Annotated in this window: 196 protein-coding genes, 5 tRNA genes and 1 pseudogene (1 of these 202 running past the window's edge); 146 read left to right on the top strand and 56 right to left on the bottom strand. The window is 54.1% G+C overall.

Annotation, left to right across the window (positions count from 1 at the left end; genetic code table 11):
• Positions 1-4: 4 nt before the first annotated feature.
• Positions 5-730, top strand: a pseudogene (locus tag ACP3PW_RS15430) (M23 family metallopeptidase); the annotation flags it as partial.
• Between the two features lie 95 nt (positions 731-825).
• On the opposite strand, the gene ACP3PW_RS15425 reads toward ACP3PW_RS15430, so the two are convergent.
• A complete protein-coding gene (locus ACP3PW_RS15425; protein WP_426417622.1) occupies positions 826-1,716 on the bottom strand; it encodes a DMT family transporter in 891 nt (296 codons plus the stop codon).
• 112 nt (positions 1,717-1,828) lie between these two features.
• Between ACP3PW_RS15425 and ACP3PW_RS15420 the strand changes: the two genes are divergently transcribed.
• The 3 genes from ACP3PW_RS15420 to ACP3PW_RS15410 all read left to right on the top strand — a co-directional run bounded on the left by ACP3PW_RS15420 (position 1,829) and on the right by ACP3PW_RS15410 (position 3,285).
• Positions 1,829-1,904 (top strand) — tRNA-Arg (locus tag ACP3PW_RS15420).
• A 79-nt stretch (positions 1,905-1,983) separates the two neighbouring features.
• A complete protein-coding gene (locus ACP3PW_RS15415) occupies positions 1,984-2,661 on the top strand; it encodes a TIGR04283 family arsenosugar biosynthesis glycosyltransferase (protein ID WP_426417621.1) in 678 nt (225 codons plus the stop codon).
• Positions 2,662-2,670: 9 nt separating this feature from the next.
• Positions 2,671-3,285, top strand: coding sequence for a TIGR04282 family arsenosugar biosynthesis glycosyltransferase (locus ACP3PW_RS15410; protein ID WP_426417620.1), 615 nt, complete (start codon positions 2,671-2,673; stop codon positions 3,283-3,285).
• 66 nt (positions 3,286-3,351) lie between these two features.
• Here the strand turns inward: ACP3PW_RS15410 and ACP3PW_RS15405 are convergent, their stop codons facing one another.
• The 4 genes from ACP3PW_RS15405 to flgA form a co-directional block, all read right to left on the bottom strand.
• Complete coding sequence (locus ACP3PW_RS15405; protein ID WP_426417619.1) at positions 3,352-4,080, bottom strand: flagellar brake protein; 729 nt, start codon at positions 4,078-4,080, stop codon at positions 3,352-3,354.
• A gap of 51 nt (positions 4,081-4,131) precedes the next feature.
• Positions 4,132-4,611, bottom strand: a complete 480-nt coding sequence (locus ACP3PW_RS15400; RefSeq protein WP_426417618.1) for a flagella synthesis protein FlgN — start codon at positions 4,609-4,611, stop codon at positions 4,132-4,134.
• Positions 4,612-4,621: 10 nt separating this feature from the next.
• Positions 4,622-4,951, bottom strand: a complete 330-nt coding sequence (gene flgM, locus ACP3PW_RS15395; RefSeq protein WP_426417617.1) for a flagellar biosynthesis anti-sigma factor FlgM — start codon at positions 4,949-4,951, stop codon at positions 4,622-4,624.
• A gap of 166 nt (positions 4,952-5,117) precedes the next feature.
• Positions 5,118-5,849: a flagellar basal body P-ring formation chaperone FlgA gene (gene flgA, locus ACP3PW_RS15390; RefSeq protein ID WP_426417616.1), complete on the bottom strand. Its 732-nt coding sequence runs from the start codon at positions 5,847-5,849 to the stop codon at positions 5,118-5,120.
• A gap of 283 nt (positions 5,850-6,132) precedes the next feature.
• On the opposite strand from flgA, the gene ACP3PW_RS15385 reads away from it, so the two are divergent.
• From ACP3PW_RS15385 to ACP3PW_RS15235, 31 genes are all read left to right on the top strand, one after another.
• Positions 6,133-7,062, top strand: a complete 930-nt coding sequence (locus ACP3PW_RS15385; RefSeq protein ID WP_426417615.1) for a chemotaxis protein CheV — start codon at positions 6,133-6,135, stop codon at positions 7,060-7,062.
• A 31-nt stretch (positions 7,063-7,093) separates the two neighbouring features.
• Positions 7,094-7,954, top strand: a complete 861-nt coding sequence (locus ACP3PW_RS15380) for a CheR family methyltransferase (RefSeq protein WP_426417614.1) — start codon at positions 7,094-7,096, stop codon at positions 7,952-7,954.
• Positions 7,955-8,241: 287 nt separating this feature from the next.
• Entirely contained in the window at positions 8,242-8,652 is a 411-nt protein-coding gene (gene flgB, locus ACP3PW_RS15375; protein ID WP_426417613.1) for a flagellar basal body rod protein FlgB, read from the top strand.
• A gap of 2 nt (positions 8,653-8,654) precedes the next feature.
• The gene (flgC, locus tag ACP3PW_RS15370) at positions 8,655-9,095 is read left to right on the top strand and encodes a flagellar basal body rod protein FlgC (protein ID WP_426417612.1); all 441 of its coding nucleotides are present in this window, start codon (positions 8,655-8,657) and stop codon (positions 9,093-9,095) included.
• A 10-nt stretch (positions 9,096-9,105) separates the two neighbouring features.
• The gene (locus ACP3PW_RS15365; RefSeq protein WP_426417611.1) at positions 9,106-9,792 is read left to right on the top strand and encodes a flagellar hook assembly protein FlgD; all 687 of its coding nucleotides are present in this window, start codon (positions 9,106-9,108) and stop codon (positions 9,790-9,792) included.
• Positions 9,793-9,822: 30 nt separating this feature from the next.
• Positions 9,823-11,118, top strand: coding sequence for a flagellar hook protein FlgE (flgE, locus tag ACP3PW_RS15360; protein WP_426417610.1), 1,296 nt, complete (start codon positions 9,823-9,825; stop codon positions 11,116-11,118).
• A gap of 346 nt (positions 11,119-11,464) precedes the next feature.
• A complete protein-coding gene (locus tag ACP3PW_RS15355; RefSeq protein WP_426417609.1) occupies positions 11,465-12,202 on the top strand; it encodes a flagellar basal body rod protein FlgF in 738 nt (245 codons plus the stop codon).
• Positions 12,203-12,305: 103 nt separating this feature from the next.
• On the top strand, positions 12,306-13,091 hold the full coding sequence (flgG, locus tag ACP3PW_RS15350) for a flagellar basal-body rod protein FlgG (protein ID WP_426417608.1): 786 nt from the start codon (positions 12,306-12,308) through the stop codon (positions 13,089-13,091).
• Positions 13,092-13,116: 25 nt separating this feature from the next.
• On the top strand, positions 13,117-13,791 hold the full coding sequence (gene flgH, locus ACP3PW_RS15345) for a flagellar basal body L-ring protein FlgH (protein ID WP_426417607.1): 675 nt from the start codon (positions 13,117-13,119) through the stop codon (positions 13,789-13,791).
• Positions 13,792-13,807: 16 nt separating this feature from the next.
• The gene (locus ACP3PW_RS15340) at positions 13,808-14,914 is read left to right on the top strand and encodes a flagellar basal body P-ring protein FlgI (RefSeq protein WP_426417606.1); all 1,107 of its coding nucleotides are present in this window, start codon (positions 13,808-13,810) and stop codon (positions 14,912-14,914) included.
• Positions 14,914-15,921 (top strand): flagellar assembly peptidoglycan hydrolase FlgJ, encoded by a 1,008-nt coding sequence (flgJ, locus tag ACP3PW_RS15335; RefSeq protein ID WP_426417605.1) that lies wholly within the window; start codon positions 14,914-14,916, stop codon positions 15,919-15,921. The genes ACP3PW_RS15340 and flgJ overlap by 1 nt, the downstream gene beginning before the upstream one ends.
• Positions 15,922-16,034: 113 nt before the next feature.
• Positions 16,035-18,017 carry a flagellar hook-associated protein FlgK gene (flgK, locus tag ACP3PW_RS15330; protein WP_426417604.1) on the top strand — a complete coding sequence of 661 codons (1,983 nt, stop codon included), beginning with the start codon at positions 16,035-16,037 and terminating at the stop codon, positions 18,015-18,017.
• Between the two features lie 39 nt (positions 18,018-18,056).
• Positions 18,057-19,328 (top strand): flagellar hook-associated protein FlgL, encoded by a 1,272-nt coding sequence (flgL, locus tag ACP3PW_RS15325; RefSeq protein ID WP_426417603.1) that lies wholly within the window; start codon positions 18,057-18,059, stop codon positions 19,326-19,328.
• Between the two features lie 223 nt (positions 19,329-19,551).
• Positions 19,552-21,042 carry a flagellin gene (locus ACP3PW_RS15320; RefSeq protein ID WP_426417602.1) on the top strand — a complete coding sequence of 497 codons (1,491 nt, stop codon included), beginning with the start codon at positions 19,552-19,554 and terminating at the stop codon, positions 21,040-21,042.
• 811 nt (positions 21,043-21,853) lie between these two features.
• Positions 21,854-23,341, top strand: coding sequence for a flagellin (locus ACP3PW_RS15315; RefSeq protein ID WP_426417601.1), 1,488 nt, complete (start codon positions 21,854-21,856; stop codon positions 23,339-23,341).
• An 84-nt stretch (positions 23,342-23,425) separates the two neighbouring features.
• Positions 23,426-23,833, top strand: a complete 408-nt coding sequence (locus ACP3PW_RS15310; protein ID WP_426417600.1) for a flagellar protein FlaG — start codon at positions 23,426-23,428, stop codon at positions 23,831-23,833.
• 175 nt (positions 23,834-24,008) lie between these two features.
• A complete protein-coding gene (gene fliD / locus ACP3PW_RS15305; RefSeq protein WP_426417599.1) occupies positions 24,009-25,463 on the top strand; it encodes a flagellar filament capping protein FliD in 1,455 nt (484 codons plus the stop codon).
• A 76-nt stretch (positions 25,464-25,539) separates the two neighbouring features.
• Positions 25,540-25,923, top strand: coding sequence for a flagellar export chaperone FliS (gene fliS / locus ACP3PW_RS15300; RefSeq protein WP_426417598.1), 384 nt, complete (start codon positions 25,540-25,542; stop codon positions 25,921-25,923).
• A 242-nt stretch (positions 25,924-26,165) separates the two neighbouring features.
• The gene (gene fliS, locus ACP3PW_RS15295) at positions 26,166-26,555 is read left to right on the top strand and encodes a flagellar export chaperone FliS (RefSeq protein ID WP_426417597.1); all 390 of its coding nucleotides are present in this window, start codon (positions 26,166-26,168) and stop codon (positions 26,553-26,555) included.
• Positions 26,556-26,662: 107 nt separating this feature from the next.
• Entirely contained in the window at positions 26,663-26,977 is a 315-nt protein-coding gene (fliT, locus tag ACP3PW_RS15290; RefSeq protein ID WP_426417596.1) for a flagellar protein FliT, read from the top strand.
• 247 nt (positions 26,978-27,224) lie between these two features.
• Positions 27,225-28,679 (top strand): sigma-54-dependent transcriptional regulator, encoded by a 1,455-nt coding sequence (locus tag ACP3PW_RS15285; RefSeq protein ID WP_426417595.1) that lies wholly within the window; start codon positions 27,225-27,227, stop codon positions 28,677-28,679.
• A 331-nt stretch (positions 28,680-29,010) separates the two neighbouring features.
• Positions 29,011-30,372, top strand: coding sequence for a sensor histidine kinase (locus ACP3PW_RS15280; RefSeq protein WP_426417594.1), 1,362 nt, complete (start codon positions 29,011-29,013; stop codon positions 30,370-30,372).
• The gene (locus ACP3PW_RS15275) at positions 30,369-31,847 is read left to right on the top strand and encodes a sigma-54-dependent transcriptional regulator (RefSeq protein ID WP_426417593.1); all 1,479 of its coding nucleotides are present in this window, start codon (positions 30,369-30,371) and stop codon (positions 31,845-31,847) included. The genes ACP3PW_RS15280 and ACP3PW_RS15275 overlap by 4 nt, the downstream gene beginning before the upstream one ends.
• A 383-nt stretch (positions 31,848-32,230) precedes the next feature.
• Positions 32,231-32,584 carry a flagellar hook-basal body complex protein FliE gene (fliE, locus tag ACP3PW_RS15270; protein ID WP_426417592.1) on the top strand — a complete coding sequence of 118 codons (354 nt, stop codon included), beginning with the start codon at positions 32,231-32,233 and terminating at the stop codon, positions 32,582-32,584.
• A gap of 23 nt (positions 32,585-32,607) precedes the next feature.
• On the top strand, positions 32,608-34,314 hold the full coding sequence (fliF, locus tag ACP3PW_RS15265; RefSeq protein WP_426417591.1) for a flagellar basal-body MS-ring/collar protein FliF: 1,707 nt from the start codon (positions 32,608-32,610) through the stop codon (positions 34,312-34,314).
• 58 nt (positions 34,315-34,372) lie between these two features.
• Entirely contained in the window at positions 34,373-35,362 is a 990-nt protein-coding gene (fliG, locus tag ACP3PW_RS15260; protein ID WP_426417684.1) for a flagellar motor switch protein FliG, read from the top strand.
• Between the two features lie 55 nt (positions 35,363-35,417).
• Positions 35,418-35,621, top strand: coding sequence for a hypothetical protein (locus ACP3PW_RS15255; RefSeq protein WP_426417590.1), 204 nt, complete (start codon positions 35,418-35,420; stop codon positions 35,619-35,621).
• Positions 35,622-35,642: 21 nt separating this feature from the next.
• Complete coding sequence (locus ACP3PW_RS15250) at positions 35,643-36,632, top strand: flagellar assembly protein FliH (protein WP_426417589.1); 990 nt, start codon at positions 35,643-35,645, stop codon at positions 36,630-36,632.
• Positions 36,632-37,960, top strand: coding sequence for a flagellar protein export ATPase FliI (gene fliI, locus ACP3PW_RS15245; RefSeq protein ID WP_426417683.1), 1,329 nt, complete (start codon positions 36,632-36,634; stop codon positions 37,958-37,960). The genes ACP3PW_RS15250 and fliI overlap by 1 nt, the downstream gene beginning before the upstream one ends.
• Before the next feature lie 76 nt (positions 37,961-38,036).
• A complete protein-coding gene (gene fliJ, locus ACP3PW_RS15240; protein ID WP_426417588.1) occupies positions 38,037-38,483 on the top strand; it encodes a flagellar export protein FliJ in 447 nt (148 codons plus the stop codon).
• Positions 38,484-38,605: 122 nt separating this feature from the next.
• Positions 38,606-39,838, top strand: coding sequence for a flagellar hook-length control protein FliK (locus ACP3PW_RS15235; RefSeq protein ID WP_426417587.1), 1,233 nt, complete (start codon positions 38,606-38,608; stop codon positions 39,836-39,838).
• Between the two features lie 153 nt (positions 39,839-39,991).
• On the opposite strand, the gene ACP3PW_RS15230 is transcribed toward ACP3PW_RS15235, so the two are convergent.
• Positions 39,992-40,138: a hypothetical protein gene (locus tag ACP3PW_RS15230; protein WP_426417586.1), complete on the bottom strand. Its 147-nt coding sequence runs from the start codon at positions 40,136-40,138 to the stop codon at positions 39,992-39,994.
• Here ACP3PW_RS15230 and ACP3PW_RS15225 point away from each other — a divergent pair.
• The 23 genes from ACP3PW_RS15225 to ACP3PW_RS15115 all read left to right on the top strand — a co-directional run bounded on the left by ACP3PW_RS15225 (position 40,137) and on the right by ACP3PW_RS15115 (position 60,317).
• Positions 40,137-40,661: a flagellar basal body-associated FliL family protein gene (locus tag ACP3PW_RS15225; RefSeq protein WP_426417585.1), complete on the top strand. Its 525-nt coding sequence runs from the start codon at positions 40,137-40,139 to the stop codon at positions 40,659-40,661. The genes ACP3PW_RS15230 and ACP3PW_RS15225 overlap by 2 nt on opposite strands.
• 32 nt (positions 40,662-40,693) lie before the next feature.
• Positions 40,694-41,659, top strand: coding sequence for a flagellar motor switch protein FliM (gene fliM / locus ACP3PW_RS15220; protein WP_426417584.1), 966 nt, complete (start codon positions 40,694-40,696; stop codon positions 41,657-41,659).
• 15 nt (positions 41,660-41,674) lie between these two features.
• Positions 41,675-42,205, top strand: a complete 531-nt coding sequence (fliN, locus tag ACP3PW_RS15215) for a flagellar motor switch protein FliN (protein WP_426417583.1) — start codon at positions 41,675-41,677, stop codon at positions 42,203-42,205.
• Positions 42,205-42,624: a flagellar biosynthetic protein FliO gene (gene fliO, locus ACP3PW_RS15210; RefSeq protein ID WP_426417582.1), complete on the top strand. Its 420-nt coding sequence runs from the start codon at positions 42,205-42,207 to the stop codon at positions 42,622-42,624. The genes fliN and fliO overlap by 1 nt, the downstream gene beginning before the upstream one ends.
• A gap of 53 nt (positions 42,625-42,677) precedes the next feature.
• A complete protein-coding gene (fliP, locus tag ACP3PW_RS15205) occupies positions 42,678-43,370 on the top strand; it encodes a flagellar type III secretion system pore protein FliP (RefSeq protein WP_426417682.1) in 693 nt (230 codons plus the stop codon).
• Positions 43,371-43,373: 3 nt separating this feature from the next.
• Positions 43,374-43,643: a flagellar biosynthesis protein FliQ gene (fliQ, locus tag ACP3PW_RS15200; RefSeq protein ID WP_426417581.1), complete on the top strand. Its 270-nt coding sequence runs from the start codon at positions 43,374-43,376 to the stop codon at positions 43,641-43,643.
• A 4-nt stretch (positions 43,644-43,647) separates the two neighbouring features.
• On the top strand, positions 43,648-44,424 hold the full coding sequence (gene fliR / locus ACP3PW_RS15195) for a flagellar biosynthetic protein FliR (RefSeq protein ID WP_426417580.1): 777 nt from the start codon (positions 43,648-43,650) through the stop codon (positions 44,422-44,424).
• A gap of 42 nt (positions 44,425-44,466) precedes the next feature.
• On the top strand, positions 44,467-45,636 hold the full coding sequence (flhB, locus tag ACP3PW_RS15190) for a flagellar biosynthesis protein FlhB (protein ID WP_426417579.1): 1,170 nt from the start codon (positions 44,467-44,469) through the stop codon (positions 45,634-45,636).
• 115 nt (positions 45,637-45,751) lie between these two features.
• Positions 45,752-47,878: a flagellar biosynthesis protein FlhA gene (gene flhA, locus ACP3PW_RS15185; RefSeq protein WP_426417578.1), complete on the top strand. Its 2,127-nt coding sequence runs from the start codon at positions 45,752-45,754 to the stop codon at positions 47,876-47,878.
• A gap of 58 nt (positions 47,879-47,936) precedes the next feature.
• Positions 47,937-49,286 (top strand): flagellar biosynthesis protein FlhF, encoded by a 1,350-nt coding sequence (flhF, locus tag ACP3PW_RS15180; RefSeq protein ID WP_426417577.1) that lies wholly within the window; start codon positions 47,937-47,939, stop codon positions 49,284-49,286.
• A 97-nt stretch (positions 49,287-49,383) separates the two neighbouring features.
• Complete coding sequence (locus ACP3PW_RS15175; RefSeq protein ID WP_426417576.1) at positions 49,384-50,208, top strand: MinD/ParA family protein; 825 nt, start codon at positions 49,384-49,386, stop codon at positions 50,206-50,208.
• Positions 50,209-50,237: 29 nt separating this feature from the next.
• Positions 50,238-50,963, top strand: coding sequence for an RNA polymerase sigma factor FliA (locus tag ACP3PW_RS15170; protein WP_426417681.1), 726 nt, complete (start codon positions 50,238-50,240; stop codon positions 50,961-50,963).
• 89 nt (positions 50,964-51,052) lie between these two features.
• Positions 51,053-51,433, top strand: a complete 381-nt coding sequence (locus tag ACP3PW_RS15165; RefSeq protein WP_426417680.1) for a chemotaxis response regulator CheY — start codon at positions 51,053-51,055, stop codon at positions 51,431-51,433.
• Between the two features lie 12 nt (positions 51,434-51,445).
• A complete protein-coding gene (locus ACP3PW_RS15160) occupies positions 51,446-52,234 on the top strand; it encodes a protein phosphatase CheZ (protein WP_426417575.1) in 789 nt (262 codons plus the stop codon).
• 10 nt (positions 52,235-52,244) lie between these two features.
• The gene (locus ACP3PW_RS15155; RefSeq protein WP_426417574.1) at positions 52,245-54,458 is read left to right on the top strand and encodes a chemotaxis protein CheA; all 2,214 of its coding nucleotides are present in this window, start codon (positions 52,245-52,247) and stop codon (positions 54,456-54,458) included.
• A 60-nt stretch (positions 54,459-54,518) separates the two neighbouring features.
• On the top strand, positions 54,519-55,604 hold the full coding sequence (locus ACP3PW_RS15150) for a protein-glutamate methylesterase/protein-glutamine glutaminase (RefSeq protein ID WP_426417573.1): 1,086 nt from the start codon (positions 54,519-54,521) through the stop codon (positions 55,602-55,604).
• A 2-nt stretch (positions 55,605-55,606) separates the two neighbouring features.
• The gene (locus tag ACP3PW_RS15145) at positions 55,607-56,347 is read left to right on the top strand and encodes a flagellar motor protein (protein ID WP_426417572.1); all 741 of its coding nucleotides are present in this window, start codon (positions 55,607-55,609) and stop codon (positions 56,345-56,347) included.
• Between the two features lie 10 nt (positions 56,348-56,357).
• Positions 56,358-57,239: a flagellar motor protein MotD gene (gene motD, locus ACP3PW_RS15140; protein WP_426417571.1), complete on the top strand. Its 882-nt coding sequence runs from the start codon at positions 56,358-56,360 to the stop codon at positions 57,237-57,239.
• Between the two features lie 211 nt (positions 57,240-57,450).
• A complete protein-coding gene (locus ACP3PW_RS15135; RefSeq protein ID WP_426417570.1) occupies positions 57,451-58,248 on the top strand; it encodes a ParA family protein in 798 nt (265 codons plus the stop codon).
• A 146-nt stretch (positions 58,249-58,394) separates the two neighbouring features.
• On the top strand, positions 58,395-59,129 hold the full coding sequence (locus ACP3PW_RS15130; protein WP_426417569.1) for a chemotaxis protein CheW: 735 nt from the start codon (positions 58,395-58,397) through the stop codon (positions 59,127-59,129).
• An 88-nt stretch (positions 59,130-59,217) separates the two neighbouring features.
• A complete protein-coding gene (locus tag ACP3PW_RS15125; RefSeq protein ID WP_426417568.1) occupies positions 59,218-59,703 on the top strand; it encodes a chemotaxis protein CheW in 486 nt (161 codons plus the stop codon).
• Between the two features lie 31 nt (positions 59,704-59,734).
• Positions 59,735-59,923, top strand: coding sequence for a hypothetical protein (locus tag ACP3PW_RS15120; protein WP_426417567.1), 189 nt, complete (start codon positions 59,735-59,737; stop codon positions 59,921-59,923).
• Position 59,924: 1 nt separating this feature from the next.
• Positions 59,925-60,317: a DUF2802 domain-containing protein gene (locus tag ACP3PW_RS15115; RefSeq protein ID WP_426417566.1), complete on the top strand. Its 393-nt coding sequence runs from the start codon at positions 59,925-59,927 to the stop codon at positions 60,315-60,317.
• Here the strand turns inward: ACP3PW_RS15115 and ACP3PW_RS15110 are convergent, their stop codons facing one another.
• The 6 genes from ACP3PW_RS15110 to ACP3PW_RS15085 form a co-directional block, all read right to left on the bottom strand.
• Positions 60,318-63,104 (bottom strand): diguanylate cyclase domain-containing protein, encoded by a 2,787-nt coding sequence (locus ACP3PW_RS15110; RefSeq protein ID WP_426417565.1) that lies wholly within the window; start codon positions 63,102-63,104, stop codon positions 60,318-60,320.
• Between the two features lie 103 nt (positions 63,105-63,207).
• A complete protein-coding gene (gene astD, locus ACP3PW_RS15105; RefSeq protein WP_426417564.1) occupies positions 63,208-64,674 on the bottom strand; it encodes a succinylglutamate-semialdehyde dehydrogenase in 1,467 nt (488 codons plus the stop codon).
• 3 nt (positions 64,675-64,677) lie between these two features.
• Positions 64,678-65,709 carry an arginine N-succinyltransferase gene (astA, locus tag ACP3PW_RS15100; RefSeq protein WP_426417563.1) on the bottom strand — a complete coding sequence of 344 codons (1,032 nt, stop codon included), beginning with the start codon at positions 65,707-65,709 and terminating at the stop codon, positions 64,678-64,680.
• Between the two features lie 135 nt (positions 65,710-65,844).
• On the bottom strand, positions 65,845-66,885 hold the full coding sequence (locus ACP3PW_RS15095) for an arginine N-succinyltransferase (protein ID WP_426417562.1): 1,041 nt from the start codon (positions 66,883-66,885) through the stop codon (positions 65,845-65,847).
• A 266-nt stretch (positions 66,886-67,151) separates the two neighbouring features.
• Entirely contained in the window at positions 67,152-68,378 is a 1,227-nt protein-coding gene (locus ACP3PW_RS15090; protein ID WP_426417561.1) for an aspartate aminotransferase family protein, read from the bottom strand.
• A 40-nt stretch (positions 68,379-68,418) separates the two neighbouring features.
• Complete coding sequence (locus tag ACP3PW_RS15085; protein WP_426417560.1) at positions 68,419-73,233, bottom strand: NAD-glutamate dehydrogenase; 4,815 nt, start codon at positions 73,231-73,233, stop codon at positions 68,419-68,421.
• Positions 73,234-73,490: 257 nt separating this feature from the next.
• Here ACP3PW_RS15085 and ACP3PW_RS15080 point away from each other — a divergent pair, with 257 nt between their 5' ends.
• Positions 73,491-74,480, top strand: coding sequence for a GlxA family transcriptional regulator (locus tag ACP3PW_RS15080; protein WP_426417559.1), 990 nt, complete (start codon positions 73,491-73,493; stop codon positions 74,478-74,480).
• Between the two features lie 33 nt (positions 74,481-74,513).
• Here ACP3PW_RS15080 and ACP3PW_RS15075 read toward each other — a convergent pair whose 3' ends face one another.
• On the bottom strand, positions 74,514-75,770 hold the full coding sequence (locus tag ACP3PW_RS15075) for a valine--pyruvate transaminase (RefSeq protein ID WP_426417558.1): 1,257 nt from the start codon (positions 75,768-75,770) through the stop codon (positions 74,514-74,516).
• A gap of 213 nt (positions 75,771-75,983) precedes the next feature.
• Complete coding sequence (locus ACP3PW_RS15070; RefSeq protein ID WP_426417557.1) at positions 75,984-77,330, bottom strand: MATE family efflux transporter; 1,347 nt, start codon at positions 77,328-77,330, stop codon at positions 75,984-75,986.
• A 180-nt stretch (positions 77,331-77,510) separates the two neighbouring features.
• Here ACP3PW_RS15070 and ACP3PW_RS15065 point away from each other — a divergent pair, with 180 nt between their 5' ends.
• Together ACP3PW_RS15065 and ACP3PW_RS15060 are read left to right on the top strand one after the other, a co-directional pair.
• A complete protein-coding gene (locus ACP3PW_RS15065; protein WP_426417556.1) occupies positions 77,511-77,966 on the top strand; it encodes an acyl-CoA thioesterase in 456 nt (151 codons plus the stop codon).
• Between the two features lies 1 nt (position 77,967).
• Positions 77,968-78,408 (top strand): YkgJ family cysteine cluster protein, encoded by a 441-nt coding sequence (locus ACP3PW_RS15060; RefSeq protein WP_426417555.1) that lies wholly within the window; start codon positions 77,968-77,970, stop codon positions 78,406-78,408.
• Positions 78,409-78,459: 51 nt separating this feature from the next.
• Here ACP3PW_RS15060 and gltA read toward each other — a convergent pair whose 3' ends face one another.
• The gene (gene gltA / locus ACP3PW_RS15055) at positions 78,460-79,743 is read right to left on the bottom strand and encodes a citrate synthase (RefSeq protein ID WP_426417554.1); all 1,284 of its coding nucleotides are present in this window, start codon (positions 79,741-79,743) and stop codon (positions 78,460-78,462) included.
• Positions 79,744-80,186: 443 nt separating this feature from the next.
• Here gltA and sdhC point away from each other — a divergent pair, with 443 nt between their 5' ends.
• From sdhC to htpG, 12 genes are all read left to right on the top strand, one after another.
• Positions 80,187-80,561: a succinate dehydrogenase, cytochrome b556 subunit gene (sdhC, locus tag ACP3PW_RS15050; protein WP_426417553.1), complete on the top strand. Its 375-nt coding sequence runs from the start codon at positions 80,187-80,189 to the stop codon at positions 80,559-80,561.
• Complete coding sequence (gene sdhD / locus ACP3PW_RS15045) at positions 80,555-80,923, top strand: succinate dehydrogenase, hydrophobic membrane anchor protein (protein WP_426417552.1); 369 nt, start codon at positions 80,555-80,557, stop codon at positions 80,921-80,923. The genes sdhC and sdhD overlap by 7 nt, the downstream gene beginning before the upstream one ends.
• A gap of 3 nt (positions 80,924-80,926) precedes the next feature.
• The gene (gene sdhA / locus ACP3PW_RS15040; RefSeq protein WP_426417551.1) at positions 80,927-82,696 is read left to right on the top strand and encodes a succinate dehydrogenase flavoprotein subunit; all 1,770 of its coding nucleotides are present in this window, start codon (positions 80,927-80,929) and stop codon (positions 82,694-82,696) included.
• A gap of 15 nt (positions 82,697-82,711) precedes the next feature.
• Positions 82,712-83,416: a succinate dehydrogenase iron-sulfur subunit gene (locus ACP3PW_RS15035; RefSeq protein ID WP_426417550.1), complete on the top strand. Its 705-nt coding sequence runs from the start codon at positions 82,712-82,714 to the stop codon at positions 83,414-83,416.
• 215 nt (positions 83,417-83,631) lie between these two features.
• On the top strand, positions 83,632-86,472 hold the full coding sequence (locus ACP3PW_RS15030) for a 2-oxoglutarate dehydrogenase E1 component (protein WP_426417679.1): 2,841 nt from the start codon (positions 83,632-83,634) through the stop codon (positions 86,470-86,472).
• A gap of 45 nt (positions 86,473-86,517) precedes the next feature.
• The gene (gene odhB / locus ACP3PW_RS15025; protein WP_426417549.1) at positions 86,518-87,723 is read left to right on the top strand and encodes a 2-oxoglutarate dehydrogenase complex dihydrolipoyllysine-residue succinyltransferase; all 1,206 of its coding nucleotides are present in this window, start codon (positions 86,518-86,520) and stop codon (positions 87,721-87,723) included.
• Between the two features lie 59 nt (positions 87,724-87,782).
• Positions 87,783-89,225, top strand: a complete 1,443-nt coding sequence (gene lpdA, locus ACP3PW_RS15020; RefSeq protein ID WP_426417548.1) for a dihydrolipoyl dehydrogenase — start codon at positions 87,783-87,785, stop codon at positions 89,223-89,225.
• A gap of 174 nt (positions 89,226-89,399) precedes the next feature.
• Positions 89,400-90,566: an ADP-forming succinate--CoA ligase subunit beta gene (gene sucC / locus ACP3PW_RS15015; protein ID WP_426417547.1), complete on the top strand. Its 1,167-nt coding sequence runs from the start codon at positions 89,400-89,402 to the stop codon at positions 90,564-90,566.
• Positions 90,566-91,447 carry a succinate--CoA ligase subunit alpha gene (sucD, locus tag ACP3PW_RS15010; RefSeq protein ID WP_426417546.1) on the top strand — a complete coding sequence of 294 codons (882 nt, stop codon included), beginning with the start codon at positions 90,566-90,568 and terminating at the stop codon, positions 91,445-91,447. The genes sucC and sucD overlap by 1 nt, the downstream gene beginning before the upstream one ends.
• Before the next feature lie 99 nt (positions 91,448-91,546).
• Positions 91,547-92,428 carry a prenyltransferase gene (locus ACP3PW_RS15005; protein WP_426417545.1) on the top strand — a complete coding sequence of 294 codons (882 nt, stop codon included), beginning with the start codon at positions 91,547-91,549 and terminating at the stop codon, positions 92,426-92,428.
• A gap of 30 nt (positions 92,429-92,458) precedes the next feature.
• Complete coding sequence (locus ACP3PW_RS15000) at positions 92,459-93,154, top strand: DUF599 domain-containing protein (RefSeq protein ID WP_426417544.1); 696 nt, start codon at positions 92,459-92,461, stop codon at positions 93,152-93,154.
• A 125-nt stretch (positions 93,155-93,279) separates the two neighbouring features.
• Entirely contained in the window at positions 93,280-95,181 is a 1,902-nt protein-coding gene (gene htpG / locus ACP3PW_RS14995; RefSeq protein ID WP_426417543.1) for a molecular chaperone HtpG, read from the top strand.
• Between the two features lie 137 nt (positions 95,182-95,318).
• On the opposite strand, the gene fabB is transcribed toward htpG, so the two are convergent.
• The gene (fabB, locus tag ACP3PW_RS14990; RefSeq protein WP_426417542.1) at positions 95,319-96,536 is read right to left on the bottom strand and encodes a beta-ketoacyl-ACP synthase I; all 1,218 of its coding nucleotides are present in this window, start codon (positions 96,534-96,536) and stop codon (positions 95,319-95,321) included.
• A 30-nt stretch (positions 96,537-96,566) separates the two neighbouring features.
• Complete coding sequence (fabA, locus tag ACP3PW_RS14985) at positions 96,567-97,082, bottom strand: 3-hydroxyacyl-[acyl-carrier-protein] dehydratase FabA (protein WP_426417541.1); 516 nt, start codon at positions 97,080-97,082, stop codon at positions 96,567-96,569.
• A gap of 288 nt (positions 97,083-97,370) precedes the next feature.
• On the opposite strand from fabA, the gene ACP3PW_RS14980 reads away from it, so the two are divergent.
• Genes ACP3PW_RS14980 through sixA form a run of 3 tightly spaced genes read left to right on the top strand, consistent with a single transcriptional unit; the run spans position 97,371 to position 99,152 of the window.
• Positions 97,371-98,402 (top strand): NAD(P)H-dependent glycerol-3-phosphate dehydrogenase, encoded by a 1,032-nt coding sequence (locus tag ACP3PW_RS14980; RefSeq protein ID WP_426417540.1) that lies wholly within the window; start codon positions 97,371-97,373, stop codon positions 98,400-98,402.
• A gap of 3 nt (positions 98,403-98,405) precedes the next feature.
• Complete coding sequence (locus tag ACP3PW_RS14975; RefSeq protein ID WP_426417539.1) at positions 98,406-98,681, top strand: DUF4389 domain-containing protein; 276 nt, start codon at positions 98,406-98,408, stop codon at positions 98,679-98,681.
• Between the two features lie 3 nt (positions 98,682-98,684).
• A complete protein-coding gene (gene sixA / locus ACP3PW_RS14970) occupies positions 98,685-99,152 on the top strand; it encodes a phosphohistidine phosphatase SixA (RefSeq protein ID WP_426417538.1) in 468 nt (155 codons plus the stop codon).
• 30 nt (positions 99,153-99,182) lie between these two features.
• Here sixA and ACP3PW_RS14965 read toward each other — a convergent pair whose 3' ends face one another.
• Complete coding sequence (locus tag ACP3PW_RS14965; protein WP_426417537.1) at positions 99,183-99,974, bottom strand: patatin-like phospholipase family protein; 792 nt, start codon at positions 99,972-99,974, stop codon at positions 99,183-99,185.
• Between the two features lie 96 nt (positions 99,975-100,070).
• Here ACP3PW_RS14965 and ACP3PW_RS14960 point away from each other — a divergent pair, with 96 nt between their 5' ends.
• The 3 genes from ACP3PW_RS14960 to ACP3PW_RS14950 are packed head-to-tail and all read left to right on the top strand — an operon-like array spanning position 100,071 to position 102,169.
• On the top strand, positions 100,071-100,874 hold the full coding sequence (locus ACP3PW_RS14960) for an alpha/beta hydrolase (RefSeq protein WP_426417536.1): 804 nt from the start codon (positions 100,071-100,073) through the stop codon (positions 100,872-100,874).
• Between the two features lie 3 nt (positions 100,875-100,877).
• Positions 100,878-101,747 (top strand): alpha/beta fold hydrolase, encoded by an 870-nt coding sequence (locus ACP3PW_RS14955; protein WP_426417535.1) that lies wholly within the window; start codon positions 100,878-100,880, stop codon positions 101,745-101,747.
• Between the two features lie 47 nt (positions 101,748-101,794).
• Entirely contained in the window at positions 101,795-102,169 is a 375-nt protein-coding gene (locus ACP3PW_RS14950) for a hypothetical protein (RefSeq protein ID WP_426417534.1), read from the top strand.
• Here the strand turns inward: ACP3PW_RS14950 and ACP3PW_RS14945 are convergent.
• A complete protein-coding gene (locus ACP3PW_RS14945) occupies positions 102,148-104,397 on the bottom strand; it encodes a putative bifunctional diguanylate cyclase/phosphodiesterase (protein ID WP_426417533.1) in 2,250 nt (749 codons plus the stop codon). The two genes, ACP3PW_RS14950 and ACP3PW_RS14945, sit on opposite strands and share 22 nt — an antisense overlap.
• Before the next feature lie 132 nt (positions 104,398-104,529).
• On the opposite strand from ACP3PW_RS14945, the gene ACP3PW_RS14940 reads away from it, so the two are divergent.
• Both ACP3PW_RS14940 and ACP3PW_RS14935 read left to right on the top strand, forming a co-directional pair.
• Positions 104,530-105,390 (top strand): DUF4892 domain-containing protein, encoded by an 861-nt coding sequence (locus ACP3PW_RS14940; RefSeq protein WP_426417532.1) that lies wholly within the window; start codon positions 104,530-104,532, stop codon positions 105,388-105,390.
• Between the two features lie 21 nt (positions 105,391-105,411).
• Positions 105,412-106,377, top strand: a complete 966-nt coding sequence (locus ACP3PW_RS14935) for a patatin-like phospholipase family protein (RefSeq protein ID WP_426417531.1) — start codon at positions 105,412-105,414, stop codon at positions 106,375-106,377.
• A gap of 9 nt (positions 106,378-106,386) precedes the next feature.
• Here ACP3PW_RS14935 and folE read toward each other — a convergent pair whose 3' ends face one another.
• Positions 106,387-106,929, bottom strand: coding sequence for a GTP cyclohydrolase I FolE (gene folE, locus ACP3PW_RS14930; protein WP_426417530.1), 543 nt, complete (start codon positions 106,927-106,929; stop codon positions 106,387-106,389).
• A gap of 185 nt (positions 106,930-107,114) precedes the next feature.
• On the opposite strand from folE, the gene prmB reads away from it, so the two are divergent.
• The 3 genes from prmB (at position 107,115) to ACP3PW_RS14915 (ending at position 110,462) form a co-directional block, all read left to right on the top strand.
• Positions 107,115-108,047: a 50S ribosomal protein L3 N(5)-glutamine methyltransferase gene (prmB, locus tag ACP3PW_RS14925; RefSeq protein WP_426417529.1), complete on the top strand. Its 933-nt coding sequence runs from the start codon at positions 107,115-107,117 to the stop codon at positions 108,045-108,047.
• Between the two features lie 126 nt (positions 108,048-108,173).
• The gene (aroC, locus tag ACP3PW_RS14920) at positions 108,174-109,277 is read left to right on the top strand and encodes a chorismate synthase (protein ID WP_426417528.1); all 1,104 of its coding nucleotides are present in this window, start codon (positions 108,174-108,176) and stop codon (positions 109,275-109,277) included.
• Positions 109,278-109,280: 3 nt separating this feature from the next.
• Positions 109,281-110,462, top strand: coding sequence for an MFS transporter (locus ACP3PW_RS14915; RefSeq protein WP_426417527.1), 1,182 nt, complete (start codon positions 109,281-109,283; stop codon positions 110,460-110,462).
• Here ACP3PW_RS14915 and ACP3PW_RS14910 read toward each other — a convergent pair.
• Positions 110,429-110,935: a SixA phosphatase family protein gene (locus tag ACP3PW_RS14910; protein ID WP_426417526.1), complete on the bottom strand. Its 507-nt coding sequence runs from the start codon at positions 110,933-110,935 to the stop codon at positions 110,429-110,431. The genes ACP3PW_RS14915 and ACP3PW_RS14910 overlap by 34 nt on opposite strands.
• Positions 110,932-111,819, bottom strand: a complete 888-nt coding sequence (locus ACP3PW_RS14905; protein WP_426417525.1) for a LysR family transcriptional regulator — start codon at positions 111,817-111,819, stop codon at positions 110,932-110,934. The genes ACP3PW_RS14910 and ACP3PW_RS14905 overlap by 4 nt, the downstream gene beginning before the upstream one ends.
• A gap of 186 nt (positions 111,820-112,005) precedes the next feature.
• Between ACP3PW_RS14905 and leuC the strand changes: the two genes are divergently transcribed.
• The 20 genes from leuC to ACP3PW_RS14805 all read left to right on the top strand — a co-directional run bounded on the left by leuC (position 112,006) and on the right by ACP3PW_RS14805 (position 136,662).
• On the top strand, positions 112,006-113,427 hold the full coding sequence (gene leuC / locus ACP3PW_RS14900; protein WP_426417678.1) for a 3-isopropylmalate dehydratase large subunit: 1,422 nt from the start codon (positions 112,006-112,008) through the stop codon (positions 113,425-113,427).
• 31 nt (positions 113,428-113,458) lie between these two features.
• The gene (leuD, locus tag ACP3PW_RS14895; protein WP_426417524.1) at positions 113,459-114,106 is read left to right on the top strand and encodes a 3-isopropylmalate dehydratase small subunit; all 648 of its coding nucleotides are present in this window, start codon (positions 113,459-113,461) and stop codon (positions 114,104-114,106) included.
• Between the two features lie 21 nt (positions 114,107-114,127).
• Positions 114,128-115,204: a 3-isopropylmalate dehydrogenase gene (leuB, locus tag ACP3PW_RS14890; RefSeq protein ID WP_426417523.1), complete on the top strand. Its 1,077-nt coding sequence runs from the start codon at positions 114,128-114,130 to the stop codon at positions 115,202-115,204.
• A 27-nt stretch (positions 115,205-115,231) separates the two neighbouring features.
• Positions 115,232-116,344 (top strand): aspartate-semialdehyde dehydrogenase, encoded by a 1,113-nt coding sequence (asd, locus tag ACP3PW_RS14885; RefSeq protein WP_426417522.1) that lies wholly within the window; start codon positions 115,232-115,234, stop codon positions 116,342-116,344.
• A gap of 674 nt (positions 116,345-117,018) precedes the next feature.
• On the top strand, positions 117,019-120,342 hold the full coding sequence (locus tag ACP3PW_RS14880) for a FimV/HubP family polar landmark protein (protein WP_426417521.1): 3,324 nt from the start codon (positions 117,019-117,021) through the stop codon (positions 120,340-120,342).
• 2 nt (positions 120,343-120,344) lie between these two features.
• Positions 120,345-121,193, top strand: a complete 849-nt coding sequence (gene truA, locus ACP3PW_RS14875) for a tRNA pseudouridine(38-40) synthase TruA (RefSeq protein WP_426417520.1) — start codon at positions 120,345-120,347, stop codon at positions 121,191-121,193.
• A 56-nt stretch (positions 121,194-121,249) separates the two neighbouring features.
• The gene (locus ACP3PW_RS14870; RefSeq protein ID WP_426417519.1) at positions 121,250-121,867 is read left to right on the top strand and encodes a phosphoribosylanthranilate isomerase; all 618 of its coding nucleotides are present in this window, start codon (positions 121,250-121,252) and stop codon (positions 121,865-121,867) included.
• 7 nt (positions 121,868-121,874) lie between these two features.
• Positions 121,875-123,089: a tryptophan synthase subunit beta gene (gene trpB / locus ACP3PW_RS14865; protein ID WP_426417677.1), complete on the top strand. Its 1,215-nt coding sequence runs from the start codon at positions 121,875-121,877 to the stop codon at positions 123,087-123,089.
• Positions 123,090-123,107: 18 nt separating this feature from the next.
• Complete coding sequence (gene trpA, locus ACP3PW_RS14860; protein ID WP_426417518.1) at positions 123,108-123,920, top strand: tryptophan synthase subunit alpha; 813 nt, start codon at positions 123,108-123,110, stop codon at positions 123,918-123,920.
• Positions 123,921-123,940: 20 nt separating this feature from the next.
• Positions 123,941-124,876 carry an acetyl-CoA carboxylase, carboxyltransferase subunit beta gene (gene accD / locus ACP3PW_RS14855; RefSeq protein WP_426417517.1) on the top strand — a complete coding sequence of 312 codons (936 nt, stop codon included), beginning with the start codon at positions 123,941-123,943 and terminating at the stop codon, positions 124,874-124,876.
• Positions 124,866-126,161 (top strand): bifunctional tetrahydrofolate synthase/dihydrofolate synthase, encoded by a 1,296-nt coding sequence (gene folC / locus ACP3PW_RS14850; RefSeq protein ID WP_426417516.1) that lies wholly within the window; start codon positions 124,866-124,868, stop codon positions 126,159-126,161. The genes accD and folC overlap by 11 nt, the downstream gene beginning before the upstream one ends.
• Before the next feature lie 24 nt (positions 126,162-126,185).
• Positions 126,186-126,710 carry an SPOR domain-containing protein gene (locus tag ACP3PW_RS14845; protein ID WP_426417515.1) on the top strand — a complete coding sequence of 175 codons (525 nt, stop codon included), beginning with the start codon at positions 126,186-126,188 and terminating at the stop codon, positions 126,708-126,710.
• Positions 126,711-126,811: 101 nt separating this feature from the next.
• On the top strand, positions 126,812-127,312 hold the full coding sequence (locus ACP3PW_RS14840) for a CvpA family protein (RefSeq protein WP_426417514.1): 501 nt from the start codon (positions 126,812-126,814) through the stop codon (positions 127,310-127,312).
• A 48-nt stretch (positions 127,313-127,360) separates the two neighbouring features.
• Positions 127,361-128,875 carry an amidophosphoribosyltransferase gene (purF, locus tag ACP3PW_RS14835; RefSeq protein ID WP_426417513.1) on the top strand — a complete coding sequence of 505 codons (1,515 nt, stop codon included), beginning with the start codon at positions 127,361-127,363 and terminating at the stop codon, positions 128,873-128,875.
• A 19-nt stretch (positions 128,876-128,894) separates the two neighbouring features.
• A complete protein-coding gene (locus ACP3PW_RS14830; RefSeq protein ID WP_426417512.1) occupies positions 128,895-130,103 on the top strand; it encodes an O-succinylhomoserine sulfhydrylase in 1,209 nt (402 codons plus the stop codon).
• Between the two features lie 183 nt (positions 130,104-130,286).
• A complete protein-coding gene (locus tag ACP3PW_RS14825) occupies positions 130,287-131,207 on the top strand; it encodes an AAA family ATPase (RefSeq protein WP_426417511.1) in 921 nt (306 codons plus the stop codon).
• 9 nt (positions 131,208-131,216) lie between these two features.
• Positions 131,217-132,170, top strand: coding sequence for a DUF58 domain-containing protein (locus ACP3PW_RS14820; RefSeq protein WP_426417510.1), 954 nt, complete (start codon positions 131,217-131,219; stop codon positions 132,168-132,170).
• Entirely contained in the window at positions 132,137-134,176 is a 2,040-nt protein-coding gene (locus ACP3PW_RS14815) for a transglutaminase TgpA family protein (RefSeq protein WP_426417509.1), read from the top strand. Before ACP3PW_RS14820 ends, ACP3PW_RS14815 begins: the two co-directional genes overlap by 34 nt.
• Positions 134,177-134,776: 600 nt before the next feature.
• Positions 134,777-135,751 carry an NAD(P)H-dependent flavin oxidoreductase gene (locus tag ACP3PW_RS14810; protein ID WP_426417508.1) on the top strand — a complete coding sequence of 325 codons (975 nt, stop codon included), beginning with the start codon at positions 134,777-134,779 and terminating at the stop codon, positions 135,749-135,751.
• 269 nt (positions 135,752-136,020) lie between these two features.
• Positions 136,021-136,662, top strand: a complete 642-nt coding sequence (locus ACP3PW_RS14805; protein WP_426417507.1) for an SDR family oxidoreductase — start codon at positions 136,021-136,023, stop codon at positions 136,660-136,662.
• A gap of 154 nt (positions 136,663-136,816) precedes the next feature.
• Here ACP3PW_RS14805 and ACP3PW_RS14800 read toward each other — a convergent pair whose 3' ends face one another.
• The gene (locus ACP3PW_RS14800; RefSeq protein WP_426417506.1) at positions 136,817-137,761 is read right to left on the bottom strand and encodes a GlxA family transcriptional regulator; all 945 of its coding nucleotides are present in this window, start codon (positions 137,759-137,761) and stop codon (positions 136,817-136,819) included.
• 193 nt (positions 137,762-137,954) lie between these two features.
• On the opposite strand from ACP3PW_RS14800, the gene ACP3PW_RS14795 reads away from it, so the two are divergent.
• From ACP3PW_RS14795 to ACP3PW_RS14770, 6 genes are all read left to right on the top strand, one after another.
• Positions 137,955-140,006 carry an acetate--CoA ligase family protein gene (locus ACP3PW_RS14795; RefSeq protein ID WP_426417505.1) on the top strand — a complete coding sequence of 684 codons (2,052 nt, stop codon included), beginning with the start codon at positions 137,955-137,957 and terminating at the stop codon, positions 140,004-140,006.
• Positions 140,007-140,089: 83 nt separating this feature from the next.
• Entirely contained in the window at positions 140,090-140,881 is a 792-nt protein-coding gene (locus ACP3PW_RS14790) for an enoyl-CoA hydratase-related protein (RefSeq protein WP_426417504.1), read from the top strand.
• A 29-nt stretch (positions 140,882-140,910) separates the two neighbouring features.
• A complete protein-coding gene (locus tag ACP3PW_RS14785; RefSeq protein ID WP_426417503.1) occupies positions 140,911-142,101 on the top strand; it encodes an acyl-CoA dehydrogenase family protein in 1,191 nt (396 codons plus the stop codon).
• A 103-nt stretch (positions 142,102-142,204) separates the two neighbouring features.
• A complete protein-coding gene (locus ACP3PW_RS14780; RefSeq protein WP_426417502.1) occupies positions 142,205-143,839 on the top strand; it encodes a BCCT family transporter in 1,635 nt (544 codons plus the stop codon).
• Positions 143,793-144,740, top strand: coding sequence for an enoyl-CoA hydratase/isomerase family protein (locus ACP3PW_RS14775; protein ID WP_426417501.1), 948 nt, complete (start codon positions 143,793-143,795; stop codon positions 144,738-144,740). Before ACP3PW_RS14780 ends, ACP3PW_RS14775 begins: the two co-directional genes overlap by 47 nt.
• 122 nt (positions 144,741-144,862) lie before the next feature.
• The gene (locus ACP3PW_RS14770) at positions 144,863-145,300 is read left to right on the top strand and encodes an RrF2 family transcriptional regulator (protein ID WP_426417500.1); all 438 of its coding nucleotides are present in this window, start codon (positions 144,863-144,865) and stop codon (positions 145,298-145,300) included.
• Between the two features lie 374 nt (positions 145,301-145,674).
• Here the strand turns inward: ACP3PW_RS14770 and acnB are convergent, their stop codons facing one another.
• The 4 genes from acnB to ACP3PW_RS14750 all read right to left on the bottom strand — a co-directional run bounded on the left by acnB (position 145,675) and on the right by ACP3PW_RS14750 (position 150,909).
• Entirely contained in the window at positions 145,675-148,278 is a 2,604-nt protein-coding gene (gene acnB, locus ACP3PW_RS14765) for a bifunctional aconitate hydratase 2/2-methylisocitrate dehydratase (RefSeq protein WP_426417499.1), read from the bottom strand.
• A gap of 220 nt (positions 148,279-148,498) precedes the next feature.
• Positions 148,499-149,368 (bottom strand): universal stress protein, encoded by an 870-nt coding sequence (locus tag ACP3PW_RS14760; protein WP_426417498.1) that lies wholly within the window; start codon positions 149,366-149,368, stop codon positions 148,499-148,501.
• Positions 149,369-149,676: 308 nt separating this feature from the next.
• Positions 149,677-150,408 carry a UDP-2,3-diacylglucosamine diphosphatase gene (locus tag ACP3PW_RS14755; RefSeq protein ID WP_426417497.1) on the bottom strand — a complete coding sequence of 244 codons (732 nt, stop codon included), beginning with the start codon at positions 150,406-150,408 and terminating at the stop codon, positions 149,677-149,679.
• A 3-nt stretch (positions 150,409-150,411) separates the two neighbouring features.
• Positions 150,412-150,909 carry a peptidylprolyl isomerase gene (locus ACP3PW_RS14750; RefSeq protein WP_426417496.1) on the bottom strand — a complete coding sequence of 166 codons (498 nt, stop codon included), beginning with the start codon at positions 150,907-150,909 and terminating at the stop codon, positions 150,412-150,414.
• A gap of 250 nt (positions 150,910-151,159) precedes the next feature.
• Between ACP3PW_RS14750 and ACP3PW_RS14745 the strand changes: the two genes are divergently transcribed.
• Positions 151,160-153,058 carry a glutamine--tRNA ligase/YqeY domain fusion protein gene (locus tag ACP3PW_RS14745; protein ID WP_426417495.1) on the top strand — a complete coding sequence of 633 codons (1,899 nt, stop codon included), beginning with the start codon at positions 151,160-151,162 and terminating at the stop codon, positions 153,056-153,058.
• Complete coding sequence (gene cysS / locus ACP3PW_RS14740; protein WP_426417494.1) at positions 153,058-154,461, top strand: cysteine--tRNA ligase; 1,404 nt, start codon at positions 153,058-153,060, stop codon at positions 154,459-154,461. The genes ACP3PW_RS14745 and cysS overlap by 1 nt, the downstream gene beginning before the upstream one ends.
• A gap of 88 nt (positions 154,462-154,549) precedes the next feature.
• On the opposite strand, the gene folD is transcribed toward cysS, so the two are convergent.
• A complete protein-coding gene (folD, locus tag ACP3PW_RS14735; RefSeq protein ID WP_426417493.1) occupies positions 154,550-155,404 on the bottom strand; it encodes a bifunctional methylenetetrahydrofolate dehydrogenase/methenyltetrahydrofolate cyclohydrolase FolD in 855 nt (284 codons plus the stop codon).
• Positions 155,405-155,635: 231 nt separating this feature from the next.
• Between folD and ACP3PW_RS14730 the strand changes: the two genes are divergently transcribed.
• The 10 genes from ACP3PW_RS14730 to ACP3PW_RS14685 all read left to right on the top strand — a co-directional run bounded on the left by ACP3PW_RS14730 (position 155,636) and on the right by ACP3PW_RS14685 (position 164,801).
• A tRNA-Arg gene (locus tag ACP3PW_RS14730) sits at positions 155,636-155,712 on the top strand.
• A gap of 36 nt (positions 155,713-155,748) precedes the next feature.
• A tRNA-His gene (locus ACP3PW_RS14725) sits at positions 155,749-155,824 on the top strand.
• A gap of 96 nt (positions 155,825-155,920) precedes the next feature.
• A tRNA-Leu gene (locus ACP3PW_RS14720) sits at positions 155,921-156,005 on the top strand.
• Between the two features lie 135 nt (positions 156,006-156,140).
• Positions 156,141-157,475 (top strand): trigger factor, encoded by a 1,335-nt coding sequence (gene tig / locus ACP3PW_RS14715; protein ID WP_426417492.1) that lies wholly within the window; start codon positions 156,141-156,143, stop codon positions 157,473-157,475.
• 84 nt (positions 157,476-157,559) lie between these two features.
• The gene (gene clpP / locus ACP3PW_RS14710) at positions 157,560-158,201 is read left to right on the top strand and encodes an ATP-dependent Clp endopeptidase proteolytic subunit ClpP (RefSeq protein ID WP_426417491.1); all 642 of its coding nucleotides are present in this window, start codon (positions 157,560-157,562) and stop codon (positions 158,199-158,201) included.
• 129 nt (positions 158,202-158,330) lie between these two features.
• Positions 158,331-159,614: an ATP-dependent Clp protease ATP-binding subunit ClpX gene (clpX, locus tag ACP3PW_RS14705; RefSeq protein ID WP_426417490.1), complete on the top strand. Its 1,284-nt coding sequence runs from the start codon at positions 158,331-158,333 to the stop codon at positions 159,612-159,614.
• Between the two features lie 171 nt (positions 159,615-159,785).
• A complete protein-coding gene (gene lon, locus ACP3PW_RS14700; RefSeq protein WP_426417489.1) occupies positions 159,786-162,206 on the top strand; it encodes an endopeptidase La in 2,421 nt (806 codons plus the stop codon).
• A 209-nt stretch (positions 162,207-162,415) separates the two neighbouring features.
• Positions 162,416-162,688 (top strand): HU family DNA-binding protein, encoded by a 273-nt coding sequence (locus ACP3PW_RS14695; protein ID WP_426417488.1) that lies wholly within the window; start codon positions 162,416-162,418, stop codon positions 162,686-162,688.
• Between the two features lie 54 nt (positions 162,689-162,742).
• Positions 162,743-162,819: transfer RNA gene (locus ACP3PW_RS14690), tRNA-Asp, on the top strand.
• 92 nt (positions 162,820-162,911) lie between these two features.
• Positions 162,912-164,801, top strand: coding sequence for a SurA N-terminal domain-containing protein (locus tag ACP3PW_RS14685; protein ID WP_426417487.1), 1,890 nt, complete (start codon positions 162,912-162,914; stop codon positions 164,799-164,801).
• A gap of 71 nt (positions 164,802-164,872) precedes the next feature.
• Here ACP3PW_RS14685 and fabI read toward each other — a convergent pair whose 3' ends face one another.
• From fabI to ACP3PW_RS14655, 6 genes are all read right to left on the bottom strand, one after another.
• On the bottom strand, positions 164,873-165,679 hold the full coding sequence (gene fabI, locus ACP3PW_RS14680; protein ID WP_426417486.1) for an enoyl-ACP reductase FabI: 807 nt from the start codon (positions 165,677-165,679) through the stop codon (positions 164,873-164,875).
• 171 nt (positions 165,680-165,850) lie between these two features.
• A complete protein-coding gene (locus ACP3PW_RS14675) occupies positions 165,851-167,440 on the bottom strand; it encodes an ABC transporter ATP-binding protein (RefSeq protein ID WP_426417485.1) in 1,590 nt (529 codons plus the stop codon).
• A complete protein-coding gene (locus ACP3PW_RS14670) occupies positions 167,437-168,468 on the bottom strand; it encodes an ABC transporter permease (protein ID WP_426417484.1) in 1,032 nt (343 codons plus the stop codon). The genes ACP3PW_RS14675 and ACP3PW_RS14670 overlap by 4 nt, the downstream gene beginning before the upstream one ends.
• 3 nt (positions 168,469-168,471) lie before the next feature.
• Entirely contained in the window at positions 168,472-169,548 is a 1,077-nt protein-coding gene (locus ACP3PW_RS14665) for a microcin C ABC transporter permease YejB (RefSeq protein ID WP_426417483.1), read from the bottom strand.
• A 9-nt stretch (positions 169,549-169,557) separates the two neighbouring features.
• Positions 169,558-171,429 carry an extracellular solute-binding protein gene (locus ACP3PW_RS14660; RefSeq protein WP_426417482.1) on the bottom strand — a complete coding sequence of 624 codons (1,872 nt, stop codon included), beginning with the start codon at positions 171,427-171,429 and terminating at the stop codon, positions 169,558-169,560.
• A 7-nt stretch (positions 171,430-171,436) separates the two neighbouring features.
• Positions 171,437-173,299 (bottom strand): extracellular solute-binding protein, encoded by a 1,863-nt coding sequence (locus tag ACP3PW_RS14655; protein ID WP_426417481.1) that lies wholly within the window; start codon positions 173,297-173,299, stop codon positions 171,437-171,439.
• 240 nt (positions 173,300-173,539) lie between these two features.
• Between ACP3PW_RS14655 and ACP3PW_RS14650 the strand changes: the two genes are divergently transcribed.
• Positions 173,540-174,904 carry an HDOD domain-containing protein gene (locus ACP3PW_RS14650; protein ID WP_426417480.1) on the top strand — a complete coding sequence of 455 codons (1,365 nt, stop codon included), beginning with the start codon at positions 173,540-173,542 and terminating at the stop codon, positions 174,902-174,904.
• A gap of 20 nt (positions 174,905-174,924) precedes the next feature.
• On the opposite strand, the gene ACP3PW_RS14645 is transcribed toward ACP3PW_RS14650, so the two are convergent.
• Both ACP3PW_RS14645 and gloB read right to left on the bottom strand, forming a co-directional pair.
• On the bottom strand, positions 174,925-176,511 hold the full coding sequence (locus tag ACP3PW_RS14645; RefSeq protein WP_426417479.1) for a LysM peptidoglycan-binding domain-containing protein: 1,587 nt from the start codon (positions 176,509-176,511) through the stop codon (positions 174,925-174,927).
• A 105-nt stretch (positions 176,512-176,616) separates the two neighbouring features.
• Positions 176,617-177,393, bottom strand: a complete 777-nt coding sequence (gloB, locus tag ACP3PW_RS14640) for a hydroxyacylglutathione hydrolase (protein WP_426417478.1) — start codon at positions 177,391-177,393, stop codon at positions 176,617-176,619.
• Between the two features lie 89 nt (positions 177,394-177,482).
• Here gloB and ACP3PW_RS14635 point away from each other — a divergent pair, with 89 nt between their 5' ends.
• Genes ACP3PW_RS14635 through dnaQ form a run of 3 tightly spaced genes read left to right on the top strand, consistent with a single transcriptional unit; the run spans position 177,483 to position 179,414 of the window.
• The gene (locus tag ACP3PW_RS14635; RefSeq protein WP_426417477.1) at positions 177,483-178,259 is read left to right on the top strand and encodes a methyltransferase domain-containing protein; all 777 of its coding nucleotides are present in this window, start codon (positions 177,483-177,485) and stop codon (positions 178,257-178,259) included.
• Positions 178,260-178,706: a ribonuclease HI gene (gene rnhA / locus ACP3PW_RS14630; protein WP_426417476.1), complete on the top strand. Its 447-nt coding sequence runs from the start codon at positions 178,260-178,262 to the stop codon at positions 178,704-178,706.
• Positions 178,707-178,709: 3 nt separating this feature from the next.
• The gene (gene dnaQ / locus ACP3PW_RS14625; protein WP_426417475.1) at positions 178,710-179,414 is read left to right on the top strand and encodes a DNA polymerase III subunit epsilon; all 705 of its coding nucleotides are present in this window, start codon (positions 178,710-178,712) and stop codon (positions 179,412-179,414) included.
• A 166-nt stretch (positions 179,415-179,580) separates the two neighbouring features.
• Here the strand turns inward: dnaQ and nhaB are convergent, their stop codons facing one another.
• Entirely contained in the window at positions 179,581-181,086 is a 1,506-nt protein-coding gene (nhaB, locus tag ACP3PW_RS14620; RefSeq protein ID WP_426417474.1) for a sodium/proton antiporter NhaB, read from the bottom strand.
• Positions 181,087-181,435: 349 nt separating this feature from the next.
• Here nhaB and ACP3PW_RS14615 point away from each other — a divergent pair, with 349 nt between their 5' ends.
• Both ACP3PW_RS14615 and ACP3PW_RS14610 read left to right on the top strand, forming a co-directional pair.
• Positions 181,436-182,248, top strand: a complete 813-nt coding sequence (locus tag ACP3PW_RS14615) for a crotonase/enoyl-CoA hydratase family protein (RefSeq protein ID WP_426417473.1) — start codon at positions 181,436-181,438, stop codon at positions 182,246-182,248.
• 57 nt (positions 182,249-182,305) lie between these two features.
• On the top strand, positions 182,306-183,958 hold the full coding sequence (locus tag ACP3PW_RS14610; RefSeq protein WP_426417472.1) for a hypothetical protein: 1,653 nt from the start codon (positions 182,306-182,308) through the stop codon (positions 183,956-183,958).
• Here the strand turns inward: ACP3PW_RS14610 and ACP3PW_RS14605 are convergent, their stop codons facing one another.
• On the bottom strand, positions 183,959-184,741 hold the full coding sequence (locus ACP3PW_RS14605; RefSeq protein ID WP_426417471.1) for a TSUP family transporter: 783 nt from the start codon (positions 184,739-184,741) through the stop codon (positions 183,959-183,961).
• Positions 184,742-184,846: 105 nt separating this feature from the next.
• Between ACP3PW_RS14605 and ACP3PW_RS14600 the strand changes: the two genes are divergently transcribed.
• Complete coding sequence (locus ACP3PW_RS14600) at positions 184,847-185,494, top strand: hypothetical protein (RefSeq protein WP_426417470.1); 648 nt, start codon at positions 184,847-184,849, stop codon at positions 185,492-185,494.
• A 68-nt stretch (positions 185,495-185,562) separates the two neighbouring features.
• Here ACP3PW_RS14600 and ACP3PW_RS14595 read toward each other — a convergent pair whose 3' ends face one another.
• On the bottom strand, positions 185,563-185,880 hold the full coding sequence (locus ACP3PW_RS14595; protein ID WP_426417469.1) for an SCP2 sterol-binding domain-containing protein: 318 nt from the start codon (positions 185,878-185,880) through the stop codon (positions 185,563-185,565).
• Positions 185,881-186,209: 329 nt separating this feature from the next.
• Here ACP3PW_RS14595 and sohB point away from each other — a divergent pair, with 329 nt between their 5' ends.
• Positions 186,210-187,307 (top strand): protease SohB, encoded by a 1,098-nt coding sequence (gene sohB / locus ACP3PW_RS14590; protein WP_426417468.1) that lies wholly within the window; start codon positions 186,210-186,212, stop codon positions 187,305-187,307.
• 51 nt (positions 187,308-187,358) lie between these two features.
• Positions 187,359-188,354, top strand: coding sequence for a YhdH/YhfP family quinone oxidoreductase (locus ACP3PW_RS14585; RefSeq protein ID WP_426417467.1), 996 nt, complete (start codon positions 187,359-187,361; stop codon positions 188,352-188,354).
• A 72-nt stretch (positions 188,355-188,426) separates the two neighbouring features.
• Here ACP3PW_RS14585 and ACP3PW_RS14580 read toward each other — a convergent pair whose 3' ends face one another.
• The 6 genes from ACP3PW_RS14580 to metH form a co-directional block, all read right to left on the bottom strand.
• Complete coding sequence (locus ACP3PW_RS14580) at positions 188,427-189,593, bottom strand: cation:proton antiporter (RefSeq protein ID WP_426417466.1); 1,167 nt, start codon at positions 189,591-189,593, stop codon at positions 188,427-188,429.
• A gap of 158 nt (positions 189,594-189,751) precedes the next feature.
• Positions 189,752-190,237, bottom strand: coding sequence for a DUF934 domain-containing protein (locus tag ACP3PW_RS14575; RefSeq protein ID WP_426417465.1), 486 nt, complete (start codon positions 190,235-190,237; stop codon positions 189,752-189,754).
• On the bottom strand, positions 190,221-191,876 hold the full coding sequence (locus tag ACP3PW_RS14570; RefSeq protein WP_426417464.1) for a nitrite/sulfite reductase: 1,656 nt from the start codon (positions 191,874-191,876) through the stop codon (positions 190,221-190,223). Before ACP3PW_RS14570 ends, ACP3PW_RS14575 begins: the two co-directional genes overlap by 17 nt.
• Before the next feature lie 131 nt (positions 191,877-192,007).
• Positions 192,008-193,033: an aminopeptidase gene (locus ACP3PW_RS14565; RefSeq protein ID WP_426417463.1), complete on the bottom strand. Its 1,026-nt coding sequence runs from the start codon at positions 193,031-193,033 to the stop codon at positions 192,008-192,010.
• 44 nt (positions 193,034-193,077) lie between these two features.
• Positions 193,078-194,400: an MATE family efflux transporter gene (locus tag ACP3PW_RS14560; RefSeq protein ID WP_426417462.1), complete on the bottom strand. Its 1,323-nt coding sequence runs from the start codon at positions 194,398-194,400 to the stop codon at positions 193,078-193,080.
• 15 nt (positions 194,401-194,415) lie between these two features.
• Positions 194,416-198,123 carry a methionine synthase gene (gene metH, locus ACP3PW_RS14555; protein ID WP_426417461.1) on the bottom strand — a complete coding sequence of 1,236 codons (3,708 nt, stop codon included), beginning with the start codon at positions 198,121-198,123 and terminating at the stop codon, positions 194,416-194,418.
• A gap of 190 nt (positions 198,124-198,313) precedes the next feature.
• Here metH and nfuA point away from each other — a divergent pair, with 190 nt between their 5' ends.
• Positions 198,314-198,904: a Fe-S biogenesis protein NfuA gene (nfuA, locus tag ACP3PW_RS14550; RefSeq protein WP_426417460.1), complete on the top strand. Its 591-nt coding sequence runs from the start codon at positions 198,314-198,316 to the stop codon at positions 198,902-198,904.
• Between the two features lie 68 nt (positions 198,905-198,972).
• Here the strand turns inward: nfuA and greB are convergent, their stop codons facing one another.
• Positions 198,973-199,515, bottom strand: a complete 543-nt coding sequence (gene greB / locus ACP3PW_RS14545; RefSeq protein ID WP_426417459.1) for a transcription elongation factor GreB — start codon at positions 199,513-199,515, stop codon at positions 198,973-198,975.
• Positions 199,516-199,790: 275 nt separating this feature from the next.
• On the opposite strand from greB, the gene ACP3PW_RS14540 reads away from it, so the two are divergent.
• Entirely contained in the window at positions 199,791-199,973 is a 183-nt protein-coding gene (locus tag ACP3PW_RS14540) for a hypothetical protein (protein ID WP_426417458.1), read from the top strand.
• A 122-nt stretch (positions 199,974-200,095) separates the two neighbouring features.
• Here the strand turns inward: ACP3PW_RS14540 and ACP3PW_RS14535 are convergent, their stop codons facing one another.
• The gene (locus tag ACP3PW_RS14535) at positions 200,096-201,163 is read right to left on the bottom strand and encodes a 3-deoxy-7-phosphoheptulonate synthase (RefSeq protein ID WP_426417457.1); all 1,068 of its coding nucleotides are present in this window, start codon (positions 201,161-201,163) and stop codon (positions 200,096-200,098) included.
• A 175-nt stretch (positions 201,164-201,338) separates the two neighbouring features.
• Between ACP3PW_RS14535 and ACP3PW_RS14530 the strand changes: the two genes are divergently transcribed.
• Positions 201,339-202,241: a 5'-nucleotidase gene (locus ACP3PW_RS14530; protein WP_426417456.1), complete on the top strand. Its 903-nt coding sequence runs from the start codon at positions 201,339-201,341 to the stop codon at positions 202,239-202,241.
• On the opposite strand, the gene ACP3PW_RS14525 is transcribed toward ACP3PW_RS14530, so the two are convergent.
• Positions 202,238-203,017, bottom strand: a complete 780-nt coding sequence (locus ACP3PW_RS14525; RefSeq protein ID WP_426417455.1) for a sulfite exporter TauE/SafE family protein — start codon at positions 203,015-203,017, stop codon at positions 202,238-202,240. The genes ACP3PW_RS14530 and ACP3PW_RS14525 overlap by 4 nt on opposite strands.
• A gap of 157 nt (positions 203,018-203,174) precedes the next feature.
• Between ACP3PW_RS14525 and cysB the strand changes: the two genes are divergently transcribed.
• Positions 203,175-204,149 carry an HTH-type transcriptional regulator CysB gene (gene cysB, locus ACP3PW_RS14520; protein WP_426417454.1) on the top strand — a complete coding sequence of 325 codons (975 nt, stop codon included), beginning with the start codon at positions 203,175-203,177 and terminating at the stop codon, positions 204,147-204,149.
• 85 nt (positions 204,150-204,234) lie between these two features.
• Here cysB and ACP3PW_RS14515 read toward each other — a convergent pair whose 3' ends face one another.
• Entirely contained in the window at positions 204,235-204,963 is a 729-nt protein-coding gene (locus tag ACP3PW_RS14515; RefSeq protein WP_426417453.1) for a phosphoadenylyl-sulfate reductase, read from the bottom strand.
• Positions 204,964-205,202: 239 nt separating this feature from the next.
• Between ACP3PW_RS14515 and thrH the strand changes: the two genes are divergently transcribed.
• Positions 205,203-205,820, top strand: a complete 618-nt coding sequence (gene thrH / locus ACP3PW_RS14510) for a bifunctional phosphoserine phosphatase/homoserine phosphotransferase ThrH (protein ID WP_426417452.1) — start codon at positions 205,203-205,205, stop codon at positions 205,818-205,820.
• Positions 205,821-205,896: 76 nt separating this feature from the next.
• Here thrH and pabB read toward each other — a convergent pair whose 3' ends face one another.
• Positions 205,897-207,309, bottom strand: a complete 1,413-nt coding sequence (gene pabB / locus ACP3PW_RS14505) for an aminodeoxychorismate synthase component I (RefSeq protein WP_426417451.1) — start codon at positions 207,307-207,309, stop codon at positions 205,897-205,899.
• A gap of 255 nt (positions 207,310-207,564) precedes the next feature.
• Between pabB and ACP3PW_RS14500 the strand changes: the two genes are divergently transcribed.
• The 10 genes from ACP3PW_RS14500 to ACP3PW_RS14455 all read left to right on the top strand — a co-directional run bounded on the left by ACP3PW_RS14500 (position 207,565) and on the right by ACP3PW_RS14455 (position 223,461).
• Positions 207,565-208,254 carry a GntR family transcriptional regulator gene (locus ACP3PW_RS14500; protein ID WP_426417450.1) on the top strand — a complete coding sequence of 230 codons (690 nt, stop codon included), beginning with the start codon at positions 207,565-207,567 and terminating at the stop codon, positions 208,252-208,254.
• A gap of 46 nt (positions 208,255-208,300) precedes the next feature.
• Complete coding sequence (gene prpB / locus ACP3PW_RS14495) at positions 208,301-209,191, top strand: methylisocitrate lyase (protein ID WP_426417449.1); 891 nt, start codon at positions 208,301-208,303, stop codon at positions 209,189-209,191.
• Between the two features lie 77 nt (positions 209,192-209,268).
• Positions 209,269-210,396: a bifunctional 2-methylcitrate synthase/citrate synthase gene (gene prpC, locus ACP3PW_RS14490; RefSeq protein WP_426417448.1), complete on the top strand. Its 1,128-nt coding sequence runs from the start codon at positions 209,269-209,271 to the stop codon at positions 210,394-210,396.
• A 97-nt stretch (positions 210,397-210,493) separates the two neighbouring features.
• On the top strand, positions 210,494-213,103 hold the full coding sequence (gene acnD / locus ACP3PW_RS14485) for a Fe/S-dependent 2-methylisocitrate dehydratase AcnD (protein ID WP_426417447.1): 2,610 nt from the start codon (positions 210,494-210,496) through the stop codon (positions 213,101-213,103).
• A 155-nt stretch (positions 213,104-213,258) separates the two neighbouring features.
• The gene (gene prpF / locus ACP3PW_RS14480; protein ID WP_426417446.1) at positions 213,259-214,437 is read left to right on the top strand and encodes a 2-methylaconitate cis-trans isomerase PrpF; all 1,179 of its coding nucleotides are present in this window, start codon (positions 213,259-213,261) and stop codon (positions 214,435-214,437) included.
• A gap of 135 nt (positions 214,438-214,572) precedes the next feature.
• Positions 214,573-215,769, top strand: a complete 1,197-nt coding sequence (locus ACP3PW_RS14475; protein WP_426417445.1) for an MFS transporter — start codon at positions 214,573-214,575, stop codon at positions 215,767-215,769.
• 608 nt (positions 215,770-216,377) lie between these two features.
• A complete protein-coding gene (locus ACP3PW_RS14470) occupies positions 216,378-218,357 on the top strand; it encodes a DUF1302 domain-containing protein (protein WP_426417444.1) in 1,980 nt (659 codons plus the stop codon).
• 81 nt (positions 218,358-218,438) lie between these two features.
• Positions 218,439-219,815, top strand: a complete 1,377-nt coding sequence (locus ACP3PW_RS14465) for a DUF1329 domain-containing protein (RefSeq protein ID WP_426417443.1) — start codon at positions 218,439-218,441, stop codon at positions 219,813-219,815.
• 297 nt (positions 219,816-220,112) lie between these two features.
• Positions 220,113-221,105 (top strand): WD40/YVTN/BNR-like repeat-containing protein, encoded by a 993-nt coding sequence (locus ACP3PW_RS14460; protein ID WP_426417442.1) that lies wholly within the window; start codon positions 220,113-220,115, stop codon positions 221,103-221,105.
• Between the two features lie 13 nt (positions 221,106-221,118).
• On the top strand, positions 221,119-223,461 hold the full coding sequence (locus tag ACP3PW_RS14455) for an efflux RND transporter permease subunit (protein WP_426417441.1): 2,343 nt from the start codon (positions 221,119-221,121) through the stop codon (positions 223,459-223,461).
• Positions 223,462-223,832: 371 nt separating this feature from the next.
• Here ACP3PW_RS14455 and ACP3PW_RS14450 read toward each other — a convergent pair whose 3' ends face one another.
• The 6 genes in view from ACP3PW_RS14450 to ACP3PW_RS14425 are tightly spaced (at most 8 nt apart) and all read right to left on the bottom strand, a layout consistent with a single transcriptional unit that may run on beyond the window.
• Positions 223,833-225,587, bottom strand: a complete 1,755-nt coding sequence (locus ACP3PW_RS14450) for a BatD family protein (RefSeq protein WP_426417440.1) — start codon at positions 225,585-225,587, stop codon at positions 223,833-223,835.
• Positions 225,581-227,482 carry a vWA domain-containing protein gene (locus ACP3PW_RS14445; protein ID WP_426417439.1) on the bottom strand — a complete coding sequence of 634 codons (1,902 nt, stop codon included), beginning with the start codon at positions 227,480-227,482 and terminating at the stop codon, positions 225,581-225,583. Before ACP3PW_RS14445 ends, ACP3PW_RS14450 begins: the two co-directional genes overlap by 7 nt.
• Entirely contained in the window at positions 227,479-228,513 is a 1,035-nt protein-coding gene (locus ACP3PW_RS14440; protein WP_426417438.1) for a vWA domain-containing protein, read from the bottom strand. The genes ACP3PW_RS14445 and ACP3PW_RS14440 overlap by 4 nt, the downstream gene beginning before the upstream one ends.
• The gene (locus tag ACP3PW_RS14435) at positions 228,503-228,985 is read right to left on the bottom strand and encodes a DUF4381 domain-containing protein (RefSeq protein WP_426417437.1); all 483 of its coding nucleotides are present in this window, start codon (positions 228,983-228,985) and stop codon (positions 228,503-228,505) included. Before ACP3PW_RS14435 ends, ACP3PW_RS14440 begins: the two co-directional genes overlap by 11 nt.
• A complete protein-coding gene (locus ACP3PW_RS14430; RefSeq protein ID WP_426417436.1) occupies positions 228,978-229,907 on the bottom strand; it encodes a DUF58 domain-containing protein in 930 nt (309 codons plus the stop codon). Before ACP3PW_RS14430 ends, ACP3PW_RS14435 begins: the two co-directional genes overlap by 8 nt.
• An 8-nt stretch (positions 229,908-229,915) precedes the next feature.
• Positions 229,916-230,686: the 3' portion of an AAA family ATPase gene (locus ACP3PW_RS14425; RefSeq protein WP_426417435.1), read on the bottom strand. It continues 192 nt past the right edge of the window; 771 of the gene's 963 nt are visible here — the last part of the coding sequence; its start codon lies off the right edge, out of view; the stop codon is at positions 229,916-229,918.

The following is a 230,686-nucleotide window of genomic DNA, read 5'->3' as shown; positions in this document are numbered from 1 at the left end:
AGTTATGGGTCTGTTGCGGTTAGGTATTTTGTTTTTGTTTCTTATGACTGGCAGCTGGGGGAGTGCTACGGCTAATGAACCCCCATCATTGATTCAGGGCGGCCTCTATATCGGGAGCACCGACGCCGCCAACCAGGTGTGGGTCGGCAAGCGGCGACTACAGGTCGCGGATGATGGAACCTTTGTGATCGGCTTTGACCGTGACTCGGCGCTAGAGCAGTCCTACCGGGTGGTGTTACCGGATGGGCGCGAGCAAGCCCGTACTCTTGAGATTGCTCCCAGGGAGTATCGTATTCAGCGTATAGAAGGCATCGCAAAACGCATCATGCAGCCGAACGAAGATGACCTGATACGCATCCGAGCAGAAAATTCCAGGGTTCGCTCGGCACGAAAAAAGGATCTGCCAGAGTTGTTTTTTACCCAACCCTTTATTTGGCCGCTAACGGGGCGGATATCGGGTGTCTATGGCAGCCAGCGTTTTTATAATGGAGAGCCTCGACGCCCCCATTATGGTGTTGATGTGGCGGCCCCTGTCGGCACGGTGGTCGTAGCTCCAGCGGATGCCCTGGTGACCTTTGCCGAACCCAACCTGTTTTTTTCGGGTGGGACTCTCATCATGGATCATGGCCATGGAGTTTCCTCCAGTTTTTTGCATCTGAGCCGGTTGCTGGTGAAGCCGGGGGAGTGGGTAAAACAGGGTCAGCCGGTGGCGGAAGTAGGTGCCACCGGGCGCGTTACCGGTCCGCATCTGGACTGGCGTATGAACTGGTTTGAGAGGCGCATTGATCCGACCTTGCTGGTTCCTCCGATGTCCGAGGCGATCGCTCAGGAGCGGGTCGAGAGGTAAAGTCCGGCGAAGGTCAGCAGGCCGCCAACGGCATGGAAAATGAACAGCTGTTCTCCGAGCAATGGAATCGCTAATAAAATGGTAAAGATCGGGATCAGGTAGCTAAACAGCGTCGGCACGGTAGAACCCAAAACCTTGACCCCGTTGTTCCAGCACAGGTAGGCGACGATAGAAGGCAGGGCGGCGACGTAGGCAAATACCCACAAGTCATCGAGGGATGGAGAGTAGGCGCTGGTCAGCGATTCCCAGTAGTAAAAGGGAGCAATGACCGGGGCGCCCAATATAATGAGCGTTAACAGCAACGTTGCGGGTGGCAGTGGAGGGGAAAATTTCTTCAGCAAAATAGAGTACAGTGCCCAGCATACAGTGGCCAGGGTCATCACCAGGTCACCCTGACGAAACTCAAGCCCAGCCAGCCGTTGCCACTGTGCTTCGCTAATCAGGATCATTAGTCCCACGAGCGAGAGCAGTACCCCGGACACCTGTTTAATACGAGGACGTTCTCCCAATACCCAAAAGGCGAAGATGATGGCTGCGATCGGCATCGCTGTGGTGATCAGGGTGATATTAATCGCGGTAGATTTTTGCACCGCGATGTACAAAAAACTGTTGTAGCAGGTGATGCTGAGCACCGCGAGAATTTGTAGTCTCCAGTAGTGCTCGCGAACGATAGAGCGGTGGCGCCACAACTGCGCTCCGGCAATGGGAAGTAGCACAAGAAAGGCCAGGCTCCAGCGTCCCATGGAGAGTGCCATGGGAGGGATGGACCCAGCGGTATACTTTCCTACTAACGCATTGCCCGCCCAGGATAGTGCAGCAATGATTAATCCGGCGTAGGCAAACAGTCGAATGCGATGATGTGAGTCCATCTATATCTCTCGTGACCGTAAAGTCGGTGTGTGCGGCAACCCTGAAGATCGCCTTTTATAGGGGGCCTGCGGCATTGCAAAAGCCTGCTGATTCTGTAAGATTGCCAACTTCGCTCCTATAGTTCAACCGGATAGAACAGTCGCCTCCTAAGCGATCGATCGGGGTTCGAGTCCCTGTGGGAGCGCCACTCTTTCCCCTATCTCCATCGTGTCTGTTACCGAGCTTGATCGTTGTGCGGGCACGGAAACGGAGTCACTGCTGCTGTCATGCAAATTTCGATTATTGTTCCTGTGCTAAACGAGGCACCTTCCATTGTAGAAAGCCTGAAAAGGTTGCAAGCGATGCGAAAGTTGGGGCACGAAGTTATTCTGGTTGATGGTGGCAGTAAGGATCAAACCATACCGCTTGCCACCCCTTGGGTCGACAGTATTCATCGAAGTGATACCGGCAGGGCGCGCCAGATGATGGTTGGGGCCAGTAAGGCAAAAGGCGAGTTGTTACTGTTTTTGCACGCCGATACCTGCTTGCCGGCGGCTGCCGAAAGCTTATTAACCGAAGCCTGCTCCAGGGGAGACTGGGGGCGGTTCGATCTGCGGCTGAGCGGGCGGCACTGGTTATTCCCTGTAATTGCCTGGTTTATTAATCATCGCTCGCGCTGGAGCGGTGTCGCCACCGGTGATCAGGCGATATTTGTCCGTCGAACTCTGTTTGAGGCAGTTGGCGGCTTTGCCGATATTCCATTGATGGAAGATATCGAACTGAGCAAGCGACTGAAAAGAGTCGTTGCCCCGGTCTGTATCGGTATTCCCCTGATAACCTCCAGTCGTCGATGGGAATCTCATGGCGTGTTTAAAACGATTGTGCTGATGTGGAAGTTGAGATTGCTTTACTTTTTAGGCGTTTCACCTCGCTCTATTGCGCGCCAATACCGTAATCATGATTAAGAGGTTCAAGTGAGCAGTACCCGGGCCCTATTGTTGTTTGCCAAGCCTCCGGTTCGGGGGCAAGTTAAAACACGTTTGATTTCCCAGTTAGGTGCAGGGGTTGCAACAGATATTCACCGTCGGCTGTTAAGCGATACGGCGATGACGCTAACCCGGTGCAGTGGCGTTCAGCTCCAGCTTTGGATGGGGTTTGATGAGGGTCACTCGGCATTTTCAGCGCCGGTATTTAGCGGGTGGTCGCGCCACCTGCAGGTTGATGGTGGGCTGGGAGAGCGAATGGAAGCCGCTATTGCTTGTGCCCTGAAGTCGTACGAAACTGTCGTGGTGGTGGGCAGTGATTGCCCGGTACTCACTCCTGCGTATATTGAGTCGGCATTTATAGCCCTTGAGCAGCAGGCACCAGTGGTGTTTGGGCCGGCGGAGGATGGCGGTTATGTGCTGCTGGGACTGCGTGAGAATACCCCGGCACTGTTTCGGAATATCGATTGGGGCAGCGAGAGGGTAATGCAGCAAAGCCGGGAACGACTGCAGGCGCTGGCTATGCCCTGGGTGGAACTCGATACGCTGTGGGATGTCGATCGCCCGCAAGATGTCATGCGCTGGAAGAGAGACCTTTCTCTCTAAGGCTGTTAGTCAGTGTTTGTTTTTAGTGTTGTAAGTAGATAAAGGATGCTTGTGGGGAGGGCTGAATTAGTCGGTGGCGTGGCGGGAGTCGCGCTGCAGTTGATTAACGAAACGATCGATATAGCGTTCGTTGATGCCGCTTAAATTGCAATACTCGAAGCCAATCTGCACATCTTGCAACTCCTCGCGTACCAAAATGTTACGCACCAGTACGGTGGTATCTACCTCCATACTACCGGGAATCTGAAACCTCAGTGAGCTAAACCCGGCTCCACTATTTAGCTCAGTGCCCTTGAGGTTGGCCTGTTTCACCAAAACACGACAACCGGTGGCCGAGATGTCGACCAGGCGGGCCATGATCGGGTGTGGTAATTCGTCATCCTCCAGGACAACTTTCACATGGACCGATTGTTGGATGCGTGCTCGAAAGGCGTCCCTGCGTTGCATGTATCGCGCTTTGGCCGGAAATTTGATTCGGTATCCTGCGTTACCCTGTTGATCCAGGGTTAGCCGGTCCAGGACGTTGTCGTCAAATCGTAGTTGTACGCCGGATACGCTTCCGATCACGTGGAAGCGCTGTTGGTCACGGATCAATTGATCGCCAGGTGTGGGGGCCATGGAGTCCAGTTCGATCTCACCCTGATCAGTATCGATAGCAATGAACAGGGAGCGATATCCCTGCTCCTGGGCAGGGAAGTACAGGGTGACCGCCTCTTTACGCTCACAGGAAGCTATCAGGTAACTACCGATCTCACGAGGATTGGTAAGCAGGCGAAAATTGTCTTTGGAATCCATAATCGAGTGCAAACCTTATGCAACCCTACCGAGCCCTATTGGTAGAGGTAATCAAGCCTTGGTGATACTGCGGTGTTCGTTGCCCCGGGTAGCGGCCCCGTCTTCTCCGTACAGGCTAACAGATTTTACTGCAGAACCTCTATAGATGGTGAGAAGTCTGTCGACTGCTGCTCGGGTGTGCTGCAATACCTTGGCGTTGACAAGGTTTAGCTCCTTGCATTTCTCCAGGGTGCTTTCCAGCTCCTGCCACCGCGTACTAAGCTCCTCCTGATCTTCTATGGGAAGCGTGGCGATGTATTGGGACATTCCTTTCCGGTTGTGTTCAAAACCAAGCTCTGTCAACAGCTCGCTGCGTCGCTGGGCGTTGGCGTTGAGTTGATCGATGTAGGTTTGTTTTTCACCCAGTAGCGATTCGAGGGCTTCGGCGTCGCGCTTTTCCAGCGCTGTACGCTCTTTTAGCAGAATGTCGTGAAGGGTAGTGACGGTTTTACTATCTTGGAGGGAAAGATTGAGGATGGCGCGCTGCGGCATAGCATCTCCGTCAGAGTTTGTTGAGCTGAGTCTCCATGGAAAAGAGGTTGTCAGCGAGTTTACGGGCGTCTATCTGGTAAGAGCCATCTTCGAGCGCCTGCTTAATACTAGCAACCCTATCCTGATCGATATCGGGTTGGGCAGATAACTTCTCCTCGACCTGACGCAGGCTTTTGCCTTCGGCGCTCAGGTTAACCGAGTCAGTACGGCTCGCTGCGGGTTGAGAGACACTATTTTGTCCCTCCTGGCCTGCGCCAACAGTACCGCTCTGGCGGTCACGAGTTTCGTTAGTACGCGCACCTGCAGGATTCAGCAGATTGTTATTTATGTTGATAGCCATTGTGGCATCCTCAGAACATTTTAATTACCGTCAAACCGGTTAACGGCAGCGCTGGAAGAAACTTTAACATTTTTTTAATAAATTTGTCCCGTCCATTATATTGTCTTGAGCGAGACGTAAGAAACCTTAATAAACAGTATCTTAGCACCTGTTACCGGGGCTGTGGCTAAATTTTGATTTCAACCTGTTTGGGGCCCTTGACCGTTGCCTGAATGATCTTGTCGGAACTGTTATTCTTTACCCGAATCTGCTGGTTGATCTTTCCGTCGGATAACGCGGTTCCCATCATCTTGACGGATAAGCCGTTGCCGGTAGCGGTGATGGTCACAACTTCCCCCTTCTGCACGACCTCTTGGGCTTTCAGTAGCGATGGTGAGAGCGGTTGCCCTGGGCGTATTGACCGCTTGGCCTGCATATGAGTGATGCTGTCCAGTGTTGTAAAGTAGCCCCCCCTGAGGGTTGCAACATTATGCTCTTCGAGCGTTACGTACTCCGGAAAGAGCTCTTCTCTCTTATTGATCAGGCGGTTGGCGGTGATGACCTGACGGTAAACCTTGATCGTCGCCCCTACATAGATACCCCAGGGGTGATCGCCGCGACATTCGACCCGCACGGTTTGGCGCCCAGCCCTGTGGTGGCGGGTGTCTTCAATAACGGTGGCGGGAACTGAACAGGAGGGGAGTTTGAGTCGTGGGTCCAATTGATTGACCTCGACTTCAATGCGGCTGAGCGAGTCTCCCGTTTGGCGCAGGGTGGCTTGCTCCAACAGGTAGTTTTTGACCATTTTCTGTATATCAGGCAATGCACTCGCGCCTGGGCCTTTTCCCTGACCTTGGGCTACCGGTGCGAGTAGAGTCGTCCCGATCAATGCCAGTAAGGAGAGTGTTTTGTAGGTCATAGTAGTGCCTGTAATGTCAGATTTGGAGCGCCGGGTTTGTCTTGAGGTTGTCGAAAAGTTGGCGCTTTTAGGACTTGTTGTTAAAGCTAGCAAATTTGATGCCGATAAAATGTCTCTATACTCCCTTCCTGTGGGGGAGTTGTGCTGGTGTAATCCACACCCGGATGAAGTTGTTAAGTGGCTTCGCGAGCAGCTATAGTCTATTTACAGGTAAGCGATCTGTTGTTGAATCCGTAAGTGAAGGGTGCAGGCGGGTCTACCCATTGAATATCGGAGATAATCCATGGCAGGAGTGTTAGATAGTGTCAACAAGCGAACCCAGCTGGTTGGTGAAAACCGGCTAGAGTTGCTGTTGTTTCGGCTTAAGGGTAAGCAGCTTTATGGTATCAATGTGTTCAAGGTTAAGGAGGTGCTGCAGTGCCCACAGCTAACCATGATGCCCAAAAGCAGCCCGGTTGTGCGAGGGGTTGCCAATATCCGCGGCGGTACCATACCGATAATCGATATGAATATGGCGACGGGTCGAGGGCCGCTGGATGATGTAGCCAACTCTTTCGTTATCATCACCGAGTACAATATGAAGGTGCAGGGCTTTCTGGTACAGATGGTCGATCGTATCGTAAATATGAACTGGGGAGAGATCCATCCACCACCGAAGGGAACAGGGCGGGATCATTATCTGACCGCGGTAACCAAAGTCGATGATCAGTTGGTTGAGATTATCGATGTAGAGAAGATTCTTGCCGAAGTCGCCCCTCAGAGTGAAGCTGTAACCGAGGGCATAATTACCGATGAGGTGACCACCCATGCGCTGGCCCAAAAGGTGTTGGTTGCCGACGATTCTTCGGTAGCCCGCAAGCAGGTTCAGCGGTGCCTGGAGAATATTGGTGTTGAAGTTGTCCTTAAGAACGATGGTCGTGAAGCTCTCGATTACCTGAAGGAGTTAGTCGACGGGGGGGATGACATTGGCCAGCACCTGTTGATGATGATTTCGGATATTGAGATGCCCGAAATGGATGGGTACACTCTCACCACCGAAGTGAGGTCAGATCCGCGCCTGGCCAGCCTCTATATCGTTCTTCACACCTCTTTGAGCGGGGTATTTAATAAAGCGATGGTAGAAAAGGTGGGAGCTAACGACTTTATCGCCAAGTTTAATCCCGACGATCTTGCCGGCAGTGTTATCAAGCGCTTTCAGATTGAAACCAAATAGAGCCTGATGGGTTTATTAAAGGAGTAATACGTTGGCCGATATCGGACTAACCCAGGGCAGAGCCAGTGCGTCACCGGCTGGAGATTTCGAGGTTTTTAGTGAATTTCTCGAAAAAGCCTGTGGCATTGTTTTGGGAAAAAACAAGGAGTATCTGGTTAAAAGTCGGCTGCGGAAAATCCTTGCCAATCATGAGATCGGATCCCTTAGCGAACTGGTTAAACGAGTCAACGCCCAGCCGCGAGGCCCCCTGAAAGGCGAGGTAGTTGACGCGATGACAACCAACGAAACCCTGTGGTTTCGTGATAATTATCCTTTCGAAGTGCTGAAAAAGACCATTCTCCCCGACCTCGCCAAGCGTTTTCCAGGGCAACGGCTGCGGATCTGGTCTGCCGCCTGCTCCTCGGGCCAGGAGCCCTATTCGCAAAGTATTATCATCGATGAGTTTGAACGCACCAACCTTGGCCAATTACGAGGTGGGGTGCAGATCGTCGCTACGGACCTTTCCAGCAAGGTGCTGGGCGAAGCCAAACTCGGGGAGTACGACTCGCTGGCGTTGGGTCGCGGGCTCTCTGACGAGCGTTTGGAAAAGCACTTTATCCCGCTGGAAGGGCGACGTTGGCAGGTAAAACCCAACATTAAACAGCGAATCGATTTCAGAGCGATTAACCTGCAGGATAGCTACGTCACCCTCGGCAAATTCGATATCGTGTTCTGCCGCAACGTGCTGATCTATTTTTCTGCGGATTTCAAACGGGATATCCTCACTCGAATCCACGCAACCCTTAAGCCGGGTGGGTATCTTTTTCTGGGTGCGTCGGAAGCGTTGAACGGGCTTTCACACCTTTATGAAATGGTGCAGTGCCGTCCCGGTATTATGTACATCGCCAAGTAGTCGCCACTTTTGAGTGCGAATGATCGCGCTCAAACCTTTTACCCCAATCCTCCTCTGCGCCGATCCCGGTACGTTTTCCCCCTGAGCTGTCACCCCCCCTGACCCTATGCACTAAAAAAGCGGCAAAGAACCTCTTTTGGTTTGCCGCTTAGCCGGTGAATGCTTGCCGCTTTCTCTTTTTGTTCGGTTGTTTTATTTATAACCTATTGAAAAATAAAGATAAATAATTGTGGCATGTGCTTTGCTATTACAGTTCTGAAGACAACCTATTCAGTACGAGGCAAACCATGGCGATCAGTTTTGACAATGCCCTAGGCATCCACCCAGCAGCACTGCAGTTTCGTGCGCAACGCGCTGAGATACTCGCCAACAATCTTGCCAACGCAGACACTCCTGGCTTCAAGGCGCGTGATGTGGATTTTTCCACCGTGATGAAGCAGCAGGTGTCAGCCGTGGAACGTCAGGGGCAGCAAGGCTTGGAACGGACTCACTCCCAGCACGTTTCCGGCTTTATTGATGAGACCGCGCAGACCCAATTGCAGTATCGCGTCCCTAGCCAGCCCTCTATTGATGGCAATACCGTTGATACGCAGCGGGAGATTGCAGAGTTCACCCAAAACAAGATCGCATTTGATACCAGCTTCACCTTTCTCAACGCCAAGTTTAAAGGCTTGAGCACTGCTATTCGGGGTCAATAATTATGTCTCTCGCTAATGTATTTTCAATCGCAGGCTCTGGTATGAGCGCCCAATCCATTCGTCTTAATGCGACCTCTAGCAACATCGCTAATGCCGAAACCGTCAGTAGCAGCATCGATGAAACCTACAGGGCACGTTATCCGGTTTTTGCCCACGCGATGAATGACGCTCAGGAGGAGGGTTCCTTATTTGAGGACCAGCCTAAAGCCGTCGGAGCCGGTGTTCAGGTTATGGGGGTTGTTGAGAGCCAGGAAGCGCTGCAAGCCCGCTATGACCCCAATCACCCGATGGCCAATGAAGAGGGGTATGTCTACTACCCCAATGTGAATGTGGTTGAGCAGATGGCGGATATGATCTCGGCGTCGCGCTCATTCCAGACCAATGTAGATGTATTGAATACCGCCAAATCAATGATGCAGAAAGTCCTCACGCTGGGGCAGTAAGGAGAGAGTGATGAGCCTGAATAGTGTTGCCAGCCCGTCTGTGATGGATCAGTACTCCATCACCAACGCGCAGGAAAACCAGAAGAAAAGCGATGAGCTGGGGAAGAACGAGTTTCTTGAGCTGCTGGTTGCGCAAATGAACAATCAAAACCCGCTGGAACCCCAGGAAAACGGTGAGTTTATCGCACAGTTGGCCCAATTCAGTACCGTAGAAGGTGTTGAAAGTATGAACAGCTCCATGCAGGACTTTGTCGCCGGGATGCAGTCTAGCCAGGCGCTACAAGCCTCTTCCCTGGTTGGCAGAACGGTTATGGTAGGAATGGAGCAGACACAGGTAGAGACCGGTCGAGGGAGTAATGGATTGGTGGTGCTGCCAGCCTCCACACCTGACCTGACGGTTAATGTCTACAGTGCCAATGGAGACCTGGTGAGGCAGCTGCCAATGGGTACCCAGGCCCAGGGCAATATCGAATTTGATTGGGATGGCAAGGATGGTAGCGGCAACACTATGCCGACCGGAGAATATCGCTTCGAAGCGATGGCCCTGATTGACGGCCAGTCCCAACAGGTACCCACAGTATTGCCGGCCCATGTGAACAGTATCACGCTCGGGGCTCAGGGTGCCGGGGATGTAATTTTGAATCTGGATGGTCTGGGCTCGGTCCTGCTGTCCGACGTGCAGATGATCAAAGAGTAATTCGCTCAGCGAGCGATCAGGAGAGTAATCATGGCTTTTAATATCGGTTTGAGTGGCATTCGCGCTGCGGGCAATGAGCTGGAGGTGACCGGTAACAATATCGCCAATGCTAGCACCATCGGCTTTAAGTCTTCCCGAGCGGAGTTTGCCGATGTCTATGCGGCATCAACATTGGGTACCGCCGCTAACGCCACCGGCAGTGGGGTACTGCTGTCCAACATTGGCCAGCAGTTTTCCCAGGGCAGTATCAACTTCACCAGCAATAGTCTGGATATGGCGATCAACGGTGACGGTTTCTTTGTCCTCGATAATAACGGTGAGGCTACCTACAGCAGAGCCGGTTATTTCGGTACCGATAAAAACGGATTTATCGTCAATAATTTCGGCAAGAACCTGCAGGGGTATGCGGCCGACTCAACCGGTCAAATTCTAACTGGAGTATTGACAGATTTGCAGATCGACACCACCAACCAGTCGCCCCAGGCGACCGGTACGGTGGATCAGACAGTAAACCTGAATTCCAGCGATCTGGTGCCTGCCATAGCACCTTTCGACCCTACTGATCCCTCGACCTATAATTCAGCAACATCGGTAAACGTGTACGACTCATTGGGTAACTCGCATATTCAAACCCAGTATTTCGTCAAGACCGGTGCCAATAGCTGGGATATGACCGTTCTTATTGATGGGCGGGATTTTGACGGTACTTTGCCCGATGGCACGCCGCCACCGGATAACCCAGCCGCCAACGTTTTTGCCCCATTCACCCAGGCATTAACCTTTGACTCTGCTGGGCAACTTACGGTGCCTGCCGCGGGTACTCCTGTTGTACTGGCTGGCTGGGAGCCCCGGGATAGTTCCGGAACCCAAAACGGTGCCACATCACCGACAGGGTATGATCTTGATCTGACGGGCAGTACCCAGTTTTCCAGCTCCTTTGCGGTGACCAGCGTAACCCAGGATGGTTTTAGCACCGGACAGTTGGCGGGCCTCGAGGTATCCGATGAGGGTATTCTGTTTGCTCGTTACACCAACGGTCAGAGCCGTACCCAGGGTCAGGTGGTTTTTGCCAATTTCGCCAATACCGAGGGGCTGAGTCCGCTGGGCAAAACGGAGTGGGCTGAATCCTTTGTCTCTGGTAGTCCTGTGGTGGGTACGCCACGCTCAGGAACCTTGGGAGCCCTGCAAGCCGGTGCGTTGGAAGCCTCCAATGTTGAATTGTCCGATGAGCTGGTCGCCCTGATTATTGCTCAGCGGAACTACCAGGCGAACGCCAAGACCATTGAGACCTCCGACGCGGTCACCCAGACCATACTCAATATCTAGCGTAGGCCTGCTCCTGCTCTTTGATTGAAAGGCCCGGTGTCACCGGGCCTTTCACTGCCTTTGCTTTGGCTCTCCTTGTGGGCGGATAAACACTTCAATCCCCTTGCGCATCAGACTCCGGCGGTTGCGGCAACCCCCTATATCGTTGCGGTAAACCCTTGCCGCTTTGCCTGCTATCGAATAAATGCCTTCGTATTTTAAATGTTCTGAACAATTTTAAATGCTTAAAAAACAATTAGATATAAATTTATTTGGGTTGGTGTCTAAAACAGGCACAGCCCTTGCTCTATTGCCTGTAAGAGAACCGAGCAGCAAACGATTGCCGCTCCTTACAGGGTAACGCGAAATGGACAGAGCACTATTTATATCAATGAGCGGCGCCAAGCAGAACATGCTTGGGCAAGCCGTCCACGCCAATAACCTGGCTAACGTCAACACGACGGGGTTCAAGAGCGACTTCGAACAAGCGCGCTCGATGCCAGTATTTGGTGAAACTCATCCCACCCGCGCCTACGCGATGACCGAAAATCCAGGCACCAACTTTGCGTCCGGTACGGTCACCCCAACCGGTCGAGATCTGGATGTGGCCTTGCGCGGCGAGGGCTGGATAACCGCACAGAATCCGGAAGGTGAAACGGTATACACCCGTACCGGCAAGCTGAGAGTGGACCCCGACGGAGCTCTGCGTAATTCGGAAAACCTGACGATCATGGGTAACGCTGGCCCTATCGTCTTGCCGGAATTTACAAAGCTGGATATCGCCCCCGATGGAACCATTACGATTCAAGGGGCAGGGGAGACACCCGATGCATTGGCGGAAGTTGATCGCATTCTGATGGTAAATCCGGAAAAAGGGCGCATGGAGAAGGGCAGTGATGGCTTCTTCCGGGTGAGCGACGGAGAGAACGTGGTGCCCGATGCGGCCGTCACCATTGAGCCAGGGTTTCTTGAGGGCAGTAACGTGAACCCTGTCTCCGAGATGATCTCCATGTTGAGCCTGTCCAAGCAGTTCCAGGTGCAGGTCAAGATGATGAGTACGGCGGAAGAGAATCAGAAATCAGTGGAACGACTTTTGCAGAGCTAGTAAATGTCTGCACAACTGACGGACTTTTGACATAAACACCAGCAACGTGGTTTGCGGACAGAGGTAAAGCGGAAGCGGTCGCTTTCGCGGGGAGAAGAGAATTATGCAACCGGCACTATATGTAAGTAAAACGGGATTGAGCGCGCAGGATACCCAGCTCAACACGATCTCCAACAACCTGGCTAACGTCAGCACCATTGGATTCAAGAAGGATCGTGCAGAGTTTGAAGACCTGCTCTATCAGATTCAGCGCCAACCCGGTGGTCAGTCTTCCCAGGACACGACGCTGCCTACAGGCTTACAGTTGGGATCCGGGGTTCGAGTGGCGGGCACGCAGAAAATATTCACTGCAGGTAGTTTGCAAACCACCGACCAACCGCTGGATATGGCGATTAATGGCCGTGGTTTTTTCCAAATACTCACCCCCGACGGCACTATCGCCTATACCCGTAATGGCCAGTTTCATCTTAATGAGGATGGTGATGTGGTCAACGTCAATGGCCACCCAATAGAGCCGGGCATTACCGTGCCCGAGGACGCGCTATCTTTTACGGTAGGTGAAGATGGAACCGTGAGCGTGACTACGCCAGGCAATCCGGCACCGCAGGATCTCGGTCAGATCCAGGTGGTTGATTTTATCAACCCAGGTGGCCTGCAAGCCATTGGAAACAACCTGTTTTTGGAAACCGGATCCAGTGGTTCACCTCGTGAAGGGATTCCCGGAGAAGACGGATTAGGGCGTATTCAGCAGAGTACGTTGGAAAACTCCAACGTCAATGTGGTGGAGGAGCTAGTCAATATGATTACCACCCAACGCGCCTACGAGATGAACTCCAAAGTGATATCAACGGCAGACAGTATGCTGCAGTTTGTTACCCAAAATCTGTAATAGATTGAGTGAGGATGTGTCAGCTATGAAACTCAGGATCTTGACAATAATCGGGCTTTTTCTGTTGGGAGGATGTATGTCAACTCCCCCCAAGCCTAATGATCCCGTGTTTGCGCCGATCTATCCTGCGCAGCCTGTTGCAGCGGAATTTAATGGCGGATCTCTGTACCAGACCGGGTTTGGCGTGTCGCTTTATGATGACCGCAAAGCCTACAGAGTAGGGGACGTGATCACCGTAACGCTGGATGAATCAACCCAGGCGCAGAAGGATGCGGATACTGATTTTAGTAAGAACTCTACAGCAACCATTAGCGAGCCGACCGCGTTTGGAAAAACGTTTAAAGATATTTTTGGCGTCGACCTTGCGGCCAGCCTGGATGCAACGCGTTCAAGTGATGGTGAGGCTTCCAGCAGTCAGAGCAATAGCCTCAGTGGCAATATTACCGTGACGGTAGCGGAAGTTTTGCCCAATGGACTGTTAAAAATTCGTGGCGAGAAATGGTTAACCCTCAATCAGGGTGATGAATACGTCAGGATAACAGGGCTAGTACGACCCGATGACGTTGATACTGACAATACCGTGTCGTCACAAAGAGTGGCGGATGCGCGCATTAGCTACGCAGGTACAGGGAGTCTCGCTGATGCAAACAACGCGGGCTGGTTAGCAAAACTCTTTAATAGCCCGATGTTCCCGTTCTAGGGGTGGAGTTGTGATAATGAAACAGTTACAACATGGCGTAATGGCAATTTTGCTGGTTTTAGCAGCAGGAGTCGCCCATGCGGAACGCATCAAGGATATCGCTTATGTGTCCGGAGTGCGTAGTAACCATCTGGTTGGTTACGGGTTGGTGATGGGCCTCGATAGCAGTGGTGACAAAACCAGCCAAACGCCGTTTACCATCCAGACCTTCAAAAACATGTTGGCACAGTTTGGTATCAAAATGCCTCCTGGCAGTAACCCCAAGCTCAAAAATGTCGCCGCGGTCGCCGTTCATGCGGACTTACCGCCGTTTGCCAAGCCGGGTCAAACTATTGATGTCACGGTGTCTGCGCTGGGCAACGCTAAAAGCCTGCGCGGTGGCTCGCTATTGATGACCGAGCTTAAAGGGATCGATGGCAAGGTCTATGCGCTTGCACAGGGTAGCCTGGTGGTTGGTGGTCTTGGGGTAGCCGGTGCCGATGGCTCCAAGGTAACCGTCAATGTACCCACAGCGGGGCGAATTCCCAGTGGGGGCATCGTTGAGCGTAGTGTTCCATCCTCGTTTGCTATGACCAATCACCTGACACTGAATCTTAAGAGCTACGACTTCACGACAGCAAAGCGAATGAGCGAAGCGATCAATAAGTTGATGGGGCCAGGTATTGCAAAGGCTCTGGATGGTGGTTCGGTAAGGGTAGCGGCGCCTAGGGATCCGTCGCAGCGGGTGACCTATATGTCGGTGCTGGAAAACCTGCAAGTATTACCCGGCGAGTCTGCGGCTAAAGTGATTATTAACTCGCGTACAGGAACCATTGTCATTGGTAAGAATGTGAGGGTGTCTCCAGCAGCGGTAACCCACGGCAGCATGGTGGTCTCTATTACAGAGGAGGCCGAGGTCAGCCAGCCCAATGCATTTGGTGCAGGGGAAACCGTCGTAACCCAGCAGAGCACCATCGACGTGCAGCAGGAGAACAACAAGATGTTCCTGTTTCAGCCCGGGGTGACCCTTGCTGAAATCGTTCAGGCCGTGAACCAGGTAGGTGCTGCACCGGGAGATCTGATGGCCATACTGGAAGCTCTTAAGCAGGCGGGTGCCCTGCGTGCTGAGTTGGTGGTGATCTGATGAGCGGCTCTGATCTTTCTCTAACGCATCCCGGAGTTGGCGCTTCTGCCAGTGCGCAGGTTTACACCGATCTCAACAGTTTGCAGAACCTTAAGTACGCATCGGCGGAGGAGTCTCCGGAGGCGCTGAGAAAGGTTGCGCAACAGTTTGAATCGCTCTTTATCAGCATGATGCTCAAGAGTATGCGCGATGCTAACGCGGTATTCGAAGAGGACAACCCCTTCAGTAGCAGCGAAAGCAGAATGTATCGAGACATGCTCGATAGCCAGATGTCCGTCAGTCTTGCTGAAAGTGGCGGTATGGGATTGGCTGAAGTGTTGATGCGCCAGCTTGATAGGAGCAGTAATGGCAACGGGGGAGGCGCAGGCCGCGATCGTTTTATCCATCAACCTCAGAACCAGGCTGCCGACGCCCTGGCTCGGTCGATGATGGAAAAAGCGGGTATTAAGCAAGGAGCTGGCGCCGAGCAGGTGCCCGGTAGCGGAGCAAACAGTGTTAGCGACACCCGGTCAGTTGCGGCAAAAGCCGATGAGCGGATCGACTCCCCATTAGCCTTTATCCGCAAGATGATGCCCTATGCTCGGGAAGTTGCCAGTAAGTTGGGGGTTGAGCCTAAAATTCTTGTGGCCCAGTCTGCCCTGGAAACGGGTTGGGGGCAGAAGATGATTCAACGCGAAGATGGAAGTAACAGCTTTAATCTGTTTGGCATCAAGGCCGATAGCCGCTGGTCGGGCGACAGTGCTCGGGTTACCACGACCGAATACCGTCAGGGCGTTGCACTAAAGGAGCAGGCTGATTTCCGCTCCTATGATTCCTTTGCAAAGAGCTTCGATGATTACTTCGCCTTCTTGCAGCAGAACGAACGCTATCAGGTCGCACTGGACCATGGCGGGGATGCGGGACAGTTTTTGAACGGCTTGCAGCAGGCGGGCTACGCAACCGACCCCGCTTACGCCGATAAGATTTTGAATATTGCCAGCAATGAACTGTTTGACGACTGGCAATAGCAACAAGCGCAGCAGTTGCTGCCCGGAAAGATCGATCATAACGAATCGATCTAACAAAATACTCAATTTGGTCCCATAGGCGCCGATACAGAGTAGATGACGAGAAATTCGATATGGCTGATCTACTGAACATAGGATTAAGTGGCTTACGCGTTAGTCAGACTTCGCTGTCGGTAACGGGTCACAATATCGCCAATGTTAATACCAGTGGCTATTCGCGCCAGGAGGCCACTCAGGTCGCGACCACTCCGCTCTATGTCGGTGTCGGTTTTTTGGGCTCCGGTGCCGAAACTGACAGCATTCGCCGTATCACCAGCGATATTCTGGTGAGCCAACTGCGCGAAAATACCTTTGTAAACGCCGAGCAGGGAGCGTTTCGTGAGCAAATTGAGCAGCTGGATTCCCTATTGGCCAATACCACTACCGGATTAACCCCGGCTATTACCAATTTTTTCAAAGCGATACAAACTGGTGCAGAAGACCCCTCCAGCATCCCATCAAGGCAGCTAATACTTACGGAAGCCGGGGGAATTGCTAGCCGCTTTAATACGATAAATGACCGTCTTGACCAGCAAAATGATTTGGTGAACCAGCAAACCCGGACCGTCACCGACCAGATCAACCGGATTGCTCAATCGGTAGGGGATTATAACGACGCCATCGCCAAAGCCGAGGTAAACAACACCCCGGCTAATGATCTGCACGATGCCCGCGAAGAGGCGCTGCGCGACCTGGCTGAGTTGGTCGGTATTACGGTGACTCCGCAAGATGATAATACGGTCAACGTATTTGTTGGTACTGGCCAGCCGCTGATCGTTGGAGCACAGGTCAATACTTTGGGCGTAGTACCCAGTGCCAACGACCCCCTGCGCCAGGATATTGTGCTCTCCGACGGAACATCGACCCAGGCCATTACCAATTTGCTGACGGGCGGCGAACTAACCGGGCTATTGCGTTACCGGGATGAGGTGCTGGACCCGGCCTTTAATGAGATCGGGAGGCTGGCTATCGTATTTGCCGATACCATGAACCAGCAGCTGTCGGAAGGCCTGGACCTGTCGGATAATTTTGGGGCCAACCTGTTTCGGGATATTAACGATCCCGTTTTGATGCAGCAGAGGGTGTTTCCCAGCACCAACGCAGCGACCAGTTCTCTGGAGGTTGAAATCACCAATGCGGGACAGCTCACTCTTAGCGATTATCGTCTCGAGTTCAGTTCTCCTACCAACTACACTCTGACCCGGCTATCGGATGGGGTGCAAAATGCAGGTGTCATCCCCGTTGCTCCCTCTACGGCATCGGTGGTATCTCCCGATGGCTTTCAGATAAACCTAACCAACAATGGCTTTACTGCCGGTGAACGGTTTTACGTAACCCCAACCCGCGAAGGTGCCGAGCAGATAGAGCAGGTATTGCAACAGCCGGAAGAGTTGGCGTTTGCTGCACCCTTAAGAGGCGTTTCAGATCTCGCCAACCGAGGTAGTGGCGCGATCAGCCAGCCAGAGGTAGTGTCGCCCTTTAATTCGCCGGATGTTGTGAACAACCAGCCCTTCGATATTGTCTTTACCGATACCCAGAACTTCAGCTTCGTGGATAACAGCGGCAATGGATTGACCATCACTGCTGTGCCGAACCCCATTGTGCCGGGTCAAACCAACGCGGTTACCGTTGATGTGACTGACGGTGGGGGTAATACCTATCAGGTCACGATGGATATTACCGGGCGCCCTATGGCGGGTGACCGTTTTACCGTCGAGTTTAACCAGAATGGCAGCTCCGATAACCGCAATGCACTGAAGCTGGTCGAGCTGGAAAATCAGCCGACAACACTTTCCGGTGCCGGCGTAAACTATGCCGACGCCTATGGTGAGCTGGTAGAGAAGGTAGGTACACGCACGGCCCAATCTCGCGTGGACTCTCAGGCAGCGACGACCATACTGACCCAGTCGCAGAATGCACGGGATAGCCTCTCCGGGGTTAATATGGACGAAGAGGCCGCCAACCTGATCCGCTTTGAAAATGCCTATAATGCGTCAGCGCAGGTGATTTCAGTAGCCCGATCTCTTTTTGATACCCTCATTAATACCTTTCGCTAGGCTTTATTAATGAGCGAAATACTAAGCAGGTAACAGGCGATGCGCATCTCATCAATTCAGACGTTTAACAGTGGCGTCAGCGGCATACAGAATAACTACAATGACGTGACCCGAACCCAGGAGCAGGTTTCGTCGGGCAAGCGCTTGCTGACGCCGGCCGATGATCCTGTAGCCTCGACACGACTGCTGCAGCTTGCACAGGAGCGGGGGCGGCTGGATGAGTATCTCGCCAACCTGGATGCAGCCGAAGGTAGCTTACAAACCGAAGAGTCAATTCTGACCGGTGTGGAGAATATCATCTTCCGCTTGCAAGAGATTGCTATTCAGGCTGGTGATGGTGCCCAGGATTCCTCAGACAAGCAGGCACTAGCTGTTGAGGTGGAGGAGCGGCTCGACGAGATGCTGGATCTGCTGAATTCCCGCAACTCGCGTGGCGAATATATTTTTGGTGGGAACCAGGGAAAGCAGCCCCCTTTCAGCTTCGATTCTGTCAACAACACTTACGTTTACAGTGGTGATGAAGGTCAGAGAGAGGTGCAAATAGCCGGCTCCTCCTTCCTGCCGATCAATGATAACGGTAAGCAGCTTTTTGTCGATATCCCTAACGAAACCCGGGTACTAACTGCCGCAGGTGTGCCGAACTCAGGCAATGCGGTGATCAACAATGGTGACCTATTGGATAGTGCGCAGTTCGATGCCTATTTTGATACCCTGGTAGGACAGCCACAGCAGGCTTCGTTGAGCTTTACCCCTAATGCGGGTGTGGCATCGGGGTACGACGTATCTCTTATCGACGCTAACAATCCTGCCCCGGGTGTGGCCATACCTGCTGGCGATGTGGTTATCAATGGAGACGGCAATCTTGAGGTAACCGTTGCCGCTATGGGGCAAAAGTTTGCCGTTGCCGGCACGCCGGCGGCAGGTGATCAGTTTGATATTAACCGTCAGGAGAGGGTTGGACTGCTCGATAGTGTAGCGGGTCTGGCGCAAACTTTGCGCACCACCCAAGCTACACCAACGGGTGGTTGGGAAACGATTTTTCGGGTTGGTACTAATATTTCAAATATCAATAATGGTCACACGACATTACTTGAGACTCGGTCTGAAATTGGCTCACGTTTGAATGTAATCGAATCCACGCGCAGCAATCACGAAGATGTAAAGCTTATAAATCAGTCTTTGCAGTCCGATCTTGAGGATCTGGACTACGCTGAAGCACTGTCGCGACTTTCGTTCCAGAGCATTATTCTGGAAGCCGCCCAGCAGAGTTTCGTTAAGATCAGCGGTCTCTCCCTGTTCAACAGACTTTAGATCGTCCCCCAATCTAAAAAACATTGCCCCGGCATTCAGTTGGCTGTCCAGTCAGTGGTTTTCTGCGTTCTGAAAGCGGCAAAATCAAGTTGGCATAGAATATGCTCAATTACTCTTGAAGGCGAAGATACGCCAAAAAAAAGCAAGTAATCGTGCAGCTGACAGCCATCGGGCATGCTGCTAACGGGGCCTTCAGGGTGCCGGATTGAGAGGAGAAAGGATCATGGCTTTAACCGTACAAACTAACGTGGCTTCGCTGAACACCCAGCGTAACCTCAATAACTCTTCCGGTGCCCTGGACACTTCTATGCAACGGTTGTCCACCGGCTATCGAATTAACAGTGCGAAAGATGATGCAGCTGGTTTGCAGATCTCCAATAGATTGACGTCGCAGATTAACGGTCTGCATGTTGCTGTACGTAATGCAAATGATGGAATATCACTTTCGCAAACCGCTGAAGGGGCGTTGCAGCAGTCAACGGATATTTTGCAGCGGATGCGAGACCTATCGCTGCAATCTGCAAATGGTAGTAATGGTGCTACCGAGCGCCAGGCTTTGAATTCTGAAGTGTCCCAACTACAGCAGGAGCTCAACCGCGTTGCCGATACAACCACCTTTGGTGGCTTGAAACTGCTGGACGGCTCCTATGGTACCAAGCAGTTTCAGGTAGGTGCCAACGCCAATGAAACCATCGGTGTTGCGATTAACTCTGCGCGAGCTACCGATATCGGTGCTAACCGACACGATGTCACCTATGCAGCGGCAGGTGAGTATGGCTTGGTTCTTCCGGCCAATGCTGCGGCAGTGCCCAACAATACGACCGGTGGTGATCTCACGCTGACCGGTAGCAATGGATCCGCTATTGTTACTATCGGCGCGGCGACCTCCGCCGCTGACTACGCCGCATCCATTAATTCAGAGACAGGCACAACAGGTGTGTCGGCAGATGGGCGGACTGCTGTTCGCCTTGAAAATTTGTCAGCCGCAGGCGGTTTTACGTTGACTATTAATGGGCAAGCGGTTGCCGCTATTATCTCCTCCCCCAACGATTTGCGAGATTTGGCGACAGCCATCAATGCACAGTCAGGCACTACGGGGGTGGCGGCGACGTTAACCAATAACAATGCCAGCATAGAGTTAGTCAATGAAGAGGGCGATGATATCGTTATTGGCGACTTTATTGAGTCGACCAATAATGGGGCCACCCTGGATGTTCAGGGGCTCGACTACTCCGGAAGTGATACTGCCCAGCCGGTGGTTCAGCTGACTGAAACCGCCGCTGGAAACACCCGCGCTATTGGTAACGTACGATTTGAGTCCAGTGCGGCATTTCAGCTGAGTGGAAGTGTCAGTACGCTACTGGATGGCGCCACCACGGCTGCCACCTCTACCCTGACCTCAGTCGACACGATTGATATCACCACTCAACAGGGTGCCCAGGATGCTATTGGTGTACTGGACGCGGCGATTGCGGGTATTGATGCCAATCGGGCGGACCTTGGTGCGGTTCAGAACCGTTTCGAGTTCACCATCGCTAACCTGCAGAACATCTCTGAAAACTCGGCCGCTGCTCGTAGTCGTATCAAGGATACAGACTACGCCGCGGAAACCTCGGAGTTGGCCAAGAACCAGGTGCTACAGCAGGCGGGCACCTCCATCCTGGCGCAGGCGAATCAGTTACCACAAGCCGTACTATCGTTGCTTGGACAGTAGCCTAGCGGACCTTAAGAGCGCTCTCAGCGGGATTGGGTAGTGGTGTTTTGACAATGCCTGATCCCGCGTAACCGCTTCTTCATAGGAGCGTTGGAGCGTTTGCTGCGTGCGCGCTCCCAGCGCGATTCGATATTGGTGTTTTGGCAGTGCCTGATCCTGCGTAGTCGCGCTGCGGGTGTGCATGCACTTGGCTTGCGCTCCCCAATGCTCTGGTTCCCTTTCTTAAAGTAATGCCCCTGAGGCGGTAGCAGTGATCATGCCGCACGTATCTGTTGGGGGGCTAAGTACCCGCTGCTGCCCGATCATCTGCACCGACCATGTATAGTGCAAGAGGGGGCAGGCCGTGGTGGCCTGGCAAAGCGCGCGATCGTCCCTCTCTTGATCCGGTGCCTGCACACCTGCGGCGAATAGCTTTAGCAAAATGGATTTAATGATCGTGCCTTTCCTCGTAAGGAGGGCCTCCTTGTGCTGCGCGTTATATCCTTGCCAATCTCCTCGGAGGGGATAGTCGAATGCCTTGGCGATTACCCCATTGGGACGCCATTCGGTTGTAGTGGTTTTTGCCGGTTGCAGCGTCCCAAGGGCGTTGGAGTATCGGCGTTTTGGCGTGGCCTAAGGCGGAGTAGGCTCCTGCTGTAGCTATAACTCTATGAAATACAATGAAAAAGAAATTGCATTAAAAAAATCATACTTTTTATTAAAGTCATCCAATAGGGCGCCGATACAGAGGGTGTATGTAGTAATAAACCCTTGCCACATGGCAAGTTGTTAACCGGGCCGTCCAGGCACGGGATAAACAGGAGATAACATCATGGCTTTAACAGTACAAACCAATGTGGCCTCGCTGAATACTCAGCGTAACCTCAACCAGTCTTCCAGTGCCCTGGACACCTCTATGCAGCGGTTGTCTACGGGTTTCCAGATTAACAGCGCGAAAGACGATGCAGCAGGTCTGCAGATCTCCAACCGCTTGACCTCCCAGATTAATGGTCTGAACGTGGCGGTACGTAACGCCAACGACGGTATCTCTCTGTCTCAGACCGCTGAAGGCGCATTGTCTCAGTCCACTGATATCCTTCAACGTATGCGTGATCTGGCCCTCCAGTCTGCCAACGGCAGTAATGGCGCGACAGAGCGCCAGGCGCTGAACTCAGAAGTGTCCCAGTTGCAGTCCGAATTGAACCGGATCGCCGATACCACCAGCTTCGGTGGTCTGAAGTTGCTTGATGGCTCTTTCGGTACCAAGCAGTTTCAAGTGGGCGCCAACGCCAACGAAACCATTGGTGTTGCTATCAACTCCGCTCGTGCGACTGATATCGGTGCTAACCGCCATGACATTAGCTATGCCGCCGCCGGTGAGTATGGTGAAGTTCTTGCTGCGAACGCGGCAGCAGTTGCGAACAACACTACCGGTGGTACATTGACCATAACCGGTACCAATGGATCTTCGGCTGCGACCATTGCTGCTGCAGGCTCTGCTGCTGATTATGCCTCTGCGGTCAACGCGGAAACCGGAACCACTGGCGTTTCTGCCGATGCCCGTACGGGTGCTCGTTTGGAGAACTTGAGTGCGGCCGGTAGCTTTACCTTTACCCTTAATGGGCAGGCGGTTGCGGCAATTATCTCTTCCGCGACTGACTTGCGAGACATGGCAACGGCCATTAACGCCCAGTCAGGCACCACAGGTATTGCAGCGACTCTGGTGAATAACAATGCCGGAATTGAGCTGATCAGTGAGGCTGGTGAGGATATTGTAATCACCGATTTCGCCGATAGTGCGGCCACAGGTACGACTATTGATGTCCAGGGTCTGGCCTATTCTGGTACTGACACAGCCCAGGCAGCGGTTACGTTGACCGATGAGGGTGCCGACTCTACACGTGCGATTGGTAATGTGCGCTTTGAGTCCAGCGCCTCTTTCCAGCTGACCGCTAGTGTTAATACCCTACTCGATGGTGTCGCCACAGCAGCTACCTCTACCCTAACCTCCGTTGATACCATTGACATTAGTACCCAGCAGGGTGCTCAGGATGCCATTGGTGTACTGGATGCGGCGATTGCGGGTATCGATGCTAACCGGGCGGATCTCGGTGCGGTTCAGAACCGTTTCGAATTCACTATCTCCAACTTGCAGAATATATCCGAGAACTCCTCAGCAGCTCGTAGCCGGATCAGAGATACCGACTACGCGGCCGAGACCTCAGAGCTGGCCAAGAACCAGGTGCTGCAGCAGGCAGGTACTTCCATTCTGGCACAGGCTAACCAGTTGCCACAGGCTGTTCTGTCACTGTTGGGTTAATAGGGCGCTTTGCGCTAGACTGGACGGGAAGAGGGTTATTCTCCTCTTCCTCGTCCGCTTAAATACGGTGCAAAGAGGTGAGTTATGAATATTGATAACACACTGAGCGTAACCCGAATCGCCACTGAAGCGAGGTCGGAAAGCGCCGCCAAGCAGGCTTCGGTGACCGAGCCTTCTGTTCAGGCAGCTCAAGCCGCCGAGTCGATGCAGAAGATTCAAGCGCGGAAAACCGACGAGGCTCAGGCTGAGCAGCAAGCTCAGGAGTCCAGCCGAGTGCAGGTGGACGAGGCGGTATCCAACCTTAATGATTTTGTCCAGAATATTCGTCGTGACTTGAGCTTCAAGGTTGACGAAGAAGCCGGCCAGGTTGTTGTTCAGGTGACCGACTATCAAACTGGTAAAATGATCCGCCAGATCCCCTCCGAAGAGGCGTTGGAGTTGGCAGAGAGGCTCTCCGAAGCTCGTAGTTTGTTGTTTGAAGCCAAAGCCTGAGTTTATTCGGGCTTTGGTCTTTTCTGAGCGAATAATAAAATAATGGCTCAGAATGGCATAGGAATTGCCTTGTTTGGGGTTAAGGGCATAGGTGGGTTGATAGAGACCCGAAATGCTGTAAAAACGTCAGAAGAGTGACGGCGAAGCGTCGTCGTTACCCAGCGAGGTTAGGTTCGTGTCAATTCAAGGTATTAATTCAGGTCTCGATATTCCCTCCATTGTGAGCGCGTTGGTCAACGCTGATGGAGCCCCCAAGTCTGCGCAACTGGATCGTGCTGAGAATCGAGCCGTTACCTCAATTTCTGCCCTGGGCAAATTGCAGAGCGCTACCTCCAGTTTCAAGAGCTCGCTTGATGAGCTAAACGACCCGGATCTGTTCAATAGACGTTTCGCCAGCAGCGGCGATAATGCGCTCTTTACCCTAAGCGCGGATAAAACTGCGGGGGCGGGGAGTTATGATATTGCGGTTGAGCGCTTGGCCGAGAGCCATAAAATTGCAACCCAGGCTTTTGTTGATACCGCTACTCCTATTGGTACCGGTACCCTGACTTTGGGGCAGGGTTCGGAATCGTTCGACATTACCTTGACCGCAGACAACAATACCCTTGAAGGGTTGCGCGATGCGATTAATAGTGCCGAGGATAACCCAGGCATTTCAGCTACCATTGTCACCGACGATGATGGTGCCCGGCTGGTGCTGTCCAGCGGTGAAACAGGCACCGATAATCAGCTCTCCATTACGGTTAAAGACGACGATGGTAATGAGCAGGGGACCGCCATTGACCCCAATGCTGGTATTTTCGATCTGGTCTATGATCCTGATCCGGTCACCGGGAACGGTTCCAGAGAGTTAAATGCTGCCCAGGACGCATTGCTAAAGATTGATGGATTAACCGTGACCCGTCAGAGCAATACGATTGCCGATGCGATTGAGGGAGTGACATTTACCCTCAAAGCTGCACAAAGCGCCGAGGATGTGCTTGCAGGAAACACCGTCAGCGCCTCTGTGAGCGTTGACGCCGGAGCTTCTCGAAGCAAAGTTGATGAGTTTGTGAAGGCTTACAATGCCCTGATTGATGTCACCAAAGAGCTTACTGCAGTTGTGGCTGTAGGGGGTGACGATAAGGCGCCGGTGGCGGGTCCACTGGTCGGGGATTCTACGGTGCGTAATCTTGTTAGCCAGCTGCGTGCGCAATTGGTTAACCCGACGAGCGATGAGGGCGCGGCGTTTAGTTTTTTGGCTGACCTGGGTATTACCACCACCAAAGAGGGTAAACTGGAGGTGGATGATGCCGTTCTTGGGGCGGCGTTAAACGATGACGTTGCCGGTGTAGCGGAATTTTTTGCCGGTGAAAATGGTCTGATGGGAAGGCTCACCGATGTGATTGACCCTTATGAGGGGCCGGCAAACATTTTGCAGGAGCGGGTAGACAACCTGAATGAGCGGCTCAGTAGTGTCGATAATGATCGTGAAGCGTTAAATCTGCGCCTCGTCAAGCTTGAGCAGAGGCTGAATAATCAGTTCAATACCATGGATCAAATGGTCGGTCAGTATAATGGTACGCTTGAATACATCACCGGTGCCCTGAAAAATCTGCCAGGAGTAGTGCGCCAGAGCAAAGACGATTAATCACTGTTTAGTTATCGCGGCCGCACTTAATGGTTGCGATCGATTTTGTCCATTTAGCCAATAAGGAACATTGTTGATGTCCACTACACCTAGCGACCTGTACAAGTCTGTTGAGTTGAATAATGAGGTGCCTCCCTACGAGCGGGTGCGATTACTGCTGCATACTGCGATTAGCAAGCTGGAGCGGGCGCAGGTAGCTCACCAAGAGGGAGACGTCGTCGGGCGTGGTGAGCTGATGGGTGACGTGGTCACCATTATCGGTTTTTTGCAGGCGGCGCTGGACAAGGATCAGGGAGGGGAGATCGCCGAAAATCTTGATGCCTTGTACGATTACATGACCCGTAAGCTGGGCGAATTTCATCTGGATCAAAGCCTTGAGTCGTTGCAAGAGGTCGGTAACCTGTTGGGTGATATGCGCGATGCCTGGGATGGGGTTGCCGAGCAGATGAAGGCCAAGTAGTTCGTCATCGTTGTTGTGTCATTGAAGGGAGGCGAGCGCCTCCTTTTTTGTACCTGTAGGCTTGGTTATGCGGCGATAATGCCATGCTTCACGCCGCACCGAATTGCCATTAAAGCGCCCCTACGGCGAAAACTCGCTACATCGCGATCTAGGGTAGATCTTTTTATCGATTATTTTTAAAGTCTTCAGGGGGAGCGCCGATACATTGGGTATCTAATCATTAAAATGCAGCGGGCCTTATTATGAACAGCGCAGTAGCCATCCAGAGTTATCAGAGTGTGCGTACCGAGACCGGCGTGACCGATGCATCGCCGCATCGCCTTATCCAGCTGTTGATGGAGGGCTGTCTCGAACGCCTGGCGCGGGCCAAAGGGGCGATTGCCCGTAACGATGATGCGTTACGCAGTGAAACCCTGAGCCGTGCAATCGCTATCATCGGAGGCTTGCAGGTGGTACTGGATTTTGAAAAGGGCGGAGAGGTTGCTGAAAATCTGAATGCGCTTTACCACTACATGACGGGCCGGCTGTTCGAAGCGAACCGCGATTCAGACCCTGAAATAATCGATGAGGTGGCTCGTTTGATGATCAACATTAAAGAGGGTTGGGACGGCATCGCTGACCAGGCCAACTAACGGAATAGCGGGTCCGTTAGACCTCGCTGTGAGGAGTCATTCGTCTTATACTCAGCGTTGGGAAGAGCCGTAACCACGGCTCTTTGTTTTAGTTCTGGGAGTTTTTGATGCCGGCTTCAACTACCGCGACGCAGCTTGAGGATCTGTGCCAACAGATACGGGGTGCGCTAAGCCAGGAAAATTGGGAAGCGCTGTCCGGGCTGGATGACCAGTGTCGTAAGGCATTGGTTGCCGTTGGAGACGAGCAAGTTCTTAAGGCAAGGCTGCAAGATGAGCCCGAGCTGGCCCAGGCCCTGCTGGAGCTGCAGCAGTCATACGGGGCGTTGGTAGATCGCTGCCGGCAGCACCGTGATAATTTGCGCGAGGAGCTAACCAAGGCGCGCCGTGGGGGGCAGGCCGCAAGGGCCTATACTCAGCGTTAGCCTCCCGGTATTACTCTCGTGGATTTTTCTAAGCTTCACCCCCTTATAGCTGTTTTTTCTCTCATGTGTCCCCACGTTGATGCGGGTCACTGTCAAAAAATTGAATTTTTGTCCTCATTTAGTGACAATGTAGTGGTAACTGACTAATATTTCAGGGAAATGTCGCGTAGCTACCCAGGGTTTCAAACTCTGGAGCCATACTGCGTCATGAGCCCCGTTTTGGCCATTAAGGGAGTGCGCCTGCATTATGTGGCGAGATATCAAGTTGCTGTTGATTGATGAGGATGACGAGCGTCGTCAACACCTTAAGGTGATTTTCGATTTTCTGGGTGAAGAGGCTCTGGGCTGTAGTGGCTCCGACTGGCTTCCGCGCCTGGAAGAAACCGATGAAAAGCCGGATGTCACCGCTATTATATTGGGTGATGTGGCGAGTGGATTTAACCCTGTCCTGCAGCAGATTAAGCAGTGGGATGAGGGCGTGCCCGTGCTGATGCTGGGGGATCGGTCTCGCCTTGAGGAGGTTGACGAAGAGCTACGTCAGCAAGTGATCGCCTTTATTGAGGTTCCCCCAAGCTACAACAAACTGTTGGACAGTTTGCACCGTGCCCAGGTCTACCGTGAACAGTTTGATATGAGCCGTGGTCGAGGGGTGCAGCGTGAGGTGCAGCTATTTCGTTCCTTAGTGGGTACCAGCCGTCAGGTGCAGACGGTTCGGGAGATGATGACCCAGGTCGCGGATAAGGACGTCACGGTGTTGATTACCGGTGAATCCGGAACCGGGAAGGAGGTCGTGGCGCGCAATCTTCACTTTAGCTCTCATCGACGCAATGGCCCCTTCGTGCCGGTTAACTGTGGCGCGATTCCCGGCGAGCTACTTGAGTCGGAGCTTTTTGGTCACGAGAAAGGAGCCTTTACCGGGGCGATCTCCACCCGCGTAGGTCGTTTTGAGTTGGCTCAGGGCGGCACCCTGTTCCTCGATGAGATCGGCGATATGCCGCTGCATATGCAGGTCAAGATCCTTCGTGTATTGCAGGAAAAGAGCTTCGAGCGGGTGGGTGGCAGTAAATCGATTCCAAGTGACGTGCGTATTATTACCGCCACTCACCGCGATCTGGAAAAGATGATTGAAGAGGGTTCATTTCGCGAAGATCTCTACTATCGCCTGAATGTGTTTCCCATCGAGATGCCAGCACTTCGAGAGCGGGTCGAAGATATCCCCTTGCTGTTGAATGAGCTCATTTCTCGCATGGAAAATGAGAAACGCGGGTCGATTCGTTTTAACTCTGCGGCGATTATGTCCCTCTGTCGCCATGATTGGCCGGGTAATGTTCGCGAACTGGCAAACCTGGTCGAGCGCTTGGCGATTATGCACCCCTATGGGGTTATCGGTGCCATGGAGCTGCCCAAAAAGTTCCGTCATATCGATGAGGGGGAGGAGACCAATGCTGACCTTATCGAGATGTTTGCGGGTCAGTCTGGCTCTCAGGCTCCGCTGGCAGATGGCCCGGCCCTGCTGCCAGTCAACGGGCTGGACTTGAAGCAGTACCTGACTGATCTGGAGTGCAGCTTGATTCGCCAGGCGCTGGACGATAGTAATCATGTGGTTGCCCGTGCCGCTGAACGTTTGCATATCAGGCGTACCACTTTGGTGGAAAAAATGCGCAAGTATGGCCTTCAGCGTCGAGAAGGTAGCACCGACTAGAGCCGAGAGGTCCTGGTAGGTATTCACTTTGCTACGGGGCCTGATCTCGGCGGTGAGGGCGCGCACCCCGCTTTGCCCCACCCCTTTCTGTTATCTCAGAACTCGCTTTACCCCACCCTTATCATCACCTCCTTTTTCCCGCAGGGGCCGTTTGTTTTTTCACGAGATCGGCCCGTCAAACTATTGTCGTACCTCCTGTTGAGCGTTGCCTTTCCTCTCTCAACAACTTGAAATTGTTGCAAAAAAGACTGTAGGCATGGTTTTTGCTAAATGCTGTTCGGGTAACGTTTTTTTGTCGTTACTAATTATTTGAACAGGCTGGGAGTCAATAATGTCCGCACCACTCAAGCAGATTTCAGGTTCGATCTCCCCAAGGGGGGGAGCGCGAAAGCCGGTGATCTCGGCGCAATCTTTGCTGGGTGAGACCCTGGCGGGTGGTTCTTCGGTGGTCGGAAACAGCAGTACCACGTTTTCAGAGTCAATCAGCAGCCTGATGCAGCCCATTAACTCCCGCGAGGAGTTGGAGTCTGCGTTTCGTCAATTTAACGAGATGTCTGAGCAGTTAGCCGGTTCTTACCAAATGCTGGAGAACCGGGTCGAGGTACTGCAGCAGGAGCTGGCCTCGGAGAGCCAGCAGCGGATTCAGGAACTGACCGAGAAAGAGCAGCTTGCCGGTCAACTCGAGAGTCTGCTGCACCTGCTTCCTGCGGGGGTCGTGGTGCTCGATGGTAAGGGGCGTATACGGCGTAGCAATCCCGCTGCAGCGGAGCTGCTGGGCGAACCGCTGGAGGGGGAGTTGTGGCGGGACATTATTCAGCGTTGCTTTGCCCCCAAGCGACACGATGGTCATGAGGTATCGCTTAAGGACGGGCGTCTGGTCAGCGTCGCCTTAAGGTCCCTTGAAAAGGAACCGGGCCAATTGATATTAATCTCGGACCTTACCGAAACGAGACGCTTGCAGCAGCAGCTAAGCCGCCATGAACGGCTCTCGGCCATGGGCAAAATGGTCGCCTCTCTTGCCCACCAGATCCGTACGCCGCTTTCATCCGCGATGCTCTATGGTGGGCATTTGGTAGAGGGAGGGCTGGCCCCGGACAAGCAACAACGCTTTGCGGGTAAGTTGATGTCGCGCTTGCGTAACCTGGAACAGCAGGTGCGGGATATGTTGATTTTTGCCCGCGGTGAGTTGCCGATGTCGGACCTGATCGATGTCCGCCAACTGGTTCATGAGATACGCCAGGGTGCGGAGCCTGTTATCGAGTCATCGGCCTCAAGCCTGGAGTGGACGCTGGGATGTCGCCCTACTGCGCAGATCTATTGCAATCGGGATGCGCTTGTTGGCGCGGTGCAAAACCTGATTAACAACGCGGTGGAAGCGGCGGGTAAAGGTGCTGTGATTCGTGTTGCACTGGCGCAGCAAGACGCGCAGCTGCATATCGAGGTCACCGACAAGGGACCCGGATTTGATCAGGACACCAGGCAGTTACTTGAAGAGCCTTTTTTCTCGACTAAACCCAAGGGAACCGGGCTGGGCATCGCCGTAGTGCGCTCAATTGCCCGCGCACACCAAGGGGATTTTGGTATTGATTCGGTTCCAGGAGAGGGCACCTGTGCAAGGATTAGCCTCCCTATTAAACAGGAGATACCTGCGGTTAAGCCTCAGGGCGATCTTCCGAAGGAGACATTATTATGACATCTGCTCGCATTTTGGTGGTGGAAGACGATCGCGATCTACGTGAGGCATTGCTCGATACCCTGGAGTTGGCAGACTATCAGGCCAGCGCCGCCGATTGTGCGGAGGAAGCTATTAAGCAGTTGCTGCTGTCACATTTCGATCTGGTGATCACCGATGTCAATATGCCCGGTATGGATGGACATGAGTTATTGGCTCATATAAAAAACGAGCACCCTCAGATACCCGTGCTGCTTATGACGGCCTACGGCAGTGTAAATCGGGCAGTCGATGCCATGAAAGAGGGGGCGGTTGATTATCTACTCAAGCCCTTCGAGCCCAATGCGTTGCTAGCCCTGCTCAAGCGCGTTTTGGTGGGCGAGCAGGGCTCGGGTACCGATCAACCGGTCGCGGTGGAGGCCAGTAGCCAGCAGGTTCTGGCCCTGGCCCGCCGGGTAGCAGGTTCCGATGCGACGGTACTGATTTCAGGTGAGAGTGGTACCGGTAAGGAGGTTTTGGCTCGTTATATACATCAAAACTCCTCCCGTGCAGGGAGAGCGTTTGTGGCGATAAATTGCGCTGCAATTCCCGAAAATATGCTGGAAGCAACCCTGTTTGGCCATGAAAAGGGAGCCTTTACCGGAGCCTATAACAGCGCCCCGGGAAAGTTTGAATTGGCCGATGGCGGTACCATTTTACTCGATGAAATATCGGAGATGGACCTGGGACTTCAGGCTAAGTTGCTGCGAGTACTGCAGGAGCGTGAAGTTGAGCGTGTAGGGGGGCGTAAAACCCTGTCGCTGGATGTGCGGGTGATTGCTACGAGCAACCGGGACATGGCGGGTGAGGTGAGCGCAGGGCGCTTTCGTGAAGACCTCTACTATCGACTCTGTGTATTCCCCGTGCAGTGGTTACCGCTGCGGGAACGGACGGCAGATATTGTGCCGCTGGCACGCCGTTTGATTCAGGTGCACAGTGAAAAAATGCGAAAACCCGCGCCGCAACTGGATGATTCGGCCTGCACGGCGCTGTTGGTCCACCAGTGGCCTGGCAATGTTCGGGAGCTGGATAACGCGGTTCAAAGAGCGTTAATTTTGCATCAGGGTAGCTCTATATCCGTAGCGGATCTCTGCTTGCCGGGTATTGCGTCCACCCTGGCCACGTCCATGCCCCTGTCGCAACCTCTTCACCAGAATCCCGTTATCCCGCAGGCCGCTATGGCCCAGGAGGATGCCGTTCAGCCCCGTGGGGTGCCTGTGCAACCTGATGCGATGGCCGGCGCGGCGCCAGCCACCTCTACTGACAGTATGGCGGCGGGACTCGGTGAGGATATGAAGAGTCACGAATATCAGGTCATTATTAATGTGCTACGGGACCAGCGTGGCCGCCGAAAGGAAGCGGCAGAGAAGCTGGGCATCAGTGCCCGAACCTTGCGCTATAAGCTGGCAAAGATGCGCGAGGCGGGCTTCGACCTGGACTCTGCCATCGCCTGTTAGGGCAACGGCCCATCACTTTTTAGTACCTGACTACTCTATCGACTGTAGAGAGTTAGTCGATCCATCCGCAGACTCCGTGCTGCTTACCCCCTGCACTAAGGCCTATTGGCAAGCCGGATAACGACTTGCCTTACCTTATCCCTTGGTTGATCCCGCACCCTCTCTTGAAACGGAGGCGTCCCAAACTTCTTGATCCCTTCTGGCTACCTGATTTGCCGGTTGTGCCTGTTTTGGCCTGTTTTATGCAGAAAGTAAAGTAATGGCCCTGTTTCGACAACAAATTGTCGCCGGGAAGGGGGATCTCCTCAGAGAAAAGATACCCCGACAAAAAAATGGCAGTGAGCTTGACGGCTCCAGGCAAAGAAGAATCAAGGAGAAGTCGGATGTCGCAACCCGTAGAAATGAGCAGAATGATGTTGGAAATGCGTTCTATGCAGGCAGAGGCACAAACGCGTATACAACCGGCGATGCCATCCCTTAATGAGTTGGGCGTCGTTAAAGAGGCGAATAGTGTTCCGGATTTCTCCGAGCTATTTAAAAGTGCGATCGATTCGGTCAACGGTCAGCAAAAGAGTGCTAACCAGATGCGTACCGCTTTTGAGCGGGGTGATGCCGGAATTGATCTGCCGGATGTGATGATCGCCGCCCAAAAAGCCAGTATTTCGTTTCAGGCAATGTCTGAGGTGCGCAATAAGTTGGTTAACGCCTACGAAGATATTATGAAGATGCCGGTCTAGGGCATTGATAACAGGATTTTGACATGGCAGCCGCAGCAACTGAAACAGGACAGCAAGTAATGGCAACAGGCAAACCCGCAGGGAATGATCTGTTCTCCTCGTTAGGGGACCTGAGCGTAATGCGTCAGGTGGGTTTAATGATTGGCCTTGCCGCAAGTGTCGCGGTTGGTTTTGCGGTCGTGCTCTGGACACAGCAACCCGACTACCAGCCTCTGTATGGCAACCTGCAGGATTTTGATTCAGCACAGGTTGTACAATCCTTACAAGAGAGCAATATCCACTATCGGATTGAACCCAATACCGGAGCTATTTTGGTGGGGGCCGAGGATGTCGCTAAAGCGCGTATGACCCTGGCGGCATCGGGCATAACCGGCGATCGCACCATCGGTATGGAGCTGCTCGATAAGGAGCAGGGGCTGGGAACCAGCCAGTTTATGGAGAATGTGCGCTATCGCCGAGGCCTGGAGGGTGAGCTGGCGCGCACCATAGCCAGCCTTTACAACGTGCGGAACGCCCGAGTGCACCTGGCCATCCCCAAGCGTTCGGTATTTGTGCGCGACCCGCGTCGGCCAACGGCCTCCGTTTTTATTGAACTCTATGGAACCCGTGGACTCGCACCGCAACAGGTAAAAGCCATTATGAATCTGGTGGCCTCCAGTGTGCCGGAGATGTCCAATGAAGAGGTGACGGTAGTCGATCAGAATGGCACGTTGCTCTCCGTTGTAGATACCGAAAAAGAGTCCCAGCTCAAGCAAGCGAATCGCCAGCTCGAGTACACCAAAAAGCTTGAAGATACATTGGCGCGGCGGGTCCACAACATCCTCACACCGGTGCTGGGTAGTGGGAACTATCAGGCCGAAGTTGCAGCCAACGTTGATTTTACATCGGTAGAGCAAACCTCTGAGCAATTCAACCCCGACGCGCCGGCGTTGCGCAGCGAACAGACTCTCGATGAGCTACGCAGTGGTACTCAAACCCAGGGCGGGATACCTGGCGCGCTATCGAATCAGCCTCCGGGAGAGGCTACTGTGCCGGAGCAGGTTGAGGGTGCCGAAGGTGCAGCGGAGCAGGGTGCTCGTCAGGACTCCCGTTCCCGCTCAGCCCGTAACTTTGAGCTCGATAAAACCATCAGCCATACCCGCTTTCAGCAGGGGCGTATTAGCCGGTTGTCGGTTGCGGTGGTGATCAATGATATCACCGAGGTGAATGCAGAAACCGGTGAAACCACTCGTATTCCCTGGAGTCAGAGCGACCTGGATCGCTTTACCCTGCTGGTTAAGGATGCCGTAGGTTTTGATATCTCCCGCGGAGATAGCGTGAATGTGATTAATTCGGCATTCCGGGCCGTGGCGGAAGAGCCGCTGCCTGAAGTGCCTTTTTATACTGAACCCTGGTTTTGGGAGATCGGCAAACAGGTAGCGGGGGGGCTGTTCCTGTTGATCTTACTGTTTGGCTTTATTCGCCCCATGATCAAAAACATTATGAGCGCCAGTGGCGATAGCTCTCGGGGGGGCGTCAGTGCTGAGGATCTCGATGCCCTGGATGCTGCCAGTGGCGGAGAAGCCGGTTTGGGGGATGATCGGGTTACTCTCAGTGGTGCCGGAGGTGTACTATTACCCGGTCCCCATGAAGGTTATGAGCAGCAGCTGAATGCCGTAAAGGGCTTGGTGGCCGAAGATCCGGGTCGTGTAGCACAGGTAATTAAACAATGGGTAGCGGACGATGAATAATCCAGTTCCTGCAGCGACCGATCCGGTTGTAGCCAATGCTCTTGAGATCGCAACCAAAATGGGCGGCATCCAGCGGTCGGCCATTTTTATGATGAGCCTCGGTGAGGCAGATGCCGCGGAAGTCCTTAAGCATATGGGGCCGAAAGAGGTGCAGCGCGTCGGTGCGGCCATGGCTCAAATGGAAAATATTAATCGCGATCAGGTCGATTCAGTTCTCAGGTTTTTTATCGATACTGCACGCAATGAAACTGGCTTGGGTGTGGGAGCGGATGGTTACATCCGCAACATGTTGACCCAGGCGCTTGGCGAAGACAAAGCGAGCGGCCTCATTGACCGAATCCTGCTCGGTGGAAATACTACCGGGCTTGATACCCTGAAGTGGATGGAACCCCGGGCGGTAGCCGACGTTATTCGTTACGAGCACCCCCAGATTCAGGCGATTGTCGTCGCCTATCTCGACTCCGACCAGGCCGCTGAGATTTTGGGCTATTTTGATCCCAAAGTACGACTGGATATCGTGCTTCGGGTGGCAGGCCTGAGCACGGTGCAACCCGCAGCGCTGCAGGAACTCAACAATATTTTGGAGCGTCAGTTCTCCGGCCGCAGTGGCTCCCAGACCACGACCATGGGAGGGGTTAAGGTCGCCGCTGATATTATGAACTTCGTCGAGAGTGGCATTGAAGGTCAGTTGATGGATCAGATCAAGGAGGTCGATGAGGACCTGTGCACCCAGATCGAAGACCTGATGTTTGTGTTTGATAATCTGGGAGATGTCGACGACCGGGGTATTCAGGCGTTGCTGCGTGAGGTCTCCTCTGATGTGCTGATCCTCGCACTTAAGGGTGCCGATGATAAGGTCAAGGATAAGATCTTCAAGAACATGTCCAAGCGTGCGTCCGAGCTGCTGATGGATGATCTGGAAGCGAAAGGGCCTGTACGGCTTAGCGAAGTGGAAACGGCGCAGAAAGAGATCCTTACCATTGCCCGCCGCATGGCGGAATCGGGTGACATTGTCCTCGGGGGTAAGGGTGGCGAGGAGATGCTGTAACGGTGACTTCTGTGCGTAGACACTGCATCGGTTGTGGACTACCAAAGGGGCTGAAATGAACACCCCCAGGCTGTTTCAACATAAAAACTACACAGGCACCGTTGAAGTGAACACGGATGAAGGTGGTTTCTACGGCAAGGTTGGGTTCGTACGCGACCTCATCTCCTACGAAGCCGAAACCATTCCCGAGCTCAAGGTAGCCTTCATTGAGGCGGTCGATGAGTATCTGGCCGACTGCCAAGAGCTTGAGCGCCAATAACAGCGTGAACGAGTATGCATCATGACGATTAAATCGGATTGCCACGACACTCTGATACCCGCGGAGAGCTGCGGTGCCGTAAGCCCCGTCGCGTTACCCGCTTTCGAATCCCCCGGCCATGTTGTCGAGCGCGAGGGGGGGGAAGAGCAGAGTTTTTCAGGATTTCGTCGCACAGGGGCGCCATCACAGTCGGGTGTGGCGGGAGCGAGTCGCACAGCAAAAACACCGCTGACACCGGAGCAGGAGCTGCAAAAAAAGCGAGAGCAGGCCTACGTTGAGGGATTTGCCGCCGGCAAGTCCGCCGGATACGACGAAGGCTTTGCCCTGGGGAAAGCCGATGGCGAGCGGCAGGGGGAGGCTGTCGGTACCGAGCGTGCCGAAGCTGAGGCCAAACAGCGCTTTGACGACCAGTTGATGCGTCAGGGAGCGATGATCGGTGAATTAAGTCGTCAGCTTGTATACCCGATCGCCGAGCAGGATGAAGCCATTACCCGGTCCCTCGCAGAACTCTCTTTATCCATTGCTCGGGAGGTGATAGGTCGCGAAATCAATGCTGATTCGTCGCATATCGAGACGATCTGCCGCGAGGCGATTTTGCAACTGCCGTTGGCCAGTGGTGCGATACGCGTGAGTATTCACCCGCAGGATCAGCCCATTGTGCAGAAACTTTGTGAAGAGTTGCAGGGTGATTGGCAGATCGTGCCGGACCAGAATATGCTGCCGGGTGGATGCTGTATTGAAACCGCCAGTAGTTTGGTGGATGCATCGGTAGAGAAAAGAGTTGCGCTGATTGCCGAACAGGTAGCCGAGCAGCATCTCCATACACACGCACAAACGACCCAGCAGCAGCATGAAAGCCTGGAGGGGTTGGAGCAAAGGCTGTCGGCAACCGATGATTCATCGATTGCACCTTCGGCGAGCCCGCAGGCGGCTGGTTTATCCGATGACGAACGGCCCGATGACGAGCAGCCCGGTGAGGACTCGGAAGCGCCCGATGGGGAGGCTCTGTGATTCGCCCCGACTTTGCCGTACGCCTTGAGGCATACAAAAACAGTTTGAAGCCGGTTTCAACGCCCCAGGTTGCAGGGCGTTTGACCCGCATGGTGGGGTTGACCCTGGAAGCTGTTGGTTGTCGGGTTTCTACCGGTAAGCGGTGCCTGATCGAAACCCATGACGGAGGTTATATAGAAGCCGAAGTGATGGGGTTTGACGACAAACGAATCTTTTTGATGCCCCTCGAAACGGCCCCTGGCATTCAGCCCGGTGCGCGGGTGATCCCTCAGGAAACTGAAAGCCTGGTACCTGTTGGGATGGGGATGTTGGGGCGAGTGATAAATGGCCTTGGCAAGCCTCTCGATGGAAAAGGCGCACTGGATGCTGATGATTATGTTCCCCTGGCGGGTGAGACCATCAATCCACTGGGCAGGCAACCGATCAATGAACCCCTCGATGTAGGTATTCGTTCTATCAACTCCATACTCACGGTTGGGCGTGGACAGCGGCTGGGGTTATTTGCGGGCAGTGGTGTCGGTAAGAGTGTACTGCTCGGCATGATGACCCGCTTCACCCAAGCCGATATCACTGTTGTTGGATTGATCGGTGAGAGGGGTCGAGAAGTTAAGGAGTTTATCGAGGAGACTCTGGGTGAAGAGGGGCTTGCCCGTTCAGTTGTTGTCGCGTCGCCGGCGGATGATTCTCCGGTGATGCGCTTACGCGGAGCCATGCTTTGTACGCGGATCGCCGAATACTATCGTGACCAGGGCAAGAGCGTATTGTTGCTGATGGACTCGTTAACTCGCTACGCGCAGGCACAACGAGAAATAGCACTGGCTGTCGGCGAGCCACCGGCAACCAAAGGCTATCCACCATCGGTATTCGCCAAGCTGCCCCAACTCGTAGAGCGGGCGGGTAACGGTGCCAGTGGCCGTGGCTCGATTACGGCCTTTTATACCGTACTAACGGAGGGGGATGACCCCCAGGATCCTATAGCCGACGCATCGCGAGCTATCCTCGATGGTCATGTGGTGTTGTCGAGACGGTTGGCCGAAGCGGGTCATTACCCGGCCATCGATATCGAGGCGTCGATAAGTCGGGCGATGCCACAGGTTGTATCCGAGGAGCATCTTGCGTTGGCCCAAAAATTCAAACAGATCTACTCTGTATTTGAGAAGAATCGCGACTTGATTGCGATTGGAGCCTACAATGCGGGCAGTGACCCAGCCATTGATGATGCCATCGGCAGACAGCCCATTATGCGTAGCTTTCTACAGCAGGGGCTGCGTGAAAGCCTAACCTTCGACGATAGCCTGGGTGGTTTACATACGGTGATGGACAGCTGACCTTGGTTGGCATCAACGGTCGATAATTTGCCAAGGCTCCGGCCCCATCAGATGACACCCGAAGGAGCACGGTGACGTGAAACGTTCAACTCGCATGAATACCGTTTTGCAGGTAACCAGTGCCGATGAAGAGAAAGCGGCCCAGCTGTTTAAGCAGATTAACGACCGCCTCAAAAGCGAACAGAATAAGTTACTGCAGCTTCAATCCTACCAAATGGAGTATCACCAGCAGGTTCGAGAGGGTCGTGCCTTTAGTGTGCAGCAACTGCAGCAGATGTCTCAGTTTATTGGGAAATTGGGAGAGGCGATTGAGCAGCAGCAGGCGCAAGTAGTGCGAGTGACCGAGCAGATGCAGCAGTTGAGGCAGAGCTGGATTTCGGCACGTGGCCGCACGTTGAGCATTACCCAGCTACAGGAAAACTACCTTGCCGAGGAGCAGCGCTGGGAAAATCAACAAGAGCAGAAAGAGATCGATGAGCTCGTAAATAATCGCAGCGCGCGAGCTATCCACAACAAGCCGTAGTTATTAAAAACACCAGCGTTGTTGGCGTATTCCTCCGATGGGTTTTGTTCCTGTCTCTCTGGTTTCATAGTTGGCCTGCATATTGCTCATACAGGGTGTAACCCGAAAGTGAGTATCACGTTATGCAAAATGGAACCGCACTTATATCCTTTGCCAGCTCCATGCCTGTCGCCGAACCGGTGGCGGGGATTGTGGCTCCTGGCATGTCTGAAGAGTCGCCGCCGACCACCTTTAGTTCGGCACAACTAACTGATTTAAAAGAAAGTATTGAGGATTTCCTATCGCCGGAGTTGTTGGCCCAGCTGTTTCCAGAAGGGGTGGGTAATCTCCCTGACGCTGAGTTTGCCGAACGGGTAGAGCAGCTCCCACCATTTGTTCAGCAAACGCTTTACGCCTTGCTGGGCGGCAACGGTTTGCCGCTGACGGAACAGCCTTTGCCGCAAGCAGCACCCGACAAAGCGGTAGCGGGAGTCGAGGGCCGGGAGGGGGGTATCACTCCGGCCAGCAGTGATCCGGCGGGGCGAGTAGCTCCTGTTATTCAATCATTGAGCGCAACTGCGGAGTTTGTCGCTGAGGAAGATGCCCCGGCCTGGCTGCAGGTGTTGCGCCCCTTGAGTGGTAAACAGGAGGGCGGTGACCCCAGGCTCGGGCTGGAATCCAGGCTACCACCTACGGTATCTGATGCAGAGAACTCGACCGTACTGAACGCCCACGCAGCACCTGCCGGGGAGTTGTCGGCGTTACTGCAGCGTTCATCCCAGGCTGGAAAGGTGGCCATTGATGCTGCTCTGGCACCGCTGGATTCGTTATCGGCGCCTTCGGAGGTGCAGACCAACGTGGTGCCTATGGCAAACGGTTACGCTATCCAGACACGGGAAGTTCAACCTGGCGGGCCACAGCAGTTGGTTACCGAGATAACCCAGACCGTTGGCACGGCGCGCTGGGGTGAGGCGGTAATGGACAAGGTGATGTGGCTTAGCAGCCAGAACGTCCAGTCGGCACAGATTCGGCTTGATCCCCCGGATTTAGGACCTTTGGAAGTTAAGATCAGCATTAATAGTGATCAAGCCAACGTTGTTTTTTCAAGTAACCATGCTCAGGTGCGCGATGCATTGGAGCAGCAGTTGGCGAGACTACGGGAGATGTTTGATCAACAAGGCGTGGAGTTAGTCAGCGTGGATGTCTCGGATCAGGGGCTTGCCCAGCAGCAGGGGCAAGGCGACGATAATGACCCTGATGGAGTCGGTGCCGTTTCGTCAATATCACAGGAGGCGGAGGGTGAAGATGTTGCTGAAGGCGACGCCTCAGCAGCCAAGGTGGTTATGGGTTCAAGTTTGGTCGACTATTACGCTTGATCTGAGGGTGAAATTGCCGAGTAGAGGGGCGTGCCGGTTGAGCTGGCACGCCCTTTCACGTTTGTGCACCTTTGATCTGACGGTAATCCGAGTCAGTCATTGCCCATTTAAAGTAGCTCGTTTCATTGCCTGTCGCTGGTAAGTCAGTTGTCTTCAATTTAAAATTACCCCTGATTTACGAAGGCCAGAGATTGCTGCTGTCAGGTTTTTTTCAATAAAATCAGCAGCTTTCAATCGATAAAGCTGGCTCAACTTTTGCAATACCACCAGTATTGCAGTCATACGACGGATAATTGACATGGCAGAGAATAATACGGATGAAGTTCAGGAAGGTGGCGATGAGCCAAAAGGCGCCAGCAAGAAGAAACTTGTCATCTTTTTACTGTTAGCGGTCGTGTTGCTCGCTGGTGTGGGCGGTGGTACCACCTATTTCCTATTAATGGGGGGGGAGCAGGTCGAGGTAGCCGAAGGGGAAACGGAAGAATCCGAGGAAGTAAGCTCCAAAGAGGCTTTTTATATGGCGTTGGGCGACCCTTTTATCGTTGATTTTAATGTTGATGGAAAGCAGCGTTTTTTACAGATCTATATCTCTGTTATGGCTCGAGATAAGGAACCTTTGTCAGCGTTGGAAACCCATCTACCGCTGATTAGAAACAACCTGAATCTGGTGATTGGGCAGCAGGAGTTTGCGGCGCTCTCTACCAGTGAGGGCAAGCAAAAACTTAAAGATGAAGCGCTGGTATCTGTTCAGCAGGTAATGAAAGCTGAAACCGGAAAAGATGTCATTGAATCAATACTGTTCACCAATTTTGTTATCCAGTAATCGATAAAGCTGTCCGCCGGGAAGGATTGATTGTGCAAGACTTACTATCACAAGACGAAATCGATGCGCTACTTCATGGCGTAGATGACGGTGATGTCGATACAGAGACGGATACGTCGCCTGGAGGCATAAAATCCTATGACCTGACAAGCCAGGATCGAATTGTTCGTGGGCGCATGCCTACGCTGGAAATGATTAACGAACGTTTTGCCCGCTACACCAGAATTAGCATGTTTAACATGCTGCGCCGTAGTGCTGATGTCGCTGTTGGTGGTGTTCAGGTAATGAAGTTTGGCGAATACGTTCATAGTCTTTATGTGCCCACCAGTCTCAACTTGGTCAAAGTTAAGCCGCTGCGTGGGACCTCTCTTTTTATCCTCGATGCCAAGCTGGTGTTCAAACTGGTAGACAATTTTTTTGGTGGGGAAGGGCTGCACGCCAAGATTGAGGGGCGTGAGTTTACTCCTACAGAAAACCGGGTTGTACAATTGGTTCTGGAACAGGTTTTTATTGACCTTAAGGAAGCTTGGGGGCCGGTTCTAAAAGTTGACTTTGACTATGTAAACTCAGAAGTAAATCCTGCACTTGCCAATATCGTCAGTCCTAGCGAAGTGGTTGTTGTGAGTACTTTTCATATTGAGTTGGATGGTGGTGGTGGTGATATGCACGTTACCTTGCCTTATTCAATGATTGAGCCAATACGTGAGGTTCTTGATGCCGGTGTGCAGAGCGATATTGATGATCGTGATGAACGCTGGATTCGCTCGTTGCGCGAGGAGATCATGTCCGCACGGGTAGATCTATCTGCCACTGTTGTCGATCGTGATCTCTCCCTGCGGGAAGTAATGGCAATGAAGCCAGGAGATGTTATTCCGGTTGAGATGCCAGAATATATTGTGTTACAAGCCAACGGAATACCGACGTTCAAAACCAAGTTGGGTGTTTCACGGGATAACCTGGCGTTACAGGTACTCAGTGCGATAGAACGTCCCAAGTAACGGAGGGAGGCGGTTATGGCAGATTCTGATGATAATAATGAGCTGGAACCAGGTGTTCAGGCAGACGGACAAGACCCCATGAGTGAAGAAAATATGAGCGGTGAAGGTAGCGATGATCAGGCGTTGGCCGATGAGTGGGCTGCGGCCCTTGAGGAGTCGGGAGATGGTGGCGATCAGGAGGATATCGATGCACTACTCAATGAAGCTGAGAAGCCCGCTCCGGCGGTGATGGAGCAGCTGGCGGAGCCGAATAATGCACTTCCTGCGTTTGCGGGTAGTGAAGATGGCCCCAATCTTGATGTGATTCTGGATATTCCCGTCACTATCTCCATGGAAGTGGGTGGAACCGACATTACTATTCGCAACCTTCTTCAACTTAATCAGGGGTCAGTAATCGAGTTGGATCGGCTGGCGGGTGAACCACTGGATGTCCTGGTGAACGGCACCCTGATCGCTCATGGCGAGGTGGTGGTTGTTAACGAGAAATTTGGTATTCGATTGACGGATGTTGTGAGTCCGTCTGAGCGTATAAAGAAGTTGAAATAATGAGCCGGATTCTTTGCGCATTCGCTATGTTTTTGCCGGGAATCGCTTTGGGGGCCGAAGAGGTGGCGCGCGCTACTGCGCCCGAGGTGATGTCAGCGGCGTCGCTGATGCAGGTTGCTGGCGGTCTGTTGTTGGTTGTGGCGATTATCTTTGTCATCTCCTGGTTGATGCGTCGAGTGAACGGTGTTAACACGGGTCACGGCGGAAAAATGAAGGTCTTGGCGGGCATCGCGCTGGGGGCCAGAGACCGGCTGGTGCTGGTTCAGGTCGGTGATAAGCAGATACTATTGGGTGCATCTCCTGGTCGGATTAACACTCTGCATGTGTTCGATGAGCCTGTTATTGCGCCAGGCGAGCAGAGTAGTGGAGATTTTGCCAGTAAGTTGCAGGAGATTGTACAGAGGGGTTCCTCCTCGTGAAGTGGGTTGCATTGCTTCTTCCCCTGCTCGGATTGCTGTTTCCTTTGCACGCTATGGCGGAGACACCTTTGGGTATTCCCGCGTTAAAGGTCACCACCGCGGCCAACGGTGATCAAGAGTACACGGTAACCATCCAGATTCTTGTAATCATGACGATGATGACGCTGCTGCCAGCGATCATCATGATGATGACATCGTTTACGCGAATCATAATTGTCTTTTCCATTCTTCGACAGGCGCTAGGGCTGCAACAAACCCCCTCTAATCAGGTGTTGCTTGGGCTGACGTTATTCCTTTCATTTTTTATTATGACGCCGGTTCTGAATGTCGCGAATGAACGGGCGTTGCAGCCCTACTTAAAGGAGGAGATCGGCTCCGTAGAGGCCCTGCAGCTCGCATCGGAGCCATTCCGGGAATTTATGCTGGCGCAGACCCGCGAATCGGACCTGGATCTGTTTGTGAAAATTTCCGGGCAAAACGATATCCCTTCTGCAGAGGAGGTGCCCTTTAATATTCTTGTGCCCGCGTTTGTTACCAGCGAGCTGAAAACGGCCTTTCAGATCGGCTTTATGTTGTTTATCCCGTTTTTGATCATCGATCTCGTGGTAGCCAGTGTGCTTATGGCCATGGGTATGATGATGTTGTCGCCGTTGATTGTATCCCTGCCCTTTAAAATCATGCTTTTTGTTCTCGTCGACGGTTGGGCTCTGGTGATCGGTACCATGGCTGCGAGTTTCGGGGTGTAGCCGATGACGCCTGAAGTTGCCATTGATCTGTTTCGCGATGCGCTGTTCATTATTGTGCAGATGGTGGCCGTTATCGTCGTTCCCAGTTTATTGGTAGGTTTGATGGTGAGTGTGTTTCAGGCCGCAACCCAGATCAATGAGCAAACCTTGAGTTTTCTTCCGCGTTTGCTCGTAACCTTAATAACCATTATGTTCGCGGGTCCCTGGCTATTAAGAACCCTCATGGATTTCTTTACAGATCTAATGGCCAACATACCCTTGATCATCGGCTAGGCAGATGATCGAACTTTCCACACAAGAGATCAGTGGTTGGATCAGCCATTTTATGTGGCCCCTGTTTCGCGTAGCGAGCCTGTTTATGGTGATGCCGATTATCGGTACGCAGTTGGTTCCCATGCGAGTGCGACTTCTATTTGCGGTTGCGGTTACCGCGCTGGTGGCCCCTTTGCTTCCTGACATGCCGGAGATCGATGTGCTCTCGGTGTCCTCCTGGATTATTACGGCGCAACAGGTGTTGATCGGCAGTTTAATGGGCTTCGTGCTACAGCTTTTCTTTCACACCTTTGCGTTGGCAGGGCAGATGATTGCGATGCAGATGGGCTTGGGTTTCGCCTCTTTGAACGATCCGGCAAACGGGGTGAACGTGGCTGCGGTAGGGCAGTTATACCTGATGCTGTGCACCCTGTTGTTCCTCGCGATGAACGGCCACCTGGTAGTGATTCAGGTGGTGGTGGATAGCTTTTTCACCTTACCTGTTGGCCAGTTTTTACCACTGCACAGTTTGTATGAAATAGCGGTCTGGTTTGGCTGGATTTTTGGTAGTGCGTTGCTGATTGCTATTCCTGCAATGAGCGCCCTGCTTATCGTAAACCTTACTTTTGGTGTTATGACCAAGTCCGCACCACAGTTAAATGTATTTGCTCTCGGATTTCCGATGACCCTTGTGTTTGGCCTGTTCATTATCTGGGTGTCTATCTCCGGATTCCTTGCTCAGTACTCACAGATGGCAGAGTCGGCACTCTTTGTGCTTAGAAACCTCGTCGGTGTCCAATAGTTGACGGGCAGGGCGGTGGGGTGGTCAAAGGGTCTATAGCGGATGGCAGAACAACAAGACAGCAGTCAGGATAAATCGGAAGAGCCCACAGAAAAGCGAATTCGTGATGCTCGCGAAGAGGGGCAGGTTCCGCGCTCCAAAGAGCTGACGACCATGCTACTGCTGTTGGTTGGCACTGGCTCGTTGTTCGCATCGGCGGCACTGATTGGTAATAATATTGGTTCGGTTATGCGTTTCAATTTCACCCTGGAACGCAAATCCATGTTTGATACTTCATTGATGATTCAGCATTTAGGCGTCTCTTTGGTTGAAGCGACGACCTCTCTAGTCCCCTTTTTTATTGCCATGATGCTGGTTTCCCTCTTGAGTCCACTGGCTCTTGGGGGGTGGTTGCTTAGTGGCAAGGCGGTGATGCCAAAGCTAAGTCGTATGGATCCTCTAAAGGGGCTCAAGCGGATGTTTTCCGCCAAATCCCTGATCGAGCTATTGAAGTCCATCGCCAAGGTAGCGGTGGTCGCTACGGTTTCTATTATGGTGCTGCTGTCCAAGCAGGAGGACTTCCTGGGGATGGGCAAGGAGGCGATTCCCCAGGCGATTGCCCACGGTCTGTCGGTGCTGGGGTGGTCGGTCCTCGGTATGAGTGCGAGTCTCATTCTGATTGCGCTGATCGATATCCCGTTTCAAATTTGGGATCACCGTAAGCAGTTGATGATGACCAAGCAAGAGGTCAAGGACGAGTATAAGAATACGGAAGGCAAGCCTGAGGTGAAGGGGCGTATTCGCCAGCTGCAACGTGAAATGGCCGAGCGACGTATGATGGCGGATGTTCCCAAGGCAGACGTGGTTATTACTAACCCGACCCACTTTGCCATAGCCATTAAGTACGATGCGGCCAAGGCGGAAGCTCCCTTTGTTTTGGCGAAAGGCGTGGAGGAGGTGGCCTTCAAGATTCGTGAGATTGCAAACGCCCATGATGTCACCATCATTGAGGCACCCAGACTCGCACGAGCAATCTATTTCACCACCCGTATCAGTCAGCAGATTCCTGCAGGCCTTTACGTGGCGGTAGCCCAGGTACTCGCTTACGTTTTCCAGCTGCGCCGCTACAAGGATGGGGTCGGGGATAAGCCGCAAGCCCAGCCTGAATTCCCGGTTCCCGGTGATTTGATGCGGGACACCGAGGGTAATATCGTCGAACCCGGGAAGGAGTAGGCGGACTTAGTTGTCTTTACGATTCCACTAAATGTAAAACAGGAAGGATTTTTGCATAAAGCTCCCCATAGTGAATAAAACGTCATGGTTTTGACGAGCATAAGTGGGGAATGCAGTGGATAGAGCCGTAGTGTTGGGTAACATGCGAAGTATTGGCCAGGGCAGCCTGGGCGTGCCTTTGCTGCTGTTAATCGTATTGGCAATGATGACCTTGCCAGTGCCCCCGTTTCTGTTGGACGTTCTGTTTACCTTTAATATTGCCTTGGCGCTGGTCGTGCTGCTGGTGAGCGTCTACTCTTTGCGACCGCTCGACTTCGCGGTGTTTCCTACCATTTTGCTGGTTGCTACCCTGTTGCGTCTGGCGCTTAACGTCGCCTCTACGCGAGTGGTATTGTTGCACGGCCACTCGGGTGGTGATGCGGCGGGTAAAGTTATCGAAGCCTTTGGTGAAGTGGTCATCGGTGGCAACTACGTTGTGGGTCTGGTGGTGTTCGCCATCCTAATGATCATCAACTTTGTTGTGGTAACCAAGGGTGCCGGACGTATCTCTGAGGTAAGCGCACGATTCACTCTTGACGCGATGCCTGGTAAGCAGATGGCGATCGATGCGGATTTGAACGCCGGCCTCATTCAGCAAGAAGAGGCGCGCACTCGCCGGCAGGAGGTTGGCCAAGAGGCGGATTTCTACGGGTCGATGGATGGTGCCAGCAAGTTTGTCCGTGGTGACGCCGTAGCCGGCCTGTTGATCTTGTTTATCAACATTATTGGTGGCCTTAGTATCGGTATGGCCCAGCATGGCCTCACATTTGATACGGCACTACAAAACTACTCCCTGTTGACCATCGGGGATGGTCTGGTTGCCCAGATCCCCTCCCTGTTACTGTCCACTGCATCCGCCATCATGGTTACCCGGGTAACCGATTCCATGGAGATGGGGCACCAGATTACCCAGCAGATGTTTGCGACTCCCAGGGCGCTCGCGGTGGCGGCCGCCATCTTGTTGATCATGGGATCCGTTCCCGGTATGCCCCACGTCGCGTTTTTGGGGTTGGGAGCATTGGCTGCGGTGGGAGCCTGGTTTATCCACCATAATAAGCAGCGGGGCGAGCAGGACGCGGCGGACGAAGAGCAGAACAAGGTGCTGCTGGAGCAGCAGGAGCAAGAGAAAAGCGCTACCGAGACACGGGAGCTCGGCTGGGATGATGTGACTCCCGTCGATATGATCGGTCTCGAGGTGGGTTACCGTCTGATTCCCCTGGTCGATAAAACCCAGGGCGGTGAGCTGTTAGGGCGTATCAAAGGGGTGCGGAAGAAGCTCTCTCAGGAGCTGGGTTTCTTGGTGCCATCGGTTCATATCCGCGATAACCTGGACCTGCTCCCCAATGTTTACCGAATCACGCTGATGGGGGTCACCATCAGTGAGGCCGAGGTGCATCCGGATCGCGATCTGGCGATCAATCCGGGTCAGGTGTTTGGAGCCTTGCAGGGCATTGAGGGCAAGGATCCAGCGTTTGGCCTGGATGCGGTGTGGATCGAACGCGGCCAGCGTGAGCGGGCGCAGACCCTCGGTTATACCGTTGTAGATGCATCGACGGTGGTGGCGACACATCTCAATCAGGTGATGAGCAAGCACGCACATGAGTTGCTGGGTCATGAAGAGGTGCAGCAACTGCTTGATTTGCTGGGACGTCAGTCACCCAAGCTGGCTGAAGATCTGGTGCCGAACAAGGTATCGGTTAGCACCCTGCTGAAGATATTGCAGAACCTGTTGGCGGAGCAGGTATCGGTACGGGATATTCGCACAATCGCCGAGGCTTTGGCGGATCACGCGTCGAAGAGTCAAGATCCTGTCGCGCTCACGGCGGTGGTGCGGGTTGCGCTATCACGCTCAATCGTACAGGGCATCGTGGGTCTGGAACCGCAGGTACCGGTGATTACTCTGGATCCCACATTGGAACAAATTTTGCTGCAGTCAGTACAGCAGGCACGGCAAGGTGGTGCTGCCGCCGATGAAGGGGTCGTTTTGGAGCCGGGAATGGCTGAAAAATTGCAACAGTCCCTGGTAGCAGCGTCACAGCAGCAGGAGTTGGCGGGCAAGCCCGTCGTGTTACTGGTAGCTGCACCCATAAGGCCTTTGTTGGCGCGCTTTGCCCGTTACGGTGTTGCTTCGATGCACGTGCTCTCCTATCAGGAGATTCCGGACAACAAGCAAATAACCATCGAAGGAACAGTCGGACAGTAATGACAATGCCAGGTTACATCTCAGGCAGCAATCGACGCTTTATAGCAGGTGAAATGACATGAAAATTAAACGCTACTTCGCATCCGATATGAGGCAAGCCCTGAAGCTGGTCAAGGATGATTTGGGAGATGACGCGGCGATTGTGTCTCAGCGCAAAGTCGCCGGCGGAGTTGAGGTGGCCGCTTCGATTGAAGCCAACCTTCCGCGTAGCGCGGCGTTCGGGAGCGCTGAGGCTCGCAGTGGGCTGGATGGAGCGCTCGCGAAAGCGCGAGAAAAGGTTGTGGCCGCAGAGCAGGGAGTGGGAAGTGCTGGGGCTCAAGCTCAGCCTATTGGAGAGCAACACGTAGCCTCAGCCGATGCCGTGCGCCGTACGCTTCAATCATTACAAAGCGAGCGCAACGGTACAGCGAGTGCGCCTGCGACGCATTCGTCCGTAGCCAGTCAGGGTACGGGGCAGCAGACGCTGGAGCTGATGCGAGATGAGCTTAACAATATGAAAGAGCTGCTACAGCAGCAGTTGGGGAGCGTTGCGTGGGGGCAGTTTGTGGAGCGATCTCCCCAGCAGGCCATGTTCTGGCGTCGGCTGACCGGCATGGGTTTATCAGCGGCGATGTGTAAGCAGCTGTTGACGGTCATTGAGCCCGGCAAACCGGCCACCCACAATTGGCGGCAAGTGCTTGCCGCCTTGGCCAGGCAATTGTCTACCACGCAGAAAAATCTGGTGATGGAGGGGGGGATATTTGCTTTCATAGGGCCTACGGGGGCGGGTAAGACAACTACCATTGGCAAGCTGGCAACCCAATACGTGTTGGAGCACGGACCGGATCAGGTTGCGCTGGTTACGACCGATTGCTACCGGGTTGGTGCAGCCGAGCAGGTCAAGGCTTTGGGGCGTATTCTGAATGTGGCGGTGCGAGTCGTGGAAAATCCACGCCAGCTTCAGCCTACTCTGGACGGCTTGAGTGACAAATCCCTGGTGCTTATTGATACTGCAGGCCTGCACCATCAGGATCCCAATCTACAGCTACAATTAGCCATGCTGAACAACGTAAGGCCGATGGTACGCAGCTTGTTGGTTTTAGCGTGCACGAGTCAGCAGCAAGTGATGCGGGCGGCTTATCATACCTATGGTGGTGCGAGACTTGTGGGCTCAGTCTTTACCAAAATCGATGAGGCCACCAGTATGGGGGAGGCTATTAGTTTGGTGTGTGAGCATGGACTACCAGTTTCTTACCTCGCTGATGGGCAGCGAATACCGGAGGATATCTGCCAGGCACGTGCCCATAGCTTGATTAGTCGAGCCGTAGCAATTTCAGAACAGCTGCCAGAAGATGACGAAAATATGATCAGTTCGTTTGCCAGGAGTAGTAGCCCCACCAGTCCCTATTCGACTCGCTATGTAAGTTGAGGTATTGAGGATAGAATGGGGCACCAACGTATTGATACGACACAATTTTCGCGGACATTAAGTTCCGCTAGCGGGTTTATGAGGGTGAGAGCAACCTATGGTTAGTCGACAACCTGTGCAGGTGATTGCAGTAACTGGCGGCAAAGGCGGCGTGGGGAAAACCAATGTCTCGGTCAATGTTGGCATTGCGTTGGCCGAAATGGGCCGCAGAGTCATGTTGCTCGATGCTGACTTGGGGTTGGCCAACGTCGATATATTGCTTGGCCTCTCGGCCACTAAAAACCTTGAAGATGTGATGGCTGGGCGCTGCGGGCTGCGAGATATCCTTTTGAATGGGCCTGGTGGTATTAAAATCATCCCGGCATCCTCCGGCACCCAGTCGATGACTGAGCTTTCCCCCCAGCAGCATGCGGGAATGATCAGTGCATTTAGTGAGTTGAGTGGCCAGCTTGATGTATTAATTGTAGATACGGCGGCAGGCATCTCTGACAACGTGGTGAGTTTTGTCCGCGCGGCCCAGGAGATCTTGCTTGTAGTGACTGACGAACCAACCTCTATTACCGACGCCTATGCGCTGATAAAGCTGTTGAACCGTGATTATAATATGATGCGTTTCCGTATCGTGGCTAATATGGTTCGCACCCCTCAGGAAGGCCGCAACCTCTATAACAAGCTGGTTAATGTCACTGACCGCTTTCTCGATGTGGCCTTGCAGTATATGGGGGCAGTACCGTACGACGAGTCCGTGCGCAAATCCGTACAGCGCCAAAAGGCGGTTTTGGAGGCATACCCCAGAAGCAAGGCATCCATAGCGCTCAAATCATTAGCGCAAAAAATTGACGCGTTGCCCCTGCCAACAACCTCTCGGGGACATCTTGAGTTCTTCGTTGAGAGTCTGCTAGCGGCGGAACATGGGGGGTAGCCATGGTAGCGGTTCTGGAAGGGCTGGGTATGTATACCGATAATCAGGCTGAGTCGCTAAATGTGCTTGTGGAACGGCATGCGCCGTTAGTAAAGCGCATCGCTCACCACATGGCCGCTCGACTACCCGCTAATGTACTCGTGGATGACCTGATTCAGTCCGGCATGATTGGGTTGCTCGAATCAGCGCGCAAATATGATGGCAGTAAGGGTGCCGCATTCGAGACTTACGCCGGTATTCGTATTCGCGGAGCCATGCTGGACGAAATACGAAAGGGAGACTGGGTGCCCCGGTCAGTGCATCGCAACGGGCGTCGTGTGGCTGATGCTGTTAAGGCTGTGGAGTCAAGGTTAGGGCGTGACGCTAAAGATAATGAGATTGCGGCCGAACTACAGGTTAGTGTTGGTGAGTATCATGGGATGCTGCATGACTGTATGGGTAGCAGGTTGTTCAGTTTCGATGATCTGCTTGACAGTGAAGAATGCCAGCAGGAGACCGCATTGGCGTCCTTGGATGCCTCCTTGCCCCATGAAGGGGTGCAGGCGGAGCGCTTCCGTGAATCGTTGGCTGAGGCGATAACGACGTTGCCAAAACGTGAACAGTTGGTATTGTCTCTATACTACGATGAAGAGCTGAATTTGAAGGAGATCGGTGTGGTGCTCGGTGTTAGCGAATCGCGGGTTAGCCAGCTTCACTCCCAGGCGGCGTTAAGGCTCAGGTCGCGGCTTGAGGGGTGGGCATTGGATTCGGGGTAATCCTTTCATTCACAAGCTAGACTTGTAAAATACAATGTTCTGAACACACCAATATTTGAGGTTTCACGGAGGCCGGTTTGGACAAAAATATGAAGATCCTCATCGTAGATGACTTTTCTACGATGAGGCGCATCATCAAGAATTTGCTGCGGGATTTGGGTTTTACCAACACTGCAGAGGCTGACGATGGCCAGACAGCGTTGCCAATGCTGCAAACGGGTGGTTTTGATTTTCTGGTTACTGACTGGAATATGCCGGGAATGACGGGCATAGAGCTGCTAAGAGCAGTCAGGGCTGATTCAAAACTGAACACCTTGCCCGTGCTGATGGTGACCGCAGAGGCAAAGCGTGACCAGATCATTGAAGCAGCCCAGGCTGGAGTAAATGGCTACGTAGTGAAGCCGTTTACCGCACAGGCGCTCAAAGACAAGATCGATAAGATTTTTGAACGCGTCGATGCAGGCGGTTGATAAGGGCTGGATATGACGCTTTTTAAATACGACAGAGATAATACCGAATTGGAATCTGATCTGAAGGTACAAGCGCAAAAATTGGTGGAGTTGCTCGAGACCGGCGATATGTCCGCAGCGATCAATGTGATCAACGAACTCAACGAGATGCGCGACAAGAGCCTCTACCGGGAAGTGGGCAGGCTGACTCGGGCGTTGCACGAATCCCTTATGAATTTCCATATCGATTCGGGCATTACCGGGACGGACCAGGAGCAGATCTCCCATATGGTTGATGCCTCGGATCGACTTGATTATGTCACCAAGATGACCGAGGGTGCCGCCAACAAGACGATGGATATTGTTGAGGCCTGTGCGCCAGCAGCGGCTCAGTTGGGAACAGAAGCCAAGGTTTTGAATCAGGAGTGGCAGCGTTTTACCAGTCGTCAAATGGCTCCGGATGAATTTAGGGATCTATCGAAGCGCATAGGGCCTTTTCTGGCAGAGACAGAGCAGCGATCTATCGACCTCGGTAACAGCCTGAATGAGATCATTATCGCGCAGGACTACCAGGACCTTACCGGGCAGGTTATCAAACGAGTCGTCAGCCTGGTTTCTGAAATAGAAGACAGCTTGGTACATCTGGTCAAAATGGCAGGGAAAGTGGATCAGATGACCGGTATTGAACACGAAGAGTTTACAGCCAAGCCCGCTGCCACAAGCATTGAGGCAGAAGGGCCGCAGATCAAGAAAGATCAGCGGGATGATGTTGTCTCCGGGCAGGACGAGGTTGATGACCTCCTTTCCAGTCTAGGGTTCTAAGGAGTTAGGTATGAGTTTTGAGGCAGACGAAGAGATCTTGCAAGACTTTCTCGTTGAGGCGGGCGAGATTCTTGAACTGTTGTCGGAACAGTTGGTTGACCTTGAAAACCAGCCTGACGATAAGGAGCTTCTTAATGCAATATTTCGTGGTTTCCATACGGTAAAAGGCGGCGCGGGTTTCTTGTCTCTTAACCCCTTGGTTGAGTGCTGCCACATTGCAGAAAATGTATTCGATATATTGCGTAATGGACAGAGATCAGTATCCCCGGAATTGATGGATGTGGTGCTGCAGGCACTGGACGCTGTTAACGTCATGTTCTCCGAGGTCCGTGAAAGGGTGGAACCTACACCCGCAGATCCGGCGCTATTGCAGCAGTTGGCGCTAATGGCTAAACCAGAGGAGGCCGGTGAGGAGGAGGTGTCACCGGAAGTCGCGACGGCTGAGGCGCAAGAGCAAGAGCCGGAGGCGGCGGCCAGTGGAGATATCACCGACGACGAGTTCGAACAGCTACTCGATTCACTGCATGGGGAAGCTGCCCCCGAATCAGCGCCCCAGGTTACAGAGGGCGTATTTGCCGGAGAGGGTAGTGATAACGGCGCTGCATCGGGTGACGAAATTACTGACGACGAGTTTGAAGAACTCCTCAACAATTTGCACGGAAATAACAAAATAGGGGGCTCGGAGAGTGCTCCTGCACCAGCCCCTTCCGCTGCCAATAGCAGTGATGAAATTTCCGATGATGAATTCGAGGCATTACTGGATCAGTTGCATGGCGGGGCTGCTCCGAGTGGTAGTGCTGACAAAAACACTCCTGCTCCGACTCCTGCACCAGCCGCAACCGGCGATAGTCAGAATATATCAGACAATGAATTTGAAGATCTGTTGGACCAGCTTCACGGTAAAGGCCAAGGGCCTGGTGTCGCCGCGGCCAATAGTTCGGTGAAACCTTCGGCTCCGGCTCCGGCTCCGGCTGCAGCAAAGAGCAAACCTGCTGCAGCAAAGAGCAAACCTGCAGCGAAAGCGAAAGAGAGTGCGCCGCCTGTGGAGACAACCGTTCGGGTTGATACCGCACGTCTGGACGATATCATGAATATGGTGGGTGAGCTGGTACTGGTGCGTAATCGCCTTGTGCGCCTCGGGGTTAACAATGGTGACGAGGCGCTGTCTAAAGCAGTCGCTAACCTTGACGTCGTAACGGCTGACCTACAGCTTTCCGTTATGAAAACCCGGATGCAGCCGATCAAGAAAGTATTTGGCCGCTTCCCTCGAGTCGTCAGGGATCTTGCTCGAAACTTGAAGAAAGAGATTAATCTTCAACTTGAGGGAGAGGAGACTGATCTGGATAAAAACCTGGTCGAGGCGCTGGCTGACCCTCTGGTCCACCTGGTGCGCAACTCGGTCGATCACGGTATCGAAACGCCTGACGCTCGTGAAGCCGCAGGCAAAGATCGCAAAGGTAACGTTATACTCGCCGCTGAGCAGGAGGGCGATCACATACTGCTCTCTATCGCCGATGATGGGGCCGGTATGGACCCCGATAAGTTGCGTGCATTGGCGGTGGAGCGAGGCTTATACGATCAGGATGCGGCGGATAGATTGTCTGATTCCGATTGTTTTAACCTGATATTTGCCCCCGGTTTTTCGACCAAGAAAGAGATATCGGATGTGTCCGGGCGCGGTGTGGGAATGGATGTGGTGAAAACCAAGATCTCCCAACTCAACGGCATCATCGATATTCAGTCAGAAGCTGGCAAAGGCACCACAATACTGATCAAGGTACCGCTAACGCTGGCCATTATGCCGACTTTGATGGTGATGCTCGATCAGCAAGCATTCGCGTTGCCCTTGGTTAGTGTGAATGAAATATTCCATCTCGACCTTTCCAAGACCAATGTCGTCGACGGGCAGGAAGTTGTTATCGTTCGTGATAAAGCGCTTCCCCTGTTTTATCTCAAGCGCTGGCTGGTAGATCCCAAGCAGCTGGAAGGAGGCGATGTTGTCGAGGGCGAGGAGGCTCACGTGGTTATCGTATCCGTGGGTACCCAGCGTGTCGGCTTCGTCGTTGATCAGTTAGTTGGCCAGGAAGAGGTGGTGATTAAACCGCTCGGATCGATGTTGCATGGCACGCCGGGAATGGCTGGAGCAACCATAACGGGTGATGGTCGCATCGCACTTATTCTTGATGTTCCCAGTATGCTTAAAGAGTACGCACGTCGACTATAACCTCTAAACGGAGCCGGTATCTATTGCCGGAGACCTGTTGCAGATCATTGGAGAAACCGGGTGGCAGTAAAGGTATTAGTGGTTGACGATTCAGGCTTTTTTCGCCGAAGGGTAACCGAGATTCTGAAAACGGATCCGGGTATCGAGGTGATAGGTGTCGCTAGCAATGGCCGTGAGGCAGTGGAAAAAGTCACCGAGCTGAAGCCGGATGTAGTGACTATGGATTATGAAATGCCGGTTATGGATGGCATCTCTGCGGTCAGGCAAATAATGGCGAGCCAGCCGACTCCTGTGTTGATGTTTTCATCCCTTACTCACGAAGGGGCTCGCGTCACTCTGGATGCACTTGAGGCGGGTGCTGTGGACTTCCTGCCCAAGAATTTTGAGGATATTTCACGAAATACTGAAAATATTCGCCGCATTCTTTGTGATCGGGTGAAAACCGTGTCCCGCAGTATGCGCCGTGCTGCGGTGCCGACGGCACCTTCAGCACCAGTGGCCAAACCTGCCGCCAGGCCAGGTGCTCGTGCGGCAAAGCCTGCTCAGCAAGTTCGAACGCCAATAACTTATAATCGTGGAGCAGCTAAGCACAAGTTATTGGCGATTGGTACCTCGACCGGAGGGCCGGTGGCATTGCAAAAGGTGCTCACTGAACTGCCGGCCAATTTTCCGACGCCAATCGTATTGATTCAGCATATGCCGGCGACATTTACCAATGCGTTTGCCGAACGTTTGAATCGTTTGTGCAAGATTACTGTCAAGGAGGCCCGAGATGGTGATCGGCTGCAGCCCGGAGTTGCCCTGCTTGCTCCTGGGGGCAAACAGATGATGATTGATTCCCGCGGTAGTGTGGTCAAGATACTGCCCGGTGATGAACGTTTGAATTACAAACCCTGTGTAGATGTTACCTTTGGTTCGGCTGCCAATGCGTTTGGAGGCAAGGTTCTAGCCGTTGTGCTGACCGGAATGGGAGCCGATGGCCGTGACGGAGCCAAACTCTTGAAATCAAAAGGGGCCACTGTGTGGGCTCAGGATCAGGCAAGTTGCGTCATCTATGGCATGCCAATGGCAGTTGTTAATGCTAATTTGGCCGATGCGGTTATACCATTGGATGAGATCTCTTTACGTCTGGTTGAGGCGATTTAAGCATGGATCTGTTGAGCGTCGTTGGGCTTCTACTGGCGCTTTTTGCGGTAATCGGCGGCAATTATCTCGAAGGTGGCCATGTCGAGGCGTTGATGAATGGCCCTGCAGCAGTGATTGTGTTTGGAGGAACCATTGGTGCAGCATTTATCCAAACTTCAGGGGCGACCTTTCGTCGTGCGCTGGTGATTCTAAGCTGGGTATTTTTTCCGCCCCGTATTGATATCACACAGGGTATTTCAAAAGTTGTAAATTGGAGTATGACCGCTCGCAAGGAGGGTCTGTTAGGGCTCGAGACTATCGCCGATGCCGAGCCCGACCCCTTTGCCCGCAAGGGCTTACAGTTACTGGTCGATGGCAGTGAACCTGAAGCCCTTCGTGCGGTCCTGGAAGTTGACCTTTACGCGGCGGAAAGTACAGATATGCACGCTGCAAAAGTTTATGAGTCTATGGGGGGGTATTCTCCCACCATCGGCATTATAGGTGCCGTAATGGGTTTGATTCATGTTATGGGAAATCTCGCAGACCCATCCCAACTCGGCGCAGGCATCGCGGTCGCTTTTGTTGCCACTATTTACGGTGTGGCGCTTGCTAATTTATTACTATTGCCCGTCGCGAACAAACTGAAATACAACGTCCATCGAAACTCGCAGTACCGGGAGATGATGATCGAAGGTATCTTGGCTATTGCTGAGGGAGAAAATCCTCGGGCCATTGAACTGAAGCTTCAGGGCTTTCAGGGCTAGGGAGTGAGTTATGCCTCGTAGGCGACAGCGACAGCAACAGGAACACGAGAACCTGGAGCGTTGGCTGGTATCATACGCAGACTTTATTACGCTACTGTTCGCGTTTTTCGTCGTAATGTACTCAATCTCTTCTGTAAATGAGGGCAAGTATAAAATCCTTTCGGAAACCCTGGTGGGGGTTTTTAATCAACCAACACGTAGCGTTGACCCGATACAGGTCGGTGAATCCCCGGTTCGTGACCTTAAAAGTAGCGATGACCTTATTGCCATCCCCAATGGTCAGCAGGTGGCGATAAATCCTGTTGAAGGGGGCGATAAAACCTACACCGAAGAGGAGGCTACGGAGAATCTCGAGGTGATAGGAGATAACCTCAAGGTAGCATTTAGTGAGCTGATCGCTGAGCAGAAAATTAGCGTTACGGGAAATGAGATGTGGGTAGAGATCGAGATGCCTGCAAGCCTGCTATTCGAAAGTGGTGACTCTATCCCCAAAAACGAAGCCTTCGATATTTTGCGCCGGGTAGCCGATATTATTAAGCCCTTCAATAACCCGACTCATATTGAAGGCTTTACCGATAATCTTCCCATCAATACGGATCGTTTCCCAACCAACTGGGAGCTCTCAGCCGCTCGCTCGGCCGCGGTAGTGAGGATGCTTTCCAATTATGGAGTAGATCCCAAGCAGCTGGCGGCTGTGGGTTACGGCCAGTTTCAGCCGGTCGCGACGAATGCCGTGCCGGAGGGGAGGGAGCGCAATCGTCGGGTGGTAATGGTGATCTCCAAAAATCTCGATATTCGCCGTGCTATAAACCCTATTGGGGTTGAACGGGCCGCTCAATATGAAGGGGTGCTGCGTGAACGTTTCGGCGGCCAGGCACCCGCTTTTCAATAGCACTGTGTGCCCCCCTACTATTGGAAACCATTATTTTTTGTCGGGTTTTGCGGGTCGGTATAGGCAGGGATACATAGGCTGGTAAGTTTGTTTAGGCACAAATATTGCTGGTGTTGAATGGGAGCTCTATCAAACGACAAAAAACCGACGGATTGGTGAGATTGGCTCTAGATCGCCAATTTCCAATCGTGGCAAAAAAGAAGGTGGCAGTGTGAGAGTTTGGGCCGTATCAAATCAGAAAGGTGGTGTGGGCAAGACCACTACAGCGGTTGCGCTGGGAGGTTTGCTGGCCGACAGGGGGCAGCGCGTTCTTATTGTCGATCTTGATCCTCACGGTTCAATGACCAGCTATTTTCGCTATGATCCAGACTCGATAGAGAGCAGTTGCTACGACCTTTTTATGCATCAGGGGGAGATTCCTGCTGACCTTCCTGCCAGTGTCATCAAAAAGACCTCTTCGGAAAACCTGCACCTAATGCCAGCCAGCACGGCGCTGGCAACGCTGGAGCGCCAAATGATGGGGCAGGGCGGGTACGGTTTGGTTTTGGCCAAAACCCTTGCTCAACTGTGGGATAGCTATGATTATGCGATTATTGATACCCCCCCGTTGCTCGGTGTTTTGATGGTCAATGCTATGGCTGCATGCGAAAAGCTGTTGATCCCCGTACAGACCGAGTTTCTTGCCCTTAAAGGGTTGGAGCGTATGGTGCATACCCTTGCTATGGTCAACCGCTCCAGAAAGTGCGACCTCCCTTACCTGATTGTACCTACCATGTTTGACCGCCGTACTCAGGCGGCATTGATGGCGATGAAAGCGATCCGCAGTCAATATCCAGAGAAGGTGTGGCAGGCACAGATCCCGGTGGATACTCGATTGCGTGATGCCAGCCGACAAGGGGTGACCCCATCGGCGTTTGACCCTGATTCCCGAGCGGTTAGGGCATACCAGCACCTGTTAAAGGATTTGGTAGTCGCTGCGGTAAGTCAGCCTCGTGCGGCTACGGGGTAGCAGGGTACAATGGGCTATTACCCCGGGATTGATCCCAAGAGTGCAGCTCTTGTGGTGTAGCCGGGCAAGATTTCTAAACTTTTTGCAACGAAGGCCGATCTATAAGTAGGGCCAGAGAAGCAGAGCGTTGGGTGTTCAGGCAGATTATGAGTCAACAGCAGTTAAAAGTAGCGGTAACAAAGCCACAGGAAGCGATTCAGGAGTATCTGGATGGTTTGCTGCAGGATGCCACCGCACGAGCCTTAGTGACGGAGGATGCTGCCCCAGCACCCCCTGTAGTCGAGGTGTCAGCGAGCCCTGTGTCAGCTGTTGAGCTGGAGCCGGTGGTCCCCGAGCCTGTCGTATGCGATCAGATCAGCCAGCAAATGGAAGTATCTACCGCCAGCGCGGTGGTTAAAACGGTAAATGGGCGTCCTCACTGGGCACAGGAACGATTCGAGTGCCTGTTGTTTCGGGTGGCAGGACTAAAGTTAGCCGTGCCACTCGTAGAGCTGGGCACCATTTACCCTTTGGATGGTGAATTAACGTCGCTGTTTGGGCAGCCGGACTGGTTTTTAGGCCTCTACAAGCATACGGGTAGAAGTATTCGGGTAATTGATACTGCGAAGTGGGTGATGCCCGAACGTTATAGTGCAGAATTGAATCAGGGCCTGAAGTATATTATCTCCCTGCAAGGTTGTGACTGGGCATTGGCTGTGCATGATGTTGCCGAGGCGGTGCAGCTTGACCCGGATGCGGTGCGTTGGCGTACGGAGCGCAGTAAACGACCCTGGCTGGCGGGCACCGTTATAGACGAAATGTGTGCTTTGCTGGATGTGGGCAGCTTGGGCCAGCTGATATTAGAGGCAGAAGGTAGAGACAACACCGGAATAGCAAATTAAGCATTTCAAAAGGCTTTAGTTTATAGTTATGAGTATGCACGGAGTAAGGGCATACTCGGTAAATAGTAACCAGGATAGAGAATTCGCCATGTCAACACATACTGCTACACAAGGAACTGATGACCCAATCTTGCAATGGGTTACTTTCCGTCTCGATGATGAAACCTACGGCATCAACGTAATGCAGGTCCAGGAAGTGCTGCGCTATACAGATGTTGCTCCGGTGCCTGGAGCCCCACAGTATGTGTTGGGCATCATTAACTTGCGCGGAAATGTGGTCACCGTTATCGATACCCGCCAACGTTTTGGACTTCCCTATGCAGAGGTGACAGAGAATACTCGTATTGTCATCATTGAGGCGGAGAAGCAGGTGATTGGGATTTTGGTTGATGCTGTTGCCGAGGTTGTTTACCTGCGTCAGTCCGAGGTAGAAACAGCGCCTAATGTTGGTAACAACGATGAAAGCGCCAAATTTATTCAGGGTGTCTGCAATAAGAATGGAGAACTCCTTATTCTTGTTGAGCTCGATAAAATGATGAGCGATGACGAGTGGGCGGAGCTCTCGGACATTTAATTATGAGTGCATAGGCGCCTGGAGGTGGGCGATGGATGATATTTCTCCGATTATCGTAGATCCTACGCGCCGCATCTTTCCCGTTGAAAAGGGACGTACTGTTAATGAACGTCCCTCGAGCAAACAAAAACAACAACAGCAGGAAGCAGAGCCTGAAGATGAGTCCCCTGGCAGGACTCGCGACCCTCTTGGCCGTTTGCATATAGATGAGTATGTTTAATTTGAGCGTTCCCTTATTGATCGTTTTAGGGCTGTTTGCACTGCTGCTTGGTGTTGGTGCGTACCTGTATCGTGTGGTCAGACGTACTCAGGTCGAGCAAGCTTATGAACTCCATAGGCGGATAGAGACGCTTGAGTCGGATCTCAGGGCGGTCGGTGCCGGTGCTATAGGTGTCGGTCAGCGGTTGCTAAAAGTCGAGCAGAGGCTGGGCGCTACGATCGATAAACAGGAGGCGTTGGAGCAGCGTGATCCTGCAAAAGTTTCCTACACGGAAGCGGGCAAGCTCTTCGAGATGGGAGCCTCAACGGAGGAGGTGATGGAAAACTGCCATATCTCCGTAGCGGAAGCGCGCCTTATAGAACTGATGCACCGAAAAAATAAAACCAACGCCTGATCAGGCAAATGCATAGCTATTTTTTCCCGACTTTTTCACTTGATACATCAGGTTATCCGCGACGCTCAGCAGTTCGTCGGCATCCCTGGCCGTGTCTGGATAGAGAGCGATACCGATACTGGCACCTATGTGAGCCTCTTGCGCCAGTTGATAGGGTTCACCAAGGTGTTGCAGAAGGTTTTCTGCAACCTGTGCGGCGCCATCGCGATGGCTGATTTCGGGTAGTAGCACCACAAACTCATCTCCGCCAATACGCGCTACGGTGTCCGATTCTCTCAACGTTGAATGAATGCGCTGTGCTACCCCTTTGAGGAGCTCATCCCCAGCGTCATGCCCCAGAGAGTCGTTTACCGCTTTAAAACCGTCCAGGTCAATAAACAAAAGAGCTACTTTTTGCTGGTTGCGCTTGGCGGTATCAAGGGCCTTAGCGATTCGATCCCTTAATAAAAGGCGATTGGGCAGTCCGGTAAGGGTGTCATGGGTGGCTAAATGTCGAACCTCCTTTTCCGCTATCTTCCTGCGCACGATCTCTTGGCGAAGCCGGCGATTCCATAACAGGATAAAGATGACGACCAGGGCCGCCCCCCCGGCGATTTTCAACCGCTCGACCCAAAGATCTCGCTCGTTGATACCGTATTGGATCTGTAGGCTGAGCCATTTTTCACGTAGCTGTTTCAGCTCATGCTCTTCGGTCATCTTGATAACGCGATTGACCATATGGCTGAATTCAGGCCAATCATCGCGCATAGCGAACCGAAGTTGATCATCCTTGAGTTCGGGTACTCGGTGCAGGTTTAGATCGTTTTGCCCGCTCTGTTGAAGGTATTGGGTCAATGCTGCAAGATTTCCTACGTAGCCCTCGGCTCTGCCATCGGAAATGGATTCAAGCCCCTCTTGCAGGGATGCTACTTCAATAAAGTCGAGCTCAGGATAACCATGCAGCTGTTCAATAACAGAGGCGCCGCTAAGGACCGAAAGTGTTTGTCCCCTAAGGTCATTAATACTGCGAAAAGCCAGGTGACTACTGTGAGTTACTATGACCCAGGGGGTGTTTGCGTAGGCCGAGGAGTAGTGGAAGGGGACGAGGGTGTCCGTCACTCCACCGGTATTGACTACCATATCCATATCACCTTGCTGCAGTGCATCTAACAGGCTCTGTTTGTCAGTGTAGAGCCTGGATTCAAAGCGCACGGGTAGGTAGTCCCCAAGCAGCTGAATCAGGTCATCATGGAACTCAAGGGATTGACTACTGGTTGAGGCGTCGCTGGCGAGTCCCACTCGAACAACCGGGTTCTCCTCAACCCAGCGTTGGCTGTCAGGGCCCAAGGGGAGAAAGCTGGGGGACGCATCGAAATAGCGATCTCGCGGGTTGGAGAGCCATTTTTTTTCCAGCTGAGCCAACTCTCGAGTACTGATCTGCTCCATTCCTTGGCGTACGAGTGCCGCCAGTTCTGTCCGGAACCGTGGGATGGCGACCAGAATAGTTTCATCTACCAGGGAGTCATTGAGCAGGCGGTAACGCTGTCCCTCTTTGAGAAGGGGAACCGCAGGGTTCTCCATTATGGCCGGGCTTTGAAGAAAAGCCCCCTGCATCGCAGTGGTCATCGCACTAAAGGGCCCTTTATACTCGAACTGGATATCCGGAGCCCTGTCACGCAGTGGCTCGGGCACTATGGACGATCCAAAAATTGCGATGGGTTCATTGCCCAGATCAGAGAGCCTGGTTGCGGCGGAGCTCTCTGGCACATAGACGCCGAGTTTTAACGGGAACAGGGATGTCGGGTAGCTGAGCCGGCTCATTCGAGCGGGAAGGGGAGTTAGTGTCGCGCCAAGAATATCGGCGAGGCCTCGGGTAACCATATCATCGGCATGCTTCGAATCTATCCCCAAAAAACGAATCTGGGCACCGGTTTTTTGCGCCCACAGCCTCCACAGGTCGGGAAGTAAGCCGATCACCTCGCCCTCCGGGGTCGCGACGCTGTAGGGGGGAGTCCACAAGGGCATCGTGATGGTTAGCATATTGTCGTCTTGATCGGTGCCGCTCCAGGCGGAGACGATAGCGCGCACGTATTGCGAGTCAAGCCGCTTTACACCGTCGTTGACCTGCTGCAGCAGATCAGGATTTCCCGCTTTTACCATGGCCACCCGTTGGTTATCGATCAGCTTCAGGAGGCCATTTATACGAAATGGGATTCTCTCGCTGTGAAAGTAAAAGTTTCCGGAAATTTTACGGTTCAGGGCAGCCCTCACATCGCCTCGCCTGATGGCTTCCAGTTGAGCCTCTCTGGACTCGTACGGGTTAAAGGCATAGCCCGTCGGCAGCAAATCAGGAGAGAGGCGAAACTGTTGGTTTACAGCGATGCGATAAGGTTTGACCTGCTCCCATGCAGAAATCTGTCCAAGCGACAGATGGGTGAAAAGATGAACAGGGTCGTCAATTGCAAACTCGGTGGCAACGAGCTGCGGAGTGCTTTGGAGAGGTAGATCCATTCCCGCCAACAGATCGGTATGTCCGGCTAATACCTCTCCGACCGCCTGCGTATAACTGGCGCTGGTAACAAACTCGATATCGCGCTGGTTGATACGCCCCCAATAACGCCATAGTTCCACTAACAGCCCCCCCGGGGCCTCATGCTCTTGAGTGAACGAGTAAGGGGGGTCATTTTCGACGATGCCAACGCGTAAGGGTGCCGCCGCCATGGCCACACTGCTTATGAGGGCCGAGCACACCGCCAATCCAATCGCCCGAGCAAACCTGTAGGGGAGCTCTGATAAAGTGAATATCATGGTTTTAGTGTATTCATTTTGATCAGGTCTGCCCAGAAAAAGGAACCTGCGGTACAAAAAAGCCTCCGCTAGGGAGGCTTCTGAAGGTTCGTCTATCGGTTAACTAGAGTGACAGCCCCGGTGCGAGTTGTGTTGGCATCGATACTCGGTCTGCTTCCAGTGATGCTACCGGGTACGCACAATAGTCTGCCGCGTAGTAGGCGCTGGCACGGTGGTTGCCGCTAGCACCAATTCCTCCAAAGGGAGCGGCACTGCTGGCACCGGTGAGTTGTTTGTTCCAGTTAACGATGCCGGCTCTGCTGCGCTTGAAAAAGTGCTCATAGCGTTCGCGGCTATCACTGAGTAAGCCCGCTGATAAGCCAAAAGTGGTGTTGTTGGCCATATCGATCGCTTTATCGAAATCCTGGTAGCGAACAAGCTGCAAAAGCGGACCAAAGTACTCATCGTCTGGCAGCGACTCTATCGCAGTGACATCGATCAATGCCGGGGAGATCATCGCGCTGAAGTCATCAAGGCGCTTGGCTTCAGCCAGTGACTGCCCTCCTAGCTCCTGCAGGCGACGCTGCGCAGCAATGATGCCCTCTGCCGCGGTAACCGATACCAATGACCCCATAAACGGTTGTTCTTGCGCATCGTAGGGACCCACCTGAATCTTCTTGACGGCACTGACCAGCTTGTCGACAAAGAGATCACCTTGAGGCGTTTTTGGCACATAGAGACGGCGGGCACAGGTACAACGTTGACCCGCAGAGATATAGGCCGACTGCAGGGTTTCGTGAACCGCAGCGTTGATGTCGGCGACCTCCTCAAGGATTAGCGGGTTGTTCCCTCCCATCTCCAGGGCAAGAATCTTTCCTGGCTCGCCTGCAAACTGTCGGTGCAATAGATGGCCTGTGGCAGAGCTTCCGGTAAAGAAGAGGGCGTCTATGCCTTTGTTGTGGGCCAGTGCAATTCCGGTATCTTTTTCACCCTGAACCAGATTGATGACCCCAGCCGGCAGTTCCGCTTTTTGCCATAGCTGGAGAGTTTTCTCAGCAACACGAGGGGTTAGTTCGCTCGGTTTGAATACAACGGTATTACCCGCAAGGATAGCCGGAACGATATGCCCATTGGGTAGGTGGCCGGGGAAGTTATAGGGGCCAAATACTGCCACCACACCGTGGGGTTTGTGTCGTAATACGGAGCGCCCTGCAGGGATCTCAGACTGCTCTTCGCCAGTACGCTCGTGGTAGGCTTTAATGGAGATAGCGATTTTCCCAATCATCGCGGCCACCTCTGTGCGAGTTTCCCACAGGGGTTTTCCGGTCTCTTCCGAAATGGCGAGGGCAAGCTCTTCACGGTGGCTGTCGAGCTGCTCGGAAAAACGCTTAACGACGGCCTCGCGTTCCGAGACGGCCAGTGACGACCAGCTGTAAAATGCTCCACGGGCAGCGCTTACTGCCTGCTCCACCTGCTCTGCGGTGGCACTGTTAGCTTGCCATAGGAGGGTTCCTTTGGCTGGGTTGTCAGAGCTAAAGGTTGGGCCCTGGCCTTCAATCCATGCGCCATTTACAAAAAGAGAGTCACTCATTATTTATCTCCTTAGCTTGGAGGAAAGACGAACTACCCGCACAGTTCCGCCCTCTTCAACTTTTAGCGCTGCTGCTGTTTCCGCAGTGATATCGACTACGTTGTGATCACCCGAGAGCTCCACCAGACAGCAGCGGAAATTTTTAAGATCAGTATTCGATATCAAGTAGGCTTCGCCATCAGCCGGCGAGGTGGTGATATTGACCTTGGCGTAGTGACTCTCTCGAACCGCGCGTATATCCAAGACCCGCGTTTCGATAGTGGGGCCTGCATCAAAAATATCGATGTAGCCCTCGTTACGGAAGCCTTCGCTTTCCAGCATCATGCGGGCGGGCAGGGTGTTGTCATGCACCGTACCGATCACCTCCTGAGACTCTTTTGGAAGCATGTTGGTATAAATCGGATGACGAGGCATTAATTCGGCAATGAATGTTTTATCGCCCAGACCGGCCATGTAGACGGCGTCCGCGAAGTCCATTGAGAAAAAGTGACGGCCCAGCCCTTCCCAGAACGGGGAGTGGCTGTTCTCGTCAGAGTATCCGCGCATCTCGGCAATAACATGGGTAGAGAAGCGTTTTGGGAACTCGGCAAGAAACATAAAGCGGCTCTTGGAGAGCAGGCTTCCATTTTTGCTGTGGCGATAATCGGGGTCCAGGAACAGGGTACAGACTTCGGAGTAACCGGTGTGGTCGTTGCTCAGGGTCAGGGTCCGCACTGCGTTGTGGACGCCGAGTTGGCGTGAGGAGTGCACGAGGGTACCGACACGGTAGTTGTACCATGGCTGGCTCAGGCCAACGGCCGCTTCGATGCCGCAAATACCCGCAACCCGGCCCGTTTCGGTGTCTTCCAATACAAACAGGTAAGTTTCTTCGCCCGCGGTGGTCACCGCTTTCTCGAAGGCTTCCAGCGAGCTATAAATTTTGCCTCGCACCTGCCCCTCATTGGGCTGCAGAGAGGTGAAACCCGCCCCCGTTTTTTCGGCCAGAGCAAAGAGCTCATCGTAGTCATCTGCTTGAATTGGTCGGATTACCATCATAATGCATTCTCACCTGCTAGGAGGTGCCTCCTTATTAAAGGAAACGCGGGCTATCGCATGGTGCGATAGTCGTTTCTTGTTGCTTTAAACTGTATCTATTGCTGCTGTATAGCGCCGGAACTGCCAGCGCGAAAATCAATCGGGAGTGGGTTGCTGATCAGCCCCATAGCAGGGTGTTATCTGAATCGCGTCTCCCTCCCGGATATCCAGTGCCTTGAGCTGCTGGCTTGTCAGCCTTGGATCCGCGCTTGCAACCTGTGCAATCAGGCATCGATAGTTGTCGAAGCCCTCATTACTAATCAGGCAAGGGGTAGCGTCATTACTCACCGTCTCGCCGATAACCGCCTTTGCCGTTTGTACTTGCTGGAACGTGGAGATTTCGTCAGTGCTTATTTCAAGGGTAGGCCCCCCATCAAAAATATCCACGTGATTCTTGAACGCGAAGCCTTCCATCTCCAATAGCTGTTTGTTGCGGGTGATATCTGCCCGAGGCTTACCCAGTGAGTCCTGAGCCTCCTCTTGCAATAGGGGGATATAGATCGGCTGTTGCGGCATTAGCGAGGCGATAAAGCCCTTAAAGTTGATGCCTGCAAGGAAAGTGGCCCGAGAGAGTTCCATGGTAAAAAAATGACGCCCGAGGTTTTCCCAGAAGGGCGACTTCCCCTCTGCATCAATCACGCCCTGAAGTTCCGCGATGCATTTTTCGGCAAGCAGTTTCCGGTGAAGAGACATAAATAGTAAACGGGCCCTTGATAACAGCTGGTGATTGAGCCCTTGGCGATATTCTGGAGCCAGGAACAGCGTGCACAGTCGGCTGCTGCCCGCTAGATCCTGACATATAGAGAGTGTGCCAATTTTGTTGTGAATCTGCAGCTGACTTGCGTTATGCACGAAAGCGCCCATGCGATAACTGTAAAAGGGGGAGGTCACACCGATTTCAGATTCGATGCCGCTAATGCCGAGCAGTGTCTTGCTTTCGATATCCTCGAGCACAAAGTGAAAACTGCGCTGGCCGCCCGTTTCGGTTCCTGCCCGCAGGGATTGCCGGGTGGCGCCAATCAAGTCATTCAGGTGTTCACGGTGGGCGGGTAATGTTGTCAGGCTACCACCGGACACCACCGCCAGGCGCTCCAGCGCGGGCAGGTCATGGTAATCTATAGGCCTGATGACGAGCATGTACACTCCGCATAAAAACAGCTTTGGTTGCCGAAAGCTCCCGCTGAAACAAAGTGGGACCTGAGCTAAAAAAGGGGCCATTCGGCGGCTTGGATGGTATTGGAAACAACAGATTGCCACGCCTACGGCCAGCAGACATTATTTCCTAAAAGCGTGGGGGGGAATAGGTCACAACTGTTGTCTTTGCGACCTCGACTATCCCCTTTCTGACATGGTCTGCGGTTGCTGGCGTTGCGGTTCTCCATTGCAACGCCAGCAACCTTTGATCAGGCGTCCGGGCCTGCGGCAACAACCTCGGCTACGGCCCTGGCAAGCCCCGCCATGCCCGCATCGATATCCTCATCGGGAATGACCAGGGATGGAGCCATGCGCAATACATTAGGCCCGGCGACGAGGATCATTGCTCCCTGTTCGCGAGCCGCAGCCAGAAACTTGGCGGCTTTGCCTTCCCAGTCCGGATTCAGGGCGGCGCCGATCAGGAGCCCCTTGCCTCTAATTTCACTGAAAATGTTGTGCTCGGCATTGATCGCTTCGAGCGCAGCAACGAAACGCTCGCGCTTGCGCTTTACGTCATCGAGCAGCTTCCGGTCACTGACAATTTCCAGCACCTTGCTGGCGACGGCACACGCCAGGGGATTACCGCCGTATGTACTGCCGTGCGTTCCTACAACGAAGCTGGCAGCTACCGCTTCGGTGGTAAGCATGGCACCAACGGGGAAGCCGCCACCCAGGGCCTTGGCCGTGGTGAGGATGTCCGGGGTGACGCCGGTGTCCATATAGGCGTAGAGTTCGCCGATGCGGCCGACACCGGTTTGCACCTCGTCAAATACCAGTAGAGCATTGTGCTTATCGCACAGCGCGCGCGCGCCCTTGATGAACTCAGGGTCTCCGGTAATGATACCGCCTTCGCCCTGAATGGGCTCCATGACAACGGCGCAGGTGTTGTCAGAGATGGCCGCTTCTAGGGCCGCCAGGTCGTTATAGGGGACGTGGGTGATACCACCGGGTGCGGGCTCGAAACCTTCACGATATTTTTGCTGGCCGCCGACGGAAACCGTAAACAGGGTGCGGCCATGGAAGGCTTGATGGAAGGCGATGATCTCATTTTTTTCCGGGCCATACTGGGTGAAAGCGTGGCGGCGTGCCAGCTTAAATGCGGCTTCGTTGGCTTCGGCGCCGGAGTTGGCGAAGAATACGCGCTCGGCAAAGGTCGCTTCGGTTAGCTGGCTGGCGAGCTTTAGCGCGGGCTCGTTGGTGTAGACATTACTCAGGTGCCAGAGCTTATCGGCTTGTGTCTTTAAGGCATCGACTAGCTCGGGGTGACAATGGCCAAGGGCGTTGACGGCAATGCCTCCCGCAAAATCGATATATTCCCGGCCTTCCTGATCCCAGACGCGAGACCCTTCGCCTTTGACCGGAATGATGGCCTGAGGGGAGTAATTTGGGACCATTACCTGGTCAAAGGTATCGCGGGTGTAGGTTGAATGACTCATCGCTTGTTCTTCCTCCTGTTGTAGTTGAGTTCCGTAGGGTTCAGGAAAACTGTCTCAGTTCTCTGATCGCAACCGATAGCATGGCCAGGTCTCGGTTAGGGTTGGATTTAATGTCGTTTAGAATTTCCTGGCTGCGCTGGAACTGGGCTGCGTTCTCTTGCAGCCATTGCTCCAGACCAGCGCTGGGGCTGATGCTACTGTCGGCAGAGCTCACCACCTGTGCGCTGGCGTTGCGGAGCAGGCGGTCGAGTTCGTCGGTCAGGGTTGTCCGCGCTTTGCGTTGCCACTGATTGATGGCAGGTAATTCCTGCACACTGGCGCGTAGCCAATGCAGTTGCAGCCTATGGTTGAGCGCGAAGAAGATCTCTGTGGCGCTTTCCAGCTGGCCCGGTTGCTGAGCACCGATCGCCGTAATGTCCAGACTGTAGTACAGATGATCAAGCACCGCGTATTTGCGGGCTAGCTCCTTTTCGAGACCCGCGCTGGAGAGTTTGGAGATCTGGGCGTCGATATCTTCAGAGTCTTCCCCTTGCAGGTAATCGGCGAGCTTGCTCTCCAATAGCTTTACCGCAGGGTGGTACTGGACCTGCAGTGTATCGAGGTCGCTAATGGAGCTATTGTTACGCAGTATCCACAGGGTAGCGCGTTCTGTCAGTTGCTGCAGGCGTTGGAACAACCCTGTTTGATCGTTGTGGTTCAGGTTGTGGCTGGTCGCTTCCAGCTGGGACCACAGGGTATCGATGGAGAAAATGGCTCTTGCGGCGCTGTAAGCGCGTACGATATCAGCCGGGTCACGATTACTTTCATCCCTGATGTACGCCCAGAAAGTGGGTCCCATGCAGTTACCGATCTCGTTGGTCAGGTGGGTCGCGATGATCTCTGCCCGTAACGGATGGGATTCCAGCAGCTCCGGGTAACGCTCACTCAGTGCTCGTGGGAAATAGGCGCTCAGTCGACGATCAAGGGCTGCATCGTTACACACTCCGCTGGCAAGCAACTCCTCGTAGAGCTTCATTTTACTGTAGGCGAGCAACACCGATAGCTCGGGGCGACTGAGTCCTTCGGATTGTGCTTCGCGCTCATGCAGTTGTTCATCGCTGGGCAGGAACTCAATTTTGCGCTTTAGGCGGCCTTCGCGTTCCAGCAGGGTAATCAAACGCATGTGCTCACTGAGCTGGGTGACGGAAAAATGCTTGGCAAGACTAAGGATGCGTGCCTGTTGGTAATTATTATCCAGAACCAGCTGGGCGACATCGTCGGTCATGCTGGCGAGCAGAACATTACGCTGCTTTAGCGTCATGTCGCCGTTCTCCAGAACCTGCCCGAGCAAAATCTTAATGTTGACCTCGTGGTCAGAGCAGTCAACGCCACCTGAATTGTCGATGGCGTCTGTCGTAATCAGGCCTCCCTGTCGTGCAAATTCGACTCGCCCGGCTTGGGTAAAGCCCAGGTTGCCACCCTCACCAATGATTGAGCAACGTAACTGACTACCGTCGATTCGAACGGCATCGTTGGCGCGATCACCAGCGTCAGCATGGGTTTCATAGCCCGCTTTGACGTAGGTACCAATGCCTCCATTCCAAAGCAGATCCACCGGGGCTTGCAGCAAATGTTGAACCAGTTCGCTGGGCGTCAGTTTTTGTTGGCTGATTTGCAGGGCATCACGGGCTGCTTTGCTGAGGGTAATGGATTTTGCTGAGCGCTCGAATACACCGCCTCCTTTGGAGATTAGTTTGGCGTTGTAGTCGCTCCAGCTGGAGCGGGGCAAGTCAAACAGGCGTTTTCTCTCCTCCCATGAGGCTTCGGGCTGAGGGTCCGGATCGATAAAGATATGCATGTGGTTAAAAGCGGCCAACAGTCGGGTTTGCCGTGACAGCAGCATGCCGTTACCAAATACATCTCCACTCATGTCGCCAATGCCGACGCAGCTAAAGGGCTCGCTCTGGCAATCCCGACCCTTTTCCTGGAACAGTCGCTTCACCGATTCCCAGGCACCACGCGCGGTGATACCCATTTTCTTGTGGTCGTAACCGAAGGAACCGCCGGATGCGAAGGCGTCGTCGAGCCAGAAGTTGTACTGCTGCGCAAGCTCGTTGGCAATATCTGAGAACGTTGCAGTGCCTTTGTCGGCGGCGACGACCAGATAGGGGTCGTCCTCGTCGTAACGCTGAGTCAGCTGTGGGGGAGTGATACTGTTGTTCTGGAGGTTATCGGTAATATCCAGTAATCCCCTGATAAAGGTACGGTAACAATGGATGACCTCGGCTTGAATCTCTTCTCGGGTACCATTTGCGGGAAGCTGCTTGGCGACGAATCCGCCTTTGGCACCGGTTGGCACAATAACGGCGTTTTTGACCATCTGTGCCTTGACCAGGCCCAGTATTTCGGTACGGAAATCTTCCCGGCGATCGGACCAGCGTAAGCCCCCTCTAGCGACTTTTCCTCCGCGCATATGTACGCCTTCAACCCAGGGCGAATAGACAAAAATCTCATATTTCGGCCGGGGTAAGGGGAGTGCAGGAACTTGCTCAGGATCCAGCTTAAAAGAGAGGTACCTCTTGGGTTGGCGCTGCTCGTCGAGTTGGTAGTAGTTGGTGCGCAACATGGCGTCGATCACGCTGAGGAAATGGCGAAGAATGCGATCTTCATCCAGGTTGGCCACTTCGTTAAGTGCGGACTCAATCTGCTCGCGCAACAAAGCTGCGGTTGTGTCGGTAGACTCCTGATGCGGCGCGAAGCGTGTTTCAAATAGCTCGACCAGCAACGCCGTTATTGTGCTATTGCGCCCAAGGGTTTCCTCCATATAGCTCTGGCTGAAAGAGACCTGCGCCTGTATCAGGTATTTACTCAGGGCCCGTACAATGATGCATTGACGCCAGCTCAGCCCTGCACTGATGATGAGACTATTGAAACCGTCATTTTCCAACTCGCCACGATAGGCGCGAGCGAAGCACTGTTGAAACTGCTCTTTGAGTTCGGGGTCGTCCAGATCACGGTCTGTTGTCACCGCAATAAGGAAATCGAGAAGCCAAAATTGATTGTCGTTGGCACTGCGAATTTTGTACGGCCGGGCGCTCAGTACGCGTACGCCCATATGCTCCAAAATGGGCAATACATCGGACAGGGCCATGGTGTCACCTTGACCTACCACTTTGAAACGAAGCTCGCTATTGCTGCCCAAGGGGCGGCTCAGGTGAGTGGAAAGCGGGTGTTCTGCGCTGATTGACTCTATTCTATGGATATCGGCCACTGCGCGGTTAGGGCTATGGTCGTCGCGGTAAGCGGCTGGAAACGCATTACCGTATACATGGTTCAGTCGGTTACCGTCACCTTCGCCGTCGGTGGCTATTAGCGCAAAGTGCAGGTGATCTTGCCAGGAGAGCATCGCCTCCCGCATGCGAGTCTCCAGCTCCTCGATGCTCACATCAGAATCGTTGCAGTTGTCGCAGTGGACCGTGATATGAACATGAGCGGTCAGTTGCTCCGAAAACTGTACATTGAATTCACTGTTGTAACCGTTAAAGGCGTCCATCAGGATCGTCTGCAGCTGTTGCCGCAGCTCGGTATTGAAACGGTCTCGTGGCACCAGAACCAGCGCGGTAACGAAGCGGCTAAATATATCTTTGCGCAGAAACAGGCGCAGTTGACGCCGAGCCTGGGTTTCGAGAATACCGGTAAGTGTTTCTTCGAGCTTGTCCGTACTGGCTTGCAATAGCTCGTCCCTGGGGTACTGGGAGAGGATATGTTGCAGGGTTTTCCCCTTGTGGCTATTCGGCGTGCATCGCGCTTGCTGCATGATGTAATTGGCCTTTTGCCGAACCAGGGGGATCTCCTGAATTGGGGAGATGTAGGCGGCGGAGGCGTACAAGCCGAAGAAGCGCCACTCACCAACTACGTTGCCCTTCTTATCGAAACGCTTGATGCCAAGATAGTCGAGGTGCGATGGACGATGGACGGTAGAACGCGTGCTCGATTTGGTGATGGACAGCAGAGTAGGCTTTAGCATCTCTTCACAAATATGAGGAGCTAACTTGTTCCTAACAGGGGTGTTTTCTCCCATGGAACGAAATGTTCCAAGGCTACTCTGGTCGTCGATCTCCATGAAGACATCGCCATTGCTCTCTTTGACCAGAGAGTAGGAACGAAAGCCGAGGAAGGTGAAATGGTTGTTCAGAACCCATTTCAGGAAAGCGATCGTTTCGTCGTTTTCCGTTTTATTAACCGGTAGTTTGCTCTTTTCGCATGTTTTGATCACCTCTTCAAGTTTAGCGGACATGGGCTGCCAATCGCTTACGGCAACTTGAACATCACGCAGAATGCTGGTGAGGGCAAGTTTCAGCTCTTGCTGTTTTTTTCTTGACCCCTGCTGATCGACCTCAATTCTAGTGACCGCTTCACGGTGTGCGCCTTTCTCGTTGGTGTCGTGGGGGAAGACTGCGATTAACTGTCCTTTATCGTCGCGCTTACAGGCGATGACAGGGTGGGTTATTCGGTGCAGCGTTAGCTCCCGTCGCATGAGCTCCATGGTGAGGGAGCTTATAAGGAAGGGCATGTCATCGGTTATTACTTCGATGACAGTGTGGGGGCAGTGCCAGCCATGTTCTTCGAAGCTGGGGTTATAGATCCGGATTCGGGGTTCGCCTGGCACTCTTTGCCGCATGCAATCCCACAGGCACAGCAACGCGCCTTCGAGTTCATCTTGTGGGGTGCTGATCAGGTCTCGGGAGATGCTTTCCCTGAAATAAAGATCGGCAAGAGCCAATACGGGTTCCCGTTGGTCGGTGGGGAGTTGATCATGAATACGCTGCTTGAGCTGGTCGATGGTATCGAGCTTTTGTTGCTTTATTGTGCTCATGGTGTTTCCGGTCTGTGGATGTAATGAAAATTACGCCGTTATAGCGTATCGGCGTATGGGCAGATCATGATGAGCCAAATTATCAGGTAAACGCTACCCTAGTGATAGCGAGGAAGTTTTAGGAAAGCGACCTTGAGTTGTTGGCAGATGACATTTGATCATGGGTTGTTTTAGGGAGAGGGCTTGTGGTTCACTTTCGCGCTTGCACCTTTCCCTAGCAGGCGTTGTAATTACAGCTCCCCAATACGGATATATAGATGAATTTCAACGGATCCACACGGAATCCGCGTAATGATAGTGGAATGCCACGACATTATGGGTTTCTGCTCTTGCCCGGGTACTCCCTTATCGCTTTTGCATCGGCTATTGAAGCCTTGCGAATGGCGAACTGGGTGAGCGGCCAGGATCTGTATGAGTGCACCATGATTAGCCCCGATGGTGCTGCTGTAACCAGTAGCTGCGGTGTGGAGACACGCGCCGATGCTTCTTTAGAGACGATGCCCGATTTCAACTCGTTGATTGTTTGTGGGGCGAGTCCTGTTGCTCGCACCGGCAATGAGAGTGTGATTCGTTGGTTACGCCAGTTGCAAAAGCGTGGAATGGAGATTGGGGGTATCGGAACGGGTAGCTATCTGATGGCCTGTGCCGGCTTGCTTGATGGATACCGGGCGACGATCCACTGGTGGGATCTTGGAAGCTTGCGCGACGAATTTCCCAACATAAACGTGTCATCCAACCTGTTTGAGATTGACCGTGACCGGATCACCTGTGGTGGTGGCTCCGCGGCCATGGATATGATGCTATTTCTGATCGGCCAGCAGCATGGGTTGGAGATCGCCTCTTCGATCTCTGAGCAGTTTGTTTGTGAACGGATTCGCCCGCCGCAGCACCCCCAGCGCATCCCTTTGCAGGCGCGTATCGGTACCAGTCACAAGAAGCTGATTGAAGCGGTTAGCCTGATGGAAGCGAATATTGATGAGCCGCTGACTACCGACGATCTTGCGTTTCATGTGGGGGTATCCCGGCGGCATCTTGAGCGGTTGTTTAAGAAGCACCTGCAGAGCGTACCGTCAAAATATTACTTGCAATTACGTCTTGAAAAGGCCCGTCAACAGTTACAGCAGACCGAGACGCCGATTGCCGAAGTGGCGCGTTCTTGCGGTTTTGCGACCGCATCCCATTTCAGTACGACCTATCGCAACCATTACGGGGTGACCCCGCGGCAGGAGCGCACCGCCGGGCCGTAGGCGGCTGGCGACGAGGGAAGCCGGTTGCCCTCACTAGCCTTCGTTGTAAGCTCGAATAACCTCTTCGGCGATGATCTCCAGGCCGCGTTGAACCTCCGCTGGTGAACGGGTATAGGTGACGCGGATGCACTCATGGCTATGACGCCAATCCTGTTCCATTCCAGGAAAGAAGTAGTGCCCTGACACAACCAGAACTCCGCGCGCCTTGAGACGGTTGTACAGCTCCAGGCTGCTGATGGGTAACCCTTCAAACCAGAGCCATAGGAACATGGCGCCTTCGGGCTTGTGGATATGGAAATTATAGCTTCCCAGTTTGGAGCGAAGATGGTCTGCGGCAGCCAGGGCTCGTTGCTGGTAAAACGGACGAATAACGTTATCGCTTAGATGGAGGATGGATCCGTCCCGAATCATGTCCAGCGCCAGCAGGCTGCCTGCGCTGTTGGGTGCGAGGCTGAGGATGGCGTTTACCCCGGTTAGCGCCCTGATGATCGCTTCGTCCGCGATCACGATGCCAGTGCGTAGCGCAGGCAGGCCAAGCTTTGACAGGCTAAGGCACAAAATAGTATTGCGGTTCCACATCGGAGTCGCGGGTGTAAACAGCAGGTTGGGGAAAGGTTGCCCGTAGGCTCCATCGATGATCAGCGGAATCTCTTGTGCCTGCGCCATGGAGTCGAGCCTGGCCACCTCTTCATCGGTAATGACGTTGCCGGTCGGATTGGTGGGGCGTGAGACGCAGATTGCCCCGGTTTTTTTACCTATTTCGATGTTGGAAAAATCTACCCGGTATTTGAACAGGTTATCCTCGAGGTGCTCTATCTCCGGGCGGGTAGCGGTGAAGAAGTTTTGACTCAGGCCTGCGTCGGCGTAGCCAATGTACTCGGGGGCCAGTGGTAACTGGATCTGGCGTTGGCTGCCGTCACTGTAGTCGCCTGCAAACAGGTTAAAGAGCATGAAAAAAGCGTTCTGGCTGCCATTGGTGAGCGCGATGTTCTCGGCTTTTAAGCCCCAGCCAAAGTGGTTATTTAACAGCTTTACCAGCGCATCGATAAAGCTTTTATTCCCTTGGGGTGCATCGTAAGTGCCGATCAGGCGAACAAACTCATCATGATTGTCGAGGATGCGCTGCAGGCGCAGTTTGAAGGCGGTTTCAACCTCCGGGATATGGGCGGGGTTGCCGCCGCCCATCATGATCATATCTTCGCCGCTCGCAAGCGCATTACCCAGGTCGTCCATGAGGGAGAGGATGCCGGAGTTGCTGGTGAACTTTTCACCGAATGAGGATAGTTTCATGGAGTAAAGGTACCTTGCCTGAAGCTGATTGGTTGGCATAAATGCGCCGTCGGCGATTGTAGCAGAATTGCCGTCCAAGGTGAGTTGGCTATGGGCTTGGCTGTGGTTAAAAATGCCTCAAAATAGGTCAGGGGTGGTGATAGCAGGAGCTCGACGAAGCTCCTACAAGGATATCCCAAAGCTTATCCACAGATTGTGTGGATAGTTGCTATGTTAACTTTCTGCAGGATCGCGCAGTCTGTCGATCTGCAAGATGGCGCGGGCGACGACAGCGGAGAGTACGTTTGCGAGCGCAGCGCCCACAAACAGGCCTGGAATACCGGCCCATTGGGATCCCGCCCAACCCATGGGGACGAAAAGAAGAAACAGGCGGCAGGCGCTGACCAGCATTGCCCGGGACGGTTGGTGAAGTGCGTTCAGCGAGGAGACGGTGAGAATGGTAACGCCCAGTGGACCGAGGCTCAGTACTACGCACCAGAGATACAGCTGGATGTAGTCGTGGGTAATGAGGCTATCGCCAAACAGGGGGGCGATCCAGGGTGCGCCCAGCGCCAGTATCAGATAGATCCCTGTTTGCCAGATCAGTGCGAAGCGGTGGCTGCCGCGAATCGCCACCAGGATACGTTGGCGGTTTCCCGCTCCCATATTCTGACTGATCAGGGGAGGCAATGTCATGGATAGCGCGAGTATTGCCAGTAGCGCCAATCCGCTGATGCGCTCGCCTACCCCGAAGGCAGCGACCGCCTCAGGACCGTATCCTGCGACCACCGCCGTGATAATAGCGATGGCCAGTGGGGTCATCATATTGGAAAGTGCCGCCGGTACTGCGATGCGCAGTATCGCTGGCCAGCAGTGGGTAAGTTCGGCGACCGAGGGAAGGGATAGACTGACCAGCTTGTGATCAACAGCGAGAAGCCTGATACCCAAAAGCAGGGTAGTAGACCAGGCGATAATCGAAGCAAGAGCAGCCCCTTGCAGCCCCATCGCAGGAACGGGGCCCACGCCAAAAATCAGGCAGGGGTCCAGTAGTGCGTTGAGTAGCGCCCCCAGAGCCATCAGTTTGGCGGGGGTTCGAGTATTGCCGGTTGCCCTGAAAATAGCGTTACCATTCATCAGGATAAGCTGGCAGGTACAGCCGATCAGCCACAGGCTAAGATAATCGTCGATAACCGGTAGCAGGTGTTCGGGAGCGCCGAGCAGTGAAAATATATTGTCCAGAAAAAGCTGGCTCAGTGTGGCCACGCTAATGAGTACCAGCGCCGCCATAAGGAGTGCATTGCGCCCGGTATTGGCGATAGGCTTGTCGCCGCCAGCACCCTGGGTGCGGGCAACCGTGGCTGAGATACCGATGCCCAGGCCCACAGCCAGATTTACCAGGGTGGTTACAAAGGGCAGGGTGAAACCGACAACAGCAAGCTCGTCAATCCCCAGTTGCGCAATAAAATAGGCGTCAAGCAGATAAAACAGCATCAGCGAAATAATGCCGCCCATCATTGGCAGAGTCAGGCGGCGCAATAGAGGGCCGACGGGTTCTGTCAGAAAAGGGTTAATTGTCGCCATGCTGGGTTGTGTTTCCGGGTCATTTTTTTTTGCAGGCTGATTTTGAGGGTGGGAGTGTACCTTAGTGGTGCCTTTGTGTGGTGAATTTGTGCGCGTGGGCACCTAAGCTGGATTGACACTGGTGCACCATCACCGTTCAATAGAGCACTAACTTTGCCGTTGCCAATCAGGGAGTCGATCGTGTCAACGCAACCCCTCAAATGGGACTACCCGGATGCCTATATCGTCGATATCCAGGTGGGGCCGGAGCACATTGATCATTATGGTCATGTGAATAATTGTGAGTATATCCGCTGGCTCGAGGTGGTTGCCTGGGCTCACTCCGAGTCGCTCGGGTTAACCCTGGCACGCTATCGGGAGCTGGACCGAGGAATGGTCGTACATCGTCACGAGGTGGATTATGTGGCGCCGGGATATAGGGATGAACCGTTGCAGATAGCGACCTGGATTGAACGCTGTGATGGGAAATTAACACTGGAGCGTCGTTTCCAGCTGCAGCGGGTGACTGACGGGGTTACCCTGATGCGTGCCCACACCCGATTTATCTGCGTTCAACTCTCAACGGGCAAGCCTAAACGAATGCCTGAGGAGTACGCGCAAGGGTATGGGAGGGTGGCGCTAACCTCGATCGGGTAGAATGCCACTGCGGTCTGATTCTGTGTTAGTAGAACAGAAAAAGCTCCCAGTAGGATGTTTCCCGTGTTCTCCTGTGCAGGTCAGGGGAAACAGGATTGAGGTGTGTTGTCGTGCGAGGTTCCAGCGCGTGCGGTTTCGTTTATTCTGGCGCCGGCTGTTGCAATGGGGTGTTTGTATGGGAAACACGGAATTTCAGTGTCGTGTCGGTTGCGGGGCGTGCTGTATTGCACCGTCGATCAGCACTTGTATACCGGGGATGCAGGATGGTAAACCGGCTGGGGTGCGCTGTGTGCAGCTTGACACTGAGCATCGTTGCCGCCTCTTTGGTCAGCCGGAGCGCCCACAGGTGTGCTTACAGTTTTTGGCCGAAGAGTCGGTGTGCGGTGCTTCCCGGGAGGAGGCTGTTCAGTACCTTAGGCTGCTGGAAGTAGAAACAGGTTAAGCACCCATAAAAAAACCGGCATTGCCGGTTTTTTTATGGGTTAAGTGAACCCTAGCGCTTATCTACTGGGGTGTAGTCACGCTGAGTGTGCCCCGTATAGAGCTGGCGCGGGCGGCCGATACGATAGGGGCCGCTGATCATCTCGTGCCAGTGGGCAATCCAGCCTGGCGTTCTGCCGGTCGCGAAGATAACGGTGAACATCTCGGTGGGGATGCCGATCGCTTTGAGGATGATACCTGAGTAGAAATCGACGTTCGGATAGAGTTTGCGCTCTGCGAAGTAGGGGTCTTCGATGGCAATCTGCTCCAGACGCTTGGCGATCTTGAGCAGCGGATCGTCGATTCCCAACTCGGACAGAACCTCGTCGCAGGTCTTTTTCATGACCTTGGCCCGGGGATCGAAGTTTTTGTAAACGCGGTGCCCAAAACCCATGAGGCGGAAGGGGTCGTCTTTGTCTTTGGCGCGAGCTACGAACTCATCAATTCGGCTTTCGTCGCCAATCTCTTCGAGCATATTCAGTACCGCTTCGTTGGCGCCGCCGTGGGCGGGGCCCCAAAGGGCGGCAATACCGGCCGCAATACAGGCGAAGGGGTTGGCACCGGAAGAGCCCGCCAGGCGCACGGTCGAAGTAGACGCGTTCTGCTCGTGATCGGCGTGGAGCAGGAATATGCGATCCATGGCGCGTTCCAGTACGGGGTTCACTACGTACTCTTCGCAAGGTGTTGCAAACATCATATGCAGGAAGTTACCGGCATAGGACAGGTCGTTGCGGGGGAACATGAAAGGCTGGCCGATGGAGTATTTGTACACCATTGCCGCAATCGTAGGCATCTTTGCGATCAGCCGGTAGGCGGCTACTTCTCGGTGATATTCGTTACCAATATCGAGGGAGTCATGGTAGAACGCAGATAGGGCGCCCACCACTCCGCACATGACGGCCATGGGGTGTGCGTCTCTGCGGAAACCATTAAAGAAGTGGTTCAGCTGCTCGTGAAGCATGGTATGCCGGGCGATGGTACCAGCAAATTTCTCTTTTTCTTTGCTGTTTGGAAGCTCTCCGTAGAGCAATAAAAAACAGGTTTCGAGGTAGTCCGACTCTTCGGCCAGTTGATCGATCGGGTAGCCGCGATGCAGGAGGATGCCCTGGTCGCCATCGATATAGGTGATCTTTGATTCGCAGGCTGCGGTGGAAACAAAGCCTGGGTCAAAGGTGAATAAGCCTTTTGGGGTGAGGCCGCGAACGTCGACAACGTCCGGCCCTGTTGAACCTGAATATATCGGCAGGTCAATGGTGCCAACACCCTCGATCGTTAGTTGCGCTTTCTTCTCAGCCATTATAAAGGCCTCCTATCGTGCCAAATTGGGAATGCGTATTGTTATCGGATGGTCGCTTTTTCTTTTATTATGAATGTGGCGATCCGGGCTTAAGCCCTGAAAGTGATCGACAAATATAAAGTGATTAATCTGTTTGTCAATTACAGGCAGACACTAGATATCACTTTTCGTAACACTCGGGCATTCGACCAATAGCTACTTGCGATTGGGTGCCAGCTCAACAAAATAGGGGCCTGAAAGCCTTGTGGTAGCAGGCGTCGGGGGATTTAAGGTTACGTTACGAATTTGTATTTGTTACCTGATGTCTTTATACTTCCAGCCCGAAGTTTAGGGGGGGTATCAGGCTCTATCGAGCCGGTAACGTCTGCGCCGCAGATACCTGACTTCGTGTGCACGTCCTTATAAATATGCTCCCCACGCGGAGCCAGAGAGTGTAAAGAGCCGTGAATAGTAAAAGACCGGTCAACCTTGACCTAACAACGATAAAACTCCCGCTACCAGCTTATACATCCATTCTTCATCGCATCTCCGGTGTCATCCTGTTTGTTGCCATTGCCTTTCTTCTGTTTGCTCTCGACCTGTCGTTGGCTTCTGAGGCGGGTTTCAATGGTCTCAAAGAGTTGATGCAGGGTTTCTTTGCGAAGTTGATCGCATGGGGCATTGTTTCAGCTTTGCTGTTTCATCTGGTGGCAGGCATTAAGCATCTGTTAATGGATGTTGGTATTGGTGAAGGCAAAGAGAGTGGCATCCTGGGTGCCAAAATCACCATTGTTGTCTCTGCCATCCTGATCATCCTTGCGGGGGTAGTAATATGGTAACTAACGTAACGAACCTGTCGCGCAGCGGTCTGTATGACTGGATGGTGCAGCGTGTCAGTGCGATTGTGCTCGCAGCTTATTTTATCTTTATATTAGGTTACCTGACTTGTAGCTCTGATGTTTCCTATGCCCAGTGGAGTGAGTTGTTCTCACAAACCTGGATGCGAGTCTTCAGTTTGATGGCTTTGGTCTCTCTGGGGGCGCACGCATGGGTAGGTATGTGGACTATCTCCACTGACTATTTGACGGAAATGGCGCTGGGTAATCGCGCTATGGTTGTCCGTTTTCTGTTTCAAGCGATCTGCGGTGCCGCCATGTTTACATACGTGGTATGGGGTGTGCAGGTTTTGTGGGGTCTATAAGTTATGTCAAAGATTCGTACTATCTCCTTTGATGCCATTGTGATCGGTGGCGGTGGCGCAGGTATGCGTGCAGCGCTGCAGTTAACAGAGTCTGGTCTTAAGACCGCCTGTATCACCAAGGTGTTTCCAACACGTTCGCATACGGTATCTGCCCAGGGTGGTATCACCTGTGCAATCGCCAGTGATGACCCCAATGATGATTGGCGCTGGCATATGTACGATACCGTCAAAGGTTCCGACTATATCGGTGACCAGGACGCGATCGAGTACATGTGTAGCGTAGGACCGCAGGCTGTTTTCGAATTGGAGCATATGGGGCTTCCATTCTCCCGTACCGAGCAGGGACGCATCTACCAGCGTCCCTTCGGTGGGCAGTCCAAGGATTTCGGAAAGGGCGGGCAGGCTTCCCGTACCTGTGCAGCGGCTGATCGTACCGGTCACGCCCTGTTGCACACCCTCTATCAGGCCAACCTCAAGGGTGGTACCAGCTTCTTTAACGAGTGGTACGCAGTTGATCTGGTAAAAAACCAAAAAGGTTCAGTTGTCGGTGTTATCGCCATCTGTATTGAAACTGGTGAAACCGTTTACGTTAAAGCCAAGGCAACCGTGCTGGCCACTGGTGGAGCGGGCCGTATTTACCAGTCTACAACCAACGCCCTGATCAACACCGGAGACGGTGTCGGGATGGCCTTGCGTTCAGGTTTCCCCGTACAGGATATGGAGATGTGGCAGTTCCACCCAACCGGTATTGCCGGTGCTGGGGTGCTGGTGACCGAGGGCTGTCGTGGTGAAGGTGGCTTCCTGGTGAACGGTGAGGGCGAGCGTTTCATGGAGCGCTATGCGCCTAACGCTAAAGATCTTGCGGGTCGCGACGTTGTTGCGCGCTCGATGGTTATTGAAATTCTTGAAGGGCGAGGATGTGGTCCGAACAAGGATCACGTACTGCTCAAGCTCGATCACCTCGGTGAAGAGGAGTTGAATCGCAAGTTGCCCGGTATCTGCGAACTTTCAAAGACCTTTGCTCATGTTGATCCCGCCAAGGCACCCGTGCCTGTTGTACCTACATGCCACTACATGATGGGTGGTCTACCCACTAATATTGGTGGTCAGGCGTTGATCCCGAATGACGGTGCGGATACTCCGGTTCCTGGACTGTTTGCTTGCGGTGAAGCGGCTTGTGTTTCTGTACACGGTGCTAACCGCCTCGGCGGCAACTCGTTGCTTGACCTGGTTGTGTTCGGTCGTGCGGCGGGAATCGAAATTGAGCGCCAAATGAAAGAGGGGATTGATTCCCTGGACGCCAGCGAAACTGATATCGAGCAGGCAATGGCTCGACTCGAGCGCCTCAATACCAGTACTGGTGGCGAGAAAGTTGCAGAAGTTCGTGCCGAATTGCAAAAGACCATGCAGCTTTACTTTGGCGTATTCCGCGAAGGCGAGAGCATGCAAAAGGGTCTTGGGCTCCTTGATGAACTGGGCAAGAAAATGGAAAACCTGCATCTCGAAGACAAGAGCAACGCCTACAATACGGCTCGTATTGAAGCGCTGGAGCTGCAAAACCTCTACGAGGTCGCTTACGCTACTGCGGTATCAGCGGAGGAGCGTAAGGAGAGCCGAGGAGCACATGCCCGTAACGACTTTACTGAGCGTGATGATGAAAACTGGCTGAAGCACTCTCTGTATTTCCCAGCCGAGAAACGTGTTGGTAAGCGTGATGTTAACTTCGCGCCCAAGACTGTTGAAGCGTTTCCTCCGAAGGTTCGGACCTACTAATTCAGGGAGTTCAGCATGTTAGTTAGTATCTATCGTTATAACCCCGATGTAGATCAGGTCCCTTATATGCAGGACCTGCAGATTGAGATTCCTGAAGGCAAAGACCTGATGGTGCTCGATGTGCTCGCTTTGGTAAAAGAGCAAGACACAACCCTGGCGTACCGCCGCTCTTGCCGTGAAGGAGTTTGTGGCTCCGACGGTATGAACATGAATGGCACCAACGGTTTGGCCTGTATCACTCCGCTGTCAGCGGTGGTTACCAATGGCAAGCTGGTGTTGCGCCCGCTACCGGGACTGCCTGTGGTTCGTGACCTTGTGGTCGATATGGGGCAGTTTTACGCCCAGTATGAAAAGATCAAGCCCTACCTACAGAACGATACGCCGCCACCGGCGATTGAGCGCCTGCAAAGCCCGGAAGAGCGGGAAAAGCTGGACGGTCTGTATGAGTGTATTTTGTGTGCATGCTGTTCAACAGCCTGCCCATCTTTCTGGTGGAATCCGGACAAGTTTGTTGGTCCATCCGGGCTGTTGCAGGCTTACCGCTTCCTTGTAGACAGCCGTGACTCTTATACCGAGCAACGACTGGCGGATCTGGATGATCCATTTAGTGTATTTCGTTGCAGGGGTATCATGAACTGCGTCAATGTCTGTCCTAAAGGCCTCAACCCGACTCGGGCTATAGGTCATATTCGTCAGATGTTGCTTAAGAGTGGTACATAACTCCTCGAGGACTACATTGCTCGTTGAAATCGCTACCGGGCCATAGGCCCGGCAGTTTGAGACGTCTGGTCCTGAAAGGCCAGGCGATAACTTACACAAGCAACAGGGGATGCTCGGTTTGACCGTCCGTTCTGTGGAAGGTGACAACACGTCATCTGTAGTCCAACGTATGGCCCCATACACAGAGCGTCCCTAGAGTATGGGGTATCATTGTGATGCAAGAAGGTGTGATGCAGCGAATGTGGGATTCCTCCCACATCTCGGGTGGTAATGCTGCATACGTAGAAGACCTCTACGAGCTCTATATTCGGGATCCCAATGAGGTTCCTGAAGAGTGGCGTGACTACTTTGACAAGCTCCCTCAAATTGAGGGGGTGACGGCCAGGGACGTCCCGCATTCAACGATTCAGGAGCATTTCCTCTATCTCGCCCGTAATCGCACCCAGCATGTAAGCCCTTCCGTGATCGCGTCAGATCATGAGAAAAAGCAGGTGCTGGTGCTGCGGTTGATCAACGGTTATCGGGTTCGGGGCCATCAAAATGCGGCACTCGACCCGCTGAAGTTGCTGCAGCGTGCACCGGTTCCAGACTTGGAGCTGGAGTTTCACGGCTTGTCGGCGGCTGATCTTGATACCCCTTTCCAGACGGGCTCTTTGTTTATCGGCAAGGATGAGTCAACCCTTGGAGAGATTTTCGATCTGCTCAAACGCACCTATTGCGGAAGCATTGGTGCTGAGTTTATGCACATCGTTAATACCGATGAGCGGCGCTGGTTCCAGAATCGTATGGAATCGGTAGGTGGTCGCCCGGATATTAACGCCGAATCCAAAATTCATCTGCTGGAGCGCTTGACTGCCTCCGAAGGCCTTGAGAAATACCTGGGTACCAAATATCCAGGAACCAAGCGTTTCGGCCTCGAGGGTGGGGAGAGCCTGATTCCCATGCTGGATGAAGTTATTCAGCGCAGCGGCTCCTACGGTACCAAAGAGATCTGTATCGGTATGGCGCACCGCGGACGACTCAATGTGCTGGTGAACACGCTGGGTAAAAATCCGGGTGAGCTGTTTGATGAGTTCGAGGGCAAAAAGAAAAACTCGATGGGATCCGGTGACGTTAAGTATCACCAGGGCTTCTCTTCGAACGTCATGACCCCTGGCGGTGAGCTGCACCTTGCATTATCGTTTAATCCGTCGCACCTTGAAATTGTATCTCCGGTTATGGAGGGTTCTGTACGTGCCCGTCAGGATCGTCGTCAGGACACTGACCGGATGCAGGTGGTGCCGATTGCTATCCATGGTGACTCCGCATTCGCAGGCCAGGGAGTGGTCATGGAGACATTGCAGATGTCCCAGACCCGCGCCTACAAAACCGGCGGTACCATCCATGTCATCATTAATAATCAGGTAGGCTTCACCACTAGCAAGCCGGAAGATACTCGCTCGACCGAGTACTGCACAGACGTTGCCAAAATCGTCGATGCTCCGATCTTGCACGTCAATGGCGATGATCCCGAAGCGGTATTTTTTGCCGCCAAACTGGCTGTCGACTATAGGATGGAGTTTAACAAGGATGTGGTCATCGATCTGGTGTGTTATCGCCGTCGTGGTCACAACGAAGCCGATGAGCCATCGGGCACTCAGCCCTTGATGTACCAGCAGATTAGCAAGCAAAAGACCACACGAACCCTCTACGTTGAGCAGTTGGTTGCTGAAGGGGTGGTGACTGCGGAAGATGACCGCAGTATGGCGAATGAGTATCGCAATGCGCTGGATGATGGCCAGCACGTAGTGAAGAGCCTGGTTAAGGAGCCCAATACCGAACTGTTTGTTGACTGGGAGCCTTATCTCGGACACGAGTGGACCGCTGATTGTGATACGACCTTTGATCTGCGTCGCTTGCAGGAGTTGGCTCATCAACTGAATGAGATACCTGAGGGTGTCGTACTGCAGCGTCAGGTTGGAAAAATTATCGAGGACCGTCGCAAAATGGCGGCCGGTGCCCTTCCCATCAACTGGGGCTTTGCCGAAACCATGGCGTACGCCACGTTGCTCGATGAGGGAAACCAAATCCGCATGACCGGCCAGGATGTTGGTCGTGGTACTTTCTCTCACCGCCACGCGGTATTGCATGGCCAGAAAGATGGTGTCGCCTATATGCCGTTGGCGCACCTGGCTGAGAATCAACCTCAAATTGACATGTATGACTCCTTCCTTTCGGAAGAGGCCGTACTGGCATTTGAATATGGTTATTCCACCACTACACCGAGTGCACTGGTTATCTGGGAAGCGCAATTTGGTGACTTCGCTAACGGAGCACAGGTGGTAATCGATCAGTTTATCACCAGCGGCGAGCATAAGTGGGGCCGTTTGTGTGGCTTGACGATGCTACTTCCTCACGGCTACGAGGGGCAGGGGCCAGAGCATTCATCGGCTCGACTCGAGCGTTATTTGCAGCTATGTGCGGAGCACAATATCCAGGTCTGTGTACCGACGACGCCCGCTCAGGTCTACCATATGCTGCGTCGCCAGCAGTTGCGTCCATTGCGTAAGCCGTTGATTGTGATGACTCCCAAGAGCTTGCTGCGCCACAAGATGGCTATTTCCACGCTTGAGGAGCTTGCTCAAGGTAGTTTCCAGACAGTGATTCCCGAAGTGGATGAGCTTGATCCCGCCAAGGTGAACCGAGTCGTGATGTGCAGTGGTAAGGTGTACTACGATCTGCTGGAAAAGCGCCGTTCCGATGGCATCGAAGATACCGTTATCTTGCGAATCGAACAGCTCTACCCGTTCCCCCATGAGGATCTGTTGATGGCGTTAAGCCCATACAACAACCTGAAAACGGTAGTCTGGTGTCAGGAAGAACCCATGAATCAGGGTGCCTGGTATTCTAGTCAGCATCACATGCGACGCGCGATTGCCGAGCATGTACCTGGCTCAGATTTGCAACACCATCTCAAATACGCAGGGCGTGAAGCCTCTGCTGCACCGGCGTGTGGCTATATGTCTACCCACGTTGAGCAGCAAGAGCAGCTTGTTAACGACGCCTTCACCCTGTAAGCCAAATAGCGAACCCTGAAAAAAGCGGTTATAGGAACCAAACACATGAGTACTGAAATCAAAGCCCCCAGTTTCCCTGAGTCGGTAGCCGACGGAACCATCGCAACTTGGCATAAGCAACCAGGCGAAGCTGTATCCCGAGATGATTTACTGGCAGATATTGAAACCGATAAGGTGGTTCTGGAAGTATTGGCCCCCAACGATGGTGTTCTTAAAGAGATCACCAAAGGGGAGGGTGATACTGTTTTGAGCGACGAGGTGATCGCGATTTTTGAAGTGGGTGCCGCCGCCTCGGCTGCTCCTGCGGCCGCGCCAGCTGCAGCACCTGCGGCTGAAGCCGTGGCACCTGCCGCCGCTAAAGATGCGATTTTGAGCCCTGCAGCGCGTAAGATCGCCGACGAAAAAGGCCTTGATCCAAACCAGATTACCGGTACGGGTAAAGGCGGGCGTGTCACTAAAGAAGACGCAATCAAAGCCGCTGCCGCACCGCAACAGACTGCCTCCGCTTCTGTGGCAAAAGTGGATGCCAGCGCACCGGTATTCACCGGTGAGCGAGTTGAAAAGCGGGTTCCGATGACGCGCTTGCGCAAGCGGGTTGCCGAACGCCTGGTTGAAGCGCAGCAGATGACCGCGATGCTGACTACGTTCAATGAAGTGAATATGAAGCCAATCATGGATCTGCGTAAGCAGTACCAGGAGCTGTTCGAAAAGAAGCATGGCGTGCGTGTGGGCTTTATGGGCTTTTTTGTTAAGGCCTGTGTCGAAGCACTGAAGCGGCAACCCGTTGTTAACGCCTCTATTGACGGTGACGATGTGGTTTACCATGGCTATCAGGATATCGGTGTAGCGGTTTCCTCTGATCGTGGGTTGGTTGTACCGGTCCTGCGCGATACCGACAGCATGGGCTTGGCCGATATTGAAAATGGTATCCGCGAGTATGGCCTTAAGGCGCGCGAGGGCAAGCTTGGTATCGAAGATATGACCGGCGGTACTTTCACCATTTCCAATGGCGGTGTTTTTGGTTCACTGCTTTCAACGCCTATCTTGAATATGCCCCAATCGGCGATTCTGGGTATGCACAAGATTCAGGAGCGCCCGATGGCGGTGAATGGCAAGGTCGAGATTTTGCCGATGATGTACCTCGCGCTCTCTTATGATCATCGTCTACTGGATGGCAAGGAAGCGGTAACCTTCCTGGTAACGATCAAAGATCTGCTCGAAGATCCCGCTCGATTCCTGCTGGAGGTATAATTCGGGGTATTACCGGATTTCAGCGGATTTTATCAATACAGCTTTAGCAGGAAATAATCATGGCAAAACAGTTTGACGTAGTAGTAATCGGTGCCGGTCCCGGCGGTTATGTAGCCGCTATCCGGGCGGCTCAGTTGGGTCTTAAAACAGCCTGTATTGAGCGCTGGACCAAGAAAGATGGTAAGCCGGCATTGGGCGGCACCTGCTTGAATGTGGGTTGCATCCCCTCCAAGGCACTATTGGATAGCTCGTGGAAGTTCTACGAGAACAGCAACAAGATGGACCAGCACGGGATCAGCCTGGGTAAGGTCGAAATCGACGTCCCCACCATGATCAAGCGCAAGGATGGCATCGTCGAGAACCTCACCAATGGTGTTGCAGGCTTGTTTAAAGCCAACGGCGTGACTTCGTTTGTCGGCACCGGCAAGGTGCTGGGTGCGCACCAGGTTGAAGTAACCAACCCCGAAGGTAAGGCTGAAGTGATCGAATGCGAGAATATTATTATTGCAACAGGCTCCAGCCCGATCGATATTCCTCCAGCTCCCAAGACCGGCGATATCATCGTTGATTCGACGGGTGCACTGAAGTTCCAGTCGGTCCCCAAGCGTTTGGGTGTCATCGGCGCTGGTGTTATCGGTCTTGAGCTCGGTAGTGTTTGGGGGCGTTTAGGCGCCGAGGTTATCGTACTAGAGGCTCAGGAAGCATTTCTTGCGATGGCTGACCAACAGGTAGCGAAAGAATCTCTCAAGGTCTATAAGAAGCAGGGGCTGGATGTGCGTCTCGGTGCGCGTGTAACCGGATCCGAGATCAACGGTGACGAGGTAACCGTTACCTATCTGGACCAGAAAGGTGATGAGCAAAAAGTGACGTTCGACAAGTTGATTGTTGCTGTTGGTCGTCGCCCCTATACCGAGAACGCCCTTGCTGCCGATTGCGGTGTCAACATGGATGAGCGTGGTTTTATCTTTGTTGATGATCAGTGCCGCACGGGTGTGCCTGGTGTCTACGCCATCGGTGACGTAGTGCGTGGCCCAATGCTTGCGCACAAAGCGTCCGAAGAGGGCGTGATGGTAGCGGACCTGATTGCCGGCCACACCATGCAAATGAATTATGATTTGATCCCTTCTGTGATCTACACCCACCCCGAGCTGGCCTGGGTTGGAAAGACCGAAGAGGAGGTTAAAGCGTCCGGTGAAGCCTACAAGATCGGTACTTTCCCCTTCGCGGCTAGTGGTCGTGCAATGGCGGCAGATGATACCGCAGGCTTGGTGAAAGTGGTGGCCGATGAGGCAACTGACCGTATTCTTGGGGTGCACGTACTGGGCCCAAGTGCAGCGGAGCTGGTTCAGCAGGCTGCTATTGCGATGGAGTTCGGTTCCAGTGTTGAAGATATCGCGTTGACCGTATTTGCGCACCCAACGGTTTCCGAGGCGTTCCACGAAGCAGCGCTAGCCGTTGACGGTCATGCTATCCATATTGCTAATCGCAAGAAGCGTAAGTAGTCAATAGAATTAACAAGTCAGAGGGCGCTGTTGCGCCTTCTGCCGCTTCGCAGCGGTGCTGCGATGTCGAGTTTGCGGAGCTTTTTCCGCACTAGGGGTAGCAGATTGACCCAGGTCAGGATGTTATTGAGGTGGGAACGGTGCGCCTGGCGCACACAGTAACGGTAAACAAGCATGAACCTTCATGAGTATCAGGGCAAACAGTTATTTGCCGAGTATGGATTGCCGGTGTCCAAGGGTTACGCCTGCGATACCCCCGAGGAAGCAGCGCAAGCAGCTGATCGTATCGGTGGTGACAAGTGGGTAGTAAAGGCACAAGTACACGCTGGTGGGCGTGGTAAGGCTGGCGGCGTTAAGCTGGTCGAGTCCAAGGACGAGATCCGCGAGTTTGCCCAGAAGTGGTTGGGTAAGAATCTGGTAACCTACCAGACAGACGAAAATGGACAGCCAGTTAGTAAAATTCTGGTTGAAACGTGCACCGACATCGCCGACGAGCTTTACCTTGGTGCCGTTGTTGATCGCGCTACCCGTCGTATCGTTTTCATGGCATCTACCGAAGGTGGTGTTGAGATCGAGACGGTTGCGGAAGAGACACCAGAAAAAATCCTTAAAGCTGAAATCGATCCGCTGGTTGGGGCTCAGGCTTATCAAGGTCGCGAACTTGGTTTCAAGCTGGGCTTGAACACCGAGCAGGTCAAGCAGTTCACCAAAATTTTCCTGGGCCTTGCCAAGCTGTTCCAGGATAAGGATTTGGCACTGATCGAGATCAACCCACTGGTTATCACCAACGAAGGTAACCTTCACTGTCTCGACGCCAAACTTGGTGTTGATGGCAATGCGCTGTACCGCCAGTCGCAGGTACGCGAAATGAACGATCCCAGCCAGGAAGATGAGCGTGAAGCCCATGCTGCCCAGTGGGAACTGAATTACGTTGCACTTGATGGCACTATTGGTTGCATGGTTAATGGTGCAGGTTTGGCCATGGGTACCATGGATATCGTTGCCTTGCACGGCGGTTTTCCCGCGAACTTCCTCGATGTAGGTGGTGGTGCAACCAAGGAGCGTGTTACCGAAGCTTTCAAGATCATCCTGTCCGATGAGAATGTAAAAGCGGTCCTGGTGAATATTTTTGGTGGTATTGTTCGTTGCGACCTGATCGCCGAAGGTGTTATCGGAGCGGTTAAAGAGGTTGGCGTTCAGGTGCCCGTCGTGGTTCGCCTGGAAGGTAACAATGCCGAGCTAGGATCCAAGGTCCTGGCTGAAAGCGGGTTGGATATTATCGCGGCTACCAGTCTGACCGATGCGGCTCAGCAAGTAGTGAAAGCTGCAGGGGGCAAGTAATGAGCGTATTGATTAACAAAGACACCAAGGTGATCTGTCAAGGATTCACCGGTGCTCAGGGTACTTTCCACTCTGAACAGGCTATTGAGTACGGTACCCAGATGGTGGGTGGCGTAACTCCCGGCAAAGGCGGACAGGTTCACCTTGGATTGCCTGTGTTCAATACTGTATCGGAAGCGGTTGCTGCAACCGGTGCTGATGCATCGGTTATCTACGTACCGGCACCTTTCTGCAAGGATTCCATTCTTGAGGCGGCCAACGGCGGTATCAAGTTGATTGTTTGCATCACCGAAGGTATCCCGACGCTGGATATGCTTGAGTGCAAAGTGAAGTGTGATGAGCTGGGCGTGCGTTTGATCGGTCCTAACTGCCCGGGTGTTATTACTCCCGGTGAGTGCAAGATCGGAATCATGCCAGGGCACATTCACCTGCCTGGTAAGGTCGGTATTGTTTCCCGTTCCGGAACCCTGACGTACGAAGCGGTCAAGCAAACGACCGATGCAGGGTTCGGTCAGTCCACTTGCGTCGGTATCGGCGGCGACCCGATCCCTGGTTCTAACTTCATCGATATTTTGGAGATGTTCCAGAAAGATCCAGCGACCGAAGCGATCGTTATGATCGGCGAAATTGGTGGAACCGCGGAAGAGGAAGCAGCAGCTTATATCAAGGCTAATGTGACCAAACCTGTGGTTTCCTACATCGCGGGCGTAACTGCCCCCAAAGGTAAGCGTATGGGGCACGCGGGTGCAATTATTTCTGGTGGTAAGGGTACGGCGGATGAAAAATTCGCAGCGCTCGAAGATGCGGGCGTTAAAACCGTTCGCAGCCTGGCAGAAATTGGTAATGCGTTGGCAGAGATTACCGGTTGGACCGCCAAGTAAGCTAAGCGGTTCGTTGGTAAATAAAAAGGCAGCCCTGGGCTGCCTTTTTTATGTCTGGTGCGTATTATGATGCGGCCTTAGGTTATTGGTTTTTTCGTGATGGATTGTGGCAAATACAGTTTTATAAAGGCCCTGCGACCTTTTTCCTTTAGTGTTGCGTTGATCGCCTGTGGCCTCGGTGTATTAGCAGCAGGTCTGGATGGTTTTTCAGACCCGCTGCGTGCCGCATTGGTCATATTGGCCGGTGTGCTAGCGCAGGCGACGGTCAACCTGATCAACGATCATAGTGATAAATCCCTGTGGCGAGAGCGGGTCGATGTTTCTGATCAGGAGCGTTCAGCCGTACTGGCGCTAATTTCACGCAACACCCGGATCGGAGTGCTCTGTGGGGTGGTGGCAGGGTTGATCGGCTTATGGTTGACCCTGAAAACGGATCTTGGGTTGCTGGCGCTCTGTGTAGTGGGTTTTTTGGGAGGCTATTACTACACAGCGGAGCCGATTAATTACAAGCGCCGGGGTCTGGGTGTGGCACTGGTATTTTGGTTTACCGGAGTATTGCTTGTATTGGGAGCCTACTACGCACTCACCTCGACGATCAGTGTGCAGGCGTTGCTCCTGTCGCTGCCGATAGCGCTCCTGTCGTCCCTGTTGTTGCTGAGTAATGAACTGCGGGATGTGGAGGCCGACCGCCAACACGGGCTGAAAACCCTTACGGTTCGCATTGGCGCCAATCCAGCGCGCGGGTTGTATCTTGCTCTGCTAGGCAGTAATTACCTGCTGTGTGGCTACCTTTGGCAGCAGGGATTGCTGGCTAAACTGTATGGGTTAGTGCCATCGCTATTGTTTGCGCTTTGGCTGATACGGGTATTGATGCTTCCCGGTGGAGGCGGGGAGCGATTGCCACCACTGACAGGGCGATATTTTATGTTGTTTGGCGTAGGCTATCTGTTTACGGTGTATGCGGTCGAACTGGTCTCCTAAGATCGCAGGACAAATGAGAAAGGGGGTTGTGTGCAAGGTTATCTTTTGGATGCTGTAGCCGTTGGCTGGTTTTTTTCGGTGTGGGTGGGGTATAGCCTTGTAGCGAATCATCTCGCCAAGGGAAATCCCTGTCTTGCCAGTGTGCTCCACCTTTACCGTGGAGACTGGATGCGCAGCCTTCTCCAACGGGAGAATCGAATCGCGGACACGGCGATCATCGCCAACCTTGAACGCAACGTATCGTTTTTCGCCTCCACCTCGATTCTGGTGCTGGCCGGTTTGCTAACATTGCTGAGTGCCCCCGCTGGCGGCATGCTTGTGCTGTCAGACCTGCCTTTTACCGAAGTGACTTCACGTCAGCTGTGGGAGTCGAAGGTGCTGGTGATGATCGTGGTCTTTGTGTACGCTTTTTTCACCTTTACCTGGAGCCTGAGAGTCTACAACTTCGCTTCGGTGCTGATGGGGAGCGCACCCCTGCACGATGAGGAGCTCGCGGGTGTGGAACGCTCTGCGTATTCGCAGCGGCTCGCCAACGTGTTATCGATTGCTGCTGCCCATTTCAACTATGGACTGAGGGCTTACTATTTCGGTCTCGCTGCCCTGGCGTGGGTGGTATCTCCCCTGTTCTTTATTGGTGCCACAACGCTGGTCGTGTTTATTCTCTATTATCGCGAATTCCATTCGCGGGTGCTGAAAGAGATGATGCTTAGCGAGCCGGGCCAGTAAATAGGCTTAAGTTTCTTTTACTCTCTTGAAATACCGGAGGGTCACCCCCATCTAATGTGCCTGCATGTGGTGAAATTTTCATTTCAGTACCACACCTTTTCAGTAACTGATCTTCAGGCCAAACGATGATGACAGAGAATCAAAAAGAGACACTGGGCTTTCAAACCGAGGTGAAGCAGATGCTTCACCTGATGATCCACTCCCTATACTCCAATAAGGAGATTTTTCTTAGGGAGCTGATCTCCAACGCATCCGATGCGGTGGATAAATTGCGCTTCGAGGCGCTTTCCAATAGCAGCCTTCTGGAATCGGATACCGAGCTTTCGATCCGTATCAGTCATGATGCCGAAGCTAATACGCTGACGCTAACCGATAACGGTATCGGCATGAACCGTCAGGAGGTTATTGATAATCTTGGCACTATCGCAAAATCTGGTACCGCGCAGTTTCTGCAGTCCCTAACCGGTGACCAGAAAAAAGATGCCAGCCTGATTGGTCAGTTTGGGGTTGGCTTCTATTCCGCCTTTATCGTTGCCGACCGGGTAACCGTAGTATCCCGTCGTGCCGGCGAAACCGAAGCGGTTCGCTGGGAGTCTAGCGGTGAGGGAGAGTTCACTATCGAAGCGGCTGACCGAGACCGCCGTGGTACCGAAATCACCCTGCACCTGAAACCCGATTGCACGGAATACGCCGACGGCTTCCGTCTGCGCAATATCGTTCGCAAGTACTCTGACCATATCGCGGTTCCAGTCATCATGGTGAAAGAGGAACTTGCTGCCGAGAATGAAACCGAGATTAAAGCTCCCGAGGAGGAGACGGTTAACTCTGCTACAGCACTGTGGACTCGTCCCCGGGCTGACCTTAGTGACGACGAGTACCAAGAGTTCTATAAGCACGTTAGTCATGACTTTGAGGATCCTCTGAGCTGGAGTCATAACAAGGTTGAGGGAAAGCTTGATTACACCAGCCTGCTTTATATTCCTGCGCGTGCGCCTCATGATCTATGGAATCGTGATATTCCTCGTGGGTTGAAGCTCTACGTCCAGCGCGTATTTATCATGGACGAGGCGGAGCAGTTCTTGCCGCTTTACCTGCGCTTTATCAAAGGTGTGGTGGACTCCAATGACCTATCGTTGAACGTATCTCGCGAGATTTTGCAGAAGGACCCTGCGATCGACACTATGCGCGGTGCGCTCACCAAGCGTGTGCTTGATATGCTGAGTAAGTTGGCTAATAAGGACTCTGAAAAATACGCTCTATTCTGGAAAGAGTTTGGTCAGGTGCTGAAAGAGGGGCCAGCAGAAGATTACGCCAACAAGGAGAAGATCGCCAAACTGTTGCGTTTTGCCTCTACCCACGGCGACGGCGAGGAGCAGAATGTCTCCCTCGATGAATACGTGGCACGGATGGCGGAAGGTCAGGAGAAGGTCTACTTTATTGCTGGCGACAGTTATGCCGCGGCCAAGAGCAGTCCTCACCTGGAGATCTTCCGCAAGAAGGGGATTGAGGTGCTGGTACTCTACGATCGTATCGATGAGTGGTTGATGCAACACCTGATGGAGTTCGATGGCAAGCAGCTGGTTAGTGTGGCCAAGGGTGCTCTCGATTTGGGCACGCTGGACTCTGAGGAGGAGAAGGCCAATCAGGAGAAGGTTGCCGAGGAGTATAAGGATCTGGTTGAGCGGGTATCTGAGGAGCTCAAAGAGCAAGTGGATGAGGTACGTATCACTCACAGACTGACAGACTCTCCGGCGTGTCTGGTGGTGGGTGAGATGGATATGGGGGCGCAGATGCGCCGCATTCTCGAGTCCGCAGGGCAGGCAGTGCCCGACTCCAAACCCAGTTTTGAACTTAACCCCGAACACCCGTTGGTGCAAAAACTGGCCAATGAAAGCGATATGGATCGATTCAGTGATCTGACCGCGGTGTTGTTTGATCAGGCGAATCTGGCCGAGGGTGGAAACCTGAAGGACCCGGCCGGCTATGTGCAGCGCCTCAATAAGTTGCTGCTCGAACTGAGCAACTAAACCGCGTTAGCGGGGGAGATACCTTCCCCGCGTTTTCGGCTAAACAGGCATTTGTCTTGATTTGTCGGCATTAAAAAAGGGAGCCTGAGCTCCCTTTTTTAATGCCGCTTAGGCGTCTAGACAATAGACGGTACGGATCAACCGTTATAGCGACGCAGAACCAGTGCGGCGTTAGTGCCACCAAAGCCGAAGCTGTTGGACATAACGGTCGTCAAGCCCGCGTTCTGCTTTGCCTCAAGCACGATGGGCATGTCCTGTGCCTGCTCGTCCAGTGTGTTGACGTTTGCAGAGGCGCAGATGAAATCATTCTCCAGCATTAGTAGCGAGTAGATCGCTTCCTGAACGCCAGCGGCCCCCAGGGAGTGGCCGGAGAGGGATTTGGTTGAACTCAGGGCAGGGATCTTGTCGCCAAAGGCAGCGCGAATTGCTTTCAGTTCGGCCAGATCGCCAACCGGGGTACTGGTGCCGTGCACGTTGATATAGTCGATCGGTGTATCAACGGTAGCGGTTGCGATCTTCATGCAGCGCTGGGCGCCTTCGCCCGAAGGAGCGACCATATCGTAACCATCAGAGGTCGCACCGTAACCAATCACTTCGGCGTAAATTTTGGCACCGCGGGCCAGTGCGTGCTCCAGCTCCTCCAGCACCACCATGCCGCCGCCGCCCGCAATAACAAAGCCATCACGGTCAGCATCGTAGGCACGAGACGCTAATTCAGGGGTGTCATTGTATTTGGTGGACAGTGCGCCCATCGCGTCAAAGAGACCTGTTTGGCTCCAATGCTCCTCTTCGCCACCGCCGGCGAAAACGATGTCCTGCTTGCCTAGTTGAATCTGCTCCACGCCATTACCGATGCAGTGAGCGCTGGTCGCGCAAGCAGAGGTGATGGAGTAATTGATGCCCTTGATCTTGAACGGGGTCGCCAGACAGGCTGATACGGTGCTACCCATGGTGCGGGGCACACGGTAGGGGCCCACGCGTTTGATGCCTTTTTCGCGAATGATGTCGGCGGCTTCGACAATGTTCTCCGAGGAGGCGCCACCAGAGCCGGCAATCAGGCCGGAGCGCTCGTTGGATACGTCGGACTCACTCAGGCCCGCATCGGCAATCGCTTGCTCCATGGCCAGGTAGGCGTAACCTGCAGCCTGCCCCATAAATCGCAACTGCTTGCGATCAATATGTTCAGCAAGGTCAATCGAGACCGAGCCGGAAATGTGGCTACGAAAGCCCATATCTCGGTACGTTTCGTTCAGCTTGATGCCTGATTTGCCCTGCTGCAGGGACTCCAGCACACTGGCTTTGTCATTGCCCAGGCAAGAGGTGATGCCCATTCCGGTTACTACTACGCGTCTCATAGTGCTGTACCTTGTTCTTTGTGCTTGTTGTTAGAAGTTATCTGTCGATGTGAACAGGCCTACTCGCAGGTTCTCGGCGGTGTAGATCTCGCGACCGTCCACACTTACAGAACCATCTGCAATGCCCAGTACCAGCTTGCGGCTGATTACACGCTTAAGATTGATGCGGTAGGTCACCTTTTTCGCCGTTGGCAAAATCTGGCCGGTGAACTTCACTTCACCACACCCCAGTGCTCTACCGCGGCCTGGGTTTCCTTGCCACCCCAGGAAAAATCCTACAAGTTGCCACATGGCATCGAGGCCCAGGCAGCCCGGCATAACGGGATCGCCAGGAAAATGACATTCGAAAAACCAAAGGTCCGGAGTGATATCGAGTTCGGCAATGATCTCTCCTTTGCCATGCTCTCCGCCTTCCGCCGAGATACGCACGATACGGTCCATCATCAGCATGTTGGGGGTTGGGAGCTGGGCATTGCCGGGGCCGAACATCTTGCCGGCGCCGCATTCGAGTAGCTCTTCGCGGCTATAGGCGTTTTTGGGTGTCATAAATAGTCCTGAGTTAATAAAGTGGGGGTGATCAGCCTCTGAAGACAGGGTCATCCACAGCCCGATATACCACTATTCGGTCAGATTAAACGCCGGCCACTATACCACCAATTGCCCAGCGGGATAACGCACAGCGGTTGCTGGTAACAAAATTCAAACATTCGCCCATCACCCGGTTTACATCTGTGGGGGCAATGACCACCAGCTTCCCTGTGATACACTCTGTGCAGTGTTGAGGGCGGTAGTTTTGGGCCCTAAAACAGTTTCAGGAACTTAAAGAGAGTGTCTATGACGGGGAAGATTGTCGCCGTAATCGGTGGTGGTAGTTTTGGTACTGCGGTTGCCGACATTATTGCCAGTAATGGTCACGAGGTACGCCAATGGATGCGTGACGAAGCCTTGGCCGAAAGCATTAATAATTGCCACATCAATACAACCTATTTGCCGGGTTACGAGCTTCATCAAGGGGTGCGGGCTTCGACGGACATCCTGTGGGCTACTGCCGAGGCCGATGTCGTTTTTGTGTCTATTCCCAGCAGCTCTTTTCGCTCCGTGGTGAGCACCATGAAGTCGGTGGTAGGGGGTAAAATCCTTATCAGCACTACCAAGGGGGTGGAAGCCGGTAGCTTTGACCTGATGAGCCAAATTTTGGCAGAAGAGGTACCTACTGCGCGCGTGGGCGTGCTTAGTGGCCCTAACCTGGCCAAGGAGGTGGTGGCCAAGGCGATTACGGCAACGGTTATTGCCAGCGCCGATGAGGAGCTGTGCCAGGAGGTGCAGTTACTACTGCACTCCGATTATTTTCGCGTTTATTCCAACCACGATACCTACGGTGTCGAGCTTGGCGGGGCGTTGAAAAACATCTATGCGATTGTGGCAGGGTTGGCGGGCTCATTAGGCATGGGGGAAAACACCAAGAGTATGCTCATAACCCGAGCGTTGGCAGAGATGAGCCGGTTTGCGGTGCGGATGGGGGCTAATCCCTTAACTTTTCTTGGGTTATCGGGGGTGGGGGATCTCATCGTGACCTGTACCAGTCCCCTGAGCCGAAATTTTCGTGTGGGGTATGCGCTGGGCCAGGGTAAGTCCCTGAGCGAGGCGGAGGCAGAACTCGGGCAGGTTGCCGAAGGCATCAATACCCTGCGTTTGGTGCGGGAGAAAGCCCAGGAGTTGCAAGTTTACATGCCATTGGTCGATGGTCTGTATGAGATCGTTGTGAACCAGCGCAGTATTCGCGAAGTGACCCGTGAGCTGATGCTTGGGGAGCAAAAAACCGATGTCGAATTTATTCTGCAAGCCGATACACAAGAGGGAGCCTGAGTTATGGAAGAGTCCATTAAGCAACACCTGAAATCTGAATCCCAATGGTTGCGCCTGCTGTTTATGGTGGTGTTTTGGGTCATTATGCAGATCGCCCGCCTTGTTGTTGGGGTGGTGGTATTGGCCCAGATACTGTTTGCTCTGGTGACGGGAGGCCCCAATACCAATTTGCTGAATTTTTCCCGTAGCCTGAATCTTTTTATCTATCAGACGCTACAGTTTCTTACCTATAACAGTGATGAAAAACCTTTCCCTTTCAGCGATTGGCCTCAAGAGTAATCGATGGCTCGCCTCGTACTGTTGATGCGCCATGGCGAAGCCGAGGGAATGGCTGTTGATGACGCCCAGCGCGCCCTAACTGCGGCGGGAGAGGCCCAGGCCGCAGCCAGCGCCCGTTACCTGACCGGTTATGCTATCGAAAGAGTGGTGGCGAGCCCCTATCGTCGTGCCCAGCAGACCGCTGCGCTGGTATCCCAGGAGTTGGGGGGAGGATTTTCGAGTAGTGAGCTATTGATTCCGGATGCTGACCCCGTCATCGCCCTGCAATCGTTGGCAGAGTCCACAACCGATAACCTCTTGTTAGTCTGTCATATGCCCCTGGTGAGTCGCATGGCAGGTTGGTTGTTGGAGGGTGAGGGGGCCTGGGGGCCAGGGTTTGCGACCGCGGATATCGCAGTGATCGAAGCTGAATGGATTGCAGCGGGCACGGGGTTACTGCGTGCAATGTTGGGGCCCCAGGGGCGGCTTTAGCCGTTATCCGTTTGAGAGATTGGGCTCTGCTCAAGCTTGCCTGTCAAAAACACCATCCCCGACAGGGGTGTCGAGTGCACGTAGCGTGGCTTCGCGAGCCATTGTCAGTGCCAGGGGGCCGCGGCTCATATTTCGAGGTGAGCTTCGTGGCAGCCCTCGGATGACCAATGCCTGAAGATTGTGCCGGGCCGGAACTTTTAAGGCGTGGCTGCTGGGAAGGCGCCAGGGGGAGCGTGAGGCGATATGGTGGTAGAAGATCCGCTCTCCGGGCTGAGTGGCCGCGAGACCGTGGCGGTCACCGATGCCTCCGTCCCAATAGAGTTGGTTCGCAATACGGGCCGGTTGCATCAGCAACGGCACGGCGCAAGAAGCGTGCACAGCCTCCGCCAAATTACCTGTTGAGAGCACCCGTGTTGTCCGGCTGCGAGCATGGTAGGCCGACAGGTGTACGGGGATGCTGCACTCTTCAAACTCTTCGATTGCGGTGAAATCCCTTAGCATGCTCTTGAATAGTTCCCCTTTTAATAGCCCTGGCCCCCAGCCGGGGTCCCAGCAACTGTCGGGTGTTATTGACAGTAGCAAATCACGTATTTCGGTGGCGGGGCGGCCGCTCGCCAGGCAGCTTCCCACTAGTGCTCCAGCGCTGGAACCGGTGATTTTCGCCGGTGACAGCTGATGCTCGTGGAGGGCGCAGAGCATGCCGCAGTGGGCGTAAAAGCTGAAAAAACCCGAAGACATCGTCAGCGTGAACGGCTCCTGTGCCAGCCAGTCGGCAAGCGTTGGCTGTTCGATGGAGGGCTTGCCGAAGGTGGGGGTGTTCATATAGATTATATGTCAACTAAATTGCCGGTAATAAACGCGGCGCTATCCATCAAGGGCTGCTGCCCGTACAACGCCCTCTTAGAGCATAATCCTCTCATGAATCGTCGACAGATACACTTTGCCCATGCCAATGGGTTCCCTTCGGGCAGTTATCGTAAGTTGTTTCTCGGGCTAGAAAACCACGGCTATGAGGTGGGGTATCTTGAGCAGCACGGACATAACCCCCGTTTTCCGGTAAGTAGCAGTTGGACGCACTTGGTCGATGAGTTGATCGAGGCGGTAGAGCGGGGTTATACCCAGCCGGTGATTGGCGTCGGCCACTCGTTAGGTGGTGTGCTCTGTTCGTTTGCTGCTGCGCGCAGGCCCGATCTTTTTGACGCGGTGGTAATGCTCGACTCTTTTGTTATCAGCCCGTTCGAGAAGGTTATGATCTCTATTGCCAAAAATACCGGCTGGATTGACCGAATTACCCCCGCAGGAAAGACCAGAGACCGGCGTTCTCAGTGGCCAGACCATAATGAGGCGCGGAACTATTTTCGCAGTAAACACCTGTTCAAGCATTTTGACGCAGATTGTCTCGAGGACTATTTGCAGTCGGGTTTGCGAAGCCATGGGACACGTGTTGAGCTGGTATATCACCCGGAGGTAGAGGTCAGCATCTATCGAAATGTACCCCATCGTGCTCCGCCTAAATACACGCGTTTTGAAACCCCAACGGCGTTGTTGTACGGAGATCGGAGTGATGTGGTGAAAGGACAGCGAGTGCGCAGGGGAGAGCGTCATGGGGCTTTGTTACAAAAACGGGTGAATGGTACCCATATGTTTCCGTTGGAACACCCGCTGGAAACGGCACATCATATCCATACGGTTTTACAGTCACTGCTCAACAGGGATGCTTGATCGATGAAATTTGCTGGTATCGGTGAAGAGTTTGAAGTGGAAGTGAACGGCTTACGGGTGGCCATTTGTGCCTGGGGTGATCCCGGTAAACCGGTCCTATTTGCCCTGCATGGTTGGCTGGACAATGCCGCCAGCTTCGATTTTCTGGCGCCGCTGATAACCCACTATCGGGTATTGGCTGTGGATCTGATTGGGCACGGAAGGAGCAGCCATAGGCCAATGGGTGCAGCGTACAATATTTGGGATAACGTGGCGGATGTGATCGCGCTGGCGAACGGTTTGAAGCTGGAACAGTTTGCACTATTGGGGCACTCGATGGGCGCAATTATAGCGACCTTGATTGCCGGTAGTTTCCCCCAACGCGTCGATCGATTGTTTTTGATTGATGGGGTCTGGCCTATGGTGACGTCAAGCGATGAGACTCCGGCGCAGTTAGCAAAAGCGATTAACGGATTGCAATCAATTGATCAGAAGAGAAAAACAGTTTACCCCTCTATTGATAGGGCAATAGAGGCTCGCATGAAAGGGTTTAATCCCCTATCAGCTGAGGCTGCAGAGGCCTTAACCCAGAGAGGGATCGAGGAGGTTCCCGGTGGTTTTCAGTGGCGTAGTGATTTGCGCCTCAGGCTCCCCTCAATGATGCGATTGACCTGGGAGCAAGCCCAGGCTTTCGTATCCAGTGTGACAGCCCCTACCTGCCTGGTGCTCGCTGAGCAGGGTATCTACCTCAAGCGCGATGAGTTTGTTCGCAGTAAGGAGCTGCTACAGGGATTCACCCTATGCACGGTGCCTGGTGGGCACCACTTGCATATGGAAACTCAAGTGACGGAGGTTGCTCGTCTCTTTAACCGGTTTTCTGATAATGATGCATAGGTTACCCTGATAGCCCTTCGTTACAGTTAGGGGTGGGGAGACCTATCGTGGAACCCAGGGTGTGGATGGAAGAAGACGGTATTATGCGGGTGGATTACGGCCCCGATGCCCACATAACGTTGGAGGCGGTGCGCAATGTCGCCGAGCGCGCCTATCAGCTCTGTCCTCGCAGGCACCCGGCCCTGATCGTTGCGCAGCGAACCGCTAAAGTTGACAGTGACGCGCTAACGTTCCTCCAGAGTGACGACTACAAGCGTATTTCGGCAGCAGTTGCCATTATGACCCGAACTCCGCTAGAGAAATTTCTGATGCGGATGTATACCACCGTGCATCCACCCGAATACCCGGTAAGAGGGTTTACCTGTGAAGAGGAAGCACTGGTTTGGCTCGAAGGTTATCGTCAATCTGAAGGTGATTCCTGAGTGGCGTCCCGGTTCAGTAGCAGGTGTGTGATCGCTTCGGCGTCCTGGGGAGGGTAAAAGTAGTTTCCCTGTATCAGGTCGCATCCGAGCTGTTGTAACCAGTGCGCTTGTTGTTCGCTTTCGATTCCCGTCGCAGATAACTGCATATCCAGGCTATGGGCGGTGAGTGAGATTGTTCTCAGAATGCGTTGACGATCAACCCTTTGCTCGACCGCCCGAATCAAGTCCCGGTTAACCTTTATCGTGCTGATAGGGAGGGTGCCGAGTAGAGGGAACGAGGTCGGGGCGGAACCAAAATGATCGATCGCCAATTTAAAACCGAGTCGGGATATACGATCGAGCAGCGTCGACACCCTGGGATTTCCGTTAAATAAAACGGGCGCGTCCAATTCGATTTCCAGTTGGCTGTCGGGAGCTTTTTCATTGTACAAGAGAGTGAGTTGATTCATTAACGCATCGCTGTCCTCCAGCAAGGCGGTTGAGAGATTGAGTGACAGGGTGCCAAAGGAAACACCCAGTAGCCGCCATTTTTTTAATTGTTCGCATAGTTGCCGCAGCATCTCCTGCTCAAAGCGAAAGATAAGCTGACTCTGCTGGGCCACATTCAGGTGCTCTTCTGGCGATATCATAACTCCCTGACTATCCTGCCAGCGAGCCAGCGCTTCAAGTCCAACAATCTTGTGATCCTCGGCACGAACTCTGGGCTGGAAATAGGTCTGTAACTTATCATTTGTTAGTACATCCTCCAGCTCCTGTTCCAGCTGCAAACGACGATTCAGGGTACGGTTCATTCCGGTGCTGAAAAAGCGGTAGCCGTTTTTACCCGAACGCTTGGCGTGGTACATTGCCGTGTCGGCATTTTTTAGCAACTCTTTGGTTGCCGTTCCGTTTTGGGGGTATAAAGCGATGCCGATGCTAGGTGTTACCCAGCGAGTGTGCCCATGAAGACGAATCGGAGCGCTGAGTAATTCTACGATGTTGCTTGCAGCTGAAGAGGCATCATAAGGGGAAGATATATTCTCTATTAAAAGTGAGAATTCATCGCCACCCAGTCGGGCCAGGGTGTTTTCTCGCCGAGAGTGATTGCTGAGCCGTCGAGCGACCTCCTGCAAAACTTGATCTCCCGTTTCATGGCCTAACGAATCGTTAATTTCCTTAAAGTTATCGAGGTCGATAAAGAGTACGGCGTGTTCGTTCGGTGAGCGGTGGGACCGTGCGATGACCCGTGCAAGTTGGTCAAGAAAATAATGACGGTTGGGTAAGTTGGTTATGTCGTCATAATGGGCAGCGTGCTCTAATTGTCTTTGCTGGATTTTTTGATGGCCAATATCGGTTAATGATAGGAGTGTTGACTGACTCTCCTGGAAACGAAATGGTTTTGCGATAGCTTCCACTGTTAAGGGAGCGTTTTGTGCAGTGCAGAGTTCGAGTTCAATCCGATTTAGCTGGAAGCTTTTTTTCTTTAGTAGAGCACGAAATTCCTTTGGGGTTTTTTTCCACTGCTGTCCAGTAAAGAACTCCCGTAACTTGCGGTGTACCAATTGAAGTTGGTCCCCAACCCCCAGTAATCGTGCAGCAGATCTATTGGCATAAGTGATTCGGTTGCCGTCAAGCACGAGAAGTGCCTCGGTTGTCAGGTCAACAACCTGCTGATAGTGCTGCTCCGTTTGTTCCAGGGCGTCGCCCAGGGTTTGCAGTTCGGTGACATCGGTAAAGCTAATCAGCCAGTGATCACCAGACTTTTTGCTCAGGGCTGGCTTACAGTGCACGCTGAAATGATGGTAGCCGTTTCGCAGCTTTAGGGCGACCCGGTGGCTGCTGGCTTTTCCTCGGAGTGCTTCATCTAGAAGTTTAATCAAGCAGGGCTGATTCTCGGTTTCAAACAGCGTCTGGAATGCAATGGGAGATTGCGGGGTGGTCAGGGGTGCGAAGCATTCGGTGGCATTATTGCGGGCCAGTAAAACACCGTCTCGATCTACCAGCAGGCGAGGTGTTTGGTCCTCGTGCGCAAATAGGCTCAGTTGCTGATACTGGCGATATAGTGAGAAGCATAGGGTAAGTGCGGCAACCAGAATCGCTGTCAGTATGAGTTTGAGAGAGATGGCCAGCCCTGACCAGAGCAATACCCATGCGAACCCGCCACACAGGACCAGCGCGGGAATCAGTAGTGATACAGGTATAGCGACTAGTTTTTTATTTAACAGGCGCTGGAACATGGATGCTGTCACGCTTTCATCCCACTAGCGGCGATGCTATAACACAGTGTAGGAGAAGTTGGCTGTATTGCTGTGGCTAAATATCGCTTAAAGTGGCGCAACTGGCTCTTGGCAGAGCCGGGATCTTGGGATGGAGGTGTTGTGTTGGGTAGTCAGTTAGTCTGTTTTTTGGGCGGGGTGGGGATGTTTCTAGCCGCTCCAGCGTTTGCTTTGAATGCCGGGGTAGACCCTTACCCCAATGCAGAGGTGGTTGAGCAGCGTCAAGGCCATGAAAATAACCATCGGCTCGTTACCGGTTCTATAAAAAAAATTAACGGGGTGGTGCGCGCAGATAGCGAATATCGGGTCAATGGTGAGTTGACCCGGGTGGTGTACCAAATTCCCGAAGGCCACACCAATCGACGTGCCTTTGAACATGTAGAGCGTGCGATAGAGGTTCAAGGCTTCACCCCGCTATTTCGCTGTGAAGGGCGACGTTGCGGGAGCAGTAATTTCTGGGCTAATGAAGTGTTTGGTATCAAGCAGCTTTATGGGCCGGATAACGCCCAATTTTATCTAGTAGCCGAGAATGCATCCTTTCCGGGGGAGTATTTGCTGAGTTATGCGATCCGTCGGGGCAATGGGCGGGTTTACAGCCTGGTTGAGCACTTTGCCACGGACGATGCGCTGCGTGCCCGGGCGCAACAGGAACACTATGTTGAATTTTCCGGCTGGCCTGTCGAGGCTGATACGCTGGCAGAGTCACCTGCGTTTAGAGAGCTGGTGACGCTGATGCATGAGCGTTCGCAACCTGTGATTCTGGCTGTTTCTACATCGGGCGATGCAAGCAATCAAGAGGATCTGGATCAGTTGGTCAGCACCTCGCGTGACTACGCGGCAGAGATCGCGCGGCAGTTGGTGGGCGCGGGCGTCGATGTTTCGGGTTTCAGCGTAATGGGCGTGGGCCCCACATTGCTGCCGGGTGCCAAGCCCGGGCGTATTATTGTGCGCGCCATCCTGTTGTAGCCTGAAGCTAAAGGAGCGAGAGTGAAAACGGTATCCTTGGTGTTGGGAAGTGGCGGCGCACGGGGCTACACCCATGTAGGGGTGATCGATGAACTGGTCTCTCGAGGCTACCGAATTAACGCTATCGCGGGTTGCTCCATGGGAGCCTTGGTCGGAGGCATCTACGCGGCAGGTAAGCTTGAGTTATTTCGGGACTGGCTTCATAGCCTGGGGTATCTGGACGTTCTGCGGTTAGCTGATATTAGTTTCAGTTCCCAAGGTGCGCTGCGGGGTGAGCGGGTGTTTGCGGTGCTCGGTGAGATGATCGGTGACCTGCACATTGAGGAGCTGGAGCTCCCCTATACCGCCGTCGCAACCGATTTGGTGGCGCAACAGGAGTTGTGGTTTCAGCGGGGATCACTGCGCAACGCGATTCGCGCCTCGGTTGCTATTCCAACCCTGCTTACTCCAGTCATAGATCGTAATCGTGTTCTGGTGGATGGAGGGCTGCTAAACCCATTGCCGATTGCTCCGGTTGTATCGGCCCACTCCGATCTGATTGTCGCCGTTAATCTGGCGGGGGAGGCGGGTGGGTACAGCTTGCCGAAAGTCGAGAGAGGTAATCGAGAGGCCAGGCGGCTGCAACTGTTTTCGCGCTGGCTGGAGCGTATATCACGCAACAGGTCGATGGCGGCGATGAGTGTCGGTGCTCCTGCAATAACCAATGGCGGAAGCGTGGGGCAGGGCAAACCGCCAAGTGGAATGATGGATATTATTAATCAGTCATTTGAAACGATGCAGGGCTCGTTGACTCAGTTCAAAATGGCGGGCTACCCTCCGGATCTGCTCATTTCTATTCCCAAGGATATCTGCCGCTTCTACGAGTTTCACCTAGGGCCGGAACTGATTGAGATGGGGCGAATCATCGCCAGCGACGCCCTTGATCGTTATGAAACCGCAGGAAATACACTGCCGACCCATGAGCAGGATGACGGCAGTGCTGGCTAGCCCGGGAGTTTAATCGCGTATCAGGGACAGAAATTCGGCGCGGGTGTGAGCTTTGTTGCGGAAATGGCCCAGCATCACCGAGGTCTTCATCGACGAGTTCTGCTTCTCCACACCGCGCATCATCATGCACATATGTTTGGCTTCGATAATCACCCCGACCCCTGAAGCCCCCGTAACCTGTTGTATCGTGTCGGCGATCTGCTTGGTGAGGTTTTCCTGAATCTGCAGGCGACGAGCGAACATATCAACGATGCGTGCGATCTTGGAAAGCCCCAGTACCTTGCCGGTGGGCAGATAAGCCACGTGGCAGCGGCCAATAAAGGGCAGCAGGTGATGTTCGCACAGTGAGTAGAGCTCGATATCCTTGACGATTACCATCTCATCATTGTCGGAGGGGAATAGTGCATCGTTGACCACCTCGTCGAGGCTCTGCTGGTAACCTCGGTTGAGAAACTCAAACGCCTTGGCCGCTCGCGCCGGTGTGTCGGCTAGCCCAGGGCGGTTCAGGTCTTCACCTATGGCGCTGATTATGTTGGCGAACGACTTTTCCATGATGCTATCACTCAGGTATGGTAGCCCGCCAAATGGACAGGCTAGTGAATCAAGGGACGCTATTGTACGTGTTCGCCGCGGCGCCGCAAACCCTGCATTATGCCCCGGGGATCGGAATCAGCCGGTGGGAATTAGGGGACGTATTGGCTACCATTGCGTTTTATTCATCTGCAGGAGCAAGGCGCTTGAACGAACCGGTCGCAACCCAGGGTTTAACCACGATCGCCGATTATATTCGCTGGGCCTATAGTCGCTTTAATGAGGCCGAGCTCTTTTACGGTCATGGAACCGATAATGGCTGGGATGAGGCGGTGCAGCTGGTGCTCCAGAGCCTGCATCTGCCCTGGGATTTCGACCCTGCAATGATGAGTTGCAACCTTACCGGTGATGAACGGATGCTGCTGCAGTCACAGATCCGGAGAAGGGTTGATGAGCGCGTTCCACTGCCTTACCTGATCAATAAAGCCTGGTTTTGTGGCATGCCGTTTTATGTGGACGAGAGGGTTCTTGTTCCGCGCTCACCGATCGCTGAGATGATCGATCAGGGCTTTCAGCCTTGGTTAGGGGATGTTGAGGTAAGCCGTATTCTGGACCTGTGCACTGGCAGTGGCTGTATTGGTATTGCCTGCGCCCATGCTTTTCCCGGTGCGAAGGTGGACCTGTCTGACCTGTCTGCCGAAGCCCTGCAGGTGGCTACGATCAATACCGACGACCACGGGTTGGCTGGACGGGTTGAGTGTGTGCAAAGTGATTTATACGGTGCCTTGTCCGGCAGGCGCTACGAGTTGATTGTCAGTAACCCACCCTATGTTGATGCAGAGGACCTGGGTGATATGCCGTCGGAGTTTCACCATGAGCCAGAATTGGGGTTGGCCGCCGGAGAGGATGGCCTCGATCTGGCGTGGCATATCCTGGCCTCAGCGGCAGATTACCTTAGCGAACAGGGTCTTCTGGTGTTGGAGGTTGGCAATAGCTGGGTGGCGTTGCAACAGGCGGTGCCGGAGGTGCCCTTTGCCTGGATCGAGTTTGCCCAGGGAGGGGATGGGGTGCTGGCGCTCAGTGCACAGGAGTGCAGAACCTACCAGTCCCGCTTTCAGGCGTTAGCCGCTGATCGTTGAGTAAACCCTCTTTTGGGACTCGCTGCGGGTTCAAAAGAGGGTATAATCTGCCGCCGATAGGGTTAACGTTGCGCTCTTCAAAGGCGCTGGTTAATCCACTACACCATAACGATAAAGAGTACCCGGATGTCTGGAAACAGTTTTGGAAAATTGTTCACCGTTACTACCTTCGGTGAGTCTCATGGGCCAGGTTTGGGGTGCATCGTCGATGGTTGTCCTCCTGGTATCGAGCTTGACGAGTCGATGCTGCAAACTGACCTTGACCGTCGCAAGCCGGGAACCTCTCGCCATACCACGCAACGGCGTGAGGCGGACCAGGTGCGGATTATGTCGGGAGTGTTTGAGGGCAAAACAACGGGTACCCCAATCGGTCTGCTGATTGAGAATACCGACCAGCGTTCCAAGGATTACAGCAATATTGCCCAGCAATTTCGTCCGGGCCACGCCGACTACGCCTACACGCAGAAGTACGGTTTCAGGGATTATCGCGGGGGGGGGCGCTCATCCGCACGGGAGACTGCCATGCGTGTAGCCGCAGGTGGAATTGCCAAGCGCTTTCTCGCCGCCAACGGTATAGAGGTACGAGGTTACCTGTCCCAGCTTGGACCCATAGGTATCGAACGCGTGGTTTGGGATGAGGTAAACCGTAACCCCTTCTTTTGCCCTGACCCCGATAAAGTGGAGGCGATGGAGCAGTATATGGATCGCTTGCGCAAGGAGGGCAACTCCATCGGTGCCCGCTTGACGGTGACCGCGACAGGATTGGTGCCGGGCTTGGGTGAGCCTGTCTTTGATCGACTCGATGCTGATATCGCCCATGCATTGATGAGTATCAACGCGGTGAAGGGGGTAGAAATTGGTGCAGGTTTTGATTGTGTTGAGCAGAAGGGTACCGAACATCGTGATGAGATGACCCCTGAAGGATTTCTTTCCAATCATGCAGGAGGGGTGTTGGGTGGAATCTCCACCGGACAGGAGATTGTTGCCCATATCGCCTTGAAGCCTACCTCCAGTTTGCATCTTCCCGGCCGTAGCGTCGATCTGGCAGGTAAGCCTATTGAGGTCATAACCAAGGGGCGCCACGATCCCTGCGTGGGGATCCGCGCTACGCCCATCGCCGAGGCGATGCTCGCCATCGTGTTGATGGATCACTGGTTACGAAACCGAGCCCAAAACGGGGATGTTCGCTGCCAAACTCCGGTGATCGCGGCGCAAGCTCCCGAGCAGTAATCGATGCAACGAAGCGCTGACACCCAAGGCGTCAGCCTGTCGCTGTTCTATTTTTTCTATTTCGCCATTATCGGGGTGCAGGCACCCTATTGGGCTCCCTATCTCCAAAGTCTCTCATTTGGTGCTGCCGAGATCGGTCAATTGATGGCCGTCTTGATGGTTACCAAGGTGTTCGCCCCCAGTCTTTGGGGTTGGATGGGGGATCGCTACGGTGGCCGCATGCGCCTCGTGCGGATGGGGTCTTTGGCAACGCTGCTGATCTTTGGTTTTGTACCCTTTTTACGCGACTTTTGGCCGTTGGCGCTCGCCATCGCCGCCTACAGTTTCTTTTGGAATGCGGTTTTACCCCAGTTCGAGGTGGTTACTCTTGCTCGCCTCGGGGATCAGCCCGAGTACTACAGTCGTATTCGACTGTGGGGGTCGATAGGTTTTACGGTCATGGTGCTGATGGCGGGGGTCTTGATCGGTGAGTGGGGGATAGCAAGCGTTCCCTGGTTTATGGGGGCCGCGATGCTGGGGATGCTGGTGGTTTCGTTGCGGGTGAAAGAGCGCCCGCTGACCGTATCCCAGCAAGAGACGCGCGGCTTTTTACCCATAGTGCTGCGCCCCGACGTCCTCAGTTTTTTTGTGGCGTCGGCTCTGATGCAGGTTGGGCATGGCCCCTATTACACCTTTTTCAGTATCTATATGGCGGACCAGGGGCACAGCAGCGCGGTGATCGGTGTGCTGTGGGCGCTGGGAGTGATTGCCGAGATCATTTTATTTTGGTTTATGCATCGCCTGATGCCGGCGATCGGGGTTAAGTGGTTGCTGTTATCCGCGCTGCTGTTGGCCAGTTTGCGCTGGGCGCTACTGGGGCTCTACCCGGACAATTTTGGGTTAGTGCTGCTGACCCAGTTGATGCATGCTGCGACCTTCGGCAGCTTTCACTCGGCATCGATTGAATACGTTAGACAGATCTTTGGCCATGCCCATGCGGGTCAAGGGCAGGCGTTTTACAGTGGGATCAGTTTCGGCGGCGGCGCTGCCCTTGGCGCCTTGCTGTCGGGGTACAGTTGGGAGTGGTACGGGGGTGGCTGGACCTTTGTAGGTGCCTCGGTTGTGAGTCTTTTCGCCGCGTTGCTGGTGTGGCGTTGTGTGGGGTTGTGCAGCTACAAGTCAGGAAACTGTTCCCGGGGCAGGTAGAGTCCAGTTATCCGGCACGCACTGTTCCCCAGTGTAATCTCCTGCCAGCTATCGATAGGGCACTCCAATGCTACCAGTCCTGCTGTGGGCAATGGGTCGCAAAAATCCCTGTCCAGTTCGTGAACCCACTCCTCCAGTCCCGGATTGTGACCGACTATCATGACGCAGTCGTGGCCATCGCCGCACTGAGCAAGGGTTTGGCTGATCTCATCCGGGTAGGCGTGGTAAAGGTCGGGCTCAAGGCCCAACCTGATCTGGTCATTAAAACTGGCCAGTACCGCCCTGGCGGTATCCCGAGCTCTTGTGGCCGGGCTGGAGAGGATCAGGCTCAGGTCGGGATAGCGGTCATGGATGAGCTCGGCCATCCGTGGCGTCGTGCGCTTTCCCCTTTTGTTGAGCGGACGGTCGATATCCGCCAGCTCGGGGTGGCTCCAGCTCGATTTTCCATGACGCAGCACCAGTAGTTGTTTCATGGTTTGGCCTCCTGATGGTTGCTAAGGATCTCGATAAAGGCGCGTGCTGCGTTGGAGAGGGTGCGTCCAGTATGGTGGATATAGCCCAGATCCCGCTCCAACGCTGCGCCGATGACCTCTATTTCAGACAGTTCGTCATCGAGCATGGAGCGTGGCAGCACACTCCAGGCGAGCCCTATGGATACCATCATTTTGATTGTCTCCAGATAGTTGGTTGCCATCGATACGTTAAGCTTCAGGTGGTGGCTGTTGAACAGGCCTTTTACGATATGGTGGGTAAAAGTGTTAGGCCCTGGAAAAATAGCGCTGTATTGACTGAGCTCGTTGAGGCTAAGGGGGTTGCCCTGGGCTAGGGGATGCTCATTGGATACCACGAAACAGAGGGGGTCTCGCCACACTTTTTCCGAATGGATCAGTTCCCGCGCTTTCTGCTCAGGTGCCAGCGTGATGATGCCCAGTTCGATCTGACCGTGGATCACGGCATCGTAAGCGACCTCCGAATCGACGAAGTGAATATCCAGCGCCACCTGCGGGTGCTGGCGGCTGAATTGGCGCAGTATCGGTGGTAGGCGGTGCAAGCCAATATGGTGGCTGGTGGAGAGGGAAAGCGAGCCGCTGACATCGCCCTTGAGGTTGTTGAGCTGGCGCCGGGCGTCTTCCAGTTCCGCAAGAATCCCATAGGCTTTGGGGAGAAGGGTGTTGCCCGCCTCCGTAAGGCTGATCTGGCGACCAATGCGATCAAAAAGGCGCGTATTGAGCTGGGTTTCCAGTGAAGCGATCCGTTTGCTGATGGCGGGTTGTGTCAAATGGAGATGTTCGCCGGCGAGAGAAAATGATCCGCTTTCGGCCACCGCTATAAAGGCCTGCAGGGCGCTGGTTTCCATAGATTGTCCTTAGGGTTTGTTAATTCCAAAAAGGAATTCGAACTATAACAAATATGAATTTGTTTTATCTCGTTGCTGATATTAGCATAGCGGTCAATGTTTGCCCTTACCCAGTGTGGGGGTGACCTATCCGAACGTGCAGCAATTCATCGTGAAGCGCTGCAAATGAGCTACGAGGCAAGTGCAATGGCTGGAAAAACCCTGTACGACAAGTTATGGGATGCGCATTTGGTTAAGCAACGCGATGATGGATCGGCGTTGATCTACATTGATCGTCAACTACTGCACGAGGTGACTTCGCCCCAGGCTTTCGAAGGGCTGCGAATCGCAGGGCGAACCCCCTGGCGGTTGGATGCCAACCTGGCAACCCCGGATCACAACGTGCCCACAACCCGCGATGAACGAGCAGCCGGGATCGAAGGCATTGTGGACGCGGTTTCACGCATTCAGGTGCAGACGCTCGACGATAACTGCCTGCACTTTGGTGTGCAGGAGTTTCGTATGAACGATCGACGCCAAGGCATAGTACATGTGGTGGGGCCTGAGCAGGGTGCGACCTTACCGGGTATGACGGTCGTTTGTGGTGATTCTCACACCTCGACTCATGGCGCGTTCGGGGCGTTGGCCCATGGTATTGGCACGTCCGAAGTAGAGCACGTTATGGCGACTCAGTGCCTTGTAGCAAAAAAGATGCAAAACATGCTGGTGCGGGTAGATGGCGCGCTGGCCGAGGGGGTTACTGCCAAAGATGTGGTGTTGGCCATTATCGGCGCCATTGGAACCGCCGGGGGTAACGGCTACGCAATAGAGTTTGGTGGCGATGCCATTCGCTCGTTGAGCATGGAAGGGCGTATGACCCTGTGCAATATGGCGATAGAAGCGGGTGCGCGTGCCGGCATGGTAGCCGTAGACCAGACGACTATCGATTATGTAAAAGGGCGACCCTATGCTCCCCAGGGGGGCGATTGGAATAAAGCGGTTAAGGCCTGGGGGCAGTTGGTGTCGGATGAGGACGCTGAATTTGACCGGGTGGTGGTGCTCGATGGAGCTGACATCAAGCCACAGGTGACCTGGGGAACCTCTCCCGAGATGGTGCTGCCGGTTGATGGTAGCGTGCCTGACCCCGCGCAGGAGAAGGATGAAACTCGCCGCGTGGGTATCACCAGAGCCCTTGAGTACATGGGGCTGAAGGCAGGGCAGAAGATTACCGACATCCGCCTGGACCGGGTGTTTATCGGCTCGTGCACCAACTCGCGTATCGAAGACCTGCGCGTTGCGGCCAAGGTAGTGAAGGGGCGCAAGGTTGCGTCAAGCCTGAAGCAGGCGTTGGTTGTTCCCGGTTCGGGTCTGGTGAAAGAGCAGGCCGAATTAGAAGGCTTGGATCGCATTTTTATCGACGCAGGGCTGGAGTGGCGCGAGCCGGGCTGTTCGATGTGCCTGGCGATGAATGCCGACAAGTTGGGTGCAGGAGAGCACTGCGCCTCAACATCGAACCGCAATTTCGAGGGGCGGCAGGGTTTCGGTGGGCGTACTCACCTGGTCAGCCCGGCTATGGCCGCGGCTGCGGCGATAATGGGACGCTTCGTGGATGTTCGCGAGCTGGATTGAGTGTACGGAAAAAAGATCAGGTGAAAGACAGATGAAACAGTTTACCCAGTTAACCGGTATTGTGGCGCCGCTCGATCGCGCTAACGTTGATACCGATATGATTATTCCGAAGCAGTTCCTTAAATCGATCAAGCGCAGTGGCTTTGGCCCCAACCTGTTTGATGAGTTGCGTTATCTAGATGAAGGGCAACCCGATCAGGATTGTGCCGGGCGCCCGCTGAACCCTGACTTTGTCCTCAACCAGCCTCGCTATACGGGAGCCTCGGTGCTATTGGCACGACAGAATTTTGGCTGCGGATCCAGTCGGGAGCACGCTCCCTGGGCGCTGGACGACTACGGTTTTCGCTGTGTCATCGCCCCGAGTTTTGCCGATATTTTCTACAACAACTGCTTTAAGAACGGTATTTTGCCGATCACCCTGCTGGATGACGAGGTTGAGCAGTTGTTTCAGGAAGCGGAGGTCTGCGAGGGCTATCAGCTGGAGATCGATCTCGAGCGTGAGCTGATCATAAAACCCAATGGCGACGAGATCCCGTTTGTGGTGGATGCATTTCGCCGCCACTGCCTTATCAATGGCCTCGATGATATCGGGTTGACCCTGCAGGATGCGGACACCATCCGTCGCTTTGAGAAAAAGTACGAAAAAAAGAACCCCTGGTTGTTCGGGGCGATCAAATAAACACAAACTGAGTAGTGATTAATGACTAAACAAGTTCTGATTTTGCCCGGTGACGGCATTGGTCCAGAGATTACCGCCGAAGCCGTGAAGGTGCTGGAGCAGGTAACAGAGCAGTATGGGCTGGATATTACTTTTGACCAGGCGCTGGTTGGTGGCAGTGCGATTGACGTGCACGGTGCGCCGCTGCCCGATGAGACCCTGTCCAAGGCGCGTGGCGCGGATGCCATTCTACTGGGGGCGGTGGGAGGTCCCAAATGGGATGCTCTCGATATGTCGATTCGTCCAGAGAAGGGGCTGCTGGGATTACGTTCCGGCTTGCAGTTATTTGGTAACTTGCGTCCGGCCATCCTTTACCCCCAGCTAGCCGAGGCCTCAACCCTCAAGCCGGAAGTGGTGTCCGGGCTGGATATCCTGATCGTGCGTGAGCTGACAGGTGGCATCTATTTTGGCCAGCCCCGGGGTGTACGCACGCTGGAGAATGGCGAGCGTCAGGGTTACAACACCTACGTCTATTCCGAATCCGAAATTCGTCGAATCGGCAAGGTTGCCTTTGAAGCCGCTCGCAAGCGCGGCGGTAAGTTGTGTTCGGTTGATAAAGCGAATGTGCTTGAGGTGACGGTGTTGTGGCGTGAGATCATGGAGGAGATGGCCAAGGATTATCCTGATGTCGAGCTTAGCCACATGTACGTCGATAATGCTGCCATGCAGCTGGTGCGGGCGCCCAAGCAATTTGACGTTATGGTGACCGGCAATATGTTTGGTGACATCTTGTCAGACGCTGCTGCCATGTTGACGGGGTCGATTGGCATGTTGCCATCGGCATCTCTCGACGAAAATGGTAAGGGCATGTACGAACCCTGCCATGGGTCCGCGCCGGATATAGCGGGTCAGGGAATAGCGAACCCGCTGGCGACGATTTTGTCAGCGGCGATGATGCTGCGCTATTCACTGGCTGAAGCCGAGGCGGCTGATGCTATCGAAGCCGCGGTGAGCCGTGTGCTGGACCAGGGGTTGCGTACCGCGGATATTCAGTCAGAGGGTTGTCAGCGGGTATCGACTCGTGAGATGGGGGATGCGGTTTTAGCCGCTTTAGCCTGAAGTCGGGTTCTGCCCGAGGAGTAAGTTATGTTGAAAGTAGGTTTTGTCGGTTGGCGGGGTATGGTTGGCTCGGTGTTGATGCAACGCATGGCCGAAGAGGGTGATTTTGCCGGGATTGAGCCGGTGTTCTTTACAACCTCGCAGGCAGGGCAGCCTGGTCCTGATATTGGTAAGCCCGTTCCGGCGCTTAAGGATGCTACCGATATTCGCGAACTGGCGCAGATGGACGTGGTATTGACCTGTCAGGGTGGAGATTATACCAAGTCTGTCTACTCGTCCCTGAGAAGTGGTGGTTGGGATGGCTACTGGATTGATGCAGCCTCTTCGCTGCGCATGGCCGAGGAGAGTGTCATCGTACTTGATCCGGTGAACCGTCAGGTGATCGATCGTGCGCTGGATGCTGGTGGAAAAACGTTCGTTGGTGGCAACTGTACGGTCAGTTTGATGCTGATGGCGTTGGGTGGATTGTTTGAGACAGAAGGGGTTGAATGGCTGACATCCCAGACCTATCAGGCGGCATCCGGTGCCGGTGCCCAGAATATGCGGGAGTTGCTGCATCAGATGGGAGCGCTGAATACGGCGGTCTCTGACGAGCTGGCAACCCCCTCGAGCGCTATTTTGGATATCGATCGTAAAGTGACCGATGCAATGCGCTCCCCTGGGTTTCCAGCCGCAAATTTTGGTGTCCCCCTGGCTGGCAGCCTGATCCCCTGGATTGACAGCGAGGTGGAGAATGGACAAAGCAGGGAAGAGTGGAAAGGGCAGGTAGAAACCAACAAAATTTTAGGGCGCGTATCCGACCCTATAGCGATAGATGGCAATTGTGTACGCATCGGATCAATGCGCTGCCATAGTCAGGCCTTTACCATCAAGCTCAAGCAAGACATACCCCTGGCCGATATAGAAGCGATGTTGGCTGAACACAACGACTGGGTCAGGGTGGTTCCCAATCACCGGGATGAGACCATTGCAGGCTTAACTCCGACTGTCACAACGGGGACCTTGTCCGTTCCGGTAGGGCGTCTGCGCAAGCTGAGCATGGGGCCGAAGTACCTCTCGGCATTCACGGTCGGTGATCAGTTGCTGTGGGGCGCTGCCGAGCCGTTACGGCGTATGCTATCGATCCTGCGAGAAGCCTGATACCTGTTGACCTAAGGCTAAGGGGGCTGGGGGCAGCTCCCCGGCACCTTTGATCGCCGCAGAACGCACAGATCAAGACAACCAACAGTGGCGCACCGATGAGGTGTCGAACATCGTTGGTGGGGAGGGTCGAATCCGCTGGAAGCCCCGAGGTCTGGGCTCTGGATTGATTGCCTGTCTCGTTGCTCTGCCGCTGAAGGCCGTACCGCTTGTTGGGCGTCAGGGTGTTCCGTGACCCGCAGGAAACACCCTGGGCTCGTTTGCAGGCCGCAGGATTTGGAGTGGCAGCGTTCTTATCCTGAGTCGTATATGGGGTACTGCAACTTGTCCATTAGTTCCAAAGGCTTAGGCCTGATATGCATGGGTCGAGCTGCGTCGTAACTTCAAAACTGTGCAGTGCGTCGAAGAATACGTTGATAGTCGCCGCCGCAATTTCCGTACCCTTCCTCAAGATATTGATAAAAAGTCATTTATAATTGATACTTACTGATACTTGTGCATAACCTTTCTAGCTTTTTTTGATAATCAGCTAGTATGTATTATTAACTGGCAATCAGACACTGACGGGGGTCAGGTCTGTTTGTAGCCGGTTATCTGCTTGCCATTGGGGAAAGGAAAGCGTGCTTTCAGGGGTAAGTAGATTGGGCGAAGACAGAAACGAAGGACTAAGAATTATGGTTCGGAAGCTAGTATTGGCTATGGCAGCAGCGGGAGCTCTTAGCTCTACGACAGCACAGGCGTTGGGGTTAGGGGATATTACCTTACGGTCTGCGCTCAACCAGCCTCTAAGTGCAGAGATTGAACTGATCGAGCTCAAAGGGCTGGACCAGAATGAAATATTGCCGAACCTGGCGTCTCGAGAGGACTTTACGCTGGCTGGCGTAGAGCGTGATTTTTTTCTCAATGACCTCAAGTTCTCCACCGTCCTGCGCGAAAATGGTACGGCTTACCTTCAGGTCAGTACCCGTAAGCCAGTTCGTGAACCCTACCTGAATTTTTTGGTTGAGATTCATTGGCCTAACGGCCGTTTGCTGCGCGAGTATACATTGCTACTCGACCCGCCAACGTTCACCGAAGAGGTGCCTGCTCCAGTGGCTCCCCCTGCGGCTGAAAAGGTAGAGCCCGTTGCGCCAAGCCGACCTGCGGCCTCTGTGGCGCCTAGGCCTACAGCCAAACCTGTAATGCCTGCACCCGCTCAACCCCGTGTTGAATCGGCTGACGTGGGTGGCGGCACTTACACCACTAACAGCAATGACACGCTATGGGAAATTGCGGCGACCAATCGCCCGTCTCGAAGCGTAAGCGTGCAGCAGACGATGATGGCGATTCAGCAGATGAATCCTGATGCTTTCATCAAGCAGAATATAAATTTGCTGAAGAGGGGGCAGGTATTGCGTTTGCCTACTCTTGAGCAGACCCAGCAGTTAACTCAGCGCCAGGCAGTATCCGAAGTAGCGGTGCAGAACCAGCAGTGGCGCGATACCCGTGATCTGGGTGCGCCACAGCTTGATGCTGCGCGCCGCGAAGCGGTCGAGTCAGAGGGGGCGGTCGCTACTCAGGATGGCAAGCTGACTCTTGCTAGCGCAAGTGAGACGGGCACGACTACCAGCGGCAGTGATAATGGAAGCATGGCCGCCGCTGATGTCGATGCCTTGCAAAATGAATTGGCTATCAATCAGGAAAAGCTGGAGAAAGTACTTCGTGAAAGTGGTGAAGTCAGTAGCCAGTTGACGGAGCTGGAAAGCCAGATAGAAACCTTGCAGCGGTTGTTGTCCCTCAAGGATGAACAGCTTGCGGCCCTTCAAGCGCAGCTTGCGGCGAAGGGCGAAGTTCCGGCTGAGATAGATTACAACTACGAAGAAGAAAAGCCTGCGACCGAGGCGCCCGTAGCTGAAGTTGCCGTACCAGATGCGGGAGTCGATGCCACTCAACAGCCTGCTATGGACGAGGCCCAGCCAGAATCGGTTGCTACGCCGGAGCCGGTGGTTAAGCCTGAGCCAAAGCCGGAAGTGGTGAAACCGAAGCCGGTGAAGCCTGCCCCTGCACCAGAGATGGCAGAACCATCACTGGTTGACGAGATCTTGCAGAATCCAATCTATTTGGCGGCTGGCGGTGGTGCGCTGGTGCTGCTTTTGGCGCTGTTGTTGTTAGCCCGTCGTCGTTCTGCAAGCGATGAGTCAAAGCCCGAGTCCGAAGCCCCGGAAACTCTGGGTGCTGAAGAATCCGTTGCGGAATTTGAGGCGGAAGACGCGCTCGATGAAGCCGCCGAGGAGGAGATTGACGATGCGTTGTCGCTGGATGGCGATGATGATCTGCAGGAAACAACCACGGCACAAACAGGTGATGCGATCGGGGAAGCCGATATTTATATCGCCTACGGACGTTTCAATCAGGCGGTCGATCTGCTGAGCAACGCTATTGCCCAGGAGCCCGGCCGTGCCGATCTGCGTGTAAAACTGCTCGAAGCCTACGCCGAGATGAAGGATGCGGATTCCTTCGTTAAGCAGGAAAATGAGCTGAGTGCGCTGGGCGACTCCATCGCCATGCAGGAAGCCGAATCCTTGAAGGCGAAGTTTCCGGCAGGCGCTTTGGATGCCGTGAGTGCCGATTCGAATATGAGCGAGTTGGATGTCGATGACCTTGATGAAGCGCTCACGCTCGATGATATGGATACTGCCGACGCTGCGGTCGAGTTCTCACTGGACGATCTGGAGCTGGACTTGCCGCTTGGCGATGACGCTGATGGTGTCGCAGAAGCGGAGCCTGTAACCCCCTCCGTGGAAGCCGATGATGCTGGTGATGATGACTTCATGAGCCTCGCCGGAGACGCTGACGCCAGCGATGCGCTGGAATTTGATCTGGATGGCGGCGATCTTGGCGACAGTCTTGATAGCGATGATCATGGGGCGGTTGAGGAGTCCCTGGGTTCAGATCTTGATGTCGAACTGGACGCCCTTGACGAAGTCGATGGGGCAGAGTTCAAGCTTGATGATGATCTGAGCCTGGATGCGGACGCAGGCGATGAATTTGAACTTGATGACCTCGAGCTGCCACTTGAATCCGCTACCGGTGATGACCTTGATTTGTCGCTCGATACAGAGCTGGGTGATTCTGAGCTGGAAGGCTTTGGCCTCGACCTGGAAGAGAGTGCAGGCGATGAACTGGAGCTTGACCTCGACGATGAATTTGATCTCTCCTTGGGAGATGAAGAGGCTTCAGGCGAAGAGGTTGAGTTGGATGTATCCGGCGGCGACACGCTAGAGGAGCCTGTTGAAGAGGGTTTGCCTGATATTGAATTCGATCTCGGGGGCGATGATGTAGAGGCGTCGCAGGAAGATGTGCAAGCCGAAGAGCCAGCGGTAGAGGCTGCTATTCTGGATGAGCCCGACTTTGAAGCGAAGACAGACGAGCTGGATGATATTGAATTTGACTTGAGTGATGTTTCCCTGGAAACAGATGAACTCGATTCCCTGCAAGATCTGTCTGACGAGCAAGCGTCTGAGGCCGATAGCGATGAGCTATCGGAGTTTGACCTTGATCTTGATGAGGTGGAAGAGCCCGTCGAAGTCCCTGTTGATGAGGAGATCGGGTCTGCAGCGGTCGAAATTGATGATGCTGAGCTGAATCTGGGCGAAGAGTTTGAAATTGAAGATTTGACTGCTGAGGCTGCCAGTGAGCCGGCTGCAGACGTCCAGGTAGAAGAGGATGGCGAATTTGACCAGTTAGCCCAGGATTTGGCTGCCGGGTCTGATATGGCTGCCCTGGATGCGGCGACCGAAAGCCTTGCCTCTGAATTTGATGGCGAAGATGAAGACTCTATGGAAGAGGAGTTTGATTTCCTTGCTGGTACGAATGAAACTGCGACCAAGCTCGACCTCGCGCGCGCCTATGTTGATATGGGTGACGTTGAGGGGGCTCGTGACATCCTTGAGGAGGTGCTTAAGGAGGGTGATGAGGCCCAGCTAAAGGAAGCGCAGGAGCTGTTAGATAAAATTTGATAATGAGTAATGATGTTGTTTGCGAGGCAGAATCCTGTGATTCTGCCTCGCGCCGTTTTGCGGCCAGTATCCAGTATGATGGCGCCGCCTATCATGGCTGGCAATCTCAGCGATCAGGCATAGCTTCTGTTCAGCTTCATGTCGAGTCCGCATTGAGTCGCGTGGCTAATCATGATGTGGCTGTGGTCTGTGCGGGACGTACAGATAGCGGTGTTCATGCCAGTCATCAGGTAATCCATTTTGACTCCCCTGCGGAACGAACGGCGCGTGGCTGGACTTTTGGTGCAAACGCCAACCTTCCCGATGATATTGCTTTTAACTGGGTAGTAGAGGCTGATCCAGGTTTCCATGCGCGTTTTAGCGCCACCTACAGGCGCTACCGCTACGTCATTTTGAATCAGGCCACCCGGCCCGCGATTCTTCCCCGTGGTGTGACGTGGAACTACCGTCCGTTGGATGAAGAGAAGATGGCTGCAGCCGCGCAGGCGCTTGTGGGGGAGCATGATTTCTCCTCCTATCGAGCGGTCGGTTGCCAGGCCAAAAGCCCCGTCCGAACCATAAGCCAGCTCCGGGTAGACCGCTTTGGATCCTTGATCGTTATTGATGTTCAGGCCAATGCGTTCTTGCATCATATGGTGCGTAATATAGCCGGTGTGTTGATGGCCATTGGTTGCGGTAAGGAGCCGGTAAGCTGGGCTCAGGAGGTGCTTGAGCATCGCGATCGAGCGCGGGGAGGGGTGACCGCGCCGCCCTATGGTCTGTACTTCGTTGATGTTGGTTATCCCCAGGATTTCGCGCTTCCCCGTCCTGATCCAATGGGCCCTATGTTCCTGAGTGCCCTGCTGGGGTAAATGGAATACTCAATGGGAAATCGATCTGTTACTATCGCTGCATTTGAGGGGGTGTGATGGCGAGGACGCGAGCCAAGGTGTGTGGTATTACTCGTCTTGAAGACGCACTGGCGGCGATCGAGGCGGGGGTTGATGCACTGGGATTTGTTTTCTATCCTCCCAGTCCCCGTTTTATTACTCCTGTCGACGCGACAGCCATCATCCGGCAGCTACCTCCCTTTGTCTCTACGGTGGGCTTGTTTGTTGATGCGCCGGCAGCGGAGGTAGACGCGGCCATCTCCCTGGCTCGACTGGATCTGTTGCAGTTCCATGGCAAAGAAAGTGCTGAATACTGCAGCAGCTTTTCACGTCCCTACATTAAGGCGCTTCGGGTCAGGGATGGAGCGCAAATTGCTGCCCAAATGACGCTTTATCCGTGCGCGCAGGGGCTGTTATTGGACACCTACAAAAAGGGGCTTCCTGGCGGCACCGGGGAAACCTTCAATTGGGAGCTGGTCCCTGCCAGCAATCAATCTGTTATTCTAGCCGGCGGACTTGATGCTGGTAATGTCGGGCAAGCGATTGCCGCTGTACGACCCTATGCCGTGGATGTAAGTGGAGGTGTTGAGGCCGCTCCCGGTATTAAGGATCACCGAAAAATTCTGGCGTTTATGAGCGAGGTAGCCAGTGTCTGAGATTAAGATGAGTAGCGAAGAGTTATTGAGTATGCCCGACGCAGGAGGTCATTTTGGCCCCTATGGAGGGCGTTTTGTTTCGGAAACCCTGATGGCGGCTCTGGACGAGTTGGCCACCACCTACGAAAAGCTGGCTGGCGATGCTGATTTCCAAGCGGAATTCGATCGTGACCTGGCGTTTTATGTAGGGCGACCCTCCCCACTATATTATGCCGAGCGATGGTCGCAGAAAATCGGCGGGGCTCGAATCCTTCTCAAGCGTGAAGACCTTAATCACACCGGAGCTCATAAGGTAAACAATACCATTGGTCAGGCGCTGTTGGCCAAGCACATGGGGAAGAAGCGAGTCATCGCCGAAACCGGAGCAGGGCAGCATGGCGTGGCTACTGCAACCGTCGCTGCGCGCCTGGGCATGGAGTGTACGGTCTTTATGGGGGCCGAAGACATTCGCCGCCAGGCGCTTAATGTTTATCGCATGAAGCTATTGGGTGCCACGGTGGTGGCCGTTGAATCGGGCTCGCGCACCTTGAAGGACGCAATGAACGAAGCGATGCGGCACTGGGTTACCCATGTGGATGATACCTTTTACATTATTGGTACCGTTGCGGGCCCTCACCCATACCCCAAACTTGTACGCGACTTTCAGTCGGTAATTGGTCGTGAGGCGCGGGAGCAGTGCTTGAAGCAGGAGGGTTGTTTACCCGATGCACTGGTCGCCTGCGTTGGGGGGGGCTCCAACGCGATTGGCCTGTTCCATCCCTTTATTGGTGATCCCGGGGTCAAGATGTACGGTGTCGAGGCGGCTGGTCTTGGTATTGACACTGGTAAACACGCGGCGCCGCTGTGCGCTGGAAAACCTGGAGTGTTGCACGGTAATCGTACCTATCTGATGGCTGATGGTGGGGGTCAGATTACTGAGACTCATTCGGTCTCTGCCGGTTTGGATTATCCTGGCGTTGGTCCCGAGCACTCGCTGTTGAAAGATGCGGGTCGGGCAGAGTATGTAGCAGTAACCGATGATGAAGCCCTGGCTGCGTTTCGTAGCTTGACTCAGTTGGAAGGCATTATGCCTGCACTGGAAAGCAGTCATGCTTTAGCTTACGCAGAAAAGCTGGCGCCGACGATGGCTAAGGATCAGGTTATTATTGTCAATCTGTCGGGGCGTGGTGACAAGGATATCCATACCGTTGCTTCAATCGATGGTATTCAGGTGCTGGATTAACGGGGTAAGTTAAATAAGATGAGTAGAATTAAAGGCTGTTTTCAGCGCCTTGATGAGGCGGGTCGCAAGGCACTTATACCTTTCATTACCGCAGGGGATGGCACTCCCTCCCTAACGGTTCCGTTGATGCACGCAATGGTCGAGGCGGGTGCGGATATACTTGAATTGGGTATTCCGTTCTCGGACCCTATGGCCGACGGGCCGGTTATCCAGTTAGCTTGTGAAAGGGCACTATCACACGGTGTTACATTAGCTGACGTTTTATCAATGGTGTCGGAGTTCCGCAAACAGGATAATCAGACGCCTGTTGTTTTGATGGGCTACCTCAATCCGATCGAGATTATGGGGCATCAGCAGTTTGCCGAACGTGCCGCCCAAGCGGGTGTCGACGGCGTACTGACTGTTGACCTGCCACCTGAAGAGGCTGATAGCCTTGGCGGGTATCTTGAGGCAAACCAGGTTGACACCATTTTTCTGGTGGCGCCGACAACCACGGTTGAACGTATTAGAAGTATCTGCAGCAAGGCCAGCGGTTACATTTACTACGTATCCCTTAAGGGGGTAACCGGGTCGGCGACGTTAGATACCAAGGCTGTTGCGGAACGTATAGGTGTTATGCGTTCCATAACCGACCTTCCGTTGGGAGTGGGCTTTGGTATTCGCGATGGTGAAAGTGCCGCGAGTATCAGTCAGTGTTCCGATGGAGTGGTCGTCGGAAGCGTACTGGTGGATCAGGTAGCCAAGAATCAGCAACACCCGGAGAACGCCATCGCAGGTGTATCATCTATCCTTAGGGAGATGAGATCTGCTATGGATAAGCTGAACCACTAGCGAACTGACTGGAACGACAAATGAGCAACTGGCTTGTTGATAAACTGAAATCATCCCTTAGTGGCCGCGAGGCAGACAAGCGCAGCAATGTGCCTGAAGGGTTGTGGAAGAAATGCGTCAAGTGTAATTCGGTGCTCTATCGGCCGGAGCTTGAGAAGAACCTGGATGTTTGCCCAAAGTGTGAACACCACATGCGTATCACCGCGCGCACCCGTATCGATTATTTTCTCGATGCTGATGGCCGTGTGGAGCTTGGCGCAGAGTTTGAGCCAGAAGATCGGTTGCGCTTTAAGGACAGCAAAAAGTACAAGGATCGCCTTGTCTCTGCCCAGAAAGCGACCGGTGAAACAGATGCGCTGGTTGTGAATCGCGGTACTGTCAATGGCGTACCCGTCGTGGTGGTGGCGTTTGAATTTGCTTTTATGGGTGGATCCATGGGGTCTGTCGTCGGGGCGCGTTTTGTGCGTGCGGTCGATGAGTGTCTTGAGCACGGACTTCCCCTGGTCTGCTTCTCTACCAGTGGTGGCGCGCGCATGCAGGAAGCACTCTTTTCGCTGATGCAGATGGCAAAAACCGCCGCCGCACTGGAGAAGATGAAGCAGCTTGGTTTGCCCTATATTTCGGTCCTTACCGATCCTGTTTATGGTGGCGTTTCTGCCAGCCTCGCAATGCTGGGCGATGTTAATATCGCTGAACCAAACGCTCTGATTGGATTTGCCGGGCCTCGAGTGATAGAGCAAACCGTTCGCGAGAAATTACCTGAAGGCTTTCAGCGTAGTGAGTTTCTGCTGGAGCACGGAGCAATCGATATGATTGTAAGTCGTGCGGTAATGCGTAATACCCTGTCGGGTCTTCTTTCCAAGATGCAAGGTTTAGGCGCACCGGCGCAGGACGTCATCCAAAACGTCGATACGACAGAGCCTGAGACTGTCGGTGTTGAGGTTGATGAAGCCTGATTCACTTGAATCCTGGTTAGGCTATCTGGAGCAGCTTCATCCCATAGAGATCGATCTTGGGTTGGAGCGCGTCGCCTCTGTCGCCAAGGTGCTGGGAGTGCTCAATCCAACTGCAACCGTGTTTACCGTTGCAGGTACTAATGGGAAAGGCAGCACCTGTGCACTCCTTTCCAGTATGTTGGGCACTGCCGGTTATCGGGTTGGTGTCTACTCCTCCCCGCATCTGTTGAGATACAACGAGCGTATTCTGCTTGATGGTGTGCAGGCGAGCGATGATCAAATCGTTGCCAGCTTCGAGCGTATCGAGCAGGCTCGCGGTGCAATCTCGCTCAGTTATTTTGAATTTGCCACCCTTGCTGCACTGGATCTGTTCACTCACTCTGATCTCGATGCCTGGATCCTTGAGGTCGGCCTTGGGGGGCGTCTTGATGCGGTTAATATTATTGACGCGGATGTCGCCGTGGTGACCTCGATAGCCGTGGATCACGAACAGTGGTTAGGCTCGGAGCTGGAGGGGATTGGTCGCGAGAAAGCGGGCATCTTCCGCCCATTTCGACCGGCGGTCTACGGTGGGCGCCAAGCCAATGCCGGGGTTAGCGGCGAGGCGCAACGAATCAGTGCGTGCTGGTTAGCACGAGACGAGGCCTTTGTTCAGCGGCTGGACGGTGAGACGTGGCGCTATGAGGGGGCTGACCGACACGGCGTGCCGCGCACAATAAGTGGCTTACCTATGCCGGATCTTCCCTATGACAACGCGGCAACAGCGATCTGCGCACTATTGAGCTCCCCTTTGAATATTAGCGATGATGCGATTTGTGCAGGTATCCGCAAGGCGCGCTTGGCGGGTCGTTATCAGCAGTTTAAGCTGCATAATCCTGCAGGCGCACCCATACATATTGTGCTGGATGTTGCTCACAACCCCCAGGCAGCGGAAGTGCTCTGCGAACGGTTGCGAGAGAGTCCTGCGCAAGGTACGACCCGTTGCGTGATTGCGATGCTTGATGATAAGGATGTAGAGGGTGTTGTTGCAGCGCTTGCACCCCAGTGCTCGGATTGGTTTTTGTCCGAACTCTCGTCGCCAAGGGCCTGCCCCTCAGAACGGCTAAAAGCAGCGCTTGAGGGGATCGCTTGTGAGAGGTTCTCCTTGTATAGTAACGTCGGTAACGCATTGGCAGCGGCTATCGAAGCGTCCTCCCCAGGTGACCGGATATTGGTAGCGGGATCGTTTTTAACTGTCGCTGATGCATTGAATATGGTCGAACCATTACATGCCGACCCGGCTTAGGGTGTGAGAGAGCGGACTTTTTTCATGGAGCAAAATATTCGGCAGCGTCTGGTGGGAGCCGGCGTATTGCTGGCGCTGGGTGTTATTTTTTTAAGCTGGTTGTATGAGCCTGCAGCGCAACGCGGGTCAGCGAAGCGGATCCCTGAGCCTCCCCCAATGCCTGATGTGCCAGCGTTCATTGCTTCGGAGCAGGCCCATGCTGAGCAGGTCGACATTGAAGCGACGGCTGCCAACCGTTACCAGATGCCGGAACCTGAACCTGAGGTAAAGGTCGCACCCAAGCCGCAACTCCAGAGTAGTGGAGTGCCCCGCACCTGGGCGTTGCAGATGGGGGTTTTTGCCAACCGCGACAATGCTAATGCGTTGGTGGCCAAACTTAGGGGGTTGGGTTACAAGTCCTACAGTCGACACTGGGTGCGCGAAGGCGGGCAAGAGGTTGATGGTGTCTATGTCGGGCCGATGGTGGATCGGGCAGACCTGATGCCACTGCAGAAGAAATTGAAGGGGCAGGTGAAGTTAGAGGGTGTCGTGGTGCGCTATCATCCCTAGCTAATCTGCGCGGGTCTGGTTGGGGTGCTCTATGGGCAAGCAGGGAGTGCTCTGCTACAATTCGCGGCTCTGAAAGGCGTAGCGAGAAAGCGGAACCGATTGTGTCATTCACCTGGGTAGACTTGGCCATATTGGCGATCATCGCCATCTCGGCACTCATCAGCATTAGTCGGGGTTTTTTCCGTGAAGCGCTCTCTTTGGCAACATGGATAGCCGCCGTCATTATTGCGTGGACCTTTGGGGGCAGCCTATCTCTGCTGTTCACCCACTATATCGAAATCCCTTCGGTCCGAATCATTGCCGCCTGTGTATTGCTGTTCATCGCCACCCTGATGGTGGGGGCCATGATAAACCACCTTATCGCCGAACTGGTTAAAATGACCGGGCTCTCAGGCACGGACCGTGCGTTGGGAATGGCTTTTGGCGCCTGTCGTGGCGTTTTGATTGTTATTGTACTGGTTGGGCTGGTCGGGTTTTCGCCCGTTCAGCACGATAAGTGGTGGCAGCAGTCCAAATTGATTCCCCATTTCCAGATCCTGGCCGAGTGGTCGAAACGCTCGGTAATGCAGGTAGTGGGTCCCTTTATAAGCTCCTCCAGCTAGCTAGTGATGTTGAGCTGGTCCTCAGCAGAGAAATCGAGGTAGACGATTGTGTGTGGCATTGTAGGTATTGCAGCAAAATCCCGGGTCAATCAGGAGCTCTATGACGCTCTGACGGTTCTTCAGCACCGGGGGCAGGATGCCGCAGGAATTGTAACCGGGGAGGGCAGTCGCTTCTTTCTACGTAAAGATAATGGCCTCGTACGGGACGTATTCCACACCCGGCATATGCAACGTTTGGTGGGTAATATGGGGATCGGCCATGTTCGGTATCCTACCGCAGGCTCCTCCAGCTCCGCTGAGGCGCAGCCATTTTACGTTAATTCCCCCTACGGTATTACCTTGGCACACAATGGTAACCTGACTAACGTAGAGGAGATTAAAGAGCAGTTGTTTAAGAGTGACCTTCGCCATATCAACACCAACTCCGACTCGGAGGTGTTGCTCAATGTGTTCGCTCATGAGCTTTCCAAACAGCAAAAATTAAAGCCCTCCGCCGAAGATATTTTCCGCGCGGTAGAGCGCGTGTACCAGCGCTGCCGCGGTGGCTATGGGGTAATCTCGTTGATTTTGGGTCATGGTATTGTGGGTTTTAGGGATCCCAACGGTATTCGCCCCATGGTGTTCGGACAACGAGAGTCAGAGTTGGGTACCGAGTATATGATCGCCTCAGAAAGCGTGGCGCTTGATTCTCAGGGGTACACCCTTATTCGGGATATAGCACCTGGAGAGGCGGTCTACATCGACACCGACGGCGAACTACATACTCACCAGTGCGCCGAAAACCCGAAGTTGACCCCCTGCATTTTTGAGTACGTCTATTTTGCCCGCCCGGACTCGCGCATGGATGGTAGCTCAGTCTATAAGTCGCGCTTGAAAATGGGCGAGAAGTTGGCGGAAAAAATTCTCCGTGAGCGCCCTGAGCACGACATCGACGTAGTAATACCGATCCCGGACACCAGTCGTACCTCTGCGTTGCAGTTGGCTAACCGCCTGGGGGTTAAATTCCGAGAAGGCTTTATCAAGAACCGCTACATTGGCCGCACCTTTATTATGCCCGGTCAGAGCGAGCGAAAGAGATCGGTCAAGCAGAAGCTGAATGCGATCGATCTTGAATTCAGGGGCAAGAACGTACTGTTGGTAGATGACTCTATTGTCCGTGGAACGACCTGTGGCCAGATTATCGAAATGGCCCGAGATGCCGGTGCAAATAAAGTCTATTTCTGTTCGGCAGCCCCCGAGGTGCGATACCCCAATGTATACGGCATCGATATGCCCGCCGCGAATGAACTGATCGCCAATGGACGCAGTTGCGATGAGATCTGTGAGGTGATCGGTGCTGATTGGATGGTATTCCAGGATCTGCCTGATTTGATCGATTCGGTACGGGAAGGGGTGGATACGCACTTTGATGGATTCGAGTGCTCGGTGTTCGACAACAAGTACGTGACCGGTGATATTGATGCCAGCTATTTAATGCGAGTTGAAGCGGCCCGAAACGACGGTGCAAAAGGCGAGAGCCAGCTAAGCGGTAACGCCATTATCGATTTGCACAATGATGAGTGAGACATACAAGAGAAGCGATATGCTGGATGAGAAGCACGACCGGTTGGACTCTGACCTTAGTGGCGCGCACGTAGATACTTTGGCGGTGCGTGCGGGTCAGTATCGGACCATGGAGACAGAGCACGGTGAGCCAATTTTTACCACCTCGAGCTATGTGTTTCGAAGTGCCGCTGATGCCGCAGCACGTTTTTCGGGTGAAGAGCCGGGCAATGTGTATTCGCGCTATACCAACCCCACAGTGCGAACCCTTGAAGAGCGCATGGCAGCGCTGGAAGGGGCAGAACAGGCGGTCGCGATGGCCACCGGTATGGCGGCTATTCTGGGCGTGTGCATGGCGTTTCTGGAGTCCGGTGACCGGGTCGTGGTATCGCGCAGTGTGTTCGGAACAACGACCACCATTTTTTCTCGTTATTTGAAGCGCTTTGGAGTTGAAACAACCTTCGTTGACCTGACGGACATGGCCGGGTGGCAGCAGGCGGTGAATGAAGATACCGCGATGCTATTCGTCGAAACACCCTCTAATCCCCTGAGTGAAGTGGCGGACCTTCAGCAGCTCTCTGCATTGGCCAAAGCAAACGCAGCCATGTTGGTCGTGGACAACACTTTCTGCACACCAGCGTTGCAACGCCCGATGGAGTTGGGTGCTGACATCGTTGTCTATTCAGCTACCAAATATCTGGACGGACAGGGTCGCTGTATGGGTGGACTGGTCGTTGGCAACTCTGAGCATATGAAAGAGATGGTCGGCTATTTGCGCGCAGCCGGTCCCACCCTGAGTCCCTTTAATGCGTGGATCATTCTTAAAGGGTTGGAAACGCTGCGCCTGCGTATGCAAGCCCATTGTGACGCAGCCCACCAGCTGGCGCTGTGGTTGCAGACCCAGCCTAAGGTAGACCGTGTCTACTACAGCGGGTTGCCCGGGCACCCACAGCACCAGCTTGCCAGTGAGCAGCAACGTGGCTTCGGTGGGGTCGTCTCCTTTGAGGTTAGTGGTGGTAAAGAGGAAGCCTGGCGTTTTATCGATGCCACTCGCATGATCTCGATTACCGCTAATCTGGGTGATACCAAAACAACGATTACCCATCCCGCAACCACTACCCATGGTCGACTCAGTCAGGAGGAGCGGGACCGAGCGGGTATCCAGGATAACCTGATTCGCGTGGCGGCGGGTTTGGAATCGGTCGCAGACCTGATTGCAGACCTGGAACGGGGTCTTGAGGCGGTTTAGGCGGCCTCTTTTTCTAGCGTTATATCCCATCGGCGAAGGGAGTCGCCCGCTGTGACCTCCGTTTATTAATCAGGTGAACACCCTGTGGCGGCTCGAGAACTGCGAAGCACTGGGCCTGTGCCCAGGCTCTGGTATGCTGTGGAAGTGGTTTGACTGTGTGAACAAAAGGATAAGAGTGATTCGATGGAAACCGTGATCAAACGCTGCCTTGTGGAGTTGGAAAAGGTCATGGTGGGCAAGCCCCACCAGTTAAGACTGGCTCTATGTTGTCTGATCAGTCGAGGCCATTTGCTGATTGAAGATCTTCCGGGGATGGGAAAAACCACTCTGGCGCAGGGGTTGGCTCGCGTCATGGGGTTAAGTTATAGCCGGATCCAGTTTACCAGCGACCTGTTGCCCGCCGATATTCTGGGGGTGTCGGTCTATGATCGCGACCGCAACCTGTTCGATTTCCATCCTGGTCCGATCTTTTCCCAGGTGGTACTGGCCGATGAGATCAACCGGGCTACACCCAAGAGCCAAAGTGCATTGCTTGAGGCGATGGAGGAGCGTCAGGTCTCCATAGAGGGGGAAACCCGGCACCTGCCCGCGCCGTTTTTCGTTATTGCCACCCAGAACCCCCAGTCCCAGGCGGGTACTTTTCCGTTGCCAGAATCCCAATTAGACCGCTTTTTAATGCGCTTGCAACTGGGTTACCCGGACACAGACGCGGAGCGCCTTATTCTGATGGGGGAGAGCGGCAGGGGACGGATAGATCAGGTAGAGGCCTGTCTGGATCAGGAGGTACTGGCGGATCTTCAGCGGCAAGTTAACGCTGTGCGGCCCAGCAGCGCCCTGATCGACTATCTGCAGCGTCTGGTTGCCCATACCCGTTCCAGTGATCAGTTCGCCTGGGGGCTTTCGCCTCGGGCCTCCCAGGCACTGCTGCAATGTGCGCGAACCTGGGCGTGTATGGATGGGCGTACTCATCTGGTGCCCGAAGACCTGCAGGCGGTGTTGCCCTCGGTGGTCGAGCATCGTTTGCGCGAGCAATCTGACCATCGAGGCTACTCCGGGCAAGCACTGGGCCAGAGGTTGTTGGCCGAGGTCGACGTCGTGCGATAGGAGATCGTTATGAGCGCCTTAGGAGACAGGTTGCGGCGGTCCTTTAACCGCTGGATCAATCGCCGGATTCCTCCCCAGTCGCGGGTCACGCTAAATCACCGGCGGATATTTATTGTGCCGACCCGTGCGGGCTATCTGTTTTTGGTGTTGATTACTGCGGTGTTTCTAGCGGGTGTTAACTACCAGAACAGTATGAGCTTTGCGGTCGCATTCCTGTTGACCAGCCTGTTTATCATCGCAATACACCATACCTACAATAATCTTGCGGGGCTCACTTTGGTGGGGTTGCGCAGTGGCAATGGGCATTTAGGGGACGACCTCCCCTTTGCGCTGGAGTTGTCGGTATCCGGTAACCCCCAGCGGTATGCCATCGAGTTGGGTTGGCCCCAGGGGGTACAGCAATCGGTCTCCCTGTTTTCCAATGAGCCGCGTGCCCTTTCACTTTACCTGCCAGCCCCGAGGCGAGGCTATTTCCACCCCGGAAGACTGCGCATTCAGACGCGCTACCCCCTGGGGTTGCTGGTTGCCTGGAGTTGGGTAGACCTCGATCTTGTTGCTCTTGTTTATCCTCGCCCGTTGGCTGCCCCTCTGCCGGCGGGCGCGAGTAGCAGTGGGGAGGGGGAGATGATGGAGGAGTTGGCTGGAGCCGATGATTTCGCTTCGGTTCGAGAGTATCGCCAAGGCGACCCCCTTAATCACTTGGCCTGGAAGCAGAGTTCGCGTCATCAGCAGCTGTTCACCAAGGAGTTTGTCAGTGCCCGCGAACGACGTCTATGGCTCGATTGGGCGGTGACAACGGGGCCGGTGGAGTCACGGCTGTCTCATCTGTGTTTTTGGTGTTTGCAAGCCGAGCGGGAGCAGGAGGACTATGGTCTGCGTTTACCCGGGGTGGAGTTAGCTCCCTCTCATGGGCGTCCTCATCTGGAACAATGTTTACAAGCTCTAGCGCTATGCCAGCCCTGAACCCTCACCAGATCCCTCGCACCGCGCTTTTCTGGTTGCTTGCCTGCCAAGTGCTGGTAGTCGTGCCCCATTTGGGGCGCCTTCCTCTTTGGGTCCTGGCGCTGGTTGTAGTTTGTGTATCCTGGCGCTTGATGATTTTCACTGGGCGCTCGGGGTACCCTCCGTTGTGGGTCAAGTCTGTCATGCTGCTGTCAGCGGTTGCAGCGATACAGTGGCGTTATCATACGTTGGTAGGGCTGGACGCAGGGGGGTGTCTGCTAGTTGTCGCTTTTGTGCTCAAATTGCTGGAGATGAAGTCCCTTCGGGACGCGTACCTGGTTATTTTTCTCAGCTGTTTTGTGGTGGTCATTTCACTGCTTTATGATCAGACACTGGTCAGTACATCGCTGGCCTTTATCAACCTGTTGCTGATCGTCGCAGCGGCTGTTGGCCTGAACCAGGGGGGCTTGCAGGAGCGCCCGCTGGCGGCTGTGCGTAAGGCCGGATCAATGTTGTTGCAGGCTATCCCTTTGGCGCTGGTGTTGTTTGTGCTGGTGCCCAGAGTACCCCCGCTCTGGTCTGTCGAGCCGCCTGGCTCGCAAGCACGCACCGGCCTGAGTGACAGTATGGCGCCAGGGGATATTGCCGAGCTGACGCAATCCGATGAGCTGGTGTTTCGCGCAACCTTTGAGGGGGAGGTGCCGCCCAAACGCCGCCTATACTGGCGGGGCTTGAACCTATCCCATTTTGACGGTCACCGTTGGTCCCAGCTGCCCGCCGCCAACGACAGCAGGCGTCACCAGCTTAATGCGCCACCCCGTGCTGCGGTGTTGTCGGAGCGCGAAGCGTTGGGCACTGAGGTTGCCTATCGTATTATGCAGGAGCCTACAGGGCGGGCCTGGCTGTTTTCCCTCGACATGGTGTCGGCGCCCGTAAGGGGCGCCATCCTCACCAGGGACTCCCGCTTGATGGCACCGGAGGCCGTGAAGCAGCGCTACAGTTATCAACTGCGTTCTGCCCTTGATTACCGCCTCGATCTTGAGCTGCCAAACTGGATGCGTGAGCTCTACCTGCAGCTACCAGAATCCGGTGATTTACGAGCCCGTGAATTTGCACGCGCCCTCTATCGGGAGGTAGAGGGAGACGGGGCGCAGTTTGTTCGGCGGATTATGCAACGTTTTAACCAGCAGCAGTATTTCTACACATTGCGACCGCCCAGATTACAGGGGGATAGTATTGATCAGTTCCTGTTTGAAAGTCGCCGGGGATTCTGTGCCCACTACGCCGGCGCTCTGGTGTTTCTGGCACGGGCGGCGGGTATTCCAGCCCGGGTCGTCGCAGGGTACCAGGGGGGAGAGGTAAACGCAGAGGTTGGCGTAGTGCAGGTGCGCCAGTTCGATGCTCATGCCTGGGCAGAGGTCTGGCTTCCGGGGGCTGGCTGGGTGCGCGCTGACCCGACGGCGGCGGTGGCTCCGGATCGTATTGAGGAGAGCTTGCAGCAAGCGATGGCAAGTGAAGGGAGTTTTTTGGAGGACGAGCCATTCTCAGCGCTGCGTTACCAGAACATTCCCCTGCTTAATCGGCTGCGGTTGCAGTTGGATATGCTGGAGTACTACTGGCACCTTAATGTTTTGGATTTTGACCAGACTCGTCAGCAGGGGTTCTGGCAGGAGTGGCTGGGGAGCGCCGATATAGGGCGGGTTGCTATTGCGCTGCTGGCAGCGGCGGCGATTACCCTGGGGGTGCTGGGTGGCTGGGGCTGGTGGGTGCAGCGGCAGCCGGCACCCGATCCCGTTACGGCAGCGTATCAACGATTTTGTCGGCGGATGGAGCGACAGGGGCTGGCGAGATCCGTCGGGGAGGGCCCGCTGGATTTTATGCGCCGGGTTCAGCTGCAAAGGCCTGTGCTGGCTCGGGCGGTCCAGCGAGTGACGTCGCTGTATGTCGAGGCTCGCTATATCACCGCCGAGCCTGTAGTTATGCAGCGTAACGCGAAAGAGATGCGGCGGATTATACGGAGTCTTTAAATAAATTGGCTAATTGCATTCTAGGGTTGGAAAGAACTCCTTGGGCTCTTCAACCTGATCACAGGCTACTGGTTGGATTTCATACCATTGAGACGTAGTGCCGGAAGCAGGGTTTGGTTGGATTCCCATGGCACCCTGCGTTGACCAACTGCGGCTGGAAAACGGCAAGGTCTGGCCCATTTCGGACCTTAAGGGCTGGTTTAGCCGCAATGTGGCTTCTAGTCAAAAGCGGACATTTCAGGGCATGCTGCTCTCGACCAAAATGGGCACTTTGCAGTCATCCCAAACTACTCATTTGTAAACCGATGAGTGGCGATCTGGCTCTGTTTTGAGCAAACCTCCAGCCGTTGCATTGCATGTCTATGATTGAATTCAGTGAGCAAAACCATCCAGTTGCGAGCATTGCCAACCTTAAATGTGACGATTAATGTAACAATTTTGTCGCTATTTATTAGACCCATTCAGTCCTGACGCGTCACCATGAGTTCCAGCTGCCCTGACAGTAAACCAAGAGGGGTGGCAAGAAATCCAAATGCATCTTTCAAAGCCATAGCAGCAATCGCATCTGCAGGGCGATAACAAAAATTAAGGTTGATACCCATGATCAAGACACGGTTGACGGAGTTGTTAGAAATTGAACATCCCATCATACAAGGGGGGATGCAGCGAGTTTCCAAAGCTGAGCTGGTCGCGGCGGTAGCCAATGCTGGAGGGTTGGGCTTTCTTAGCGCGTTGACTCAGCCTACACCAGATGATCTGCGCAAAGAGATCGATCGCACTCGGTCCATGACCGATAAACCGTTCGGCGTGAATTTGACTATTCTCCCAAGCCTGACGCCTCCGCCTTACGAGGAGTATGTGAAGGCGATTATCGATGGTGGCGTCAAGATTGTAGAAACCGCTGGTCGTAGTCCCGCTCCCTTTATGCCGCTGTTCAACGAGGCGGGCGTCAAGGTCATCCACAAGTGCACTTCAGTCAAACATGCTAAGAAGGCACAAGAGGTGGGTTGCGCTGCTGTAATCATCGATGGTTTTGAAGCCGCAGGACACCCCGGTGAAGATGATATCCCGTCTCTGGTGCTGCTACCCCGCGCCGTTGATGAGTTGGATATACCCGTGATTGCCTGTGGTGGCTTCAGTGATGCGCGAGGTTTGGTGGCCGCTCTTGCTATGGGGGCTTCGGCCGTGAGCATGGGAACCCGTTTCTTGGGGACTCAAGAAGCTCCTGTCCATGACAACCTGAAGCAGAAACTCATTGCTGCCACAGAGCTGGATACGCAATTGATCTTTCGTAAATTCAGGAACACTGCTCGTGTGTTTAAAAATACCGTTGCTGTGGAGGTGGCTGAGATCGAAAGCCGCAGCGAATCAGAGTTTGCCGATGTCGCACCTTTGGTGGCAGGTAAGCGAGGTGCAGTGGTGCTGGAAACCGGGGATATGGAACACGGAATTTGGTGGGCGGGCGTCTCGGCAGGCCTAATTTACGACATTCCAACTGCAGCCGAGTTGATCTCTCGAATGGTTGGGGATGCTGAGCATCTGATTAATGAGCGTCTTGCCAGCCTGATCGTGTAGGCGGCAGAGTCTTCTCTAAATCACCAGTGCGCTGGAATGAAACCTTTATTTATCGTCGATCTGGAGCCCAGGTTTCTATCGGCAAGCTCATAGTTGCTCTGCATGCTCTGTCGCCTGTGGCTTTCATCGTGTGCTTTCAATAAGAAAAAGTATCAAGTAGTTGGAGTGAGATATGTATAACCAAGAATCAAAGCTGGCGTTGGTAACTGGGGGGGGCTCAGGGAATTGGTGCTTGCTGTGCAAAGGTGTTGCTGGCTAGTGGCTATCGAGTGGTTGTAGCCGATATAAACCCCGAGTCCCTAGACCGCTTTGAAACGGAGACCGGCATCCCCGGTGTTCAGGTAAATGTCTCGGACTTTAATGATGTCGAGCGGATGCGGGCAGAGGTTGAAGCACGCTTCGGGATGGCCGATGTGCTGGTGAATAACGCAGGGATCACTCGCGATGGTTTTATGCACAAGATGGACCCGGCAAGTCAGTGGCAAGCGGTTATTGATGTCAATCTGACGGGCGTGTTCAACATGTGCCGGGCATTTGCACCGGGCATGAGAGAGCGTGGCTTCGGACGTATTATCAATATCAGCTCGATGAATGGCCAGCGCGGACAATTCGGGCAGGCAAACTACGTAGCCGCCAAAGCCGGGGTGCTCGGTTTTACCCGCCCAATCGCCCAAGAGCTGGCTGGCAAGGGGGTGACTGCCAACGCCGTTTGTCCCGGGTTCATACTGACCGAAATGACAGCGTCTATGTCTAAAGAGATTCTAGAAAGTGAAGTAGCAAAAATTCCGGTCGGACGTATCGGCTCCCCCGATGACATTGCAAATACCGTGTCATTCCTAGCATCTGAGCAAGCTGGGTTTATTACCGGGGCAACGCTATCCGTCAATGGTGGTCAGTACATGGCTGCTTGACCTAAACAGAACCAGTGCACCACCGTGTGTCCTTTGGCGGGTATCTTGCGATCCCGCCTTTTTTGTTTTTATCCATTACCGCATGAGCGGCTGTGACTTTCTTTAGTCTCAAGCTTCCAGTGCATGGTGGGGGCACAGAAAATGCCTGTTTAATCTAGCTTTTTCGATCCTCGGACGGAGTGCAACCAAAATGTTGCTTATATACGCGGATCAAAGAAGCTAATGAACCGTGTCCGCTACGAATCGCCACCTCGGTAATGCTCAGTTTGGTTTCTTTGATCAGCCGGCGCGCCGCGGCTATTCGCAATCGAGAGTAGTGCTTGGCGACGGTGGTCTGCATAACCTCCTTAAAGTCCCGCTCAAGCTGACGTTGCGATATGCCGGTCAGATTCGCAATTGCATCAACGGAAAGCGGCGACTCGATATGTTTCTCCATAATTTTGATCGCACGAGCTATTCGCGGTGCGCGTTCTTCAAGGCGGCCTGCACTATGTTCCTTCTGCCTAACACTGCCTGGGCGCTCGGTATCGAAGATCAGCAGATCGGATACGGAAAGTGCTAAAGCCTCACCATAATCCTGACGGATCAAGTTCAACATCAGGTCCAGTGCGCTGGCGGATCCACCAGAAGTGATACGGCTGCCATCAATCACATAGCGATCATGGCAGACGGTTACGTTGGGGAAACCTTCCAGAAACGTTTCGGCCTCGGTCCAGTGGATAGTCGCTCTATGGCCTTCCAGCAGCCCCGCCCTGGCCATGGTGTAACTACCCGCATCCAGCCCGCCGATCCGCGCAACCGTTCTCTTCGCACGGCGTAAGCCATTGATGACCTCGTCGGTAGTGTGAGTCCGGTAGTTGTAGCTGGCGAGGACAAAGAGAAGATCGGGGCAGTCTTCTCGCAGCAAGCTTTCCAGACTAGCGCTGATCGGCGCCGGGAATCCGCTGTAGCTGTTCACCGCGATACCGTTTATGGAGACCAAAGTCACCCGATAGGCCTCTTCCGCTTGGAATCCATTGGCGGCTTTCAGCGCTTCAACGGAGTTGGCGAGGCAGAGATTACTGTATTCCGGCAGGAGCAAAAACGCGTAGTGCTTCATCACCTGACGCCTCATTAATTGTGACGAAAATTGTAACAAATGTGTCGGGAATTATGAAACCAGAGCTAATGGGGTGCGGCACGATGGAGAACAGTTGCTCTTGCTCCACAAAGCGAACAATCGCGGGCAGGCCTTCTAGTTCTGGAGGCAAGGCAAATAACAATAACAACAACGTTATTCAGGAGAGTACCGGATGTCATTTGCGCGCGTCCTGCAGCCTCGGTCAATTGCAGTATTTGGGGGGCGAGAGGCCGAAGAGGTGATTCGTCAGTGTGACCGTATAGGTTACCAGGGGGAAATCTGGCCGGTTCATCCGAAAAAAGCCGAGATTCTCGGCCGTAAAGTTTTTTCCTCCGTGGCTGATCTTCCCGCCAGCCCTGACGCGGCTTATATCGCGGTTAATCGCAACCTAACAATCGATATCGTGCGTGACCTGGCTAAGTGTGGAGCCGGTGGCGCGGTCTGTTTTGCCACCGGTTTTACAGAAGCGGGTGAGGATGGCGCAGAGTTGGAGCGACAGTTGCGCGATGCGTCCGGAAGCATGCCGCTGCTGGGGCCGAACTGCTATGGCATGTTGAACTATGTCGACGGCGCCATGCTTTGGCCCGACCAGCAAGGTGGCTCCCGTGTCGAGCGCGGGGTGGCGCTGATCACCATGTCTTCCAATATTGCTTTCAACCTGACCATGCAACTGCGTGGCTTGCCTATCTCCTACGTCCTGTCGCTGGGTAACAAACTGAAGTTTGACCTGCACGATGCCATCCGCACCTTTGCAGAGCTGGAGCGGGTATCGGCGATCGGTCTTTATGTCGAGGGTATATCCGACCCCAAAGCATTCGAGGACGCAGTGGCCTTTGCGCGTCAGGTGGGCAAGCCTGTGGTGGCGATCAAATCAGGACGCTCCGAGGCGGCGCAGAAGATGGCTATGTCGCACACCGCTTCGCTGACCGGATCGGATGAGCTGATGAATGCGTTGTTCAAGCGTACCGGGGTTGCGCGCGTTTACTCGATGGAGGCGTTGGTTGAAGCGCTCAAAGTGCTGCATGTCTGTGGGCCGCTCCAAGGTAATCGTGTTGGCGTTATGAGCACGTCCGGAGGTGACTTGTCGCTGATCGGTGATGCCATGGACGAGACAGCTCTGGTCATGCCTGCGTTGAGTGATGACGGTGTGACGCAGGTGGCTCCGACGGTTCATGAGCGAATTGTGGTCGCCAATCCTCTCGATTATCAGATGTTTGACTGGAATGATCAGGCGCGCATGGCAGACACCAATACCGCCTTCATGCAGGACGGTTTCGATATCACGATCAGTCTGCTCGACTACCCTCGCGCAGATCTTTGTGACACCACCTCTTGGGAAGTGGCCGAACGTGCCTTTGTTGAGGCCGTGCAGAGAACCGGTGGTAAAGGCGCGGTGATGTCAACGCTGGCTGACAACATGGCAGAACCGGTAGCACGACGCTTGATAGAACAGGGGGTGGTGCCGTTGACCGGCATCGAGTCTGGTCTGGCTGGTATTCAGGCCGCTTTGGATGTGGGCCGTGCTTGGTCGCGACATGAGTTACCGCTGCTCACACCCTCTGCTGAACCGGATGCTGCGGTCTTGGAAGTTTTGGATGAAGCTAAGTCCAAACAGCTGTTGAGTGGCTACGGCGTCACTATTCCTGCTTCTGAGCTGGTGTCGAGTGCCCAAGAGGCCGCAGACGCGGCGACAAGGCTTGGTTTTCCTGTGGTTGCCAAGGTGGTAGGGGTGGCTCATAAGACCGAGATCGGTGGTGTGAGGCTCAATCTGCGTAGCGCCGCAGAAGTGTCCGAAGCGGTTGCCGCACTGACGTCTATCGCCGATCGGTTCCTGATCGAGAAGATGGTTGCTGGAACCGTAGCGGAGCTAATTGTCGGTGTGGCGCGGGATGAACAGTTTGGCCCCTATCTCGTGGTGGGCGCCGGCGGCATCTTGGTTGAGTTGCTCAAAGACAGTCGCTCACTCCTGTTGCCGGTCGGTAAGGAGGAGGTGTTTGAGGCGCTTAACAGTCTGAAGTGTGCGCCCCTCTTTAAGGGCTTCCGGGGGCGTCCTGTAGCTGATTTAGAAGCTGCGGCCAGCGCTATCCTCGGTATTGCCAATTTTGTACGCGAGCACAGCGAACGGATCGCCGAACTGGATGTAAATCCGCTGATGTTGCTGCCTGAGGGTGAGGGGGTGGTGGCGGCTGATGCGCTGATCCGTATGGTGCCGATCTCCAACTAGCTTTTGCCGTTCTCCTAACACCAGACACTAACTTGATACTTGGCAGGTTTCACACAAACCTGCCTCCATACCCGGAGTGAACAATGACCAACACAAGTGATTTTCTGAAGGTTACCCGTAACGGCCAGATCCTGGAGATCGTCCTGGATCGCCCTAAAGCTAACACGCTGGATGCCCCCTTAAGCCGCGTGATGAGCCAGCTGTTTGCCGACTTCCGCGACGACCCCACCCTGCGCGTCGCCATCCTAACCGGCGCCGGATCGAAGTTTTTTTGCGCGGGATGGGATCTCAATGCGGTCGCTGAAGGCGAAGAGTATCTGGAGGACTTTGGCGAGGGAGGCTTCGCCGGCTTCCCTGAGATGACCAGTCTCTACAAGCCGGTTATCTGCGCGGTTAACGGGCTGGCGGTGGGGGCCGGCTTTGAGATGTTGCTGCGTGCCGATTTTGTCCTCGCAGCTGAGCATGCCGAGTTCTATCTGCCCGAAGTACGCATCGGTGTCGCGCCAGATGTCGCTACCTTCATGTTGCCCAAGCTGCTGCCACGCACCAAGGCGATGGAGATTCTGATGGCTGGGCGTCGTCAGAGTGCTGCAGAGTTGGAACGTCATGGTCTGATTAACGAAGTGGTACCCGCCGAACAATTGATGGAGCGCGCCCGTGCTCTGGCGGCAGATCTGCTCAAGGCCGCGCCACTATCGCTGGCGGCGATCAAAGAAGCCGTACTGATGACCGAGAAACTCAGCTTCACCGAAAGCTACGCTGCGCTGCGCGCCAGGACTTGGCCGAAATTCATGCAGATGCTGGAGAGCAGCGACGCGCAGGAAGGTGCTAAGGCGTTCGTCGAGAAGCGCGATCCAGACTGGATCGGTCAGTAGCCCTTTCGGCCCCTAATACGGAGCAGAGCATGGATTTCCAACTGACCACAGAGCATCAACTGCTGATCAGAACCGCACGCCAGTTTGTTGAGCGCGAATTGCTACCGTACGAAGATGTAGTGGAGCGCAGCGGTGACGTGCCGACCGAACTGGCGGCCCAGATCCGGCAGCGCGCCATCGAGGTCGGTCTCTATGCCTTCAACATGCCCGAGTCGGTCGGTGGTGCCGGTCTCGATGCCCTGTCACAGGCGCTGATCGAGCGGGAGCTAGGCAAGGTTTCCTGGGCGCTGCAGGTCTCTGTCGCCCGTCCCAGCAAGATTCTGATGGCATGCAGCGGCGAGCAAGCTGAACGCTATCTGCTGCCCTGTGTACGGGGTGACAAGTTGGACTGTTTCGCCCTGACAGAACCGGGTGCTGGCAGCGATGCAGCGAGCATCCGTACCCGAGCCGAGCGTGACGGTGACGTGTACCTGATCAACGGCGCCAAACACTTTATCAGTCATGCCGGTGAGGCGGATTTCGCCATCGTCTTTGCGGTGACCGGCGTGGATGAATCGGCAGTCAGGCCGCGTAACCAGGTGACCGCGTTTCTGGTCGATAGCGATACACCGGGGCTGACGATTCGCCGCGGTCCACGCTGCGTCAGCAACCGTGGTTATCACCAGTACGAACTCTTCTTCGACGACTGCCCGGTGCCTGCAGATCGGGTATTGGGGCAGGTCGGAGAGGGCTGGCAAGTAGCCAACGAGTGGCTTATCGCCGGCCGTGTGATGGTGGCGGCCAGCTGTGTTGGCCAGGCGCAACGGGCGTTCGATCTGGCTGCGGCTTGGGCATCGGAGCGGCAACAGTTCGGCCGCCCCATCGGTGACAACCAAGGAGTCTCCTTCCTGCTCGCGGATATGGCAACGCGCTTGCGTTGCGCCGATCTGCTGGCGCTGGAAACCGCCTGGCGGATGGATCAGGGCTGCATGAGCGACGCCGATGCAGCGATGGCCAAGCTGTTTGCCAGCGAAACGCTGGCTATGGTGGCCGACAACGCGGTGCAGATCTATGGCGGCATGGGGTTGATGGATGAAACTCCGGTCGAGCGGATCTGGCGCAACGCCCGCATCGAGCGGATCTGGGAGGGAACCTCCGAGATCCAGCGCCACATTATCGGCAAATCCATTTTGCGACAGCAGCCGGGCGCCCGAACGTCTGCAGCGATCGCCCAACCCTAACAACCTTTTCAACGCTTACCAGGAGGTCTGCAACCGGGAGATTTATTGACGCAGTTAACCGACAATAAAAATGTAAAAATATAAAAATGAGGGTATCTAGACCATGACGAATAACAACAAACACCCTGCCAACGGCGACGTAGCAGCCGTGGATAAAGGGATATTCTGGCCCGCACTGATCACCATATCAGTGGTGTTGCTCTCCATGATCCTGTTTGAGGAGAGCGCCAAAACCATCGTGAAAACGATGTTCAACTTCTTCACCGATCAACTCGGTTTCGTCTATATCTGGGCCGGTGCGCTGTTTCTGGGTGCGGTGGCGTGGCTATCTTTTGGCAAATACAGCCACATTCGCCTTGGGGGTGCCGAAGCGCGACCCGAGTTCAGCCGCATGAGTTGGATCGCGATGTTCTTCTGCTCCGGTATCGGCACCGCGCTGATCTACTGGGCTGCGATCGAATGGACCTACTACTACGATTCGCCCCCGTTCGGCCTGGAGTCTAAAAGCCAGGCTGCCGCCGAGTATGCCGCCATGTACGGTATGTTCCACTGGGGGCCGATCGGCTGGGCCTTTTACTGTCTCACCGCTTTCCCCATCGGTTATGCCTACTACAACCGCAAGAGTGGCGGTCTGCGCCTTAGCAGCGCTTGTGCAGGTATCATCGGCGAGCGTCATGCCAACGGGCTGGTGGGTAAAATTATCGATATCATGTTGATCTTTGGTCTGGTGGGTGCAACCGCGACCACGCTGGCATCTGGCACCCCAATGCTGGCTGAGGCGCTCAGCCGCTTGCTCGGTATTGAACACACCTTCAGCGTAGATGTAGCGGTGGTTTGCATCTGGACCGCAATCTTTGTTACTTCGGTGGTACTGGGATTGAAGAAAGGGATCAAAATCCTCAGTGACGTCAATTTGGTGGCGGTACTGCTACTCTGTTTCATCGTCTTTGTCGGTGGCCCCACCTTCTTCATGCTCAACCTGGCTACCGATAGCTTCGGCCTCATGTTGTCTGAATTTGCGCGCATGTCGTTCTACACCGACCCGATCGGCAAGAGCATGTTCCCGCAGTGGTGGACCATCTTCTACTGGGCCTGGTGGGCGGCTTACGGCCCCTATATGGGTATTTTTATTGCCCGAATCTCCAAGGGGCGTACCTTCCGTGAGATCGGCCTGACCGTCACCCTAGCAGGTAGTGCTGGCTGTATGTTGTTCTTCATGCTGTTCGGCAACAATATGATGTACGCCGAAATGAACGATGTGTTCCCTGTTTTGCAAACCATGAAAGACGATGGTGCACCGGCGGCCATTCTCGGTGTGCTGTTGCAACTGCCGATGGAGTGGCTGGTGTTGCCGCTGTTCGTTTTCGTTGGTTTTGTCTATTCCGGCACCACGGTCGACTCCTCCGCGTACGTGATGGCTTCGATCGCTTCCAAGCAATTGCATGACGGTCAGGAACCGACCCGCTATAACCGACTGTTCTGGGCGCTAATCCTCGGTGCGACCGGCCTGGTGGTGATGAATATCGGCGGTCTGGACCCGCTCAAGACCGCCAGTATTGCGGTGGGTCTACCGCTGGCCGTGCTGATGGGAATCTCGTTTTTGTCTCTGCTGCGCTGGTTGCGTGAAGACCTGAATGAAGCTGTTCCCGTTGCCAAGACTGCGCGCATAAACCCGACAGATTCCAAGTCACATGGAGCATCAACGGCTGGACCGGAGGCGCTTGCAAGTAAGGCCTAATGCAGTTTGCACACTGACCCTCGATAGGCGGCTTCCCGAGTGGAGGCCGCTCTTATGTAATCCCTGTCATTATCGAATTGGAGGCAACGCATTGAGGCCCTATCTCGCTTCACCCATTGGTTTTAAGCTAGAAAATGGTGTCGGCACGATCACACTGAACAGACCAGAAGCGCGAAACTCTATTTCCGAGGGGATGTTTGCTTCTTTGCTAGTGATTCTGACCGAATGTCGCGGCAATAAATCGCTGCAAGTGCTGGTTATAGAAGCCGAAGGACCTGTGTTTTGCGCCGGCGGCGATGTGCAATTCTTTCAGCAGTTGTTGGCGGTTTCCCCGCGAGAACGTAAGCAGATGCTGACTCGCTACATCGGGCTGGCGCATCATGTGATTCTGGCGTTGGCGGAGATCCCCTGCCTGGTTATTGCGGCGGTTCGTGGCGCGGCTGCAGGTTATGGTATGAGCCTCGCGTGTGCTGCCGATATCCTGCTGGCTGAGCAGGGTAGCCGATTTGTTCCGGCTTATGCCGCTTTGGGGACAACACCTGATGGTGGCCTGACTTATCGTCTGCCAACGTTGATTGGTGAGAAACGAGCATTAGAGGTGCTCAGCACGAATCGACCGTTAAGAGCCGAAGAGGCTCTGGCTTGGGGGTTGGTTAATCGCGTCGCCGATGTCGGAAATCTTGATCAAACGGTTGCTGATGTCGTTGAAAAGTTGTCCGCTGGTTCTCTCTCCGCTCAGCTTCGGATGAAAGCATTGCTGGCTCAGCGCAGGCTGGCAGAACTGGCTACACAGTTGGATGAGGAGCTGCAGTCTTTCATTCTCTGTTCCGATAGCTCTGATTTTATTGAGGGTGTGCAGGCATTCCTTGAAAAGAGGGAGCCGAGATTTGGTCAGGGCTAGAGGCGCAAATTGTTACGATGACTTTGACATTTGTAGGAGGCATCCTCAGAATTCCAGCGATCGACCTTGATACCAACCTATGAGCGCTACGTAGCTAGCCTCATCAAACCGAAAAAATCGCGATGGCCCGCTCGACTCGTCTAATCACGGCTTCCTACATCCTTTCCTTTGTTGCGGCTAATGCGCCCCAGCGGCTCCGTACAGAAACCATTGCTAAGTGGGTTAAGACCCACCCTACTCGAGTGCGACATATCGTTTCTCAGCTGGTCAAGGCGGGTATCCTTAAATCCTACCGCGGTGCCACAGGCGGTCTGGCATTGGATCGTAGTCCTAATGAGATTACCTTGAGAGAGGTCTATGATGCGGTTCAAGGTAGTCCGCTGATTGCAGAGGGTATCGACAACCCCTTCTCGGGGTGGCAGGACCATTGCAAAGTGCATGGGGTGTTTACAGATCTTTTTGCAGACATCGAAACCAATATCCGTTCTCAGCTTGAGCAAGTAACGCTGGATAAGATGTTTGTGCCGTTTGGCCGCGACTATGACGTCAACGAAGGCTGATGATGCTTTTCGAATGTTGTGTGTTGGATAAAAGGCTGTGGCTGGTATATCGCAGCAGTGGCGTTGACCAGCAGGTCGGCGTTCGAAAACGTCCGCTTTCGGTAAGCCTGCTTATTCAGACGAACAATGCTCTAAGGTCGGCTTTGTGCGCGGAGCCGCTGTTTTGACCACTACAGCAACCAACCAACTTATGCACGAAACGGCTGTTGGGGGCCAGACTGACTCCTACCAACTTTTGTACAGAACAGGGTGCTCTCCTTTACTGCCATGGAGCAAAAATCCAACCTAAGAATGCAAATAGCCAATAAATTCTGTGGGTCGTTTTGCGCGCATAAAAAAACCCGCCGAGGCGGGTTTTTTTATGCTGGGTTCGCTTACTGAACCTGGACCGCAGCGATGCGCTGTCCTTCGTCCGCCGCTTTCTGATAAGACTCCATTTCATTGAAGTTCAGGTAGCGGTAGACATCGGCAGACATGCTGTCGAGGTTTTTCGCATAGTCCATGTACTCAGCCGGAGTCGGCAGTTTGCCCATGATGGCAGATACTGCGGTGAGTTCGGCAGAGCCCAGATAGACGTTGGCACCAGTCCCCAGACGGTTGGGGAAGTTGCGGGTGGAGGTAGAGATAACCGTCGCACCCGGAGCGACACGCGCCTGGTTACCCATGCAGAGGGAGCATCCTGGCATTTCGGTGCGCACACCTTTTGTGCCGTAGATGTTGTAGTAACCCTCTTCCATCAACTGAGCTTCGTCCATTTTTGTCGGAGGTGTCATCCAGAAGCGAGTGGACAGAGTGTCATTGGTAGCGTCGAGTAGCTTACCGGCAGCACGGAAGTGGCCGATGTTGGTCATGCAAGAGCCAATGAATACCTCATCGATCTTGGTTCCGGCTACGTCGGAGAGCAGTTTGACGTCGTCCGGGTCGTTAGGGCAGGCAACCAGAGGCTCCTTAACGTCGGCAAGGTCGATGTCGATGACTGCGGCGTAGTCGGCATCGGCATCGCCACTCATCAGCTCGGGATTCTTCAGCCACTGCTCCATATTCTGAGCGCGACGTTCGATGGTTCTGACGTCCCCGTAACCCTGCTCGATCATCCAGCGCAGCATGGTGATGTTGGAGTTCAGGTACTCGCGAATAGGCGCTTCGTCGAGCTTGATGCTGCAGGCTGCGGCAGACCGCTCGGCGGCGGAATCGGACAGTTCGAAGGCTTGCTCAACCTTGAGGTCGGGAAGGCCTTCGATCTCCAGAATGCGGCCAGAGAAGATATTGATCTTGCCTTTCTTGTCAACGGTCAGCAGACCCTGCTGGATTGCGTAATAGGGGATCGCATTAACCAGGTCACGCAGGGTGATACCGGGTTGCAGCTTGCCTTTGAAACGCACCAGAACAGACTCGGGCATATCCAGCGGCATAACGCCGGTGGCAGCTGCGAAGGCTACCAGGCCGGAGCCAGCCGGGAAGGAGATACCGATCGGGAAACGGGTGTGGGAATCACCACCGGTACCGACAGTATCGGGCAGCAGCATACGGTTCAACCAGCTGTGGATGACGCCGTCACCGGGACGCAGGGAAACACCACCGCGATTCATGATGAAATCGGGCAGGCTATGCTGCATCTGCACGTCGACCGGCTTGGGGTAGGCGGCAGTATGGCAGAAGGACTGCATGGTCAGGTCGGCGGAGAAACCGAGGCAGGCCAGGTCTTTGAGTTCGTCGCGGGTCATCGGGCCGGTGGTGTCCTGGGAGCCGACCGTTGTCATTTTAGGCTCACAGTAAGTGCCAGGGCGAACGCCTTCGACGCCACAGGCTTTACCTACCATTTTCTGTGCAAGGGAGAAGCCTTTGCCGCTGTCGGCAGGCATCGTGGGTACACGGAACAGATCGCTTGGCTCCAGTCCCAGTGCGGCACGCGCCTTATCGGTCAGGCCTCGGCCGATAATCAGGGGAATACGGCCACCCGCCTGAACTTCGTCCAGAATGACGTCGGATTTGAAACCGAACTCAGAGAGGACCTCACCGCTTTCATTCAGAATCTTGCCGTCGTAAGGGCGAATCTCGATCACATCACCCATGCCGATCTTGTCGACGGGTGCTTCAAATACCAGCGCGCCAGCATCTTCCATGGTGTTGAAGAAGATGGGGGCGACCTTGGCACCGATGCAGATACCACCGCCGCGCTTGTTAGGGACGCCGGGAGAGTCTTCACCGAAGAACCAGAGTACCGAGTTGGTGCCTGATTTGCGTGAGGAGCCGGTGCCGACAACGTCACCAACGAAGGCAACGGGCAAGCCTTTGGCCTTGACCTCGTTGATCTGGGCAATGGGTCCCTTAACACCGGGCTCTTCCGGAGTTAAGCCATCGCGCTCCATCTTGTACATGGCGTTGGCGTGCAGTGGGATATCGGGGCGTGACCAGGCGTCGGGAGCCGGAGACAGATCGTCGGTGTTGGTCTCGCCGGTTATCTTGAAGACGGCAACTTTGATGCTTTCGGCAACCTTGTCGCGACTGGTAAACCACTCTGCTTCAGCCCAGGACTCCATTACAGCCTGGGCATTGGCGTTGCCACCCTTGGCTTTCTCCTCTACATCGTGGAAGGCGTCAAAGACAAGAAGGGTTTTCTTCAGCTGTTCGGCGGCAATCTCTCCCAGGGCTCCATCGTCGAGCAGGGAAACCAGAGTTTCGATGTTATAGCCACCCAGCATTCCGCCGAGCAGTTTTACCGCCGCTGCTTTGTCGATCAGGGGAGAGCTGGATTCGCCTTTGGCGACAGCGGATAGAAAGCCCGCTTTAACGTAGGCGGCCTCGTCAACTCCGGGGGGGACGCGATTAGTGATCAGGTCCAGGACGGTCTGCTCTTCGCCAGCGGGCGGGTTTTTCAGCAGCTCGACTAAGGCGGCGACTTGTTCTGCGTCCAGTGGTTTGGGTGGAACACCCAAGGCGGCGCGCTCTTCTACGTGTTTACGGTAAGCTTCTAGCACTTTGTAATACCCTCATCGGTTGTCCTGTCGCCCAAGATCGGATCTGGTCTGATCGGACCTTCAACAGGTATGCGTCACGGGCTTGTAACCCCCTAATTTGGCGGCAGAAGTATAACGTATTAGGGCTTATGAAGTTAAGTAAGACGTTGGTTTAGGAAGGGTATATCGGGAATTCACAAAATAAATGGCGAGCCCCCTTGAATGGGGGCTCGGGCAGGTTTTAGCGTTGGGTTACGACGTCTTCAAGGTGCTCCATGATGTCGACGGGTTTCAGTGTCAGTACGTCGCAGCAGATACTGTCGAGGATGAGCTCGGCGGTGTTGCCGATGATAGCGCCACTGATACCGCTGCGTGCAACGGTGCCCATCACCACGAGGGATGCATCCAGCTCCTCTGCGAGTCGGGGTATGAAACCCTGTGCCGGGCCTTCACCGACGTGGATGGCTTGCTCCGACACTTTGTGCTTCGTTGCATAGGGGACGCAGGCGTTGCGATAGAGTTTGTCGAGGCTCTCGATGTTCTGGTATACCGGATCAGGAGAGGAGAGCATCGGCGCCGGATGGGCAGCACCTATATGAAGCTCAGCATCGGCGAGCCCCGCAATATCATGGGAATGGCTCATTATGACCTCGTTGAGGACCTGATGGTCCTGATCGCAGGCATCGGCGTCGACGGCAGCGAGGACAACCCCGTTTTCCCACGCACGGTCATTCTTCACCAGTAGTACAGGGCAGGGGCAGCGACGCAGCAGTTTCCAGTCGGTGGGTGCGAACACCGCGCGGCTTAACTCATTCTCTTCCCGTGCGTCTTTGATCACCAGGGCACAACCTTCGGTCTGCTGTACGTGGATGATGGTGGTGGTCACGCTGTGATGCCATTTTTCATGGCCCTGGGCGTCGATTCCGCGTGTCCGAACCTGGTCGACCAGTGCTTCAAGCTGGGCTTGGGAGTTGGCGTCCGGGCTTTTGTTGCAGGCCAGCAGGTGCAGCGTCGCGCCGGTTACTTTGGCGATCAACTTGCCGCGTTTAAGCGCCGTATGCGTCGCCTTTCTGGTATCCACTACCACCAGGATATTTTTTATATTATGCATTCAGCCTCATCCCCTTGTAGGCACAGTGCCCTTTGATTGAGTGTGAAACCTGTCCTTTTTGTGCCTCCTCGTTATCCCGTTGGCTCGATCCCGCAGGGCTGGAGGGCTTGATGCAATGGTTTCGACACGCTCATTTATAACACTTGTTTGAATCATATCAAGCGTTTTACCCGAGCATATTTATAATTGCTGAGCTGGGTCATATTCAATCAGTCGAAGTGGTTAAAAACGGCCTTTTCGCGGAAGATGGTCGCTGTAGTGGGCAATTGTTCGGGCGTTGGGTAAGGGTGCCGGTCGCCGCCTCCCGTTTACCCTGTACCGATTGGAAAACTTTCCAGCTCGAGGCTTTGGGGGGTGGCTCGAGCCAACCAGCCGTTTTGGTTCCAGTCGCCAAGAACGATGCGCTCGGCACTCGCGCCATTTATCGCTAGAGGGTGGCGCGCGGGTCGATGGGTGTGGCCGTGGATAAGGCGTTGGCAGTTGTGCTGAGCCATTACGCGCTCAACCTCTGTCTGTGTTACATCCATTATTTCGCGAGACTTGGTGGGGCCCTGCTGCTGGCTTCTGCTGCGCAGTTTTTGAATCGATGAGGTGCGGTAGCTCAGTGGCAGGTGAAGAACCAGCCAGCGGACGATCGGGTTGCGTGTGATGCGGCGAAATCGCTGGTAGGCGATGTCGAAGGTGCAGAGGCTGTCCCCGTGCATTAGCAGGGTGGGGGTTCCGTACAGGTCAATAACGCAGGGGTCGGGTAAAATTGAGCAGCCCGCCTCTTTGGCGAATTTTTGGCCGATCAGAAGGTCACGATTTCCGTGCATGAAATAGACCGGAGCAACCTTTTCGCTAAAGCGCTTGAGCGCCTCGATCACCTTTTTTTGATAGGTCGTTGTGCCATCGTCCCCGACCCAGTATTCAAAGAAATCACCCAGAATGTAGAGCGCTTCGATATCGCTGCCGGGGTTTTCCAGGAGGTGGAAAAAAGCCCGGCTAATAGCCGGGCAGTCCTCCTGCAGGTGCAGGTCTGATATAAACAGGGTAGTCAAAGCTTATGCCTCTACCACCTCAGCGCTCTCGATCACAACATCCTCTACGGGGACGTCCTGGTGGTGTCCTGCATTACCGGTCCGCACACTCTTGATGGCGTCAACCACATCCATGCCGTCGACCACCTTGCCAAATACAGCGTAGCCCCAGCCCTGGGGGTTTTTAGCGGTGTGGTTGAGGAATGCGTTGTCGGCGATATTGATAAAAAACTGGGCGCTTGCTGAATGGGGGTCGTTTGTACGCGCCATCGCAATAGAGCCAATCTCATTGCCGAGGCCATTGTCGGCTTCGTTTTCGATGGGGGCCTGGGTGGCCTTTTCCTTCATGCCTGCTTCAAACCCGCCGCCCTGAATCATGAAATTATTGATAACACGATGAAAAATAGTGCCGTCATAGTGGCCAGCGCGCACATAGCTTTCGAAGTTAGCCGCTGTTTTAGGTGCTTTTTCGTGATTCAGCTCGATCTTGATGTCACCCTGGTTGGTGTGCAAAACAATCATGGGGGGTTCCTTATGTGGTTGCGATCCCGAAGGATGCGCGGGATTTAGGATATGCCGCGGGCAGACGCTTACGCTCCGGCGTGTTTGGCAGGTATAATACGTTTTTTGTACGCACTGAGAAAGCCGCTTCAGGGGACCGCTATTTGATACCGCTCCCTTTGCTAGCCAGTCTTCTTAACAAAATACGACATAGGGGATGCTCTGCCTGCGGCTAGGTAGGGTCCCTGTATTGCCAATACTAAGGGTTGAAATGAGCAACAGCGAACAGAGTGCTGGGTCCAATTTCCTGCAGCAAATTATTAGCGATGACCTGGCTGCCGGTCACAATGAGGGGCGGGTGCAGACCCGCTTTCCCCCCGAACCTAATGGGTATCTGCATATCGGTCATGCGAAATCGATCTGTGTCAATTTTGGCCTCGCCCAGCAGTTTGGCGGCCAGTGTAATCTGCGCTTTGATGACACCAATCCGGAGAAAGAGGAGCAGGAGTATATCGATGCAATCCAGGAGGATGTACGCTGGCTCGGATTTAATTGGTCGGGTGAGGTACGTTTCGCATCCTCCTACTTTGACCAGTTTTACCAGTGGGCCCTTCACCTGATTCGAGAGGGTGATGCATACGTGTGTGACCTTTCTGCAGAGCAGGCCAGCGAGTATCGGGGTTGGGCGACCAAGCCGGGTAAGGCAAGCCCGTATCGCGACCGCAGTGTGGAGGAAAACCTGGCGCTATTTGAGAAGATGCGGGGGGGAGACTTCGACGAAGGGGCTTGTGTATTGCGCGCCAAGATCGACATGGCCTCACCCAACATGAATCTGCGTGATCCGATTCTGTACCGTATTCGGAAAGAGAGCCATCACCAGACGGGTGATAAATGGTGCATCTACCCAAGCTACGACTTTGCCCACGGGCAGGAAGATGCGATAGAGGGGGTGACCCATTCCATCTGTACGCTTGAATTCCAGGACCATCGCCCGCTCTACGAATGGTTTCTCGATAAGCTGCCGGTGCCCTATACCCCGCGCCAGTATGAGTTCGCGCGCCTGAACCTGAACTACACCGTCACCAGCAAGCGCAAGCTAAAGCGTCTTGTGGATGAATCCATTGTGGATGGTTGGGACGATCCGCGGATGCCGACCATCTCGGGTATGCGCCGACGGGGCTATACGCCGACGGCACTGCGTAAATTCTGCGACATGATTGGTACCAATCGCTCCGACGGCATCGTCGATATGGGGATGCTCGACTTCGCCTTGCGCGAAGACCTGAACGAGAATGCCGCACGCGCCATGTGTGTGCTGCGGCCTATAAGATTAGTCATTGACAACTTTGATTCTAATATGGAGTCCTCTAAGGTGGATATTAATACTGCTTCTGAAGAGGAGCTGGCAAATAAATTGCGTGGCGTCGGCCCTTGCTATGCCAGCGCGATAGTTGAATATCGGCGAACAGAGGGTCCATTTAAAGCTATTGAGCAAATCAAAGAGGTTAAGGGGGTAAAGGATAAGGTGTTTTTGGGTAATCAAAAATGCTTGATAGTTACCGCAGATGCTGAGCAGATGACCGCCCCGGTCCATCCCAATCGTGAAGAGCTCGGGGTACGGCAGCTACCCTTTACCCGCGAGCTCTACATCGATCGGGCCGATTTTAGCGAAGATGTCACGCTGCCTCGCAAGAAGTTCAAGCGCCTGGTATTGGGTGAGTATGCGCGATTACGCAGCGCCTATGTGATTCGCGCCGACGAGGTTATTCGAGACGACCAGGGTGAGATTCTCGAGGTGCGAGCCTCGTTGGTGCCCGGAACCGTTGGCGAAAATCCGCCCGAAGGCATTCGTCCCCGTGGCGTCATTCACTGGGTGTCGGCGACAGAGGGTAAGCCCGCGAAGGTTCGTCTGTATGATCGCCTGTTTGATCATGAGTCCCCTGATCGCGGTGAGCAGGATTTCATGGAGCATCTTAACGCGCGCTCGCTGGAGGTACTGGAAACCTGCTGGGTTGAACCTTCGGTGGCGGATGCGGCACCCGAGACGCGCTTTCAGTTTGAGCGGGAAGGGTACTTCTGTATCGACCGTTATGATTCCCGTGCCGACGCACTGGTTATCAACCAAACCATTGGTTTAAAAGACACCTGGGTGCACAAGGGGGGTAACTGATGGGGCAGCAACATAGTCGCGATCAGTTGCGTATTTACAATACCCTGAGCCGCAAGAAAGAGCGCTTTACGCCGATTGAGCCCGGCAAGATCCGCATGTATGTCTGCGGTATGACGGTATACGACTATTGTCACCTGGGACATGCCCGGGTGTTGGTGGCATTCGATATCATCACCCGTTTTCTGCGTGCACAGGGTTGGGATGTGACCTATGTGCGCAATATCACCGACGTCGACGACAAGATTATCCGTCGCGCCAATGAGAATGATGAAACCTGCGATAGCCTGACCGAGCGATTTATCGATGCCATGCACGAGGATGAGGCGCGCCTGTGGGTATTACCTCCCGATGAAGAGCCCCGCGCTACCGCTCATATGGCGCAGATTATCGACATGGTGCAGGTCCTGATCGGCAAGGGTTTTGCCTACGCGGCAGATAATGGGGATGTCTATTATCGGGTCGAGAAGTTCGAAGGGTACGGCAAGCTGAACAATCGTAACCTGGGGGAGATGCAGGCCGGGTCACGGATCGAGGTCAGTGATGTCAAAGAGAGTCCCTTTGATTTTGTGCTCTGGAAGGCGGCAAAGCCCGAAGAGGTAAGCTGGGATTCGCCGTGGGGCAAAGGTCGACCGGGCTGGCATATCGAGTGCTCGGCGATGTCCAAGTGCTGTCTGGGGGATACCTTTGATATTCACGGTGGCGGGCCGGATCTGCGCTTCCCTCACCACGAGAATGAGATCGCCCAGTCGGAAGCGGCCAATGGGGTCAAATTTGTCAACACCTGGATGCACGCCGGAGCTATTCGGGTGAACAAGGAGAAGATGTCCAAATCCTTGGGTAACTTCTTCACTATTCGTGAGATTCTCGATACGTACGATCCAGAGGTAGTGCGCTATTTTCTTACCATGGGTCACTATCGCAGCCAGATCGATTACTCAGAGGAGAGTCTGATCGCTGCACGGGAGGTTGTTGACAGCTTCTATCATGCCTTGCGTGGATTGCCGGTAGCCGATGAGGGCGAACTGGGTAACGATGTCGATGCCCGTTTCCGGGATGCCATGAACGATGATTTTAACACGGCGCTGGCGCTGTCGGTGTTGCGTGAGCTGGTGCGTGAGATTAATCGGGTCAAGTCAGAGGATGAGATGCTGGCGGCGCGATTGGCGGCTCAGTTGCGGCGTTTGGGTGGTGTGCTAGGCCTGTTCCAGCAAGATCCGGGGCGCTATTTGCAGTCTGGTGCCGACGTTGATCCGGCTTATGTCGAGCAGATGATCGAGGCACGCGCAGCCGCCAAGAAGGGGCGGGATTTTGCCGAGGCCGATCGTATTCGCCAGGAGTTGCTGGGCAAGGGTGTTGTGCTGGAGGATTCCCGCGAGGGAACCCGTTGGCGTATGGAGGGCTAGGCGCCACCCGGAACACCAAAACAACAAAGGGGCCCGATGGCCCCTTTGTTGTTTTGGTGTTGGATTGTTGGCGCTTGTTTGTGTGCGATCAGTCGTGCAGCTCATTTGCAGCATACAGGGTATTTTCGATTAGGGTGGCAACCGTCATTGGGCCTACCCCACCGGGAACCGGGGTGATCCAGCTGGCGTGCTCCGCAGCCGCTTCGAACTCAACGTCGCCCACCAGTGTGCCGTTATCCAGGCGATTAATGCCCACATCGATAACGATGGCGCCAGGCTTGACCCAGTCCCCCTTAACCAGTCCTGGTTTGCCGACACCAACCACCAGTATGTCAGCTCTTCGCACTTCGCCTTCAAGGTCGCGGGTAAAGCGGTGTGTGGTCGTAGTGGTACAGCCTGCCATTAGCAGCTCCATGGTCATCGGTCGGCCAACGATGTTCGAGGCGCCTACGATGGTGGCGTTGAGTCCTCGTAACTCGGCGCCGGTGGAGCGCAGCAGGGTCATAACGCCTTTGGGAGTGCAGGGTCGAAGCAGGGGTAGTCGTTGGCACAGGCGTCCGACATTGTAGGGGTGGAAACCATCAACGTCTTTATCGGGGCGGATGCGATCGAGAACCTTGTCGGAATCAATCTGTGGGGGCAGGGGTAGCTGAACCAGGATGCCGTCAATGACCGGGTCGTTGTTGAGTTCATCGATTAGCTCCAACAGCGTGTCTTCGCGCGTGTCGGAGGGCCAGTCGAAAGATTTGGAGACAAACCCTGCGCGTTCACACGCGCGGCGCTTGTTGGCCACATAGACGGATGAGGCGGGGTCATCACCGATCAAAACGACGGCCAGTCCGGGTGCCCGCAGGCCTTTCTCCGTGCGCAGTTTGACGCCTCTTGCTACGCTGTCGATCAGGTCGGTGGCGATCTGTTTTCCATCAATAAGTTGTGCGGTCATGGTCTCAGTATCGGGTACAGTTTTTAGGTGCGGGGATTTTCGCATGGATAGCGCAGTACGCAAAGGGCGCTCGTCTAATTGAATGCGCCAGATCAATAGCCCGGAGGGAGACAAAAAAACTGTTTGAGGCGTTGACGGGGTAGGGTCCTGTGAGTATTATGCGCACCACTCGTTGAGCGGTGTCGGGGTTCTGCATAGGCAGGAGTCAGACACAACCTGCGCCGACATAGAGCGCCCGTAGCTCAGTTGGATAGAGCAACGGCCTTCTAAGCCGTGGGTCGCAGGTTCGAATCCTGCCGGGCGCGCCATATTCCGGTGGGGGTTGTTTCAATGACGTTGTAGTGGTGGGCGTAGCTCAGTTGGTAGAGCACAGGATTGTGACTCCTGTTGTCGAGGGTTCGATCCCCTTCGTCCACCCCATTTTTACTCTCGATATATGCCAACTCGATGAGCGAAAATGATAGCAAGTAACCGGTGTTAAGCAGGCTTTATTGGCCGCCTACTTCGGATGGCAATGCGGAAGTGGTGAAATTGGTATACACGCCAGATTTAGGTTCTGGTGCCGAGAGGCGTGAGAGTTCGAGTCTCTCCTTCCGCACCATATTTTTAAAATGGGGATAAGGCAACTTATCCCCATTTTTGCGTTAAACGCTGATAAACGTTGGGCGGTGACAGTCGTTGTCGACCCTGGATATTGAATAAGCCTGTATTTAGTTGGGTTTAGCGAGGATAAAACATGCAAGTCTCAGTAGAAGCGACTTCTGGTCTGGAGCGTCGGCTCACAATTACGGTCCCGGCAGAGCGTATCGATAGTGAAGTGAACAAGCGCTTGCAGGAAACTGCGCGCAAGGCACGTATCGACGGTTTTCGTCCCGGCAAGGTGCCGATGAGTGTTATCAAGCGCCGTTTTGGCCCTTCTGCGCGTCAGGAGGTTGTTGGGGAGGTCATTCAGTCAACCTTCTTTGAGGCCGTACAAAAAGAATCCTTGAACCCTGCGGGCATGCCTTCGGTAGAGCCCAAAGCGGTTGAGGATGGCGAGGATTTTGAGTACGTCGCTACATTCGAAGTCTATCCAGAGATTGATCTGGGAGATTTCAGCACCATCGAAATCAAGAAGCCGGTTGCTGAAGTGGTCGACGCAGACATCGATGAGATGATGGAGACCTTGCGTGGACAGAACAAGACCTTCACCGAGGAGGTGGAGCGCGGAGCGGAAGCGGACGATCAGTTGACGCTCAGTTTTGTTGGCACCATCGATGGTGAGGTATTCGAGGGCGGTAGCGCCGAAGACACCGAGCTGGTGTTGGGGTCAGGCCGGATGATCCCAGGTTTTGAAGATGGCTTGCTGGGCGTAAAGGCTGGCGAAGAGCGCACCGTTGAGGTGACCTTCCCCGAGGATTATCAAGCGGCAGAGTTGGCTGGTAAGGCGGCGCAGTTTGTCTGCACCGTTAGCAAGGTTGTTGCTCCGGCACTGCCAGAGCTAAACGATGAGTTTTTTGCCAAGTTTGGTGTGAGTGAGGGCGGTATTGAAGCGTTCCGCGCCGAAGTCAGCAAAAACATGCAGCGCGAGCTGGATTCTGCGATCAAAAACAGCGTTAAGAATCAGGTGATGGATGGTTTGCGCAACGTTCATCAGGTCGATATCCCCAAGGCCCTGATCTCCAGCGAGATTGATACTCTGCGTAAGCAGGCCGTGCAGCAGTTTGGTGGTGGTGAAAACATCGATATGTCGATGCTGCCCGCTGAGTTGTTCGAAGAGCAGGCCCAAAAGCGTGTTAGCCTTGGTTTGATCGTTGCTGAAATTGTTAAAACCAAAGAGCTGAAAGCTGACGATGCCAGCGTTCGCGCCATGATCGAAGAGATGGCTGCAGCCTATCAGGAACCCCAGCAGGTGATCGATTGGTACATGAAGAACGAGCAGCAGTTGCAGGAGGTTCGTTCGGTTGTGTTGGAAGAGCAAGTTGTGGATACTGTTCTCGCTGACGCCAAAGTGTCGGAGAAAGCCTGTTCCTACAAGGAAGCGATTGCCCCTGAGGCCGCGCCTTCAGAGGCAGTAGCTGATTCCGAATAGCAATCTAGCGAATCCTAGTAAAAGGCCGGCAAAGTTGCCGGCTTTTTTATCTCGGCTGTAATTGATCAGGAGTTTAGAAAGGATATGTCCAGACTTATTGATAACGGCAGTAGCGGCGATATCATCACCAACAGTGGGTTGGTTCCAATGGTGGTCGAGCAGACTGCACGGGGTGAGCGTTCTTACGATATCTACTCCCGCCTGCTCAAGGAGCGAGTGATTTTCCTGGTCGGTCAGGTTGAAGATCACATGGCCAATCTGGTGGTGGCCCAGCTACTTTTCCTTGAATCGGAGAATCCCGACAAGGATATTCATCTCTATATCAACTCACCTGGCGGCTCAGTCACCGCTGGTATGTCGATCTACGACACCATGCAGTTTATCAAGCCGGATGTGAGCACTATGTGTATCGGTCAGGCAGCCAGTATGGGTGCCTTGCTGTTGGCGGGTGGCGCGACCGGCAAGCGTTTCTGTTTGCCCCACTCACGTATGATGATTCACCAGCCGCTGGGTGGTTTTCAGGGGCAAGCGTCCGATATTGAAATTCACGCCCGCGAAATTATGTCGATCAAAGACAAGCTGAATAAGGTGCTAGCTGAGCACACAGGGCAGCCTATGGATGTGATCGCCCGGGATACAGATCGTGATAACTTTATGAGCGGAGAAGAGGCTGCCCAATACGGTCTGATCGATTCTGTTCTGGCTAGGCGTGATGCTGCAGAATAACCTAAGATGTTATAAAACAGGTGCTACGCACGTATCTGTCTAAAAAGCCCCTTGAAAAAAGCGGCAAATAGCTGCATCTTGTGGCTAGGGTATTTAAGAAGTGAATTGTCCGGTAAGGGTAGGATTCGAATGACCGACGAAAGTAATGGGAAGGGGGGGGATGGCGGTAAGCTGCTGTACTGCTCCTTCTGTGGTAAAAGCCAGCACGAAGTTCGTAAGCTGATTGCCGGCCCCTCAGTTTTTATCTGTGACGAGTGCGTAGACCTCTGTAACGATATTATTCGAGAGGAGGTTCAGGATACGCCGGCCGAGAGTAGCAATGATACGCTGCCTTCTCCACGTGAAATCAACACCATTCTGGACGACTATGTTATTGGCCAGCAAAGGGCCAAGAAGGTGTTGGCTGTAGCGGTTTACAATCACTACAAGCGCCTCCAGAAGGATGATAAGAAGGACGATGTAGAGCTGGGCAAGAGCAATATTCTGCTAGTCGGCCCGACCGGTAGCGGTAAAACGCTGTTGGCCGAGACGTTAGCGCGTTTGCTTAACGTGCCCTTTACCATTGCCGATGCGACCACGCTGACCGAGGCCGGGTATGTCGGTGAAGATGTCGAGAACATCATCCAGAAACTGCTACAGAAGTGTGATTACGATGTAGAGAAAGCCCAGCGGGGCATTGTTTACATCGATGAGATCGATAAGATCTCCCGTAAGTCAGATAACCCATCCATCACCCGCGATGTGTCAGGTGAGGGTGTACAGCAGGCACTGTTGAAGCTGATCGAAGGGACTGTTGCGTCGGTGCCTCCTCAAGGCGGGCGCAAGCATCCTCAGCAGGAGTTTTTGCAGGTTAATACCTCCAATATCCTGTTCATCTGCGGTGGCGCGTTTGCTGGCCTCGAGAAGGTGATTCGAGATCGCTCAGAAAAGGGGGGGATCGGATTTTCTGCAGAGGTCAAGAGCAAAGACACCAGCCAGAATGTTGGAGAAACACTGAAGGATGTTGAGCCGGAAGATCTGGTGCGCTTTGGCTTGATTCCTGAGTTTGTGGGTCGCTTACCCGTTATCGCTACCCTGGAGGAGCTGGATGAAGCCGCTCTCATCCAGATCCTGACCGAGCCCCGCAACGCCCTGACCAAGCAGTATGCCAAGCTGTTTGAGATGGAAGGTGTAGAGGTCGATTTCCGTGAGGATGCGTTGAAGGCTGTCGCCACGAAAGCGATGGAGCGTAAAACCGGTGCACGTGGGTTGCGCTCCATCCTGGAGTCGGTGCTGCTTGATACCATGTACGAGATTCCCTCTCTGGAGGGGGTTGGTAAGGTAGTTATTGACGGTTCGGTGATTCGTGGTGATTCTGAGCCGCTACTGATCTACGAGAGCAGTGAGCAGCAGCGCGCCTTGCCTGAAGAGTAACTGTCTCAGCTGGCCCATACAAAAAAAGACCCCACCGGGGTCTTTTTTTGTATGGGCCAACATAATTGCCTGGAGTGCTTGTATTTTACGCCTATCGTCCCCATCTTAGAGGCAATAGGTTCGTTTCTGTTTCCCCGGCTACTGTTCGGTAGCTGCTACTAGGAGTTTTTCATGGAGAATGATCGCATCTCTGGAGATCAGTCCTCTGGAGCGTCGATTCCCCTGCTTCCGTTGCGGGATGTTGTCGTATACCCCCATATGGTTATTCCGTTGTTCGTTGGCCGTGAGAAGTCTATTCGGTCACTCGAAGCCGCGATGGATTCTGCCGACAAGCAGATCGTACTGGTGGCGCAAAAGCATGCCGCCGAAGACGATCCCGTGCGCGAGGATCTGTTTGATGTGGCGACGCTGGCCAATATTCTGCAGCTGCTGAAGCTCCCCGACGGTACCGTAAAGGTATTGGTCGAAGGGGTCGAGCGGGTAGCTTTGCAAGGCTTATATGAAGAGGATGGGGTGCTTGAGGTCGAGGTTGAGGAGTTTTCCGAAGACCAACCCAGTGAGCGGGAAGCCGAGGTTTTATTGCGCTCAGCGATGAACCAGTTCGAGCAGTATGTGCAGCTCAGCAAAAAAGTTCCCGCCGATGTGCTCTCCTCAATGGGTGAAATTATCGACTCCAGCCGCCTCGCAGACACCATGGCAGCCCATCTAACCCTCAAGATTGATGAAAAGCAGACCATTCTTGAGATTGCCAGCGTGCAGGAGCGTATTGAGCACCTGATGGGAATTATGGAGTCTGAAATCGATCTGATGCAGGTCGAAAAGCGGATTCGCGGTCGTGTTAAGAAGCAGATGGAGAAGAGTCAGCGCGAGTACTATCTCAACGAACAGATGAAAGCGATTCAGAAGGAGTTGGGTGACATGGAGGATGTCCCTAACGAAATCGAGGATTTGCAGAACAAGATCGATGATTCCGGTATGCCCAAGGAGGCCCAGGAGAAAACGGCTTCGGAATTGGGTAAGCTCAAAATGATGTCTCCCATGTCGGCAGAGGCCACTGTCGTTCGAGGTTATATCGACTGGATGGTAGGGCTGCCCTGGAAAAAACGCAGTAAAATCCGTAACGATATTGGTAAAGCTGAGGAGATCCTTAACGAGGACCATTATGGCTTGGAAGAGGTTAAGGAGCGGATTCTCGAATATCTGGCCGTGCAGCAGCGGGTTCGGAAGTTAAAGGGGCCGGTTCTGTGCCTGGTAGGTCCTCCTGGTGTCGGTAAAACTTCATTGGGTGAGTCTATTGCTCGCTCTACTAACCGTAAATTCGTTCGTATGGCACTGGGTGGTGTCAGGGACGAAGCGGAGATCAGGGGGCACCGTAGAACCTATATCGGCTCCATGCCTGGCAAGATCGTGCAAAAGATGTCCAAAGTGGGGGTGAAGAACCCACTATTTCTGCTCGACGAGATTGATAAGCTGGGCTCGGATATGCGTGGTGACCCATCGTCTGCTTTGCTGGAGGTTCTTGATCCTGAGCAAAACAATACCTTCAATGACCATTACCTCGAAGTCGATTATGACCTGTCGGACGTTATGTTTGTCTGTACCTCTAACTCCATGAATATACCGGGTCCGTTGCTGGACCGAATGGAAGTGATCCGCATACCGGGTTATACGGAGGACGAAAAGGTCAATATTGCTCGTCGCTACCTGTTGCCCAAGCAGGTCAAGAATAATGGCTTGCGAGAGAACGAAATCAGTCTTGAAGAGAGTACGCTGCGTGATCTGGTTCGCTACTACACCCGTGAGGCGGGAGTGCGAGGTTTGGAGCGCGAAATCGCCAAGATCTGCCGTAAGGTGGTGAAAGGACATGCGGTGGATAAAACCGCCAAAGCCGTTGTTGTCGCACCGGATATGCTAGAGCAATACAGTGGTGTGCGTAAGTTCAAGTACGGCTTGGCCGAGGAGGAGGATCAGATCGGACAGGTAACCGGCTTGGCCTGGACCCAGGTCGGCGGTGAGCTGTTAACCATTGAGGCGGTGTCAGTGCCCGGTAAGGGGCGTCATAGCAAAACCGGCTCTTTGGGTGATGTCATGCAGGAGTCTATTCAGGCCGCACTGACGGTGGTTAGGAGCCGTGCTGCGGTGTTGGGTATAGCGCCCAATTTCCACGAAAAGAATGATATTCATATCCATGTACCCGAAGGGGCGACACCGAAGGATGGTCCCAGTGCCGGAATCGGCATGTGTACCGCCCTGGTGTCGGTATTAACCGGTATTCCCGTTAAGGCTGATGTGGCCATGACCGGGGAGATTACCCTGCGGGGGCAGGTGCTTCCAATCGGTGGTTTGAAGGAAAAGCTGCTGGCAGCGCACCGGGGTGGCATTAAAACGGTGTTAATTCCCGACGAAAACACTCGCGATCTCAAGGAGATTCCGGACAATATCAAGGAGGATCTGGATATTGTTCCTGTGAAATGGATCGATGATGTGTTGCAAGTCGCACTTCAGTATATGCCAGAGCCACTTACGGGTGAGGAAGCCTTGACCGCAGAGGAGTCCCGCGAGGAGAATAGTGAGAGAATTAACACGCATTAGCGTGCGATCTTCTTGACAGTGATCGAAGCGAGTTGGTATAAAACCGGTTCGCTTTGGCAATGTTAGGCCACGGCCAAAAATTTAGCAGAATCGCTGTGTCCACGTGATTTTCTGCCTAATAACTGTACAAGACTTCGATCTTCCTTTGAGTTGGCTCTTTGTTAACCGGGAGGCGGGGTGTTTTTTTTACGAGTATAAGGGGATAGATAGTGAACAAGTCTGAGCTAATCGATGCGATTGCCGCATCTGCCGACATTCCTAAGGCTGCTGCCGGCCGCGCATTGGATGCCATGGTAGATTCTGTTACTAATGCACTTAAGGGTGGCGATCAGGTTGTTCTGGTTGGCTTTGGTACTTTCTCTGTTAAGGATCGCGCTGCTCGCACTGGCCGCAATCCACAGACTGGCCAGCCAATTCAGATTGCTGCCGCTAAGATCCCTAGCTTCAAAGCCGGTAAGGCGCTGAAGGACGCGGTCAACTAAGACTGCGTCACCTCGAAGAGCTACGGATGCCGTTGCTCTTCGAAGGCAAGATCAGGAGCGGTAGTTCAGTTGGTTAGAATACCGGCCTGTCACGCCGGGGGTCGCGGGTTCGAGTCCCGTCCGCTCCGCCAAATTCGAAAGGCGCATCCCAAAAGGTGCGCCTTTTTACTGTTTGAAAAGCTCCCTGTACGTTACTCCGTACGACGTTTGCAAAGGTTAATCTATGCTGCAGAATATTCGTGATAATTCTAAAGGTGTGGTCGCCAAGATCATCATCGCATTTATCATCTTCGTGTTCGCGCTCTTTGGTTTGGAAAGCATAAACGGGGGCTCCGGCGCTAATTATGTCGCCAGTGTTAACGGCGATGAAATTTCCCAACAGGATCTCTATCAAGCGATGCAGATGCGTCGCCAGCAACTTACACGAGAGATGGGTGAGAATTTTGACCCTGCGTTGCTCGATGAGCAGCGAATTCAACAAGCAAGTTTGCAAGGCTTGGTTGGTCAGTCTTTGTTGCTGCAACAGGCCGATATGCTGGGACTCTATTTTCCGGAAGCGGCTATCGATCAAATGATCATCGGAACGGAGAGTTTTCAGGTTGATGGCAAGTTTGATCCCGATCAGTTTCAGCTGGCGTTGCGCAGTGTGGGTCTGACACCGATTCAGTTCCGTAAAATGATTCAGGGTGAAATGCTCGTCAGTCAGTTAAGTTCCGGCTTTGCTGCCAGTAACTTTATGACGCCGGCAGAGATGAAGTCTATTTCGGCTCTCGAGCGCCAGCAGCGAGATATTCGCTACATCACGCTGTCCGCTGCAGCTGAGCGTGAGGCGGTGTCCGTGGACTCAGAAGAGACTCGTGATTACTACGACTCAAACCCCGGGGAATTTTTGGCCGAGGAACAGGTTCGTGTTAACTACCTATTGTTGGACAAAAACGACATGCTCGCCGATGTAAGCGTATCGGAGGATGATATCGCCAACGCTTACCAGGCTTTGGTTGAACAGACTCGCTCTAACGCAGGAGGGCAGCGTCGAGCGGCTCACATTCTGCTTGAGGTAAGCGAAACTAAACCCGATCAGGAGATGGCTGATTTGGCGGCGGAGCTAAAGCAGCGAATCGATTCCGGTGAAGATTTTGCCCAGCTGGCCCGTGAATTTTCCAGCGATACGTTTTCTGCGGAACAGGGAGGCGATTTGGGGGTTGTCGAAGAGGGGTTCCTGGGTGACGCTTTTGACGATGCCCTGGCGTCTCTCGAGCCAGGTCAGGTGTCAGCGCCCATTAAAACCGACTTTGGGTATCAGCTGGTGAAACTGGTCTCAACCGAAAGTATTGCCGTGCCTGCTATGGATGATGTGCGCGAGCAACTAATTCGTGAGCTTAAGCTGGATCGTGTTGAACCGATTTTTGTTGAGCAGTCCCAGCTTCTTGCCGACGTTAGTTTTGAGTCTGCTGACCTGAAGCAGCCTGCCGAAGAGTTGGGTCTGACATCGCAGGAAACAGCTTTCTTCGGGCGTGATGGTGGTGAAGAGGGGTTGGCATCCAACGCAGCATTTTATACTGCAGCCTTTGCCAATGATGTGTTGAACGATGGTGCAAATAGCGTTTTGATCGAAATCGATAGCGACCGCGTTGCAGTACTTCGGATTTCGGAGCACATTAAACCAGAGCCGATGCCGTTTGATCAGGCAGAGGCCCAGATTCGCGACCGCTTGCTGGCCGTAAAAGCGGAAGAGCTGCTTCATCAGCAGGCGCTTCAGCTGAAAGATATGGCGATGACGGAAGGATTGGAGAGTGTTACCGGTTATGAGTGGGTAAGCATGGATGGCGTGAGCCGCCAGGCGCCTGGAGATCTTCCTCAGCAGTTGTTGCTCGACACCTTCAAGGTTCCTCATCCGCAAGGGGAAAAGCCCAGTGTAGTGATTAGCGGGCTACCCAATGGAGATAAAGTGTTGCTGGCGGTAACGGCGGTGCGGACTCCTGAGCCCGACGCTGAGTTAGAGGTGACTCGCAATCAGTTTCTTTCACGCATGTTGTCCCAGCAGAAAGGTCAGGCAATTTTTGAAGAGTACCGTCAGGCGTTAGAAGATTCTGCGGATATACGGACTTACTGATTCACGTACGAATAAAAAAGGCCGCGAAGCGGCCTTTTTTATTGCGCGCCAAATGAGCGCCGGGGTAATGCTTACTCGCTAGCGGGTTCTTCGAGGGAGCCCATTGCGGTTGTGTTGAATCCACCGTCAACATAGGTGATTTCGCCGCTGACGCCACTGGCAAGATCGGAACAAAGGAAGGCGGCAACGTTACCAACTTCGTCAATGGTGACGTTGCGCTTGAGTGGGGTTTGCGCCGCATTATAGGTCAGCATCTTGCGGAAGCTGGCAATGCCTGAAGCGGCGAGTGTGCGAATGGGACCGGCGCTTATGGCATTGACTCGAATCCCTTCTGGGCCGAGGCTGCGAGCCATGTAGCGGACGCTGGACTCAAGACTCGCCTTGGCTAATCCCATTACGTTGTAGTTAGGCATGGTGCGCTCGGCGCCGAGATAGCTCAGGGTCAGGAGCGAACCGTTACGGCCATCCATCAACTGACGTCCTTCGCGAGCCAGGGCGACAAAGCTGTATGCGCTGATGTCGTGGGCGATGCGAAAGCCTTCCCGGCTGGTGACATCGACAAAGTCGCCAGCGAGTTGGTCACCCGGTGCAAATCCAACGGAGTGCACGATGCAGTCAAGACCATCCCACTTCTTGCCAAGTTCTGCGAATACGTTAACGATATCTTCATCATTGGCAACGTCGCAAGGGAAGCAGAGCTCCTCGGAGGAGCCCCAGCTTTCAGCAAAGCCGATGACACGGCCTTTGAGTTTGTCATTCTGGTAGGTGAAGGCCAGCTCTGCGCCCTCACGATGCATGGCGGCTGCAATGCCCGAGGCGATAGATAATTTGCTGGCGACCCCGACAATCAGGACGCGCTTTCCGGCGAGAAATCCCATGACGTTTTCCTTTGTAGTAAACGAGTGCTGTACGAATAGTGTAATTGAACTGTCTGAGTATAGAGAAAGGGTCTGTATAGTTCGATAGGCGGTTGTTTGTATTTGTGTAAGTGAGCGGCGCAGGGTGTTGATGAGGGGGCTATTTAGCCCCGCGTTATCAGAAAGTAGCCCCTACCCGAGGGCTGCGTCCAGCAGTTCGCGGGTGTAGGGCTGCGAGGGTGCGTTGAACACCTGCTGGGCAGTGCCATATTCCACCGCTTTGCCGCCTTGCATGACCAATACCCTGTGGCTTATGGATTTAACCACCGCCAGATCGTGGCTGATAAAGACGTAGGCGATACCATGTTTTTTCTGCAGTGCCTTGAGCAGCTCGAGGACCTGTATCTGTACCGTTCTATCCAGTGCAGATGTCGGCTCATCCAGAATGATCAGACGCGGGCGCAACACGAGCGCCCGGGCTATGGCGACGCGCTGGCGTTGCCCCCCGGAAAACTCATGGGGATAGCGGTGGGCTATTTCGGGGTCGAGCCCTACATCGAGTAGTGCATCATTGACTTGCTGCGCCTGGTCAGAAGGTGATACTCCATGAATACTGAGACCTTCGCTGATCACTTGCCGGATCGACATACGCGGATTGAGGCTGCCAAAAGGGTCCTGGAAAACGATCTGCATCGCTTTGCGCAGGGGTCTGAATGCTTTTTGGTTCAGCGAATGGATGGGGTGTTGGTCAAACAGGATATCGCCACGGCTATCGACCAGTTTCAAAATAGCAAACCCCAGGGTTGATTTCCCCGAGCCGCTTTCGCCGACAATCCCCAGGGTTTCTCCTGCGGACAGGTCGAAAGAGATGCCGTCGACCGCTTTTACATGGTCCACCGTACGTTGCAGTACCCCCTTTTTTATCGGGAACCAAACGCGCACGTCCCTGGCATTGAGCAGTGGTGTAGGGGGACCTGTCAGCGCTAGCGCCTCTCCCGAGGGTATTGATCCAATGAGCTGTCGGGTATAGGTCTCTTTTGGTGTTTCGAATAGAGTATCGGTGTCGGCTTGCTCGACGCAGCGCCCCTGATGCATCACACAGACCCGGTCTGCGATACGACGTACGATGTGCAGATCGTGGGTAATGAGTAATATCGCCATTCCAAGCTTGCTTTGGAGCTCTTGCAGGAGATCGAGGATCTGTTGTTGAACGGTAACATCGAGAGCCGTTGTGGGCTCGTCGGCAATCAACAGGTCCGGTTCGTTAGCCAGGGCCATAGCGATCATCACCCGCTGGCGCTGGCCCCCCGAAAGTTCATGGGGGTATGCCTGCAAGCGTTTCTCGGCCTGCTGGATACCGACAAGCTGGAGTAGTTCCAGGGTGCGACGCTGGATCGATGCCTTATCTCCACCGCGGTGCAGGTTAATGACTTCGCCTATCTGCCGGGAGATGCTGTGCAGGGGGTTCAGGGAGGTCATCGGCTCCTGGAAGATAATGCTAATTCGGCAGCCGCGAATTCGCTGCATGGTGGGCTCGTTGGCACCAACCAGTTCCTCACCATCGAGTAAGATACTGCCTCGTGGGTGCTGGGCGGTCGGGTAGGGTAAAAGTTGCAGTATGGAGTGGGCCGTGACTGATTTCCCTGAACCGCTTTCTCCTACCAACGCAAGGGTCTCACCCCGGTTGAGGGAGAAACTGATCTCATCGACCGCCATCACCGACTCGTCGCCACTGCGGAAGCTGACCGCGAGTTTATTCACCTGAAGAAGGGGAGTACTCATGCAATCTGCTTCCTTGGATCAAATGCATCGCGGGCGGCTTCACCGATAAAAACCAGCAGGGTCAGCATCAGGGATAGGGTGACAAAGGCGGAGATTCCTAGCCAGGGAGCGCCCAGATTGTTTTTCCCCTGCGCTACCAGTTCGCCCAGTGAGGGGGAGCCGACGGGTAAGCCGAAACCAAGAAAATCGAGGGAGGTCAGGGTCGTTATCGCGGCGGTAAGAATAAACGGCATAAAGGTAAGGGTTGCGACCATCGCATTGGGCAGTATGTGGCGAAATATGATCCCGCTATTGCCGAGCCCCAGAGCCCTTGCCGCCCGCACATATTCAAAGTTACGGGCGCGAAAAAATTCCGCCCGAACCAGGTCAACCAGCTGCATCCAGCTAAATAACAGCATAATGCCAAGTAGCCACCAAAAATTGGGTGAGATGAAGCTCGATAGGATAATAAGCAGGTAGAGCACGGGTAAGCCGGAGAATACCTCGATCAGGCGCTGCCCAATAAGATCGATTTTTCCTCCGTAGTAGCCTTGAATCGCCCCCACGGCGACGCCAATAACTGAGCTGCTGAGGGTTAAAGCAAGAGCGAAGAGCACCGATATTCGAAAACCGTAGATAACCCGAGCCAGAACGTCCCGAGCCTGGTCGTCACTCCCTAGCCAGTTATCGAGGCTGGGTGGGGCTGGCGCAGGCGTTGGCAAGTTATAAATTATGGTGTCGTAACTAAAAGGGATTGGTGGCCATAACATCCAGCCTTTGGCATTAATAAGCTTCGCGACGTACTCGTCGCGATAGTCGGCTTCTGTCTCAAATTCACCGCCGAAACGCGTCTCGGGGTAGGCTTTGAGTACAGGGAAAAACCACTGATTGCTGTAGCTCACCATAAGGGGTTTATCGTTGGCGATGAACTCTGCACCCAGAGTGGTGAAGAAAAGCAGCCCGAACAGCCAAAGTGAGACGTATCCACGTTTATTGGATACGAAAATTTGCCAGCGCCGGCGATTGATCGGGCTTAGTGTCAGAGGCATGACTTAACCCTCCCGGCTATCAAAGTCGATCCTCGGATCGACCAGGGTATAGGTAATATCGCCAACGAGCTTGAGCAACAAACCAATCAGGGTAAAGATAAACAGCGTGCCAAATACCACCGGATAGTCGCGGTTCAGAGCCGATTCAAAACCGAGTAGTCCGAGTCCATCCAATGAAAATATAACTTCAATCAGCAGCGAACTGGTGAAGAAAATTCCTATGAGCGCCGCGGGCAATCCGGCAATAATCAATAGCATGGCATTGCGAAAAACATGCCCATAGAGAACCTGCCGTTCGCCAAGGCCTTTGGCGCGGGCAGTCAGTACATACTGTTTATGGATCTCATCAAGAAACGAGTTTTTGGTCAGCATGGTGAGAGTGGCGAAGCCTCCTATGACCATTGCTGTTACTGGAAGAACCATATGCCAGAGATAGTCCAGGACTTGGGAGACTGGTCCCATTTGGTCAAAATCGGGAGAGGTCAGTCCCCTTAGGGGAAACCAGTCGAGATAACTCCCGCCGGCGAAGTAAACGATAAGCAAGATGGCAAAAAGAAATCCGGGGATTGCATAGCCGATGATAATCAGGGTGCTGGTTGCAACGTCAAACGGGGTTCCGTGGCGCACCGCTTTTTTGATCCCCAGAGGGATCGATATCAGATACACAAGCAGGGTTGTCCACAGGCCAAGGGATATGGATACCGGTAATTTTTCCGCGATCAGTCCGGTGACTGACTCATCACGGTAGAAGCTGTCACCAAAATCCAGCACCAGATAACTTTTAAGCATCAGCCAAAACCGCTCGTGGGCAGGTTTATCAAATCCGTACAGTTTTTTAATATCTTCGACCAGTTGCGGGTCCAGCCCCTGGGCACCACGGTAGCCTCCGTCAGCGCTGCTGCTGACCTCGCTACCGGCTCCCATGCGGCTGGATATACCGGTCTCCATGCCCTGTAACTTTGCCAGCATCTGTTCGACCGGACCACCCGGGGCGGCCTGGATAATAATAAAATTGATCAGCATGATGCCGAACAGTGTGGGAATGATCAGTAACAGTCGACGAATAATATAGGCAAACATAATAGGTGCTTAGCTATCCGGAGTTGCTTGGGCATTATAGATACGGGTGGTTTTGTCTGGATCCATCCACCATGTGTCGAGGGAGACTCCGTATTTGGGTAAGGCGGCGGGCCTTCCGAACTTATTCCAGTACGCTACCCGGTCACTGGTTATGTGCCAGTTTGGAATAACATAAAAGTTCCACAGTAAAACTCTGTCCAGCGCACGGGTTGCGGTTATCAGTTCTTCACGACTATGAGCACTAATCAGGTTATCAATAAGGGAATCTATAACCGGGTTTTTGATGCCGATCTGATTTCGGCTGCCCTGCAGGTCGGCCTGGCTGGAGTGCCAGAAATCACGCTGTTCATTGCCAGGAGAACTGGACTGACCGAACCCCCCGACGATCATATCGAAATCGAAGCTACGTACCCGTTGAATGTACTGCTGGGTGTCGACCATGCGTACGTCCATGTTTATGCCAAGGCGCTGCAGGTTTTTTTTGAAGGGTAGTGCAATGCGCTCAAAAGCGGGACTGGCCAGCAATATTTCGAAATCAAAGTGTTTCCCGCTGCTGATATTGGTCAGCCGTTTGTTGCGGATTTCCCAACCAGCTTCTTTGAGCAAGCGCATTGCTTTTCCAAGGTTGCGCCGAATATTGCCATCACCGGAGGTCTTGGGAGGGTGATAGGTTTCCGTAAAAACTCTCGGAGGTAACTGATCTTTGTAGCGCGTGAGCAGAGCCATTTCTCGTTCGCTGGGTAAACCGCTAGATGCCATCTCGGAGTTTGAAAAGTAACTTTCAGTTCGCGTGTATGCACCGTAAAAAAGGTTTTTATTGGTCCATTCGAAATCAAAAGCGTAGGCGAGAGCTTCGCGTACACGAGCGTCTGTAAACAGGTCACGTCGCGTATTATAAACAAACCCCTGCATCCCTGTTGGGTTGCTGTTCGGGATCGCCTCTTTAACCATTAATCCCTGATCGAAACGCTTTCCGCTGTAGAGTGTTGCCCAGTTGCGTGCGCTGTTCTCTTCCCGGTAGTCGTACTCGCCGGCGCGAAGAGCCTCAATGGCGACGGTATCGTCGCGGTAGTAATCGAAACGGATTTCATCAAAGTTGTAGTGACCTCGATTAATTGGTAAATCTGCGCCCCAATAGTCCTCCACGCGCTGGTAGCTAATGGAGCGTCCGGCATCGACCGATTCGATCCGGTATGGACCGCTGCCAAGAGGCATTTCCATTCCTGTCTTGTTAAAGTCTCGCCCCTCCCAATAGTGTTTTGGAAGAATGGGCATCTGACCGACAATCAGTACCAACTCGCGGTTGTCTCCCGCTTCAAAGTCAAAACGAATGGATCGCTCATCGATGACGGTGACCTGTTTTACATTCTTGTAGTAGGTTCGGTAGAGCGGGTGGCCTTGAGTGGTCAGCAGGTCAAATGTGAAAGCAACATCGCTGGAGGTGATGGCTTTACCGTCGTGAAAGCGGGCCTTGGGATTCAGATGAAAGGTGACCCAGGAGCGATCTTGTGGCCATTCGATGCGCTCAGCGATGCGGCCGTATTCGGTAAAGGCCTCATCCTGGGATCGTGAGGTGAGGGATTCGTAGAGATAGCTGGTGCCGAGATAGCCCATGCCGGCGGCCGATATTCCCTTGACGATAAAGGGGTTAAGGCTGTCAAACCCTCCGCTACTGATGACCGCAAGCCGAAGTGTACCGCCTTTGGGGGCATCGGGATTGGCGTAATCAAAATGGGTAAAGTCTTCGTTGTATTTTGGCGCCCCATGCATCGCTATTCCATGGCTGATCTGCACGTCGGTATTTTCAGTCGCGTGGGTTGCGAAGGCGACAACCAAGAGCAAGTAAGCAAATAGTGAATGAAAAATGATGGTGGGTTTCATTGCAGATTTATTCCTTGTCGATAGCGGCTTGGGGCTTGATCCACCAGGTGCTCAGGCCCAGATCGTATGGGGAGGTAGACTGCGGATTACCAAAGCGGTTCCAGTAGGCTACACGATGATAAGCAATATACCAGTTCGGGACCATGTAGAACTGCCATAAAAGAATACGGTCGAGGACCCGTGTAGCTAGCTCTACCTCCTGGCGGCTGTCAGCAGCAATTATCTTGTCGACCATAGCGTCTACCGCCGGATTTTCGATGCCGGCGTAGTTTTGGCTTCCTGCGATGCTGGCATTGGCGGAATGGAAGTATTGGCGCAGTTCATTCCCTGGTGCCAACGATTGGCCCAGCACGATGGTGGTCATTTCGAAGTCGAAGTTATCCATGCGGTTTTTGTACTGGGCACTGTCAACCAGACGAATCTCCAGTTCAATTCCGATCTTTTTCAGGCTTTGCTGGTAGGGCACCAGTACCCTGCTCATTGATTGCTGGCGGATAAACGCTTCAAACCGAAACGGCCGTTTGCTGTCAGTGTGGCGTAAAGTGCCGCTCTCCAGCGACCACCCGGCCTCTTTCAATAGTCGCAGTGCTTTTCGCATCTGTTGACGCTGATTGCCGTCTCCTCGGGTGACGGGCAAGCTAAATGGCTCACTATGAATACGCGGGTCAAGGTCTTGAAAAGGGATCAATAGCTCCTTTTCTGCGGTCGACGGGGCACCACTGCTGGCCAGATCGCTGTTGGCAAAGTAGGAGTTGCTGCGACGGTAGGCGTTGTGGAAGAGGGAGTGGTTGATCCACTCGAAATCGAACATCAGGGTGAGCGCCTCGCGCACACGGCGATCCGCAAACAGTGGGAGGCGGGTGTTGAAGACAAACCCCTGAGCGTTGGCGGGATTACCATGGGGGATTTCGCGCTTGATTACCGCACCGGGTGAGCGCTGGATAAAGTCGTATCCCGTGGCCCAGTTCTTGGATATGTACTCCAGGTGAATGTCGTATTGTTGGGCTTTGAACGCTTCGAAGGCAACCGTGAGATCCCGATAAAAGTCAAAGCGGACCCGATCAAAATTGTGGCGACCGCGATTGACGCCTAATTCAGCTCCCCAATAGTTCTTTACGCGCTCAAAGGTGATTGAGCGTCCGGGGTCAACCTCGGCAATTCGATAGGGGCCGCTGCCCAGTGGCGGTTCCATCGTGGTGGCGGAGAAGTCTCGGTCCTGCCAGTAGGCCTGTGCAAGGACGGGTAGTTCACCCAGGCTGATTGCCAGCCGCCGTCGGTTGTCTCCCAGCAGCTCAAAGCGCACGCTTAACGGACCGGTGACCTCGACCGAGCCCACATTTCTGTAGATTGCACGGAAGCGCGGATGCCCTTGACTGACAAGGGTCTCGAAGGAGAATTTCACATCGGTGGCCAACACAGGGCTGCCGTCATGAAAGCGGGCCTGCGGGCGAAGATGGAAGCTTACCCAGCTGAAATCATCTGGATACTCGATCTGTTCGGCGATTAAACCGTACGCGGTGAGTGGTTCGTCACCGGAACGGTTCATGCTATCGGTACCCATCATCAGGGTTTCATTGCTCTCCGATACGGCGTAAAGGAAAAAACCAGGGGTGTTGACGGGACTTAACCCTTTTAACGTGTAGGGGTTGAGGGTGTCGAAGGTACCTGTCGCCATGTAGCGGACTGCGCCTCCCTTGGGGGCGTCAGGGTTAACATACTCCAGATGGTCAAAGCCTGCGGGGTATTTGGGGGGACCGTAAAGGGAAAGGCCGTGGCTTAGCGTTGTCGCGGAGGGCAGGGCAAGGGCGGGAAACAGAGATGCAAGCAGTAACAGGGTACGCAGGCATACATAGGCTCGGTGCGGCAGCAAAGCGACAGGTTTTCCGTTGGGAATATGAAAGAATTACCGTAACAGGAAGCAGCATCGCGATAAAGTATTTATAATCAATTCAGTTTGTTATCGAGCCGCGCCGGGGGAAGTTCCCCGTGTTTGGTTCGGGATGCGCAAGGACAGCGGCGCAGATGCGTTGTCAAGACTAGGGTGGGCAACGCTTTGGCGGAAAATGGAAAGGGGCGGAGCTACTGGCTGCAGCGGTTCGAGGAGCTGAAAATGCCGGCGATCTCTTCGGTGTTGCACGAGTTCGAGTCCCTGACAGATCATCAGGATTTAGCGACGATCCAACAGATGGCCGATGTCATTATGAAGGACGCATCGTTAACAGCCAGTTTGCTCAAAGCCGCGAATACCGTCTATTACAATCCCAGTAAAACACCCATCAACACAGTCAGCCGCGCCATAGTCCTGTTGGGGCTCAAAGCCGTGAAGATGCTCTGTGTATCGGTGATGGTGATCGAGCAGCTGATGGGAGAGAATCCCCCGGATCGTCTTTATTACTGCCTCGCGCTCTCTTTTCATGCGGCCGTACAAGCGAAGAATATTTCCACCCATGTGAATAGCCGCAAGCAGGAAGAAGTGTTCATCGCCGCACTGCTCTATAACCTCGGAGAGCTCTGTTTTTGGGCGCTGAAGGATCGGGTGAGCATCAAGCTTTATAGTCAGTTAATCCATCAAACCGAGGGTGCTGAGGATATTATTACAAAAGAGCTAGGCGTAAGTTTTTCGGAACTCACCGAAGGCCTGGCTAAAAGCTGGGGGCTGAGCGAGCTCCTAAACCAAAGTTTCGCACCCGCCGCTCGCGTGGGAGGACTTGGACGCTGTGTCATTCTTGGTAATAAGGTAAGCCGAGCGGCGATGGAGGGGTGGGATAACCCTGTGCTTGCGAAGTTACTCGCTGAGATCTCGGTTTTCACCAAGGCGGAGCCGCAAGAGATTGAGGATATGGTGTTAAAAAACGCAGAAGAAGCCATGCATGTTGTGGGCAGCTTTGGCGTAGATAAATTGGTCGAGCTGATACCCGTACCCGATAACCAGAGTATACGAGAGAAATTACAGGAGCGCTGCGCGCCTGTGCGGGAGATGGATCAGGAGATGTTCAAGGAGCAGCTCGATCGTCTTACTGCAATGCAGGAGCATACCGTCGACCTGAACAAGCTGGCCGAGGCCCTGTTGGCGGCTCTTCATCAAGGTGCCGGGATCGAACGGGTCGGTGTGTTTTTGCAACTGCGCGAACAGCAGCCCCTGATGCTTCATTTTAGTCAATTGGCAGATAATGCCGAAGAGCTACCGGCCACTCTTAAGCGTATCGATGATCTGTTCGACTATGTCATGCGCTACCGCGAGACCTTGTGGCTAGGTATTCCCGGTAGCGTCGGCTTACGCGACCTCTACAACTCCGAGCAGGCCAAGGCGGTGACCGGAGGAAAGCAGTGTTTTTGCGGCGTTCTTTACACGGCCCGCAGGGTGATTGGCGTGGTCTACGCCGATAACCGTGTGAGTAACATGGGGCTCGAGCCTATCCAATACCAGAGTTTTCAAGAGGTACTGCGGCGATCCAATCGAGCGTTAGCGATCTAATCGTTGTACCTGCCTGGCTGCTAGTTCCTTTTGGTGACGTCGACATACAGCGTTAACCTCTGCCCGGGCTGCAGGTATTTTGCATCGAGGGTGTTCCAGCGTTTAATCTGGCTGACACCTACACGAAAGCGGCTTGCAATGGTGGACAGGGAGTCACCATTGCGCACCCGGTAGGAGACTTTGCGAATGACTCCTGGGTTGCTGCTTTGGGCTGAGGTCGATTTTGACCCCCAAATGACCAGTGTTTTGCCAACTTTCAGGGGGTCTCCTGGCGCCATATTGTTCCAGCTCGCCAGCTCGCGCACTGATACTTTGTGACGGCGTGAAATAGTCCAGAAGCTGTCACCGGACTGAACAGTATAGGTGGATTTTTGTTTACCGCTAACGGCCCGTTGTTGGCGGCTTAGTGTCCGTTGGTGAGCGCTCAGGCTATAGGTTTTCATATTGGCTGAGGGTTGTGGAATCAACAGGGTTTGCCCTGCACGAATCATTGAGCCGCGCACCTGGTTAACCTCTTTTATCAGTGCCACCGTGGTGTTGTGTTTTCCGGCGATGCGAATCAATGAATCGCCATCGGCTACCTTATAGCGCTTCCACTGTACCCGGTGCTCCGGTGCGATTTGTGCGAGCTGTTCGGCGAAGGCGGCGGACTGGTCGACAGGAATCAGGAGCCTATGGGGCCCCTCGGGATCCGTAGCCCATTGGTTGAAGGCAGGGTTGAGCTGATAGAGTTCTTTCATCTCCAGTTGGGCCATGCGGGCTGCCTGCGCCAGGTCTATCTGGCCATCGATGGTTACAATGTCGAAGTAGGGTTGATTGGCAATGGGAGTCAGGTTGACCTGATATTGGGCTGGATCCTTGATCAACTGGCTAAGGGCGATGAGTTTGGGGACGTAAGCACGAGTTTCCCGCGGCAGCTTGAGCGACCAGAAGTCCACTGCCTTGCCTGCAGATCGGTTGCGGCGCACCGCTTTGGCCACCGTGCCGCCACCCGAGTTGTACGCCGCAAGGGCGAGTTCCCAGTCTCCAAACCGCTTGTGAAGCTGTTGTAAATAGGTAAGGGCGGCGTCGGTTGATGCCACAATATCCCTGCGTCCGTCGTACCACCAGTTTTGTTTAAGGCCAAAATGGCGTCCAGTAGAGGGGATAAACTGCCAGATCCCGGAGGCGCGACCATGAGAGTATGCGAAGGGGTCAAACGCACTCTCGACTACGGGCAAGAGGGCAAGCTCTGCTGGCATGTCGCGCTTTTCCAGCTCTTCAACGATATAAAACATATAGCGGCTGGCACGAGCGGCAACACGGTCCAGGTACGCCTGGTGGGTGGCATACCAGCGCAACTGGGCTTTGATGCGAGGGTTGTCCTGATCAAGGTTCAGCTGAAACCCATCCCGCGTGCGTTGCCACAGGTCGATGACAGGAGCTTCGACAGGTTGGGGCTCGATGTCTGCGGCTTGCATGGGGTCAATCGTTTCTGCACCCGTTACGGTGAAGGAGAACTCGTCACTATCCAGTGGGGTTTGTGGGGCGGTTGACAGTTCTGCAGGTTCGCTGGCGGGCGGCGAGACGACGTACTGCTGGCAACCCAGCAGAAGGCTGGATGCCAAGGCTAGGCCAAATGGTAGTAGGGTGAGGCGGGTCGTCATAGGGCGAAAAGCAGCTCTTATAGCGTTATGAAAGCGGGCAAGTGTACCATCATTGCCCGCGACGCCCTAGAAGCGATCTTTCCAGCTGCGAATGGCGGCGAATATAGTCTCTTCGCCGCTCACCGGGTGCTGTTCTTGCGCGCAGGCGGCATCGACAATCGTCGGCTCCCCTATTCGCAAAAAAGGGTTGCTGTCCAGCTCCTCTTGCAGGCTGGAGGGCAGCGTAGGGAGGTTGTTTTGCCGCTGCTGCTGGCAGCGCTGCAGCCGCTGTTGGAGTTCGCTGTTGTCGGGTTCGACCGCTATTGCAAACGCCAAATTGGCCAGCGTATATTCGTGGGCCGCGCAAACTCGCGTATCGACAGGTAGTTGGGCGAGTTTTTGCAGTGAATGGTGCATCTGCGCGGCGGTGCCTTCGAACAGGCGTCCGCAACCGCCTGCAAACAGGGTGTCACCGCAAAAAAGCAGAGGCGTGTCACCATTGGGAATGCTGAAGTAGCACAGATGATCCAGGGTATGGCCGGGTGTCGCAATCACCTTAAAGGCGCATCCGAGCAGCTCCAGGGTATCCCCCTCAGAGACTTTACGGGACACCGATCCAATGCGGGGGTTGTTTGGGCCGACAACTTCCAGTTCGGGGTATTGGGAAAGCAGCCTTGCAATGCCACCGGTATGGTCGGGGTGATGGTGGGTTACCAAAACCCCTTCAAGAGTGAGGTTGTTGTTTTCCAGATAGTTGAGTACCGGGGCCGCATCGCCCGGATCTACCACCCAGCCACAGCCATCCTTGCTAAGGACCCAGATGTAGTTGTCGTTAAAGGCGGGAACCGCTGTAAGGCTCAGCATGCTGGAGCTCTCCTTTAAGTGGGGGAATCATTTAGGTGGTGAGGATCGGGTGCTATGATACAGCCTATCGTATTTGGAATCGTCATAACATGGGGCTTTGGTTGCGCAAGCAGGAACGACTTGATCTGGATAGGTTGCTGCCCTCGTTGCAGCACTGGTTCGATAGTGATCAGGGGCGCGAGCTTCTGGAGCAGCAGCGGATAATGCTTGATGAGCGCCTCTCCTTTGTCTTTGGCTATCATTGCGCCCATATTGGCATCGCGGATGCGAGCCAGCTGCTTGCGAGTTGTCGCATCGGTCACCGATTCACCATCTGTCCTACTGCCAGCGCCCGCTGTGGTCAGCGGCAGATTCGTTGTGACTATAACGACTGGGCGGTTGCCGACCGTTCCCTGGACGCAGTCATTGTTCATCACGCGCTCGACTTTTGTTTGCAGCCCCAACAGCTGCTGCGCGAAGCGTCACGATGTGTGATTCCTGGCGGCAAGGTGATGATTTTAGGCTTTAATCCGTTCAGTGGCATTAATCTCCTTAATCGGTGTTTTCCACGCAGTCGCCAGCCGCTTTCGGCAGGGCGTTACTTATCCAGCCATCGTATACAGGATTGGCTACAGCTATTGGGATATTCCGTGGATGAGGTATGCTATGGCGCTTTTTTTCCGCTGACCGGTAAACCCTCACTGCAACGTATCGAGCAGCGCGTTACCCAGCTGGCTGGGCGCTGGAAGCTCCCGTTGGGAGGGTTCTACCTGATACAGGCGACCCGGGATGAGCGAGTAGTAACCCCTGTGCGCCCGCGATGGCGCGTACCGCGCAAACGTCTGGTTTCAGGGGCTGTGGTTGAGCGAAATAGTAGGAGAAGCTAGTTGGGCGAGCAGGTAATTGAGATATTTACGGATGGGGCCTGCAAGGGGAATCCCGGGCCGGGTGGTTGGGGTGCCCTATTGAGATACGGCGAGAAGCAAAAGACACTGTTTGGCGGTGAACTTAATACCACCAATAACCGTATGGAGTTGTTGGCGGCGATTAAAGCCCTGCAGGCTTTGACCCGACCCTGTCAAATTCGCATAACAACCGACTCGCAGTATCTTCGTAAGGGGGTTACCGAGTGGATGCATAATTGGAAAAAGCGGGGGTGGAAAACTGCCGCCAGGCAGCCGGTCAAAAATGCAGACTTATGGATGCTGCTTGATGAGGTGGTTAAGCCTCATAGCATTGAGTGGTGTTGGGTGAAGGGCCATAGCGGCCATCCTGGGAACGAGTTGGCCGATGAGCTGGCTAACGCAGGTGTTGAAAAGGTGCTGGGAGCTTAACCGATGCGTCAAGTGATACTGGATACAGAAACAACCGGTCTGGAGCCCCGCCAAGGGCACCGTATTATCGAAATCGGCTGCGTTGAAATGGTGGGGCGTAAACATACCGGGCGGCATTATCATGTTTATATCAACCCCGAGCGTGAAGTTGATCAGGGGGCGATGGCGGTACACGGTATCACCAATGAGTTTCTGGCAGATAAGCCCCGTTTTGCGGAAGTGTGCCCAGACTTCATCGAGTTTATCCGTGGTGCCGAACTGGTGATTCACAATGCACCCTTCGATATCGGGTTTATTAACCATGAATTCCGCATGCTCGACGCCAGTTTACCCCTGGTTGAATCGATCTGCGGGGTGGTGGATACCCTGGTCATGGCGCGGGGTCGTCACCCGGGGCAGAAGAATAATCTCGACGCCCTCTGTAAGCGTTATGGTGTGGATAATTCGTCGCGTGAGTTGCACGGCGCGCTGTTGGATGCGGAGATTCTGGCCGACCTCTACCTGATAATGACGGGTGGCCAGACCTCGTTGTCGTTAGGGGGCGCAGACCAGGAAGCCGCCGCCGAGGCGGCATCGATCATTCGTCGCTTGCCTCAGGACCGACTCCCTTTGCCCCTCGTTCGGGCTAGCGAATCCGAGCTTAAGGCTCATGAAGCGAAGCTGGATGAGATTGCAGCCAAGGGCCGCTGTCTGTGGCGAGAGCAATAGTGATGCCAGCGGAAAAGAGCCTGCGAACAAACAGCCTTTTGGTTTAGGTTGGATCTATAACCCGCAGAGAATAGGGTGGTTTTGCCCACAGAGCCCCAAGCCGTGCAACAGCAAAAAAAGGGCGAAAACCTTACGGGGTTTTCGCCTTTTTCATGACTCTGAAGCGTTAAATCAGGAAGCGGACCGCAAGCAGCCCAACGCCGCCCATCACCAAGGTGTACGGTAGAGCCATTACAACCATGCGGCCATAGGAGAGGCGAATCAGTGGGGCAACCGCCGACGTGAGTAGGAACAGGAAGGCGGCCTGGCCGTTAGGGGTCGCAACACTCGGCAGGTTGGTGCCGGTGTTGATAGCGATGGCCAGGGTATCGAAATGGGCGCGGTCGATAATGCCGTTGTCAAAAGCCTCCTTGACCTCGTTGATGTAGACCGTCGCCACAAATACGTTGTCGCTGATCATCGATAGCACCCCATTAGCGATAAAGAACATGCTGGGCTGAATCGCTATGTCCATCGCCAGTACGGCGGTGATGATCGGGGTAAACAGGTGTTGGTCGTGAATCACCGCCACGATGCCGAAGAAAACCACCAGTAATGCAGTAAAGGGGAGGGCTTCTTCGAAGGCTTTACCGATCTGGTGTTCTTCGATAATGCCGTTAAAGGAGGTGATCAAGACGATGACCAGCAAACCAATCAAGCCGACTTCGGCGACATGGAAGGCAAGCCCCAAAACCAGAACGATGCCCACCAAAGCCTGCACCATTAATGCGGCCTTGTCCCTGTCAGTGCGTTTTTGGGATTCTATCTCATCGTATTCTTCGAGCACCGTGCGAACCTTCTCGGGTAGCGTGGCGCCGTAGCCAAACCAGCCGGTCAGTTCCAGCGCGATGACCGTTAAAAGGCCGCATACCAATACGGGCATGGTGACCGGCGCCATGCGCACGAAAAATTCGACAAAATCCCAACCCATTTTTTCCGCGATGAGCAGGTTTTGTGGCTCACCTACCAGGGTGCAGACACCACCCAGGGCGGTTCCTACCGCAGCGTGCATCAGTAAGCTGCGCAGAAATGCTCGAAACTGTTCGAGATCGCTGCGGTGAAATTCGACCACCATATCGTCCTGTAGGTGGTTGTGGTCAGCGTTCTGTAACTTTTTGCCTGAGGCGACCTTATGGTAGACCGAGTAGAAGCCGACCCCGACGCTGATAACTACGGCGGTTACCGTGAGGGCGTCGAGAAAAGCCGACAGAACGGCGGCAAGAATAGAAAACAGTAGTGAAAGCAATACCTTGGAGCGCACGCCTAGCAAAATCTTGGTGAAAGCAAAGAGCAGCAGGTTCTGCATAAAGTAGATGCCGGCCACCATGAACATCAGCAGCAGGATAACGGGGAAGTTCTGGAACACTTCATGCTTAAGGGATTCAGGGCTACTAAGACCAATTAGTAGCGCCTCGGCCACCAGTAAGCCCCCGGGCTGCAGTGGGTAGCACTTAAGAGCCATCGCAAGGGTGAAAATGAACTCCAGCACTAACACCCATCCGGCCACGGTGGGACCCGCCAGATAGAGCAGAATAGGATTTATGACTAGAAATGCGATGATTGTGTATTTGTACCAACCAGAGGTGTTGCCTAGGAAGTTACTGGCAAGTGCTCCCCGTAATGATCCACTCATCTGCTAATTTTCCCTTGATATACAAGTTGTCAGGGCCCTTTGATGACCCCCGTTTATCGTTCTATGCACTAGGAGATTGAACGCGCTCCTGAAAATCGCCGCATATTATACCCAGCTGACGCTGAATTGTTATATCGCCAAAGTCGAAAAAGCGACAGATCGTAATTGTGGTTAACAACGTACTCATATGCCTGTGGCTGGCAAGGGTGCCCAATACGCTGGCTGCGCATCCAGAAGCGTGATCACGCTCCTGTTTTAGGGACAGCGTGTTGCACGAACTACTTAGCATTTTGCTTTAGGATTGATATAGTGATTCGATTACATTGAATGCGCCGTTACGGAGGAAGGGATGTTGGAGTTGAAGACCGTCGAAGTGGCTCACGAGGGCAAGGTAGCCCACATCAAATTGAATCGAAGCGACAAGGCAAATGCGATCGATCAATTGATGTGGAGTGAGCTACAGCAAGCGTTCGAGTGGGTTGCCAGCGAAGCCAGTGTGCGAGCTGTTGTTATTAGCGGTAACGGGGCACATTTCTGTTCGGGCATCGATCTGGGTATGCTGATGGAGATCGGCTCGAAGTTGGGCAAAGAGGTGGCGCGCAATGCACTTAAGCTCAAGCAGGTAATACGCCATAGTCAGCAGCTCATGAGTACGATTGACGAGTGTCCGAAACCGGTGCTGGCGGCCATCCACGGCTGCTGTTACGGCGGCGGTATTGACCTGATTGCGGCCTGCGATATGCGCTACTGCGTTGCGGATGCCCGCTTCTCCATCAAGGAGGTTGATATGGGGCTAGCTGCTGACTGGGGCACACTGCAGCGATTACCCGGTATTGTCGGTGATGGTATCATGCGCGAACTGGCTTATACCGGTCGAGTCGTTGAGGGAGAGGAAGCGCAGCGCATTGGGCTGGTGAATGAGTGTTTTTCCGACCCGGAGCAGATGCTGGACAAGGTTCTTGGTGTGGCACAGCAGATAGCAGAAAAATCACCCGTTGCAGTGCAGGGAACGAAAGAGATGTTGCGCTACAGTCGCGACCACTCTATTGAGGATGGACTTAACTATGTTGCCACCTGGAATGCCGCAATGCTGCAAGCTACTGACCTGAAGGTGGCTGTAATGGCAGGGATGAGTAAATCCCGTCCCGTATTTGAAGACTGATTGCGGGAATGACGCGACCCTGCTTGGGCGCGATCTTAATAATGAAGAGGGGGCCCAATGGCCGGTGCTAGTTCATTAAATCTGGTTCGGGAAGAGCTGGAATCTACCATTCACCAGGCTGAGAGCAGTCTGGAGCAGTTTATTGAAGAGCGCGATGAGGGTGCACACCTGCAGGCCTGTGTGGAGTGCATCAGGCAGGTTCGCGGTACATTAAGCCTGATTGAGATGAGCGCCGGCGAGCTGCTTGCCGAAGAGATGTATGAACTCGCAACGGATATTCCCGAAAGCGCGGGTCGCGATCGTGATGATGCCCTGGGCGTATTGAGCAACTCTCTATTTGTTCTTAGCCGTTATCTGGAGTACCTGCAGCAGAGCAAAGAGGAGATCCCGGAGCTTTTGCTGCCGACGGTCAATGAGTTACGTCGTATGCGCCGCGTCCCTATACTGCCTGAGAGCTTTTTCTACTCGATCCGTGCTGCGTTACCCGAGGGAGATGACATTGGCTTGCTGGTCACCAGTGAGGAGACGGGGCGTCGTCTACGGCTGATGTATCAGGTGGGCTTGCTGGGTCTGTTCCGAGAGGAGAACACGCTTGCTAGCCTCAAGCTCATGGAGAGAGCGATTCAGCGTCTTTATGGTTTGATGGAACCTGGCAAGGGAGCGCAGTTGTTTCAGGCCGCGTCTGCGGCGCTTGAAACCATGGTTGATGCCGAGATGGGCACCTACATAGAGCGCAAGATGCTATTTGGTGGGATCGACCGGCTGATACGCATGCTGGTGAATGGGGACAGTACCGCCAGCATTGATAAGGCACAGTTCAAAGAACTTCTGTATCTGGTGGTGCTGGGAGATACCCAGGGCGAGTTGGCGAACGAGGCTCGGCGGCAGTATAACCTGTTACCATTGCCTTTCAACGACCACAGCCTGGCTGAAGAGCGCTCGATTATGGCGGGTCCGGGTAACGAGGTATTCCGCTCCTTGTCTGCTGCGCTCAAAGAGGAGCTCTCCAGTCTCAAGGACATGCTCGACCTGGTCGAGCGTGGCAGCTCGGTAGATTATGAAGAGATGTCGACGCTGCTGGGACGCTTGCCTAAAACCTTGGGTATGGTGGGCCTGGTGTCTGCTGCCAAGGCTCTGCAAGCGAATCAAGAGGCGGTGGCTTGCTGGAGCGCTGCGGGCAGTGTTGAGGATAAACAGCAGCTACTGACTCTGGCCGACGCTATCCTGTATGTAGAATCCATGGTGGCTAGTCTCGAAAAGCCTCGTGCTTCCAATGATCTAAAAACAGCTGAAACTGATCAGGCGACGATTATGGCGTCAAATCAGTTATTCGAAGCTCGAATTGTCGTTATCGACGAGGCTCAGGCTGGGTTGGCGATGCTCAAACGCTCGATCACCGCCTATACCGAGTCGGACTGGGATCAGATGCATCTGGCCAACATTGACGTGACGCTCGATGGTTTGCGAGGCGGTCTCCTTTTTATTGATGAAGAGCGCGCTTCCAACGCGGTTGCTGCATGCCAGCGTTACCTGAAAGAGAAGGTGCTGGGTAAGCCGGGTGCGCCCTCCCAAGGGGACCTGGAAACCCTTGCAGACGCACTGACCGGCCTTGATTTCTATCTGCAAGGACTCAATAGCGGTAAATACGAAGGCGATGATGTGCTGGAACTGGCAGAGTCTGCGGCCAAGGAGCTTGGCTTTCCGGTTTGATCAGTTTATCCAGTTTTGCCACACCAGGCGGCAAGCGATTGCCAGTACCACAAGGGTAAATAGCGGGCGAATAAATCGACTCCCCATGCTAATGGCTGAACGGGCGCCAATGTAGGCACCCGCCATTAGCGATAGCCCGAGACCGATTCCCAGCACCACGTTTACATGTCCCAGCATCGCGAAAGTGATCAAGCTAACGATGTTGCTGATGAAATTCATGACTCGGGCCAGACCGGAGCTGAACAGCAGGTTCATGCGGTAAAGAGACATGCTGCTTAGTGTCCAGAATGAACCGGTGCCGGGTCCGGCGATACCGTCATAAAAACCGATACCGAACCCCTGCAGCCACTGTATGAGTTTGGGGTGCGTACGAGGAGTGGTGCCTTGGCTATCATCGGTGAGAGGTTTCGCAAGCAGGGCGTATACCGCGGTCAGGATGATGATCAGGGGGAGGAGTTTATTCAGCCAGTCGGCGCTGATCTGGGCTGCGGCAACGGTTCCTAATGTGGCCCCTATAGCGGTCGCTGCTGCTGCGGCTAGCCAGAAGGCTGGTTTGAATATGCCCCGCCGGTAAAAAGTAATCGAGGCGGTTAACGAGCCGAATGAGGCGCAAAGCTTATTGGTACCCAGTGCCGTGTGCGGCGGAAGTCCGGCTGTGAGTAACGCAGGAATGGTTAATAGTCCTCCTCCGCCGGCGACCGCATCGATAAAACCTGCCAGAAAGGCAACCCCTAGCAACATAAAGAATAACGACGGGGCGAACCCAAACAGAGTCTCGATCATGCTGAGTTCGTCACTCCGTGGTCGAAAAGCGCAGAGCATAACTGGCCAATTGGGCGATGACAACGCATAATCGAGCGATATCAAGGCCAATAGGGATAGGTGTCCATGATCTATGGGGGAGTTGCCGTCGGCGTCGGCTTGTCAGCAGTGTTGCTGTTATACGTCGCATACAAGTTGCTCAGAAGGAGTTGGTTGATTGGTTGGCTTCGTGGTAGCGCCGGGTTGCTGGTGTTGGCTGGAGCCGCGGTTACCGGTTTTCTGGGATGGGATCTATACAGTTATACCTCCGTGCCCGGTGTCGGTACCATTGCTACGGTGAGTTTTACCCAGCAGGGAGAGCAACGCTATAGCGCTCTTGTTGCCAATAACGGGGGCGGTGAGAGTTTGGTCGAGCTGCAGGGCGAGCTGTGGCGTATGGATGTTCGTCAGCTGCGCTGGAACTCAACGCTTCGTGACGTAGGGCTTGGTACGGGCTATCGACTCGCAGATATTACCGCCCGTTACCTGTCAATCGAGCAGGAACAGCAAGCGGATCGCCAGGCGCATCCGTTGGTCGTAAGCCCTTACGGCATTGATAGCTGGAACTGGATTCGGCTGGGGGGGGGCAACTCTCTGGTGGAGGCGCGTCTGGAGCCGTCGAGCTACTTACCGATTGTCGACAAAGCGATCTACCGGGTGGATATTGAAGCCGACAAGGTGGAGGTTGTGGCGGTGAATGAACCGGCTAAAACTGCATTGGCACGCTGGAAGTAGCACGATAGACAGCGTCGGTTGAGAGGGGGGGTAAGGGGTAATAAGGTGATCTTATTACCCCTTGTCAATCAGCTTACCGGAAACAGGTCGGCGAGCTTGGTTGCCAGCATAATATCGCCTTCGGCGCGAAGCTGGCCGGACATAAAGGCCTGCATGCCATCGGTTTCACCGGTCATGATGCCGATCAGGGTCTCAGAGCTCATGATAAGAGTCACGGAGGGGGCATCGTGAGCGCCACTTGCAACGTCGCAAGTGCCATCTTTAACCGTCACGTTGTAGGTGTCTCCGTCTTCGATATCAAACTGAAAGACGACGTCAAGGCCCGATGCGGCGTCTGCATTAAACTTGGCTTTCATTTGATCGATGATTTCAGATACTGTAGGCATTCTCTAGTTCCTTAACGGTTAGGCTGACGCTCGGGTGCATTGCACCATTGGTCAGTTGGGTTGGCGGTTATCAGAAAAATCTGAGCTCTCGCGTGTACTTTGTTGCGGAATGTAAGTGAACCGAACAACTCGCAGAGTAGGAGGATTGGCCTGCCCTGTCAATAAAAAGCATACGCTTGTTTTAATTATTGTGGTCTGCTGTTGTGCCCTGGTTTACTCAGTGGCAGCAAGATCAGTATCTATAGTCGTAGGGGTTTGTCAGGAGGCCCGGGTTTCACATAAACTGCCCGTCTTGATGCACTTTCTTATATCCTTCGGAGATCGAAACCTTGGAATTTCTTGCCGATTACGGCCTCTTTTTCGCAAAAACCTTTACCCTGATTTTTGGCGTTCTTATCCTTTTAGTGGGAATCTTTGCGATTGCTGGCCGCAGCAAGCGCGGCGGGCACACCGGTCAGCTCGAAGTCGTTTGTCTTAATGATGAATATCGCGACATGTTGGATCAACTAAAAGCCGAAGTGTTGGATGAGGAGCAGGTTAAGGCTCAGCAGAAACAGCAGAAGAAAGAGGATAAGCAGGAGAAAAAACGCGCCAAGCAACTCGCTAAAAAGCATAAGGCCAAACCCGACAGCGGGGCGGAAGAGTCCGAGGCCGAGGGGGAGGAGGGAAAGCCCCGGATCTATGTGCTTGACTTTGACGGTGATATTCGCGCCTCAGATGTCGATACCATGCGCGAGGAGATCTCCGCCGTACTGGGTCTTGCTCGCCCCAAAGATGAGATCCTGGTGCGTCTGGAAAGTGGTGGTGGAATGGTTCACAGCTATGGATTAGCGGCATCTCAGTTGCAGCGCATCAAAAACAAGGGCATCCCACTGACCGTTGCGGTCGATAAAGTAGCGGCTAGCGGTGGCTATATGATGGCTTGTATCGCCGATAGAGTGCTAGCGGCTCCTTTTGCGATATTGGGGTCTATCGGCGTCGTTGCCCAGCTGCCTAACTTTCATCGCTTGCTCAAAAAGAACAGCGTGGATGTCGAGCTACTGACCGCCGGAGAACATAAACGGACGCTGACGATGTTTGGTGAAAATACGGAGAAGGGGCGGCAAAAATTTATTGAGGAGCTTGAGGATACTCATGGCTTGTTTAAGGAGTTTGTCGCTGAACATCGCCCGCAGCTTGATATGGAAAAGATCGCCACAGGAGAGGTGTGGTTTGGCAGGCGCGCCCTTGATGAAAAACTGGTCGATGAACTAAAAACCAGTGATGAGTATCTGTTTGACCTCAAGGATGATCATGATATTTTTCAGGTTAGTTACGTTTACAAGCGCTCGTTGCCTGAGAAACTCGGATTGGCGGCCGAGCAGTCGGCGGACCGTTTGCTTGTAAAGTGGTGGAGCCGAGTGCAGCAGGTACGCCTGTTCTCTTGATAGGGACACTCTTGATGGGGCACTCTTGATAAAACACCAAGGAGGTGAAACGTGAGCCGATTCAAAGCTCTGCTCGTTGAACGCAAGGAGGGTGAGAGTCTCTTTAGCCAGCAAGTCGTTGAGCGGCAGTTTGATGATCTGCCACCCGGTGATCTCCTGATTCGGGTGCGATATTCCTCGCTGAACTTTAAGGATGCACTGTCGGCAAAAGGAAACAAAGGGGTGACTCGAAGCTACCCCCATACACCCGGTGTGGATGCCGCAGGGGTTGTTGAGTATTCCGGGAGCGAGCTGTTTGCCGCAGGCGATGAGGTGATCGTCACGGGTTACGACCTGGGCATGAATACATCGGGAGGATTCTCCCAGTACATCCGTATACCCGCTGAGTGGGCGGTGCCTTTGCCTCGGGGTTTGAACTTACGCGAGGCTATGGTGCTGGGGACCGCAGGACTGACGGCGGCATTGTGCGTTGATAAGTTATTGAAAGCGGGAATGAAGCCGGACCTGGGTGAAGTGTTTGTCAGTGGTGCTACGGGCGGGGTGGGCAGTATTAGCGTGGCGTTGCTCGCCAAGCTGGGGTTCGACGTAGCGGCCAGCACCGGTAAATTGGAGATGGTCGACCGCCTGATTCATCTTGGTGCGAAAAACGTGGTGGATCGAGATACCATCAGTGAGGGCAGTGATCGTCCGATGCTCAAGGAGACCTGGGCGGGTGCTGTCGATACCGTGGGGGGGGATATTCTCTTTAATATCATTAAATCCCTTAAGTATGGTGGTAGCGTTGCCTGTTGTGGCATGGTGGCCTCTCCTAATTTTCAGGCTAATGTATTTCCTTTTATTCTGCGTGGAGTGAATCTTCTCGGGGTAGATTCCGTCGAGCAACCGATCGAGGTCAAGCAGGGGGTGTGGCAGCGGCTGGCTGGCGAGTGGAAGCTGGACTGCCTGGACTCGGTTGTTAGTGAAATTCCGCTGGAGGCGTTACCCGATGCGATCGAGCTGATCTTCCGCGGCCGCGCTGTGGGTCGGGTTTTGGTCAGGATTGATTAGAGACTGAGCGTTTGACGTAACAAAAAGCCTGGCCAGTGCCGGGCTTTTTTGTGGGGATCAACGATGCGTATTCTAATCGCGACGGAGGCGATCGGAGACCGCAATGGGGGATTTGAAATTAAACACGACGATGTAGGAGGAGAGCAGAAAGCTCATGATGGCGGTCGCCTGAATGACGTGGGACGCCTCGGTACCAATCAAGGCAGCCGACGCTGCAATGTAGGCGATCAGAATTGAGAATTCGCTGGTTTGCCCGAGCCTAAATCCAACCTCCCATCCGGTTGCAGAATCTTCGCCGCTTTTGCCAAGGCAGAATTTGAACACCCAGGGTTTAATGGCCAACGTTAGCACCGCCAATACTAGGGCGGGAACGAAGACATCACCCAGCAGCGCAAGATTGAAACTTGCCCCTACCGAGAAGAAGAACAGGATCAAGAAGAAGTCTCGCAGGGGTTTCAGGCTGACAGCAATGTACTGGGCGATCGGGCTGGTTGCCACCGACACGCCGGCTATAAAAGCCCCGATCTCAGCCGACAGGCCAACGGCGTGAGCGAGCTCTGCCAGTCCCAGACACCAGCCAATAGCAATCAGGAACAGGTATTCATGAAAGCGATCGAACTTGGCCATCAGCGGCAGCAGAAGGTACTTTACGAAGCCAAAGGCGAAGAGCAGCAGCAGGGGAAGCGCGACCAGCGCGGTAAGCATGGCAAATCCGGGGCTATCTCCCTCGTTAGAGTAGAGAAACAGAAGCACCATAATGGCCATTAAATCTTGCAGCAGCAGGATACTAACCACCAGCTCCCCGGTGTGTTTGTGGTGCAGTACGGTCGTTGGCAAAAGTTTGATGCCGATGATCGTACTGGAAAACATCATCGCAGCACCGATGATTACGGACTCCATTACACTAAACCCAAACAGTGTCCCGGTGCCGAAACCCAGTAGTGCGAAAACGATTGAGCTGGCGATACCGATCCAGGATGTTTTTCGCAGCATATGGGCCAGGTGGGCCGGTTGCATATCCAGACCGAGCAAAAACAGCAAAAAGATAATACCAACGTGAGAGATATCGCTTAGTAGTTGGGTATCGTTAATGAGTGCAAAGCCAGAGGGGCCGATGAGGGCGCCGAGTACAATATAGGCGATGAGCAGGGGTTGGCGGGTGTAGAGAGCGACCGAAGCGAGCACGGCAGCTCCGGCGAAAATCAGGAAAAATGAGAAAACTATTGAACCGCTTTCCATGATGCGTGGCCGATCCCTTGAGCAAAAACAGAGGCAGTCAGGTTATCATGAGCAGGGCCATGAACGAAGCCCTGTTGAGCAGGGCGAAGAAAGAGCCCCTGTATGTGGGGCGCGGTGAACGGTACCAGGTACCGTTCACCGCATATCTTTGAAATGAGCTAACGCCTGCGAAATAGCGGCAGGGGCTGCTCAACGGAATGTTGGTAAACCTCGGAAAAATCATTGAACCCTTCCAGAGCGTCGTTGATGTCCCGGTCTTCGCGCACAGAAAAACTATCAAACCCGCAACGCTGCAAATAAAACAGCTGGTCGCGTAGCACGTCGCCGATTGCGCGAAGTTCTCCCTGATAGCCATAACGCTCCCGCAGCAGTCGTGCCAGGGAGTAACCCCGGCCATCGGAAAAGGTTGGGAACCGAATCGCTATGACCTGAACAGTCTTGAGGTCGTTAGCGAGAAGTTCGGGTTCGTCGTCGGTGTTGAGCCATACGCCATAGTTTTCGGGCGATTGTAGCAGCTCATCGCGCCGTGATTGCCACTCCTCCAGCGAGACCAAAACCTTACCTTTGGGAGTGCTCTCCTCAATCGACTGCTTGATCGAGAAATCGTCATCGATAAGGGTGCGGTTTTTAATCAACTTTGGCATAGGCCCGCTCCTTAAAGGGTTCAATCCCGATGCGGTTGTAGGTGTCGATGAATTGCTCGTTGGGTTCACGGCGCTCCAGGTAGAGATTAACCAGTTTCTCGATGACATCAGGGATCTCGTCCCTACCAAATGCGCGGCCGATGATTTTTGCCAGTGCCGTGTTCTGGTTGGCGCTGCCGCCGAGTTGAACCTGGTAGAACTCTTCACCTTTCTTATCGACGCCCAGCAACCCGATATTGCCGACATGGTGGTGCCCGCAGGCGTTCATGCAGCCAGAAAAATTAAGGCTGAGATCGCCAATTTCATAAAGCTTCTCAATATCAGAAAAGCGACGCTGTATCGCTTCTGCCACGGGTATGGACTTTGCGTTTGCCAGCGAGCAAAAATCACCCCCTGGGCAGCAGATCATATCGTTGATCGTGCCGATATTGGGAGACGCAAGTTCGATAGTTTTGAGCGCCTGCCACAGTTCTAATAGTTGATCCTCACGCACGTCAGCCAGCACGATGTTCTGCAAATGGGTCGTGCGAAGTTCACCGAAACTGTAGCTGTCTGCCAGATCCGCCAGAACATCCATCTGCTCAGCGCTGATGTCGCCGGGTGCTTGTGCCGTCGCCTTCAGGGAGATGGTGACTGCGGCATAGCCCGGGACCTTGTGCGCGGTCACGTTGCGCTGGAACCAGCGAGAAAACTCCTGGTTATTCGCTAGCCACGCTTGCGCTGCGCCAGGGACCGCATCAGCCGCGTAGTCCGGGGCGACAAAAAACGCGCTGACCCGGTTTAGTTCCGCTTCGGAAAGGGTGGCGGGGCCTTGATTTAAATGGGCCCACTCCTGCTCAACCTTTTCAGCAAAGGTCTCGGCGGAGAGTGCTTTAACCAGAATTTTTATACGCGCCTTGTATTTGTTATCCCGGCGACCGTAGCGGTTATAGACTCGCAGAATCGCTTCGAGGTAGGTTAACAGTTGAGGCCAGGGTAGGTAGTCGCGAATGACGCTGCCGATGATGGGCGTGCGGCCGAGACCGCCCCCGACCTGTACCTGAAAACCGGTTTCGCCCTGATCGTTTTTTACCAGCGTAAGGCCAATGTCGTGGACTCCAACGGCGGCGCGATCCTCAGCAGCGCCATTGACGGCGATCTTGAATTTACGCGGTAGATAGGCAAATTCCGGGTGCAGGGTGGACCATTGGCGAATGATCTCACACCAGGGGCGTGGATCTTCCAGCTCATCAGCGGCAACACCGGCGAAGTGATCGGAGGTGACGCTACGAATGCAGCTGCCGCTGGTTTGTATTGCGTGCATCTGGACGCTTGCAAGTTCGTCTAGAATGTCCGGCACGGATTCCAGTGCTGGCCAGTTAAGCTGGATATTCTGGCGCGTACTGATATGGGCATAGCCCTTGTCGTAGCGGCGGGAGATAGCGGACATCTTGCGTAGCTGTTCGCTGGAGAGCATGCCGTAGGGCACAGCGACACGCAGCATGGGAGCGAAGCGTTGCACGTAGAGGCCGTTTTGCAGTCTCAGGGGTAGAAATTCCGGGTCACTGAGCTCTCCATTGAGATAGCGTTCAGTTTGGCCCCGGTATTGGCGGGCGCGATCGTTCACGATCTGCTGATCAATAGCATCGTATTTGTACATCGAGGGGTATCCGGTCTCGAAAGTGCGGTGCAGGCACCGGTCAGGTGTTGGCAGTAATTCCCTAGCGTCTGGCTGCGAGATTAGCAGTTTTTACTTATTCGATAAATGAATGTTTTTCTATATGTTGTGTTTTATTTGTTATAAGAAGTCTCCAGCTTATGCAATGCACCGCGACGCTTCTGGGGGGGCATCGCCGCTAGACGATCCAGTTCTGAGTAGAGCGCGTCGAGATCGCGGTCGCTCTCTTGCAGCAATGACTCGAAAAGAGGAACCCAGCGATAATAGCTCGACACCGTGCTCAGCTTGGCGTTGTTGAGGTCACCCGCCACCCAGTCATCGTAACGGTCGAAGGTTTGCCATTGTGCGCGGCGGCGGCGCTGGTATTCGATGCGCAGTTGTTGAAGAACCTGCTGTTTTTGGGCTCGCTTCGTCGAATCATCAAGGGGGCGGCGATAGAGTGCCTGTAGTTGGTCACGGGTCTCTTTGACCAGTAGCGCAAAGGCTTGACGGTTGTTCCTCTCGGTCTCTACTTCATGGCGGTCGTAGTGAAGGTTACTCCTGAGCGCCCAGCGGCGAACTCCCTCGTTGGCAATCACGGTGGCGAGACTTTCGTTAAATTCGGTATCGCCCTTGGCGAAGACCCGTTGGTGGGCCATTTCGTGGAAGATCAGCTCCGCCAGCCCCAGCTCTTGCTGGTAAATAAAGGTGTTTAGCAACGGGTCGCTGAACCACCCCAGTGTGGAATAGGCCCTGACACCACCAACCCATGTATCAAAGCCCTGTTGGGCCATTTTGGTGGCCGCCTGATCGGCAGATTCCGGATCAAAATAGCCTCGGTAATTCAAGCAACCCGCCACCGGGTAGCACCATTGGTAGGGCTCTATTAAAAACTCCTCGCTGGCGAAAAGATTCCATACCACGTAGGGCCGTTCGAGATCGACATAGTGTCGATAGCTGCCGTTGTCTGGCAACTTAAGGGCCTGATGGGCGAAGTCGATCATCTGTTGGCTGGTCAGCAGTCGCTCCCGCAGTTGCTCGGGGGTCTGCTCCGACTCGATCAGTTCGGCGACCTCTTGTCGTTGATGAAGAAGCTGCCACTGTCCTTCGCCGGCCTGCCAGTAATAGCCTGGGGCTTCGCAGCCCCCCAGCATGAACATGAAAAGGCTCACCACTACGAGGCAAGGGGGGCGCTCAATGGGATTTAAATGCGGATGCTGACCCATTGCCGCTGACGCCAAATTGATGCGAAAAGAACCGAGGAGAGCGCCCGCTGGCCGAGCTGTAGTGCCCAGATAGCGCTTAATCCGTAGCCTAGAACCGGGCCCAGAATCCAGGCTAACGGTAAAAAGAGCAGCCACTGCACGGAAGCGCTGATGCGCATCACCGTACGATTGGCTCCGGCGCCGAGCAAGGCCTGGGTCAGTACAATAGCGGCTGCATCCAATACCATGCCTGCCGCCGTGAGCTGTAAGGGTAGGCGGCCGATCGCTCGGGCCTCTTCGCTTGCGAGGAAAATACCCAGTATGGCATCAGGGAAAAGCCAGAAGGGGATGCCCAGTATCAGTAATACGATGATCGCCAGCTTCACCACATCCCAACCCCATCGATAGGCTTCGTCCGGCTCGTTTGCCCCCAGGGCTTTGCTCACCAGGGTGGTTGCCGCCATACCCAACCCGACGCCGGGCAAAATCAGGAACAGGGCGAGGTTGATCAGAACATGGGCAACCGCCAGCTCTTCCGTTCCGATGCGAGCGATGATCCAGAACAGAACCGTGATTCCAAGGGCAAATAGCATCTGTTGCAGGGAGTTCGGTATTGCAAGGCTTAAGACGGATTTAAGCGTCGCGCGGTCCGGTGCTCTGCACAGGAAACCCTGGGGGCGCGCAGCCCTGGCGGTGATAGCGAAGTAGAGGAGAGACCCCAGTAGCATGGCGATTGTTGTTCCAAAGCCGGCACCGGTCGCCCCCATCCGGGGCAAACCAAAGGCCCCGAAAATCAGCCCGTAGCTAATAAAGACATTGGCGACGTGCATCACCAGAATCACTTTCAGGTAAGTGGCGGAGCGGTGGGTACCGTTCCAGTAGCCTCGAAAGGAGAAATTCATGGCCACTGCACACAATGCAACGATACGCGCATCAAAGTAGGCTACCCCAACGTCGGTGACCGCCTGCTCGCTGCTAATCAGGGCGACTAACCAGGGTGAGGCGGCGTAAAAAACCAGGCTAACGGGAATGGCGATGATCAGCGCGCAGAGCAGGCCGACATTCAACGGTAGCGCGCACTCGTCTGTGCGCCCCTGTCCCATCCGCCGTGCGACAATGGCCTGCACGCCGGAAGAGAGTCCCATGATCATGGAAACGGCAAGAAAATTGAGGTACGCGCCGACGCCAACCCCCGCCAGGGCAACTTCCCCCAGACTGCCTACCATTGCGGCATCGACCAGGTTGAGCAGGCTCTGGGAGAGCATGCCCCCCATGATCGGAAAGGCGAGGGAGGTAACGCGGCCTATACGTTGTGATTGCATGATGCGTCCTGGCAATCAGGCATCGTAGGACAGTACAGGACGCAGCCAGCGCTCCACCTCGTCAACGGACATCCCCTTACGGCCGGCATAGCTTTCGACCTGATCACGATTGATATTTCCGAGCGGGAAGTAGCGCGACTCGGGGTGCGAAAAATACCAGCCGGAGACCGATGCGGCAGGGTGCATGGCGTAGTTGGATGTCAGCTGCATGCCGCAAAGCCGTTCTGCATCCAGCAGCTCGAACAGTTTGCTCTTTTCGGTGTGGTCCGGGCAGGCAGGGTAACCGGGGGCCGGGCGGATCCCCCGATACTGTTCGCGAATGAGTGCGCTGTTATCCAGCGCTTCCTGGGGCTCGTATCCCCACAGCTCCTTACGAACACGTTCATGCATACGCTCCGCCAGAGCTTCGGCGAGGCGGTCGGCGAGGGATTTGACCAAAATGGCATTGTAATCGTCGTGGGCCTGTTCGAACTCGTGGGCCAGCTCATCGGCACCGATACCGGTGGTGACGGCGAAGCCCCCGACGTAGTCTTGCAAGCCACTGGATTTGGGCGCGACAAAATCAGCCAATGAGCTGAGAGGTTTGGTGTTGCCCTGCTTTCTGTGCTGTTGGCGCAGGTGGCACAGGGTGTTGATGACATCGCTGCGGGATTCGTCCCGGTAGAGCTCAATATCGTCATCGTTTACGCAGTTGGCGGGCCATAGACCGACAACGGCGCTGGCGCGAATCAACTTTTCGTCGATGATACGTTTTAACATTTTTTGCGCGTTTTCGAACAGGTCAGTGGCGGCCTCACCAACCACTTCATCTTCGAGGATAGCGGGGAACTTGCCAGCTAGATCCCAGCTGATGAAAAACGGAGTCCAGTCGATGTAGTCAACCAGCTCTTGCAGCGGGTAATCATCGAAATGGTGGAGGCCCGGCTGCAGTGGTGCAGGTGGCGTGTAGGTATTCCAATCCAATTGTGGGCGCTGGGAGATCGCTTCCGGGTAGCTATGGACGGTACCGCGCACCGTGCGCTTGGAGACTCGCTCACGAACCGCGGTGTACTCATCCTTTAGCTCGGCAAATAGCTCAGGGCGCTGGCGGTCAGAGATCAGGGCGCTGGCAACACCAACAGCCCGGGATGCGTCAGGCACATAAACCACCTGGGTACAGTGCAGTTTCGGATCAATTTTTACCGCTGTATGGGCTTTGGACGTAGTGGCTCCCCCGATCATTAGCGGCAGTGCGATCTGTTGCCGCTCCATTTCGCTGGCAACGGTGACCATCTCATCGAGTGACGGGGTGATCAGGCCGGACAGGCCGATGATATCGCACTTTTGTTCAACGGCTGTTTGGAGGATTGTCTCGCACGGCACCATAACGCCAAGGTCAATCACCTCGAAGTTATTGCACTGCAACACCACGCCAACAATATTTTTGCCGATATCGTGTACGTCCCCCTTTACCGTCGCCATCAGGATGCGACCATTGCTCTGCTGACCTTCGCTTTTTTCAGCTTCGATAAAGGGTTGCAGGTGGGCGACCGCCTGCTTCATGACGCGGGCGGATTTCACGACCTGGGGTAGAAACATTTTTCCGGCACCAAATAGGTCTCCGACCACATTCATGCCATCCATCAACGGCCCCTCGATTACATCGATGGGCTTGGTCGCTATCAGTCGCGCGGCTTCGGTATCTTCGGTTATAAAGTTGGATATGCCTTTAACCAAGGCGTGTTGGAGGCGCTCGTTGACCGGTAACTGGCGCCACTTCTTGTCTTCGCTGCGTTCTGCGCTTGCGCTGTCGTCGCCGCGGAACTTATCGGCAATCGCGAGCAGGGCTTCGGTGCCCTCGGGCGTTGTATTGAGAACAACATCCTCGACGGCGCTTTTTAGTTCGGTGGGGAGGTCGTCGTAAAGAGCGAGTTGGCCGGCGTTGACGATACCCATGTTGAGTCCGGCGCGAATGGCATGGAGCAGGAATACTGAGTGGATCGCTTCCCGTACCGGATTGTTACCCCGGAAGGAGAAGGAGACGTTGCTGACGCCGCCCGAAATATTGGCGTAGGGCAGGTTTTGGCGAATCCAGGCGCAGGCTTCGATAAAGTCTACGGCGTAGTTGTTGTGCTCTTCGATACCGGTCGCTACGGCGAAAATATTGGGGTCAAAGATGATGTCCTGGGGAGCAAACCCAACCTCGTTGAGCAGCAGGTCATAAGAGCGTTTGCAGATCTCGGTTTTACGAGCAAAGGTGTCGGCCTGCCCCTCTTCATCAAATGCCATTATAACCACGGCGGCCCCATAACGCTGGCAGGCCCGGGCCCTATTGATAAACTCTGCCTCACCCTCTTTGAGGCTGATAGAGTTAACGATCGCTTTACCCTGAATGCATTTGAGGCCGGCTTCGATCACCTCCCATTTGGAGGAGTCGACCATGATCGGCAGGCGCGAGATATCGGGCTCAGAGGCGATCAGGTTGAGAAAGCGAGTCATGGCGGCAACGGCGTCGAGCATGCCTTCGTCCATATTGACATCGATCACCTGGGCACCATTTTCTACCTGCTCGGCAGCGACCTCCAGTGCGGTATCGTAATCCTCTTCCAGAATCAGGCGTTTGAAGCGCGCAGATCCGGTGACGTTGCAACGCTCTCCAACGTTAACGAATAGCGAGTCGCCATCAACGTTGAAGGGTTCCAGTCCGGCGAGGCGCAACGCAGGCTTGATTTCGGGGATCTCGCGGGGGGCATGTTTTGCCATCGCCTCGCTGATCTGGCGGATATGGTCGGGGGTGGTGCCGCAGCAGCCTCCGATAATGTTCAGGAACCCGCTGGCGGCGAACTCTTCGACGACCGCAACCATCTCCTCGGGAGTTTCATCGTACTCGCCAAATTCGTTGGGCAGTCCCGCATTGGGGTGGGCCGAGACACAGGTACTGGCGACCCGTGATAGCTCCTGCACATAGGGGCGCAACTCCTTGGCACCGAGGGCGCAGTTGAGGCCGATCGAAAGAGGGGCAGCGTGGGCCAGGGAGTTCCAGAAGGCTTCGGTGGTTTGTCCAGACAGGGTACGACCAGAGGCGTCCGTAATGGTGCCGGAAATCATGATGGGAAGATGGTTGCCGCTCTGCTCGAAATACTCCTGTACCGCGTATACGGCGGCTTTGGCATTGAGGGTATCGAAGATGGTCTCGATCAGCAGTATATCGACTCCGCCCTCCACCAGGGCGCGAGTGGATTTCAGGTAATCTTCAACCAGCGCATCGAAGGTGATATTGCGCGCGCCCGGGTCGTTAACGTCCGGTGACAAGGAGCAGGTCTGGCTGGTTGGGCCGAGTACCCCGGCAACAAAACGTGGCCTGTCCGGGGTGAGGGCTGTGACCTCATCGGCGGCCTCACGGGCCAGACGTGCCGATTCCCGATTGATCTCATCGACCAGCGACTCCATTCCGTAGTCCGCCTGGGAGACCTGGGTCGAGTTAAAAGTATTGGTTTCAACGATATCGGCGCCCGCCTCCAGATATTGGCGGTGGATGCCCTTAATAATGTCGGGTTGGGTGATAGAAAGTAGGTCGTTATTGCCCTTGATGTCCATCGGGTAGTCGGCGAAGCGTGTGCCCCGATAGTCGGCCTCTTCAAGCTTGTGGCGCTGAATCATGGTACCCATGGCGCCATCCAGGATCAGGATGCGCGATTTCAGTGCTTGAACCAGGGAAGAGTAACGCTCGTTATGACTGCTCATTAAGGTATCCGGGCCGTTGGTAGGGTGAATCTCAAGGTGGGGGAAGATTTTAACAGAGAAAGTGCAGTGACTGTAATGAAGGGGATTCACGAGGTATGGGAAGTTGCTCAATAACCAAGTAATATGATGGGTTAAAGATACCCACAGCCATTTGCTTGGGGTAAAGTATTCAATCAATTGTTGTGGATGGATGAGCCAGATGTTGATCACTATTACCGAATCAGCCCAGGAGTACCTCGGAGAACTGCTGTCGAAGCAAGAGGTCGAGGGGATTGGCATTCGAGTTTTTGTAACCCAGCCGGGGACAACCTACGCCGAAACCTGCATCGCGTACTGCAAACCGGGAGAGAGTAAGCCCGACGACAAGGTGATGGAGCTGAAGGGCTTTAACGCCTATATCGAGGCCGAGAGTGAAACTTACCTGGAAGAGGCTCTGGTTGATTATGCCGCCGACCGTATGGGTGGCCAGCTAACCATTAAGGCGCCCAACGCCAAGGTGCCTCGCATCAGTGACGACAGTTCTGTCAATGAACGCATTAACTATTATCTGGTTACCGAGATCAACCCCGGGCTTGCAGCCCATGGTGGACAGGTGACGCTGGTTGAAGTGGCCGATGATTTCGCGGTGTTGCAGTTTGGTGGTGGTTGCCAGGGGTGTGGCATGGCCGATGTCACCCTCAAAGAGGGTATTGAAAAAACACTGCTGGAGCGAATCCCTGAGCTCAAGGGTGTTCGTGATGTAACCGACCACAGTGAAAGGGCCAACGCCTACTATAAATAACCGGGTAGGAACTCCCGGTGCTTTCTACACCGGGAGGTTTGACCGTGGGAACTGGCGGTTGTGTTGTTTTAGCCGGGAGTTGATGGCTGCCCCGAGTGCCCGTTGTATGCCGCTGAGTCGTATCGCACAGTGACGATAAAGAAGCTCTCCTCTCCGGAAGGTAGCTTGACCCAAACTTCCTCCTCTACGGCTTTACCGATTAAGGCTTTGGCCAGCGGAGCGTCCATGCTGATCCATCCCCGGTTCAGATCGAACTCGTCGGGGCCTACGATTCGGTAGTGCACCCGGCTTTCATCCTCTTTTTCCAGTTCTACCCAAGCGCCAAAGTAGACTCGATTTTGATCGTCGGGAAGGTAGTCAACGGTCACCAGTTTTTCGAGTCGCTTGCGCAGAAAGCGAACGCGCCGATCAATCTCCCGTAACTGTTTTTTTCCATAAATGTACTCCGCGTTTTCGGATCGGTCGCCCAGTGCCGCCGCCTCTGAAACGGCCTGGGTTACTTGTGGACGCTTTTTACGCCACAGATAATCGAGTTCCTCTTTCAGCTTGGCAGCCCCTTGAGGGGTGATGTAGGCGGAGGAGGGTTGTTGTGGTGGGCGATATCTTCCCATCTGCGGGGCAATCCTTGTGTTAGCCGGAGTCGGCTAGGGTTTAATTCAGTATTGGGGTATATTAGCCGCCTTTTTTTTGCAGGCAAGGGCGGCTTGATGCGGCTCTATAGGAAGGTGAAGTGAGGCGCTATCCACAAAAATTTCTATCTTGCTATCGAGTTGTTCGTGTCATAGATGACCAAACGTCACACCTTGTGTTGGCGAATTATGATATTGAGGACAGGGGTGAGCTATCTCTGTGCTGCCGCCGCTTGCTTCCCGGTAGTAAGCATACCATGCTGACTCCCGATCGCCTGACGGGTATCTGTCTCCACTGCGTGTCGGTGCTGGGGCGTCAGGCTGAACCGCTTGTTGTGACAAAGCAAAGGGTGCACAGTTTTGCCGACACCGAATGTCGAGTTCCTGCACATCAGATGGCGTTTGATTTTTTTGAAGATGTGAGCCCGGAGCTGAGGTAGAGCGCTTTTGAATTCCGGGAAAGAGATTTTTTCGCGCCTTGTTGGCAAGATGGCTTGGGAGTAAATGGCAGTACCTGAATATAAAAAAAACCGGGCAGTGCCCGGTTTTCTGCGGCGGCGTTTTAGCTCTGGCGCCTGCCCGGCAGGGTATCTTTCAGTTTTTCGCGCATGTTGCGCAATGCTTTTTCGGTAGCCTTCCAGTCGATACAGGCGTCGGTTATTGATACGCCGTATTCAAGGTTGTCGCTCATCTTCTGAGCGCCCCAGCCGAGGTTGCTTTCGATCATAAGGCCCACAATGGATCGGTTGCCTTCAAGGATCTGATTGCTGACGTTATCCAATACCAGCGGTTGCAGGGCGGGATCTTTATTGGAGTTGGCGTGGCTGCAATCGACCATGATGTTGGGAGCAATTGACGCCTTTTCCAGCGCCTGCTCGCAGAGTGCAACATTAACCGAGTCGTAGTTGGGTTTGCCATCGCCGCCACGCAGGACCACATGACCATAGGGATTTCCCTTGGTGTGGGTGATCGCGACCTGGCCGTTATGGTCGATTCCGAGGAATCGGTGTGGGCTGGAAACCGACTGCAGTGCGTTGATCGCCACGCTGAGGCCTCCATCGGTGCCGTTCTTGAAGCCAACAGCACAGGACAGGCCGCTGGCCATCTCGCGGTGGGTTTGGCTTTCGGTGGTACGAGCACCGACGGCGGACCAGGAAATAAGATCCTGCAGGTACTGGGGAGAGATAGGATCCAGCGCCTCGGTTGCGGTGGCCAGGCCCAGTTCGGAGACATCCATGAGCAGCCGCCGGCCTATGTGCAGTCCATCCTGAATCTTGAAAGAGTCATTGAGGAAGGGGTCATTAATAAGACCTTTCCAGCCTACGGTGGTGCGGGGTTTTTCGAAATAGACCCGCATTACCAAATAGAGAGTATCGGAAACCTCCTCCGCCAGCGCTTTAAGCTTGCGCGCGTAGTCCATTGCCGCTTCAGTGTCGTGGATAGAGCAGGGGCCGACGACGACAAACAGGCGATGGTCACTGCCATCGAGAATATCGCGAATGACCTGGCGACCCTGGTCAACGGTTTGGTATGCGGCATCACTGAGCGGTATTTCAGCTTTCAGCTCACCGGGAGTGATCAGAATCTCCTGAGATTCAATGTTTAGGTTCTCAATTGGTAGGTTTGTCATTCCGTTTCCTGTATCAGTACGTCTGTGCACGCGAAGCGTTCGTAATTAGAGTCCGGCTATGATACTGCTTCCTGTCCGGCTTGGTAAGCGTTGGCCAGCGTCGGGTAGTGTTTATGAGGGTTGTTGGGGATAATCAGATGCATCGAACGGGTTGGGGAGCGATATGCTGGGGCAAATGACTGAAAAATTGGTAGTGGCAATATCGTCACGAGCACTGTTCGATATGGGGGACAGTCATGCCGTCTACGAGCAGCAGGGTTTGGACGCGTTTGCGCGTTATCAGGTCGAACACGAAAACGACGTGTTGGCGCCAGGGGATGCGTTTTCCCTGGTCAGCAAGCTGTTGAGCTTGAATCAGTTCTTTGGTGACGGCCCCAAAGTTGAGGTGATTCTGTTGTCGCGCAACAGTGCGGATACGGGGTTGCGGGTGTTTAACTCTATCGAACACTACGGCCTCGATATATCCCGAGCGGCTTTTTGTGGCGGTTCCAGCCCTTACCGTTACGTGAGCTCATTTGGCTGCCACCTGTTTCTTTCAACCCATGCAGAGGACGTTCGCCAAGCGCTGGAAGCGGGGGTGGCTGCTGCCACCATCCTATCGGCGCCGGTTGGGGCGGTAGAAAACTCCCAGCTCAGGATCGCATTCGATGGTGATGCAGTGCTATTTTCCGATGAGGCCGAGCGCGTTTATAAGTCCGAGGGCTTGGAGGCTTTTTCCCGCAGTGAAAAGGAATCCGCTAACCAGCCTCTCAGCGGCGGGCCATTTAAACCCTTTCTTGCCGCTTTACACCGGCTGCAAGCCGCTCTCGACCCCCATGACTGCCCCATACGAACTGCGCTGGTGACCGCCCGCTCCGCACCCGCTCACGAGCGTGTGGTACGTACTTTGCGCGCCTGGGATATTCGCCTGGATGAATCGCTCTTTTTGGGGGGGATGAAAAAAGGTGAATTTCTGCGAGCGTTTGGCGCGGATGTTTTTTTTGATGATCATATGGTCCACTGTGAGTCGGCCAGTGAGCATGTGGCGACCGGCCATGTACCCCATGGCATCGCGAACCAGGGTGTCGATGAGCGCTAGAAGAAAGCGTATTTAAGCCCCAGCGCGAACAGGGTACTGGCAAGAATCGGGTGCAGCAGTTTTTCGGGCAGGCGTGCCCCCAGTCGAGTCCCGACATAGATTGCGGGCAATGATCCGGTGAGCAGGCACCCCAGCAGGTAGAAATCGACATTACCCAAAAACAGGTGTCCCAACCCGGCAACCAATGTCAGGGGCACGGCATGAGCTAGATCGGTACCAACGATTCGTACCGAGATCAGGGCCGGGTAGAGGACCATTAATACGGCTGTGCCGAAGGCTCCGGCTCCTACGGAGGAGAGGGTGACGAAGGTTCCCAGAAACAAGCCCATTACCCAGGTTACCAGGGCGCTATGGCGCAGCAGGATCCCGGTGTCGCCGTCGCCGCGTTGGTGAAACTTTAATAGCTGTTTTTTGAACATCAACACCGTAGCGGTCAATAACAGCATGACCCCCAGGCTACTGGTGAGGATATGCCCATAGCTACTGCTGTCGGGGAAGTAGAAAAACAGGATAAGCACGGTGGCACCGGCTGCGGGTATGCTGCCGGCGGCCAGCAGTAGTACTAACCGCCACTCGATGTTGCCCCGGCGATGGTGCATGGCGACACCGCTGGCCTTGGTCAGGGAGGCATACATCAGGTCGGTACCTATCGCGATATGGGGCGGAAACCCAAATAACAGCAATAGCGGCGTCATCAACGAACCGCCTCCGACACCGGTAATGCCGACAGCCAGTCCGACACCTGCACCGGCTAAAATATAAGCTAATATATCCATTAAATATGGTCTAAAGTTATAACTAGCCCGACTGAGGGCACGGAAAGGAATGGAGCTGCGTATGGTGGTAATGTAGCGATTACTATCTATTCTATAAAAGAATATTTCCTTATATTTTTAGATGAATGTAGCATATGAGCCAACAACGGAGGGCTGTATGAAGCTGCAACAACTGCGATACATCTGGGAAGTCGCGCACCATGATTTAAATGTGTCTGCAACTGCGCAGAGCCTTTATACCTCCCAGCCGGGTATCAGTAAGCAGATTCGCTTGTTGGAGGATGAACTGGGTGTCGAGGTGTTTGCCCGCAGTGGAAAGCACCTGACCCGAATTACCCCTGCCGGAGAGGCGATTATTGAAAAGGCCGGGGAGATTCTGCGCAAGGTTGAGAGCATCAAGCAGGTTGCGCAGGAGTTTAGCGACGAGAAACGGGGTAGTCTCTCCATTGCGACGACCCATACTCAGGCCCGTTACGCGTTGCCCCAGGTGATTAAGGGGTTTATTGGTGATTATCCCGAGGTGTCGCTGCATATGCATCAGGGAACCCCCATGCAGATCTCGGAGATGGCCGCCGATGGTACGGTTGATTTCGCTATCGCAACCGAAGCGCTTGAACTATTCAGTGATCTGGTGATGATGCCTTGCTATCGCTGGAATCGCTGCATTCTGGTGCCCAGGGGGCATGCTCTGGCAAACATCCAGGAACTCAGCCTGCGGGATGTCGCCCAGTATCCGATTGTAACCTACGTGTTTGGGTTTACGGGGCGCTCCAAGCTGGATGACGCCTTTATGAATGAGGGGTTGACTCCGCGAGTGGTCTTTACTGCCGCTGATGCGGATGTCATCAAGACCTACGTGCGTTTAGGGTTAGGGGTTGGAATTATTGCGGGTATGGCTTACAACCCACAAACCGATTCTGATCTGGTGGCGTTGGATGCCAGCCGTTTGTTCGAGGCCAGTGTGACCAAAATTGGTTTTCGCAGGGGCACCTTTATTCGCGGCTTCATGTATCACTTTATCCAGAAGTTTGCGCCTCACCTGACTCGTGAGGTGGTCGATGAAGCCTATCGACGCCATAACAAGGCGGATCTCGAGGAGCTGTTTGCATCCATCGATATACCTACCCACTAGTAGCGGTTGGGCAAAAACAACAACGGGGCCACAGGCCCCGTTGTTGTTTTTGATTGTTGTGGTTCCGGGCGCACTTCCCGGCGTGCTATGACTTCTGAATATTACCGACGTGCAATCCGCACTCTTTGGCTGTGGCTTCCTCCCACCACCAGCGGCCCTCGCGCTCGTGCTGGTTGGGTCGCACGGCTCGGGTGCAGGGTTCGCAGCCGATACTGGCAAAGCCCTGGTCATGCAGTTCGTTGTAGGGAATGTCGAACATCCACAGGTAGTCCCACACCTCTTTCGAACTCCAATTGGCCAGTGGATTGAACTTGACCAGCCCACCGTTGGCTCCCGAGAAGGTAGTGTCCGTTTCAATCACCGCAATCTGGCTGCGCGTGCCCGGACTCTGGTCCTTGCGCTGGCCTGTGATCCAGGCGTCAACATCAGACAGCTTCTTGCGCAGGGGGGCTATTTTGCGAATTGAGCAGCACTCGTTATGGCCGTCTTCGTAAAAGCTGAACAGGCCTTTTTTCTTTACCAGGGCTTCAACGGAGGCGGCTTCGGGGGAAATTAACTCAATCTCTATCTGGTAATGCTTGCGTACCTTTTCGATAAAGCGATAGGTCTGGGGGTGCAGGCGTCCGGTGTCGAGGCAGAATACCTGCAGGTGATCGGTCAGCTTGCTGGCCATCTCGATCAGGGCGACGTCTTCGGCGCCGCTGAAGGAGAGCGCTATGTTGTCAAAGCGAGCAAAGGCAAGTTCAAGGATCTGTTGAGGGGTCTGATCCTGATACTCTTGATTGAGTTGGTCTGTGTTGAATTCAGCGCTCACCGGCTACCTCGTATCGATACTTGTAATGAGATCTTACAATTATGAGTTATAAGTTGGGCGATCATTGTAACTTTTCATCAATATGAAAAGTAATAATAACTTTGTCTATGGTTAGGCGCGGCAGATATATGTTCCTCGTGAAACAGCGTCACTAAAGGGCTGCAGCCGAGCCTTGCATGGCCGCTGGCAACGGGTTAGATTGACGCCTTCTATTTTTTAGTCCAACGCAGGAGTTGTTTGTGGAGATAGCATGTCTAGACCTTGAGGGAGTATTGATACCGGAAATCTGGATCAACTTTGCGGAAAAAACCGGCATTGAAGAGTTGAAGGCAACAACTCGTGATATCCCCGACTACGATGTGCTGATGAAACAGCGCCTGGCGATTTTGGAGCGGGAAGGGTACGGTCTAGCGGATATTCAGGCCGTTATCGATACTCTGGAGCCGATGCCTGGCGCCGTTGAGTTCGTCGATTGGCTGCGGGAGCGGTTTCAGCTCATCATTCTGTCCGATACCTTTTACGAATTTGCCCAGCCCCTGATGCGAAAGTTGGGGTTTCCGACCCTTCTTTGTCACAAGTTGGTGGTGGATGCCGAGGGTAAGATTACCAATTACCAGCTGCGTCAGCGCGACCCGAAACGCCAGTCGGTGATAGCGCTGCACTCGCTTTACTATCGGGTGATCGCAGCGGGTGACTCCTACAACGATACGACGATGCTGGCCGAAGCCGAGGCGGGTATTCTCTTTAAGGCGCCGGACAACGTGATTGCCGAATTCCCCCAGTTTCCAGCAGTTGATACCTACGAGGCATTAAAGCAGGAGTTTATCAAGGCAAGTAACCGGGCGTTGAGCATCTAGGTTTTTAACGCGGTTTCCGTTAGCCACCCGAATCCTTACCTCAGGGTGGCTACTACTTTTGCAGATTCCTGTGGACCTACAGTTCCCTCTCTGCCGGCGCTTGCGTTCCGCTGGGCAGCGCCTCCTCTAGGGCTCGAATGAGGTTGCGTACCTTGGCAAAGGATTCTTCGCGTTCTGCGTCGCACCCTGAATCCGCCACAATTCCACCCCCCCCCCAGCAAAAAAGATCCTGATTGTGGGCTAGCAAGGTACGGATGCAGATACTGCTGTCCATGCGTTGATTCAGGCTGATATAGGCTATCGATCCGCAATAGATGCTGCGGCTGCTCTCCTCCAGTTCGTCGATGATCTCCATCGCCCGTATCTTTGGGGCCCCGGTGATGGACCCCCCTGGAAATGCGTTGGCAAACAGGTCAAGGGGGGTTCGATCTCGCTTCAGGTTCCCCTGGATGGTACTTACCAGGTGGTGAACGTTGGCATAACTTTCCAGTGCGAACAGTTCGGGCACCCGAATGGTGCCGGGTCGGCAGCTGCGGCCGAGGTCGTTGCGCAGTAGGTCGACGATCATCAGGTTCTCTGCCCGATCTTTTTCGCTGTTTGCCAAGCGTTGGGCACTGAGCTTGTCCTCCTCAGGGGTACGTCCCCGAGGGGCGGTACCTTTGATAGGTTTGGCCTCAATTTCACCGTTGCAACACTTAAGAAAACGTTCGGGGGAGTGGCTGAGTATGGCCCCGGAAGGGCTCTCCAGATAGGCCGAGAAAGGCGCAGGGCTGGTTTGGCGGAGCTTCAGGTAGGCCTGAAACGGATCGCCACGGTATTGGCTGCTGAAGCGCTGGGTGTAGTTGATTTGATAACAATCACCGGCTTTTATGTAGTGCTGGATCTGTTCAAAGCAATCCCGGTATCGCTCGCGACTGGTGTCGCAACGAAACGGTTCCAGTAAGGCAAAGGGGGGATGACTGCTGCCGTTGGTGCTGGTATGCACAAGTGATTGAATCTGAGCCCTGAGTTCCGGGGAGGATGCCGGGTGAAAAACGATGTGAGTCTGCTGTTTTTGGTGGTCTTGAATCAACGCCCACAGGTAGATGCCGACCCGCATCTCGGGCTCATCATGGGCGCGAGTGTTGGGGCAGTGTGCGGGCTCAAACTGGGCCTTTAGTTCGTAGCCGAACAGGCCCAGGGCACCTCCGCAAAAAGGTAGTTCACACTCAATATCGGGGTATTGGGCCAACCGACTGCGAACCGTCTCCAAAGGGGGGTGATCCAGAATCTGCCGGGTGCCCCCGGCGCATGTGAGTTCGCAGCGCCCGTGGCGGTACTCAACCAGCTCTTGCGGTGCTGCGGTGAGAATGTCGTAACGCCCCGCAGCCAGTCCGGATTGGTGGGCGCAAGAGTCCAGCCACGCAGGGTGGGGCAGGTGGCGAATACGCTTGAAGTAGCGGCTGCTATCGCAGTGATAATCGATCGGGACTAAATAGGGCGCGGACATACATTCTCGCTCGGCAGGCGGTGCATTGTACTGACCTGTCGGCGGCTAAGTCCAATGTCCGCTCTGCTGTTATTGGGGTTTTTTGTTGATCACGATGCCTGGCTCGCTTGGTGCTTGGAGCCCCGTTCTGTGGGGGCGATGATGCTTTTCGATTATGGGGAGGATTGTAGACAATAGTATGAGGTATAGGGTTCGTGCTTGGGAGATGGCGGTACGCCATGCTAGGATTGTCGACAATATCGGGGGGCAACTTAAATGATTCAGGATGTAGACGCAGTGACCATAGCTGATCGTGTGTTCGAGTCGATCCAGACCGCCATCGTAAAGGGTGATATCGCGCCCGGTAGTAAAATCAGCGAGCCCGAGCTGGCGCGCACCTACGGGATAAGTCGTGGACCGTTGCGCGAAGCGATTCGACGCCTGGAGGGGCGTAAGTTGCTGGTTCGGGTTCCCCATATCGGTGCGCGGGTTGTTTCCCTGACAGGCCAGGAATTGATCGAGATTTACCATGTGCGGGAGTCTTTGGAGGGGCTTGCCTGCCGGCAGGCTGCTGAGAATATGACCCAGCAGGATATCGATGGGTTGCAGGAGTTATTGACTCTCCACGAGCGCCAGATTGAGGAGGAGGAGGGGAAAGCCTACTACCAGAAAGAGGGTGATCTGGACTTTCACTATCGCATCATCCAGGGGTCGAAAAACCAAACACTTATTCAGATTTTAGGTGGGGAACTCTACCATCTGGTGCGAATGTACCGCTATCAATTCAGCGCCTTCGGTAACCGTCCAAAGCGCGCTTTTTCGGAACACCAACAGATTATTAACGCCATCAGCGACCGTGACGGAGAGCTGGCTGAACTGCTGATGCGGCGTCATATTTCAGCGTCCAGAAACCATCTGGAGCAACGCTTGGCGGGTGAGCTGCAGTCTCAGGGGCGTATTGCCTGATTCTGCCAATCAAACAATAGAACGGATAAGCAATAAGGAGAGAAGCATGAGTAATACATTGAGTGCAGGCGGACGTTTCCGCAAGGCGTTGCGAGAGAATTCTCCGCTGCAGATCGTCGGTACCATCAACGCTTATAGCGCCATGATGGCAGAGCAAGTAGGCCACCAAGCGATCTATCTCTCTGGCGGCGGCGTTGCGAACGCTTCCTATGGCCTTCCAGACCTGGGGATGACCTCCTGTAACGACGTGCTGGAGGATGTTCGTCGCATTAGTAGTGCGGTTGAAACGCCTTTGTTGGTGGATATCGATACCGGCTGGGGGGGGGCATTTAATATCCAGCGCACCGTCAAAGAGATGATCAAAGCGGGTGCCGCAGCGGTGCATATCGAGGATCAGGTGGCGCAGAAGCGTTGCGGTCATCGTCCCAACAAAGAGATCGTATCCCAGCCTGAGATGGTCGACCGCGTCAAGGCGGCAGCAGACGGCAAGACCGACGACGACTTCTTTATTATCGCCCGTACCGATGCGTTTCAGATGGAGGGCCTCGATGCGGCCGTTGATCGTGCTCGTGCCTGTATCGAAGCGGGTGCTGACGGCATCTTCGCCGAGGCGGTCCATACCCTGGAAGACTATAAAGCCTTTAGCGCCGCGATAGATGCGCCGTTGCTGGCCAATATCACCGAATTTGGCGCGACACCGCTCTTCAACAAGCAGGAGTTGGCGGAGGTGGGTTGTGCCATGGTCCTCTACCCCCTGAGCGCCTTCCGTGCGATGAATAAGGCTGCACTGGCGGTGTACAGCAATATTCTCGAAAAGGGCGATCAGAAAGATGTAATCGACCTGATGCAGACCCGCATGGAGCTTTACGATTTCCTGGGCTACCACGACTATGAGCAGAAGCTGGACGCCCTGTTTGCGAGCGGCAAAAACAAGTAGCAGCGACCAAAAAACTAGAACATAGCTACTGCTGTAGATCCGAGTTGCGGCAGTGGGGTAAGACAGAGGAGAAAGCGATGAGTGATAAAAAATTGAGTGGCGCAGGACTGCGCGGGCAGTCCGCGGGTGAAACAGCACTGTGTACCGTGGGCCAGACCGGATCCGGCCTGACCTATCGTGGTTATGATATGGTGGAGCTGGCAGAGAAGGCGCGCTTCGAAGAGGTGTCCTACCTATTGTCCCGCGGCAAGCTGCCCAATCAAACTGAACTGGACGCTTACGTAGCCAAGTTGAAGAGCCTGCGTGGATTGCCCCAGGCCCTCAAGTCAGCGTTGGAGTTGATTCCTGCGGATTCCCATCCAATGGACGTGATGCGTACCGGTTGCTCTGTGCTTGGTAATCTCGAAACCGAGCAGGATTTCTCCGAGCAGATCGATCATATCGATCGTATGATGGCGCTGTTCCCCAGTATTATCTGTTACTGGTATCGGTTCTCCCACGACGGCGTTCGTATCGAAACTGAAACCGATGATGAGTCGATTGGCGGTCACTTTTTGCACATGCTGCGGGGTGAAAAGCCCAACGCGTTGCACGCCCAGGTGATGAACGTCTCCCTGATTCTGTACGCCGAGCATGAGTTTAACGCATCGACCTTCACCGCCCGGGTGTGTGCTTCAACACTCTCTGATATCCACTCATGCGTGACCGCAGCGATCGGTTCCCTGCGTGGCCCGTTACACGGCGGTGCCAACGAGGCAGCGATGGAGATGATCGAGAACTGGAGCAGTGCCGAGGAGGCGGAGTCTGAGATTATGGCCATGCTGGCACGCAAGGATAAGATTATGGGCTTCGGTCATGCGATCTACCGGGAGTCCGACCCCCGTAACGCCGTCATCAAAAGCTGGTCGCAAAAGCTGTCGGCTGATGTGGGTGATACCTCTTTGTATGCGGTTTCCGAGCGTTGCGAGGCGGTGATGTGGCGTGAGAAAAAACTGTTCTGCAATGCTGATTTCTTCCATGCATCTGCGTATCACTTTATGGGTATCCCCACCAAGTTATTTACGCCGATTTTTGTCTGTTCCCGTGCGTCGGGCTGGACTGCTCACGTTATGGAGCAGCGTGCCAACAACCGCATTATTCGCCCCAGCGCTGACTATGTTGGCCCTGAGAGTAGCGATTGGGTGGCGATCGAAGATCGCGCCTGATATATCACGGCCTTGTTGCCCTAACAGGCCTTTAACAAGCGCGGGGCAGGTGAATACACCTGTCCCGCCTGCACAACCTCTCTCGGTGGAGTAACCCATGAACACTGAATATCGTAAGCCATTACCGGGCTCTACACTGGACTACTTCGACACCCGTGCTGCTGTCGAAGCGATCCAGCCCGGTGCCTACCAACAGCTGCCCTATACCTCGCGTGTGCTGGCCGAACAACTGGTTCGCCGTTGTGATCCGGCCACATTGACTGCCTCTTTGAAGCAGCTGATAGAGGGTAAGCGCGATCTGGATTTCCCCTGGTATCCCGCACGGGTGGTGTGCCACGATATTCTTGGCCAGACCGCATTGGTAGATTTGGCCGGATTGCGCGACGCCATCGCAGATCAAGGCGGTGACCCCTCCAAGGTTAACCCTGTGGTACCGACCCAGCTGATCGTTGACCACTCGTTGGCCGTTGAAGCGGCGGGTTTCGATCCCGACGCGTTTCAGAAAAACCGTGATATCGAAGATCGGCGCAACGATGATCGCTTCCACTTTATTGAGTGGTGTAAAACTGCCTTTGATAATGTCGATGTGATACCGGCCGGCAACGGCATCATGCACCAGATCAATCTGGAAAAGATGTCTCCGGTGATTCAGGCCCGTGATGGTGTTGCCTATCCCGATACCTGTGTGGGTACCGATAGCCACACCCCCCATGTTGATTGCCTGGGAGTGATCGCCATTGGTGTCGGCGGCCTGGAAGCGGAAACTGTCATGCTGGGCCGTCCCTCCATGATGCGTCTGCCTGAGATTATCGGCGTCAAACTGACCGGAAAGCGGCAGCCGGGCATTACCGCAACGGATATTGCGTTGGCGATTACCGAGTTCCTGCGTAACGAAAAAGTGGTCTCCGCTTATCTGGAGTTCTTCGGTGAAGGTGCGACCGCGCTAACCATTGGCGACCGCGCTACGATCTCCAATATGACGCCCGAGTACGGCGCGTCTGCCGGCATGTTCTATATCGATGAGAAAACCATCGATTACCTGAAGCTGACGGGTCGTGAGCCCGAGCAGGTCGCCTTGGTTGAGCAGTATGCCAAAACGACGGGCCTGTGGGCTGATAGTCTGGTTGAGGCGAAATACGAGCGTGTCTTGACCTTTGATCTTTCCACCGTGTGCCGCAATATGGCCGGGCCCTCCAACCCGCACCGCCGTCTGCCCACTGCGGCTCTGAGCGAGCGAGGAATCGCAGGGGACGACCTGCTAGCGGCTGCTCAGGCTGAAGAGGCCGAAGGCCTGATGCCCGACGGTGCAGTGATCATCGCTGCGATTACCTCCTGTACCAATACCTCCAACCCGCGCAATGTGGTTGCGGCGGGTCTGGTGGCGAAGAAAGCCAACGAGCTGGGTCTGGTGCGCAAGCCCTGGGTTAAGTCGTCGTTTGCACCGGGGTCGAAGGTGGCCAAGCTGTACCTGGAAGAAGCGGGCCTGTTACCCGAGATGGAGAAGCTGGGCTTCGGCATCGTCGGCTACGCCTGCACAACCTGTAATGGCATGAGCGGTGCATTGGACCCGGTGATTCAGCAGGAGATTATCGATCGTGATCTCTACGCCACGGCGGTACTATCCGGTAACCGTAACTTTGATGGCCGCATTCACCCCTATGCCAAACAGGCATTTCTTGCCTCTCCACCGTTGGTAGTTGCATACGCCATCGCCGGCACCATGCGCTTTGATATTGAGAAAGATCTCCTGGGTACCGATAAGGATGGAAACCCGATCACCCTGAAAGATATCTGGCCCAGCGACGAAGAGATTGACGGGATCGTTGCCAAGTGCGTCAAGCCCGAGCAGTTCAATCAGGTCTATATCCCGATGTTTGACCTGGGGGCGGTTGATAAATCCCCGAGCCCACTCTACGACTGGCGTCCGCAGACTACCTATATCCGCCGTCCACCCTATTGGGAAGGCGCGTTGGCCGGTGAGCGGACGATGAAGGGCATGCGCCCGTTGGCGGTGCTGGGTGACAATATCACCACCGACCACCTGTCACCCTCCAATGCGATCCAGGCATCCAGTGCGGCGGGCGAATACTGTGCCAGGATGGGGCTGCCGGAAGAGGACTTCAACTCCTATGCGACCCACCGTGGAGACCACTTGACGGCGCAGCGTGCGACCTTCGCTAATCCGAAACTGTTGAATGAAATGTGCCGCGATGAGGCGGGAAAGGTAAAACAGGGCTCATTGGCGCGGATCGAGCCAGAGGGCCAGGAGAGCCGTATGTGGGAAGCGATTGAGACCTACATGGAGCGCAAGCAGCCGCTGATCATTATTGCCGGTGCCGATTATGGGCAGGGTTCTTCCCGTGACTGGGCCGCCAAAGGGGTGCGCCTGGCGGGCGTTGAGACCATCGTTGCCGAAGGGTTTGAGCGTATTCATCGCACCAATCTGGTGGGTATGGGCGTGTTGCCGCTGGAGTTCAAAGCCGGTGATAACCGTAACACCTATGGGATCGATGGCACCGAAACCTATGACGTGATCGGTGACATCAGCCCCCGCTGTGAGCTGACAGTGGTTATGACTCGCGCCAACGGGGAGAAGGTCGAAATCCCCGTGACTTGCCGACTGGATACCGCCGAAGAGGTGCAGGTCTACGGTGCAGGTGGTGTATTGCAGCGGTTTGCCCAGGATTTCCTGCAAGCCAACGCCTAGGGGCGGACGATATAAGCCCTGCCGGGAAGCTTCCCGGCAGGGTCGCTTGAGACCCTGATCGCCTTCGTAAAAGCGATGAGATTGCGATCAAAACGCGCCTTAATGATGATTTCACCGAGTTTGACAACTCCCGTTTTAAATTAGGATACAGAGCCATGGCCCACGTACCCCAGATCAAAATTCCTGCTACTTACATTCGTGGCGGCACCAGCAAGGGTGTTTTTTTTAATCTAGCTGACCTTCCCGAGTCTGCCCAGACTCCGGGCGCAGCGCGGGATAGCCTGCTGTTGCGGGTCATCGGTAGCCCTGATCCCTATGGTAAGCAGACCGATGGAATGGGAGGGGCGACCTCCAGTACCAGCAAAACGGTGATCCTTTCCAAAACCAGCCAACCGAATCATGATGTCGACTATCTGTTTGGGCAGGTCTCCATCGACAAACCTTTTGTTGACTGGAGTGGTAACTGCGGCAACCTGACGGCGGCGGTGGGTGCATTTGCCATCAGTCAGGGTTTGGTTGATGCTAGCCGAGTTCCCGCAAACGGTATCGCTACCGTTCGTATCTGGCAGGCCAATATCAAAAAGACGATTATCGCCCAGGTGCCCATGACTGACGGTGCGGTGCAGGAAACCGGTGATTTTGAACTCGATGGCGTGACGTTCCCTGCTGCGGAAGTGCAGGTTGAATTCATTAGCCCGGTCGATGCGACCGACGCCATGTTTCCTACCGGCAACCTGGTCGATGAGCTGGAGGTGCCCGGTGTTGGAACCTTCAAGGCAACCATGATCAATGCCGGCATTCCTACCGTGTTTCTTAATGCCGCCGATATCGGCTATGGCGGAACCGAGCTGCAGGACGCGATCAATGGTGATCCGGCAGCACTGGAGCGTTTCGAAACCATTCGCGCTTACGGGGCGTTGAAGATGGGGCTGATCAGCGATGTATCTGAAGCGGCTGGTCGTCAACACACCCCCAAGGTGGCGTTCTGTGCGCCAGCTGCTGACTACGTCTCTTCAAGCGGTAAGCAGATCGCGGCGACAGAGATTGACCTCAACGTACGCGCTCTGTCGATGGGTAAGCTACACCATGCGATGATGGGGACTGCAGCGGTTGCGATCGGCACGGCGGCAACCATCCCCGGAACTCTGGTTAACCTGGCTGCCGGTGGTGGGGAGCGTGAAGCCGTCATCTTTGGCCATCCGTCAGGGACTCTGAAAGTTGGGGCTGAAGCCTCTGAGAACGGGGGAGACTGGACCGTCAATAAGGTCGTGATGAGCCGCAGTGCCCGTGTCTTGATGGAGGGGTGGGTGCGAGTGCCAGGAGATGCGTTTTAGCCGCAGCTCTCCTTGACGCAATAATAGAAACCACGGCCCGGAGCCGTGGTTTTTTTGTTTGGGCTGCAGCGTAGTATCAGCAGGAGTCGGCAGCGTATACTGGGCGGCACTCTTTACCACCCCGAAGGATCACCCATGCGTCGTTGGTTAAAACGCGAAAACTGGCAAACCCCAACTGGCTTGCTGGTGTTGATGTCGATGGCCACGCCGCTCGCCTTCGCCACCTGGCAAACGCTGTTGAATAACTTCGTCATCGATCAGGCGGGTTTCAACGGCGCCGAGATAGGTTTGCTACAAAGCCTGCGCGAGGTGCCGGGCTTTCTCGCCTTCACTGCCGTGTTTGTGTTGCTGGTGGTGCGTGAGCAGAAGTTTGCCGTTCTGTCGCTGGCCCTGTTGGGACTGGGGGTCGCAATCACTGGCTGGTTTCCATCGGTGATCGGGCTCTACTGCACCACGGTGTTGATGTCGGTCGGATTTCACTATTTTGAAACCGTTAAGACGTCACTCTCACTGCAGTGGTTGGAGAAGGGGGAAGCGCCCAGAGTGCTGGGGCAGTTAATCGCAGTGGGTTCGTTCAGTTCGTTGTTTGTTTATAGCCTCGTGTGGCTGATGAGCGAATGGCTGGGGCTTGGCTACGCCAGCATGTATCTGGTCGGGGGTGGGCTGGCATTGGTGATCGTTGCATTTTGCGCGGTGGCCTATCCGATGTTTCCCCAGCCGCACCTGCAAAACAAGCATCTTGTGTTGCGTCAGCGCTACTGGCTTTACTACGCGCTCACCTTTATGAGCGGAGCACGGCGGCAGATTTTTGTCGTTTTCGCCGGGTTTATGATGGTGGAGAAGTTTGGTTATGGGGTTGGTGAGATCGCGCTGTTGTTTATTATCAATCATCTGTTCAACCTCTTTTTTGCTGCTCGCATTGGCGCTCTTATCGGGCGAATAGGGGAGCGTCGGGCGCTTGTGATCGAGTACGTCGGTTTGACCCTGGTATTCACCGGGTATGCGTTCGTGGAGGTAGCCTGGCTTGCTGGCACCCTCTACGTGGTCGATCACCTGTTTTTCGCTTTGGCGATTGCGATAAAAACCTATTTCCAGAAAATTGCGGATCCGGCCGATATCGCGTCAACCGCGGGCGTTGCATTTACCATCAACCATATAGCCGCGGTCGTGATACCTGCGGTGTTTGGGATAATGTGGTTGAGCTCGCCCTCTGCCGTATTTCTGGTGGGGGCCCTGATGGCGGTCGGCTCTTTGGTGCTGGCATGCAATGTGCCGCAGCATCCTGCCCCTTTGCGGGTGGCGCTGGTGGGGAATCGGGTAACGGCCAGCTAGTTCGGGGTGAGGGTGACGATGGGGAGGGATTGTTAGCGTTTGTAAGCGGCTTCGAGTGTTACCGGCCCAGCAACTGACTGTTACCTCATCCCATAAAGTGTTACCTGCTGGCTTTGGTGCTCCCTGTGCAATGACTATTTAAGTCACTCGGTCGCTGGGTTGTCCGGATTTGTCATTTTCGTTTTGGTTGTTTTTTAAACCAAAGATTCCGCTTTTTGCGCTCTTTTGCCCTGTCTTTCGCTGCTGTTCGTGTATGACGCATTATTCTTCCGAGTCGATTAAACGTCTGTTTAAAACCGATTATTCGAGGTATGATGCCAATGCCTATGCTTCGGCTGAAACAAAAGGGCGGTTATGCACCAACAGCACGAGAGCGCGTTTTTGGAACGGATGTTCTGCTTGTGCGCCTGAAGATTGAATAGTTGGTATCTTAATTGCTCCCTATTTCGGGTCGAATGCAAAAGCCTTCATTAGAAAGGTTGGCGTCTCACTTGAAAACCGGAGCAGGGTGTCGAGAGAAGATATCCATCGACAGGTTGCAATAGACCCGGTTTTGGGGCGCAGCAATAACATACAACACTAAAAACGAACTATTCACGGAGTAGTCAATGAACACCAAGAACAGCCATCTACTGTCTTTGCGCCTTGCCCCGGCCAAAGCGGGTTTTGCTCTCGCCGGCCTCATGGCCGCGCTACCGGCCCAGGCGATCCAGTTTGATTTTGCGGACGGTGAAGTCACCGGCTCGGTCGATACGACCCTCGCTTATGGCGCGATGTGGCGTGTCGAAAGCCGTAACACCAATATCGATAACAGCGGCGTTAACAGCAACGACGGTAATCGCAACTTTGACACAGGGTTGGTGTCTTCGGTGTACAAGTTCAATACCGAAATGGAAGTGAACTATCAGGATTACGGCGCTTTTGTGCGGGCTCGCGGGTACTACGACAGCGAGATCATGGACAAGAAAAATGACAGCGGTGACCTGGCCTACCAGCCCAGCGGCTACGGACGCAAATACAGCGACAAGGCCAAGGACTACTCCGGTTCCCGCACCGAATTTATGGATGCGTTTGTTTACGGTAACTTTTACCTGGGCAAAGACGAGATGCCCCTGAGTGTTCGATTCGGAAAGCAGGTCATCAGCTGGGGAGAGGGGATCTTCTACCGCGAAGGCGTCAATAGCATCAATGCCCTCGATGGCAACGCCTTTAACCTGCCCGGCTCCGAAGTCAAGGATGCCTTGCTACCCGCTGGTATGCTCTACGCCAATCTGGGGCTTACCGATACCCTGAGCGTCGAAGCCTTTGCTCAGTGGGAGTGGAACGAAACTCGCCAGAACCCCGTGGGCACCTACTTCAGCACGACGGACCTTTTTGCCCCCGGTGGTGAAGGAAACCTGATCTGGCAGGATGTGCAGGGATCGCCGCTAGAGGGGTTGTTTGGCGCCTATTTGGGTGGAGCAAGCGCTGCTGTCGATCCGTTTATCAGCAACGGTTCTCTTAATATTGATGGTAATACACTAAATAATGGTGCCTGGGCCAACTTTGGACAGATCGTCAATGACGATGAGGCGAGCGATAGTGGCCAGTACGGTGTTGCTTTGCGCTATGTCGCCGAAGAGCTTAATGAGACGGAGTTCGGACTTTACTACATCAACTACCACAACAAGACCCCGCTGATCTCGGCGAATTTGAGTGACTATGCGGGTACCGATATATTCAATATGTGTAGCGCACTGCAAGGAGGTGCTTGCGTAGTTAATCCAGCTAACCCGGCGTTTCAAGCGGCAGGTGGTTTTGGAACCCTCGACGTAATGCAGAGCGTTAACGCCTACCGCGAGTACGTAGAAAATGTTGATACCTTCGGGGTCAGCTTTACGACGCTTATTGGCGATACGTCCGTATCGGGCGATATGGCCTACCGACCCAATAACTCGATCTTCGCTTACCATGAGGATGACCTGCTCGGCTCTGTAGTGGCCAATGCGTCCAGTTTCTTTGGTGGCACCAGTAGCGACTGCGCCAACCTGAACGTGGCCAATGGCAATACCGGTGTTGCAGAGAATCTGTTGGGGGATGTCTGTGTCGGTGATACCGTTAATAACTGGGTAAAAACGGAAACCGTCAACTGGAACCTCAATGCGATCCACAACTTCGGACCCATGATGAGCTTCGATCGCGTGATCGGTGTGGTTGAGTTTTCCGGCGAGTGGTTGCCCGAACTGACCGGTAAGGAGCTCGATGTTATGAACTCCACCGCACAGAATGCAGGCGACAATACCCGTCACTCCAAGAAGTTGACCCGTACCGCGTACGGTGCCACCACCGTGTTGCAGGGTAAGTGGAACGATGTTATTGCCGGCATCAACCTGAGCCCGGTGTTTGTTTATAGCAATGACATCAGTGGTAACTCCCACCGTGCCGGTAACTTTATGGAAGGCGCAACGGCGTATAGCCTGGCGCTCAATGCGGATTACCTGAGCTCGCTCTCCGGTGGAATCTCCTACACTCGCTTTGAGGGTGCCGGTAGTTCCAATGATATTACTGACCGCGACAACGTAGCGGTTAATATCAAATACGCGTTCTAACGACGCTGTCATCGGGCGGGGGCCTGGGCCCGCCGCCCTGTGATCAGTTAACCTGAATACTTACAACACAGAGTAAGCACTATGTTGAAAAAGAGACTGTTAGTCAGTGCCGTTGCAGCGCTGTCCATGGTGGCCGGTTCGGCAATGGCGGCGATCAGCGCCGAAGAAGCAGCAAAGCTGGGAAACCAGTTAACTCCACTGGGTGCGGAGAAGGCGGGTAATGCCGCCGGTACGATTCCAGCCTGGACCGGCGGTATCACCAAAGACAAGATACCGGCGGCCTTCAAACACCCGGGTCAGCACTATCCGAATCCCTATGCAGATGAAAAACCTGAGTTTGTGATCACGGCAGAGAATGCCCAGCAATACGCCGAGCAGCTAACCCCCGGTCAGCTGGCGATGTTTAAAGCCTACCCGCAAACGTTCAAAATGCCGATTTACAAAACCCATCGTAGCCACTCCTCTCCGCAGCGGGTATATGATGCCACCAAGGAAGCGGCTACCAAGGCCCAGCTGGTTGCCGGTGGCAATGGGGTGACGGGGGCGGTCGGTGCGATCCCTTTCCCGATTCCAAAAGATGGTCTGGAGGCGTTGTGGAACCATATGGTTCGTTACCGTGGTGAGTACATCGTGCGCAGTGCCTCTGAGGTGGCGGTACAGCGAGGCGGCGCATACACGCTGGTATCTTCCCAGCAGGAAGCGGGTTTCAAGTACTACTATCCGGGAATGACCGAAGAGGAGTTGGAGAATATCCTGTTCTATTACCTCTCCTTTACCAAGGCGCCTGCACGTCTGGCCGGTGGTGCGGTGCTGGTGCATGAAACCCTGGACCAGGTTAAGGAGCCGAGGCAGGCATGGGCCTATAACGCAGGCCAGCGTCGTGTGCGGCGAGCCCCCAGTATCTCATACGATACCCCCATCACCGATGCCGATGGCTTGCGTACCGCAGATGACACCGATATGTATAACGGTGCCCCTGACCGCTATAACTGGAAGCTGGTGGGTAAAAAAGAGATCTACATTCCCTACAACAATTACAAGCTGATCTCGCCTGAGGTTAAGTACAGCGATCTGTTGACTCCAGGGCACCTTAACTCGGATTTGACCCGTTACGAGTTGCACCGCGTGTGGGTCGTTGAGGGAACCCTGAAAGAGGGCGCTCGCCATATCTATTCCAAGCGGACTCTGTTCCTGGATGAAGACAGCTGGGGTGCAGCAGTCGTCGATCAGTACGATGGTCGTGGTGAGCTATGGCGGGTCAGCATGGCCTTCTTGATCAACTATTACGACCTGCCCACAACCTGGACTGGCCTGGATGTATTCCATGATCTTCAGGCGCGTCGTTATCATGCGCAAGGGCTGGCCAATGAGGAGTCGGCATTTGTCGATTTCTCGCAGCCGATTCCCAAGCAGCGTTACTTTAAATCCTCATCCCTGCGCCGACGCGGAACCCGTTGATTCGTCTGTGATGGGTACCAGAGCCGCCGCCCTTTGGGGGGCGGTTTTTTTTTGTTTTTCATGGAGTTAAGGCAGGGGGCTGAAGCTTTTCACTCTAAGGGATGATTTTTCATTTCTCTCCTGCCTTTTGGGCAGAAAGGGCGGGAATCTTCTATGGTTAGTGGATATACTGTCCCAACAATTTAAACGTTTGTTTAAAATGTTGAACAACGATAACAATAAGGGAGTTTCTGTATGCGAGATGCCATCAGGCAGTCCTCTCACCCAACCCCCGCTACGGCTCAGCAGTGTTTTACGATGATAAAAACGATGTTGATCGCCTGCAGGCAATGTTTGCTGCTGGTGATGGTCTTGTTCGGAACGTCAGTGGCTGCAGCGGAGCAGGCACGACAATCGATGATCTCCGACAAGGCGCAAGAGTCCCTGCTTTTGGACGTGACTCGTGCCGGTGAGCGGTTGGTAGCAGTAGGTGATCGAGGGCACATCCTCTTTTCTGACGACAGTGGTGTCACTTGGACCCAGGCGCAGGTTCCGAGTATTCAACTGCTGACTTCGGTGACGTTTACCGACGACAAGAATGGTTGGGCGGTGGGCCACGATGCATTAGTGCTATCGACCACCGATGGTGGAGAGACCTGGGTTGAGCAGTATCAGGACCCGGAAGCGGAAGTCCCCCTGTTGGATGTTTGGTTTCGTGATCAATATGAAGGCTATGCGATCGGTGCCTATGGCTACATCATGATGACCAATAACGGTGGTAAAACCTGGAATGACTGGCGCGATCACATCCAAAATGAGGACGAGTTTCACTACAATGCGATCACCGCGCTGCAAGATGGCACGCTGATTGTTGTGGGTGAGGCGGGTATCCTCTACCGCTCTACTGATGGCGGGATAGAGTTTGAAATGATCGAAAGCCCCTATGAAGGCTCCTTTTTCGGCGCCATTCCGACCCAACAGAACGGCTCCGGGTTGATCTATGGTCTTCGCGGTCACCTGTTCCGCACCGATGATAGTGGCGCGAATTGGGAACAGGTCGACACGGGCACCGGGCACGGACTGTTTGGGGGCAAGTTGCTCGACGATGGTTCGTTGGTGGTGGTCGGGGATTCCGGCTCTATTCTGAAAAGCTACGATAACGGCATGACCTTTACGCTTAAAACCCGCACCGATCGTTTGGTCATTAACGCCCTTATCGAGGCGCCCAACGGAAACCTGATTCTGGTGGGACAGGGTGGTATTCATCGGGTCGCCTCCAATGGCGACGACCTAAAGCAACCAGCTAACTGAGTAGGGGATTTCAATGGCGACCCATAAGCATCACGGTGAAGCTGCCCCCTTGCTGGAGCGGCTGTTTTTTAACAATAGAATTATGGTTTTGGCATTCTTTTTTCTTGCCACGATCTTCCTTGGCTACAAGATGCTCGACGTCCGTCCAGACGCGAGCTTTATGAAGCTGATTCCCCTTGAGCACCCTTTTATCCAGAACATGCTCGCCAAGCGCGATGACCTTGAAAATCTGGGTAACTCTATTCGTATATCGGTAGAGGCGAAAGAGGGGGATATTTTCGATCCTGACTACATGGAAACCCTCAAACATATCAATGATGAGGTTTTCTATCTGCCAGGAGTTGATCGTTCCGGTCTGAAGTCCCTGTGGACTGCCAACGTACGCTGGATCGAGGTGACCGAAGAGGGGTTCGCCGGCGGGCCGGTGATACCGGACGATGATGATTTCACCAGTGCTGCCAATGTCGAGGAGCTGCGGGCTAACGTTTTGCGTTCCGGTCAGGTAGGCCGTTTGGTGGCGAACAACTTCAAGTCCTCGATTATCTTTGTACCGCTGTTTGAGATAAACCCGGAGACGGGTGAGCGACTGGACTACCAGCAGTTTTCCCATGAGCTGGAGGAAAAAGTCCGGGCCAAGTACGCCGACAGGGGCGTCAATATCCAGATCATCGGCTTCGCCAAGAAAGTAGGGGATCTGATCGACGGTATTGGCTCCATCGCTTACTTCTTTGCCATGGCGCTGGGCATTACATTGGTTTTGCTGTTTCTATACTCCCACTGTCCGAAGAGCACCATTGTACCGCTGCTCTGCTCTATCGTTGCGGTCGTGTGGCAGCTGGGTCTATTAGCAACTTTTGGCTACGGACTCGATCCCTACTCGGTGCTGGTTCCCTTCCTGGTGTTCGCCATCGGCGTTAGCCACGGGGTACAGATCATTAATGCGCTGGGGATCGAGTCAGCAACCGGTGCCGATCGTTTGACGGCGGCACGTCGCACCTTTCGTTCGTTGTACATTCCCGGAATGCTGGCGCTGGTTTCCGACGCCATCGGTTTCCTTACCCTGCTGATTATTGAGATCGACGTAATTCGCGATCTGGCCATTGCCGCCAGTATTGGTGTTGCAGTCATTATTTTGACTAACCTTGTGCTGCTACCGGTATTGATGTCCTACATCGGCGTGAGTGACCGCTCTATCGAAAGAAGCAAGCGTCAGGCCGCAACAGAGCCTAGAAGTTGGAAGTTGATGTCTAACTTTGCGGGTCCCAAGGTTGCGCCGGTATCGGTTGGGATCGCTTTGGTGTTGCTGTTGGGCGGTCTCTATATGGGGCAAGGGCTAAAGATCGGAGACCTTGATCCTGGCGCTCCAGAGTTACATCCCGACTCTCGTTATAATTTGGATAACGCCTTTATCAACCAAAACTACGCCACTAGTGCCGATGTAATGGTGATCATGGTTGAAACCGAGGAGGAGGGCTGTGCCACCTATAACACCATGGAGGCGATTGATCGCTTCATGTGGTCGATGGAGAATGTTAAAGGCGTGCAGTCAGCGGTTTCTTTGGTTACGGTTTCCAAACAGGTCATCAAAGGCCTTAACGAAGGTAACCTTAAGTGGCAAACACTGTCGCGTAACCAGTATGTGCTCAACAACTCGATCAGTCGTGCGACCGGGCTGTTGAATTCCAACTGCAGCCTGGCACCGGTACTGTTGTTCCTTGAGGACCATAAGGCGGAGACCTTGCAAGAGGTCGTCAAGGCAAGCCAGCAGTTTGCACTGGACAATGACAGCGACGCGATCCAGTTTAAGCTGGCTGCCGGTAACGCAGGAATCGAAGCGGCTACTAACGAGGTTATAGAGGCAGCGCAGAACCAGATGCTTATCTGGGTATACGCTGTAGTGAGCCTGCTCTGCCTGGCTACCTTCCGTTCGATTCGCGCAGTGCTCTGTATCATTATACCGTTGGGCTTAACCTCGGTTCTGTGCCAGGCGCTGATGGCCTACCTGGGTATCGGTGTTAAGGTAGCGACCTTGCCGGTTATCGCACTGGGTGTGGGTATCGGTGTGGATTATGGCATCTACATCTACAGTCGTCTGGAAAGCTTCCTGCGCCAGGGGATGGATCTACAGTCGGCTTATTTTGCTACCCTGCGCACTACCGGAAAGGCGGTTAGCTTTACTGGTGTTACCCTGGCTATTGGTGTTGGTACCTGGATCTGGTCCCCTATCAAATTCCAGGCCGATATGGGTATTTTGCTCACCTTTATGTTCCTTTGGAATATGGTGGGCGCCCTGTGGTTGTTGCCGGCGCTGGCTCGCTTCTTTGTTAGACCGGAGCAACTGGTTGCCAAGTCCTAGATAGGGACAGGTAGTTAAAAAGCCGCGCTATGCGCGGCTTTTTAATGCCAGAAAACCTAGAAGACTATGGTATTGAGACGTACCGGTTTTGGTTGGCTGCGAGCTGATTTCAATAACGCTGGGCCACGGTAGACCTGCTGTCAGCGTCTTCTGCTGAGACCGCAGAGAGCCCCGCGGCGTTGTTCGCCGCCGTCTTTGGTGGGGGGCGGTGTAGTAGTGGACTGCAGATTGTGAGGTAGCTGTTGCGGCAGGGGTCAGCTCCTCGTGTAAGGAGTAGTGCTGCCTGTCAGCCTGCGTTTACCGCGCTTGCAGGGCAGGATAGTTTTGCCTTGGGTTGTCGGATGGGTACGCTGGTCTGGTGTCGAGTCTATTTAGCCGTAAAGCGGTCTCAGTTCCTCTTTTTTTGAAGTGTTAAAGTGAGCTTTTCTTATCTTTTTGATGGTGGGTAAAAGTGTGCGGGGTTCCGGGGTCGAGCCGGTTTGCTCGCTGTAGAGAGCCTGCTCGTAATCAAGCACGTAGGTGATTAGCTCGGGCGATGTGGTGGTTTCACACAGGCGGATTAGTGGCGTGCCTGTTGAGGCTTGCAATAGCTCAGCCAGCCAGCGTCTTAGTGCTTGGATGAATTCCGGGCCAGACTGTCCCTGCTCCATACGATCTATTAATAATCGGTAAGCGATGCTTTCGGCGCTCTCTTTGCCTTGCTCCGGAAGCTGGGGAGATGGGTTTTGGCGCCGGCGAGTGAAACCCCAAAACAGCGTCGCAACCCAGAGACAGCCCAATATCGCAGTGCTCCATTTCCATGGAGTCAAATCGGCGAACTCCCCCTGGCTTCCGACCGTCGCAGGGGAGGCGGGGCGCGGAGCCTGTTCGACCGGTTGGCTGGGGGGAGGGACAATCGCTGTTTGTTTTGGGGCGGCAGGCGCGATGACGGTGATCACCTGCTCAGGGAGCGTCGCCATTCGAGATTCCCCGAGCTGGGTATCGAACCACTCCAGGGTTATCGAGGGAAGCTGATACTCTCCGGGCTCGGTCGCTACGTAGGCACTGGAGAGCCGGGTAGTGCCCAGAATGCCGTTCTCGGAACGTCTGTTTTCGCTTTGAGGTTTATCGGGGTAGGCGTTTAATCCATCGATCTGGGCGGCAACCAGGGGAGGAAGTTGAGCGAAGGTCAAACCGTCTGCCTGCAAAATAAGGGTTCGTGTAATGGAGTCTCCCACTTTTAACTCGGTGGGATCGCCACTCCATTGTTGCTGTAGGGTCAGTTCGCGGGCGGGAATCCAGGGGCTTTCATTTCTATCAGGGGGAGCCGCATTGACTCGTATGCTGATCTCGGGGGAGCGTATAGCCAGACGTTTTCCCGGCCGTGGTTGAAAGGGGTCAAATCGATTCGCCTGGTCTGCTGCGGTTGCGGTGAATATCTGCGAGGGGATGACCAGATCACCGCTGCGCTGGGGGTAAATGGCGTACTGCAGTTCAAACACCCCATGGCGGGTACCATTAATGACCTCGGAGCGAGCCGTGGGCTCTCCAAGGGACTGGACGATGGCGTTTTCAATTTTAAGATCACTGAGTTGGCTGTCATCGAACAGCGGCACTGAGTGGACAATCCGCAGAGTGTAGATGATCTGTTGTTGAACATAGACCTCTTCCAGATCAACGCTGGACTCAATGTAAACTGGAGTAGTCGCCGCAGTTTGGGGTTGGTCAGACTGGGAGGGCGTTTTGGCGACCTTGAGGGTAATCGGATCTGTCGCGAGGTTGTCTAAAACAATCGGGGGAACCACCACAAATCCTGCGCGCTTCGGGCGCAACTCTACAATCCAGTCGGTCCAGGAGACGCTCTTACCATTTGTTATCGTAAATTGACTGCTTTGGCGCTGGCCGATGATATCGAAATGCTCCGCCAGTGGGGATAGATCGGGTGTGCTAAAGAACTGCTGTTTATCACTGCGAAGGGTGAGCTCCACCGTTTCGTTGAGACCTATATTCGTGCGGTTGACTGAAGCGATGAAACTCTCCGCCCACCCCAATGGAACCCAACACAGCATAAGCAAGCAGATGATGCTTGTCGCAAGGGGCGCAGTGGCGGGGGATTTAGTGGCTGATTTTGCGTTTAGCGTTACCATATTTGCTCTCCAGCCTGCAGGGGATCGCGCTGGCGATGTTGCATCTCGAATTTTCTCCTGAGCAGTCCAGACGGGTCATCCGGTATGCGCCGTAGCCAACCCTCCATGGCTTGGCGGTCTTCCGATAGTGGCAGGTCGTCGACGGAGGATTGCGCCTTTTGCTCCTCCGTATTATTGGCGTTGCCAGGGGAGGTAGCCGGCTGTTCGGGTTTGCTATGCTGTTGGTCTGATTCTGGACGCTCAAGACTATCTGTGGACTCGTTGTTATTGGCTTCAGGCAGCGACGCTTGCTCCTGCCCTGCGTCTGCTGCCCGGTCTTTGCTCTGTTGTTGGTCTGTGTTCTCTGCCCCTTTGGCCCCTTCTGATGTGTTTGGGAAGGGTTGGTTTTGCGGGTTCTGGTCAGAACCTGAATCGCTCCCTGACGGGTCAGAGGAGTGCTCTTGTGAGCCTTTCTCTGACTCCTCTTGAGACTCTTTGGGCGTTTGCTGAGGTGAGTCAGAGTTTTTTGTGTTTTCTTGTTGCTGCTTCATCAATTTCTCAACGATTGACCTGTTCTTCAGTGCGGATTCATAGTTAGGGTTCTGCTCGATCACTTCATCGTAGAGCGTTAGTGCCTGAGGCAGGTTACCGGCCATCGCCTCTGCATTTGCGCGGTTGTAGAGTGAGTCGATACCCGCACTGTTTTTAAAGGCATCGGATGCAGCCTCATAGTTCCCGGCTTCGAAGTGGGAGTAGCCCTGCCATGCAGGGTTATCAAATTTAGTGGCGGCGTCCTGTGGCCGTTTTTCCTCCAGTAGCACCTTGCCTTGCTGATCGGGCGTTTTCCATAACGACTGCCAGTCGAGAGCATAGCTGGGTTCGCTGGGCATTAGCACGATGGGGAGCAGCAGTAGCGTGAGGAGCCAGCCGCGACGAAAGCTGGCTAATAGCAAGCCGAGCAACGGCAATAGGAGCCAGTAACCCTGATCGGACCATTGATCAAAGGTTTGCTCCTGTTGGCGAGCACTATCCCCAAGGGACGGGCCCGCTTGAACCTGCTTCCAGTCTGACGGGTTGAAGCTAATGGTTGCGTAGCGTCCCCCCAGTGAGCGTGCCAGCCCCTTGAGTGCGCCAGCATCCAGTCGCGGGATGACGATCGCTCCGTTGGTATCCTTCAAATAACCACCACCTTCCACGCTTATCGGGGCACCTTCGGGGGTGCCAACACCGATAATGGAGATCATTACACCGGTGCCTTTTAGCTGCTGGCGAATCAGGTCGCTCTCTTCAGGGCTTACCTCATCGGTGAGTAATAAAATCTGGGCACCGTCGCCAGGGTTGCTACCCAGAAGCTCCAATGCCATGCGTATGCCACGGCTGGCGCGGCTGCCTGCAAGGGGCATTAAGGAGGGCTCGAGTACCGACAAGAGGTTGGTGATGGTTGCCCGATCGTCGGTTAGTGGAGCGACCCGGTAGCCGTCACCGGCATAGGCAACGAGCCCGGTGGTTCCGTCAATTCGGATATCCATAATGTCGCGTATTTTTCTTTGGGCACGAGTTAGCCGATCGGGAGAAAGGTCAGACGCATACATGGACCAGGATAGGTCGAGTACGATCACCAGCGGTGCCTGGTTTTTGTACACAACAGAGGGCAGGCGCTGCCAGCTGGGGCCGGACAGTGCCAGGCTGGCTATCACCCAACCGAGCACTAACCACCCTGTCAGGGTCGTGCGGCGATCGCTTGGGTTATCTGTTTGTAGATGCCTTAGTAAGTTAGCCGGTATCACCTGGCTCCAGGCTGATTGTGTCCGCTTTGAGCGGGACAGCAGCCAAAGTAATGCACCTCCAAAAGGGAGTAGTAATAGCCCATAGGGCCTTAACAGGTGAAAGTCCGCCATCCATTGGAATAAATTCATCGGGCATCTCTCCTCAATGGAGGGAAGTAACCGCGTCGCAGGATGATGTTAACGAGCCACCAGAGGGCGACTATGCCCATGGCTGTGGCTAAAGGCAGGTAATACAGACTGCGTCTGGGGCGCACCGTTTGGGCCTGCTGTTCAACAGGCTCCAGGGCATCCAGTTGTTGGTAGATCTGCTGTAATTCGTCAGGATTGCGGGCGCGGAAGTAGCGTCCACCGGTAAGCGAAGAGATTTCGGTCAGGGTCTTTTCATCGAGATCCGAAGAGGGATTAACACGGCGCGCACCGAAAGAGGAGCCGAAGATGCCTGGCTGGATCATCTCGTCTGCGCCAACACCGATGCTGTAAATTCGGACCTGTTCGCGTTTTGCCAGCTGGGCTGCCTGCCTAGGGGTCACTTCGCCGGCGGTATTGGCACCATCGGTCACCAGTACCAGCACTCGGCTGGCGGCGGGACGAGAGCGCAATCGTTTGACGGCGAGGCCTATGGCGTCTCCAATAGAGGTCTCCCGGCCCGCCATGGCAATCTGGGCTTCGTCGAGCAAAATTCCAACGCTTTTGCGATCAAAACTCAGGGGTGATTGCAGGTAAGCTTGGGACCCAAACAGTATGAGCCCAAGACGGTCGCCCTCCCGGCGGGCAATGAAGGGCTGCATCACATGCTTGATGGCTCGTAAGCGGTCGACGGGCTGTCCTGCTATTTGCATATCCTGGGTTTGCATACTGCCCGATAGGTCAATCGCTAGCATTAAGTCACGAGCAAGGGCCGGCACGGGGATCGCTTCTCCGACCCCGACAGGGCGTGATGCTGCTAACAACATTAGAGCCCACAGAACGCTTGTTCCCAACAGCAGACTGAGCCGGGTCTTACGCTCTTTTCTGTGGGTATTTAGATGAGCCATTTGTTGGTAATGGGGCAGGCGGATGCCGGTGCTGGCCGTGGGCCGCGCGCGAGGGGGCAGCCAGTACACCAATATGGGTAGCGGCAGCAGTAACCAGATCCAGGGCCATTCCAGCTCAAGAGTCATGGTGTGTAATCCACTGTTTGCAGTATTCGTAGAGCGGGGCAGGGTCGTGAGCAAAGTCGGGCTGGTAACGGAAACTCTCGACCTGCTCGGCTTCGCGATATTGTCCGGATGGGTAGCAGGAGTGCAGAAATTGCCACCATTGGGGGCCATTCATTGGCGCTATTAGATCGTTTGGGTAGGCTTGCATGGCGGTGCGTTTTAAAAGCTGGTTACTCTGCTCAACGAAAGTGAGGGGGTTTTGGTTTTTCTGGTATTGCAGCCAAAGTCTGTTTATCTCTTTGAGGGCCTGCTTACGGTAGGCTCTTTCAGCGACTCGTTTTTTTCGCTTTTTAAGTAGAGGGTAACCGATGAAGAGAGTTGCCAGAAGCAGTGCGCCGAGCAAATACCAGCCAGGTGCCAAGGGCCATAGCCCATTGATCGGCTCCGGTGTTGCCAGTGGTGCCAGTTGTTCGAGTAACTTGTTGTCAGCCATTATGACGCCTCCCCCGCGAGTCTGGGAAAAGGGCGTTTAGTTGTTGTTGCGTTGGTAAACCGCTATCGATATCCAGTAACGGAATACTAAACCGTGCCAGTCGCTGTTCTGTATCGAGGAGCTGCTGCTGGCAGATCGCTTGATACTGTTGTTGAGCGCTGTCTGACTGAGTATCTAATATCGACGAATCCTCACCGTTATTGATGGGGTAGAGCCCTGCCCTGGGGGGGTCGCGTTCCAGCCTATCGGTTACCCGAAGAAAAAGCAGGTCGTGGTGTTTTGTCAGTCGGTGCAGGTGGGGTTCACAGGCGCTGTCCAGTAACGCCCCGTCGCTGATAATAAAGAGTGCGGCCCCTGTATCGATAGACTGGTGGAGGCTCGAGAGGGTGTCCGCCAGATAACTTGAGGGCGCGTCCTGTAGGCTGTTGTCGAGTCGATGATTGGCATCCACGATAGTTTGAAGCCAATGTAACAGTGTGCGTTTGCTCCGGTAGGGGCGGATTAGCCTCTCCTCTAACCCGGTTGCCAGCATTCCACCGATCCGGTCTCCATGCTCAAGTGCGGCCCATGATAGAGCAGCAGCGCACTCGGCCGCGGCCACGGATTTAAAGTTAAGGCTAGAGCCGAAGAACATGCGGGGACTTTGATCGAGTAAAATAACAACAGGCCGCTCCCGTTCTTCATGGTATAGCTTCGTGTGGGCAACTCCGCTGCGAGCGGTTACACGCCAATCAATGCTGCGGATGTCATCTCCCGCCTGATAACGCCGAACCTGGTCGAAATCGATCCCGCGGCCACGCAAGCGACTTCGATGCTGACCCGATAGTGCGCTACGAACGTGCTGCGTGCTATAGATTCCCAGTCTGCTGGCATCACTGCCCAGCTCAACCAGCTCACGGAGATTGGTATAGGCCCCAGGCATTTGACGACTCAGGCAACCGGAACGCAGGTGAGTAGGCGGTCGATAAAGTGATCGTTATCGATCTGCTGGGCCTGAGCGCTGTAGCTTAGAATAATACGGTGACGCAGGGTGTCGTGGGCAACGGCTTGGATGTCGTCGGGGGTTACAAAGTCTCGCCCCATGAGCCAGGCGTGAGCACGAGCGCACCGGTCCAGGGAGATAGTGCCCCGTGGGCTGGCACCGTATTCGATCCAGCTCGCCAACTCCTCATCGTAATAGGCAGGGTTGCGGGTCGCTAATACCAGGTTCACCAGATATTGCTCGACGGCGGGCGCCATATGGACTTCGAGTATCTCTTGCCGTGCTTTCAGAATCTGTTCCTGGGTAATCTGTTCGGGAGGCAATGTTTCCCCTCCCTGCTGGGCGTCTCGGCGGGCGAGGGCGAGTATGCGCTGTTCCGTCTGGGCGTCGGGGTAACCGATTTTGACATGCATCAGAAAACGATCCAGCTGGGCCTCAGGTAGAGGGTAGGTTCCCTCCTGTTCAATGGGGTTCTGGGTTGCCATGACCAGAAAGAGCGCGGGAAGCGGGTAGGTAGTGGTGCCGACACTCACCTGGCGTTCGGCCATCGCCTCCAGCAGTGCAGATTGAACCTTTGCCGGCGCGCGGTTGATCTCATCGGCTAACACCAGGTTGTGAAAAATAGGTCCTCGTTGGAACTCGAAGCTGGCGGTTTGCTGACGAAAGATGTCGGTGCCGGTAATATCGGCCGGGAGTAGGTCTGGGGTAAATTGGATACG

Origin of the sequence: Aestuariirhabdus sp. LZHN29 (genome assembly GCF_049985285.1) — a bacterium.
Classification (GTDB): Bacteria; Pseudomonadota; Gammaproteobacteria; order Pseudomonadales; family Aestuariirhabdaceae; genus Aestuariirhabdus.
This window is presented reverse-complemented; position numbering and strand designations above follow the sequence as displayed.

What these genes read in the sequence shown, in the direction of transcription:
- ACP3PW_RS14775 (WP_426417501.1), top strand. Translation starts at nt 143,793, where the DNA reads ATGGAGCATCAACGGCTGGACCGGAGGCGCTTGCAAGTAAGGCCTAAT.
- ACP3PW_RS15285 (WP_426417595.1), top strand. Translation starts at nt 27,225, where the DNA reads ATGTGGCGAGATATCAAGTTGCTGTTGATTGATGAGGATGACGAGCGT.
- metH (WP_426417461.1), bottom strand. Translation starts at nt 198,123, where the DNA reads ATGAGCAGTCATAACGAGCGTTACTCTTCCCTGGTTCAAGCACTGAAA.
- lpdA (WP_426417548.1), top strand. Translation starts at nt 87,783, where the DNA reads ATGGCAAAACAGTTTGACGTAGTAGTAATCGGTGCCGGTCCCGGCGGT.
- ACP3PW_RS15175 (WP_426417576.1), top strand. Translation starts at nt 49,384, where the DNA reads ATGGTTAGTCGACAACCTGTGCAGGTGATTGCAGTAACTGGCGGCAAA.
- astD (WP_426417564.1), bottom strand. Translation starts at nt 64,674, where the DNA reads ATGAGTGACTCTCTTTTTGTAAATGGCGCATGGATTGAAGGCCAGGGC.
- fliP (WP_426417682.1), top strand. Translation starts at nt 42,678, where the DNA reads ATGGCGGAGACACCTTTGGGTATTCCCGCGTTAAAGGTCACCACCGCG.
- trpB (WP_426417677.1), top strand. Translation starts at nt 121,875, where the DNA reads ATGAGTAGCGAAGAGTTATTGAGTATGCCCGACGCAGGAGGTCATTTT.
- leuD (WP_426417524.1), top strand. Translation starts at nt 113,459, where the DNA reads ATGAAACAGTTTACCCAGTTAACCGGTATTGTGGCGCCGCTCGATCGC.
- ACP3PW_RS14595 (WP_426417469.1), bottom strand. Translation starts at nt 185,880, where the DNA reads ATGCCTACAGTATCTGAAATCATCGATCAAATGAAAGCCAAGTTTAAT.
- ACP3PW_RS15255 (WP_426417590.1), top strand. Translation starts at nt 35,418, where the DNA reads ATGAACACCCCCAGGCTGTTTCAACATAAAAACTACACAGGCACCGTT.
- ACP3PW_RS14910 (WP_426417526.1), bottom strand. Translation starts at nt 110,935, where the DNA reads ATGAAACAACTACTGGTGCTGCGTCATGGAAAATCGAGCTGGAGCCAC.
- ACP3PW_RS15315 (WP_426417601.1), top strand. Translation starts at nt 21,854, where the DNA reads ATGGCTTTAACAGTACAAACCAATGTGGCCTCGCTGAATACTCAGCGT.
- ACP3PW_RS14975 (WP_426417539.1), top strand. Translation starts at nt 98,406, where the DNA reads ATGGAAGAGTCCATTAAGCAACACCTGAAATCTGAATCCCAATGGTTG.
- sdhD (WP_426417552.1), top strand. Translation starts at nt 80,555, where the DNA reads ATGGTAACTAACGTAACGAACCTGTCGCGCAGCGGTCTGTATGACTGG.
- fliR (WP_426417580.1), top strand. Translation starts at nt 43,648, where the DNA reads ATGATCGAACTTTCCACACAAGAGATCAGTGGTTGGATCAGCCATTTT.
- acnD (WP_426417447.1), top strand. Translation starts at nt 210,494, where the DNA reads ATGAACACTGAATATCGTAAGCCATTACCGGGCTCTACACTGGACTAC.
- fliQ (WP_426417581.1), top strand. Translation starts at nt 43,374, where the DNA reads ATGACGCCTGAAGTTGCCATTGATCTGTTTCGCGATGCGCTGTTCATT.
- accD (WP_426417517.1), top strand. Translation starts at nt 123,941, where the DNA reads ATGAGCAACTGGCTTGTTGATAAACTGAAATCATCCCTTAGTGGCCGC.
- ACP3PW_RS15310 (WP_426417600.1), top strand. Translation starts at nt 23,426, where the DNA reads ATGAATATTGATAACACACTGAGCGTAACCCGAATCGCCACTGAAGCG.
- ACP3PW_RS15235 (WP_426417587.1), top strand. Translation starts at nt 38,606, where the DNA reads ATGCAAAATGGAACCGCACTTATATCCTTTGCCAGCTCCATGCCTGTC.
- ACP3PW_RS15320 (WP_426417602.1), top strand. Translation starts at nt 19,552, where the DNA reads ATGGCTTTAACCGTACAAACTAACGTGGCTTCGCTGAACACCCAGCGT.
- fabB (WP_426417542.1), bottom strand. Translation starts at nt 96,536, where the DNA reads ATGAGACGCGTAGTAGTAACCGGAATGGGCATCACCTCTTGCCTGGGC.
- ACP3PW_RS14955 (WP_426417535.1), top strand. Translation starts at nt 100,878, where the DNA reads ATGAAATTTGCTGGTATCGGTGAAGAGTTTGAAGTGGAAGTGAACGGC.
- folD (WP_426417493.1), bottom strand. Translation starts at nt 155,404, where the DNA reads ATGACCGCACAACTTATTGATGGAAAACAGATCGCCACCGACCTGATC.
- fabA (WP_426417541.1), bottom strand. Translation starts at nt 97,082, where the DNA reads ATGACACCCAAAAACGCCTATAGCCGCGAAGAGCTACTCGAATGCGGC.
- ACP3PW_RS14615 (WP_426417473.1), top strand. Translation starts at nt 181,436, where the DNA reads ATGTTGGAGTTGAAGACCGTCGAAGTGGCTCACGAGGGCAAGGTAGCC.
- ACP3PW_RS15275 (WP_426417593.1), top strand. Translation starts at nt 30,369, where the DNA reads ATGACATCTGCTCGCATTTTGGTGGTGGAAGACGATCGCGATCTACGT.
- ACP3PW_RS15250 (WP_426417589.1), top strand. Translation starts at nt 35,643, where the DNA reads ATGACGATTAAATCGGATTGCCACGACACTCTGATACCCGCGGAGAGC.
- ACP3PW_RS14560 (WP_426417462.1), bottom strand. Translation starts at nt 194,400, where the DNA reads ATGCAATCACAACGTATAGGCCGCGTTACCTCCCTCGCCTTTCCGATC.
- flgL (WP_426417603.1), top strand. Translation starts at nt 18,057, where the DNA reads ATGCGCATCTCATCAATTCAGACGTTTAACAGTGGCGTCAGCGGCATA.
- fliF (WP_426417591.1), top strand. Translation starts at nt 32,608, where the DNA reads ATGGCAGCCGCAGCAACTGAAACAGGACAGCAAGTAATGGCAACAGGC.
- ACP3PW_RS14880 (WP_426417521.1), top strand. Translation starts at nt 117,019, where the DNA reads ATGGTTCGGAAGCTAGTATTGGCTATGGCAGCAGCGGGAGCTCTTAGC.
- gltA (WP_426417554.1), bottom strand. Translation starts at nt 79,743, where the DNA reads ATGGCTGAGAAGAAAGCGCAACTAACGATCGAGGGTGTTGGCACCATT.
- trpA (WP_426417518.1), top strand. Translation starts at nt 123,108, where the DNA reads ATGAGTAGAATTAAAGGCTGTTTTCAGCGCCTTGATGAGGCGGGTCGC.
- ACP3PW_RS14810 (WP_426417508.1), top strand. Translation starts at nt 134,777, where the DNA reads ATGATCAAGACACGGTTGACGGAGTTGTTAGAAATTGAACATCCCATC.
- ACP3PW_RS14440 (WP_426417438.1), bottom strand. Translation starts at nt 228,513, where the DNA reads ATGACTCTTGAGCTGGAATGGCCCTGGATCTGGTTACTGCTGCCGCTA.
- folE (WP_426417530.1), bottom strand. Translation starts at nt 106,929, where the DNA reads ATGGAAAAGTCGTTCGCCAACATAATCAGCGCCATAGGTGAAGACCTG.
- lon (WP_426417489.1), top strand. Translation starts at nt 159,786, where the DNA reads ATGGAGAATGATCGCATCTCTGGAGATCAGTCCTCTGGAGCGTCGATT.
- ACP3PW_RS14820 (WP_426417510.1), top strand. Translation starts at nt 131,217, where the DNA reads ATGAGCGCCTTAGGAGACAGGTTGCGGCGGTCCTTTAACCGCTGGATC.
- ACP3PW_RS14535 (WP_426417457.1), bottom strand. Translation starts at nt 201,163, where the DNA reads ATGACAAACCTACCAATTGAGAACCTAAACATTGAATCTCAGGAGATT.
- ACP3PW_RS14530 (WP_426417456.1), top strand. Translation starts at nt 201,339, where the DNA reads ATGACTGAAAAATTGGTAGTGGCAATATCGTCACGAGCACTGTTCGAT.
- greB (WP_426417459.1), bottom strand. Translation starts at nt 199,515, where the DNA reads ATGGGAAGATATCGCCCACCACAACAACCCTCCTCCGCCTACATCACC.
- leuB (WP_426417523.1), top strand. Translation starts at nt 114,128, where the DNA reads ATGACTAAACAAGTTCTGATTTTGCCCGGTGACGGCATTGGTCCAGAG.
- sucD (WP_426417546.1), top strand. Translation starts at nt 90,566, where the DNA reads ATGAGCGTATTGATTAACAAAGACACCAAGGTGATCTGTCAAGGATTC.
- astA (WP_426417563.1), bottom strand. Translation starts at nt 65,709, where the DNA reads ATGATGGTAATCCGACCAATTCAAGCAGATGACTACGATGAGCTCTTT.
- ACP3PW_RS14600 (WP_426417470.1), top strand. Translation starts at nt 184,847, where the DNA reads ATGATCTATGGGGGAGTTGCCGTCGGCGTCGGCTTGTCAGCAGTGTTG.
- tig (WP_426417492.1), top strand. Translation starts at nt 156,141, where the DNA reads ATGCAAGTCTCAGTAGAAGCGACTTCTGGTCTGGAGCGTCGGCTCACA.
- flgG (WP_426417608.1), top strand. Translation starts at nt 12,306, where the DNA reads ATGCAACCGGCACTATATGTAAGTAAAACGGGATTGAGCGCGCAGGAT.
- ACP3PW_RS15005 (WP_426417545.1), top strand. Translation starts at nt 91,547, where the DNA reads ATGGATTGTGGCAAATACAGTTTTATAAAGGCCCTGCGACCTTTTTCC.
- ACP3PW_RS14465 (WP_426417443.1), top strand. Translation starts at nt 218,439, where the DNA reads ATGTTGAAAAAGAGACTGTTAGTCAGTGCCGTTGCAGCGCTGTCCATG.
- ACP3PW_RS15070 (WP_426417557.1), bottom strand. Translation starts at nt 77,330, where the DNA reads ATGGCGACAATTAACCCTTTTCTGACAGAACCCGTCGGCCCTCTATTG.
- fliS (WP_426417598.1), top strand. Translation starts at nt 25,540, where the DNA reads ATGTCCACTACACCTAGCGACCTGTACAAGTCTGTTGAGTTGAATAAT.
- prpC (WP_426417448.1), top strand. Translation starts at nt 209,269, where the DNA reads ATGAGTGATAAAAAATTGAGTGGCGCAGGACTGCGCGGGCAGTCCGCG.
- folC (WP_426417516.1), top strand. Translation starts at nt 124,866, where the DNA reads ATGAAGCCTGATTCACTTGAATCCTGGTTAGGCTATCTGGAGCAGCTT.
- flhF (WP_426417577.1), top strand. Translation starts at nt 47,937, where the DNA reads ATGAAAATTAAACGCTACTTCGCATCCGATATGAGGCAAGCCCTGAAG.
- ACP3PW_RS14915 (WP_426417527.1), top strand. Translation starts at nt 109,281, where the DNA reads ATGCAACGAAGCGCTGACACCCAAGGCGTCAGCCTGTCGCTGTTCTAT.
- htpG (WP_426417543.1), top strand. Translation starts at nt 93,280, where the DNA reads ATGATGACAGAGAATCAAAAAGAGACACTGGGCTTTCAAACCGAGGTG.
- ACP3PW_RS14610 (WP_426417472.1), top strand. Translation starts at nt 182,306, where the DNA reads ATGGCCGGTGCTAGTTCATTAAATCTGGTTCGGGAAGAGCTGGAATCT.
- ACP3PW_RS14795 (WP_426417505.1), top strand. Translation starts at nt 137,955, where the DNA reads ATGTCATTTGCGCGCGTCCTGCAGCCTCGGTCAATTGCAGTATTTGGG.
- ACP3PW_RS14605 (WP_426417471.1), bottom strand. Translation starts at nt 184,741, where the DNA reads ATGATCGAGACTCTGTTTGGGTTCGCCCCGTCGTTATTCTTTATGTTG.
- ACP3PW_RS14830 (WP_426417512.1), top strand. Translation starts at nt 128,895, where the DNA reads ATGCTGGATGAGAAGCACGACCGGTTGGACTCTGACCTTAGTGGCGCG.
- ACP3PW_RS14815 (WP_426417509.1), top strand. Translation starts at nt 132,137, where the DNA reads ATGTTTACAAGCTCTAGCGCTATGCCAGCCCTGAACCCTCACCAGATC.
- ACP3PW_RS15385 (WP_426417615.1), top strand. Translation starts at nt 6,133, where the DNA reads ATGGCAGGAGTGTTAGATAGTGTCAACAAGCGAACCCAGCTGGTTGGT.
- ACP3PW_RS14580 (WP_426417466.1), bottom strand. Translation starts at nt 189,593, where the DNA reads ATGGAAAGCGGTTCAATAGTTTTCTCATTTTTCCTGATTTTCGCCGGA.
- ACP3PW_RS15035 (WP_426417550.1), top strand. Translation starts at nt 82,712, where the DNA reads ATGTTAGTTAGTATCTATCGTTATAACCCCGATGTAGATCAGGTCCCT.
- ACP3PW_RS14870 (WP_426417519.1), top strand. Translation starts at nt 121,250, where the DNA reads ATGGCGAGGACGCGAGCCAAGGTGTGTGGTATTACTCGTCTTGAAGAC.
- flhB (WP_426417579.1), top strand. Translation starts at nt 44,467, where the DNA reads ATGGCAGAACAACAAGACAGCAGTCAGGATAAATCGGAAGAGCCCACA.
- ACP3PW_RS14575 (WP_426417465.1), bottom strand. Translation starts at nt 190,237, where the DNA reads ATGCCAAAGTTGATTAAAAACCGCACCCTTATCGATGACGATTTCTCG.
- ACP3PW_RS14665 (WP_426417483.1), bottom strand. Translation starts at nt 169,548, where the DNA reads ATGTTTGCCTATATTATTCGTCGACTGTTACTGATCATTCCCACACTG.
- leuC (WP_426417678.1), top strand. Translation starts at nt 112,006, where the DNA reads ATGGCTGGAAAAACCCTGTACGACAAGTTATGGGATGCGCATTTGGTT.
- fliS (WP_426417597.1), top strand. Translation starts at nt 26,166, where the DNA reads ATGAACAGCGCAGTAGCCATCCAGAGTTATCAGAGTGTGCGTACCGAG.
- flgJ (WP_426417605.1), top strand. Translation starts at nt 14,914, where the DNA reads ATGAGCGGCTCTGATCTTTCTCTAACGCATCCCGGAGTTGGCGCTTCT.
- pabB (WP_426417451.1), bottom strand. Translation starts at nt 207,309, where the DNA reads ATGTCCGCGCCCTATTTAGTCCCGATCGATTATCACTGCGATAGCAGC.
- ACP3PW_RS15355 (WP_426417609.1), top strand. Translation starts at nt 11,465, where the DNA reads ATGGACAGAGCACTATTTATATCAATGAGCGGCGCCAAGCAGAACATG.
- ACP3PW_RS15340 (WP_426417606.1), top strand. Translation starts at nt 13,808, where the DNA reads ATGAAACAGTTACAACATGGCGTAATGGCAATTTTGCTGGTTTTAGCA.
- nhaB (WP_426417474.1), bottom strand. Translation starts at nt 181,086, where the DNA reads ATGAGTGGATCATTACGGGGAGCACTTGCCAGTAACTTCCTAGGCAAC.
- ACP3PW_RS15225 (WP_426417585.1), top strand. Translation starts at nt 40,137, where the DNA reads ATGGCAGAGAATAATACGGATGAAGTTCAGGAAGGTGGCGATGAGCCA.
- sucC (WP_426417547.1), top strand. Translation starts at nt 89,400, where the DNA reads ATGAACCTTCATGAGTATCAGGGCAAACAGTTATTTGCCGAGTATGGA.
- ACP3PW_RS14825 (WP_426417511.1), top strand. Translation starts at nt 130,287, where the DNA reads ATGGAAACCGTGATCAAACGCTGCCTTGTGGAGTTGGAAAAGGTCATG.
- ACP3PW_RS14500 (WP_426417450.1), top strand. Translation starts at nt 207,565, where the DNA reads ATGATTCAGGATGTAGACGCAGTGACCATAGCTGATCGTGTGTTCGAG.
- motD (WP_426417571.1), top strand. Translation starts at nt 56,358, where the DNA reads ATGCCTCGTAGGCGACAGCGACAGCAACAGGAACACGAGAACCTGGAG.
- ACP3PW_RS14750 (WP_426417496.1), bottom strand. Translation starts at nt 150,909, where the DNA reads ATGATTGTTTTGCACACCAACCAGGGTGACATCAAGATCGAGCTGAAT.
- ACP3PW_RS15120 (WP_426417567.1), top strand. Translation starts at nt 59,735, where the DNA reads ATGGATGATATTTCTCCGATTATCGTAGATCCTACGCGCCGCATCTTT.
- cysS (WP_426417494.1), top strand. Translation starts at nt 153,058, where the DNA reads ATGGGGCAGCAACATAGTCGCGATCAGTTGCGTATTTACAATACCCTG.
- flgH (WP_426417607.1), top strand. Translation starts at nt 13,117, where the DNA reads ATGAAACTCAGGATCTTGACAATAATCGGGCTTTTTCTGTTGGGAGGA.
- aroC (WP_426417528.1), top strand. Translation starts at nt 108,174, where the DNA reads ATGTCTGGAAACAGTTTTGGAAAATTGTTCACCGTTACTACCTTCGGT.
- ACP3PW_RS14540 (WP_426417458.1), top strand. Translation starts at nt 199,791, where the DNA reads ATGCTGACTCCCGATCGCCTGACGGGTATCTGTCTCCACTGCGTGTCG.
- ACP3PW_RS15400 (WP_426417618.1), bottom strand. Translation starts at nt 4,611, where the DNA reads ATGCCGCAGCGCGCCATCCTCAATCTTTCCCTCCAAGATAGTAAAACC.
- ACP3PW_RS15230 (WP_426417586.1), bottom strand. Translation starts at nt 40,138, where the DNA reads ATGTCAATTATCCGTCGTATGACTGCAATACTGGTGGTATTGCAAAAG.
- ACP3PW_RS14770 (WP_426417500.1), top strand. Translation starts at nt 144,863, where the DNA reads ATGGCCCGCTCGACTCGTCTAATCACGGCTTCCTACATCCTTTCCTTT.
- ACP3PW_RS14905 (WP_426417525.1), bottom strand. Translation starts at nt 111,819, where the DNA reads ATGGAAACCAGCGCCCTGCAGGCCTTTATAGCGGTGGCCGAAAGCGGA.
- ACP3PW_RS14470 (WP_426417444.1), top strand. Translation starts at nt 216,378, where the DNA reads ATGAACACCAAGAACAGCCATCTACTGTCTTTGCGCCTTGCCCCGGCC.
- ACP3PW_RS15060 (WP_426417555.1), top strand. Translation starts at nt 77,968, where the DNA reads ATGCCACTGCGGTCTGATTCTGTGTTAGTAGAACAGAAAAAGCTCCCA.
- ACP3PW_RS14785 (WP_426417503.1), top strand. Translation starts at nt 140,911, where the DNA reads ATGGATTTCCAACTGACCACAGAGCATCAACTGCTGATCAGAACCGCA.
- ACP3PW_RS15090 (WP_426417561.1), bottom strand. Translation starts at nt 68,378, where the DNA reads ATGAGTCATTCAACCTACACCCGCGATACCTTTGACCAGGTAATGGTC.
- ACP3PW_RS14980 (WP_426417540.1), top strand. Translation starts at nt 97,371, where the DNA reads ATGACGGGGAAGATTGTCGCCGTAATCGGTGGTGGTAGTTTTGGTACT.
- ACP3PW_RS15145 (WP_426417572.1), top strand. Translation starts at nt 55,607, where the DNA reads ATGGATCTGTTGAGCGTCGTTGGGCTTCTACTGGCGCTTTTTGCGGTA.
- ACP3PW_RS14660 (WP_426417482.1), bottom strand. Translation starts at nt 171,429, where the DNA reads ATGAAACCCACCATCATTTTTCATTCACTATTTGCTTACTTGCTCTTG.
- ACP3PW_RS14475 (WP_426417445.1), top strand. Translation starts at nt 214,573, where the DNA reads ATGCGTCGTTGGTTAAAACGCGAAAACTGGCAAACCCCAACTGGCTTG.
- ACP3PW_RS14570 (WP_426417464.1), bottom strand. Translation starts at nt 191,876, where the DNA reads ATGTACAAATACGATGCTATTGATCAGCAGATCGTGAACGATCGCGCC.
- flgE (WP_426417610.1), top strand. Translation starts at nt 9,823, where the DNA reads ATGGCTTTTAATATCGGTTTGAGTGGCATTCGCGCTGCGGGCAATGAG.
- clpP (WP_426417491.1), top strand. Translation starts at nt 157,560, where the DNA reads ATGTCCAGACTTATTGATAACGGCAGTAGCGGCGATATCATCACCAAC.
- fabI (WP_426417486.1), bottom strand. Translation starts at nt 165,679, where the DNA reads ATGGGATTTCTCGCCGGAAAGCGCGTCCTGATTGTCGGGGTCGCCAGC.
- ACP3PW_RS15095 (WP_426417562.1), bottom strand. Translation starts at nt 66,885, where the DNA reads ATGCTCGTCATCAGGCCTATAGATTACCATGACCTGCCCGCGCTGGAG.
- cysB (WP_426417454.1), top strand. Translation starts at nt 203,175, where the DNA reads ATGAAGCTGCAACAACTGCGATACATCTGGGAAGTCGCGCACCATGAT.
- ACP3PW_RS14430 (WP_426417436.1), bottom strand. Translation starts at nt 229,907, where the DNA reads ATGCCTGGGGCCTATACCAATCTCCGTGAGCTGGTTGAGCTGGGCAGT.
- ACP3PW_RS15425 (WP_426417622.1), bottom strand. Translation starts at nt 1,716, where the DNA reads ATGGACTCACATCATCGCATTCGACTGTTTGCCTACGCCGGATTAATC.
- clpX (WP_426417490.1), top strand. Translation starts at nt 158,331, where the DNA reads ATGACCGACGAAAGTAATGGGAAGGGGGGGGATGGCGGTAAGCTGCTG.
- odhB (WP_426417549.1), top strand. Translation starts at nt 86,518, where the DNA reads ATGAGTACTGAAATCAAAGCCCCCAGTTTCCCTGAGTCGGTAGCCGAC.
- ACP3PW_RS15130 (WP_426417569.1), top strand. Translation starts at nt 58,395, where the DNA reads ATGAGTCAACAGCAGTTAAAAGTAGCGGTAACAAAGCCACAGGAAGCG.
- truA (WP_426417520.1), top strand. Translation starts at nt 120,345, where the DNA reads ATGAGTAATGATGTTGTTTGCGAGGCAGAATCCTGTGATTCTGCCTCG.
- flgC (WP_426417612.1), top strand. Translation starts at nt 8,655, where the DNA reads ATGTCTCTCGCTAATGTATTTTCAATCGCAGGCTCTGGTATGAGCGCC.
- ACP3PW_RS14760 (WP_426417498.1), bottom strand. Translation starts at nt 149,368, where the DNA reads ATGCATAATATAAAAAATATCCTGGTGGTAGTGGATACCAGAAAGGCG.
- ACP3PW_RS14455 (WP_426417441.1), top strand. Translation starts at nt 221,119, where the DNA reads ATGGCGACCCATAAGCATCACGGTGAAGCTGCCCCCTTGCTGGAGCGG.
- ACP3PW_RS15080 (WP_426417559.1), top strand. Translation starts at nt 73,491, where the DNA reads ATGAATTTCAACGGATCCACACGGAATCCGCGTAATGATAGTGGAATG.
- ACP3PW_RS14845 (WP_426417515.1), top strand. Translation starts at nt 126,186, where the DNA reads ATGGAGCAAAATATTCGGCAGCGTCTGGTGGGAGCCGGCGTATTGCTG.
- flgB (WP_426417613.1), top strand. Translation starts at nt 8,242, where the DNA reads ATGGCGATCAGTTTTGACAATGCCCTAGGCATCCACCCAGCAGCACTG.
- ACP3PW_RS14780 (WP_426417502.1), top strand. Translation starts at nt 142,205, where the DNA reads ATGACGAATAACAACAAACACCCTGCCAACGGCGACGTAGCAGCCGTG.
- ACP3PW_RS15155 (WP_426417574.1), top strand. Translation starts at nt 52,245, where the DNA reads ATGAGTTTTGAGGCAGACGAAGAGATCTTGCAAGACTTTCTCGTTGAG.
- ACP3PW_RS14965 (WP_426417537.1), bottom strand. Translation starts at nt 99,974, where the DNA reads ATGAACACCCCCACCTTCGGCAAGCCCTCCATCGAACAGCCAACGCTT.
- gloB (WP_426417478.1), bottom strand. Translation starts at nt 177,393, where the DNA reads ATGCTGAGCCTTACAGCGGTTCCCGCCTTTAACGACAACTACATCTGG.
- fliT (WP_426417596.1), top strand. Translation starts at nt 26,663, where the DNA reads ATGCCGGCTTCAACTACCGCGACGCAGCTTGAGGATCTGTGCCAACAG.
- ACP3PW_RS14675 (WP_426417485.1), bottom strand. Translation starts at nt 167,440, where the DNA reads ATGAGTACTCCCCTTCTTCAGGTGAATAAACTCGCGGTCAGCTTCCGC.
- sdhA (WP_426417551.1), top strand. Translation starts at nt 80,927, where the DNA reads ATGTCAAAGATTCGTACTATCTCCTTTGATGCCATTGTGATCGGTGGC.
- asd (WP_426417522.1), top strand. Translation starts at nt 115,232, where the DNA reads ATGTTGAAAGTAGGTTTTGTCGGTTGGCGGGGTATGGTTGGCTCGGTG.
- ACP3PW_RS15280 (WP_426417594.1), top strand. Translation starts at nt 29,011, where the DNA reads ATGTCCGCACCACTCAAGCAGATTTCAGGTTCGATCTCCCCAAGGGGG.
- ACP3PW_RS14435 (WP_426417437.1), bottom strand. Translation starts at nt 228,985, where the DNA reads ATGGCTGACAACAAGTTACTCGAACAACTGGCACCACTGGCAACACCG.
- ACP3PW_RS14670 (WP_426417484.1), bottom strand. Translation starts at nt 168,468, where the DNA reads ATGCCTCTGACACTAAGCCCGATCAATCGCCGGCGCTGGCAAATTTTC.
- flgK (WP_426417604.1), top strand. Translation starts at nt 16,035, where the DNA reads ATGGCTGATCTACTGAACATAGGATTAAGTGGCTTACGCGTTAGTCAG.
- ACP3PW_RS15170 (WP_426417681.1), top strand. Translation starts at nt 50,238, where the DNA reads ATGTATACCGATAATCAGGCTGAGTCGCTAAATGTGCTTGTGGAACGG.
- ACP3PW_RS14685 (WP_426417487.1), top strand. Translation starts at nt 162,912, where the DNA reads ATGCTGCAGAATATTCGTGATAATTCTAAAGGTGTGGTCGCCAAGATC.
- nfuA (WP_426417460.1), top strand. Translation starts at nt 198,314, where the DNA reads ATGAGCCAGATGTTGATCACTATTACCGAATCAGCCCAGGAGTACCTC.
- fliN (WP_426417583.1), top strand. Translation starts at nt 41,675, where the DNA reads ATGGCAGATTCTGATGATAATAATGAGCTGGAACCAGGTGTTCAGGCA.
- ACP3PW_RS14445 (WP_426417439.1), bottom strand. Translation starts at nt 227,482, where the DNA reads ATGAATTTATTCCAATGGATGGCGGACTTTCACCTGTTAAGGCCCTAT.
- prpB (WP_426417449.1), top strand. Translation starts at nt 208,301, where the DNA reads ATGAGTAATACATTGAGTGCAGGCGGACGTTTCCGCAAGGCGTTGCGA.
- ACP3PW_RS15365 (WP_426417611.1), top strand. Translation starts at nt 9,106, where the DNA reads ATGAGCCTGAATAGTGTTGCCAGCCCGTCTGTGATGGATCAGTACTCC.
- ACP3PW_RS15075 (WP_426417558.1), bottom strand. Translation starts at nt 75,770, where the DNA reads ATGAAACTATCCTCATTCGGTGAAAAGTTCACCAGCAACTCCGGCATC.
- ACP3PW_RS14650 (WP_426417480.1), top strand. Translation starts at nt 173,540, where the DNA reads ATGCCGGCGATCTCTTCGGTGTTGCACGAGTTCGAGTCCCTGACAGAT.
- ACP3PW_RS14800 (WP_426417506.1), bottom strand. Translation starts at nt 137,761, where the DNA reads ATGAAGCACTACGCGTTTTTGCTCCTGCCGGAATACAGTAATCTCTGC.
- sixA (WP_426417538.1), top strand. Translation starts at nt 98,685, where the DNA reads ATGGCTCGCCTCGTACTGTTGATGCGCCATGGCGAAGCCGAGGGAATG.
- ACP3PW_RS15415 (WP_426417621.1), top strand. Translation starts at nt 1,984, where the DNA reads ATGCAAATTTCGATTATTGTTCCTGTGCTAAACGAGGCACCTTCCATT.
- ACP3PW_RS15030 (WP_426417679.1), top strand. Translation starts at nt 83,632, where the DNA reads ATGCAAGAAGGTGTGATGCAGCGAATGTGGGATTCCTCCCACATCTCG.
- fliE (WP_426417592.1), top strand. Translation starts at nt 32,231, where the DNA reads ATGTCGCAACCCGTAGAAATGAGCAGAATGATGTTGGAAATGCGTTCT.
- ACP3PW_RS14525 (WP_426417455.1), bottom strand. Translation starts at nt 203,017, where the DNA reads ATGGATATATTAGCTTATATTTTAGCCGGTGCAGGTGTCGGACTGGCT.
- fliO (WP_426417582.1), top strand. Translation starts at nt 42,205, where the DNA reads ATGAGCCGGATTCTTTGCGCATTCGCTATGTTTTTGCCGGGAATCGCT.
- ACP3PW_RS14790 (WP_426417504.1), top strand. Translation starts at nt 140,090, where the DNA reads ATGACCAACACAAGTGATTTTCTGAAGGTTACCCGTAACGGCCAGATC.
- ACP3PW_RS15125 (WP_426417568.1), top strand. Translation starts at nt 59,218, where the DNA reads ATGTCAACACATACTGCTACACAAGGAACTGATGACCCAATCTTGCAA.
- ACP3PW_RS14745 (WP_426417495.1), top strand. Translation starts at nt 151,160, where the DNA reads ATGAGCAACAGCGAACAGAGTGCTGGGTCCAATTTCCTGCAGCAAATT.
- prpF (WP_426417446.1), top strand. Translation starts at nt 213,259, where the DNA reads ATGGCCCACGTACCCCAGATCAAAATTCCTGCTACTTACATTCGTGGC.
- fliG (WP_426417684.1), top strand. Translation starts at nt 34,373, where the DNA reads ATGGGCGGCATCCAGCGGTCGGCCATTTTTATGATGAGCCTCGGTGAG.
- ACP3PW_RS14635 (WP_426417477.1), top strand. Translation starts at nt 177,483, where the DNA reads ATGGGGCTTTGGTTGCGCAAGCAGGAACGACTTGATCTGGATAGGTTG.
- flgA (WP_426417616.1), bottom strand. Translation starts at nt 5,849, where the DNA reads ATGACCTACAAAACACTCTCCTTACTGGCATTGATCGGGACGACTCTA.
- flgM (WP_426417617.1), bottom strand. Translation starts at nt 4,951, where the DNA reads ATGGCTATCAACATAAATAACAATCTGCTGAATCCTGCAGGTGCGCGT.
- ACP3PW_RS15085 (WP_426417560.1), bottom strand. Translation starts at nt 73,233, where the DNA reads ATGAGCACAATAAAGCAACAAAAGCTCGATACCATCGACCAGCTCAAG.
- ACP3PW_RS15165 (WP_426417680.1), top strand. Translation starts at nt 51,053, where the DNA reads ATGAAGATCCTCATCGTAGATGACTTTTCTACGATGAGGCGCATCATC.
- dnaQ (WP_426417475.1), top strand. Translation starts at nt 178,710, where the DNA reads ATGCGTCAAGTGATACTGGATACAGAAACAACCGGTCTGGAGCCCCGC.
- ACP3PW_RS15110 (WP_426417565.1), bottom strand. Translation starts at nt 63,104, where the DNA reads ATGATATTCACTTTATCAGAGCTCCCCTACAGGTTTGCTCGGGCGATT.
- ACP3PW_RS15160 (WP_426417575.1), top strand. Translation starts at nt 51,446, where the DNA reads ATGACGCTTTTTAAATACGACAGAGATAATACCGAATTGGAATCTGAT.
- ACP3PW_RS14565 (WP_426417463.1), bottom strand. Translation starts at nt 193,033, where the DNA reads ATGTTCATGCTGGGGGGCTGCGAAGCCCCAGGCTATTACTGGCAGGCC.
- ACP3PW_RS14450 (WP_426417440.1), bottom strand. Translation starts at nt 225,587, where the DNA reads ATGGTAACGCTAAACGCAAAATCAGCCACTAAATCCCCCGCCACTGCG.
- ACP3PW_RS14460 (WP_426417442.1), top strand. Translation starts at nt 220,113, where the DNA reads ATGATAAAAACGATGTTGATCGCCTGCAGGCAATGTTTGCTGCTGGTG.
- ACP3PW_RS14960 (WP_426417536.1), top strand. Translation starts at nt 100,071, where the DNA reads ATGAATCGTCGACAGATACACTTTGCCCATGCCAATGGGTTCCCTTCG.
- ACP3PW_RS15405 (WP_426417619.1), bottom strand. Translation starts at nt 4,080, where the DNA reads ATGGATTCCAAAGACAATTTTCGCCTGCTTACCAATCCTCGTGAGATC.